Genomic DNA, 224,060 nt, shown 5'->3' with positions numbered 1-224,060 from the left:
CGCAGGACGCCCCCGAGCCGCCTGCGCCAGCGGCGCCTGCCGTCCCCGTGCCTGCGCCTCGTCCAGTCCTTCCTGGGGAGACCGTCCCGGATGCGGACCCGGACCCGGACCCGGGCTCGGACGAGGCGCCGCGCGACGTCCATGCCACCGTCCTCGCGGTGATCAGCGCCCGGACCGGCTACCCCGAACCGATGCTGGAGGCGTCCCTGAACCTGGAGGCCGACCTCTCCATCGACTCCATCAAGCGCACGGTCATCCTCGGCGACCTCGCCGACCGGCTCGGCCTCGCCGCCCCCGAGCGGCTCGCGGACATCGCCACCATCGGCGATCTCGTCGCCTCCGTCCGCGCTCATCTCGCCGGGCCCGCGCCGCAGCCCGTCGTCCCGTCCCAGGCCGGTCCGGCCGAGGAGGCTCCTGTGGCCGTGCCGGTGCAAGACGGGGCGCCGCTCCGCGAGGAAACGGGCGCGTTCGCCACGGGTGCGCTCACTCCGGCGTCCACCGACCGGCAGGTCTGGCCACAGATCGGCGACGGGACGCCGAGCCGGCGCGCCGACGGCACCCCGCCTGGCAGCCGGATAGTGCGGCACGTCCTGCGGGTCGTGGAGCTGGACGCGCTGCCCGTCCCGCCCGAGTCGGGGACGGCGTTCACCGGCCGCCGCTTCCAGATCGTGGACGACGGCTGCGGCATCGCGCTGGAACTCGCCGACCTGCTCGACCGGCAGGGCGCGCAGGTGCGGACCCCGCGCGAGGTCGACGACACCTGCGACGGGCTGATCCATCTGGCGGCGCTGCGGCCGGGCGCGAGGGGCGTGCTGCCCGCGGCGTACGACGGCATCCGGCACGCGCTGGCGGGCGGGCTGCGCTGGCTCGTCCTCGCGGGCGGGGCCGGCGGGACGTTCGGCCGCCGGTTCGACGGCGGCATCGGAGACCCGGCACCGGGCGCGGGGCTGCGCGGCCTGGCCCGGACGGTCGCGGAGGAACACCCCGAGGTCCTCGTCCGCGCGCTCGACGTCGACACCAGGGACACCCCGAGAGCGATAGCGCAGCGCATCCTCGCCGAGCTGCTGAACGCCGATGGGCCGATCGTCGTCGGCCACGAGGGCGGCCTGCGGCGCGGCCTGGCCGTCGTCCCGGCGGAGCTGGACGGCGACCCGAAGCCCCCCGTCGGCCCGGACGGCGTCGTGCTCCTCACCGGCGGCGCGCGGGGGATCACCGCCCGGGTGGCGCTGGAACTGGCCCGGACGAGCGGCTGCCACATCGAGATCATGGGCCGCACGCCCGAGCCGGACGCCGAGCCCGCGTCCCCGGACGGCCCGGACATCCCCGATGAAGCCGGGCTGCGCCGCGCGCTCGTCGCGCGCGGCGGGCTGCGACCGGCGGAGATCGAGGCGGCGATCCGCACGATCCTCGCCGAACGGGAGATCCGCCGGAACCTGGACGCGCTGCGGGAGCACGCGGCGTCCGTCCGCTACCACGCGGGCGACGTGCGCGACCCCGACGCCGTCCAGGACGTGGTCGACAGCGTCTACACGTGGCACGGCCGCCTCGACGGCGTCGTCCACGGTGCCGGGATCATCGAGGACCGCCTAGTCCGCGACAAGACCCCTGAGTCGTTCGCCAGGGTGTACCGGACGAAGGTGGACGGCGCGTCCGCCCTCGTCCAGGCCGTCCAGCCCGACATCGGGTTCTTCGTCGTCTTCGGCAGCATCGCGGGCGTCCACGGCAACCGCGGCCAGGCCGACTACGCCGCCGCGAACGACGCATGCGACACGCTCGCGAACGTCTGGCGGACGCGCCTGCACGGCCGGGTGCTCGTCGCCGACTGGGGCCCGTGGGCGGGCGGCGGCATGGTGTCGCCGGACCTGGCGCGCGAGTACGCGCGGCGCGGCACCGGCCTGATCGAGCCGGACGCGGGCACGGCGGCCCTGCTGCGCGAGATCGCGCACGGCGACGAGACGCAGGTCGTGTTCACCGGGGCCGTCCGGTGAGCCCCGCCCGGGAGCCGATCGCGATCGTCGGCGCCGGGGCCGTGTTCCCTGGCGCGGGATCGGCGGCCGAGCTGTGGCGCAACGTCCTGGCCGGGGTCGACGCGATCACCGACGTGCCGCCCGGACGCTGGGACCCCGCGCTCTACTACGACCCGGGCGCCTACGCCGGCGCACCGGAGAGCGACCGCTTCTACTGCAAGCGGGGCGGCTTCGTCGACGAGCTGGCCACCTTCGACCCGTCCCGGTTCGGGATCCCGGCGGCGGCCGTGCCGGGGATGGAGCCCGACCAGCTGCTCGCGCTGCGCGCGGCGGGCGACGCGATCGAGGACGCGGGCGGCGCCGGCCGGCTCCCCGGCCGGTCGCGGATCGGCGTGGTCATCGGGCGCGGCGGCTACCTCGCGCCGGGCGCCGCGCGTTTGGACCAGCGGGTCCGCACGTCCCATCAGGTCGCCGGGATCCTCGCCGAGCTTGTGCCGGAACTCGGGGAACAGCGGCTGGACGAGATCCGCCGCGCGTTCTGCGAGCGCCTGGGCCCGCCCGCTCCGGACGGCCCCGGCGCCTTCGGGCCGTCCGGGCTCGTGCCGAGCTTCGCCGCGTCCCGCATCGCCGGGCATTTCGACCTGTGCGGCCCGGCCTACACGCTGGACGCGGCGTGCGCGTCCTCGCTGCTGGCGGTCGAGCACGCGGTGCGGGCGCTGCGCGGCGGGCAGGCGGACGCGATGCTCGCCGGGGCCGTGCACCACGCCCACCACGCCACCGTCTGGAGCGTTTTCAACCAGGCGCGGGCGCTGAGCAGGAGCGGGACGATCCGGCCGTTCGACCGCGCCGCCGACGGGCTGCTCCTCGCGGAGGGCACCGGGATCGTCCTGCTCAAGCGGCTGTCGGACGCCGAACGGGACGGCGACCGGATCCACGCGGTCATCCTCGGCGCCGGGTCGTCCAGCGACGGCCGCGCGCCGGACATCATGAGCCCGCTCGCGGACGGCCAGGTCCTCGCGGTCGAGCGCGCCTGGCGGGACGCGGGCCTCGACCCGGCGGAACCCGGCGCGGTCGGGCTGGTCGAGGCGCACGGCACGGCGACCCCGGCGGGCGACGAGGCGGAGCTGGCGACGCTCCGCCGCGTCTTCGGATCCGGCGGCCCGCCGATCGGGCTCGGCACCGTCAAGTCGATGATCGGGCACGCGATGCCCGCCGCCGGGATCGCCGGGCTGATCAAGGCCGCGTGCGCCCTGCGCGACGCCGTCCTGCCGCCGACGCTGCACGTGGACGACCCGCACCCCGCCCTTGAGAACACCAGGCTCCATCTCATCCGGGAGCCCGCCGACTGGGAACGCCACGACGGGCCCCGGCGCGCCGTGGTCAACGCGTTCGGGTTCGGCGGCGCGAACGCGCACGTGATCCTGGAGGAGCCCCCGTCGAGCGCGGTCCGGCGGGCACGGCGGCGCCGGAGGCTCGACACGCCGCAGTCGGACGAACGCGTCCTCAAACTGGCCGCCGGCACACCCGAAGAACTGGCCACCGCTCTGGCCGAGCCCGACGAGAAGCTCTTGGCGCGGGCGCTGGAGGAGGTGGAGACCCCCGACCTTCCGTGCCGCCTCGCAATCGTCGCCCCCACGCCCCGCAGGCTCGACCTGGCGCGGGCGGTCGTCCAGCGCGGGACGCCGTGGCGGGGCCGCAGCGACGTGTGGTTCTCCCCGCGCCCGCTGCTCGCCGAAGGCGGGCGGCTGGCCTTCCTGTTCCCCGGGTTCGAGCCCGCCTTCGAACCCCGCGTCGACGACGTCGCCGACCACTTCGGGCTCCCGAAGCCCGCGCTCACCGGCCGCTCCGACCTGTTCGCCCATGCCGCCGACGTCATGGGCGTGGGCCGGTTGCTGGCCGCCGCGCTCGCCGAACTCGGCATCGAACCGGACGTCACGGCGGGCCACAGCCTCGGCGAGTGGACGGCGATGATCGCCACCGGCCGGTACGACGCCGACGCGGCCGAGGCGTTCCTCCGCACCCTCGACGGCGAGGACCTGGACGTCCCCGACGCCGTGTACGGGGCGCTCGGCTGCGGCGCCGCCCGCGCCCGGGACGCCGCCGCCGGGCACCCGGGTGTTTTCGTCAGCCACGACAACTGCCCGCACCAGTCGGTGATCTGCGGGCCGCCGGGCGCGGTCCGGGAGATCCTAAGGAGGCTGGCGGCCGAAGGGGTCCCCGGGCAGGAACTGCCGTTCCGGTCGGGCTTCCACACGCCGCTGGCCGGCGTGTACGAGGAGCTGATGCAGCGGTCGTTCGAGGCCGTGCGGATACGCGAGTCCAGCGTTCCGCTGTGGTCGGCGACGACGGTCGCGCCGTTCCCCAGGTCGCCCGCCGATGTCCGCGACCTCGTCGTCCGGCACCTGCTCGAACCCGTCAGGTTCGGCGACCTGATCGAGGAACTCCACGCCACGGCCCGCGTGCGGGTGTTCCTCCAGGTCGGGCCGGGGAGCCTCACGGGGTTCGTCGCCGACGCGCTCGGGGACCGCGAGCACCTCGCGATGGCCGTCAACACCCCGAAACGGGACGGCATGGCCCAGCTCCGCCGCGTCGCCGCCGCGCTGTGGGCCGAAGGCTACGGCGCGCCCCCGGCGACGCCCCGGCCCGGCACCGGCATCCAGCTCGACCTCGGCACGCCGCTGATCAGGCTGGACGGCGCCGTCCAGCCCATGCGCCCCGCGTCCGGCGCCACGTCCGAGATGCCGTCGCTTCCGTCCGACGACCCCATCCTCGCCGAGCTGGAGGCGCTGCTCAACGACGCGTCGGCCGGGGCGCGGACCGTCGTCGAGGCCCTCGGCGCCAGACCGGCGCCCGGCCCGCCGATCGAGAACGCACCGCCCCAGGACGAGCTCGCCGTTTCCCGTGTCTTCTCCCTCGGCGCGATGCCGTATCTGAGCGACCACTGCGTGATCCCGCAGCCCCGGGACTGGCCCGACATGTCGGACAGATTTCCGATCGTCCCGCTGGCGACGCTGCTCGAAGTCCTGGCCGACACGGCCCGGGAACTCCTGCCCGGCATGGTGGTCATCGGATTCGAGGACGTCCGCGCCGTCCGCTGGATCGTGGCCGCCCCGCCGACCACCACCGAGATCCGCGCGCACCTCGTCGAAGAGCGCGACCGCCTCCGCAGGGTGAAGGTCGTCGTCGAGAACCACGCACACGGGACGGTCCTGCTAGCCGACCGCTACCCGGCGCCACCCGCGCCGGACACCACACCACTGACCATCGAAGGCCCGCCCATAGTCACCGCGGACCGGCTGTACGAGGAACGCTGGATGTTCCACGGCCCGCTCTTCCGCGGCATCACCGAGATCACGGCCGTCGCGGAGGACGGTGTGCGCGCCGTCCTGACGTCCTTGCCCACGCCGGGCGCGCTTCTGGACAGTGCGGGCCAGCTATGCGGCCACTGGATCCAGGTGTACGGCGACACCAACCAGATGGTGTACCCGATAGGGATCGAGCAGGTCTTCCTGTACGGGCCGCAGCCGCCCGAAGGCGAATACCTGGCGACGACCATCTGGAACCAGTCCCTGACCGACACGACCATGCGCTGCTCGGCCGAACTGGTCCGCGAGGACGGAACGCCATGGGCCCGCATCGGCGGCTGGACGGGCCACCGCTTCTACACCGACGAAGCCATCTGGCGGATGCGGTTCACCGCCGAAGTCTCCGGGACGGGGGAACCGCAACCGAGCGGCTGGTGCCTGGCCCGGAAACGCTGGGACGGGACGGCGTCGCGCGATCTCCTCATGCGCTATTACCTGTGCGCCCCCGAACGCGCCCAGTACGAGGCGCTCCCGCCGTCCATTCAGGGGCCCTGGCTGCTCGGACGCATCGCCGCGAAGGACGCCGTCCGCGACCACCTCTGGCGCAACGGCCACGGCCCCCTCTTCCCCGCGGAACTCACCGTCCACGACGGGCCCACGGTCACGGGACCGTTCGACGAGCCGCTCGCCATCTCCATCGCCACCACCACCGAACTGGGCGTGGCCCTGGTCAGACCGGGCCGGGAACCGACCGGCATCGGCCTCGCCAGGAACGAGAACGACGCACGCGTCCGCGCGGCCAAGGAGGCGGTGCTGCGTTCGATGAACGGCACCGGATCGGACCTGGTCGTGACCGTCGCCGACGCCGAGCGGCTGCTCATCGCCGCGGACGGCACGGTCACGACCGTGGAAACACGCGAAATCGAAGGACACGTCGTGGCCTGGACGGTCGCGGCCGGCGGAGCGGACATGGAGGAGGCCCGCACATGAGCGACGACATCAGGTCAGAGGTCGTCCGGATGCTGATCGACGTGGTGGGGGAGGACTTCCTCCTCGACGTGGAGGTCGGCCCCGAGACCACGTTCGGCGACGACCTCGGCCTGGAGAGCATCGAGTTCGTCGTGCTGGTCGACCGGCTCCGCACGCACTACGGCGACCGCGTCGACTTCCCCGGGTTCATCGCGGGCCTGGACCTCGACCAGCTCATCAACCTGACCATCGGGGACCTCGTGGACCACATCGCCGCCCAGGAGCAGGCGCATGCCTGAGGTGACCGCGCGCGGTCTCCGGTTCCACGTCCAGGAATCCGGGACGGGCCCGCCCGTCGTGGTGTTCGTCCACGGCCTCGCCGTCGACAACCTGTCCACCTTCTACTGCTCGCTGGCGCCACCGGTGGCCGAGGCGGGCGCCCGGTGCGTCCTGTACGACCTGCGCGGCCACGGCCGCACCGAGCGCCCGCCCACCGGCTACGGCGTGGCCGACGCGGTCGCGGACCTCTTCGCCGTCCTCGACGCGCTGGGCCACGATCGCGTCCATCTCGTCGCCAACAGCTTCGGCGGAGTCGTCGCGCTGAACGCCGCCCTCGCGCACCCCGGCCGCGTGGCCGGGCTCGTTCTCATCGACGCGCACGGGCCCGCCGACGGGCCCCACTGGACCCGGAACTTCCACAACTCGCTGGCGAGGTCGGCGCTCCTGTTCGAGTACGAGCGGACCGCCGACCAGCTCGCCTCCGTCGAACGCCGCCTGGCACGGCTGGTGGCGCACGCGGACGCGCTCCTCAACGGCACGACGCTCGTGGACGACCTCGCCGCGCTGGAACCCGTCAGTCCCGCGGCCCTCGCGACCCTGCGCTGCCCCGTCCTGGCGTTCTACGGCCAGCATTCGGACGTGGCCGACGCGGGCCCGCTCCTCGCCCGCCACGTACCCGGCTGCGCGCTGCACACCCTGGACGGTTACGCACACTCCCTGCTCCCAGCCGGAACGTCCGAGATCCTGGAGGTCCTGTTGCCCTGGCTCGCCCACCACGCCGGCACGCGGGCGCCCGCCGCCGGAGCCGTCCGATGAGTGCCCGCCGCCGCACCGTCCCGTCCCTGCTCGACGACCCGGGCATCCGGCGCGCGCGGACATCGCCACGGCGCTTCCTGTTCGCGGTCCCGCCGCTGGCCGGGCACATCAACCCCACCGTCGCGGTCGGGGCCGAGCTGGCCCGCCGCGGCCATCAGGTCGCCTGGACGGGCCACCGCCCGTCCATCGAACCGCTGCTGCGCTCCGGCTCCCGCATCTTCAACGCCACCGAAGGCGACTTCGGGCGCCGCCTGCCCGACATCCGGAACGACTGGTCGGGGCTGCGCGGCCTGGCCGCCCTCCGCTTCCTCTGGGAGGAGTTCACCGTCCCGCTCGGCCATGCCATGATGCCGGGCGTCGAGAAGGCGATCGACCGTTTCCACCCGGACGTCGTGGTCGCTGACCAGCTCGTCCTCGCCGCCCCGGTCGCGGCCCGGCACCGGGAGATCCCCTGGGCGACTTCGGCGACGACGTCCTCCGAGTTCGCCCGCCCGCTCGCCGGCATGCCGAAGGTCGAGCAGTGGATCCGCGACCAGATGGCCGCCTTCCAGCTCGACCACGGCATCGACGACCTGCTGGACCTGCGCTTCTCCGACCACCTGGTCCTGATCTTCTCGACCGGCGCCCTGGTCGGGGACATCTCCTTCTTCCCCGACCGGTTCGCGTTCGTCGGCCCCGCCCTCGGCCGTCCCGCGACCGGCCCCTTCCCCTGGGACTGGCTGGACGGCCGCCCCGCCGCCCTCGTCACCCTCGGCACGCTGGTCGGCTCGTCCGGGCGGCGGTTCCTCGGGGCCGCCGCCGACGCCGTCCGCGAGCTGGACATCCAGGCGATCTTCGTGGCGCCGCCGGAGACCGTCGCCGACCCGCCGCCGAACGTGCTCGTCCGCGCGCACGTCCCGCAGCTCAAGCTGCTCGAACGGGTCTCCGCCGTCGTCTGCCACGGCGGCCACAACACCGTCTCCGAGTCCCTGTCCCAGGGCCTTCCGCTGGTGGTGGCCCCGATCCTGCACGACAACTCGGTCGTCGCCCGCCAGGTGGAGGCCGCCGGCGCGGGCGTCTGCGTCCGGTTCGGCCGCGTCCGCCCGGACGAGCTCCGCACGGCGCTCGCCACCGTCCTCGCGGACGGCCCGCACCGTGCCGCCGCCGAACGCGTCCGGGAGTCCTTCGCCGCGGCGGGCGGCGCCGCCGAGGCCGCCGACCGGCTGGAGAAACTCGCGTGATCGAGGACGAGCTCCGATGGATGGCGCGCCTGTTCGAAGGGGCCTACGGCAAACCACCGGCGACGATCCGCCACGCCTGCGGAGCGCTACCACTCCTGGACGGCTGGGAGGTGCCGCTCCCATGGGGCGCCGCGGTGGCCGCCGGTCACTCCTCCGACGGCACCACGTCCCTTTACTCCATGAACCACTACGCCCAGGGCGTCGTCACGCCGCCCACCGCGAAAGACTGGGCCCGCGACTGCATGACGGCCTTGGACGCGCACGCCTCCCCAGGCACCCACATCCTGGTGAACCGCGAACTGCCCGCGGAAATGGGCCTGCTCACAGGCGCCGAGACCGTCGCCGCCACGACCCTGGCCCTCCAAGACCTCCACGGCCGCGCCGGTGGCCCGGCCCCGGCGCCCGGTCGCGGCCTGGACGGAACGGGCCTGTGCGTCCTGCTGATCGAGATCGGGTCCCGCAGCCGGGCCACCGCCCCCGCGCAACGAGCCGCCGCCCCTCCCGGGACCCGCCCGTCCGACCTCGGCCCGCTCCTCACCGCGGCCCACCGCCCCGGCGACCCGTTCCACGACGTGACCCTGGACGCGGCCCTGGACGCCGGAGCCCTCGGCGGCCGGACGATCGGCACGTGCGTCGCGACCGTCGCCCCCGAGAGCGCCGTCCCCGCCATCCGCAAGCAGGTCACGGCCCGCCTGCAACCCACCCTCCCGCGCCCGCCCCGCTACCTGACCGCACGGTAGGCCGCGGAGGGACGGCCCCCTCCGACCGCCCCTCCGCGTGATCTTCACGAGTCGAGGACGGCGAAGACGACCTTGCCCGCGTCCCCGGCCAGCGGCCGGGCACCCCAGCACCGGGTGTACTGCTCCACGACGAACAGCCCCCGCCCCGACTCGCCGTTCACGTCCGCGCTCACGATGCGCGGCATGACACAGACCGAGTCCTGAACCTCCACCCACACCACGCCCCGGTCGGTGCGCCCGATCCGGAAGATCACCTCGTCGTCGCTCTTGGTCGCGTACCGCAGCGCGTTGGTGACCAGCTCACTGGCGATCAGGCACGGGACGAAGTCGTCCACCTCCCACCCGCCGACCACCAGCCGCACGAACGTCCGCACCTCCGCCACCGCCCGCAGATCCCGCTTGACCACCATCTCGCTCTGCACCGCCTCACCCATGATCACTCCTCACCGTCTGTGGCTTAGAACACACAATGAGCTACTTTCGGTTTACGATGTGCCTACCTCCGTTAGGTGGCAGACAGCGGTAGCCGAGCCCCCCAGCCCGACAGATGCCAGCGAAAGGCAGAGAGCCATGCCCCCGCGACGACAACGTCCCCGTGAGTCGCCCGCCCTCGTCGCGTTCGGACGCCAGATGCGCCGGATGCGTGAGGCCAAGGGAGTCAAGCAAGAGACCATCGCCCACATCACGAAGGTGAGCGGCCCCCAGGTCAGCCGCATCGAGAACGGCAAGAAGCGCGCCACTCGCTCCTTCGTGATCGCAGTGGACGACTACCTGGAGGCGGGCGGCTCCCTCATCAGCTTGTGGGAGGACCTGAACAAGGACGGTCACCCGGTCCCGATCTGGTTCGACTGGCCCCAGATCGAATCGGATGCGGTGATGCTGGTGAGCTGGGAAAACTCGGTAGTCCCCGGGCTAGCCCAAACGCCCGCCTATGCGTTGGCGATGCTGCGCGGCAAGCAGGAAGCCGCCGACGCGCGTATCAGTCGCCAGGCCGTCCTCACGAAGGACGAATCGGCCTCACCGATGGTCCTGTTTGTGCTCGACGAGCATGTGCTCTACAACCTCGTCGGGACGCCAGAGACGATGCGGGAACAACTCGAGCACCTCCTGGAGCTCAGTTTGTTGCCCAACGTCACGGTTCAAGTAGTGTTGTCAAGAGGTGAGCACGAGGGCGTCCTCGGCGCGTTCGTGGTTGCGACGATGGAGGATCGGAGCGAGATCGCGTACATCGAGACAGCAATACGAGGTATCACCACAGACAACCCGACGGATCTGTCCAACCTGGCGAGAACCATGGTCGAGCTCCGTTCTCAGGCGCTCACGCAGGAGATGTCGCGTGAACTGATCCGAAAGGTCATCGAGGAGAGATGGAGCTGACAGACGCCAAGTGGCGCAGGAGCAGCTACAGCGGTCCCAACGGCGGCAATTGCGTCGAAGTGGCGGACGCGGCCGGTGTGGTGGCGGTGCGGGACAGCAAGGACCCGGACGGCCCCGTCCTCCTGCTGACCCGCGCGGCCCTACGGACGGCCGTCCAGTCCGCTGCCGACACGCACTGACCGTCCAGCAACAACCGCCCCGGCGACACCCCATTCGTTAAGTCGCGGCGGTCGTCCTGCCCGGCCCGGCACGGACGACCCCGCCCCACACGGGCCGGACGCCTGCGCCCGTCCACCTACCTCAAGAGCAACCCCCGCCAAGCGCGGGCGCCCAACGACAGCCTCAGCCGCGCGTCCGACACTGGGTTCATGCTTTTTAACAATCTCAAATGGCGCAAGAGCAGCCACAGCGCCTCCAACGGCGGCGACTGCGTCGAGTTGGCCGGGGTGTCCGGTGTGGTGGCGGTGCGGGACAGCAAGGACCCGGACGGCCCCGTCCTCCTGCTGACCCGCGCGGCCCTGCGCACCGCCGTGATATCCGCGGCACTGCTCTCAGCTGCGTAGAAGGGCCAGATCGAAGGCAGCCATCGGCCGTCCCTGCTACGGCAATGCCAGCGGCTGTTCGAGCGCTACGCCTGGCAGACGTAGCCGTGTGTCTCCAGCCCCTCGGAGACGTAGAGTCCTTCGGCGGCGCTGCCCCGCGACGCCTGGAGCACCTTGACCTCGGAGCCACGGGTGCGTCCCCAGGCCATCGAAGCCCGCCAGAGGCTCCGGCCGTGGCCACGGCCCCGGTACGCCGGGTGGACGGCGAAGTAGGCCGGCTGCTGGATCACGTGGCCATCCGGTCCCGCGACGGTCGTGAGCGGGCCGACCGCCCCGATGATCCGATCGTCGGCGACCCTGACGAGGGTGGGTCCGTCCTGGTGCCCGGCCTTCATTCGCTGGTAGAGGAACTGGAATCCTTCCGGCCCGATTTCGTCGGCGAACGCGCCGAAAGTGTCGGCGACCGGGCACTCCGTCAGGGGCTGGACGCTCCGTGCCGGTCGCTCGTCGTCGGGGGAGAAGCGCTTGACCATTACCCTGCCGCGTGCCCCGTCCGGACGGTCGGAGAACCAGATCACCCTGCTGCCGACCCCGGCGCGGTGGGACTTCGCCAACCGCTCGCCCAAGTGCATCAGCGCGGGGAGGTCGGGCTCCGAGGCGCTGTAGTAGTAGACCTTCACCAGGCCGTCGCCGCGCGTGGTCAGCGCGGGGACGATCGTCTCCGCGGCCGTGTGAACGACATCGCTGAGGAGGACCCGTTCGTCCTTCGTGGCCGTCCACCGGCGGTCCTTGTCGAAGGGGAGAAACCGGCCGGTGTGCGCAACATCGAGAACGGCGTCGAAGAGGTCGGCGCCGACGGTCTCAGGGGGCATCGGGCCGAGCGTCGGAACGTACGGGGCGTGTATTGCGGGCTCAAGCCAGTCACGGCGGAATCCCATGTCCCGAAGGTTAGCGAGCGCCCCATATGGCGAGGCCCCGGATCGCCGAAACGGTCCGGGGCCTCTTCAGGGTCGGGCGGGGGCGCTAGAAGGGATTGTCGTCCCCGGCCGCGCAGGAGCACAGGTTGCCCTCCGACAGGTCGTCGACGTTGGCGACCAGGGTGATGCCGGGCGGCTCGACCACGACCGGCACGGCCGGGACGGCGAGAGTCATGGCGGACGGCTCGACCGCCTTGGGGAGGGCCGGGACGGCAAAGGGTGCGGTGGTCATACTGGCTCCTTCTCTCGGTGCTGGCAGTACGTTGCCAAGGGGGCCTTGGCCTTGCGGTAGAGCTGCACGAGCGGCATGCAGGTACCGCAGGTTCCCTGGAGCTGACAGCCGGTGCAGCCGCCCTGCCGCAGCAGCAGGGAATCGGCGATCGCGCCGAGACCGCGCAGTCCCTCGACCCCTTCGGTGATCAGGTCGATGTTCGGGTCGCGCCCGACCTTGCAGATGGACGCCTTGCCGAACGGGTTGACGTGGAAGAACGTGTGCCCGGCGTTGCAGCCGGTGAAGGTCTTCCGCTTCCGCAGGTGGGCGGCGGACTGGGTCGGGAGCGTTTCGTCCCCGCCGTAGATCGTGGGCACCATGTTGGTGTACTCGTCCATTGGTACGCCGATCTGCTCTGCCATCGCGCGCATCAGGTGCGCCTCGCCCGCGTTGTCCTGGGTCACGATCATCGACAGCGAGAGGGGCAGCCCAGCCTCGTGCGCGGCGGTCAGGCCCTTGGAGAAGAGCCGGAACGCGCCTCTGCGGCCGGTCGTCTTGTCGTAGCCCGCTTCGGTCCCGCCGTAGACACTGAGGGTGATCCGGTCGGGCGGGCGGTTCGCCAGCAGATCGAGAATCCCCGGCAGGAACAGCCGCGAGCCATTGGAGAGTAGCGTGATCATCATGCCCAGGTCGTAGGCGGCGGTGTAGGTCTCGGCGAACAGCCGGTCCACCATGGGCTCGCCGCCCGTCATCTGGAGCCAGAGCACCCCGGCGTCTCGCAGAGTGTGGAGGAGCTTGATGCGGTCCGTCCACTCCAGCCCCTCGAACTTCTTGAGGCCGAGGTAGCAGTGAGGGCACTCGTAGTTGCAGCCCAGGTTGAGCTCCCACGATGCCCGCCCATACCCGAGGCCGGGATCGTCGCGCACCAGGACGTGCGGCGAGAGCGGCTTGCCCTCCAACTCGACACCCCACGCCTCCCGCGCAGCGGCGGCCAGCCATTCCGGGGCCGGTGCGTCCGAGGCGGCCTCGGCGAGTTCCCGGTACCGGTAAGCAGGCATGGTGCCGCCTGCCTTACTCCCCGGCTTCACCATGACGTAGCGCCCCATGTAGGGGCTGACGATGACCTCATGCACTGGGCGGGCCTCCGGATCAGGCATCGCGGACGAGTTATGTCACCCGACTCGACCTTGACGCAGGGCAACCCGGACGGACCACCATCGTGCAGAACCTTGCAGCACTTTCTGTTTCACGAGTAGTGCTCGGATGCCGCCTGGATCAGCACGCGCGCTTCACCGCCGTAGACGGCGAGGTCGGCGAGCGTGTTAAAGGCGCTCTCGTAGATCTCGACTTCGGACCGCTGGGTGATGGTCACCTCGGCGGTTAGGAGTTCGGTGATCACTCTCTCGGCGTCGTAGATCCAGAAGGACTTGGGAACCCAGAGACGGCCCGTGCGGTCCGCGGTGAAGGGAATGATGCCCAGCAGAACGTTGGGCCACTCGGTGATGGCGGACAGGTGGGCGAGCTGTTCGCGCATCACGGCGGAGCCTCCGAAGCCGACCCTGAGAGCCGCCTCTTCGAGGAGGACGATGAAGGTCCGAGCGCCTGAGCGCATGATTCGCCGGCGCTTCAGCCGTGCAGCGACGGCTTCGGGGAGATCGTTCCGAAGCTTCTTGAACGCGATGACGGTCCGCAGCATGGCCGTGGCGTAGCCCTCGGTCTGAAGGACTCCAGGAATGACGCCGGTCTCGTAGATCCGGAACCGTTCGGTGCGCTCCCACAGCGGAACATAGGACTCCTGGACGCTGCGCAACCCCGCCCTCTCGCGCCGCCGCCACTCGACGTACGCCGAGGAGACGTTCAGCATCTTCTCGATGAGGTCGTCGGCCCGGTCCGACGCTCCGCAGAAGGCGCACCAGGCGCGGATGTCGTCCACACTCGGCGACGTGACGAGGGTCAGGATCTTCGAGGGCTTGGAGACATCCCACCCGGCGCGGCGCGCCAGCTCGGCCCCGGACGACCCCGACCGCTTGAGAAGCTCACGTAGCTCGTCGGCGAGCGCTTTGCGGGCTTGCTGGACGGGCGAATCTGCCGGCGGCCGTGGCCGGTAAAGGCGACCGGGCTGCTTGGGCGACATGGCGGACGGGGTCAGGCCGGGATCAGATCGCGAATTCCTTGTGCGGTGTGGCCAGCTCCCACAGCGCGTTGAAGGCTCCGCTGGTGGCCTTGGCCAAGTCGATGTCCTCGGTCAAGAACCTGCCGTTCGGGCGTCCGTCGCCGTCGAAGAGGTTGAACATGATCCGCTTGCGGTCGGTCAGCCAGAAGTCGTTCGACGGCACGAGCAGGCCCGCGGCATCCTCCCGCGGCAGCCAGCGCACGTCCTCGCCGGCTTCGACGGTCTGCCAAGTGCCGGCGTGTTCGAACCGGATGTAGTCGGTCGGGGGCAGCGATACGACCCGAAGCCGTCGAACGATCACACCGCGCCCCACGGTATCGGCGACGAGACCCTGCCAGTAGCTCTCGCGAGGAGGGCGCGGCTTGTCCTGGTTCTTGCGCCAGTGCAGATATGCCGGGCTCTCGGTGTCCACGCTATAGACGTCACGAAGTTCGAGGTGGTCGAGGCTTGTGGCGGCCGAGCCGAACAGCTCGGTCCAGCCCTCACGGTCCAGCAGCGGGGGGAGCTTCTCCAACTCCGTCGCCCCCTTCCAATTCGTCCAGCGCCAGCCGGAGCGCGGGGATCATCCGATCCGGCACGCGGATGACCGTCTCATGACCAGGCACCGGCCGGAACAGTTCCTCGACCGCCTTTACGGTTTCGTCGTCGGCGGTCCACGACTGCATCACGATCTCGCACTTGGCGCGGTCGATGAACACGGTCGGCGACTGGCCCTCTTCGCTACCGGGGTCGGTCCCTATGAACTCTAGAGGCATGTCCGTCTCCACATTTCCGCGATGCAGAATCGTGCAGCCCACCCTTTCCGTCGGAGGTCGACCACCCAAACCAGGTTGGCCAGGTGCGGCCAGAATCCCGGCCCCGTTGGCCATCTTGATCAGATCGGTGTGCAGCTCGCGCAGTGCGACTTCGCTGCTGCGCATCAGCTCTTCACGTTGGTTCCGCAGTTCGCGGCCTTGCAGCAGGAGCGCGGCGGTGGTGCCCAGGAACGCGGCACCTGCGAAGAGAATGCCGACCGGGCTGATCGCCTGCCCGATGTCCGATTCGGCTAGTGCACGCAGCGTTTTCGCGTGCCGGATGAGCCAGCCGCCAGTCTGATGGCCGACCGGTCCGGGCCCGTAGTCATGGATGAGAGCGGTATGAGAGTCGAACAGCAGGAAGTCGAAGTACTCCTCCCATCGCCTCCTCCTCCAGGAGGCGGCGGGCCAGCGAGACACCGCGCTGGTACGCCTCCTGTGATCGGACGCCCTCGGCCTCCTGGTACGACTGCCAGCACTCCAGCTTGAGGAAGCGCTGCTCGGTGCGTTCCCAAGACTCGCCGAAGGCTTCGAGGAAGCCCGCCAGGGTGAGCCGCTTGCTGCCGTCCAGAACCCACTCGGGCGGTCGATGCACCATTCGTCCGGGACATCTTTCTTCGCGGCGATGAGAGTGGGACGCACGATTTGAACGATTCGTTCGTTCGGAGCGCACCGGGCATCTCCCAGGGGAGTCTGCCCAAGTTCATCTGTGATGTCGACACCGATGACGGCGAATGTTCCATCACTGATAGTGAGGATATTCGGGAACCGGTCGTCGAGGTCGTGTCGCCACGCTCGGCGGGTACCTTGCCGAGCCGACGATCGCCTTCATAACAGCCTCCCGAGCAGACGTCGCCCATGGCGATACCCCTGCTGGATAGCCGAGAAACGCAGAGAATGTCTGGGACGACTTTGTTAGGGCGGGCGAAGTTCGTGATACAGACATGATCTTTGAATATCGGGTGAACCCGGGGGCTAAAAGTCGCTACCCAAAGTCATGCATTGTTTGTACGCGTGCCCTCCACGCCGCCGTTCAGCCGGCTACGACCACGATCCGTACGAGTTCGGGGCGAACGTCATACCGAGCATGAGCGGGTGAATTCCCCACTCGATGAACGCCGTGAGGGCCAGAGCTCCGCCGAGCCTTATCGCCTCGTAACTCGCCGGTGCCTCAAGCTGCTGATACTCCGCTTCGGGCGCGGCCGGGTGGTCACTCCAGTACTCGGCGCCGATCGGAACGGGGGTCGCGCGCACCGCGGACAGCCATGCGCCGTCGCTGTTCTGCAGCGCCTCGATCCCGACGCTCGGCAGGAAGGGGCCCTGCCAGCCCCCAGGATGAACCGTCAGCGACTCGCCACGGGAGGCGGCGGCGCCGGCCGCATCCCCCAGCCATTCGGCCGCGGTGACTCCGCCGCGCGTGGACTCGGTTCTCGCCTCGTCCATCGTGACCGGTGTGAGCGGCATGAGTTGGACCACGGGCGTGCCCCCGGGACCTGGCTCACGGTCGCGCAGTACCAGCAGATCGGTCTCCCGGTCGAGGAGGCCGAGCTCGCGGTATCTGCCGGCCTCGTCATCCAGCCGGATCATCGCGCCTTCAGCCATCATGCTGGGCGGTGAGCCGGAAAGACGCCAAAACCCGACGTCGTTCTCGTCCCACAGCGCGATGTAGCCACCGACGGGCGGGCTCATGAGAACGCGCTGGAGTCGCGTGCCGGATGCCGGGGAGGTGAATACGTCTTGATCCATTCGCCCGAACCTATCTGAGGAAGGTTCTTGCCGCAGGTGTTCTGTGATCCGGTGCGGGAGGTCTCGGGGCCGCTTAGGGTGCTTTGTCATGGTCGACGACCGTCACGGAAACGCACATGCCAATGAACGCTCCGTCGCGCTCATGCGCGCCTCCCTAGTGGGATTGTCGGTGGGCGACGCATTCGGTGACCAGTTCTTTCTGCACGCCAACCGCCACCTGACCGCCGCCGACGTTCCCGCGCCGCCGTGGGAGTGGAGCGACGACACCGAAATGGCCTGCTCGGTCGTCGACTGCCTGCACCGTTACGGACGCATCGACCAGGACGCGCTCGCCACCTCCTTCGCCACCCGCATGGACATCGGCCGCCGCTACGGTGCCGGAGCGCTGGAGCTTCTCGAACGCGTGCGGGACGGACACCCCTGGCGGATCGCCTCGGCCGAATCCTTCGGCGGGAATGGCTCCTTCGGCAATGGCGCCGCCATGCGCGTCGCACCATTGGGGGCCTACTACTCGGGAGACCCGGCACGTGCCGCGGGCGAGGCCATGCTTCAGGCCGAGATCACCCACAGTCACGCCGAAGGAATCGCGGGCGCGATCGCCGTTGCGGTCGCGGCCTCCATCGGTGACGCCGGAACCATGATCGAGGCAGCGCTTGACCATGTGCCCGGGACCTACGTCCGGCGAGGGCTCGAACGCGCTCGCACCCTGGAGAAGGCGACGCATGAACAGGCGGCGCGGACCCTGGGCAACGGGTCGCGCATCACCGCCCAAGACACCGTGCCGTTCGCGCTCTGGGCGGCCGCACGGTATCTGGACGACTATTCGGCCGGGGTTCGGGCGTGTGTCGCGGTCGGGGGTGACATGGACACCACCGCCGCGATCGTTGGAGGGATCATCGCCGCCCACACCGGGACCGATGGCATCCCGTCGGAATGGCTCGATTTCCGCGAACCGCTTCCCGGGTGGCTGGAGAGTGCCCCGGCTTCTTGAACCCGGGGTCAGGTGGTGCAGTGTTTGTCGGTGTCCTTGCGGACGGTGGCGCCGGTGAATTCTTCGAGGATGGCGATGTTCGCCGGCGAGTAGTTCGACGCGGTGATCTTGTCGGCGTCGGGGCTGCCGAGTTTGCCGGTGAAGGGGGCCGACTTCTCCAGCCAGTACGCCGTGCGCAGGAACTGGGTCAGGACGAGCTCGCGCAGCTTCGGCTCATTCTTGATCTTGGCCCAGTAGTCGGGGTGCTTGTCCTTCGCGACGCGCAGGTAGAGCAGCAGGTAGCGGAGGTTCGTGGCGGCGATGTCGCGGGCGTTGCTGGCGCCGACGCCCTTGATGTACTCCTGCACGACGGTCACGGCGGGTAGGCCGGTCAGCCCTGCGTTCTGCTCTGCCAGCACGCCCTGCAGTTTGTAGGAGCCCTGCTGGGAGTCGCGCAGGTAAATGCCGTCCATGCTGTCGCTGAGCTTGTCGGTGATCAGCGGGAGGATCTCCTTGCGGGGGAAGCCGCCGTGCAGCGGGACGGCGGACGCCTGCTGCGAGGCGTTGATCCAGGCCGCGATGTGCACGTCCCACCGGGTGCGGGACGGGTCGAGGTCCCACATGTGGGTCTCCTCGTGGATCGCCACCATCATCGACTCGGCGAAGCCCTCGAAGCTCCGGGTGTTCACGAACTGCTTCCAGTACTGGTCGTTCGCTTGCGCGATGGCGAGCTTCTCGCCGCTGGGCCAGCGCCGCTTGTACATCTCCTGGAGGGTCGGCATCCAGTTCGACGCGCTGAAGCGTGATTTGAGATCGCTGATATCGGCGGTCGGTGTCGAGGGTTCGCCGTAGCAGAAGGGCGCGGCGGCCGGGACGCTCGGTGCGGGGGAGGCGGCGGCCATGTGGCCGGGCAGCACCGACAGGGCGACCGTGGCGGTCAGCAGGGACAGACGGCGGGAACGTTTCACGGGGGGCCTCGCTTCGGCAGAGCCGTCGGCCGCGTCCTGCTCCGAATCGGGCGCGACCCATGTCTGATTCGGGAGGGTAATTCGTCCCGGCCTTCGCCGCTGCCGGGCGGCCTTGCTGAACGTCGGTCGAATAAGGTCGGAAAGCGCAGCTCAGGCCCTGTGTCCCTAGGGTCGGGAGCGTGGAAAATTCAATGTTGGGAAACGATCGTCTTCGCATGGCCCTGGATCGGGACAGAAAATTCGCGGCTTGGAAAGCGTCCCGTAGAAGCGGGCGTCCTGGCGTGGTGCTGTTCGGCGAGGTGGGAGCGGGATCGGCGTGCATCGGGCATAGGCGCGGCGGGGGCGGCTCCGCCCCCCCCGCGCCCCTTGCTCAGCTCTCTTGGCCGTTGAACAGCTTCTTGCAATCGGCCTCGGTGGTCGCCTTGTAGTCGGCCTCATTGGCCATGGCGTTGAAGTTGCCCACGAACGCCTCATAGGTTCGCGGCTCGTCCATGATCCGGAGGACGTTCTCGTCGTTCTCGCGTATCGACGGGTTGTTGAGGTTGGCGCTGCCCGTGAACACCACCTGGTGCCGCTCGCCGGTGTAGGTGGCGTTGATCAGCATGTTCTTCTGGTGAATGTACGGCTTGCCCTCCCGGAAGCCGTAGAGGGTGACCTTTCCGTCTCCGGGCTTGGTGAGGTTCTCGCACGCCTGGTCGTAGATGTGGTGGGCGACGATCTGGACGCTGCAGCCCTCATCGGCGAGCCTGCGCAATTCCTTGGTGGGGGAACTGCGGCTGATGGACCACATTCCGACATGGATCGTCCCGGGGCAGGCGACCTCCTCCAGGGTGCTGGTGACGGTGTCGCCCTCGGCGCGCGGGTAGAAGTAGCTCTTGGTGTTGCCGGTGATCTCCGGCGGGTGGTTCTCGTAGTACTTCTCGTCCTGGACGGCGAATCCCAGGTCGTTGAAGTAGAAGCCGTACTGGTCGTACAGCGCCTCGTTACCGACGTGGGTGTAGGTGCTGTTGAACAGGTTCCGTCCCGAGCCCTCGTTGAGATTCGCCGACGTGGTCGACACGACCCATTTGCTGCCGCCGGTCTTGGAGAACAGGAAGAACTTGTTGTGCATGGCCCCGGTGCCGATGCAGGCGGTGCCGCTGCCTCGCGCCGGGCAGCGGACCACCCAGGAATCCCCGTCCTGGCTTTCGACCGCGTTCTTGAGCCGCTTGACCTCGGGCTCGTTCTCGTAGGCGTTGTAGTCGGTGATGAGCATGACCTTCACGTCACGCTCTTTGGCGGCCTTGATGAGGGCGTCGGTGACGCGCGGCTCGTCGAAGTGGTAGGCGGTGCCGGCGATCGATTCGCCGTCCGGGGTGCCGTTGATGAGGTCGACGAGATGGTCGACCAGGCTGTCGTCGTCCTGGCCGAGCCGGTTGAAGTACGCCCCGGAGGCCAGGGCGGGCGCGGCCTTCGGTGCCTCCTCTTCGGCCCCGGCGGTGGCCGCGGGCAGCGCCGCGACGGCCAGCGCCGTGAATGCGGCGGCGACGGCGAGAATGGAACGTTTGAAACGGATGGGCGCATGCATGGGCAGGGTCCCCTTCTGCCGATGTGGGAGCGATGCGCGGGGTATTCGATGGACGGTACAACACGTCCCCCGGGCGATGACTGTGCGTGACCGGGTTCGGCCCGGACCGTTGACGGCCGCCGTCAAGGTCAGGTACTCGCGCGAAAGACCTCTAAACCGAACGATATTCGGTATGGTGGCGGAATGGTGGACATATTCGATGATCTCGCCGCTGAGTATCGCCAGTTCGACGCCATGCTGGCGTCGCTTGCCCCGGAGCAGTGGGCGCGGCCGTCCGGTGCCGAGGGCTGGAGTGTCTCCGACGTCGTCCTGCATCTCGCGCAGACCGAGGAGGTGATCGTCGACCCGGCCATCGGGGAGGGGACGGCCTTCCTGGCGGAGGACGGGAACAAGACCGTGGACGGGGTCGTGGGCGACATGGTCGCCGCCGAGCGCGGGGCGCCGCCCGCCGGGCTGCTGGCCCGCTGGCGCAAGGCCGCCCACGCGTCCCCGGAGATCCTGCGCGCCCATCCCGCGGGCACGCGACTGTCATGGGTGCGGACGTCTCTGTCGCCGCGCACGCTGGCGACGACCAGGCTCGCCGAACACTGGGCCCACGCGCAGGACATCGCCGTCCCGCTGGGCATCCCCTACCCCGACACCGACCGGATCCGGCATGTGGCGTGGCTGGCGCACCGGACGCTCCCGTACGCGCTCGCCCTCGACGGGCTCCCGGACGTCCCCGTCTTCTGCGACCTCGCCGCCCCGGACGGGACGCGCTGGACGTTCGGCGACCCGGCCGCGCCCACGAAGATCACCGGTTCGGCTTCGGAATTCTGCCGCGTCGGCGCCCGCCGGCTGGCGCCCGGGGAGACCGCGCTCGCCGCCGAGGGGCCGCATGCCGCCGATGCGCTCCGTGTCGTCCGCAATTACGCGGCCTGACCCACGAAACAGGCGGTTTCTCAGTATTGTGCACGGCATGTCAGGAAAGAAGATCAGCCCTATTTTCGTCCTTTTCTTCGCCGCCGGCCTCCTGATCGTGCTGCTCGCGCTCTTGTTCAGCACGATTGCGGGCGCGCGGGTCGACGAATCCGATGCCGACAAGGGCGAGATCCAGCTGCAGCTGGCGACGATGCTCAACTACACCCTCGCCGGACTGTCGCTGATTCTCGTCGGGCTCGGCTTCCAGCTCGCGGCCGGAGGGAAAACGGCCCCGCCGCAGATTCCGGGGCAGGGCCCGGGGTTCGCTTACGGGCAGCAGGCGCAGCAGTACCCGGCCCCGCCGCAGCAGGCGGCGCCCCAGCCCGGCCAGCAGCAGTGGGGCCAGCAGCAGCCACCCGGCCCGCCGTCCGGACAGTCTTGACCCGCTCCCGCCGCCCCTCACCCCGAGGGGCGGCGATGGTCGTTCAGGAGGTCAGGACGGCAACGTCGCGCGGAGGCGGCGGGCGCCCTTCACGGTGGCGTCGAACGACGCCTCGGCGATGGCCTTGGTCATGAAGTGGCACAGCCAGGTGACCATGAACGTGCCGACGATCAGCACGGGCGCCCAGGCCCAGGTCAGATGGACGAAGACCCGCTCGATCGTGGCGTGCGGGTCGACGACCGGTTCCCAGCTGTTGAGCCGGGCCCAGCGGCCGAGGAAGATGCCGATGGCGCAGACGGCGTGCGCGGCGATCGTGACACGGCCCTGCCAGGCGCCGAGGCCGATGCGCGCGAGGTGCCGGAGCGCGGCGCCGAGGGCCAGGTAGTAGGCCAGGAATCCGGAGCCGATGAGCAGCGCGTAGACGGGAAGGATCACGGTCACGACGGGTCCACCGCGGTCGGCGTGGATGATGTCGCCGCGCAGATGGACCAGATCCGTCACGACATACGGCGCATTCGGCAGGAAAAGGACGAAAAGGATGAGCCCGGCCCACCAGAAGGGTGAGCGGGAGAGCTGCCGGCCGCGGAAGAGCACCCAGGCCAGGCCCACCGGGATCCAGGCCAGGAGGGTGTTCCAGCCCATCCACCAGGCGTCCCGCTGAAGGACCACGACCAGATTCGGTGCCACTTGTTCCAAAACCCCCATGATTTACATCATGCATGAGTTTCGGCCTCGGATGGTGTGCAGAAGTTGTGAAGAAGTCCGTCCACGTTGGCGAGACCGGACGTCGCCTCACGCAGACGCAGGGGCCAGTCACTGTCGGTACGAAGCGCGCCCGCAGCGGTTTCGATCGCCGACGGAGTCCCTCCCCAAAGGGCGGTGTTGCGGGTGGTCAGGTCACGCTGGTCGCGGTCCCACCAGGCCGTGACATGGCCGAGTTGATCAGCGAGAGTGTCACCGGGAATGGTCCTCTTGTAGAAGGACGCCCATTCTTCGCTTTGGGGATGCCTGCCCGCGCCAGGCGTCGCATGGTGCGCTCGCTGCAGTTCCTCTAGGACGAGGCACCACCGATACGGGACGGCGAAGTATTCCGTCTCGCCGTCCGCGCAGTGGCGTCCGTGAAAGACGGCCGTGAGATGGCCGGCGAGCCGCGTCGGGGCGCCACGGGCCGCGACGGCGGCGTCGACCGCGTGCGAGATGGCGCAGTCGCGGAGCCGCGCGGGCAGATCGTCCAGCAGCGGGACGGTCAGGCGCGGCGGGCCCCAGCCGGTCAGATGGGCCGCCGCGGCCAGCTCCGCCCACAGGACGAGCTCGGGACGGTCGTCCACCACGCGCTGGGCCGTCCGCATGTCGCGGAGGGTGCACGGGGTCTCGCGGCAGTCCGTCCCGCAGGTGCTGCTCCGCGGGCTCACAAGCGCGCGCGGGGACGCCACCGGCGCGGCGGCCTTCTCCAGGTGCGAACCGTCCGGCATGCGGATCAGGTGCGGGTAGTCCATGCCGTCGGTGAACACCGCGCCCTCGCCGGGCGTGAGCGTCACCAGGAACTGCGACTGCGCGTCCGTGATGTTCATGGTGGCGCCGACCGCGTCCCGGTCGTCCTTCGCGGGCAGCCGGTGGACGATCTTCACCGCGGTGTTCTTGATCACGTCCGGGACCAGCTTGGACGGGATCTGCTCCGCCACGATCAGCCCCTCCCCGTACGCGCGGATCTCCGCCAGCAGGCTCGCGAACGTCTCGACCGCGTGGGACGCCGGGCCCGCGTGCTCGCTGCGGCACAGCAGCCGGTGCGCCTCCTCGAACACGGTCAGGTGCCGCAGGCCCTGCGTGCCGCCCGCGCGCTGCCGCATCCGCAGATGCTCGACCAGCCTGACCAGCACCGTCCCCATGAGGAACGCCTTGTCGCGGTCGTCCCCGACGTCCTCGATCTCCAGGACGACGTTGCGCGCGAGCAACTCCCCGAAGTCGATCGGATGGCCGCCCTCGAAGAACCGCCCCGTCGTGCCGAGCCGCAGGCTGGACAGCCGCACCCGGATGAACCCGCGCACGTTGTCGGTGATCTCCTGCCCGTAGCCGATCTCGGTGACGACCTGCTCGGCGGCGTCCTGCAGATCGGCGAGCGCCGGATAGCGCGGCGACGCCCCCGGTAAGGACGGCTCGCCGAGCGCCAGATCCCAGCCGAGCCGCTCGTAGCAGCGGGTCAGCGCCGCCGACAGCACCTGCGGGAACGGCTCCTCGGCGTCGAACGCGGCGAGGAACAGCGCCCGGACCAGGTCGGCGTGGGTCTGCAGCGGGAACGGCCGCCCGTCCGGGCCACGCGCCGGTTCGAGCGGGTTGATCCCGGCGGCGATCGCCTCGGTGTCGCCCGGCCGGATCGTGATCACCTCCGCGTCCGGGAGCCGCGCGGCCATCAGCCGGTACTCCGCCTTCGCCGGCTCGACGACCAGCCACGGCAGCCCGGCCCGCGACGCCTCCGCCAGCAGCGACCGGACGGTCTGCGACTTGCCCGCGCCGGTCGCGCCGCACACGAACGTGTGCCGGTTCAGGCTGGACAGCGGCACGGAGAGCGGCCCGACGTCGTGGCGGTTGCGGTCCAGCACCCGCCCGAGGCCCACGCCCGTGGCACCGGCGGCGCCCGGCTCGGGCGTCACGTCGAACTCGGGCCGCATCACGAACCGGACCCCGGCGACCTCCCGGACGGGCGGGCGCGCGACCGCCGCCACCAGCTGCGTGCTCGCCTCGAACGGGCCCGGCGCGCCCGGGACCAGCGCATACGGCAGCCTGCTGAGATCGGCCGACGCGCACACCAGCGCCGCGACGCGGGCGGCGGCCCGCGGCGTCTCCGCCCCCGCCAGCAGATGGACCCGCCACAGCCCGGACGTCGCGGCCTGCCGCAACTCGCGATGCCGCCGCTCCAGCCGGACGGCCGCGACCGACTCCTCCGGCGACAGCTCCGCCATCGACTGGGCGCGCTGCTGCCGGACGGCCAGCTCGTCGGCGAGCCGCTCGGCCTCGGCCAGGGCCACGGGCTCGGCGACCAGCATCCACGCGAACGGCTGCACCCACACGGAGAGGAGACCGTCCTCCAGGGACGGCCTCGCGGGGTCTTCTGGCGTGTCGTCGTCGACGAGCAGGCCGTCCGAGATCGCGCCGATGCTCACCCAGTGGGGCATGGAGTCTTCGGCGATCCCGTCCGAGAGCATCGCGCCGCGCCCGCCCGCCGGGAGGCTGAGCGTCGCGGACCGCCCGTCATGATCGGCGAGCAGGCCGTCGCCGCCGACGAACACCTCCGTCGACCCGAACGGCCGCGCGCGCCGCCAGCCGACCAGCACCGGATCCCGCCCCGCGTGGTAGGCGGACACGAGCGCGGCGAGCCGCTGGTCGCGCCACTCGTCGCGGCCGTCCGCGTCGTCGCCCGGACGGGGGACCTCCAGCAGGCGGCAGACCGGCAGGCCGCGGACGAGGTCCCACATGTCAACCGTCCCAGCGCATCAGGTTCTGGAACAGTTCGGCCTGCTCCATCGCGTCGTCCCGCGCGTTGTGGGTGTGCGGGCGCCGCGACAGCAGCGCGCCGGGCATCTGCCGCTTCGTCGATTCGGCGACCATCGCCCTGGCCTTCGCCGCGTAGAGGGTCTTGATGTCGAGGTGGCGTGAATGGCCGAACGGGGAGCGGGACGTGAACCGCACCCAATACCAGTAGAGCCACATCCAGTCATAGGCCAGCGGATACGCCACCAGAACCGGGAGGGTGCCGCCCGCGACCTTCTTGACCCATGCGGCCGCGTCGCTCATCGCCTGCGCCGGGTCGAGCCCCTCGCGGGCGAGCCGCTCGCGGTCCAGGCCGCTCACCGCCAGCGCCTCCGGGACGAAATCGTCGCTGATCGGCTTCAGCTCGGCGTAGAAAGTGCGTTCGGCGGGGTCGGACGCCGTGAACTCGGTGCCGTCGAACGTCCCGCAGACCACGAGACCGAAACTGAGCATCGAATAGGGGCCGGGGATGGGGCCGTCCGCTTCGACGTCCGCCGAAATATACGTCTCGACGCGTGTCATTTCTCCTCGCGCCCCTCGCGCCCCTCGCGCTCCGGTTCGATCACCATCCAGTCATCTTCGCGCAGGCCCGCGTCCGCGTGGCCGCGATCGGCGATCACCAGCGACACGCCGCGTCCGGTGGCGGCCTCCCAGCGCCGCACCCAGCCGCGCAGCGCCGGGGAGTCCCGCTCCAGGTCACGGCCGCTGTCGACGATCTGGAACTCGTAGCAGTCGGGCTCGCCGGTGGCGTCCAGCTTGTACATGCCGTCGAAGAACGCGGTGATCGGCTTGGGCCGCTCCTGGGAGAACCCGGCCGCCCGATACTTCGCGACGGCGTTGTCCGCCCGCCGCAGGCGTTCGTCGTCCGACGCGCCACGATGACGCTGGATGACCTTGGCCCGCAATTCGCTCTCGTTCTGCGGGAACCATTTCCTGGGGTCCTGCGAGCAGAACCGCGCACCCGGCCCCTGAAGCCGGACCTCGGCATCGCCGAAACCGTCGAACTCCAGCGCGGCACGCAGCTCCACGACGCACTCGTCCCACTGCCCGGGACGCATTCCGAGCGGGGCGCGCTGCGTCCGCATGTCCCATACCTGTTCCGGGGAGACGCCGGAGAACGCGAATTCACGCTCGGAGAAGGCGTAGCCGGAGTGGTCCGTCACCGCCGGGTACAAGGGCCGTTCGACCGCCTCCTCGCGCTGTTCCGCTGGACGCGATGACGCCGTTTCCGAAAACGGTCTGGCGGGCGCGGCCTGCGCAGCCGCCTGAACGGGCCTTTCCGCCGGCGGCGGCCCGTCGTCAGGCGGATCATCCGTTTCCGCGGCTTTCCGCGCCTCGCCGTCCACACCCTGAGGCTCGTCGTCCGGGGCCTCGCGCGGCTCGGGCAGATCCACATCGGCATCGCCGGTCGGCTCGGGTGCGGCGGGACGGTCGGGGGCGCGGGCGGCGGCGCGGCTCGCGGCCCGCGACGCCGTGCCCTCGGCGCCGGGACGGTCGGGCGGCGGCGGGGGAGGGGCCTGGTCGGCCGGTGCGGCCGGACGGTCGATCTCGCCTGCGGTCCCGTCCCGATCCAGGGTCATGGCGAGTCAGGCTATTGAGCAAGAGCGCCGTTGGGAAGGTCGAAACCGGACGGACGGCCTGACAAGTCCCGTGTCAATCTGCTTGGGTGGTTTGCGCATCGCCGCGCATGACCCCGCAGCCGCGTGACGATCGACCCGGCACCCGAGCAGAACGGGAGTTCAGCGTCGTGAGGGGCGAACCCGTCGATCACGGAGGGCTGCGGACGCGCGTCGAGCGACTCTTCAGTCCCGAACCCCGCCTCGGCTGGGTGTTCCGGGACCGCTGGTGGTTCCTGCGGCCGTTCGCCGAGGTCCCGCCGCAGCGGCGGGCGCTGCCGGAGTACCTGGCCCGCCGCGTCGCGGAGACCGAGCGGCTCGCGCGGCGCCACCGGAGCCGGACGCTCCCGATGAGCCTCGGCATCGCCGCGATCCTGGCGTTGTTCGCCGGCTGCGGGGCCGCCGCGACGTCGGTCCCGAACACCGTCCCGCTCGCGATGCTTCTGTTCGCCGCCATGGCCGCGGCGCCGGGCGTGGTCCTGACGGCGTGGGCCGCGCGGCAGCGGCAGGGCGCCCGCGAGGCCCACGAGCTGGCCCAGCGCCAGAACGCGACCGGCTACCACGACCAGGCCCGCCAGTGGCAGGCCCGCAAGCAGGCGCACGAGTCCGCCGAACGCGCGCGGCTGGACGGCCTGCCCGAATGGGGCGCGGCCAGGCGTCCCGCCCACCGGCTCGACGTGTTCGGCGGGACGCTCTGGGCCTGGGAGGCGCTGCTCACCACCTACGGGACGTCCACCCTCGCCGTCCAGCCGCTGCTGGTGCTCGACCTGTCCCGGGAGGTCGTCTGCCGGGAGCTGATCGAGCTGTCGCAGGAGGCCTGGATGGGCGTGGACGCCCAGCAGCTGCCGAGCCGCCAGGCGTCGTCCAGCATCATGACCGACCTGTCGCCGCAGGATCTGGTGGACGCGATCGTTGAGTCCATGCACGGCGGCACGCCCGACGCCGCCCGCGCCGAACGCAGCATGGACGACCGGATCCTGACCAAGGTCTGCGACGCCCTCGGCGACGACGTCACCCTCGCCCGGATCGCCGCCGCGCTCCGCGCGCTGATGGGTGAGCCCGACGACGGGGACGCGCTGACCCGCGACGAACGGCGGCGGATCGCGAGCGAGCTGTTCACCGTGGAGTACCGCCGCCAAGCCCACGCGAACCTGTCGCGGATCGAGTCCTACGTGCACCCGCTGGAAAGCCTCGGCACCCAGCCGGCCAAGACCGGCCCCGGGTACCTGACCTGCATCGCGCTGGACAGCCAGGCCCGCAACGTCCGGTCCGAGCTGCTCACCGACCTGATCGTGCAGTGGGTCACGCACCGCATCACCGCCTCGCGGGACTCGACGCCCGCCCTCGTCGTCGCCGGCGCGGACGAGCTGGCCCGCCGCCACCTGGAACGGCTGTCGGACGCGTGCGAGCGGCGCGGCGTCCCGCTGACCCTGCTGTTCCGGCGGCTGCGCGAGACGTCCGCGGAGATGATCGGCGGCGGCGCCGTCGCGTTCATGCGGCTCGGCAACCACGAGGACGCGACCCGCGCCGCCGACTTCATCGGGCGCGAGCACCGCTTCGTCCTGTCGCAGATCACCAAGAACATCGGCGGGAACGAGTCGCACACATCCACCGGCACCGAGGGCGAGGGCGACTCCGAGACGCTGAGCACCAGCCGCACGACGGGCACGTCCCGCAACTGGGGGACGAGCCGGTCGTCCGGCACCAGCTACTCGGGCGGCGAGATGTTCGGGCTGTTCCCCGACCGCTCGACGTCCCGGCAGCGCGGTAGCAACCGGGGCGGCTCCACCAGCAGCAGTGACACCGAGGGGACCGCCACCTCGACGTCCCGGAACTGGTCCGCCGCCTACGCGTACGCGGCGGGCACCAACTGGAGCGACGCCGACACCACTCAGCGCGTCTACGAGTACGCCGTCGAGCCCGTCACCCTCCAGCACCTTCCGGACCACGCCCTGCTGCTGGTCGAGTCGGCGCCCGGCGGGGGACGCACCCTCACGCCCGTCGAATGCGACCCGTCCATCATCACGCTGGACCGCGTCACCACCGGGCCCCTTCCGGAGCCGCCGCCCGTCCCGCAGCAGCCCGCCATCGCGGCCCCGGCGGCCGATCAGCCCGCGCCGTGGGCCGTCCAGGCGGCGCCGCAGTGGGCCGCCCAGCCCGCGCCACCCCCGCCGCGCGCACCGCTCTCCACCGACCCGGGACCACCGCCCGGCCACCAGACCGGCCCCCGCACTCCGGAGCCCATGCCGCATCGCCCCGGAGACGGCCCGCCGCCCCTCTTCGGCGGCAAGGGCTGACCGCGACCGCTCAGCCGAGCCGCCGCCGCAGCCCCTGCGCCCGCCGGACGAGCGCCAGCGGCATCGTCTCCGCGCCTTCGATCCGATGCTCCACCGCTGCCAGCAGATCGGCGCCCACCCCAAGCCGGACCGCCGCCGCGTCCGCCCGCGCCTCCGACCACCCGGCGAGCAGCCGCCCGGACGACGCCGCCGCATACGCGACCCCGGCGGGCAGCGCCACCACGATCGTGATCACCGTCGCGGCGATGGCCAGGAAGAACGCCAGGAGGAACCCGATCGGACGGTGCCACTCGACCGCCCGTTTCCACATGGAGACGACCATGGACCACGGTGTGCGCAACACCCACGCCAACGCCCGGCTCGGCACCGCCACCTGCGCCCGCACGAACGCCGCCCCGGCCCGCAGGCCGAGCGCATGCCCCAGTTCATGGGCGAGGACGGCCTCCAGCCGGACGGGAGGCAGCGACCGCGCCGCATGGGACGCGACGGCGACCGTCCGCCCGAACGGCGTGCACGCGTTCAACCCGTCCGACTCGATGACGACCAGCCGGTACGCGTCGACCCCCGCGCGCCGCTGGACGTCCCGCCACGGCTGCTCCAGCCGCCCCTGCTCCTCCGCGGCCGGCTCCCGATACCCGTACGCCTTCGGCGCGCCCAGGGCAGCGAGCAACGAAACCGTCCACAAGACAACAGGTACAACCCCACCCCACACCGGCCACACGACATACATCCCAACCGCAACGGCCAATACGACAACGGCCTCCAAGCCCACGACCAGCCCGACCGCGACGCCGACCCCTAGCCGCCCGCGCTTCGGCACGTCCAACACCTGCGCCCGCCCCGGCGGCAGATACCGCGGCCCCTGAGGCACCGCCCCGGGTACGGCCTGATTGACCACCGCCTGCCCCGGCACCGGTTGCAGTGCCGCACTCCCATACGCCCCAACCCCGCTCGCCGCACCATGAGGCGGCGCGAGCTGCGATGACGCGACCTGAGGAGGCGGCCCCTCGGGCTGACGCGGCACGAGCGGAGACGGCGGCGCGGGATGCGCTTCCGCGGCTCGTGGTGGCGGCGCGGCATAAGGCGGCGGCGTGGTCGGGGCCGATGGCGTGGTCTGAGGTGGCGGCGCGGCCTGAGGCGGTGGTGTGGCTTGGGCCGGTGGGGCTTGGGGCGGCGTGAATGGAATTGGCGGTGCTGGCTGAGTGGGCGCGGTGGCTTGGCCAGACGTGGACTCAGGACGCGCGGAGGGCGGGGCGCTCTGGTTCGGCGGGGCGGACGGGCGCGGTACGGACCGAGGTAGGGGAGGCTCGGGCGCGCTCGGGCCGGTCGGGCCGGTCGGGGCGGGGAGCGGCGGAGTGGGGTCGGCGTGGGCGAACGGGCGGTCCGGGGGTGGGGGAGGGGGCGACGTGCTGCGGCGACGGTGGCGGGAGCGGGGCTCGTAGCGGCGGGACTGGTCTGTCCAGGTCTGTCCGTCCCAGTAGCGTTCGCGGCCCATCAGCTCCGGATCTGGGTACCACCCAGGTGATGCGCTCACCGGACCCGCCTCCCGTCAAACGTCGGGGTCAAGGCTTGCGCACGCCGCGACTCAGCGTCAACGGGACGGTCACAGCTTTGGAGTGAAGGGGCGGCGGTGGGCGGGGTCGTCCGGTTCGGCGAGGCCGCGCAGGGCCGTCTCGACGAGCTCGATGCCCTGGAGCAGGGCGACGAGGCGGGCGCCCTCGCGGCGGTAGGTGTCCAGGACGGACTCGATGCCGTGCGGCGGGACGATCTCGCCGAGATCGACCCGGGCGCTGCGGAAGCCCTCCCGGGCCGCCTCGACGGACGCGCCGACGTGGTGACGGGCCATGCGGGCGAGGGCGATGGGGTAGCGGCGAAGGACGCCGTAGCGGCGGTACTCGGGCGGGACGAGCTCGAGCAGCCAGGCCAGCGCGGTGTCCTCGAATCGGTCTGAGCCCGGTGGGTGCACCTGCGAGGGCCAGCCGGGCGGAACGTAGGTGCTCACAACGGCAGGATAACCCGGACTCGAACAAATGTTCGAGACGAGTTTCAGTCGGGCGGCGGGGTGCGGCGGATGCGGATCTTGCCGGTGGCCAGGTCGTCGCGGGAGCTGCCCGACCCCGTCTGCTCGTGGTCGTCCTTGCGGAGCAGCCGCTGCCGCTCCTGCTCCTCGACCTTGATCTTCTTCGAGCCCTCGAACACGGAGGCGAGGTCCTCGAACATGCCGCCGCCGAAGCCCGCGCCGGTCTTGCCGTCACCGCGGATGGCGCCCATCATGGACGACTTGCCGGTGCCGTCCCGGGGCCACTCGACGATCTCCTGCTCGGCCGGCTCGGGGCGGTTGCCCATGGCGCGGCCTTTGACGCGCTTGCGGCGGCGAAAGGGTGGCTTCACACACTCTCCAACGCGGTGAGTCTCCAGAATGATCCCGGCGGACGGTCAGGTCGTGAACGACCACCGGGTGGGAGATCCGGTGAAGTCTCCCTGGCGGAGCCCGAACACCTGCTGTGGCCGCACCGCGACGGTCGCGTTCACCTCTGGGTCCAGGAAGTCCACACGATATCTGGTGGCGTACTTGGAATTGACCAGGTCGATGAAGCGCTGCAGGTCCCTCTTCTCGGTGAGCACCTCCGCGACCCCTTCGATGACGACGGGGTTCTCCGCCTCCTCAGTCGTGACCGTCACCCGTGGGTTCGCGCGCAGATTGATCATCTTGCGGGACGGGACGGCGCTGCTGAACAGCAGCGCCTCACCCGACCAGGCACCCCACACCGGCATGGCGTGCGGGCGCCCGTCCGGACGGACGGTGCACAGCCAGAAGTTGCGCGCGGCCATCAGCCGTTCCACTGCCCAGGACCACGGGAGCAGGCCGCTGCCCTGGTCCGGCCCTTGGATGCCGTAGCCGGGCATGTACGGACGTTCTGCGGTGGGCTCTGCGGGCTCCGGTTCCGCGGCGGCGCCGGACGCCGACATGGCGTGCTCCTCTCTGTCAGGGTGCCCCCGCCCATCGTTTCAGACCCCGGCACCCACGAGTGACGCTCGTTGGCGGGGGCTCGGCGCGGTAGCCTGCGGGACGTGCGCCTTTCCCATGTCATCGCGGTTCTCGAGGATCTGTATCCGCCGGCGTGGGCCGAGCCGTGGGACGCCGTCGGGCTCGTCTGCGGCGATCCCGACCAGGAGGTCGGAAGGGTCCTGTTCGCCGTCGATCCGGTGGCCGCGGTGCTCGACGAGGCGCTCGAATGGAACGCCGATCTGATCGTCACGCACCATCCGCTGCTGCTGCGCGGCGTGCACTCGGTGGCGGCGACCACGCCGAAGGGACGGCTCGTCCACCGGATGATCACGAACGGGGTGGCGCTGCACACCGCGCACACCAACGCCGACCGCGCCGACCCCGGCGTGTCGGACGCGCTGGCGCGGGCGGTCGGCCTCGCCGGAGCGCTGCGTCCGATGGTCCCCGCCACCGACGATCCCGGCCGCGGCCTCGGCCGCATCGGAGACCTGGACGCCCCCGTCACGCTGCGGGAGTTCACCGGACGGGTGGCCGCCGGGCTGCCGTCCACGGCCTGGGGCGTCCGCGCGGCGGGCGACCCGGACCGCCCCGTCCGCACCGTCGCCGTGTGCGGGGGCGCGGGCGACTCGCTGCTCGACACCGCGCGGGCCGCCGGTGTCGACGTCTACCTCACCGCCGACCTGCGCCACCACCCGGCGTCGGAGTTCGCCGAGCACGGCGGACCCGCGCTGGTCGACGCCGCGCACTGGGCGACGGAATGGCCCTGGCTCGCCGACGCCGAACGGCGCCTGACCGCGTCCTCCCCGGAAGCCGGCAAGTTGGAGACCCGGGTGTCCACGCTCGTCACCGACGCGTGGCGCCTCCACGACGAAGGAGCAATGTGAAAGCCGCACCGCAAGCCCAGCTTCGACTGCTCGACCTGCAAGATCTCGACAGCTCGCTGGACCGGCTCGCGCACCGCCGCCGGACGCTGCCCGAGCTGGCGGAGATCGAGCGCCTGGAGAGCAGGCTGACCGAGCTGCGCGACGCGATCGTGACGGCCGAGACGGAGGTCGGCGACCTGGAGCGGGAGCAGAAGAAGGCCGAGCAGGACGTCGACCAGGTCCGCACCCGCGCCGACCGGGACCAGAAGCGCCTCGACTCCGGGCAGGTGTCCTCCGTCAAGGACCTCGGCACCCTGCAGACCGAGATCGAGTCGCTGCAGCGCCGCCAGTCCGACCTGGAGGAGGTCGTGCTGGAGATCATGGAGCGGACGGAGGAGGCGGAGGGGAGGGTCACCGCGCTCCGCGCCGACCAGACCGCCGCGCAGGACGAGCTGTCCGGGCTCACCGAGCGCCGCGACGCGTCCCTGCGGGAGATCGACGAGGAGGCCGGGACGACCAGCGCCGCGCGCACCGCCGTCGCCAAGGACGTCCCGGACGACCTGCTCGCCCTCTACGAGAAGCTGCGCGGCCAGTTCGGCGGCGTCGGCGCGGCGAAGCTGTTCCGGGGCGCCTGCCAGGGCTGCCATCTGGCGCTCAACACCGTCGACCTGAACCGCATCCGGACGTCCGCCGAGGACGAGGTGGTCCGCTGCGAGGAATGCCGCCGCATCCTCATCCGCACTCCGGAATCGGGCCTGTGAACGCGGTTGCCGGGGGGCGTGGGGGGTCGTCCCCCCACAATGACAGGAGCGGGCGCAAACTGGTCGTCGAGGCGGACGGCGGGTCGCGCGGGAACCCCGGCCCGGCCGGATACGGGGCCCTGGTCCGCGACGCGCTCACCGGGGAGGTCCTCGCCGAGGTCGCCGAGTCGATCGGGCACGCCACCAACAACGTCGCCGAGTACCGGGGGCTGATCGCCGGGCTGACGGCCGCCGCGCAGATCGACCCGTCCGCCCGCGTCGAGGTCCGGATGGACTCCAAGCTCGTCGTGGAGCAGATGTCGGGCCGCTGGAAGATCAAGCACCCGGACATGGTGCCGCTCGCGCTCCAGGCGCGGGACGCGGCGTCCGGCCTCGGCTCGGTGTCCTACGGCTGGATCCCGCGCAACCGCAACGCGCACGCCGACCGGCTCGCCAACGAGGCCATGGACGCCGCCGCCCGCGGCGAGCACTGGGTCCGCAAGGTCGAGGAGACGCCGGGGGAGCCGGAGCCGCCGCCGTCCCCCGCGCCCTCGTGGACGCCGCCGTCGGGCACCCCGACGACCACGATCCTGCTCCGGCACGGCGAGACGCCGCTGTCGACGGAGAAACGCTTCGCGGGGACGGGCGACATCCCCCTCACCGCGAACGGCGTCGCCCAGGCCCGCGCCGCCGCCCTCGCGCTCAAGGACCGCGGGCTCGACGCGATCGTCACCTCCCCGCTGTCCCGCTGCCGCGACACCGCCGCCGAGGTCGCCGTCGTCACCGGGCTGGACGTCCGTGTCGAGAACGGCTTCCGCGAGACCGACTTCGGTGAATGGGAGGGCCTCACGTTCGCCGAGGTCGGCAAGGCGTGGCCCGACGAGCTGAAGGCGTGGCTCGCCGACCCGGAGGTCGCGCCGCCGGGCGGGGAGAGCTTCGCGAGCGTGGCCCGCCGCGTCCGGACGGCCCTGGACAAGCTGAAGGTCCGCTACCGCGAGCAGACCGTCCTGGTGGTCTCGCACGTCACGCCCATCAAACTCCTGGTGAAGGACGCCCTGGACGCGCCCATGACGGCTCTGTACCGGATGCACCTGGACGTGTCGGCGCTGTCGTCCATCGACTGGTACGCCGACGGCCCCGCGACGCTCCGCACGTTCAACGACGTCCACCACGTGGAAACCTGACATACGTCCGGAAACCTGACCGGAACGCTCTTCCCCCGTTGATCCTCGGCCGCTTACGCTGCGCGATAAGCACCGTGACCTGGGGAGGAACCGTGACCACGAAGATCCTGCTCGACGAGTCGAGGCTCCCGAGGCGCTGGTACAACGTCGTCCCCGACCTGCCGGCGCCGCCGCCACCGCCCCTCCACCCGGCCACCCGCGAGCCGCTCGGCCCGGCCGACCTCGCCCCCTTGTTCCCCATGGACCTCATCGAGCAGGAGGTCACCACCGAACGGTACGTCGACATCCCCGAGGACGTCCGCGAGGTGTACCGGCTCTGGCGCCCCACGCCGCTCATCCGGGCGCACCGCCTCGAACGCGCCCTCGGCACCCCGGCGCGCATCTACGTCAAGTACGAGGGCGTCTCACCGGTCGGGTCGCACAAGCCGAACACGGCCGTCCCGCAGGCGTACTACAACGCGCGGCAGGGCGTCCGCCGCCTCACCACCGAGACCGGCGCGGGCCAGTGGGGCAGCGCGCTCGCCTTCGCCTGCGCCCAGTTCGCGCTCGACTGCGAGGTCTGGATGGTCCGCGCCTCCTACGACCAGAAGCCGTACCGCCGCTCGATGATGCAGCTGTACGGGGCGAAGGTGCACGCCAGCCCGTCACCGCTCACCGCGTCCGGCGCGAAGATCCTCGCCGACGACCCCGACTCGCCCGGCTCCCTCGGCATCGCGATCAGCGAGGCCGTCGAGTCCGCCGCGCCCGAGGACACCCGGTACGCGCTGGGGAGCGTCCTCAACCACGTCCTGATGCACCAGACGGTGATCGGCGAGGAGGCCCTCGAACAGCTCGCCTCCGTCGGCGACGTCCCCGACCTGATCGTGGGCTGCACGGGCGGCGGCTCCAACTTCGCGGGCCTGTTCTTCCCGTTCCTCCGCGAGAAGCTGGCCGGACGCATGGACCCGGTCGTCCGCGCCGTGGAACCCGAGGCGTGCCCGTCCTTCACCCGCGGCCGCTACGCCTACGACTTCGGCGACACCGCGGGCCTGACCCCGCTGCTCAAGATGCACACGCTCGGGCACGACTTCGTCCCCGACCCCATCCACGCGGGCGGCCTCCGCTACCACGGCATGGCCCCGCTCCTCTCCCACATGTACGAGCTGGGCCTCTTCGAGGCCGAGGCGAAGCCGCAGCGCGAATGCTTCGAGGCGGGCCTGCTGTTCGCCCGCACCGAGGGCATCATCCCGGCCCCCGAACCGACCCACGCGCTCGCCGCCGCCGTCGAGGAGGCCCGCCGCTGCGTCGAGACCGGCGAACCCAAGGTCATCCTCACCGCCCTGTGCGGCCACGGCCACCTGGACATGGCCGCCTACGACCGCTTCCTCTCCGGCGAGATGACGGACCAAGCCCTCCCGCAGTCCCGCCTCGACGAGGCCCTGACGACTCTCCCGTGACGTTGCGGGTGTACGCACCCACTAACCTTGAAGTACGGCGGACGAGCCGGCCGGACGGCCGCGTCGGGGAGCGATCCCCGTCGAGGAAAGTCCGGGCTCCACAGGGCAGGGTGGTCGGTAACGCCGACCCGGGGCGACCCGCGGGACAGTGCCACAGAAAGCAGACCGCCGCCGGTCCGCCGGCGGTAAGGGTGAAACGGTGAGGTAAGAGCTCACCAGCGCCCACGGTGACGTGGGCGGCTCGGTAAACCCCACCCGGAGCAAGGTCAAGAAGGAGCCGCGAGGTTCCGCGCAGGTGCCGGAGGGCTGCCCGCCCGAGCCTGCGGGTAGACCGCTGGAGGCCGCCGGCAACGGCGGCCCGAGATGGATGGCCGTCACCCGCCGCCCCGCAAGGGACGGCAGGCACAGAACCCGGCTTACAGGCCGACTCGTCCGCCCTCTGTTTGTGGCGCAGGGGGCTGGGCTGTGGTCAGCAGGGTGCGGAGGTCGGAGGCGGCCTGCTGGGCGGCCCTTTCCGCTGTTGGTGAGATGCCGCCCAAGCCGAAGTAGCTGTGGTTGAGGGTCGGCCACTCGCGGTGGATCACTTGGACGCCTGCGGCTTGCAGGGCGGCGGCGTAGGCGTTGCCCTCGTCGCGTAGCGGGTCGAAGCCCGCCGTGTGGACGACCGCCGGTGCGACGCCGGTCAGGTCGGGTGCGTGCAGGGGCGACACCTGCCAGTCCTCGCCGTTGCCGGACGGGACGTACTGCTCCGCGAACCAGGCCATGGCCGCGAGGGTGAGGCCGTAGCCGTCCGCCCGGTCCGTGCGGGACGGGTAGCGCGCGTTCACCTCAGGGTCCGCGTAGCCGCCCGCGACGTCGGTGACCGGGGAGAGCAGGAGCTGCGCGGCCAGGGGGACGCCCTGGTCGCGGCAGGCGAGGGCGATGGACGCGGCGAGCTGGCCGCCCGCGCTGTCGCCGGCTACGGCCGTGCGTCCGGGGGTGGCGCCGATCACGTGGAGTGTAGCGGCCAGGCAGTCGTCGTAGGCCGCCGGGAACGGGTGCTCGGGGGCCAGGCGGTAGCCGACGGCGACGACCGTCGAGCCGGTCTCCACGGCGAGCCGCCGCGAGTACTGGATGTGCGTGTGCTCGTCGCCGGCGGCCCATCCGCCGCCGTGGAAGAACATGATCGTGGCGTCGGTGAGCCGGGTCGCGGGCTCGACCACGCGGGCGCGCACGGGGCCGCCTGCGGTCTCCAGGACGACGTCGCGCTCCGCCGCGGGGACCGGTGGGTCGGGGAGGCGGCCGAGCGTCAGCTCGTTGCCCTCACGGAGATGGGTCCGGAAGGCATCGACGGACGTGTCGGCGCCCGCCAGGGCTTGAAGCCGCTGTCTGAGCCAATCGTCGATGTCCGGGTCGAAGACGGGTCCGTCCGCCACGCGCAGCCTCCTTCAACGGTTGTCAGACACCCTATTCGCCCAGCGAGAGCGGGACGTGCAGGCAACTTCGCAGCGGCATACGACCCGACAGATTCGGGTCACACGACACAGAGGAGATGAAACAACGCGCTTACTGTCCAATTAAGAGCTGATCGCCTTGATCGGTGACGACGCGGAGCCGGGTGCTGGGTTCCGTGGAGAGGAGAGCTGATGATCGTCATCGTGTTCGTGGCCCTCGTGCTCGCCGGGGGACTCGCCGGTGTCGTGTACCTGTGGGACTTCTCGCGCGCCAGCCGGCGCGACGCGCTGTTCCTTCCCGCGTCCGACCGCCGCGCGCGGCGGGCGCGCCGGGTGTCGGGAATGTACGTCCGCGACTACACGCGCCACGACAGCGAGCTCCTCAGCCGCTGAGCCGGAAGACTGCGGCCCGGCCGAACGGGGCTCCGGCCGGCGGGGGTGCCGGCCGGTGCGCCGGGCCGCCAGGAGACGCGTGGGCCGTCCTTGCGGGGGGACGGTCCACGCTGCGTTTTCAGGTGATGTCCTGCTTCAGGTGCGGGGGCTTGTCCGGGACGGGGGCGTCCGGGACCGGGGTGAAGGTGCCGGCGGCGCGGTCCAGCATCGCGACCTCGGCGGTCTGCAGGTCCAGGTAGAGGCCCACCAGCTCGATATCGCCGGTCGCGACCCGGTCCCGCAGCCAGGGGTAGGTGAGCAGGTTGTCGAGCTGCTGCATCACGTTGATCTTGCAGAGGCGGGTGAGCGGCGGCTCGTCGGTGCCGGGCGGCTCCTCGGCGAGGAAGCGGGCGAGGCTGTGGTTGCCGTGCTTGAGCCAGCGGGACAGGCCCTCCAGATGGTCGACCTCGGTGCCGCCGGCGAGGAGCGCGGCCATCGCGCCGCAGTTGGAGTGGCCGCAGACGGTGATCGTCCGGATGTCGAGCACGTTGACGGCGTACTCGACGGTCGCGGCGACGGAGTCGTCGGGCGTGCGGGAGCCGTGCCGCGGGACGAGGGCGCCGACGTTGCGGTTGATGAACAGGTCGCCGGGCCCGCTGGCGGTGATGATGTTCGGCACGATGCGTGAGTCGACGCAGGTGATGAACAGGTGCTGGGGTTTCTGCTCCATCGCCAGCTCGGCCATGATCGGCCGGACGAGGCGGGCGGTGCGGCCGTGGTACTCGCGGACGCCGTTCAGCAGCACCGCGGCCGGGGACACCTCGGGCGCGTCCAGCTCGGCCTCGGAGCGCCGCCGCCGGTTCGCCCAGGGAGCCCACCACCGGGCCGGAGGGGGCGTTTTACGCGGCTGAGACATTTCGCCTGTCACAGCTCTTTCATACCAAGCCTCGTGGACTTCATCGATGTCGACCCTGCCGCCTTGGCGTTCGTGCGCCAGCCGCCACTGGTGGATGGCGTCGAACGCGGCATGGTCCATGAAGTCGACGTTGAGGTCCAGGTCGACGTGGGAGCCTGACGGGACGTCCTGCAGGAAGCGCGTCACCTTCGGGACGCCGAGGAACGTCAGCGTCCCCTCGACGACCACGTGGGTGCGGGGCGGCATGGGCCCGTCGTCCGGCGCCGGGACGAGATGCTCCACGCGGACCGACAGCCGGGTCAGCCGCCGCAGCGCCAGCACCGCCGTGATCCCGATGCCGACCAGCACGCCCTCGCCGAGCCCGAGCACGACCACACCGCCGAAGGTGGCGTAGTACGCGGTCACCTCGCGATGGTGACGCAGGTCACGGACGCGGGCGGTGTCCATCAGCTTGACGCCGAGCACGACCAGCAGCGCGGCGAGCGCGGGCAGCGGCACCTGCTCGATGACCGGGCCGCACGACAGCGCCAGCACCAGGACCCACACCCCGTGCAGGACGGCGGACGCGCGGGTGCGGGCACCGGCGTCCACGTTCGCCGTGCTCCGGACGATCACGCCAGCGATCGGCAGCCCGCCGAGGAACCCCGACACGGCGTTGCCCGCGCCCTGCCCGAGCAGGTCCCGGTCGAGGTCGGCGCGCGGGACCCCGGCGGGGCGCCTGCGGTCGACGGCCACGCTGCACAGCAGCGACTCGACGGCCGCGACCAGCCCGACGGACACGACGGCGCCGACGACGGCGGGCAGCGAACCGTCCGGCAGGACGGGGGCCTGCCAGTCGCCGAGGAGCGTCTCCGGCAGCTCCACGCGCTGCGCGTTCCAGCCGAGCGACCACGCGGTGAGGGTGGCGAGCGCGATGGCGGGCAGCGGCCCGGGGACCAGCCGCAGCCATCCGTCGCGCGGCAGCCGCGACCAGACGAGCAGGACGAGCACCGTCAGCGCCCCGAGCAGCGCGGGGTGCGTGCGCGGATCGGCGAGCTGGCCCGGCAGCTCGCGGAGGTTGTCGATCGCCGAATGCTGCGGGCTGCCGCCGAGCACCACGTGCACCTGCGCCAGGACGAGGACGGCGCCGACGCCCGCGAGCATCCCGTGCACGACGGCGGGGGACACCGCGAGCGCGGTGCGCGCGACGCGGCTGGCGCCGAGCGCGAGCTGCAGCAGTCCGCCGAGCAGGGTGATCGTGCAGGTGGCGCGCCAGCCGTAGGTCTGCACGAGCTCGGCGACGATCACGGTCAGCCCGGCGGCGGGACCGCTGACCTGCAGCGGGGATCCGCCGATCAGCCCGGCGACGATCCCGCCGACGACGGCGGCGATCAGCCCGGCGGCGACCGGGGCGCCGGACGCGACCGCGATGCCCAGCGACAGCGGGATCGCGACCAGGAACACGACGAACGACGAGAGGAGATCGTGCCGCAAGAATGAGACACTGAGTGGCTTTGTAGTCACTCTACGTATGTAACCAGTATCGGCGAGGCTTCACCCGGGAACACGACGAGGGCCGCCGGACGGATCCGGCGGCCCTCGTGTGTTTCGTTCGGTGCCCGGGTCAGCGGCGGTAGTTCTCCCAGTCGTCGGCGGGCTGGCGGGTGCCGTAGGTGTCGTTCGGCTGGCCGCCCTGCTGGTAGCCGCCCTGCTGCGAGCCGCCGTAGTAGCCGCCGCCCGGCCCGTAGGCCTGCGTGGCGTTGGGGTCGTAGGCCTGGGTGGCGTTCGGGTCGTGCGGCGAGGGCGAGGAGAGCGGGTCGCCGCCGCCGTTGTAGCTGCTGCCGCTGAAGTCGCCGTAGACGCCGGCGCCGCCGCTCTGGGGCGCGCCGGAACCGCTGTCCGTGCCGCCGAGGGCGCCGTACCCGTCGCGCCCGCCGCCGCTCAGCGGGTCGTCGTAGCGGGAGGAGTCGCCGTAGGCCGGGGCCGTCGGGTAGCCGTCGTTCTGGCCGCCCTGCCCGTAGCCGGACGCGGCGCCGAGGCCCGAGTCGTACCCCGAGGTGGCGCCGGACGGCACGCCCGAGCCGAGCCCGGAGTCGTATCCGCCGCCCTGGCCGCCGGGCTTGGGCCACGGGCCCGTGTTGCCGTTGCCGCCGGACCCTCCGGACCCGCTCGCGCCGAACGAGCCGGTGCTCAGCGGGTCGCCGAGCGGGTCGTTCAGGGAGCCGCCGCCGTAGGAGCCGCCCGCGTCGGACGAGCCTGCGCCGCCCGCCGACCGCTGCCGGTCGTTCTGGATGCGCTGGAGCAGCTCGTCCACGGTCGGGAGCTTGTGGCCGTCGGTGTCGGAGCCGGAGCCCCCGCCGGTGTGCGCCGCGGGCGCGGCCGGGGCCGGGGCCGGGGGAGCGGGCGGGCCGGACGGCTCGTCGGGCCGGCCGAGCGGCAGCCCGAGCGGGTCGGACACCCGCGGGTCGCCGCCGAGCGTCCCGCCGCCGGGCGTGGACGAGCCGAGGCCCATGTCGTAGCCGTTCTCGCGGCCACCGGGCGGCGGGCCCGCGGCCGCGGCGGGGCGGTTGCCCAGCGGGTCGGAGCCGTAGTCGCCGTAGCCCGAGTCGTGGCCGCCGCCGTACTGGTCCTGGCCCTGGCTCTGGCCGCCTCCGCCGTACGGGTCGTGGCTCTGCCCGCCGTAGGACGGCTCGCCCGGACCGTGGTCGGCCGCCCCGTACGCGGGCTGCGGCTCCTGGCCGCCGTAGGGCGGCTGCATGCCGGGACCGCCCGGCATGCCCGGCCCGCCGGAACCGGGACCGGCGAGGCCGCCGGGACCGGGGCCGGGGCCGCCGGAGCCGGGGATGCCAGCGGGGATCGGGTCGAGCGAGGTCGAGCCGGGGTCCTGCCCGGGGAACGGGGAGCCGCCCTGGTATCCGCCGGAACCGGGCATCTGCTGGGGGCCGGTGCCGCCGCCCTGGCCGCCGCCCATCCCGTTGCCGCCCATCCCGTTGCCCATGCCGCCGCCCATGCCGCCGAGCATCGGGCCGTCGGCGCTCATGGAGACGGGCTGGGTCAGGTTCGGCTGGGGCATTCCGGGCTGGTCATAGGACGGCTGCTCCATCGGAGCCTGCTCGGCGGGCCCCTGCGCGTTCAGCGGGTCGGCGGCCGGGTCGACGCCTCCGCGGGCGTCGTCGCTGTCGTGCTGCCAGGGGAACTTGGGCTTGTCGAAGGTGATCGTCGCCCAGTAGTCGTCGTCCTCCATCTCGTCCGACGCCTGGGCGCTCGGAGCGGGCGGAGGCGGGGCCTGGCCGCCGGTGGGCGCGGCGAGCGGCCCGCCGGCGACGCGGCGGTCGATGGCGGGTTCGGGATTGCCCTGACGGTCGTAGCCGTTGTCGTACCCGGCCTCGTAACCGTCGTTGTACCCGTAGCCGTCCGGGGCGCTCATCTCGTCCTGCGGCTGGACTCCACGGCGGCCCCGCGGCTGCTGCGGCTCGTCGTCCATCCAGTCGTCGTCGTCGCGTCCCGCCCTGCTGGCCCGCAGGCCCAGGGCCACGAGGACGACCACCAGGACCACGACCACAATGAGGCCGAAGACCACGATGTAAGAAGTCATGCCACCACCCAATGCCTTGGCCCGGCGAGAGTCCCCGGCGCGGACCTCGGGTCCGCACCGGCCGTCGCCGGTTGCCGGACGTCCTCGAGAGCCCGCCGGCGCGGCTTACTCCGATTCTGTCCGACCGCTATGACCGTTGTCACACCCTTCGCGCACATTTACCCTCACACGGCGCGTGCCGAGCGGCCAGTCCGGCCCCTCGGTACACCCCTGTCGGCTCCAGCCCCCCGGTGGGGTCCGCCCTGACCTCGGTGCCCTCAGGCTCCACGGTCAACGCGCCTGTCAACCGCCGAAGTTCCCGGTGATCCGTCCGCGTCCCACCGTGTGTTCGGCGATGGCGGGCAGTGAGTCCTTCAATGCCGCGCCGTTCTGGAACGGTGCCGGATCGTCGAGCGCGTAGATGGTGAACCGGTACCGATGCCGTTCTCCCTTGGGCGGGCACGGCGGTGCGTAGCCCGCCTTCTTGTCCGTGGTCAACCCTTCGACGGTCTTGTTGAGACTTGCTCCCTCGACGAGTTCGTTCACCGTCCCGTCGATGCCCGCGATCACCCAGTGGACATAGGCGCCGCCGGACGCGTCCGGGTCGTCCATCACGATCGCGTACGACCTGGTCTCGGCCGGAGTGCCCGACCACCGGAGCGGCGGGGTCCTGCCCTGTCCGCCAGGGTACGTCGTGCAGCCGTACCTCGGGGGCAAGTCGCGCCCATCGCGGAAGACGGGGCTGGTCACCGTGAACCATTCCGACAGTTCGGCGCTCTTGTTCTGGGGCTGGCCTATCAGCCCGCAGCCGCCCACGGTCCCGGCGAGGGCGAGCGCGCCCGCCGCGGCCGTGATCGGACGCCGGTCTCTGCTCATCATCGAATCGCTCCCGGGCGAGATCGTACGCCGCGCGCAGCCGGATCGCCGTCATCTCGGCGTCGCTTCCCGGCACCCCGCGTCCCGCCGCCGGCGCCCCCTTCCTCGTCCGCCCCAACGATAAGGCTTCGCGGGGAGTGGAACGCGCCTTTCGTCCCGCCGCGCGACGGCTCTCCGGGAGAGTGGGCTGTGACGTTGGTCATGCGTGGTTTGTCCCTCTCTGTCCGATAAATCGGGAAGGAGTGGCGTGTTTCACAGCGTCACCGGGGACATTCTTTGTCGGAACCGGAAATTTCCCCATTCTTCCCCTGGTTCTCCTTGGTGCCGGGCACGATCATCAGGTAGCTTGTGAATGTCTTCACAAGCCGACCGTGACATTGGAGGCCGCAATGGCCAGGACCGCCGAGGGGACCCCTGGCGCTCCCCACATCCTCATCGTGGGTGGCGGCTATGTGGGCATGTACACCGCCCTGCGCCTGCAGAAGAAGCTGAAGCGCGAGCTCAAGCGGGGCGAGGTCAAGGTCACCGTCGTGGACCCCAACTCGTACATGACGTACCAGCCGTTCCTTCCCGAGGCCGCCGCCGGGAACATCTCGCCGCGGCACGTCGTCGTCCCGCTCCGCCGGGTGCTGCCGAAGTGCACCGTCCGCAAGGCGCGGGTCACCGAGCTGAACCACGACGAGGGCTGGGCGATCGTCCAGCCGCTGGCCGGGCCGCCGGAGCGGATCTCCTACGACTACCTGGTCATGGCCGCGGGCGCGGTGCCGCGGCTGCTGCCGATCCCCGGGCTCGCCGAGAACGGCATCAGCCTGAAGACGGTCGGCGAGGCCATCCACCTGCGCAACCACGTGCTGGAGCAGCTGGAGATCGCCGAGTCGACCGACGACGAGGAGCTGCGCCGCAAGGCGCTGACCTTCGTGTTCGTCGGCGGCGGCTTCGCCGGCGTCGAGGCGGTCGCCGAGCTCGAGGACATGACCCGCGACGCCACCAAGTACATGCGCAAGGTCACCCCGCAGGACCTGCGGTTCATCCTCGTCGAGGCCACCGACCGCATCCTGCCCGAGGTCGGCCCCGACATGGGCCGCTGGACCGCCGAGCAGCTCCGCGGCCGCGGCATCGCCGTGAAGATGAACACCCTCCTGAAGTCGGCCGCCGGCGGGCAGATCGAGCTGTCGGACGGCAGCAGCTTCCCGGCCGGGACGCTGGTGTGGAACGCGGGCGTCAAGGCGTCCCCGGTCGTCCGGCACGGCGACCTGCCCGTGGACGAGAAGGGCCGCGTCAAGGGCACCGAGTACCTGACCATCGAGGGCCTCGTCCGCGCGTTCACCGCGGGCGACAACGCCGCCATCCCGGACCTGACGCAGGACGGCGAGTTCTGCCCGCCGAACGCGCAGCACGCCGTCCGGCAGGCCAAGGTCCTCGGCGACAACATCGTCCGGTCGCTGCGCGGCAAGACCCTCAAGCCGTACGTCCACGGCAACCTCGGCACCGTCGCCGGGCTCGGCCTGCACAAGGGCGTGGCGAACCCGCTCGGCTTCAAGCTGAAGGGCTGGCCCGCGTGGTTCTTCCACCGGACCTACCACGGCGCGATGGTCCCGACGTTCAACCGCAAGATCCGCGTCGTGGCGGACTGGACGCTCGCGCTGTTCCTCAAGCGCGAGACCGTCTCGCTCGCCATCGTCGAGCAGCCCCGCGCCGACTTCGAGCTGGCGGCCCTGGACGACGCCCGCGCCAAGGCCAAGATCGCCGAATCCGCCCACACCGAATCGAAGCCGACCGAGAACGCAGCCTGACGACCGGGCCCAACGAAGACGCCCCGGCAGCCGATCACCGGCCGCCGGGGCGTTTCGCGTCTCGACCGATCCGCCCTTGGATGAGGCTCAGCCGGGGTCACGGGTCGTGCGGCCGTAGGCGCCCAGCGCCGGAGGTCGCACGACCCTGCGCCGTGACGGGGGTTCCAGGGGGTCGACCCCCTGGGAGATCACGCGCGCTGCTTGAAGGCGCGCAGGGAGAGCGGGGCGAAGATCAGGGCGATTCCGGCGCCCCAGGCCAGGGCGATCCACGCGTGCTCGAAGACGGGGCCGCCGACCAGCAGGCCGCGCATCGCCTCCACCAGGTGCGTCACCGGGCTGTTGTCCATCACCCAGGCCACCGGCCCGGGAATGCCCTCGGTCGACTTGATGAACGCGGTGCTCAGGAAGCTCAGCGGGAAGATCACCACGAAGCCGAAGATCTGCACCTTCTCCGGCTCGTTGACCTTCATCGCGATGTAGACCGACGTCCAGGAGAACAGGATCGCGAACGTCAGCAGGAGGACGAACGCGGTCAGCAGCGAGAGGACGTTGGTCTCGATCCGGAAACCGATCGCGAAGCCGACCACGAGCAGGATCATCATCGACCACGCCTGCTTGGCGGTGTCGGCGATGATCCGCCCGGCGAGCGGGGCGCTGCGCGAGATCGGCAGGCTCCGGAACCGGTCGAAGACGCCCTTGGTGATGTCGGTGTTGAGGCCGAAACCGGTGCTCATCCCGGCGAACAGCGCGTTCTGCGCGATGATGCCGGGGATGACGACGGGCAGGTACGCGTCGACGCTGCCCTCCATCGGCGGGCCGAACACGTACGAGAACAGCAGCACGAACATGATGGGCTGGATGGACAGGTCCAGCAGCTCCATCGGGTTGTGCTTGATCTGCACGAGGTTGCGCCAGGCCAGCGTGAGCGTGTTGCGCACGGCGGTGCCGGGGGAGACCCGTCTGGACAGCTCCTGCGGCGCGAACGTCGCGGTGGTCATGCGGACGCCCCTTCCTTGTCGGCGGCCTGAGCGAGCTCGTCGGCCTCGGCGTCGATGTCGTCGGTGTGGTGGCCGGTGAGCGCGAAGAACACCTCGTCCAGGCTGGACTTGCGCAGCGACAGCTCGCCGACGGTGACGCCGGCGTCGTCGAGGCGGCGGACGACCGCGGGCATCAGCTGCGGGTCGGTGATCGGCGTGCTGACCAGGCCGTCGCGGACCTCCGGGACGGACTCGGCCAGCTCGCCGACGATCCGCGCCACCGTGTCCTGGTCGGCGGCGTCGACCGGGCGGACCTCCAGCACCTGGCCGCCGACCTGCGACTTCAGCGTGTCGGACGTGCCGTGCGCGATGATCTGGCCGCGGTCGATGACGACGATGTCGTCGGCCAGCTGGTCGGCCTCCTCCAGGTACTGCGTGGTCAGCAGCACGGTGACGCCGTCGTCGGTCAGGCCGCGGACGATGTCCCACAGGCCGTTGCGGCTGCGCGGGTCGAGGCCGGTGGTCGGCTCGTCGAGGAACAGGATCTGCGGCCGGCCGACCAGGCTCGCGGCGAGGTCGAGGCGGCGGCGCATCCCGCCCGAGTAGGTCTTGGCGGCGCGCTCGGCGGCCTCGGTGAGCTGGAAGCGCTCCAGCAGCTCGGCGGCCCGCGCCTTGGAGTCGCGCCGCGGGATGCCGAGCAGGCGGCCGATCAGCACGAGGTTCTCGGTGCCGGTGAGCATCTCGTCGACCCCGGCGTACTGCCCGGTGAGGCCGATGAGCTGCCGAACCTTGTGCGCGTCCTTGATCACGTCGAACCCGCCGACCTGGGCGTTGCCCCCGGTCGGTTCGATCAGTGTGGCGAGGATCCGCGTCATGGTGGTCTTGCCCGCGCCGTTCGGACCCAGCACGCCGAGCACCGTTCCGGCCTCGGCGGTGAGGGAGACGCCCGCCAGCGCCTGGGTCTCACCGAACCGCTTCTCCAAGCCGTCGGCCTGGATGGCGTACGTCATGTGATCTCCTAGGTTCATCTTCGTTCGCCGGACGTCTCCGCCCTCAGCCGAGCGGCAGTCAAAAATATGTGGTGTCCGGGGTGGTGCGCATCCAGTTTTTCCGCCGCCCCGGCCGGGCCGGGCCAATGACGCGGGACGCGACCACAACATCGCATGGACCACTGACAAAACACTGACGGCCGCGCGATTTGTGCCCGCGATCCGTGAGTTCCCATGCCCGGGACCGGGTTCCCTGCCCCTGGGACCAGGGTGTTCGCGCAGCGAGAAAAGACAGGAGGGCGCCTCCGGCGTTCTAAACTCGCGGTGTGACGTCGGTGCGGCGCAGTCACCAGAAAGACGGCGGGGGGCCGCACCCGCCGCGCTTGCGGCCGCCCGAACACCGGGTGTCGCGCCGCGCGATCGCCCATTGGGCGATCGAATATCTGCTTCTGTGGGGCCTCGCGTTCGGGCTCGCGCTGGGCGTGGCCGCCTGGGCCGGCGACGCCAGATGGGACGGGATGCCCGGCTGGCTGGCGGGACGGATCGGCTGGCTGCCCTACATCGTCGGCGCGGCGGGCCTGCTCATGGTGACGGTCGCGCCCGTCTGGCGCTACCGCGTCCACCGGTGGGAGGTCAGCGCCGACGTCGTCTACACGCGGACGGGCTGGTTCAGCCGCGAATGGATGCTGGTCCCCGTCGGGCGGATCCAGACCGTCGACACCGAGCAGGGCTGGATCGAGCGGCTGCTCGGCCTCGCCACGATCGAGGTGAACACGGCCTCGCACACCGGGTCGTCCGAGGTCGCGGGCCTTCCGGTGGACGTGGCGACCCGGCTGGCCGAAGACCTCGCGCACCGCGCGCACGACCTCCGCGACGACGCCACGTGAACGTCCGCGACGGCGACCAGGCGCCCCAACGCGGCGAGCGCGCCGCGCACGACCGGGCCAACGGCCATCGCGACGGCGGCGCCACGGCCGCCGCGCCCGCGTCGAACGGGACGCGGACGCGGCAGGAGGCGGACGGGCGCGGGCAACGGCTCCATCCGCTCACGGTCGTCGTCGGCGCCGTCCGGGAGCTCATGGCGCTGGTCGCGGCCGGTGCGACGGGGCTCCTCGTCGGCGGGCTGTCCACGGCGTTCTACTTCACCCTCGCCGGGCTGGCGTTCGGGCTGCTGTTCCACATGGCGAGCTGGGCGACGTTCACCTACGTCCTGTTCGGCGACCGCATCGAGCTGCGGCGGGCGCTCATCGGCCGGTCGGTCAAGACCATCCCGCGCGACCGGATCCGGGGCGTGGACATCAGCGCGTCCCTCCCGCACCGGCTGCTCGGCCTGGCGGTCGTCCACATCGACGCGGGCGCGGACGGCGGCGAGGGGTCCCTGAACGCCGTCTCCCGCCTGGAGGCCGAACGGCTCCGCGGCATCCTCCTGGCCAGGGACGCGCCCGCCCCGCCGAGCCGTGTCCTCGCCCGGATGCGGCGCCGCTGGTACGTGTACGCGCCGCTCAGCGGCGCCTACCTGCTCACGCCGTTCGCGCTGGCCGGAAGCCTCCTCGGCACCGTCTACAACCTCGGCGACGACCTGGGCCTCATCACGCGGGAACGGGTGGAGGACTTCGGTCACGACGTGGTGGGCCTGTCCACGGCGCTCGTCGTCGCGCTGGCCATCCTCGTCCTGATCGCGATGCCGGTCATGTCGGTGGTCGTCTTCACGCTGTTCAACTGGGACTTCACCGTCCACGAGCGGGACGGCTCCGTCGTCGTGGAGCGCGGCATCCTCACCCGGCGCAGCGTCTCCCTCGAACGGCGGCGGCTGCGCGGGGTGGAGCTCGCCGACAACCCGTTCGAGCGGACCGCCGGGGTGACCCGGCTCGGCGCGCTCATCACCGGGCTCGGCGACGCCGTCCAGCGCGGCCGGCTCCTGCCCGCCGCGCCGCGCACGGTCGCCGAGTCCCTCGCGGCGCGCGTCGTCGGGAACGTCCCCGGGCCGCTGCTCGCCCACCCGCCGGCGGCGCGGGGCCGCCGCCTGGTCCGCGCGGTGGCGGGGCCGGCCGGCCTCGCGGGCCTCGCCCTGCTCGCCGGGCAGCCCTGGGTGGCCGCCGCGTGCGCGCCGTTCGCCGTCCTCGCGGTCCCGCTCGGCCTGGACCGCTACCGCCAGCTCGGCCACGCCACGGACGGCGAGCGGCTCAGCGTCCGCTCGGGCTCGCTGCGGCGCCGCCAGGTGGTCGTCGAGCACGGCGCCATCATCGGATGGCGCGTCCGCCGGACGCTCTTCCAGCGCAGGCTCGGCCTGGCGACGCTGTTCGCGGCCGTCGGCGCGGGCGAGGGCGGCTACTCCGCCACGGACATGGCGGAGGAGGACGCCGTGGCCCTGGCCGCGGGCATCACGCCCGCCTGGCTGACGCCGTTCCTGGAGCCGCCGCCCGGCGACGCACGCCCCTGACGCCGAACGGGGCGCTATTCGGGACGGCGGGCGCCGAACATGATCTCGTCCCAGGACGGCACGGAGGCGCGCTTGGCCTTGGACTTGCGGCGCCGTGCCGGACGCGGCGCGCCCGCCGGCTCACCGTTCGCGGCCGCCGCGGCGGGCTGCTGCTGCCCGGCCGCGGGCTTGTCCTGCCCGGCCGCCGGCATGGTGGGACGGCTCGCCGGCTTCTTCTTCGCGGGCGGCCGCGCAGGCTGCCGTTGCGCGGGCCGCTGCGCCGCCGCGGGCTTCTTGGCCTGAGCGGGCTTCTCGTCCTCGGCGGTGGCGGCGGGCTCGGGCTGCGCGGGCCGCGCGGGCGGGGTCGTGCGCCGCGGGCTCGCGTCGGCGGCCTCCTCCGCCGGTGCCTCTTCAGGGGTCTCCTGATCGAGGTCGGCTTCGTCGTCCGGCTGGTCGTCGTGCTCGTCCTCGGCCGTCTCCGCCTCGGTGGCGTCGAGGTCGTCGGCCTCTTCGGGGTGGACGGTCTCGCCTGCGGGCGCTGCGTCCTGTTCGGCGAGCGTGTCGTCCTCGTCCTGCTGGGCGTGGGCCTCCTGCGGCTGGACGGGCTCGCGCGGCTCGCTCGGCGAAGCGGCTTCGGGCGCCTGTGCCTCGACCGCCGCCGTCTCATCGGCCTCGTCCGGCTCGGTCACGTCGCCGCGTCCGACGGTCTCCGCGGGCTGGGCGGGGGCGGCCGGGCGGAGCGAGGAGGGCGTGCGGGTGGCGGGTTCGGGGCGGTCGTCCGATTCGCGCTGCTGGACGGCCTCGCGCAGGGCGGCGGCCTCACCCGGCTGCGGGAACCGGGTGCGGGACTCGGCTGCCCTGGGCTCGGCCGCCCTGGGCTCGGCGGCGCGGGGCTCGGCGGCGCGGAGCGGCTCGGGTGCGGCGTGCTGCTCCGGCGCGGCGGGCCGCTCGTACGAGGTGTACCGCTCGTGCGCGAGGGGCTGCTCGGGCTCGGCGGGCAGGCCGCGGAGCGCCGGGTCGCGGTCGCTGGAGACGACCTTCATGGCCGGGCGGCGCGGGACGAGCGGGGTGACGGTGTCGGAGAGCGGCTCGTCGTCCCAGTCGACGGCGGTGAGGCGCGCGGCGATCTCGTCCAGCGGGGAGACGAGCCGGCGGCGCGGGTCGAACGTCCACTCGGCGGCGTGCGGGCGGCCGTTGTCGAAGAAGGAGAGGCGGACGCGCCAGGTGTTGTCCTCGCACTTCCAGGAGTCCCATTCGACCTCTTCGAGGTCGACGCCGCCGCGGCCGAGGCGTTCCTCGACGGTCTCGCCGAGCGGCGGGCCGGGGGACGACTCGCCGGGCCTGCGGACGGCGACGCGTTGCGCCTGCTGGGCCATGTATTCGCGTTCCTGCAGGACCGGGCCCTCGAACCAGCGGATGCGTTCGACCGGGATTCCCGCCGACTCGGCGATCTCCTCCGCGGTCTCGCCGGAGCGGATACGGGCCTGGATCTCCTTGGGGCGCAAGGGACTCTCCACTTCGATCTCGAACTGGCCGAGGCGGGAGAAGTGCCCACGGACCGCGGCGCGGAGCCGGTCGTCGACGGGCAGGGTGAACCGGGTGCCTCGGCCCGCGGTGGCCAGGACGAGGTACGTACCGTCCTCGCTGACCGCGACGAGGCGCAGCTCCTGCATGCGTGTCCTTCCTGCCCTGTCTTGATGGCACGGAGGACCTCGGACCCGGCCTGCCGTGCTCTCACCGGCCGGCCGTCCGATGCCCACCGAGGGCGCATGCGTGCCCTTTCCCCCGGGTCCCGAGTCTCTCTTTCGGACACACCTGCTGCCAGCACCGTACCCGGCATGTCCGAACATCGCCGCTCTCGAAGCCCCCTCCACGAGGTCGAAGAGGGCACCTGACCAAGCTTGCCGGTGACGCGACCGGCGGGGCGCCGCCCCGCCTGATTCTTGTCCATCTTTTTCCTCACTGTGCCTGACGGGTGTGCGCGGCTCCACCGGTTCGGCGTAGTGAGTGTCACGTTCTCGATAGGAACAACCCGGATGTCCCGGTTAGTTCATGTTCCGGGGATTCGACGGCGATGGACGAAGGGGACCAGTGGCAATGCCGCGCAAGCTGCCGGACGTCAGCACGACGCAGCTGATCGCGAGCGCGGCGGCGACGGCGGCCGCCGCCTTGGGTGCGTCCTACCTGGGCGTTTACGGGACGATCATCGGCGCGGCGCTGATGAGCGTGATCTCGACGGCCGGCGCGGCGGTCGGCAAGCACTACCTCGACCAGGGCCGGGGCCGGCTCAAGGAGCTGACGCACCAGCAGACGGCGGCGCGGCGGCGGGACGCGGCGGAGGGCGCGGTGGGCGAGGCGACCAGCGCGGACCCGACCCGCACCATGGTCTGGTCCGGCGACCCGAACGCCACCCGCCGGTTCGGCCCGCCGTCCGGTGGCGATCCGAATGCCACGCGGCTCGACCCCAACGCTCAACTCGACCCGAACGCCACGCGGCTCGACCTTTCACTCGGTGGCGCGGCCGGACGCAACGACCCGAACGCGACGCGCCTGGACCCGGTGGACGCGGTCGCCGCGTCGCTCGCCGGGGCGGCCGGTGAGGACGCGGTGCGCCAGGCAGCCCGGCGGTCGGCCTGGCAGAACACGGTCGAGTGGGCCAAGGCGCGCTGGGCGATGCTCGCGGTGTCGTCGGGCGTGGTGTTCGCCATCGTGATCGCCGGGATCACGATCTACGAGGCGACGACCGGGCAGGCGCTCGGCAAGGGCGGCGGTGGCCTGACCGTCACGCAGGTGCTGGGCGGCGGCGACGGCGGGCCGCAGGACGACGATCCGTCGCCGGGCCCGTCGGTCACCCCGACGGAGCCGGGCGCCACGCCGGGCCAGTCGCCGACCGATGCGCCGACCACGCAGCCCACCACGCCGGACGGCGGGCCGACGACGCAGCCCACCGACCAGCCGACCGGGCAGCCGACGCCGCCCACGTCCTCGGTCCCGACGCCGACTGACACCCCGGCGCCCACGGAGGGCCCGCCGGACGGCGGCGGCCAGGAGCCGGGCGGCGCGGGCCCGCAGGCGCCCGCCGGCTGATCGCCCTGATCAGCGGCGCGCCCTAGTCGCCGAAGACCCGTGCCGTGTAGGGGTTGGCGAAGCGGCGGTCGGGGTCGAGTTCGTCGCGCAGGGCGCGGAAGTCGCCGAACCTCGGATACACCTTCTCCAGGTACGCGGCGTCGCGCGTGTGGAGCTTGCCCCAGTGCGGGCGCCCGTCGAGCGCGGTCATGAGGTCCTCGACGCCGCGGAAGTAGTCCTCGTGCGCGTCGCGGTGGTAGACGTGCACGGCGATGAACGCGCTGTGCCGCCCGTGGGCCATCGACAGCCAGGCGTCCTCGCGGGGGAGCGTCCGGACCTCGATCGGGAAGCTGACGCGCCAGTCCCGCCGCGCGAACAGGGTGCGAAGCTCACGCAGTGCCGGGACGAGTTCCCCGCGCGGGATCGCGTACTCCTGCTCCTTGAAGCGGACGGTCCGCGGGCTGGTGAAGACCTTGTAGGAGGTGTCGCTGTAGGTGCGAGCGCCCAGCGCCTTGGCGGAGATGCCGTTGACGAAGCGCGTCGTGCCGGGGACCCGGTGCGTCAGGCGGTTCACGGCGCCGAAGACCGTGTTGGAGAGGAACTGGTCGTCCAGCCAGTGCTTGACCTTGGACAGCGGCTCCGCGGGGCCCTCGACGCGGTTGTTGCGCTTGGTCAGGCATCCCTCGGTGTGCGGGAACCAGTAGAACTCGAAGTGCTCGTTGGCGGTGTCGAACTCGTCCAGGCGCGCGAGGACCTCGTCCCACCTCATCGGCTCCTCCTGTGCCCGCAGGAGGAAGGACGGAACGGTCCGCCAGGTGATGGCGGTGACGACGCCGAGCGCGCCGACGCCCGCGCACGCCGCGTCGAACAGGTCGGGACGCTCCTTGCGCGAGCAGGTCACGACGGTGCCGTCGGCGAGGACGAGTTCGAGCGCGGCGACCTGGGAGGCCAGCCCGGCGGCGTCGCGTCCGGTGCCGTGCGTGGCGGTCTGCAGGGCGCCGGCGACGGTCTGCTCCTGGATGTCCCCCATGTTGGCCAGCGCGAGACCGTGATCGTCCAGGAGGCGGTTGAACGCGTGCAGCGGGAGCCCCGCCTCGACGGTGACGAGCCCGGACGCGGTGTCCACGGACCGCACGGCCGTCAGTCCCTCAGGCCGCAGCAGGACGCCCTCCGCGACGGCCGCGCCGGTGAAGGAGTGACCCGTGCCCGTCATGCGGACCGTGAGGCCGTCTGCGGCGGCCGACCGGACCGCCGCGGCGACCTCGCCCGCGGTGCGCGGCGTCACGATCCGATGCGGCGTGGCCTGCTGGTTTCCCGCCCAGTTCTGCCACTTTTGGTTAGTCACGGGGGGCATGCGGTGACTCTACTCGGCGGGTGTTCATGAGGAAAGTTCATGTTCTCCGCCGGAAGTGCCCGGGGGAATCCGGCGATACCGTACTATCCGGTCGCATACCGGCTCGCCCATGATCCCGGTACAGGTGGGAAGGAAGGGACAAGGCGGGGGAACCGTCCGAAGCGACAGTCGTTGGGAAATGTTGTGGCTCCTCCTTCAGCATCGCGCACCGGGCCCGGGACGGGCCGCCGCCGCGGAAGGACGCCGCTCGCCATCGCCGCGATCGCGGTCCTCGCCGTCGCGACCGCGTCCGGCGGCGTGATCGCGGCCCTGACGACGGACCGCGCGGAGACCGCCCGCACGTCGCGTCCGCAACGGCCCCCGAACGTGCCGCCCGGCGACCCGGTCAACGTGGCCACCGGCGGCGCGGTCGCGCCGCTGCGGCGCGTGGTCCCGCCGGACGTGCTCGCGGTCGGCCGCGGCTCGATCCCCGCCGCCAAGATCAAGAAGATCGCGTCGCTGGGCCGGGTCAGGGACGTCGTCGCGGTCGCGGGCGGCGCCGTCCAGCTCCAGGGCCGCCAGATCAACACCTTCGCCGTCGACCCGTCCGCGTTCCGCTCGTGGACCCCGCCCGGCACCGCGAAGGACAACACCCTGTGGGAGGCGCTGGCCGCCGACCGGTTCGTGGTGTCCCCGGCCGCCGCCGAGCAGCTCGGGCTCGCGCGGGGCATGCGGTACCCGGTGATCGGGCGGACGATGCCGAACCTCACGATGGGCGGCGCCGGGGCCCTCGGCCTGCCCGGCATCGACATGCTCGTCAGCGGGAACTCCGGGAACCAGATCGGGCTCGTCCCGAACGTGGCGCTCCTGGTCAACGCGCCCGGAGTGAGCCCGGCCAAGGTCGTCCAGGCCGTGACCAAGGTCCTCGGGCCCGGTACGAACGTCGTCAACCTGCACGAGTACCAGACGCCCGGCGACGGCGGCCGCCCGAGCGGCTACCTGGACCTCTACAAGCAGGCGGCCACCACCTGCCGGGGGCTGTCCTGGACGGTCCTCGCCGCGATCGGCCAGGTCGAGAGCGACCACGGCCGCAACGCGGGCCCCTCCAGCGCGGGCGCGCTCGGCCCGATGCAGTTCATGCCCGCGACCTGGAAGGCGTACGGGGTGGACGGCGACCGCGACGGCAGGGCCGACATCATGAACCCCTACGACGCCATCCCCGGAGCCGCGAAATACCTGTGCGCGAACGGTGCGGGCAGAGGCGGAAAGCAGCTTTACAGAGCGGTGTACCAGTACAACCATGCGCACTGGTACGTCCAGAAGGTCCTCAGCTTGGCCCGCGCGTACGCCACGAGGTTCAGCTGATTGGATGGAGGCATGACGTCCTATGACGCGTTGCTTCTGCTGTCCTTCGGGGGGCCGGAGGGGCCCGAGGACGTGATCCCGTTCCTGGAGAACGTGACCCGCGGCCGGAACATCCCCCGGGAGCGCCTGGAAGTGGTGGGGGAGCACTACTTCCGGTTCGGCGGGGTCAGCCCCATCAACCAGCTGTGCCGCGACCTCAAGGCCGCGATCGAGGCCGACCTCGCCGCCCACGGCGTGGATCTGCCCGTCTACTGGGGCAACCGGAACTGGACCCCGTACCTGGCCGACACCGTCCGGCAGATGAAGGCCGACGGTGTGCGCCGGGCGGCCGCGTTCGTCACGTCCGCCTACAGCGGCTACTCCACCAACGACCAGTACCTCAACGACATTGCGCGCGCGCGCGAAGAGGTGCCGGACGCGCCTGAGATCGACAAGCTCCCCGTCTACTGCGACAGGCCAGGCTTCATCGACCCGTTCGTGGACGCCGCGAAGGACGCCATGAGCCGTCTCCCCGAAGACGCACGGCTGGTCTTCACCGCGCACAGCGTCCCGCTGTCCCAGCCCAACAGGGACCTGTACGCCGATGAGCTGGAGACTGCCGCGCGGACCGTCGCGCAGAAGGCGGCCCCTGGCACGCCGTGGGACCTCGTCTACCAGAGCCGCAGCGGCCCCCCGTCCCAGCCATGGCTGGAACCGCAGATCACCGACCATCTGGAGAAGCTGCACGGGGAGGGCGTCCGCGCCGTCGCGGTCGTGCCGATCGGGTTCGTGTCCGACCACATGGAGGTCAAGTTCGACCTCGACGTCGAGGCCGCCGAACGCGCCGCCGGCCTCGGCATCGCGTTCGCGCGCGCCGCCACCCCCGGCACCGACCCGCGCTTCGCCGCCCTGCCCCGCCACCTGCTGGCCGAGGCACCATGAGCCTGCCGGACGAGCTCCTGGAGCTGGCCGTCGCGACCGCGCGGGAGGCCGGGCGGATGCTGGTCGACAAGCGTCCGGTGGACGGCCCGGACGTCGTGCAGACCAAGTCGTCCCCGACCGACGTCGTCACCCAGATGGACCGCGCCGCCGAGCAGCTGATCGTCGAGCGGATCAGGGCGGCGCGGCCGGGCGATGCGTTCCTCGGCGAGGAGGGCGGCGACCAGGCCGGCGCCAGCGGCGTCCGCTGGGTGATCGACCCCATCGACGGGACCGTCAACTACCTCTACGACCTGCCCGACTGGGCGGTCAGCATCGCCGCCGAGGTGGACGGCGTCGCCGTCGCCGGGGTCGTGGAGATCCCGCGCCGGGGCGAGGCGTACACGGCCGTGCGCGGCGCGGGCGCGCTCCAGCACACCGCTTCCGGCACGCGCGAACTCCACGTGAATTCTCGGGTGCCGCTCGACAAGGCGCTGGTGGCAACGGGGTTCGGCTACGCGTCGGGGCGGCGGGCCAGGCAGGCGCGGGTCCTCACGGGCGTGCTGCCGAACGTCCGCGACATCCGGCGCGCCGGGTCCTGCTGCGTCGACCTGTGCTCGCTCGCGGCCGGACGGGTCGACGCCTACTACGAGCGCGGCGTCCAGGCGTGGGACATCGCCGCGGGCGGGCTGATCGTCCGGGAGGCGGGCGGGCGCGTCGAGGGCCTGCACGGCGCCGTGCCCGGCCCCGAACTCGCCATCGCCGCAGGCCCGGGCACGTTCGAGGCCCTGCACGACCTCCTGGCCCCGCTGGACCCGCTCGGCGACTGATCCACGACCGGGAACGGAGAGCCCGGGACCGCGCGGGTCCCGGGCTCAGGTGTCGTTCGAGCGGCTTCAGTCGCAGCGGGGTGGCTCTACACCGATGTCGTTGTTCGCTGCGATCCGGCGCAGGTCGTTGATCTCCTCCTGGCGAATGTCCGCCAGGTAGGTGTCACCCTCTGCATGGGCGCTGCGCAGCGACGCGTACGCGTCATCGAGTCGCTGCTGGATCATGCGTGACAACTCGCCCATAGGCCTCCTCCCGGATCGTGCCCATGTCTACCCAGGCCTAGGCTGAAGGTAAACCTGAACGCCTGTGCAATTTTCGCGGATTCTTGCGCCACTGCCACCACGGTGCGCTCAACGATCATCTGAACAGGTGTTTACGGGCGTCTTACGGTGCCCGTGGCATACCTGGAGGCCGGGGCGGACCGCGTCCCGGCCCATGGAGGGGGACCTCGTGCGTGTTCTAGTCGTCGAGGACGAGCGGGTGCTCGCCGACGCCATCGCCACCGGCCTGCGCAGGGAGACGCTGGCCGTGGACGTGGCCTACGACGGCGCCGGCGCGCTGGAGCGGGCCGGCGTCAACGAGTACGACGTCATCGTCCTGGACCGCGACCTTCCCAAGGTCCACGGCGACGACGTCTGCAAGCACCTCGTCGCGCAGCGCTACCCGGCGCGGATCATCATGCTGACCGCCGCGGGCGAGCTCGGCGACCGGGTCGAGGGCCTGTCCATCGGCGCCGACGACTACCTCGCCAAGCCGTTCGCGTTCGCCGAGCTCATCGCCCGGGTGCGGGCCCTCGGCCGGCGCGCCGCCGCGCCGCTGCCGCCCGTCCTGGAGCGCGCCGGGATCAGCCTCGACCCGGCCCGCCGCGAGGTCGCCCGGGACGGCCGCCCCGTCGAGCTGACCCGGAAGGAGTTCGCCGTCCTGGAGGTCCTGCTCAGCGCGGACGGCGCCGTCGTCAGCTCCGAGCAGCTCCTGGAGAAGGCCTGGGACGAGCACATCGACCCGTTCACCAACGTCGTCCGCGTCACGATGATGACGCTCCGCAAGAAACTCGGCGACCCGCCGGTGATCGAGACCGTGCCCGGCGTGGGGTACCGGCTGTGACCACCGAACCCGCGCCCAAGGGCGGCCCGGACAAGCCCGGCGGCGGCAGTGGCCCGTGGCGGCGGCCCGGCCCGCAGCAGGTCCCGCAGCCCGCCCAGGCGCCCAAGGGCGTGGGATGGCGCGGCGACGGCGGCGGGACGTTCGGCGACATGAAGGCGCTGCCGCGGATGAGCGTACGGCTGCGCCTCACCCTCCTGTACGGGCTGCTGTTCTTCATGGCGGGCGCGCTGCTGCTGTTCGTGATGTCGGTGCTGATGGCCGACATCCTCGGCGGCGTCAAGGTGATCGGCTTCAACATCTCCGACGAGGAGGCCGCCGCGCTGCAGCGCCAGTTCGTCGAGCAGACGATGCGGCAGCTGGTCGGCCGGTCGCTGCTCGCGCTCGGCGGCGTCGGGGTGATCACGCTGGTGCTCGGCTGGTTCGTCGCCGACCGGGCGCTCAGCCCGCTGCAGCGGGTCACCACCACCGCGCGCCGGCTGTCGGAGAGCACGCTGCACGAGCGGATCGCGCTGGAGGGCCCGGACGACGAGATCAAGGAGCTGGCCGACACCTTCGACGCCATGCTCGAACGGCTCGGGATGGCGTTCGACTCGCAGCGCCGGTTCGTCGCGAACGCCTCCCACGAGCTGCGCACCCCCCTCGCGATCAACCGGACGCTGCTGGAGGTCGCGCTCGGCGACCCGGACGTCTCCGACGACCTGCGCGCCGTCGGCCGGACGCTCCTCGCGACCAACGCCCGGCACGAGCGCCTCATCGAGGGCCTGCTGCTGCTCGCCCGCAGCGAGCGGGAGCTCGCCACCCGCACCCCGGTCGACCTGGCCGAGGTGGCCACGACCGTGCTGGAGCACTCGGCGCGCCGCGACCACGACCTCGACGTGGCCGTCCATCCAGAGCTGACGTCGGGGGAGGCGCTCGGCGACCCGGTGCTGCTGGAGCACCTGGTGTCCAACCTCGTCGAGAACGCGATCAAGCACAACGTCGAGGACGGCGGCGAGCTGTGGATCCGCACCGGCATGCTGGAGGGCTACGCCACCATCCAGGTCGAGAACACCGGCCCGGCCGTGCCCGCCTACGAGGTGGAGCGGCTGTTCGAGCCGTTCCGGCGGCTGAACGCCGACCGCGTCGAGTCGGCCAAGGGCGCCGGGCTCGGGCTGTCGATCGTCCGGTCGGTGGTGCTGGCGCACCGGGGCGCCGTGTACGCGGCGCCGCGGCCCGGCGGCGGGCTGATCGTCACGGTCCGGCTCCCGCCCGGCTGATCTCCCGCCCGGCTGATCCCCTGCGCGGCTGATCTCCTACGCCGGCCTACGTGAGCGCGGCCGTCGCCACGGTCGGGTCGCCGTCGTAGTCCATCTCCAGGCCGACGAACTTGCCGCTCCTGCGCACCGCGGCCGCTCCGTTGTTGACCAGGGGGATGAGGGCCATGTCGTCCAGCGCCACCTTCTCGGCCTGCCGGAACAGGTTCGCGCGGGACGCCGCGTCCTGCGTCCGCAGCGCGGTGGAGATCAGGTTGTCGAAGCCGCCGTTCTTCCAGCCGGACAGGTTGTGGTGGCTGTTCGTGCTGGTCGCCACCACCGTGCCGCCGAGGAGCGGCCACAGCATCGAGTAGGCGCCGGGGTAGTCGGGGCCCCACGAGAAGAAGGCCAGGCCGCAGGCGTCGTCCTTGACGAGTTCCTTGCGGAAGCGCTCGTACTCGCTGATCGGGATCGCCCGCGCGTCGATCTTCCAGCCGAGGACCGACTCCAGCGAGTGCCGGACGACCTCGACCAGCTTCTCGTCGGCGGTCGAGCCCCGGTAGTAGAACCGCATCTCCGTCCCTGGCTTGAGGCCCGCCCGCGCCGCGTGCTCCTTGGCCTTCGCCGGGTCCGTCCCGTCGCACGACGGGCAGGCGCCGGGCCCGCCGAAGCCGGGAACCCCCGCCGGGACGATGCCGTGAGCCCGCTTGTAGGAACCTCCGGCCAGCGCGACGAGCTTCTCGCGGTCGATCGCGTAGGACACCGCCAGCCTGGCGTCCCTGGAGTTCATCGGCGGGCGCGCGGTGATCGGGACGAGCATGCGGGTGAACGGCGCGGGCCGTGTGATCAGCTCGTTCTTCGGGGCGGCGCCGACTTGGTCGGTGCCGACGGTGTACCAGTCGACCTCGCCGGCGGCGTAGGCCGCGCGTCCCAGGGCCGGTTCGCCGCTGATGCGGACGTCGACGCCGTCGAGCTTCGTCTTGCCGAACGCCCAGGCGTCGTTGCGCACCAGCGAGACCCGGCTGTTCTTCTGGTACTCCTGCAGCTTGAACGGCCCGTTCCCGACGGGCCTGATGTTGTACGCCTCGTTGTCGGGCCTGCCCGCGTCCTCGGGGACGGGCATGAACGCGGGCTCGGAAAGCCGCGCGGGGAAATCGCAGTTGGGGGACGTGAGCGTGACCTCCAGCATGGTGCTGGTCACCACTCTGACCCCCGACATCGTCTCGGCCTTGCCGCCCGAGAGCTCGGCGAAGCCGGCGATGTCGGTCATCAGGTAGGCGCCACCGCCGGCGTCCGTCGCCGCGCTGCGGTCCCAGCCGCGGACGAACGCCTGCGCGTCGACGGGCCTGCCGTCGCTGAACGTCGTCCCGTCCTTGATCTGGATCTTCCACCGGCGGCAGGACGCGTCCGGGGTGATCTGGGTGGCGAGGCGGTTGCGGGCGGTGCCGTCCGGGGCGAGCTCGGTCAGGCCGGTGAACAGCTGCTTGGTGAGGAACCGCTCGGCTCCGCTGAACGCGTGCGACGGGTCGATCTCGTCGCCGCTGGTGGTGACCCCGCGCGTCGCCATCTGGAAGGTGCCGCCCGTCCGGCCGCCCGCCGACGTCGTGGTCGGGTCGGGGTCGCCGTCGCCCGCGAGCTTGACGGCGATCGCGGTTCCGGCCACGACGAGGGCGACCAGCGCGGCGCCGCCCGCACTCGCCAGCACGCCCACGCCGCGCCGTCTCGGCGGCCGGGGGACGTCGGTGCCCATGTCAGGGGAGGCGGAGGACGGCCAGGTCGCGGCGTATCCCTGCCCGCCGGGCGGCGGAGCCGGAGGCGGCCACGCCCCACCGGGCGGCGCCATCCCGGCCGGCGCCGGGCGGGGCGGCGGCGGCTGCACGGTCCGCAGCCGCGCCGATTCGGTGGCCGCGGTCGCTGCGCCCTGCGTGAGGATCACCGAGTCGTCGCCGGGGGCGTCCGGCCGGGCGCCCTGCCGCGGCCGGCTCCCCGCGAGCTCCAGCAGGTGCGCCAGGACGCGCTGCGACGCGGGCCGCAGCGCCGGGTCCTTGCTCAGGCAGTCCGCCACGATCTGGCGCAGCGGCGCGTGCAGGTCGCCGAGGTCGGGCGGCAGGTTGAGGATGCGGTGCATGACCGCCGGAATCGAGTCGTGCCCGAAAGCGGGACGCGCCGTCGCCGCGTGCACCATCGTGGCGCCCCACGCGAACACGTCCGCCGCCGGCCCGACCCGCGCCCCGGAGATCTGCTCGGGGGCCATGTAGGCGGGCGTGCCGACGGCCGTGCTCGACATCGTGCCCGTCGCGTCCAGCGCCCGCGCGATACCGAAGTCGATCACCCGCGGGCCGTCCGGCGCGAGCAGCACGTTCGCGGGCTTGAAGTCGCGGTGCACGACGCCCGCCTGGTGGATGGCGGCGAGGGCCGTCATCGTCCCGATCGCCAGCCGGTCCAGATCGGTGCCGCGCCGCGGGCCCTGCTCGGACACCACCCGCGACAGCGGCGGGCCGTCGATGTACTCGCTCACGATGTAGGGCCGGTCGCCCTCGACGTCGGAGTCGAGGACGCGCGCCGTGCAGAACGCCGAGACCCGCTTGGCGACCGCGACCTCGGCCGCGAACCGGGCCCTGGCCTTCGGGTCGCCGCTGAACCGCGCGTGCAGCAGCTTCACGGCGACCCGGTGGCCCGGCTCGTCCTCGCCGAGATAGACGGTGCCCTGACCGCCCTCCCCGAGGAGGCCGGTCAGGGTGTACGCGCCGAGCCGGGACGGGTCACCCGCGCGAAGCGGTGTGACCTCGTCCGTCACTTGCTCACGGTCCCGAACGCTTGGGCGGTCGCGGCCGAGCGTGTCTGTCGCCACTCCCACCGCATGGTGGTCCCAGACCCGGACGGGATGAACGTGACGTAGCCGGGCGCGCACTCGTTCCCGCTCATGCCCGCGTACGGGGTCTCCTGGTACTCGATCCGCGAGCTGCCGCTGTCCCCGGACAGGTGCGTGAGCCGGGTCCGGCAGTCGTCCTGGGCGCCGGACGGGTAGGAGTAGGTCGCGATGCCGCTGGAGTACACCAGCGTGAACCGGACGTCGAAGCTCGTGCGTCCCGTCCCGGCGCCCGGCTGGTTGCCGTCACCGGTCCACACGCCGATGAGCCCGCCGCGCGTCGAGGTACCGGTCGGCGTGTCGGTCGACGGCGTGTAGGTGGTCGGCGGCGTGTACGGATCCGGGTCGGGATCGTCGCTGTTGGCGGCGACGACCACGATCGCCACGATCACGATGATGACGATCAGCGCGAGCACGCCGCAGCCGATCGCGATGATCGGCCCGGCGCCGCCGGACTGCTTCGGCCGCCCGTACCCCGGCCCCGGCGGGACCGGCTGCCCCATCGGCATCCGCGGCTGCGTCGGCGGCGGTGGCCCGGGCGGGGTCGGCCCGCCCTGGTACATCGGCATCGGCGGCGGCGTGATCGGCTGGGGCGGCGGCGTGTTCGGCCCCGGCGGCATCCCGGCCTGGTGCATCGGCATCGGCGGCGGGGTGATCTGCTGCCGCGGCGGCTCCGGGCGCGGCGCGGGCGGCACCGGGGGCGGCGGCGCGAGCTGCGAGGCGATCCGGGTGCCCTGGTTGAGCAGGTCGTCAGGACCGCCCGCCTGCGAGCCCGGCGCGACGCCGACATGCCCGAGCAGGTTCAGCAGCAGCTGCGCCGCCGGCGGGCGCAGGCCCGCGTCCTTGGACAGGCAGCGTCCGATCAGGTCGCGCAGCGGCCCGGCGGGCAGCGCGGACAGGTCGGGGTCCTCGTTGAGGATCCGGTTGATGATGACCGGCAGCGTGTCCGCCTCGAACGGCGACTGGCCCGTCGCGGCGAACACCATCGTCGCGGCCCAGGCGAAGATGTCCACGGCCGGGGTGAGCGGCGCGCCGGTCAGCTGCTCGGGGGCGAGGTAGCCGGGGGTGCCGACCACCATGCCGGTGGCGGTCACCGCGCTCTCCTGCGAGTTGACCGTCCGGGCGATGCCGAAGTCGACGACGCGCGGGCCGTCGGAGGCGAGCATGACGTTGTTCGGCTTGAAGTCGCGGTGGACGATCCCGGCCTCGTGGATGGCGGCGAGCGCCGTCACCGTGCCGATCGCGAGGCGCTCCAGCTCCTGGGCGCTCCGCGGTCCGTCGTGCGCGACGACGTCGTGCAGCGACGGCCCGTCGATGAACTCGCTGACGACGTACGGCTGGTCGCCGTGGACGTCGGCCTCCAGCACCCGCGCCGTGCAGAAGGGCTCGACCTTCTGCGCCGCCGCCACCTCACGGGTGAACCGGGCCCGCGCGGCCGGGTCGTTCGCCATCTGCGCGTGCAGCAGCTTGACGGCGACGTACTCGCCTCCCGGCGTCCTGCCCAGGAAGACGGCGCCCTGACCCCCGGCGCCTAGACGTCCGACGACCTCGTACTGTCCGAGTGCCCTAGGATCGCCCGGCTCCAGCGGAGCGGCATCCGGCATCTGACCCTCCAGTGACCCGCAGTGATGTCCCGCGATAGTGTGCGCCGGACCCCGTAGCGAGGGCCTTCCGCCGGCGATCGCCGGGCAGTCCCCCGCAGGGGGTCCGCCCCCAACCTCAAGCGGGCACGATATCGCGTTAGTTCAGACGTTTCACTGCAGAGTCTGGTTCGATGTCCGACCTGCCCGATCGGCCGTCCCGCCGCGCCGGGCAGGTCGGTGCGCACAACGTCCCCCGGACCGATATGATCCCCGACCGCCGCGCGATCCGCGGCGGGGAGCCTCGATTACGCCACCGCACCACGACATCCGACTGATATGTGACAGAAGACACATTTCGGGGACGAGATGCGGGTGACGGGTGTCACTCGTGGGAACGGTCGCGCCTTGTGTGTCGCAGGTCACCAACCGTGACAGAATTTCCCGCCCGGATCGGGCACAAGAACGGTCCCCCGAGCGTTAGTTCCGCGCGACGGGGCGCATAAAGCACTGAGGGGGATGGAGACAGAAGATGGCGACCGACTACGACAGCCCACGCAAGACAGACGACGACCTCAGCGAGGACAGCCTCCAGGAGCTTCAGGCCCGGCGGGCCGACAAGGCCGCCAGCATCATCGACGAAGACCTGGACGCCGGCGAGGTCGCCGAGCTGCCCGGCGCCGACCTGTCGAACGAGGAGCTCACCTTCCGGGTGGTTCCGCGGCAGGCCGACGAGTTCACCTGCACGCGCTGCTTCCTGGTGCACCACCGCAGCCAGCTGGCCACCGAGAAGAACGGCCAGCCGATCTGCCGCGAGTGCGCCGCCTGACCGGGAGTGGCCGCAGGGTGCCGGGAGAGATCGAACGTCAGGAGGACAGGGAGCCGTCCCGCCGGAACGGCTCCGCCGAACTCGGTGAGCTGGTCGGACGGCTCACCGCCGAAGAGAACATGGACCGCGAGACCCGCGGCCGCCTGCTCGGCCGTCTGGCCGCACTGCTCGGCCAGAAGACCCGCAGAGCAGGCGCCGCGGGCGTCGCGCGCGGCCGGTGGCTCGGCGACCTGCTCGTCGAGGCCGCCCCGCACATCCCGATCCGCGACCTCGAGACGCTGCAGGCCCACCATCACGGCCTGATGGGCGAGGAACTCGCCGACAAGATCGTGAAGGTGGCCGGAAACAGCACGACCGCCGTCGGCGCCGCCGGCGGCGCGCTCGCCGCCGTGCAGTTCGCCGCTCCGCCGCTGCTGCTGACCGCCCCCGCTCAGCTGGCGGCCGAGACCCTCGTCGTCGCGGCCATCGAGGTCAAGATGATCGCCGAACTGCACGAGGTGTACGGCATCACCGTCCAGGGCACCGGAACGGCCCGCGGTGCCGCGTTCGTCACGTCCTGGGCCCGGCAGCGCGGCATCAACCCCCTGGAAGCCGGTTCCCTCACCAGCGCCCTGGGCACGGCGGCCAAGTCGGCCCTGCGCAAACGCATGCTGCGCACCTTCGGCCGCAGCCTGGGCACCATGGGCCCGTTCCTGACCGGCGCCGCCGCGGGCGCGGCCCTCAACCGCTCCGCCACCAAGGCCCTGGCCGCCAAGATCCGCCACGACCTGCGCCAGAACCTGGGAACCCCACCCCCGCTCCCAGGCCCGCGTCCGCCGCGCTGAACCCTCCCCCTAGACCTCGGTCTTGAGGTTGGACGGGAGCTCGCCGGTGCCCTTGGCCCACTGCTTCGCGGCGGCGCGGGTCGCGAGCAGGCGGGCGAGCTCCATGCCGACGCCCATGACCACGGCCCAGCCGATCGCCTCGGTCAGCGCGACCTCAGGGGACTCGGGATTGGTCGGCGGCTCCTTCCCGGTGCTCTTCTTCCAGGCCAGCGTGATGACCTTCTTCGCGACGAAGCCGCCCGCGAAGGCCGCGGCGCCGGCCATCACCCGCCAGCCGAGGTCGCCCTTGTCCGCCATGATCGTCCTCCAGTCGTCCCTGTGGTTCCGACGCTACCGGAACCGTCCGCCGGTGATCGTCGCGTTCGGGCCGGTAATCGGGATGCGATGCGGGGCCCGGTCAATACGATTGATCCATGACAGAGCAGCCGCGTACCCCGAGCGTCCCTTCCAAGCCCTCCCTGGACGGCCTGGAGGAGAAGTGGGTACGCGCCTGGGAGGACGGCGGCGTCTACCGCTTCGACCGCACACGACCGCGCGGCGAGGTCTTCTCGATCGACACCCCGCCGCCCACCGTGAGCGGTTCCCTCCACGTCGGCCACGTCTTCTCCTACACCCACACCGACACCGTCGCGCGGTATCACCGCATGCGCGGTCGGGCGGTCTTCTACCCCATGGGCTGGGACGATAACGGCCTGCCCACGGAGCGGCGCGTCCAGAACCACTTCGGAGTGCGGTGCGATCCGTCCCTTCCGTACGATCCGGACTTCGAGCCGCCCGCCAAGCCCGACCCCAAGCGGCAGCTGCCCGTTTCGCGGCGCAACTTCATCGAGCTGTGCGAGCGGCTCACCGCGGTGGACGAGAAGGCGTTCGAGGAGATGTGGCGCCGTGTCGGCCTGTCGGTCGACTGGGGGCACCTGTACACGACGATCGGGGACGTGTCCCGGACGGCGTCCCAGCGGGCCTTCCTGCGGAACCTCGCGCGGGGCGAGGCGTACCTGTCCGAGGCGCCGACGCTGTGGGACGTCACGTTCCGCACGGCCGTCGCGCAGGCCGAGCTGGAAGACCGCGAGCAGGCCGGGGCCTTCTACCGGATCCGGTTCCATGGCGACGAACGGCCCGTCTACATCGAGACGACGCGGCCCGAGCTGCTGCCCGCGTGCGTCGCGCTGGTCGCGCACCCCGACGATGAGCGGTACCGGGAGCTGTTCGGGACGACCGTCCGCACGCCGCTGTTCGGCGTCGAGGTCCCGGTCGTCGCGCACCGGCTGGCCGAGCCCGGCAAGGGGTCCGGCATCGCGATGATCTGCACGTTCGGCGACGTCACCGACGTCACCTGGTGGCGCGAGCTGAACCTGCCCACGCGCGCGATCATCGGCTGGGACGGGCGGCTCGCCGCCGACCCGCCGGAGGGCGTCCCCGCGCACCCGTACGGCGAGCTGACCGGCAAGACCGTCTTCTCCGCCAAGGAACGGGTCGTCGAGCTGCTGCGCGAGTCCGGCGACCTGGACGGCGAGCCCCGCAAGATCACGCGGCCGGTGAAGTTCTACGAGAAGGGCAGCAAGCCGCTGGAGATCGTCACCACGCGGCAGTGGTACATCCGCAACGGCGGTCGCGACGAGGGCGTCCGGGCGGAGCTCCTCGCGCGGGGCCGCGAGCTGGAATGGCACCCCGGCTACATGCGGGCCCGGTATGAGAACTGGGTCGAGGGCCTGAACGGCGACTGGCTGATCTCCCGGCAGCGGTTCTTCGGCGTGCCGATCCCCGTCTGGTATCCGCTGGACGAGGCGGGCGAGCCGCGCTACGACGCGCCGATCGTCCCGGCGGAGGGCGCGCTGCCCGTCGACCCGTCGTCCGATGCCCCGCCCGGGTTCACCGAGGGGCAGCGCGGCGAGCCCGGCGGTTTCATCGGCGATCCCGACGTCATGGACACCTGGGCGACGTCGTCGCTGACCCCGCAGATCGCGGGCGGCTGGGAGCGCGACGCCGAACTGTTCGGCCGCGTCTTCCCCTACGACCTGCGCCCCCAGGCGCACGACATCATCCGGACGTGGCTGTTCTCCACGGTCGTCCGCGCGCATCTGGAGCACGGGTCGCTGCCGTGGAAGGGCACCGCTCTGTCCGGCTGGATCCTCGACCCGGACCGCAAGAAGATGTCGAAGTCGAAGGGGAACGTCGTCACGCCGATCGACCTGCTGCGCGAGTTCGGGTCCGACGCCGTCCGGTACTGGGCGGCGAGCGGGCGTCCGGGCACCGACACGGCGTTCGACACCGGCCAGATCAAGGTCGGGCGCCGTCTCGCCATCAAGATCCTCAACGCCTCGAAGTTCGTGCTGGGGCTGGGGGAGGTGCGCGCGGACGCGGCGGTGACGGAGCCGCTCGACCGGGCGATGCTGGCGACGCTGTCCGGGGTCCTCCAGGACGCGACGGACGCGTTCGAGGGCTACGACTACGCGCGTGCTCTGGAGCGCACCGAGCGGTTCTTCTGGGAGTTCTGCGACGACTACTTGGAACTGGTCAAGGCACGCGCCTACGGCGACGGGCCGGAGGGCCAGTCTGCGCGGGCCGCGCTGCGCACGGCGCTGTCGGTTCTGCTGCGGTTGTTCGCGCCCGTCCTGCCGTTCGTGACCGAGGAGGTCTGGTCGTGGTGGCGGCAGGGGTCGGTGCACGCCGCGTCGTGGCCGGCGGTGGCGGAGCTGCCGCCGGGCGGCGACCCGGGCGTCCTGGCGGCGACGGGGGAGGCGCTCCGGCAGGTCCGCAAGGCGAAGTCGGAGGCGAAGGCGTCGATGCGCGCCGACGTGTCCCGCGCGGTGGTGCGGGGCGCCGAGGTGATGCGCATCGCACGCCCGGACCTGGCCGCCGCCGGACGCATCGCCGACCTGAAACTGGAGGACGCCCCGGCCGACCTGACCGTCGACGTTGTCCTCGCCCCGTCCGGCTAGCTCGTCCTTTCCATCGTTCCTTCGAAGTTGATCATAAGTAAGTGGTCCCATCAGGAATGATGCGCCGGTCGTGACCATTCGCGCAGTCGGCCGAGTGCGGTGAATGTGGGCAATAGGAAAACAGGTCCACTGGGCGCTGCTATGCTGCCGCTGAACTTTTCCGGTGTCGTTACGGCCTGTCGCGTGGCGGGGTCGGTGCGGTCGAGTCGAAAGGACGGCATGGCACCACCAGAAACCCCGGGCAACGGGCCGGGTGCGACCATGCGGCCGGCGCTGCCGATCTCACCGTTCGGGAATGCGCCGGTGACCGCCGCCGGTGGTGGCGTGGAATTCGACCCTCCCGTGATCGAGGCGTTCGGCGGCAAGCTGATCAGAGCGGTGGGCCAGGAGTTGACTGCGGCACGCAAGCACCTCAACGGCGCGCCGCGGGCGGTGGAGGCCACCTCGTTCACCACGTTCTGCATTCCGCTGGCTCACGCCTACACCCAGGCCACCGAGTACGCCGACGTCGACCTCATCACCAAAGAGAAGGTCCTGACGGACTACGACGCCAAGCTCAGGAAGACCGCCGAGATCCTCCGCGAAGCGGACAAGAAGAGCGCACCACAGAGCAAATAGCCCCCTGCCTGGTAGGAGACTGGTGTGGCCGACAACGGCCTGAGCGCCCTCGAGAACGTCGCCAAGGCCGCCTATTGGGAAGCGACCATCGCGGCCTTCTTCATCCCCAACGCCTGGTCCATGGTCGCCATCATCTACCAGGCGCAGTCGAACCCGGGGCAGCTCTGGGACGCCGCCGACGAGTGGTACGAGGTCAAGCAGCGGCTGGTCGCGGCCGACAAGGAGGTCACCGCGCAGCTCAAGTCGCTGAGCGAGCGCGACTGGTCGGGCAAGGACCGCGACGCGTTCGACAAGAAGCTGCACGACTATCAGAACCAGATCCGGCTCTCCTACGCCTTCGCCGTCTCCGTCCACGTCATCCTGAAGATCATGGCCATGCTCATCGCCATGTTCATCATGATGATGTGGGCCTTCGCCACGATCATCTTCATCTACGCGATGATCATTTTGGCGTTGCAGGTCATGGCGCGGCTTCCCGTCGTGAACGTGTGGGCCGGGCCCGCGCTCATCGCCGTACAGACGCAGGCGAAGGTGATCACCGGTCAGCTCTACATGACTCTGAAGTCGGCTGAGAAAGGTTTGGAGACCTTCGGGAAGGGGGCCGCCGCCACGTTGGCAGGGCTGATGGCCATCGATGTGACGGGCCAGATGCTCACGGGGAACACCGCCGCCTACCCTGACTTCGCCCAAGCGGCGGTGAACAGCGCGGACGATGTGGCCAAAGGACACCTCGCCCTCCTGGAGCAGAAACTGACCGCTCAGTTCATGAAGGGGAAGAAGCTGGGCGGCGCCGACCTCGGTGCGATCTACAAGTTCCCGCAGGCGAAGATCCCTAAGAACATGCGGTCCTGGTTCGAGAGGGGCGGTGGCGTGAAGGGCACGGCCGACGTAGGCATCCCCGGTGCCAAGGAGGGCACCATCCCTGCTGGGGGTTCACCGACTGTGACTCGGCCTGTCACCGGGCTAGGGGAGAAGTACGGCGATTCCTTTGTGAAGCGGACCGATGCACTTCCTCCCTCGTAAGAACTGGAGAATACTTTGACGTCGCCGCCGCAGGAAGTGGTGTTCGAGAACACCGCCAAGGGGCTTCCGCTGGTCTTCGGCTCCTTAATCATCATTGCCGGTGGAGCGACCTGGCTGGGATTAAGGCTCGGTGGCTGGGTAGGGATCTGCCTTTTTGTGGTGGCCGGACTTCTGCTGACCCTTATGGTCTACATCACGCAGTCCATGCTCCGTGTGGGGCCGAGTATGTTGCTGCTGACACCTGAGGGGTTGGTCTACAAGGTGGGTGGAAAGCGGGACGTGGTTCCGCCGGAAGCCATTGAGGCGGTCGGCTTGGTGCGCCGCAAGGATGTGGGGGCCAACCTGATCCTCTGGTTCGATGCTTCGCGAATGCCTGAGGTGCCGAAGAACATCCGGCGGCGGGAGAAACCACCCGGTCAGATCGTGCTGACGGTGGTCATGGACGAACGCGACTCCTTCCCGCCCGAGCGGGTCAGAGAGGTGCGGGAACTCGTGCAGGCGCACGGATTGGGGGAATGGCGGAACCGCAGTGCCGCGACGTGACGGGTCAACCCATTCCGGAGAGCTCGCCCTGCATCTCGTCGGCGATGATGACCATGGCCAGCATCACCACGTCCCAGCTGGTGGAAGTGTTCGCCTGTAGGTCAACCGTCCAGGAGTGAGCGCCGCTGAGCCGGACGGTGGCCACCGGCGAGCCGGACGTCTCTTCGGCCTCCACGGGACTCCAGGCCGGATTGGTTTTGATCGTTCCCATGGACGTGCCCGTATCGTCCTGGACGGTGTACTCCAGCTTCAGGGGCAACAGCCTCCTCTTTTTCTTGATCGATGCCGGGAGAATACCGTCGACCGTCTCCACCCGCAGTTCGTCCACACCGCTGGTGTCGACGTTGGGCATCTCGAACAGGAGTGTCTCGTCCGCTCGCACGATCTGGAGATTCCCGCCCGAAGTGAACATCGTGCGCCAGGTCTGGCGCGGGCGCTTCACCCTGGCCAGCACGGTGCCTTCCCAATCAGTGAAGACATCGTCGGAGAACAGCAACTCGCCGGTGCCGAAGAGTGTGCTCATCGTCCGAAGTTCCTCTGCATCTGGTCGAATATCTTGGTCGCGTCCCGCAGGCCGCCGGTGAACAGGTCCTGGATGCCGGCGATCGTCTCCTGGAGTTCCGCAGGGTCGGGCTGGATCTCGTCCGGGTTGCCTCCGGGGCCGAATATCTCGCTGGTGAGGTCGTCCATCTGACGCTGAAGGTCCTGCTTGGCGGCAGCCGCGACCTCGACGATCGTCTCGGCGAGGTTCTCTGACCCTGTGCGTAGCGCGCGGGGATCGATCTGGAGTTTGGCCAGCTCACCGAGAGGGCCCCACTCGATCTTGATCCGGCCATCGTCCGATTCCGCGCGACCCAGCAGTTCGGCCGTCCGCGACTTCATCTCTTCGGCATTGGCCACCTGGCGCTCGGAGGCGCGTAGCAACTTGTCAAGGTCGAACTCATGATCTGTCATGGGAGCCTTTGCCGTCTCGTGCGCCGAAATGCCGCTCCGATATTAACCACCCCGTTGAAGGGCGGACGGGCTATTAAGGCAACTCGTACGGCTTGCGAGGCGGGTGCCTCCGCAGGGCTGCCCGCCCCTTGACGCGGGCCGTCGCCCCGGCCATATTGGATGCTTCGTCCAATTGCGTGGTGGTCATGGCACGGGAGGAAGCGGATGAGCGAGATCGACGAGCGGCACCCCGTCATCGCCCCGCGGCGTGTCAGGTTCGACTGGGCGGACACGCCGCTGCACTGGATCCCGGACGAGCCCGTCGCCACGCATTTCATCAACGTCCTGCACCTGCTCCTGCCCGCCGGTGAGCGATGGTTCGTGCACGTCTACAAGCAGACGCTCCCGCTCGTGGCCGACGACCCGCGCCTTCACAAGGAGGTCAAGGGGTTCATGGGCCAGGAGGCCGTGCACGCCTACTCTCACCAGGGCGTTCTCGACCGGCAGATGCTCGCGCAGGGCCTCGACCCGCGTCCGCTCACCGATCGGATCGAGTGGATGTTCACGCGGCTGCTCGGTGACCGGCGGCCGCTGCCGCTCATGTCCAGGCGGCGGTGGCTGGACGTCCGGATCGGGATCATCGCCGGCATCGAGCACTACACCGCCGCCCTCGGCCAGTGGATCCTCGACGCCCGCGAGCTGGACGACGCCGGCGCCGACCCGACGATGATGGACCTGCTGCGCTGGCACGGCGCCGAGGAGGTCGAGCACCGCTCCGTCGCGTTCGACGTGTACGAGCACGTCGCCGGACGGTACTGGACGCGTTTCTTCGCGTTCTTCCTCGGCGTCCTCGCGCTGCCGCTGATGGTGTACGCGGGCGCCGCGTACCTGTGCCGGGCCGACCCGACGCTGAAGGGCGTCCGCCCCCGGATCCGGGACTACCGGCGGGCCGTGCGGCGCGGGCTGTTCCCCAGCAACCGGTTCATGGTGTCCGCAGCCCGCACGTACCTGCGGCGCGACTACCACCCGTCCCGCGAGTGCTCGACGCAGCGCGCGCTCGACTACCTGGCCGTGTCGCCCGCCGCCCAGGCCGCCGCGTACAAGACCCCCTGACCCGCCGCGCACCGCTCAGAACGTGCAGGGCAGGTGCTTGATGCCGTTGATGAAGTTGGAGTAGAGCATCCGGGGTTCGCCGCTCGCGCGGATGTCCGGCACGCGCGTGAGCAGTTCACGGAACATCACCGTGATCTCCTGCCGGGCGAGGTTGGCGCCCAGGCAGAAGTGCGGGCCGGGGCCGCCGAACCCCAGGTGCGGGTTGGGGGAGCGGGTGATGTCGAAGACGTCGGGGTCGGTGAACACGTCGGCGTCGCGGTTGGCGGAGTTGTAGAAGAGCAGGACCTTGTCGCCGGCCAGGTATCGCTGGCCGTTCATCTCGTGGTCGCGGGTCACGGTCCGGCGGAACTGGATGACGGGCGTCGCCATCCGGACGATCTCCTCCACCGCGCCGGGCGCGTGCGCGTCGAAGTCCTCCATCAGCAGGGCCCGCTGCTCCGGGTTGTCGGTGAGCAGCTTCAGGCCGTGCGACATCGCGTTGCGCGTGGTCTCGTTCCCGGCGACGACGAGCAGGATGAAGAACGACCCGATCTCCTGGTCGGTCAGCGACTCGCCGTCCACGTTGGCGGTCACGAGCCGCGACACCAGGTCGTCGCCGGGGTACCTGCGGCGCCGCCGGGCCAGCTTCATCGCCAGGTGGTTCAGCTCGTACCCGGCCGCCATCGCCTGCAGCAGCCCGTACAGGACGCCGATCCGGGTGATGTCGCCGCGGTAGAGGTCCCTGCCGCCGGTGTACTCGGGGTCGCCGAGGCCCAGGATGATGTTCGTCCGCTGGAACACCATGGGACGCAGCCGCCGGGGGATGCCCATCATGTCGCAGATGACCTCCAGGGGCAGCCGGGCCGCGACGTCGGTGACGAAGTCGGCCGAGCCCTTGCCGCGCAGGTCGTCCACGATCCGCGTCGCCGTCGTTTGGAGGTCGGCGTCCAGCTTCGCGAGGACGCGCGGGGTGAACGCCCGCGACACGATACGCCGGATCTTCGCGTGCCGCGGGTCGTCCATGTTGATCATCGAGCCGAAGTAGCGGGCCATGTAGCGGGGCAGGTCGGCGATGCTGGTGGAGGACGGCTCGCTGCTGAAGACCTCCGGTGTCCGGCTGGCCTCCACCACGTCGGCGTGCCTGGTCAGCGCGTAGTAGCCGCGTCCGGTCCTGATGAACGGCATCTTGAGCTCGCGGAAGAACGCGGGCCGGTCCCGCTCGCGGAGCCGCGCGAACGCGGCCAGCCGCTGGTCCGGGGGCAGGGACCAGAAGTTCAGGTCCGACAGGTCGATCTCGCCGGTGTCTCGCACTGCCGTCACCGCACACCGTCCTCACGGGGCTCCGAACGCCATTCGGTTTCCATGGAACCGAAGCGCGCGGACATCCGTCAAGGGGCGGCCACGACCCATCGCCGGAGCACCGCCCGTTCCACGGCGGTCCACACCCCGGACGTGAGCAGGTAAACCCCCGCCGCCAGCGGCACGAACGCCGCCACGACGATCGTCCCGAACGGCACCAGCCGCGCCGCCGTCCCCATCGGCCCCTCCGCGGTGACCCGCCGGGACGACCACACGGCGACGGCCGCCAGCAGCGCGAACAGCCCCAGGAAGACCAGCGACGGCGGCGAGAACAGCCCGCCGCCGACGACCCCGATCCAGTTCTGCCCCAGCGGCGCCGCGAGCAGCGTGTGCGCGAGCAGCAGATTCTGGTGCCCCGCGATCGTCGCGGAGACGAACAGCCGGTACATGACCATGAAGAACGGGATCTGCGCGAGCATCGGCAGGCATCCCGCGACCGGAGACGCCCCCTCCGCCTCGTACAGCGCGGCCATCTCGCGGCGGAGCCGCTGCGGATCTTTCGCGTGCCTCTTCTGCAGTTTCTGGACCTGGGGCAGCAGCCGTGCCCGCGTCCGCTCGCCCCGCGCCCCCGCGACGGCCAGCGGAACCATCAGCAACCGCACGACGGCGGTGAACACGACGATCGCGAGGGCGGTCGCCAGGCCCCCGGCGACCGGTTGCAGGACGTCCGCCAGCCCGCCGACCAGGTCGGCGGCGATCGAAACAGGAATGTCGAACATGGGAGAACCTTCCGGAGGGGGGGAGAACGACGGCGTCTCGGCCGCGCTCAGGCGGCCGCGCTCTCCGCTCCGGGTGCTCTCGGACGGGGACGTCCCGCCGCGTCCGGATCCCGCTGCGGCAGGAAGGCGGTGCGCAGCGTCCGCTCTCGCAGCGCCGTCCGCACCCGGCCCGCCGCCCGGTGCCCGCGCCGCACGGCGCAGACCCGCACGACCGCCAGCGCCAGCAACCCCGCCACACCCACCGTGGCCAGCGCCAGCAGGCCCGGCTGCGCCGCCCCGTCCCCGGCCCACTCGGCCACGGCGAATCCCCGCAGAACCGCGAAGACCACCAGCGACCAGATCACAGCGAACCTTCCGAGTGGACGGATGAACCTCAGTCTCTCATCCGTCACAGGGCGAGGAAGGCGAGTGCCAGAAGGGTTGTCAGGGCGGTCGTGGTTTTGACGGCGGGCAGGCGCGCGGCGATGAGGGGGGCGCGGTGGTCGTCTCTGGAGAGGTAGGTGAGGGTCGCGCTCAGGGCGCGGCCGGTACCGAAGGCGAAGCCGGTCAGGAGGGTCACCGCCAGGGGCTCGTGGCTGAGGAGGAGGGCCGCGGCCAGGACGTAAGGGGCGGTGGACGAGACGTAGGTCCGGACGCCGGTGCCCAGCTCGAAACCGAATTGCAGCGTGCCCCGGCGCAGATTGGTCTGGAGGACTTCCTGCGGGATCTGGCGGGCGTTCTGCGGGAGGGGCAGGGAGACCAGGCCGAACTCGCGGGCCGTTCCGAGGGCCGCGATGCCCAGGATCACGGCGGTGCGGACGGACGCGGGCAGCGGTGCGGAGAAGCCCGAGAGCAGCCAGATCACCGCTGCGCTCACGGTGCCGCCGAGCAGCAGCCCGGCGGTGAAGACGGCCAGGATCTCGCCCTGCCGTACGGGAGCCCGCCAACCTGGCGAGAACAGCACGGATTCGCTGTTGCGCGTTCAAACGCTCCCGGACAGCGAGAACCCGGCGAGGACCCCGATCGACGCCCAGGACAGAATTGAGGCGTCCAGGGCGGCGGCCGATAGCGCGAGCAGTGCGACGGCGGCGACGGGCAGGAGCGGGTCGGTGAGGCCGCGCCGCAGCCGTCCGGCGGTCAGTTCTTGCACGCCGTTGCTTTACGGCAGATGGTCTTGTACCAGCTTCCCGCGTTCGATTTCTTCCAGCCGTCGTGGCAGCGCCAGGTGATGCCCTTCTTGCAACTCCCGCAAGCCTTGGAGTAGGCCCACAGCCATCCGTCCCAATGGCTGCCGTAGCAGTCGCTGGGACGCAGTTTGTAGCGTCCCGGGTCCGAGACCCCGGATTTGTGGAAGCCCTTGTACTTTCCGCTCGTCCGGCAGCATGAGGCGCACACCAGGCTCGGGCCGCAGCCGGGCGAGCAGTTGTGGCCGGACGCGTACGACGGGCAGCGCGGATAGATGTCGTAGTAGCCGACCAGCTCGAAGCCGGAGGAGAGGGCGTCCCGGGCGGGCGGGAACACGCCGAGCGCCTTGAGCCCGGCGGTCGCGCCCGCGGCGGCGAGGCCCGTGAGGACGCTGCGGCGGACGGGCCGCACCGGGGCCGCCTCCGGCGGGACGCGGCGGCGGGCGCGCCGGGCGCCGGGCGGGCGCGGGCCGCGCAGCGGCGGTACGTCCGCCAAGTCGATCATCGTGCCCTGCTCTTCTGGGGGACGATCCCCAGACCCCAGAGGCGGGCGCCCCGAAGATCCTCGCTTCGCTACGGTCATCGGGCCGCCTCCAAGGTCAGCGCGCGGAGGGCTTCGGGCGAGCCCACGGGTTCGGCGGCGCGCACCCGGCCGTCCGCGCCGACGAGCACGGCGAACGGGGTCGCGGGGACGCGGTAGGCGGCGAACAGGCCCTCCTGCTCGCCGGACAGCACGGTCGCCCCGGAGAGCACGGCCGCGCCGTCCGCGGGCGGGCCCGCGAAGATCGCGTGGAGCGGGCCGGTGCCGTCGGCGGCGGCCAGCACCTCCGTGCAGACGCCGCAGTCGCGGTCAAGGAAGAGCAGCAGGCCCGGACCGAGGCGGTCGAAGGACGGTGCGGGCGTTCCCGGCGCCGGGCCGAGACCGGTCGGCCGGGACGTCCCCTGGCCGAGCGCGTGGACCTGCCGGACGAGACCGGCGACCACCAGGGCGAGCAGCAGGATCGCCACCCACGACAGCAGCAGCGCGCTGCTCTGGAAGCTCATCCGGCCGACCTCCTCTCGATCATGGCGGACGGGAGCGTCCAGAGAAGGACCGCGAACCCCAGCCCCGCCGTGACGACGATGAACGATTCGTACAGGGACGAGCCGCTCGGGAGCCCGTGCAGGGCGCCGATGAGCGCGAGCGCCGACAGGGCCGCCGCCCGGCCCGCGATCCAGCCCGTCATCGGTGTGCCTTCGCCCGCGCAGCCGCAGGGCACGTCGGGCCGCGTGCGCGACACGTACGTCCCGTAGGCGGCGTACAGGGCGAGGAGGGCGGCCGACGCCGCGAAGGCGGTGCGCATCGGCCCGTCCAGGCGCAGGAGCAGCGCCGCCGTGCTGCCGGCGCCGGTCAACGCCTCAGCGGCGAGCACGGCCGCCGTCAGGGGACCCGCGAGCGCGCGCGGGATCGTCCCGTGCGCCCGCAGCGCCGAGGCGAGCATGCCGGGACGCCTCGCGTGCCCGGACAGCGACCCCAGCAGGACGAGCGGCACCGCGACCGCCGCGACGCCCGCCAGCAGCGCGGTCACGGGATCGCCTCGACCGCCAGCCCCGCGAGCCGGCGCGGGACCTCGCGCGCCCGGTCCTCGTCGGGCAGGACGGTCACCAGCAGCGACTTAAGGGCCAGCAGGAAATACAGGCCCTGGCCCTCCACCGAGTCCTGGAACAGCTCGCCGCCCGCGACGGGCGCGCCGCGCCACGACGGGAGCCGCCGCCGCGTCTGCCGGTTCAGCGGCGTGATCTCCAGGAGCCCGAGCTCCGGGACCTCCTTGACCAGTTCGGCGGGCTCGGGGCGGCGGGCCCGGCCGCGCGGGATCGCGATGACCCCGTCGGCGTGCTCGGTGAGCCGCACCGAGTCGAAGAACGCGACGGCGTCCGCCGGGCGCGCGTGGTAGAGGTGGGTGAACACTGCGTGGCGGCGTCCCTCCCACACGGCCGCGAGGACGGTCTCGCGCAGCCCGGTCCCGGAGTCGTGCGCCGCCTCGGCCCGGCCGACCCGCAGCCGCCCGTCCTGGACGCGGAACTCCTCGTCGAACCGCTCGACGCCGATGTCCTCGGCCCAGGCGAGCGCGTCCGCCCGGGTGCCGCTGGAGATCTCGTGCAGCCGCCCGCCGTCGGCGATCCGCGCCACCGACGTGCAGGGACGGCCGAGGTCATGGGGACCCGACAGCCGTACCCTGACGCCGTCCAGCGAGCGGTGGACGATCTCCCGTTCGGATGTGCCCATGACGCCCCCTTTCCTGCGGGACGCAATTCCCGCAGAAGCACCGCGGGTAACAGAGGCGACGCTACGCGTAATTCCACGCTTTGGGGCTGAATCTTCCGGAAGTGGTCACACTCGGGAACGGGTAAGGTCAACTGCCGGACTCGTGCGGCGGCGGCGTTTCAGCACCGGCCCGGCACCGCGCCCTCGGTAGGGTCGTCAGGTTTTCCGGCAGGTGAGCGTGAGGTGAACGCGTGAGCAAGGTCGATGTGCTGATCCGGCGGCTCGATCCCGGGCTGCCCCTGCCGCGGTACGCGCACGCGGGCGACGCGGGCGCCGATCTGGTCACGGCCGTGGACGTGACGCTGCCGCCCGGCGAGCGCGCCGTCGTCCCGACCGGGACGGCGATCGCGCTGCCCGATGGCTACGCGGCTTTCGTTCACCCGAGGTCCGGTTTGGGCGCTAGGTTGGGGGTGACCATAGTCAACGCACCCGGTACGGTCGACGCCGGCTATCGGGGTGAGATCCAGGTGACCCTGCTGAACACCGACCTCCGCGCCACCGTCGAGCTGCGGCGCGGAGACCGCATCGCGCAGCTGGTCGTGCAGCGGGTCGAGCAGGCGGTGTTCCACGAGGTCGCCGAGCTTCCCGGATCGGCGCGCGGAACCGGCGGCTTCGGCTCCACCGGCGGATTCGGCCCCGCGCCCGAAGGGCGGGCCCCCGAGGGGCTGCCCGCGCCCGGTGTGCCAGGGCCCGCGGGCGCGGATAATGCAGGCAATGAGCACAGTCGAGAAGGAGCGTGAGTCGTGGCTTTTGGACGTCGCCGGCAGGCCGAGGAGCCCGAGAAGGGTCCCGAGGTGACCGATGAGCCGGCGGAGGCCGTCGAGGACGCCGCAGAAGACGCCGAAGAGGCCCCCGCCAAGGCGAAGCCGGCCGAGGGCGGCCCGTGGGACTCCGAGGACTCCTTCCCCGAGATGCAGCGGCTCGACTTCGGGTCCATCCAGGTGCCGGTCGCCCAGGGCCTCGGCTTCCAGGTGAACTTCGAGGCCACCCAGGTGGACGAGGAGGGCAACCCGCTCGACGGGCGGCCCGTCGCCGTGCTGGTGCAGTACGAGGAGAGCGCCATGCAGTTGCAGGCGTTCGCGGCTCCGAAGCGCAGCGGCATCTGGGACGACGTGCGCCGCGAGACCGCCAAGGACATCCGCGAGGAGGCGCAGGGCCAGACCCAGGAGGGCGACGGCCCGTTCGGCCCCGAGCTGCTGGCGATGGTCCCCCAGGCGCTGACCGAGGAGGTCCTCGCGGAGATGCCGGAGGAGTTCCGGCAGCAGATCCCGGCCGAGTTCATCGAGCAGGGCTGGGCGCCGCAGATCATCCGCTTCCTCGGCGTGGACGGCCCCCGCTGGTTCCTCCAGGCCGTCGTGCAGGGCGCGGCGATCGAGAACGAGGAGCAGTGGCAGGTCCTGGAGGACGTGCTGCGCGGAGTTGTCGTCGTCCGCGGCGATGCCCCGATGCCCCCGCGCGACCTGCTGGAGCTCCAGATCCCGAAGGAGTTCAGCGAGGGCGCCGAGGAGGAGGACGACGAGGCCGTGGAGACCTTCGACCCCTTCGAGCGCGGCCCCGAGATCACCGAGGTCCGCTGACCCCCGCCCGCCACGGCCCGCCGACGCGGTGGGCCGTCCGCTGCGGGTGGGCCGTCCGCTCCGTGGGCCGTTGCTCCGCCTGATCTTGCCCGCCGTGCCGCGCGCCGTTTTCGGACGTGCGGCCGGCGGGTTTTCGCTGGGCCGCGCGCGGCGGATTCCTTGCGCCGGACGCCGCCCGGGTGGTCAATCGGGGCATGTCGAAGAAGACGCGCAAACGTCGTGCCCGCAAACGCGGCAAGTCCAACAAGGGCAAGCGGCCCAACGCCCGCCGCTAGCCGGGCCGGGTCAGCTCTCGATCATCTCGAACGTCAGCGCGTGCTCGACGCCGACGGCCCGTCCGACCTCCTCGGCGTTGCCGGTGAGGAACGCCGCCGCGTCGAACTCCGCGCCCAGGTTCGAGAAGTACACGTGGTGCGCGAGCAGCGAGTCGATGCCGGCCCGCAGGTGGCCGGTGATGTCCACGTAGTGCGTGTCCTGCGGTGATCCGCCGAACAGCGCGAACCGGACGCCCTGCCACGGGTCGAGGCCGAGGTCGCGGAACACCCACCGGTTGGCCGCGTCCCTGATCGCGTCCGCGACGGCGAGCCCGAGGACGCGGTGGTCGGCCATGTTGAACCCGCCGCCGGGGAAGGACTCCCGGAAGTTCAGCGACAGCACCACCTCGGGCCGGTGCCGCCGGATCGCCGCGGCGAGCGCCCGCCGCAGCGGCAGGCCGTACTCCAGCACGCCGTCCTGGAAGTCGAGGAACTCCACCGTCTCGACGCCGACGATGCGCGCGGCCTCGATCTGCTCCGCGCTGCGGAGCCGGGCGACCTCCGCGGGGTCCATCGAGTCGATCCCGGCCTCGCCGCGGGTCGCGACCACCTCCGTCACCGTCTTGCCCTGGCTCGTCCACTTCGCGACCGCGGCCGACGTCCCGTACTCCAGGTCGTCGGGGTGCGCGACGATCGTCAGCGCCCGGTCCCAGTCCTCAGGTACCTCGTCCATCCCTCCATCCTCGCCCATGGCACCGACAACTACAGGTAGCGGAGCCAGAGGTAGGGGGTGGCCAGCAGGATCGTGACGAAGGTGACGACCAGGCCGTAGCGGGTGAACCGCCAGAAGCTGATCGGCGTGCCGTTGCGGGCGGCGATGCCGAGCACGACGACGTTGGCGCTGGCGCCGATGGCGGTGGCGTTGCCGCCGAGGTCGGCGCCGAGCGCGAGCGCCCACCACAGCACGTCGCCCTCGTCGCCCGGGTGCTGCTGGACGAGGTCGGACACGATCGGGCTCATCGTGGCCACGTACGGGATGTTGTCCACGATCGCCGACAGCGCGGCGGACGCCCACAGCAGCAGCATCGCGGCCGTGCCGAGATCCCCGCCGGTCGCGTCGGCGGCGGCCTCGGAGATGTCGCCGATGACGCCGGTCTCGACGAGCCCGCCGACCATCACGAACAGCCCGGCGAAGAACACCAGCGTCGGCCATTCGACCTCGCTGAGGGCGTCCTCGGTGGTCACCTTCGTCGCGGCGACGAGCAGCCCGGCGCCGAGCAGCGCGACGACCGACGGCTCGTAGTGCAGGACGGGATGCAGCACGAACGCCGCGACGACGATCGCGAGGACGGCGAGCCCCTGCGCGAGGAGCCGCCGGTCGGTGATCGCGTCCCGTTCCTCCAGCTCCATGACCTCGGCCGCGAGGTCCGGGTCGTAGTGGAACGCGTCGCGGAACAGCCAGCGGCACAGCAGGCAGAACACCACGAGCAGGACGACGACCAGCGGCGCGAGGTGCACGAGGAAGTCGTTGAACGACAGGTTCCCGCGGCTCGCGATGATGATGTTCGGCGGGTCGCCGACGAGCGTCGCGGTGCCGCCGATGTTGGACGCCAGGACCTCGGCGATCAGGTACGCCTCGGCCTTCAGCGCGAGCCGCTCGCAGACCAGGAACGTGACGGGCGCGATCAGCAGGACGGTGGTGACGTTGTCCAGCAGCGCGGACGCCCCCGCCGTGAGGACGACCAGCATCACCATCAGCCGGTAGGGACGTCCCCGCGCGCGCTTGGCGGCCCAGATCGCCACGTACTCGAACAAGCCGGTCTGCCGCAGCACCGACACGATGACCATCATCCCGAGCAGCAGGAACACGACGTTCCAGTCGATCCCTGACTCTTCGGAGAAGAACGCGCCTTCGGCGTCGGTGATGTGCAGGAGCAGCATCAGGCCCGCGCCGCCGAGCGCCACCGCCGTCCGGTGCACCTTCTCGGTGGCGATCAGGACATAGGCGCAAACGAAGATCACGATCGCGGCGATGGCCGTCACGGGGCCTCCTGATCGGCATGGGGCTGACGGGACCTGCCGACCAGACTTCCCGGCGCACCGCCAGCGACTGTAACGCGGCGCGCCGCGTCCGGTCGAAGCCGGGCCGCGCGGCCCCGGAAATGGTGGGGTTTTGCCTACCTCGATCGGCGTGCTGGACCCATCCTCGGCGGCCGTCGCCGTCCGTAATTTCGTTCCTGCAGGCGCACCAGGAAGGAGCGCCGGGCTGGAGGGAAGACAATGATCGGACGTCAGGGACCGGGTCCCACGGGCCAGGTGCCGGGTGAGGCGCTTCGCCTTGAGAACGTGCGCAAGGTGTACGGCGCGGAGGGCAACCGGGTGGTCGCGCTGGACGGCGTGTCGCTGTCGCTGCCGTCCGGGTCGTTCACCGCGGTGATGGGCCCGTCCGGGTCGGGCAAGAGCACGCTGCTGCAGTGCGCGGCGGGCCTCGACCGTCCCACCGAGGGGCGCGTGTTCGTGGACGGCGCCGAGCTGTCCGGGGACGGCGAGGCGGCGCTGACGAAGTTCCGCCGGCAGCGGATCGGTTTCGTCTTCCAGCAGTTCAACCTGCTGCCGACGCTGAACGTGATGCAGAACGTGGTGCTGCCGCTGAAGCTGGCCGGACGGAAGGTCGACCGGCAGGGGGCGCGGGCCGTCCTGCAGCGCGTCGGGCTGGGCGAGCGGCTGGACCATCTGCCCTCGGAGCTGTCCGGCGGGCAGCAGCAGCGGGTGGCGATCGCGCGGGCGCTGGTCACCCGGCCGCGGGTGGTGTTCGCGGACGAGCCGACCGGGGCCCTGGACACGCGCAGCGCCCGCGACGTGCTCGGCCTGTTGCAGGAGTCGGTGCACATGTCCGGGCAGACGGTCGTGATGGTGACGCACGACCCGGTCGCCGCGTCCTACGCGAACGCGGTGCTGTACCTGGCGGACGGGCGGATCGTCGGCCACCAGGCCGCGCCGACCGCCGAGGCCGTCGCGGAGCGGATGACGCACCTGGCCGAAGAGGTCGAGCGGCAGCGGACGATGGCGGGGGCGTGACGAGATGTTCCAGTTGGCGATGAGCTCACTGCGCAAGCGGACGGGCGCGTTCGTCGCGAGCTTCCTCGCGATGTTCCTCGGCTCGGCGATCATCATGGCGTTCGCGTCGATGCTGGACACGGCGGAGGCGAGCGGCGCGACCGGGACCGCCCGGGAGACCCTCGTGATCATGGCGAACGTGGTCGGCGGCTGGGGGCTGCTGCTGGTGGTCTTCGCGGTCACCTCGACGCTGACACTGTCGGTCCGGCAGCGGGCCGCGGAGATGGCGCTGCTGAAGAGCGTCGGCGCGACCCCGGCGCAGCTCCGCCGGATGATCGTCGGTGAGGCCGCGGGCCTGGCCGTCGTGGCGGCGCTGCTCGGGATCGTCCCCGGGATGCTGATCGGCCGCGGGCTGCTCGGCATGCTGCACGACACCGACCAGGTCCCGGCGGACGTCGGGTACAGCTTCGGGCCGGTGGCGCTGTCCATGGGCATCGGGATCACGGTCGTCTCGGCGGTCGGCGCCGCGCTGATCACGGCGCGCCGCACGACCCGCGTCCGGGTGACGGAGTCGCTGGCGGACGCCGCCGTCGACACCGGGAAGCTGAGCAAGAAGCGCATCGTGTTCGCGGTGATCTTCCTGCTCATCGCCGTGCAGCAGGCGGTCATCACGATCACCGTGATGGACGGCAAGGGCAGCGACGCGATGGCGACCTCCGGGCAGGCCGACATCTTCGCCGCGATCGGGCTGGCGCTGCTCGCCCCGGCGATCATGCGGTGGGTGACGGCGCTGGTCGCGGGCCCGCTGCGGCTGTTCGGCGGCGCCGCGGGCGGTCTGGCGGCCGACACCATGCGCCGCCGGACCGGCGCGCTGGCCTCCGCGGTCACCCCGGTCATCCTGTTCGTCGCGACGGCGGTCGGGACACTGTTCCTGCAGGCCACCGAGAACGCGGCGATGGACGCCGCCGGACTCGCCAAGGACAACGAGCAGAAGAACATCGAGACGCTCAACTTCGTCGTCATCGGGATGGTGGTGCTGTTCACCGCGATCATGCTGGTGAACACGCTGATCGCGGCGACCGCGCACCGCCGCCGCGAGTTCGGCCAGGCGCGGCTCGCGGGCGCGACGCCCGGCCAGGTGCTCGGCGGCGTGGCGGTCGAGTCGGCGGTGCTGACGGTGACCGGCGTGCTGGTCGGGACGGTCGCGTCGGTCTTCACGATCGTGCCGTTCGGCCTCGCCCGCCGCGACTCGCTCACCCCGGACGGAAGCGTGTGGACCTACCTCGCGGTGGTCGCGCTCGCCGCCGTCCTCACCGGGGTCACGGCCTACGGCGCGACGCGCAGGGCCGTCCGGGTCCCCGCGGTCGAGGCGGCGCTCAACTGACCAGGCGGGACGATCCTCGGGAAGCCGCGTGGGGGTGCTCATCCGTGAAGGGTGGGCGCCCCACGCGGCATACTGGCGCCTCCGGGGGTGATGACCGTGGACGAGCCCGACATAAAGGACCAGCGCGGCCCGTGGCGCGTCCTGATGCCGGCGGTCATCGAGGAGGCCGAGCGCGCGGAGCCGCCCGGCGAGCCGGAGACCGGGCTCGTCCCGCTCCGCGATCCCGGCGACGTCGGCGACCCGGGGACCGCCGACCGGCCCGGCTCCGAGCGCGACGAGATCGGCGGCGCCGCGCAGGCCGCACCGCCGGGTGTCGCGCACTCCAGCGCCGTCATGGCGATCGGGACGGCCTTCTCCCGCGCCACCGGCTTCCTCCGCACGGTCGTGATCGGCGCGGCGCTCGGCACCGCGCTGCTCGGCGACGCCTACCAGGCCGCCGAGATGATCCCCTACACGGTGTACGAGCTGCTGCTCGGCGGGCTGCTCGCGAGCGTGTTCGTCCCGTTCCTGGTGAAGCGGCGGATGCGGGACGACGACGGGGGAGCGGCGACCGAGCGGCGGCTGCTCGGCGTCGTGCTGCTGGCCCTCGCCGTGCTGACCGTCGTCGCCATCCTCGCCGCCGACTGGCTGATCTCCCTGTACGCGAGCGGATTCGACGGGCGGCAGCGCGAGGTGGCCGTGCTGCTCACCCGGCTCCTGCTCGTGCAGATCTTCTTCATCGGCGTCAGCGGGCTGGCGAGCACGCTGCTGAACGTCCGGCGCCGGTTCGGGGCGCCGATGTGGGCGCCGGTCGTCAACAACCTGATCACGATGGCCGCGGGCCTGCTGTTCCTGTGGGTCGCCGGACGCGGCCGCACCACCGAGACCGTGACCGACGGGCAGCTCGCCCTTCTCGGCCTGGGCTCCGCGTTGGGGACGATCGTGCAGAGCGTCGTGCTCGCATGGACGCTGCGGTCCGCCGGGTTCCGCTGGCGGCCGCGCCTCGACCTGCGCGGCTCCGGGCTCGGCGAGGCGGTGCGGGCCGCGTCGTGGATGCTGGTGTACATCGTCGTCGCGCAGGCGGGCGTCCTCGTGACCGCGAACGTCGCGACGCGCGCCGCCGACCGGGCCGCCGAGGCCGCGGGCCGTCCGGTCGCGGGAAGCGGGCTCGCCACCTACAAGTTCGCGCTCGTCGTGTTCCAGCTGCCGTACGCGATCATCGCCGTGTCGGTGATCACGGCGCTGCTGCCGCGGATGAGCGCGCACGTCGCGGCCGGGCGGCGCGACCTCGTCCGGGACGACTTCTCCCGCGGCCTGCGGCTGTCCAGCGCGCTGCTCGTCCCGCTGTGGCTCGGGATGCTGGTGTTCGCGATCCCCGGCTCGGTCACGTTCTTCGCCTACGGCAGCCTCAGCGTGGACGGGGCGCGCCGCATCGGCCTCGTCCTCATGGTCTTCGCCGTGATGGTCCTGCCGTTCACCCTGCACCAGCTGCTGATGCGCGTCTTCTACGCGCTCGGCGACACCCGCACGCCCGGGCTGATCGCCGTCCCGGCCGGGATCGCGCAGGCGGTGACGGCGTTCGTGCTGCTGTGGCTCGTCCCGGCGCGGCAGGTCGTGCTCGGGCTGCCCGTCGCGTACGGGCTGTTCTACCTGGCCGGCGCGGTGGGCGCGACGCTCGTCCTGCGCAGGCGGCTCGGCGGGATGGACGGCCGCCGCATCCTCGTCGCGCTCACCCGCCTGCACCTGGCCGCCCTGCCCGCCCTCGCGTTCGGTGCGGCGGCCGTCTGGGGGTTCGGCCGGCTGCCGGGCGAGCGGCTCCCCGCCCTGCTCACCGTGGTCGTCGGCGGTCTCGGCGGCGGGGCGCTGTACTTCGCGACCGCGCGGCTGATGAAGGTCCCCGAGATCGGCTACTTCACCGCGATGGCCGCCGCGCGCCTCCGCCGCTCCTGACGGCCCGCGAAACGCCGAAAACGCCGTCCGGTGTGGACGGCGAGTCCGGCGGGACGGGCCCGGTCAGTGGGCGCGGGCCCGGCGGGGGAGGAGGAAGGCCACCAGGAACGCGACGGCGGTGAGGGCGAGGGTCAGCTCGGCGACCCGCTTCGCGGCCTCCAGCGCGGCGGACGGGTCGAAGTGCCCGGCCACCGGCGTGCCGATCGCGCCGAAGAACACCGTGCCGAGGATCGCGATGCCGAGCGAGGCGCCGAGCTGCTGGATCGACTCCAGCGCCGCCGACCCGGACCCGACCTCGTGGTCGGCGATGCCCGCGACGATGATGTCGAACAGCGGGACGAAGATCATCCCCATCCCGGCGCCGAAGAGCAGCAGCGGCGCGACCAGATGCCAGCCGCCGAGGCCCGTCCCGGCCGACTCGAACACCGCGTACAGGGCGACCAGCCCGGCGAGCATCATGCCCAGGCCGATGTGCAGGATCTTCCGGCCGAGGCTGTTCATCGTCATGCCGGAGAACGCCGACCCGGCGAACGCGCCGATCGCCCAGGACGACATCGCCAGGCTGGCGGCGAGCGGCGTGTAGCCGAGCCCGAGCTGCAGGAACAGCCCGACGGCCAGCGAGAACCCGGTGATCAGCCCGAAGAAGACGACGACGAACAGGACCCCGGAGCTGTAGGAGCGGCTGGCGAACACGGTCAGCCGGACGAGCGGCGTCCGGCCGCGGCGGGTGCGGCCCAGCTGGTGCAGCGCGAACGCGGCGAGGACGGGCACCGAGCCGGCGAGCATCGCCAGCGACCAGACCGGCCAGCCCAGCTCACGGCCCTGGACGAGCGGGTAGACGAGCATGCTCATGCCGAGCCCGCCGAGCAGCATGCCGGTGACGTCCAGCCCGCCGGAGCGGTCGGCGTGTCCCCGTGACCGGACGGGGGAGGGCAGCACCCGCGCGCCGACGACCAGCGCGTACGCGCCGACCGGGATGTTGATCAGGAAGATCGCGCGCCAGCCGGTGCCGAGCAGGTCGGCGTCCACCAGCAGCCCGGCGACGACCGGGCCGAGGATCGTGGCCAGCCCGATCACCGGGCCGAACAGCGCGAACGCCTTGCCGATGTCCTTGGCGCCGAACAGGTCGCGGATCAGCCCGAAGCCCTGCGGGATCATCACCGCGGCGCACAGCCCCTGCGCGACGCGCGCGGCGATCAGGCTCTCGGGCGACCAGGCGAACGCGCAGGCCACCGAGGTCGCCACGAACCCGGCGGCCCCCACGAGCAGGACGGGCTTGCGGCCGAACATGTCGCCGAGCCGCCCGCCGGTGAGCAGCGCCACGGCGAGGGCGAGGGTGTATCCGGCGGCCATCCACTGGAGCGCGGAGTAGGACCCGCCGAGGTCCGCGCGGATCGCGGGCGCGGCCACGTTCACGACCGTCGAGTCGAGGAGGTTCAGCAGGGTGGCGGCCAGGACCGCGGAGAGGCCGAGCCAGCGGCGCGGACTCGACGCGGTTCCGGGGGGTGTGGGGGGTCGTCCCCCCGCAGGAACAGGGGCGGCGGTCTCCTGAGGGGCGTCGGGGCGGCTCTCAGATGGTGAGACCGGGGTGTCGAGCGTGGCGGTCACGGCTCTTCCTTCCTGTCGGAGCGGAATGCTCTGTTCCGATAGTAGCAGAACGGAATGCTTCATTCCAACTCCTGCCGAGCGCGAACCGATCGAGGGGCGTGGCAAGGGGTCCGATTCGTCCGGGGATGCCATACGCTTCGAGACATGGACGAGGCATCGGCCGAGCGCGGGAAGGGCGGCCTGCGGCGCTTCCTGCGGCGCATGGCCTCGAGCCGGGCCGAGCTCGAGGCCGAAGACCTGCAGAAATCCTCCGGTGTCGAGGGCGCGACCCCGATCACCGAGTGCGCCGAGCGCAAGCGGCACTGCGTCGCGGGTACGCTACGTACGGTGACGCTCCGTCCGCGGGGCGGCGCCCCGGCCCTGGAGGCCGAGCTGTACGACGGCACCGACGTGATCAGCCTGGTCTGGCTCGGCCGCCGCAAGATCGCCGGCATCGACCCGGGGCGCATGCTGCGCGCCGAGGGGCTGGTCAGCACGCAGGACGGGCGCAAGGTCATGTTCAATCCGCGATACGAGCTGCGCGGCGGTTCGTGAGGCCGCGGCGAGCGGCCGGAACCGGGAGTGCGGCGTGAGCGAAGTCGAAGCGAGCCGGGAGGACGGCGTGGACACCGAGACCGGGGGCCCCTCCGCATCCGGCGCGACCGCCGCACCCGGTACGGCGGGGGAGGGCAAGGACCCGCACGACACCGTCGAGGCGGCCGTGCGCGCCCAGCTCACCAAGGCGCTCGGCGGCGTCCGCGGCATGATCGAGGCGGCCGTACCCACCATCGCGTTCACCGGCACCTACGTCGTGCTCGACGAGATCAAGCCCGCCGTCGCCGCCGGGGTCGGCGCGGCCGTGCTGCTGCTCGCCGTCCGGATCGCGCAGCGCTCCAACCCGCAGTTCGTCCTGAACAGCCTGGTCGGCATCGCGGTCGCCGCGTTCTTCGCGCTGCGCTCGGGCAAGGCCGAGGACGCGTTCCTGCCCGGCATCCTGCTCAACGCCGGCTACGCCGCCGCGATGATCTTCTCGATCGTGGTGCGGTGGCCGGTCGTCGGCTTCATCATCGGCACCGTCACCGGCGACCCGACCGCATGGCGCCGCGACCCCGGCATCGTGCGGCTCTGCTCCAGGCTCACCTGGCTGCTGGTGCTGCCGTGCGCGGCGCGCGTCGCCGTCCAGTACCCGATCTACCTCGCCGACGGCGACCAGAGCGGCCTGCTCGGCGCCGCCAAGATCGTGATGGGCTGGCCGCTGCAGGTCGCGGCGCTGGCCGCCATGGTCTGGCTCCTCGCCCGCGGCCGCACCCCCATCGAACGCAAAGAACCCGCCTAACCGGGAAGGCCAGACGGGTTCCGGGCGTGTGCTCAGTGACCGCCCAGGAGCTCGGCGAGCTCGTCCTCCACGTCCTGGCTGGCGACGAACATCAGCTCGTCGCCCGGTTCGAGCGTGTCGTCCGCCGTCGGGACGAGCACCCGGCCCTCGCGCAGGATCGCCACCAGCGCCGTGTCGCGCGGCCAGGCCACCGACCCGACCCGCTCCCCGCCGAGCGGCGCGTCCTCCGGCAGCGTCAGCTCGACCAGGTTCGCCTCGCCCTGCCGGAACGTCATCAGCCGGACGAGGTCGCCGACGCTGACCGCCTCCTCCACCAGCGCGGACAGCAGCCGCGGCGTCGACACCGCCACGTCCACGCCCCACGACTCGTTGAACAGCCACTCGTTGTTCGGGTGGTTGATCCGGGCCACCACGCGCGGCACCCCGTACTCGGTCTTGGCCAGCAGCGACACCACCAGGTTGACCTTGTCGTCGCCGGACGAGGCGACCACGACCTGGCAGCGCTGCAGCGCGGCGTCGTCCAGCGCGGAGATCTCGCACGCGTCGGCCAGCAGCCACTCGGCGCGCGGCACCATCTCCACCTTGATGGCCTTGGGGCTCTTGTCGATCAGGAGGACCTCGTGCCCGTTCTCCAGCAGCTCCTGGGCGATGGACCGGCCCACCGCGCCCGCACCGGCGATCGCCACCCGCATCAGGACTCCTCCCCGTCCCGCGCCGCGAGGGCGAGATTCACGCGCTCGACGTCGTCGGCGCCCGCCATGATGTGCACGATGTCTCCGTCCTGGATCACGGTGTCCCGATCCGGGACGAGGGCCTCGCCCATCCGCGACAGGAACGCCACCCGCGTGCCCGCGTGCTCCTCCAGCGCGCCGACCTTCTCGCCCACCCACAGGTGCCCGGAGTCCAGCTCGGCGAGGACGACCGCGCCGGTCGGGTCGCGCCACAGCGGCTCGGCGCCCTCGGGCAGCAGCCGCCGCAGGATCTGGTCGGCCGTCCACCGGACGGTCGCGACCGTCGGGATGCCGAGGCGCTGGTAGACCTCCGCGCGGCGCGGGTCGTAGATCCGGGCGACGACGTTGTCGACGCCGAACGTCTCCCGCGCCACCCGCGCGGAGATGATGTTGGAGTTGTCGCCGCTGCTGACGGCCACGAACGCGGACGCGCGCTCGATGCCCGCCTCGGCGATCACTTCCCGGTCGAACCCGAACCCGGTGATGCGGCGGCCCCGGAACCCGCTGCGCAGCCGGCGGAACGCCTCCGGGTTCTGGTCGATGATGGCCACCGAGTGACCCTTGTCCTCCAGGATGTGGGCGAGCGTCGAACCGACCCGCCCGCATCCCATGATCACGATATGCACGGCCGTTCCCTCTGTCCGTCCAGGGGGACGCTCCCCCTGTACCCCCCGCGCCGTCCACGGCACTCGTCGCCGACCGCCCATGCCGTGCCGCACCCGAGGAACGTTTCCAGTGAATGATCCCTACCGGGCTGCAAACCTACACATCCGCCCTGACGAGTACTACCCGGCCCGGCGCCCGCGTCCCGGCCGGGGCGGCGACGGCGACGCCGCCGGGGGCGGGAGGGCGACGTCACGCCCAAGGGCTAGAGTCTCCTCTCGTGTCAAAGGCTCCGGACCTTGTGAAGCGCCTGCTGCTGGGAAGGGCGCTCCGCAGCACCCAGTTGCACGAGCAACTGCTCCCCAAGCGCGTCGCTCTGCCGATCTTCGCCAGCGACCCGCTGTCCTCCGTCGCGTACGCGCCGCAGGAACTGCTGATGATGCTCGCCGTGGCGGGGGCGTCCTTCTACGCGTACGGCCCGTGGATCGCGCTGGCCATCGTGCTTCTGATGGCCGTGGTGGTCGCCTCGTACCGGCAGAACGTGCACGCCTATCCCAGCGGGGGCGGCGACTACGAGGTCGCCACCGTGAACCTGGGGCCGAACGCCGGGCTCACCGTGGCCAGCGCCCTCATGGTCGACTACGTGCTCACCGTGGCGGTGTCGGTCTCGTCCGGGGTTGAGAACATCGGCTCCGCCATCCCCTGGATCGGGGAGAACCCGGTCATCGCGGCGATCGCGATCATCGCACTGCTCACGGTGACGAACCTGCGCGGCGTCCGCGAGTCCGGGATGTTCTTCGCGGTCCCCACCTACGCCTTCGTGATCGGCGTCCTGGCGATGGTGGTGTTCGGCGTGTTCCGGATCGGCGTCATGGGCGACGATCTCACCGCGCCCACCGCCGACCTGGAGATCCGGGCCGAGCAGCACGACCTGGCCGGTCTCGCCGTGGTGTTCCTCCTGCTCCGGGCGTTCTCGTCCGGCTGCGCCGCCCTCACCGGCGTGGAGGCGATCAGCAACGGCGTGCCCGCGTTCCGCAGGCCCAAGAGCCGCAACGCCGCCACGACCCTGCTCATGATGGGCCTCATCGCGGTCACCATGTTCTGCGGCGTGATCGCCCTCGCGCTGAGCTCGGACGTCCGGGTCGCCGAGAACCCGGCGGTCGACCTGGTCCGGAATGGCTCGCCGGTGGGCGAGGGCTACGTCCAGGAGCCGATCCTCACCCAGGTCGCGTCCGCGGTGTTCGGGGACGGCTCGATCGCGTTCATCTACATCGCGGCGGTCACGGCCCTCATCCTGTTCCTCGCCGCCAACACCGCCTACAACGGGTTCCCGGTGCTCGGCTCGATCCTCGCCCGCGACGGCTACCTGCCGCGGCAGCTGCACACCCGCGGCGACCGCCTGGCCTACAGCAACGGCATCATCATCCTCGCGACGATGGCCGGCCTGCTCGTGTACGCCTTCCAGGCCGAGGTGACCAAGCTCATCCAGCTCTACATCGTCGGCGTGTTCGTGTCGTTCACCCTCAGCCAGATCGGCATGGTCCGGCACTGGAACCGGCACCTGACCACCGAGACCGACCCGGCCCGGCGCCGGCACATGATGCGGTCGCGGGTGATCAACGCCATCGGCGGCTCCACCACCGGGTTCGTCCTGGTCGTGGTGCTGATCACCAAGTTCACCCACGGCGCGTACATCGTCTGCATCGCGATGCCGCTGATCTTCCTGCTGATGAAGGCCATCCGGCGGCACTACGACCGGATCGCCGAGGAGCTGGTGCCCTCCGGGGAGGACATCGTGCTGCCCGCCCGCAACCACGCCATCGTCCTTGTCTCCAAGATCCACAAGCCGACGCTGCGGGCGCTGGCCTACGCCCGCGCCACCCGGCCGTCGACCCTGGAGGCGGTCACCGTGTCCGTGGACGCCACCGAGTCCGCCCGGCTCCAGCAGGAGTGGGACGCTCTCGACCTGCCCACCCCGCTGAAGATCCTCGACTCGCCCTACCGCGAGATCACCCGTCCGATCCTCGACTACGTGAAGGGCGTCCGCCGCAGGAGCCCGCGCGACGTGGTGACCGTTTTCCTGCCCGAGTACGTGGTCGGCCACTGGTGGGAGCACCTGCTGCACAACCAGAGCGCGCTGCGCCTCAAGGGCCGGCTGCTGTTCCAGCCCGGCGTGATGGTGGTCAGCGTTCCCTGGCAGCTCGCCTCGTCCGACCGGCTCAAGGGACGGGCCGAGCCGCCCGGGCCCGGTGCGTCCCGGCGGCCGCCGCGGACCGGGGGGCGTCCCGGTGCCGGTAATGTTTCGGAACGTGACTGACCTGGAACCCGACGCCCTGCCCGACGTCCTCGAACTGGAGGTCGGCAACGTCGCCAACGGCGGCTTCTGCGTCGCCCGGCATGAGGGGCGCGTGGTGTTCGTGCGGCACGCGCTGCCCGGCGAGCGGGTGCGGGCGCGCGTCACCGAGCGCGCCAAGAACTTCCTCCGGGCCGACGCCGTGGAGATCATCGAGGCGTCCCCGGACCGGGTCGAGGCGCCGTGCCCGTTCGCGGGCCCCGGACGCTGCGGCGGCTGCGACTGGCAGCACGCCTCGCTGCCCGCGCAGCGCGCCCTCAAGGCCGCCGTCGTCGAGGAGCAGCTCAAGCGCCTCGCCGGGATCGACCGGACGGTCACCGTGGAGGAGGTCCCGTATCCGGTCGATTCGGACGTCGTGCCGCCGCCAGGGCTGGGGTGGCGCACGCGCGTGCAGTTCACCGTCTCCGGCGGCGCCGTCGGGCTGCGGCGGCACCGCTCGCACGACATCGAGCCGATCGACGAATGCCTGATCGCCCACCCGGGCGTCGAGCTGATGGGCATCGAGCGCAAGCGCTGGCCCGGCGCGACCGGCGTCGAGGGCATCGTGTCCGCGACCACCGGCGACCGCCTCGTCGTGCTGCGCGGCCGTGACCGCCGCAAGATCAAGGTCCCGCGGCTGGACGTCCCGGTCCGGCTCGTCCGCGGCAAGCCCGAACCCGGTGCATCGCTCCCTTACGTCCGGGAGGAGGTGTCCGGACGCCTCTACCAGGTCAGCGGCAGCGGCTTCTGGCAGGTCCACCCGGGCGCCGCGCAGCTGCTCGCCGACGCGGTCGTCGACGCGCTCGAACCGAAGCCGGGCGACATCGCCCTCGACCTGTACTGCGGCGTGGGGCTGTTCGCGGGCGTCCTCGCCGACCGGATCGGCAGGGACGGCCTCGTCGTCGGCGTCGAGTCCGACGGGCAGGCCGTCCGCGACGCCCGGTTCAACCTGCGCGACCTGCCGAACGTGTCCATCGAGCGCGGCCCGGTCGAGGAGGTCGTCGCCGACCTGGAGTTCGGCCGCGCGTCCGCCGGGGCGAAGACGCAGAACAAGCGCGGCGGCGGGCATCACCGCGGCGAGCGGCTCCGGCGCGCCGACGTCGTCGTCCTCGACCCGCCGCGCACCGGCGCGGGCCGCGACGTCGTCGAGCACATCACCCGCCTCGCCGGTCGCAAGATCGCCTACGTGTCCTGCGACCCCGCGACCCTGGCCCGCGACCTCGCCTACTTCGGCGAGCGCGGCTGGACGCTGGAGACCCTCCGCGCCTTCGACGCGTTTCCGATGACCCAGCATGTGGAGTGCCTCGCCACGCTCGTCCGCGGCTGACCGGCCCACCTGCGAAAACGGGTTGCGCCGCGGATTACCGTGGAGATGTGATCGAAATCAGGGAGATCCCGGAGGGCGACGCCGACCGCATGGTGGACCTCGCCGGCCTGGTGTTCCACCAGCGCTTCGGGGAGGACGACTACGAACGCGAATCGTGGCCGGTGCGACGGGCCGAACGCGTCGGAGCCTATGACGGCGGCGCCCTGATCGGGCAGCTCGCGTCCATCCCGATGCGCCTCGCCGTGCCGGGCGCGCTCCTCGACTGCTCGGCGGTCACGTTCGTCGGGGTGCTGCCCACTCATCGCCGCCGCGGCGTGCTCACGTCCATGATGGACCGGATGCACGAGGACGCGATCGCCGCGGGCCGTCCGCTCGCCGCGCTCTGGGCGTCGCAGGGCATCATCTACGGGCGGTACGGGTTCGGGCTCGCGACCCGCGCGATCTCGATGGACGTCGACACCTCCCGCCCCCTGGAGCTGCGGACCACGCCCGATCCCGCGCCGCTCCGGCTGGTCGACCCCGCGTCCGCCCCGGAGATCCTCGACCCGATCTACATGCGGGCGCTGTCCGCGCGGCCCGGTGGCCTGGTGCGCGACGCCGAATGGTGGTCGCGTTCGGTCTTCGTCGAGGTGGACCGCGAGGCGCCCGGCTACACCGCGCCGCTCGCCGTCGTCCATCCGGCCGGGTACGCCGTCTACCGCACCCACGGCGGCGGGGACCGGACGGTCCGGGTCACCGACCTCGTCGCCGATACGCCGCAGGTCGAGGCGGCGCTCTGGCGGTACCTGGCGTCGATCGACCTCACCTCACGCATCCACGCGCCGGGCCGTCCGGTGGACGACCTGCTCCCGCACATGGCCGCCGACCCCGACCAGGTCGAGATCAAGGGCGACTACGGCGCGCTCTGGCTCCGGCTGATCGACGTCCCCGCGGCGTTGCGGGCACGTTCGTGGGCCGCCGATGACGCGTTCGTCCTGGAGGTCCGCGACGCCCGCATCCCGGCGAACGAGGGACGCTGGCGGCTGAAGACGGGCCCCGCACCGGCCTGCGAACCGACGACCGAGGCCCCCGACCTGACCTTTTCGGCCGCCGACCTGGCCGCCGTCTATCTGGGCGGCAACCGCGTGCGCGCCCTGGTCCGCGCCGGCGTGGTGGACGAGCACACGCCGTCCGCCGCCGCCCGCCTGGACGCGGCGCTCGCCGTCCCCCTGGCGCCGTTCATCGCCGACGACTTCTGACGCGTCCGCCGGGCGGGTGCGGCCGCACGGCGGACGATCTTGCGGTGGCAGGATCGGTGTCGGCGCGTCGACGGCGGAACGGAGCGGCTGTGAGTGATCTGGTGGAGTTCCTGCGGGCCAGGCTCTTCGAGGACGAGGACACCGCGCGATGGGCGGCCGACTACCGGTCCCGTCCGAGCGGCGGCCCGGACCTGTCCGGGGACGAGCGGTGGCAGTGGGTGGAGACGCATTCGGGGGAGCGGCTCCGGCTGGGGCGGCGGCCGATGGACCATCTGCAGAGGCCGGTCTCGCTGCGGAGCGTCAACGAGTACCCGTGGCAGAGCCGTCCGGGCTTCGGGCCGCACCACGTGCTGGACGTCTCGTTCGTCAAGGAAGGCGTCGCGCTGCACATGGCGCGCCATTCGCCGGCGCGGGTCGTGGCGGAGGTGCAGGTGAAGCGGCGCCTGCTCGAACTGCACTCGCGGATGAACGGGACGGGCGTCTGCCAGGCGTGCGGCGAGCACGTCCGCGAGGGCGGCTGCACGACGCTGCGGCTCCTCGCGTCGCCGTACGCCGACCACCCCGCCTACCGGGCGAACTGGCGCGTGTAACGGTGGCCGGGGGACGCGGCGGTGGATGTTTCCTGGTGTTTCCGCCATGCTGGGCGGCATGGCCGGGGACATGGACCGGGAGCGGGTCGCCAAGTACGCGGTGGCCAGGCGCGGGTCGCTCGGGCTGACGCAGGAGCAGCTGGCGGAGCGGGCCGGGGTGACGGTCAAGACGGTCTACAACCTGGAGGCGGGCGAGCGCTGGCCGCAGGCCCGGACCCGCGGCGCCATCGAGGACGCGCTGCGCTGGCGCGCCGGTGACCTCGCCCGCATCGCCGAGGGACGGGAACCGCTCGGCGGCCAGGACCCGGCGGAGGGGGACGAGACGCCGCGCGAGCTCGCGGAGCTCAACGCCTATTTCGCCGACCTGCGCACCGGCCCCGGCGAGAAGCGGCGGGTGGCGCTCGCGTTCTTCCGCGCCCTCTACGGCGAGCCGGAAGGCCGCTGAGTTACCGGGTCTTTCCGGACTCTTGCCCCGCCGCCGTAGAACTTTGGTCACCGTCTGTGATGACACGCCGTCGTGGCGCTAGGCGGCGGGGTCGGCGGTCGCTACAACGGACGTGTCCGTACGTAGAACCGCAGGCCACGGGGGGCTCATTGTGATCCGGACATGGAAGGTGCGCGGTCTCGTCCTGCTGACGGCCGTGCCGCTGCTGGTGGTCGTGCCCGCCGCGGCCGGAGCGGACGCGGGCGGTTCGCCGCGGACCGCGGACCCGATACGGCTGGACGGCCTTCTCAAGCCGCCTCCGAAGCCGAAGACGCACACCAAGGCCAAGGCGAAGGCCAAGGTGGCCGTGGCGCTGCGCACGTCCGGTCCCACGAGGGACGTGATCCCGGGACGCACCTACGAGTGGCGGTGGACGATCCGCGTGGCCGGGAAGCCGCGTCCCAAGCACGTCAAGGCGAAGAAGGGAAAGGCGAAGGCGGGCAAGGGCAAGGCGGGGAAGCTGCAGGCCAGCAGGGCGAGGCCCCGGCAGGCGGTGTTCTGGACGACGCTGCCGAAGTCGCTGGCGTTCGTGTCCGGCGAGCGGCAGTGCGCGTCCAGCGGGTGGAAGGTCGTGTGCCGGATGGGCGCCGTCCGGCGGGGCGGCCGGGTCAGCGGCGTGCTCAGGGCCCGCGTCGTCGAGCGGGCGAAGCCGGGCCGGCGGATCAGCCCGCTCGGTGCGGTGACCTGGGGCGGGACGCGCGTCACCCGGCGGTTCCCGGCCTCGCGCGTCGCCGCCACCGCGGACCTCGCCATCACCAAGGCCGCCCCGGCGAGGGCACGTGCGGGCGCGAAGATCTCCTACCGGGTGACGGTCCGCAACAACGGCCCGGCCACGGCGCAGAACGTGATGCTCCTGTCCGAGGGGCCCGTGAGGCTCGTCGGGCGGAACACGGCGTGCGTGCCCGGCCGCGGCGCCTACCTGTGCTCGGTGGGGCCGCTGCGGGCGGGCGAGTCCAGGACGCTGCGCGTCACGGCGGTGCCGCGCGGGGCCGTCCGCGCGGGCACGGTGCTGAGGACGTCGTGGACGGCGGCGTCCCCGACCCTCGACCTCGACCGGTCCAACAACGGCACGGTCACCCGCACCCGGATCATCCGGCGGCGCTGACCCCGTGTCAGGGACGGGGCCGGTGGGATTGCAGGATGGGACCATGAAATTCCGGATCTTCACCGAGCCCCAGCAAGGGGCGAGCTACGAGACACAGCTGGCCGTCGCGAAGGCGGCGGAAGACCTCCGGTTCGACGCGTTCTTCCGCTCGGACCACTACGTCAAGATGGGGGACGTGACGGGCGAGCCGGGCCCGACCGACTCGTGGATCACGCTGGGCGCGCTGGCCAGGGAGACCAGCCGGATCAGGCTCGGCACGCTGGTGACGGCCGCGACGTTCCGGTATCCCGGCCCGCTGGCGATCTCCGTCGCGCAGGTCGACCAGATGAGCGGCGGACGCGTCGACTTCGGTCTCGGGACGGGCTGGTTCGAGCAGGAGCACGCCGCGTACGGCATCCCGTTCCCGGGCCTGGGGGAGCGGTTCACCCGGCTTGAGGAGCAGCTGGAGATCCTGACCGGGCTCTGGGGGACGCCGTCCGGCGAGACCTACTCCTTCAGCGGCGAGCACTACACGCTGGCGGACTCGCCCGCGCTGCCCAAGCCCGCCCAGCAGGGCGGCCCGCCGGTCATCGTCGGCGGGACCGGGGCGAAGCGGACGCCGCGGCTCGCCGCCCGCTTCGCCGACGAGTACAACGTCCCCTTCACGCAGCCGGAGGGCACGGCCGCCGCGTTCGACCGGGTCCGCGCGGCCTGCGCCGAGGCTGGCCGGACCAAGCCGCTCGTCTACTCGGTGGCGCAGGTCGTCTGCTGCGGCCGGGACGAGGCGGAGGTGCGGCGCCGCGCCGGCGCCATCGGACGCGAGGTGCCGGAGCTGCGGGCCAACGGCCTGACCGGCACGCCGGGCGAGCTCGTCGACAAGCTCGGCCGGTTCGCGGAGCTGGGCGCCGAGCGCGTGTACCTCCAGGTCCTGGACCTGGAGGATCTGGATCACCTGGAGCTGCTGGCCGCGGAGGTCATGCCCAAGCTCTGACCGTCCGGAACGCGGAGGCCCGCGGCGGGATGCGTCCCACCGCGGGCCTTGCGCGTCCCGGCGGCCGCGCCGGTCGCCGCGTGCGGCCGTCGCGTCCGGTCAGGCGTGTTCCGCTTCCGGCCGGGCGTGCTTCGGCAGCAGGAACGTCGCCAGGAAGGTGAGGCCGAGCAGCCCGGCCTCGACCCGCAGCGTGATCTTCATGGCCTCGCTGAAGCCGACCTTGGCGGAGTGCTCGCCCGCGTCCGCGACCGCCTTCTGGACGGCGGGCGCCGACCGCGGCGCGGCGGCGAACGCGGCCCCGACGTCGGCCTGGAGCCGGCGGCAGGAGGCTGGGACGGCGGCTGCGTCCTCGGTGGTGGCGCGGTCGTGGCCGCAGTCGCGCAGTCCGCCGACGATCCGGTCCTGCAGCGCGGCGGGGACGGACGCGGCGGCGAGGTCCTTGCGCAGCCCGGCGGCGCCGCCGTCCGCCGCGGTCGTCACCTGCCCGCCCAGCAGGCCGAAGAAGATCGTCCCGAGGACGGCCGCGCCGAGCGCCGCGCCGAGCTGCTGGACGGCGGTGAGCGTGCCGCCCGCCGAGCCGGTCTCCTCGGGCTCGACGCCCGCGAGGGCGGTGTCGAAGAACGGCCCCATCAGCAGGCCCATGCCGAGCCCGGTCAGGGTCAGCGCGGGGACGAGATGCCACGGCGTGACGTCGATCCCGGCATGCAGCAGCGTCGCGTGGAACCCGGCGATCCCGGCGGCCATGATCAGGGCGCCCGCGTGGATGACCCGGCGCCCGAAGCGCTGCACGGCCTGCACGAGGCCGAACCCGAGGACGGTGCCGACCGACCACGGGATCTGCGAGAGGCCGGCCTTGAGCGGCGAGAAGCCGAGCCCCATCTGGAAGAACAGCGACAGCACCAGGCCGAGGCCCGCTATGGCGGCGAAGAACACGAGGCCGACGATCAGGCCGCCGGTGAAGCCGCGCTTGCGGAACAGGCTCGGGACGATCAGCGGGTCGCCGCCAGAGCGGTGCTTGCGGGCCTCGTACCAGGCGAACACGGCCCAGACGGCGAGCGAGGCGGCCATCATGAGGAACGTCCAGGCCGGCCAGTCGTGCTCGCGGCCCTGGACGAGCGGGTAGATCAGCAGCGCGGCGGCGAGGGAGGCGAGCGCCGCGCCGGGGAGGTCGAGCCGGGTGGCGCGCTCGGAGCGCCCGGAGGGCAGGAACTTCAGCCCGGCGAGGATGGCGGCGGCGCCCAGCGGCAGGTTGATCAGGAAGATCATCCGCCAGCCGGTGCCGAACAGGTCGGCGTCGATCAGCCAGCCGGCCAGCACCGGGCCGCCGACCGACGCCAGCCCCATGACCGGCCCGAACACGCTGAACGCGACGGCCATCTCCTTCGGCGGGAACATCTGCTTGATCAGCCCGATGCCCTGCGGCAGGATCAGCGCGCCGAACAGGCCCTGCGTGACGCGGGCGCCGACGAGCATCCCGGGCGAGACGGCGATGCCGCACAGCAGCGAGGCGGCGGTGAACCCGGCCGCGCCGATCAGGAACATCCGCCTGCGGCCGTACAGGTCGCCGAGGCGCCCGCCGGTGATGAGCCCGATCGCCATGGCGAGGGTGTAGCCGGCGGCGAGCCACTGGACGGTGGCGGCCGAGCCGCCGAGCTCGGCGCGGATCGTGGGGGCCGCGACGTTGGTGATCAGCGCGTCCAGCATGTCCATGATCTCGCCGGCGAGGATCACGAAGAGGGCGGCCCAGCGCCAGCGGTAGGCGGCCTCCGCCGCGTGTTTCGTGGTGGACGTCAACGTGTGGGCCATGACTCACTCCAGACGGGAACAGCGTTCGTAGATAGCGAACACTATTCTAAACGCGAACGGCGTTCGTGTCAAGTACGCTGTTCGTGACGTGGCGATCAGCGCGTCCCGTCGAAGCCAAGATGTAGCTCGAAAGCCGAGGTCTCTCCGTGGCCACCGAACGCTCGGACATGCCGACACCGCCCGGACGCAGGCCCCGCAAGGCCGCCGCCGCCAGGCAGCCGCTCACGCGGGAGCTGATCGTGGACGCCGCGATCCGCGTCCTGGACGCCGAGGGCCTGGAGGCGGCGACGATGCGCCGGGTGGCCCAGGAGCTGGGCACCGGCGCGGCCTCCCTCTACGCCCACGTCTCGGGCCGGGAGGAGCTGCGCGAGCTGATGCTCGACCGCGTCGCCGGCGAGGTGAGGCTGCCCGTGCCCGACCCCGCGCGGTGGCAGGAGCAGCTGAAGGAACTGGCCCTGGAGACCCGCCGCGTGCTGACCTCGCACCGCGACATCGCCCAGGTGTCGATCGGGCTGATCCCCACCGGTCCCAACCTGCTCGCCGTCGCGGAGGCGCAGCTCGCGCTCATGCGGGCGGGCGGCGTGCCCCCGAAGATCGCCGCGCTCGCCGTCGACACCCTCGGCATGTTCGTGGACGCCGACGCCATCGAGGGCACGATCTATTCGGCCAAGCTCAGCGGCGGCGCGGAGGCGATTGAGAAGTTCCACCGCTATCTGGGCGAGATCCGCGACTTCTTCAAGGCGCTGCCCGCCGACCGCTACCCGAACGTCACCGCGATGGCGCAAGAGCTGACCAGCGAGGGCGGCGACGCGCGCTTCGAGTTCGGTCTCGACATCCTGCTCCGGGGCATCGCGTCCTACGTCGACGCACCGGAGACGTCGTGAACTCTGACGGTCTCTAGGCGAAGACGTTCTGGAAGGCGGCGTGCCTGGGGGCGCCCTTGGCGGTGTCCCACACCGCGAAGACGACGTGCTCGAAACGACCGGCGAACTCTTGGCCCGGACGCAGCAGTTCTGCGAACACCTCGGCCACCTCTTGCGGATCGTTGCGGAAGACACCGCAGCCCCAAGCGCCGAGCACCAGCCGCCGGTGCCCGTTGTCCTGGGCCACGGCGAGCAGCTTGCGGGCGCGTAGCCGGAGCACGTCGCGGATCCTGTCCGCCTGGGCGGGGTCTTGGATGGCGCCCCGGTTGGGGGCCGGGGACGTCAGGAACGCGACGTCGTACGGCTCGTCCAGCAGCGTTCCGGCGTCGTCGCGGAACACGGGCACGTCCGGTGAGTAGATCATGTGGTCGCTGTAGAGCAGGTCGCCCTGTGCACGGTGGAAGTCGTAGAACTCTCTGGCCGAACGCAGCGACGCGTACAGGCCGGACGACCGGGCCAGGCCCTCCTCCTGGGCGTGCGCTCCGTTCAGGAACCCTCCGCCTGGGTTCTTGGCAGAGGCGAAGTTCAGCGCGAACGGAACGGTCCCTTGACCGGACAGCCGGAGGGCGGCGGCGAGCGTGGTCTCGTCAGTGACTTCGATGCGCGTCGTGCTGCCGGGGGCGGCGGAGACGGGCGGGAGGCGTTGCAGCAACTCGTCCAGCTCGTCCGGACGGTACAGAACGGTGCCGCGGACGGCGCGGGCCAGGCCGTCGACGATCGAGACCGTACGGCCGGACGGCGCGACGTAGTCGCCGCGGTCGAGGATTCTCACGGTCTCCTGCGCCGTCTCCCGGCGGGGATGTCTGCTCATAACGCTCCGGATTGTGGCGGCAACGCAAACGTGGCCGCAAACCCTTTCTCGGTGTTCGACCGGAGAATGCTGGAAAACGCCGGAAAATGAATGGGGTGCGTTCGCGGTGGTCCGCCAGACTTGTCGGCGTGCTTCTGACGATCACCACCACCCAGAACCAGGCGACCGACCTGGGCTTCCTCCTGCACAAGCACCCCGGGAGGGTGCAGGCGTTCGAGCAGTCCTTCGGCACGGCGCACGTCTTCTACCCCGACGCGGACGAGTCCCATTGCACGGCGGCGCTCCTGCTGGACGTCGACCCGGTCAAGCTCGTCCGCACGCGCGGCAGAGGCACACCGGACTTCTCTCTGGGCCAGTACGTCAACGACCGTCCGTATGCGGCGTCGTCGCTCCTGGCCTCGGCCATGGCGAACGTGTTCCGCACCGCGATGCGGGGACGCTGCGACCAGCGTCCCGAACTGGCGGAGACGCCGATTCCGCTTGAGGTCGTCCTGCCCGCGCTCCCATGCCGTGGCGGTCCCGGGCAGGCGGAACGGTTCTTCGCGCCACTGGGCTGGGACGTGTCGGCCGTGCCGGTCCCGCTCGATCCGGAGTTCGGCGACTGGGGCGACTCCCGGTACGTGACGCTCACGCTGACCGGGACGCTACGGCTCGCCGACGCGCTCAACCAGCTCTACGTGCTGCTGCCCGTCCTCGACGACGCCAAGCACTACTGGATGGCGCCGGACGAGGTCGACAAGCTCATCCGCGCAGGGGAGGGCTGGCTCGCCACGCACCCCGAACGCGGCACCATCACCCGCCGCTATCTGGCCAACCGGCGCGGCCTCGTCCGGACCGCACTGGGCCGCCTCGCCGACGCCGAGGACGCGACCGACGAGGCACTGGACCCGGCGCAAGTGGAGGAGGAGCCGCCCGTCATCGAGGACGGCGAGGACCGGTCGCCGCCGGAGGAGCAGCCCGTATCCCTCGCGGAACACCGTCTCCAGGCGGTCGTGCAAGCGCTGCACGACGAGGACGCCCGACGCGTCATCGACCTTGGCTGCGGCTCCGGGAAACTGCTCTCGCGCCTCGCCAAGGACGACTTCTTCAGCGAGATCTCCGGGACGGACGTGTCGCACCGCGCGCTCAGCCACGCCTGGCGACGGCTCCGCTGGGACCAGCGGCCCCACCACGCGAACGACCGCTCCAACGACCGTGTCAAGGACGTTTTCCAGGGCGCGCTCACCTACGCCGACGAACGGTTCCGCGACTACGAGGCGGCCGTGCTCATGGAGGTCATCGAGCACATCGACCCGCCGCGCCTCAGCGCCGTGGAACGGGTCGTGTTCGCGCATGCCAAGCCGCGCGTCGTGGTGGTCACGACGCCGAACTCCGAGCACAACGTCCGCTACGAGGGCCTGGCGCCGGGTGCGATGCGCCACCCCGACCACCGCTTCGAGTGGACGCGCGCCGAGTTCCGCGCATGGGCCGACCGGGTCGCAGGCGCGCACGGCTACAGCGTCCGGCACGTGCCCGTCGGGGACGACGATCCCGAGGTCGGCGCGCCTACGCAGATGGGGGTTTTCACGCGATGACGGAGATCAGGGTCCCGGAGATGGGCCTCGTCGTCCTGGTGGGCGTGACCGGTTCGGGCAAGTCGTACTTCGCGCGCAAGCATTTCCTGCGGACACAGGTGATCTCGTCCGACGAGTGCCGCGGCGTCGTGTCGGACGACGAGAACGACCAATCCGCGACTGGCGACGCGTTCGACCTGCTGCACTACATCGTCGCCAAGCGGCTGCGGCGCGGCCTGCTGACCGTGGTCGACGCCACCAACGTGCAGAGCGCGGCACGGCAGTCGCTGCTGAAGATCGCCAAGGACCATGACGTGATGTCGGTCGCGATCGTGCTGGACGTCCCTGAGAGCGTCGCTGCCGAGCGGAACGCCGCCCGCCTGGACCGGAACCTGCCTCCGCACGTGATCCCGCGCCAGCGGCGCGAGCTGCGGCGCGGGATGCGGTCGCTGGCGCGCGAGTTCCGCCGCTTCCACGTGCTGACCGGCGTCGCGGAGATCGACGCCGCGACGGTCGTCCACGAGAAGGCGTGGAACGACAGGCGGGAGCTGACCGGGCCGTTCGACATCGTCGGCGACGTGCACGGCTGCCGCGCCGAGCTGGAGGACCTCCTCACCGACCTCGGCTACGAGATCGACCGGGACGCGGAGGGGCTCGCCGCCGGCGCGCACCATCCCGGCGGGCGTATGGCCGTCTTCGTCGGCGACCTCGTCGACCGCGGACCGGATTCGCCGGGCGTGCTGCGGCTGGTGATGGGCATGGTCGGCGACGGCGACGCGCTCTGCGTCTCGGGCAACCACGAGGCGAAACTCGTCCGCGCCCTGCGCGGCCGCAAGGTGCGCATTGGGCACGGCCTGGCAGAGTCCCTGGAGCAGCTCTCCGCCGAACCGGACGATTTCCGCGAGGACGCACTGCGTTTCATGGACGACCTCATCAGCCACTACGTCCTGGACGGCGGCGACCTGGTCGTGGCCCACGCCGGGCTGAAGGAGGAGTACCACGGTCGTTCGTCCGGCCGCGTCCGGTCGTTCGCGCTCTACGGCGACACCACGGGGGAGACCGACGAGTACGGCCTGCCCGTGCGGTACCCGTGGGCGCGCGACTACCGGGGCAAGGCCATGGTCGTGTACGGGCACACACCCGTCCCCGAAGCGGAATGGGTCAACAACACCATCTGCATCGACACCGGCGCGGTGTTCGGCGGGAAGCTGACCGCGCTGCGCTATCCCGAGCGTGAGCTGGTATCCGTCCCGGCCCGCCAGGTCTGGTACGAGCCGAGCCGTCCGCTGGACGCGCCGTCCGGCACCACGGCGGGCGGCCACCGGGAGGACGAGGTCCTGAAGATCGAGGACGTCCTCGGCGCGCAGGGCGTCGAGACCAGCCTGATGGGCCGGGTCTCCGTCCGCGAGGAGAACGCGCTCGCCGCGCTGGAGGTGATGAGCCGGTTCGCGGTGGACCCGCGCTGGCTCGTCTACCTGCCGCCCACCATGGCCCCTGCCGAGACCTCGGCCCTGCCCGGATATCTGGAACATCCCGCGGAAGCCCTCGCCGCCTACCGGGACAAGGGCATCGACCGCGTGGTGTGCGAAGAGAAGCACATGGGCTCGCGAGCCGTTGTCGTCGTCTGCCGCGACGCATCGATCGCCGCAGACCGCTTCGGCGTCCACGACGGGACGACCGGTGCCGTCTACACCCGCACAGGGCGCCCCTTCTTCCGCGACCCGTCGCGCACGACCGAAGTCCTGGACCGGCTCCGTTCCGCCATAGGCGCCGCAGGGCTCTGGGAAGAGCTCGACACCGGATGGCTCGTCATCGACAGCGAACTGCTGCCGTGGTCGGCCAAGGCCATGGACCTCATCCGCACGCAGTACGCCGCCACTGGCGCGGCGGCCCGCGCCGCCCTGCCCATGGCGTCCGACCTGCTCGCGCGCGCGGAAGAACGCGGCCTCGACGTGGGAGGTCTCCGGGAGCACATCGACCGTCGCGCCGCGAACGCGTCCCGCTTCCGCGACGCCTACGCGCGCTACTGCTGGACGGTCGACGGCCTCACCGGCCTGCGGCTCGCGCCGTTCCAGATCCTCGCCGGAGAAGGCCGCTCCTGGGCCGTCGCACGCGACCACGACTGGCACATGACCATGGCCGGGCGGCTTGCGGACAATGACCCGGGCGGCTTCGTCCAGCGGACGGAATCGATGACCGCCGACCTGTACTCCCCGGAATCGGAGGCCGACGTCACCGAATGGTGGGAGAAACTCACCGCCGCGGGCGGCGAGGGCATGGTCGTCAAACCGCTGGGGCCGTTCCCGGACGACAAGCGCGTCCAGCCGGGCGTCAAGTGCCGCGGCCCCGAATATCTGCGCATCATCTACGGCCCGGACTACAGCGAGCCCGAGAACCTCGACCGGCTGCGCGGCAGGTCACTCGGCCGCAAGCGTTCGCTGGCGATGCGGGAGCACGCCCTCGGCGTCGAGGCCCTCGACCGGCTCACCGCCGGCGAACCGCTGTGGCGCGTCCACCAGGCGGTCTTCGCCATCCTGGCGTTGGAGTCCGAACCCGTGGACCCGCGCCTATAGACGCATGGCCCGCCCCCTAGGTGTCCTAGGTGGCGGGCCCAACCGTCGCCGATCGGCTCGCGCCGAGCGGGTCAGGTGCTGAAGAGCATGTGAAACACACTGCCCCCGTGGGGGCGGTGATGGGGCCGACCGTGGTGATGGTGGTGCACCGACGCCGCCGGCGCCGGTGCGGACCATCCCGGGCCCGCGGCGGGCGGCGGCGCCGCCCGGTACTGCGACTCCATCTGGGCCAGGGCCTCGAGTTCGCCGTAGTCGAGGAAGATGCCCCGACAGCTGTCACATTGCTCGATGTGGACTCCGCTGCGGGTGTAGGTCCGCATCACGCCACGACACTTAGGGCAGTGCATCGCCTTCTCTTCCTTCCAGTATGGATCCCCAGGTAGAGGCTAAATGTAGGGCAGGTTTCGCGCCACGTCATGCCGCGTCCCCCGCCGCCGATATTCTTCCGCAGGCGTCGACCATCGCCTGCTCCGGCCCATCGAGGGGCCGGTTCTCCCTTTCCGCCGATATGACGCACGTTGCGGCGATCTGGATCGCAAGACTTCGCGCGGGAATGTCCAGGGCCGTCCAGGGGTCGCCCTCCGCCGGGACGGCCGGGCCGCCCGCCCCCTGGTACGCGCCCAGGAAGCGGCTCCACTCATCGGGGTGCAGAACACCCGCCGAATAGAGCGCGGCCGGGCGCGCGAGGTCCCAGGCGGGGTCGCCCGTACCGAGGTCTTCGATGTCGATGAGCCGCCACCGCCCGTCCTGGGCGCGGACCATCTGCCCGAGGTGCCAGTCACCATGGATGAGGCACTTCCCGGTGTCGGAAGGCACGTCGCCGTCGCCACGTATCCAGGCGGGCAGAGTGGCGAACGCACGCCGCACCACGTCCTCGGCCGGCCCGTGCCCCATTTCCGAGACGCGACGCGCCACCCGCGCAGGCCGCCCCCAAGAAGGCGCATCTGCCGACACCGTCATCGAATGGAGCACCGCCAGAAGCCGCGCCCCCTCCTCCCAGGGCAGATCCCCCTGCGGATCCACTGGCCGGCCGTAGGGATAGACCGTGACCGTCCGCCCGTCAACATCGATCGGCGCGCCAAGGGGAGCGACCAGAACATCGGGAACGGCGCCCGCCAGCCGTATCCGCTCCAGGAACAGGGCCCCGTGTTCACGATCGGCCTGGTGCGCCTTAACCGCCACGTCACCGACACGCACCACCAGCACGCCATGCCGGTCGTACAGCGTCTCCGGCTCCGCCTCGGCCGCCGAGTCACGCCCGACCCCGCGCCCGATCTCAACGAGCCGCGCGAACAAACCTGGCTGGACGGTCTCGCTATGCACCCGACCAGTCAACCACCGGCACGGGCCGGCCACGCCCATGCAGAGAAGGTTCTGCCTATGCGGGCGAGTTGACGATCTCGTCGCGGAGCCGCCGCCGGACGACCTTCCCCAGGACGTTCCGTGGCAGTTCCGTCCGCGGACGGAATTCCGCAGGCACTTTGTAATGCGAAAGGTAGCGCTCGCAGTGCCGTCGCAGTTCGTCCGCCGAGAAAAGGTAGGCGGGGTGCTCCACCACGTGCGCGATGATGCGTTCCCCGCGCCGCGCGTCCGGCACGCCGACCACCGCGCAATCGTGCACGGCCGGGTGGCGGCGCAGAATTCTCTCCACCTCCGTGGGGAAGACGCTGAACCCGCTGACCTTGATCATGTCGCGCTGGCGTTCCAGGATCGTGAAGAAGCCGTCCTCGTCCATGACGGCGATGTCGCCGGTGCGGAGCCATCCCTTCGACAGGGCCTGTGCGGTGGCGAGCGGCGCGTTCCAGTAGCCGGCGAACACCTGCGGCCCGCGGACGACCAGTTCCCCTGGCTCGCCGGGCGGCAGAACCCTCGTCGGCTCGTCCTGGTCGACGATGACGGCATCGGTCAAGGGCAGCGGCAGCCCGACGCTCAGATTCCGTGCCCCGCCCCCCAGCGGATTGGCGCTGACGGCAGGAGACGCCTCCGTAAGCCCATAACAATTGATCAGCCCTTTGGCGCCCACCCGTTCGAGCCGATCGATGGTCGCCTGCCCGAGCCCCATCGCCCCAGAGATGAAGACACGCAGCGAATTCAGATCCGAAGGCAGAAACCGCGGACTGTCCAGCAGCTGCTCATAAAGAGTAGGCACCCCGGGAAAAATAGTGGGACGGTACCTGCGAATAGCCCCGAGCACATGACCGGCATCAAAACGCGGAAGCAGCACAACGGCCCCCGCGGTCATCGTCGGCGCGACAAGGCAGCTCATCAGCCCGAACGAATGGAACAGGGGCAGAACCGCCAGCGTCACGTCCTCACCCGGCCGGCTGTCGCGATCCCACGCGTGCTGCTGGCAGGCGTTCGCGACGAGATTCCGGTGCGTGAGCATCGCGCCCTTGGGGCGCCCTTCCGTCCCGCCCGTGTACTGGATGGCCGCGAGCTGCCGCGACGGCTCGATCTCCAGTTGCCGCACCTGCTCCCGCGGCTTCCGCTGCATCTCACGGAACGGGACGACGCCGGGATCGTCCGGCACGTCCGCGGTGATGTCCGCCCTCCGCCGCCGCGCCCGCGCCAGCGGCATGCGCAGCGCGATCCGCTTGGCCGCCGGCAGATAATCGGCCAGCGACGTCACGACGATGTGCTCGAGCGGGAGTTCGGACCGCACCGCGCGCACCGTCGCGTAGGAACGATCCAGCACGACGGCGGCGCGGGCGCCGGAGTCCGCGAGCTGGTGGAGCATCTCCTCTTCGGTGTACAGCGGGTTGTGCTGCACCGCGATGGCGCCTCGGCGCAGCACCCCGTAGAAGGCGATGACCTGCTGCGGGCAGTTCGGCAGGATCAGCGCGACCCGGTCGCCGGGCTGGACGCCGAGCCGGTGCAGGCCGGCGGCGAACCGGTCCACGGCCGTGCGCAGCTCCCGGTAGGAGATCCGGCGGCCGAAGAAGAGGAGCGCGGGCCGCCGCGGATACCGCTCCGCGGCATCATCCAAAAGCCGCGTAACGGATATGTCGGGAATATCCAATTCACTGGAAATTCCCTGTTGATACCACTGCCGCCACGGGGAGGATCGTTGTGACGAGTGCCACATGGGACGTGATTCAACCATCCCGGAGGCGTCCCCGTCCCCCCGCTTCCCGATCTTCACCCGCACACCACCCGGCGGACGTGTTCGGCCGGCCCGCCCGCGAGCACTGATCGCCAGGCGACGTACGCTGTCAGATTCGTCCCGTACCGCGGCAGACGTTGCACTTCTCACCGCTGGCGGTGCTCGTGCCGGTTCCGTTGCAGCCGGGGCAGGCTCGCGTCGCCGGCTTGTTGTGCTTGCCCACGTCGACCACCCCCGGCTTTCATCTTAGGGGCTGAACCCGCGGCCGGGACGCGTCCACGGGCGAAGGCGGGAGGGCAGGGATGACCGACGCGGCGCACACGGCCGCCACGCGGGTCCGGCGCGTCGCGGACGGCGCCGCGGCACGCTTCAAGCTCGCCGCCGCCTTCTACACCGGCGACCGGATCCGCTACGGCCGCGCGGAACTGAGCTTCCTCCGCTGGGAGATCGCCCGCGGCGTGCTGAACCGGCCCACCGGCGACCCGCCGGGCAGCCCATGGTGGCGCGCCGTCAACGACCGCCTCCTGCGCGACAAGACCGAAGCCCTGCTGCTCGCCGACGGCCACTCCGGCGAGCCGTCCACGCGGAGCGTCCGACTATGGGGCGAGTTCCTCCGCAGGCCGTCACCCGCCGCCTGGTACCGCGCCCACAACGCCAGCATCATCACCGGTTACCTGGAGAACGACACCCTCGCGCGATCGGAACTACCCGCCGAGCGGTTCATGATGAACGTCGCGCTAGTCCGCGTCCTCTACGCGCACACATTGGTCGCCCGCCCCCGCCTCGCCCTAGGCCCCTTCGCGCCACTCGGCCGCCTCCTAGGCGACCCCCGCAGCGGGACGGTCGGCCTCTTCCTCGACCTCCGCCGCGCGTTCCCCGAGCGCTACCCGCTACGCGGCCTGAGCGCCGAGTACCTCATCGCAGCCGAGGGCCCACTGCCGCGCGCCCTCGACTACGGCATCATCGTCCCGCGCCTCGTCCCCCTCTATGAATTCGCGGCCGAGTCGCTGGCCCTGCCCGGCATCGAGGACCTGATCAGCGACGGCACCCCCTGCTACGCCTGGCCACCCCGCCGCTCGCACTGGCACGACGCCACCGCCCTGCACCTCTCATCCCGCCTGACCGCCTACGCCGTAAGACAGCGCGCCTGACCCCCACCCGAATGCCACCCTCAAACCGAAGACTCAACACTTCCTTAACGCGGGCATAAGGAGGGGGCTGGGTGGGGGTGGGGGTGCGAGGTTCGTGGCGTGGCACTGCGAATGGGTAGGAGCACCGGTTCGTTCGTCCCCGGGTCGGTGGGGGAGCGGGCGCGTCCGGCGGTGGTCGCCCGGGCCTTCCAGGCGTTGCCGCCGGCGCATCGTGAGATCTTGGCCGAAACGGTGTTCAGGGACCGTTCGGTCAATGAGGCGGCGGCCTTGCTGGGGGTGCCGGTCGACGTGGTCAAGCTCCGCGTCTACCACGCGCTCCGCGCGCTGAACGCCGCATTGGGCCGATAATGGTTTGCCGGGACGGGAACCGCCCCGGCATGATGGGCGTCGTACGAACACGAGACCGGAAGGGGAGAGACCATGCTTCGACGAATGCATAGCAGTCTTCTCGGTCTCGGGAGCCGTTTCAGGACGTGATACGCGTGTTCTGACGCCGGCCGCCCGTGGATCGCGGGCGGTTTTTTGTTTTTCCCGGAGGGTTGGCCGAGCGGGAAGGCAGCGGTTTGCTACGCCGTCGTCAGGGTCACCCCTGCGCGAGTTCGAATCTCGCACCCTCCGCACCGGGTGGGGACGCTGGTGTGTCCAGCGGTTTCATAAGCCGCGGGAGGCAGGTTCGATTCCTGCACCCGGTACGCGACAATTGAATCATCGAGTCTCCGTGGCGCAGTTGGAGAGCGCGCCGGGTTGCGGACCCGGAGGTCGCAGGTTCGAATCCTGCCGGAGATGCGGCTTCCGTGGTGTAGTGGTCTGCACGCCAGGTTGTGATCCTGGAGGTATCGGTTCGATCCCGTTCGGGGGCCCTGTGGTGATTTGGCGAGGATAAATTGCCGAGGAGCCTGCTCCGGAGCGGATTGCAATGGAGCGATGCTGGAAAAGCTTTCCGCATGTTCAGCTCTTCCGTGAAGGCCCGGCTGCTGGCGTCCGGTGTGCTTGTGCTCGCCGCTTTGGGCGGGCCTGCCTGGGCGGAACCCGCGCCCTATCTCGATCCGCGGCCGTCCGTCGAGGACCGGGTGGACGATCTGCTCGGCCGGATGAGCCTGGACGACAAGCTCGGCCAGATGACGCAGCCCGAACGCAGGTTCGTCACGCCGGAGGAGATCACCCGGTACGGGATCGGGTCGGTGCTGTCGAGCGGCGGGTCGGCGCCCAGCCCGAACCGGGCGGAGAAATGGGCGGACATGTACGACGGGCTGCAGCGTGCCGCGCTCGCCGGGCCGCTGCGCGTCCCGATCATGTACGGGGTGGACGCGGTGCACGGCCACAACACGGTCGTGGGCGCGACGATCTTCCCGCACAACATCGGGCTCGGCGCGTCCCGAGACGCGGATCTGGTCCGCGAGATCGGCGCGGCGACCGCCGAGGAAATGGCCGCGACCGGGGTCGACTGGGATTTCGCGCCCTGTGTTTGTGTCGTGCGGAACGACCGATGGGGGCGGACGTACGAGTCGTTCGGCGAGGTGCCCGCGCTGGCGGCGAGGATGACGACGGCCATTGAGGGGCTCCAGGGCGAGGAGCTGGGCGGGGCCGCGTCCGTGCTGGCCACGGCCAAGCATTTCGTGGGGGACGGCGGCACGGAGGGCGGCCGCGACCGGGGCGACGCCCAGATCTCGGAGAAGGAGCTGCGGGCCGTTCATCTGCCGCCTTTCCGGGCGGCGGTGGCGCGAGGGGTAGGGTCTGTGATGATCTCCTACAGCTCGTGGAACGGGCAGAAAATGCACCGGCATCGATATCTGATTAACGATGTGCTGAAGGGCGAGCTGGGTTTTACCGGGATCGTGGTCTCCGACTACAAGGGAATCGACCGGATCGATGGGCGGCCCGGCTTCACCAGGGACGAGGTCGCATCCGCGATCAACGCCGGGATCGACGTGGCCATGGTGCCGACGGAATGGCGCCGGTTCATCCGGTATCTGCGGGATGAGGTGGTGGGTGGACGCGTGCCCATGTCTCGCATCGATGACGCCAACCGGCGGATCCTCACGAAGAAGTTCGAGCTGGGCCTTTTCGAGCGTCCGTTCGCGGATCGGGCTTACCTGAAGACGGTCGGGGGAGCGGAGCATCGGGAGCTCGCGCGGAGGGCCGTGGCCGAATCGCAGGTGCTGTTGAAGAACGACGCCGACGTGCTTCCGCTCGATGACGAGGACAAGATCTTCGTGGCGGGCCGCAGCGCCGACGACATCGGCATGCAGTCCGGCGGGTGGACGATCACCTGGCAGGGCGAGCCGGGGCCGATCACGCCGGGCACGACGATCCTGGACGGCGTCCGCAAGGCCGCCGACCCGTCCGCCACCGTCGCCTACAGCAGGGACGGCAAGGGTGTTGACGAGTCCTATGACGCCGCGATCGCCGTGGTGGGCGAGAAGCCGTACGCCGAGTACCACGGTGACCGGACGGGCGGTCTCGGCCTCGACGCGGAGGACCTCAAAACCATCGACCGGCTCCGCGGCGCGGGCGTCCCGGTGATCGTGGTGCTGGTGTCGGGGCGCCCGATGGACATCGCCGCGCAGCTCCCCCGCTGGGACGCGCTGGTCGCGGCGTGGCTCCCCGGCACGGAGGGCGCGGGCGTCGCGGACGTCCTGTACGGCGACGCAGATCCCACCGGGCGGCTTCCCGTCACCTGGATGCGCGACGCCGGCCAGCAGCCCATCAACCAGGGCGACGGCAAGAAGCCGCTGTTCCCGTTCGGGTTCGGTCTCACCTACGACGACTGATACGCCGGAGATGCGGCTCTGACCTCGATATTCTTGGATGCGTCCGGATACGGGCGCGCCCATCCGCCCGCAGTGGACGTCGTTCGCCCGCCGTTCGTCCCGCCGATCGCCGCCAAGGGGTACCCCGTGACGCGACCCTCCCTGCATGGGGGCGACCCCTCGGTGCTCCGCCGCCTCAACTCCGCCGCGACCCTGCGGGCGCTGCGGGAGTGCGGCGAGTGCACGCTGACGGAGCTGGCCGGACGGGTCGGGCTGTCCAGGCCCACCACCGAGGGCGTGCTGGCCGGGCTGATCGACCGCGGTCTCGCCGCCGAGAGCGCGCCGCGTCCCGGCGCGGGGCTCGGCCGTCCCGCCCGCCGCTACCGCTTCCGCGCCGACGCCGGGTACGCGCTCGGCATCGACATCGACGCGCACCGGGTGAGCCTCGTCGTCGCCGACCTCACCGGCGACGTCGTCGGCGGCCACCGCGCCGGGCTCGACGTGCAGGGGCCGCCCGGCGAGCGGATCGCGGCGGTCCGCGACGCGGTGACGGCGTGCCTCGCGGCCGTGGCCGTCGACCGTGCGTCGCTGCTGGCCGTGGCCGCCGGGACGCCCGGCGTCGTCGCGCCGGACGGGACCGTCACGTCCTGCGCGGCCGTGCCCGGCTGGGAGGGCGTGCGGCTGGGCCGCGAGCTGGGCCGCTCCTTCTCCTGCCCGGTGCTCGTCGAGAACGACGCCAACCTCGCCGCGGTCGCCGAACGGTGGCGCGGCGCCGCCCGGGACGCCGACGACGTCGTCTGCGTCCACGCGGGCCTGCACACCGGCATGGGCGCGATCATCGGCGGCCGCCTGCACCGCGGACGCTGGGGCGCCGCAGGCGAAGTCGGCATGCTGCCTGAGCTGGGCCTGCGCTACACCACCGCCGCGCTCATCACCGGAACGGACGCGACCCCGGAGGCGGCGGAGGCCGCGCTTGCCGCCTTCGCGTCAGGAGGCGCCGATACGCCGGGCGCCGCACTGCAAGGCGCGGGCGTGGATCACGCCGGACGTGTCCTGGAGGCCGCCGGCTGGGGCGCGGCGGAGGCGCAGGCGGTCGTGGAACAACTCGCGGCCCGGATGGCGCGCGGCGTCGCGGCGATGGCGCTCGCCCTCGACCCCGAGATGATCGTGGTCGGCGGGCCGCTGGTCAGGGCCGGTGACCTGCTGGTCACCGAGCTGCGCCGGCGGATCGCGCCGCTGTGCCTGAGCCCGGTCCGCATCGAGGCGTCCGAACTGGCGGACGAGGCGGTCGGCCTCGGCGCCGTCCGGCTCGCCCTCGACCGGATCGACGAGGACCTCTTCCGCCTCGACCGCCGCCCCGCCGACGCCTGACGGCTGCTGGCTGGCGAACGGCGGATTTATCGGCTTCGGTCAATCTCCGAGCACTAAACACCCTCCTATTTCTACAAAGCGCTTTTGTGTTTCTTAACGCCCAAAAGGGAAATGTATTGTGCTTCTCGAAATGGGCCGCCGTCCTGTCGGTGGGGCGCTGTAGTGTCTCCGTGTACGGGTGAGCGGGGACCGACGAGAGACAAAGGAGTGACATGAGCGCACAGCCGGTGGAGCCCCTCCTCCCGGGGCAGGTCCAGCGGGTCCCGCGGACGATCAAGGGCATCAGTGACTGGCTGACGGAGGAGAAGCGCGCCAGGTTCCTGGAGCAGGTCATGGCCGCCAAGGAGGAGGACGACTACAACCAGGTCATGGACAACTGGTGGGCCGAGGCCCACCTCGACCAGGATCCGTACCGCGAGGAGCGCCGCGCCGAGGCGCTCAAGGAGATGGAAGCCGGCCGCAAGGTCTCGATAGACGAGCTCCGCGCCCGGTGGTTCGGGAGCGACGCCGCCGAGTGACCACTCCCAAGAAGGCCTGGACCGTCTTCTGTTCGGAATCGGTGTGCGAAGTCATGGAGTCGATGCCCACGATGAGGAAATTCTTCGTGGAGTTCTTCTGCGACTTCGCCGTTAAGGCCGGGACCGCGGTCGACCTGGGTCATCCACCGCCCGGAACACGTCAGAGCGGCGCGGGCGCCTACAGCCTCGTCGTCGAGCATTCCGGGATCTTCATCGAGTACGAGGTCAAGACCGACATCAAGGAGTTCTTCATCACCAGGATGCTCTGCCGCTGGTAGCGGACGGCCAAGGGCTAGGGGGTCAGCGGGGTGCTGAACGTCCAGCCCTTGGTCATCAGGTCGTCGGTCGCGGCGACGGCCGCGGCCAAGCGATCCTCGTGCGGGCCCGTCACGGTGATGTGCGGCAGGGCCCGTTCCTCCAGCTCCTCCTCGAAACGTCCCGACATCCACGATCTGATCGCCGCGCCGTCGCGCCAGCCGTCCTGCTCGAACGGGACGCCCTCCGGCGAGGTCAGGATCCACAGCGCGTGCGGGGTGCGCTCGTGAACCGCCTCCACCTCCGGCGACGGCGAGCCCAGATAGCGCTCGTGCCAGATCGCGGTGGCGAACGCGTCGGTGTCGCAGACCAGCAGCGGTGAACCCGACCGGGCGGCGGCGTCCTCCATGGCGGCGTGGTACTCGGCGATCCGGACGAAGTCGGCGGACTCCCACGCCAGGTCGTCCAGCCACAGCGAAGGGTCGCCGGCGGCGCGGCGCGCGGCGGCCAGCTTCTCCTCGGTGAACGTCCGCCCGTACTCCGGGACCCATCGCGTCGCCGCCCACACCCCGCCCCGCTCCGCGTAGTGCGCGGCGAGGGCGCGGGCCAGCGTCGTCGTCCCGGTCGACTCCGCGCCGGCGACCACGACGCGCCGCGCCAGATACCCCCGGACGGCCGGTGCGAGAAACCCCCAGTTCCCCACGGGGTCGTCGCGGACGGCGGTACTGCTCACCGGAAACCGTTCGCGGGGCGGGTCCACCGGCACGTGGACGGCGGAGAAGCGCCTCGCCAGCTCGGGCCCGTAGGCCTCCGAGCTGAACACCGCGTCCACCGGCGGCACGGGCACGCCGAGACCCGAGCGCATCGCCACGCCCGCCCGGAACGCCGCGACGTGCGCCGACCAGATCTCGTCCGACCCGTAGTCGATCTCCTCGTCGTCCACGACCGGGACGATCTCCACGTGCGGCTGCGGGTGCGTCTCGCGCAGCCACGCCGCCCGCAGCGGCAGCGGGATGCTCTCCACGCTGGACGCGGCGACGACCACGCTCAGCCGGTCGCACGCCGCCGCCGCGACGTCGATCAGGTGGTGGTGGCCGGCGTGCGGCGGGTAGAACTTGCCGATCACCAGCCCGTGCGCGTGCCTCACGTCGCCGTCACGCCGCCGCCGGGGCCGGGCCGGCGGCGATGCGGCCGGACCGGAAGTCGCGGTGCCAGGCCAGCAGCCCGAACACGCACAGGGTCAGGAAGATGACGTACAGCGCGCTCGTCAGCTTCAGGTCCTTGTAGAAGTACAGCGGGATGTAGACGAGGTCGGCGGTGATCCACAGCCACCACGACTCCAGCAGCTTCCGCGACTGCCCGTAGATCGCCATGAGGGAGATCGAGGTGGTGAGGGCGTCCCAGAACGGCACGGTCGAGTCCGTCCAGGCGGACAGGGCCCAGGTCAGGAGGGCGGTGCCGGCCGCGCCCGCGGTGATGAGGGCGGCCCACTCGGTTCCCCGGGTGCGCCGGACGGGCAGCCGGTCGCGGCCCTCGCCGCCGTACAGCCACACCCACCACCCGTACGCCTGGAGCGCGATGTAGACGACCTGGAGGCCCGAGTCGGCGTAGAGGCCGCCGTCCAGGAAGACGAGGCCGAGCAGGATCACGTTCGCGATGCCGATCGGCCAGTTCAGGATGTTCTGCCTGACGACGAGCCATACGTTGACCGCGCCGGTCGCGAAGCCGAGCAGCTCCGCCCACGTGGTGGGGACGGAACCGATATGGAAGGCGGGTTCGAGCAGCGGACCCAGCGGGACGTTCACCGACATGCCCGTAATCGTCACATATCGTCAGAGGGACGACAAGGGGCCGGTGTGCACGAGACCGGAACGGGTCAGGTGGTCCCGACCAGGACGAGCGGCTCCGTGGTCGGTTGCGCGGAGCCGCCCGCCGGCTCGACCGTGATGCCCAGCTTGTCCGCCGGACGCCACGTCCCCGCCACGACCGCCTGGGTCCCGCCGGTGGGGAGCAGGCCCGCCGAGCGGGCACCGTTGCCGTCGATCAGCCACAGCTGGTACGCCCGCGCGGACGGCAGCCCAGGCAGCCCCGACGACCCGACGACGACCCGGCCGCGGGAGGCGGACGCGACGATCGTCACCGTCCCGCCGCCCCTGGCGATGCCGGTCGCCGACCGCGCGTCCGGCGCGGACAGCACGGACGCCACGTCGCGGTAGGCGCCCTCGGCCCGCTCCACGCGATGCCGTTCCCGCACCGCCTCGGTGACGGACACGGCCGCCACCAGGCATGCGGCGGCCGCGAGCCCCGCGACGGCGGCGCGCCGCCAGCGGTTCGGCCGGATCGGCTCGACCCGGGCGCGCGCCTCGCTCCGCGTGTCCGGGGGCCGGTTCGGCGCGCCCGGTCCCCGGGGTGTCATGTCCGGCCGCTGGTTCGGCGCGAGCGGCGGCTGGGCCGGGGCGTCCGGCGGGAGGGCCGGGGTGACCGGCGGGAGCTGCCGGACCCGCCGGATGTCGGCCAGCACCTGGCCGCGCAGCCGCGGCGGCGGCGCCTCCGCGACCGCCAGGCCGAGCCGCGTGGCCGTCGCGCGGAACTCGGCGAGCTCGGCCGCGCAGGTCTCGCACCCGGCGAGATGCGACTCGAACAGCCGCCGCTCCTCCGCGTCGTCGATCGCGTCCAGCGCGTACGCGCCGGCGAGGGCGTGCACGTCCTCCCTCATCGGTCCACCCCCAGGCAGTCGCGCAGGCGGATGATGCCGTCGCGCATCCGGGTCCGCACGGTGTTGAGCGGCGCCCCGGTCATCTCGGCGACTTCACGGTACGTGTGCCCGCCGTAATAGGCGAGCGTCACCGACTGGCGCTGCAGCTGCGTCAGCGCGTCCAGGCAGCGGCGCACCCGTTCGTGCTCCAGCCGCGTCTCGACCCGCTCGCCCACCGGATCGTGCGCGGCGCCGGGGCCGTACCGCGCGGCCCGCGCCTCCCGCTCGCCCGCGGACTGCTCGCGCCGCACCCGGTCCACGGCCCGGCGGTGCGCGATCGTCATGATCCAGGCCATGGCGGAGCCGCGGCCGGGGTCGTAGCGGGTCGCCGACCGCCACACCTCGATCATCACCTCCTGCGTCACCTCCTCGGCCATCGCCGGATCCCGGACGATCCGCCGCGCGAGGCCGTGCACCGGTGCCGCCACCACGTCGTAGAGCTGCTCGAACGCGCGCTCGTCGCCGCGCGCCGTCCGGCCGAGGAGCGCGTCGGCGTCATGACCGGGCACGGTGCCGTTCTCCGGCGGTCTCGTCCCTGTCGCCATGCCGCGCTCCTCTCCTAGACCGTCCTCCAGGCCCCACCCGCCGCCATTCGATGGACGGGCTTCGCTCGACGGTCGCCCGTCCGGGGTACTTCGCGTCCGGGGCCGTCCTGGATGATGGGCGTTCACAGAACGAGGCTGCGCAGCGTGAGCCCGACCCCGAGAACGACGACGGTCGCGGACGTCCCGATAGGCATCATTCCGGAGGGAAGCCGCGCGCGCTTGGCCAGAATGCGCCGCCCGGCGAGCCCGGTGAGCATGCGCCGCGCGAGGACGCGTCCGGAACCGGCGACGAGCAGGCCGACCGTCACGAGCGCGGCGGCCAGGCCGAGCCCGTAGGCGAGGACGAGGACGAGCCCGAACCACATCCGCCCGATGGCCGCGCCGCCGACCAGCACCACGACCGCGGACGGGCTCGGGACCATGCCGCCCGCCAGCCCCAGCAGCACCACCCCGCCGCGCCGCGACCCGCGGTGATCATGCCCGTGCTCGTCCGAGTTCCCGTGGCGGGGCCCGTGCTCGTGCCCGTGGCCGTGTCCATGCCCATGTCCGTGGCCGTGCCCGTGGCCGTGCCCATGGCCGTGGCGGTTCTGCAGGGCGCGGCGTAGGAGGAGGGCTCCGGCCGCTGTCACGAGGACGCCGCCGGCCGCGCCGAGCCAGGGGAACAGCGCGTCGGGGGCGAGGAGCGTTCCGGTCGTCACCAGCAGCCCGAGGACGAGGACGCCCGCGGTGTGCGTCGCCGTGACGGTCAGGCCCAGGGTGAGGATGTCCCGGTTCCGGTTCCGGCTCTCGCCGATCGCGTGCGCCGCCATGATCGTCTTGCCGTGCCCGGGGGCGAGCGCGTGCAGCGCGCCGAGCGCCAGCGCGACCAGGAAGGCCAGGAGGGCGAAGCCCGGCGTGAGGTCGTGCCGCGCGACCAGGGACGTGAACCGCTGGGTGAGCCCGTCCGCGCCGCGCGGCAGCAGCCGCTCGGCCCCGCCGCCTGATCCGGACCCCGCCGCGGGCCCGGACGCCGCGAGGGGCGGGCCGCCCGCCCGCGCCGTCAGGGTCGCCGCCCGCTGGTCGAGCGGCGAGGCGAGCATGTCCTCCGGATAGCTGGCGAGCCGCCCGCTGCGGGACGTCTCCGGCACGTCGGACGCGGACAGCGTCATCCGGTCGCCCCGCGCCGTGATCTCCCGCCAGCCGACCCGGCCGTCTCCCGCGCCGCCGTCCCGGAACGAGATCGTGCCGGGGCCGGCGGGCGCGATGATCCGGCATTCGGTCCGTAGCGTCGGCAGGCCCGCCTGCCCCTTCGGTGCCGTGGCGGACGCCGATGCGACGGTCGCGGTCACGGCCCGTCCGTTCACCGTGACGCGGAACGACGTGGCCGCGCGGTCGCAGACGCCGCCCGCCCAGGCGCCGAGCTCGGCGGCGGACGGGCGGCCGTCACCATCGATGTCCACCTGCGGCAGGGCCTGCGCGGCGGGAATCTCCGCGAGGTCCTCGACGTGGTCGATCCGCAGCTCGTGCGGGGCCACGACGAGCCCGTCGTAGTGGTTCACGCTGAAGTTGCCCAGCGGGTGCGCGGCGACCAGCCCGGCCGCGAGCGCGTAGGCGATCATGATGCGTCCTCCAGGTCACGGCCCCCGCCCGGACGCTTGCCGAGCGCCTTCTCGATCGCGCGCAGGTGGGCGCGGAACTGCGGGCGGCGGTATCCCGTCGCGACCGCCTGGCGGGCGTAGGGGAGTGCCTCCTCGTCGCGCCCGTTGACGTGCAGGGCCCAGGCGAGCGCGTCGGCCGCGTGGACGCTGCACTGCCGCATCTTGCCTGAACGCGGGGCCGGGCAGCGCCGGTCGTATTCGGCCCGCGCCGCGCGCAAGGCAACCTTCGGATCGCCGTGGTCGGACTCGAACAGCGCCGTCTCCAGATCCGCGTCGACGCCGTTGGCCTTGGCGATCCTGGCCCACGCCGCCGCGACCGCGTACTGCCGTTTCGCCTCGTCCGGGCGTCCCGCCGACTCCAGCAGCTCCCCGTACCCGGCCAGGTACTCCGGCAGCGGCAGCCGCCGGACGATCTCCGCCCGGTCCGCGAGCGCCCCCTTAACATCGCCCCGCGCCGCACGGACGCGGGCCTGCCCGTCCAGGGCGGGCAGGTGGCCGGGCGACACCCGCAGCGCCTCCGCGTATTCGCGTCCGGCCCGGTCGAGGTCGCCGTCGTTCCAGGCGAGCTCGCCGAGCTGTGTCGCGATGAAGGCGCGGTCGCCCGGCTCGGTGGCGGACGCGAGGGCCAGGTCCAGCACCCGCCGCGCCTCCCGGACCTCTCCGCGCAGCTCCCGCACGTACGCGAGCCGCGTGAAGATCGGGATGCCGGGGCGTTTGAGGTCCGCGTTCTCCGCCGCCTCGAGCGCGTCGTCGTAGCGGCCGAGCTCGACCAGCGCGTCCACCCGGACGGCCGCCGCACGCTCCCCGTACGGGTTCGCTTTCAGCGCGCTATCGGCGTACCGCAGCGCGGCGTGGAAGTCGTGCCGGGCCGCCGCCAGCGCGCCCTGCCCGGCCAGCGCCGTGTCGTTGCCGGGGGACTCCCGCAGCGAGCGCCGCAGGACGCCCTCGGCCTTCGGGTAGTACGTGGTGTCGCCGGTCACCCGGGCCTTCTCCACGTACGCGAACCCGAGCGCCGCCCACCCGGACGCGTCGCGCGGCTGCCGGCGGAGGTGCTTCTGCAGCCCCTCGACGCTCGCAGGCGCGAGCCCCGAGGCCGGGGCCCCGGCCACCGAGGACCCGGTCGTGGCCGACGTGCCGGATGAGCGGACGGGGGCGACCGCTGCTCCGAACGTCAGTACCGCGACCAGGCCGGCGGCCGAGACCCCGGCGATAAGCGGACGGCGCATCAGACCTCGAGCCGTCCGGTGGCGGGGCGCCTGCGCCGCCACCACAGCAGCCCGCCGGCCAGCATGAACGCCGCACCGCCGGCCAGCGCCGCCGCGGGCAGCGCACCGGCCAGTCCGGAACCGCCGTCCTCGTCGGCGATGCCCTCGGAGGCGCCCGCGTTGAGGAAGCTCATCGGCTTTCCGTCCGGGCCCTTGCGGGCCCCGCCGGATGCCTTGGCGGGAGTGCGGCCGCGGGCGTCGGTCCCGGACCTGGGCTGCGCCACGTACGGGAACGCCTTCTCGAACGGGAGGTCGTTGGCGTTGACGGCGTCGCCCAGGTCGTTCTTGCTGCCGAGCAGCTCGCCCTCGGCGACCTGGAGGATGATGTCGGTGACGTCGTCGGTGAGCCGCCGCCCGTTCGGGAAGCCCTGGTTGTCGCCGTTCAGCACGGCGAGCCGGTCCGGCTTCGGAGTCGGCTTGATCGAGGTGTTGAGCCGCAGCAGCTCCGCCGGCCGCACGTTCTTCGGCTGGTTCAGCCCCGGCACGCCGGTCAGGAACGCCTGGACGAGATCCTTGCGCGGCGTCGCAGGCGCCGGGATCTTGTAGAGCTGCTCGATCAGCTTCGGCACCTCAGGTTCGAGGACGAACTGCGCGAACTGCGCGTCCGCCCACGGGTTGGACGCGTTGAACGTGTCCTTCTTCCCGCGCGGGATGACGACCTCGTTCACCAGCGACGCGCCGAGCCGGGAGACCTGCGTGTAGTCGCCCGAGGCGGTCTGCCGCTGCACGGTCGAGTACACGCCGATCACCGGATCCTGGGCCGTGACCAGGTCCTTCGTCGGCACCTGGACGGCCAGGGTGTTCACGTTGTAGCCGCTGACGGTGTCGTCGCCGACCTCCGAGAGGTTCCCCCCGAAAAGCAGGTTGAAGATCTGCAGGTCGATGAAGAAGGAGTCGTCGGCCTGGCCGGCGAACGCGGTGGACCCGTTGCCGAGCTGCTTGACCGCCTGCTGGCGCAGCACCGGGTAGTTCGGCATGGACGCCTTGCCCACGTTCGACGGCGCCACGGGCGCGTTGTCGGCGAGCTTGCTGACGCGGGTCACCTTGCCGTCGGTCTGCTTGATCAGCGTCAGGTCGTAGGTCTGGGTGAAGTTGAGGTCGGGGTCGTCCAGGCTCGTCACCGGCCCGGTGTTGTAGAGGAAGGTGTTCCCGTTCTTCAGGAAGTCGTTGAACTCGAACCGGTAGATCAGGTCCGGCTGCGCGTCGCCGTTGTTGTCGACGTTGAAGTCGTAGCGGGCGTCCCGCGCGAACTTGTAGAAGTTGGGCCCGCCGGCCGGGTCCTCGAAGGGGATGAAGTTGGCGATCAGCGTTGTGGTGTCCGGCTTGTCGGGACTGACGAACGCGTACACGTCGGTGTTGTCGTACTGCGGCTGCCCCGAGATGAGCGGCGCCTCGCGGTGGCTGGACGCCTCGCCCGGCTTCGGCGCCAGCCCGAGGAGCCCGCTGGTGACCAGCAGCCCTCCGGCGGCGACCAGCGCGGCGACGCGCGTCCTGAGCGGATGGATTGTCGGCATTCTGCATTCCCCTACCGGTGTCCGGATGCCGTCGCGGCGGCGCCGTTCCGTGGCGCTGGGCTTGGAATGCCGCGGCGCCGGATCGACCGGTTCCCTCGCCATGCCCGCCACTCATTCGCGGCCGTCCGGGAATCTGATTGCCGCTGTCCGCATACGGCCATCGCCGAACAAATCCGCGAAACGCGGCCTCCGCGGCGTCACCTGGCGCGCGGCTCCATGAGGACGCGGGCGAGGGCCGGGGACCACCGGGATTCGGCCGCCGGACGGTGGGGTTTCAAGTGGGACGGAACCCGGCCAGGCGAAACGACTGTGCCCCGCGATCTCGCGGGGCACAGTGCCGTCACCGGCCTCCGGCCGGTCGGGGCGGCCGGTCGGAAGCCGGTGGCCGGGTCGTGCTCTAGGCGACGATGAGCAGCGGGTTCTGGAGCAGGGTGGCGAGCCGGTCCAGGAACTTGGCGGCCGTCGCGCCGTCGGTGGCGCGGTGGTCGACCGACAGCGTCAGCGCCAGGCGCTTGCCCGGCACGACCTGGCCGTCGCGGACGACCGGCTCGTCCCGGATCCCGCCGACGGCGAGGATCGCCGCCTCCGGCGGGTTGATCACGGCGGCGAACGAGTCGACGCCGAACATGCCGAGGTTGCTGATGCTGAACGTCCCGCCGCTCATCTCCTGCGGCTTCAGCTTCCCGTCGCGGGCCTTGCCGGCCAGCTCGCGGGTCTCCCGGCCGATCTCCGCGACGCCCTTGCGGTCCGTGTCCTTGATCACGGGGACGAGCAGGCCGTCCTCGACCGCCACCGCGATGCCGACGTGGACGCGCTTGTGGAAGAGCAGGTTCTCCTCGGTGTAGGAGACGTTCACGGCCGGATGCTCGCGCAGCGCGGTCGCCGACGCCTTCACGATCAGGTCGTTCACGCTGACCTTGGCCGGGGAGAGCGCCTCGTTCAACCGGGCGCGGAAGGCCAGCAGCGGCTCGGCGTCCACCTCGCGGTTGAGGTAGAAGTGCGGCGCCTCGCGCTTGCTCTCGGTCAGCCGCCGCGCCGCCACCTTGCGGAAGCGGTTCAGCGGGACGGCCTCGACGTCCGGATCCTCGGCTGCCTGCGCCTTGACGGCCGGGGCGGCGGGAGCAGCGGGCGCCGGAGCGGGCGCGGCGGCCGGAGCCGGAGCCGGGGCGCCGGACCGGATCGCGGACTCGATGTCCGCGCGGACGATGCGCCCGCCCGGGCCGGAGCCGTTCAGCGTCGCCAGGTCGATGCCGTGGTCGCGGGCCAGCCGCCGCGCCAGCGGCGACGACGGAGGCCGGGACCCGTTGCCCGAACGCGGCACAGCCGCGACGGGAGCCGGAGCGGACGGCGTCTCCACGACGGGCTCCGGTTCCGGGGCGGACGCCGGTTCCGGAGCGGCGGGGGCGGGCGCGGGCGCGGAGCTCGCGGCGCCGGAGGTGGCGAGCACGGCGATCGGGGCGCCGATCGCGGCGGTCTCGCCCTCGGCGACCAGGATCTTCTCCAGGACGCCCGCCTCGTACGCCTCGTACTCCATGACCGCCTTGTCGGTCTCGATGTCGACGATCACGTCGCCGACCGCGACCTCGTCCCCCGGCTGCTTCTGCCAGGAGCTGATGACGCCCTCCTCCATCGTGTCGGAGAGGCGCGGCATGAGGATGTCGGTCATGAGCTGGGCTCCAGGGAGATGTGCGGGGGTGTGGGGGTCGTCCCCCACGAGATACGGCCGGTCGCGCGGAGCGTGTCGCGGACGGCGGTGAGCAGCGAGTCGGCGGACGGCAGCGCCGCCGTCTCCAGGGACTTGGCGTAGGGGAGGGGCACCTCGGCCATCGCGACGCGCCGGACGGGGGCGTCCAGCCAGTCGAACGCGCCCTCCTGGATCGTCGCGGCGATCTCGGCGCCGATGCCGTAGGTGAGCCAGTCGTCCTCGGCGACCACGGCGCAGCCCGTCCTGCGGACGGACTCCACGATCGTCCGCCGGTCGAGCGGGCGCAGGCTGCGCAGGTCGACGACCTCGGCGGAGATCCCGTCGGCGGCGAGCGTCTCGGCGACCTCGGAGGCGACGCGGGCCATCCGCGAGTAGCCGATGATCGTGATGTCGGTGCCGGGGCGGGTGACCCCGGCGCGGCCGATCTCGGCGGGCTCGATGTCCTCGACGGCGGCGGGCAGTTCGCCCTTGGTGTTGTAGAGCGCGAGGTTCTCCAGGAACAGCACCGGGTCGTCGTCGCGGATCGCGGCCTTCAGCATCGCGGACGCCTCGGCGGGCGTGCTCGGCGCGACGACCTTCAGGCCGGGGATGAACGAGTAGAACAGCTCGACGTTCTGCGAGTGCGTCGCGCCGAGCTGCTGCCCGCCGCCGCCCGGGGTGCGGATCACCATCGGGACGCTGGCCTGCCCGCCGAACATCCCGTAGATCTTCGCGGCGTGGTTGACGATCTGGTCGAGCGCCAGCAGCGAGAAGTTGATCGTCATGATCTCCACGACGGGGCGCAGGCCGAGCATCGCGGCGCCGATGGCGGCGCCGACGAAGCCCTCCTCGGCGATCGGGGTGTCGCGGACGCGGCGCGGCCCGAACTCCTTCAGCAGCCCCTCGGTGATCTTGTAGGAGCCCTCGAAGAGCCCGATCTCCTCGCCCATCAGGAAGACGTTCTCGTCGCGCAGCATCTCGGCGCGGAGCGTGTCCCGGAGGGCCTGGCGGTAGGTCACGGTTGCCATGGGGTGCCTCTCAGGAGCTGAATACCGGGTCGGCGGGCAGGCGGCGCAACTCGCCCGGGACGGGGGTGGCGTAGGTGTAGTCGAAGAGCGTCGACACCTCGGGGGCGGGGCTCTCGTCGGCGAACGCGGCGGCGGCGTCGATCTCGGCCATGACTTCGGCGTCGAGCTTGTCGCGGTCGTCGTGGGAGAGGACCCCGGCCTCCTCCAGCTCCAGTGCCATCCGGGCCAGCGGGTCGGCGGCCTTGAGGTCCTCCTTCTCCTCTTTGGACCGGTACCGGGCCGGGTCGACGACCGAGTGGCCCTTCAGCCGGGGGCTGGTGGTCTCCAGCAGGTACGGCTTGCTCTCCGACCTGGCGCGTTCCACGGCGAGGCGCGCGGCGTCCCGGACGGCGACCACGTCGGTGCCGTCCACCCGGGCGCTCTCCATCCGGTACGCGGCACCGCGCCGGTACAGCTCGGGCTCGGCGGCGGAGTTCTCCACCGTCGTGCCCATCCCGAGCCCGTTGTTGATCACGACGAAGACGACCGGCAAGTCCCAGAGGCCGGCGATGTTCAGCGACTCGTGGAACGCGCCGATCGCGGCCGTCCCGTCGCCCATGTGGCACATCACGACGTCGTCGCCGCCCTTGTAGGACACGGCGAGCGCCGCGCCCGTGGCGAGCGGCACCTGGCCGCCGACGATGCCGTACCCGCCGAGCAGCCGGGCGTCGGCGTCGAACAGGTGCATCGACCCGCCCCAGCCCTTCGACACGCCGGTCGACCGCCCGTACAGCTCGGCCATCACCCGGTCCGCGCTGATGCCTTTGGACAAGGCGTATCCGTGCTCGCGGTAGTTGGTGAACAGGTAGTCGGACGGGCGCAGCGCGGCCATCAGCCCGACGACCGTGGCCTCCTCGCCGAGGTTCAGATGGCAGTAACCGCCGATCTTGGCCTCGGTGTAGGCGCGGGCGGCCCGCTCCTCGAACCGCCTGATCAGCAGCATCTGCCGGTAGTAGCCGACGAGCGTCTCCGCGTCGGGCGGCGGGGTCGGCGGCGCGGCGTTCGCCCGGGGGGTCCTGGTGCCGCGCGTTCTCCGGCTACGGGCCGGAGCGGCCTTCGTTGTCTCAGCCATCGGCGATCTTCCTCTGTCCGGGGTAACGCCGTAGGATCGCCACGACGCTCACCGATCATCATTGATCTATGATCGATCATATTCGGCCCGTCAAGAGTCACTTACCGACGCTCGGTCTAACATGGAACGCTGTGAACGCGCCGATCCCCGCACCGCTGCTCCGCACCGGACTCGCCGACCAGATCCGCGAGTTCATCGTGGACGGCATCAGCTCCGGACGCTGGCAGCCCGGTGAACGCGTCGTCGAGCGCCGCATCGCCGCCGAGCTCGGCGTCAGCCAGGGCCCCGTCCGCGAGGCGCTCCGCCAGCTGGAGGCCGAGCGGCTGATCGAGTCGCTGCCGAACCGCGGCGCCCGCGTCCGCGAGTTCACCGAGCGGGACCTCGCCGAGATCTTCCCCGTCCGCGCCGGCCTGGAGCGGACGGCCGTGGAGCTGGCCCTGCCCGCCCTGTCCGGCTGCCTGGACGCGCTGGAGGAGCACAACCGCCGGCTCGGCGAGGCCGCGCGGAACGGCGACCTGACCGAGCAGATGCGCCTCAGCATCGCCTTCCACCGCGCGATCGTGGAGTCGGCCGGGAACAGGCTGCTGGTGTCGGTCTGGGAGGGCCTCGGCATCGAGCTGTGGACGACGCTGTCGCTCCGCCTGCACCACACGGAGATCTACTCCAAGTCGGCCGAGCACGCGGAGCTGATCGAGGCCTTCCGCCGCCACGACCCGCAGGCCCCGCAACTCCTCCACGACCACGTCATGAACTACGCCCCGTAGCCCGGGGGATCACTCTTTCTCGTGGTACGCCTTCATCAGCTGGGACTCCGCGTCGTCCAGGTAGGCGCGTAGTTCGCCTTCGGCGCGGGCGAAGTCGCCCTCCGCCATCAGGTTGTAGAGGCGGCGGTTGCGGGCCAGGTAGGGCTCGTGGAACTCGCGTGGCGAGCCCATCTCGTGGAAGACGAGGCGCATCTCGACGAGGACGTGGCCGATCATCTCGTCCACCCGGGGGCTGTCCATCAGAGCGGCCAGGGCCTTGTGGAACTTGATGTCGGCGGTTCCGACGTCCGCCCAGTTGCCCAGCGCCGCGGCCTGCTCGCCCTCCCGCACGGCGGCCTCCACCCGGGCGAGCGCGGCCTCGGTGGCGTGACGGCCGTTGCGGACGGCCTCGCACTCCAGGATGCGCCGGACCCGGTAGAGGTCGGCGAGCGCGTCGGCGGGCACCCGGCTCACGAAGATGCCGCGGTTGAACTCGTGCACGAGCAGCCGTTCCTTGACGAGCATCTGGAACGCCTCGCGCATCGTGTTGCGCGACACCCCCATGACGGTGGCGAGCTTGTCGTCGGACAGCCGCGTGCCCGGGACGAGCCGCCCGTCGGCGATCTTCTCGCGGAACACGTCCGCGACCCGGGTCGCGGTGCTCGACCGGTCCATCCCGTGCCGCGCCGCCGCGATCTCGTCGAGCCACGGCTCTCCCACGGTCATCGGCGTCCCTTCTCCCTGGCGGAGCGCCCCGCCGCGATCCTCGTGTGAAACGTCAGCGTATCCCAGCGGGCCCGAAATCTCTCAACAAGGGGATTGCTGAATTGTTGAACAATCTCTACGCTGGCGGAAAGGCGCATCCCTGTAAGGCACATCCCCCTGAAAGGGCCAGCCCCATGACGGATCGGACCCTGGACAAACCCCCGGCACCATCCGCCCCCTCCCGCCGCGGCGCGCTCCTCGGCGCCATGTTCCTGATGGCCACCAGCGCCATCGGCCCCGGCTTCATCACCCAGACCACCGTGTTCACCGCCAAGCTCGGCGCCGCGTTCGCGTTCGCGATCCTCGTGTCCGTGCTGGTCGACATCGCGATCCAGCTGAACGTGTGGCGCATCGTCGGCGTGTCCGGCATGCGCGCGCAGGAGCTCGGCAACCGCGTCCTGCCCGGCGCCGGTTACGGGCTCGCCGCGCTGGACGTCTTCGGCGGCCTCGTCTTCAACATCGGCAACATCGCCGGCACCGCCCTCGGCCTGAACGCGCTGCTCGGCCTGGACGTCAAGATCGGCGGCGGGATCTCCGCGCTGGTCGCCATCGGGATCTTCCTGAGCCACCGCGCCGGCGTCGCCATGGACCGCATCGTCGTTCTTCTCGGTGCGGTGATGATCCTTTTGACGTTGTACGTGGCGTTCGTGTCCGGGCCGCCCCTCGGCGACGCGCTGACGCAGACCGTCGCGCCCGAGACCGTCGACTTCCTCGTCATCACCACCCTCATCGGCGGGACGGTCGGCGGCTACATCACCTACGCGGGCGCGCACCGCATGATCGAGTCCGGGGTGACCGGCCCGGAGCACGTCAAGCAGATCAACCGCAGCGCGGTCACCGGCATCCTCGTCACCGGGCTGATGCGCGTGCTGCTGTTCCTCGCCGTGCTCGGCGTCGTCGCGGGCGGGGTGACGCTGGCCAAGGAGAACCCGCCGTCGTCGGCGTTCGAGCACGCGGCGGGCGAGGCGGGGCTGCGGCTGTTCGGGCTGATCATGTGGTCGGCCGCGATCACCAGCGTGATCGGCGCGTCCTACACCTCGGTGTCGTTCCTGGTCTCGTTCTCGTCCTTCGTCGAGCGGCACCGCAACCGCCTGGTCGTGGCGTTCATCCTCGTGTCCGCGGTGATCTACCTCATCATCGGCACGACGCCGGCCAAGCTGCTCGTCCTCGCTGGGGCGCTGAACGGGATGATCCTGCCGTTCGGGCTCGGCGTGCTGATGTGGGCGGCGGCCCGCCGCCGCGACCTGCTCGGCGGCTACCGGTACCCGGCCTGGCTGCTCGTCCTCGGCGGCGTCGCCTGGGTCATGTCCCTGTATCTGAGCTGGGATCTGCTCACCGAGCTGGACCAACTGTGGAGGTGAGGACGAATTCCCAGATTTCTCCAGAGAGCGGGAACCATGAGACCGGGGCCGCGCGTTCAACCAGACAAGGCCGCTGGCGACAGTCAGGATTGGGGCCGTCCGGGTCATGCGGCGCTTGGCGTGGGGGTGTCGAGCGCCGCAGACCCGGACTCATCTTCCCTTCCCATCGCGCGGCAACCCCTTTTCCGAACTTATGAATCGGTCTCGCCTTTTTCTCGGTTTCCGCTCCGTTTTCGACCGTCCCACGGTTCCCAAGGAGCGAGCATGACCGGACCTCTCGACCCGGGCGCGCTGTCGCCGGAGCAGGCCAGGGCCCTGTTCCGCGCGGGCCTGCGCGTCCCCACCGCGGGCTGGTGCGCCGGCTGGACGCAGGCGAACCTGATCTCCGTCCCGCGCGAGCACGCCTACGACCTGCTGCTGTTCGCGCAGCGCAACCCCAAGCCGTGCCCCGTCCTGGACGTCACCGAACCCGGCGCGACGTCCGCGTCCCTGTTCGCCGGCGACCTGCGCACCGACCTGCCCGGCTACGTCGTCTACGAGCGCGGCGAACCGGTCGCCGAGGTCGCCGACGTGACCGGCTACTGGCGGGACGACCTGGTCTCCTTCCTCATCGGCTGCAGCTTCACCTTCGAGGACGCGCTCCGGGAGGCGGGCGTCCCCGTCCGGCACATCGAGCAGGGCCGGAACGTCCCCATGTACCGGACGAACCGGATGTGCCGCCGCGCCGGAGAGTTCGGCGGCCCGCTCGTCGTGTCCATGCGTCCCGTGCCCGCCGCGCTGGTCGCCGACGCCGTCCGGGTCACCTCCCGGTACCCGTCGGTGCACGGCGCGCCCGTTCACGTCGGCGATCCCGTCGAGCTCGGCATCGACGACCTCGGCCGCCCCGACTTCGGCGATCCCGTCGAGGTCCGGGTGGACGAGCTCCCGGTGTTCTGGGCGTGCGGCGTGACCCCGCAGGCCGCCGTGATGGCGTCCCGGCCGAAGCTCGCCATCGGGCACGCGCCGGGCCACATGGCGATCACCGACGCCCGCGACACCCGGTACCTGGTGCCCTGAGCACGGCATTAGGCTGCCCCCATGCCCGAGATCGTCGCCCCGGGCGACCGCCTCGGGGACCGCTACCGCCTGGACAGGCCCCTCGGCGCCGGCGGGATGGCGACCGTCTGGCGCGCGGTCGACCTCGTCCTCGACCGTCCCGTCGCGGTGAAGGTGCCCAAGGAGGGCTGGCCCGAGGAGTTCACGCGGCGGCTCCGCCAGGAGGCGAAGGCCGCCGCGGGCCTCACCCACCCCAGCATCACCGGCGTCTATGACTATGGCGAGCACAGCCATGTGCCGTATGTCGTCATGGAGTTGCTGGACGGGGAGAGCCTGTCGGCGCGCCTGTCCCGTGGGCCGTTGCCCTGGCAGGAGGCCGCCGCGATCTGCGCGCGCGTCGCGGACGCCTTGGCCGCCGCCCACGCCGCCGGGATCGTCCACCGCGACATCAAGCCGGCGAACATCTTCCTCACGCCGGTCGGCGTGAAGGTCCTGGATTTCGGCATCGCCTTCACCGGGCCGTCCGCGTCCGGCGGCCCCGTGCTCGGCACCCCCGCCTACGTCGCGCCTGAACTGCTGTCGGGTTCGGCGCCCACCCCGGCCGCCGACATCTTCTCGCTCGGTGTCGTCCTGCACGAGTCGGTGACCGGGCTGCCCGTGTCGACCGCGGCGCTCCCGGCGGGCGTTCCGGACGAGGTCGCCGCCCTCTGCCGCCGCTGCCTCGGCGAGGACCCCGGCGCCCGGCCGGCGGCTGCGGAGACGGCCCGCATCCTGGCAAGTGCGGCCGGTGTCCAGCTCGCCCAGTTCTCGCCGCCGCACGTCCCCGCCGACGACGGTCAGCCCGAGCCGCAGGCCGACGCGACCTCGATCCTGGCCGGCCCGGCCCCGCCCGCCGAGCCGAAGCGCGACCCGAACCCGACCCGGGTGCTGCTCGACGAGCCGCCGCCCCTGGATCCGCCGCCACCGCCGCACCCGTCGGCGCGCAAGCCGCTGATCATCGCGGGGGTCGCGGTCGGCGCGATCGCGCTGGTGGCGGTGCTGCTGGCGGTGCTCTCCCCGGACTCCTCCGAGCCGACCGCGGCCCAGCCGCCGACCGCGAGCCCGGCGCGGACCCGGCCGGCCGCCACCTGCTCGGTGTCCTACCGGATCGTCGGGACATGGGAGCAGGGCTTCCAGGCGACGGTGCGGATCACGAACCTCGGCGCCGGCGCCATCGACGGCTGGACGCTCGGCTTCGAGTTCCCGGACGGGCAGGCGATCGTCCAGCTGTGGAACGGCAGCCAGGTGCAGAGCGGCAAGTCCGTCACCGTGACGTCGGCGGACTGGAACAGCGCGATCCCGCCCGCAGGGTCCGCCGAGTTCGGCTTCCTCGGACGCCAGGACGGCGCGAACTCCGCCCCGTCCCACTTCACCCTGAACGGCGCCCGCTGCGGCCCCTGACCCCGGCCGCCGTGATCGCGGTCAGGCCGGGATCATCAGCTCCACGCCGATCAGGGACGCGAGGACGAGGGTGCGCCGCGGCTCCGGGAGCGGGTGGACGAGGCGGACGGTGTGGCTGCGGCGCCGCTCGCCGTACGCGGAGCGGGCCGTCCGGTAGGCGGCGATCTGCGTCCCGCCCGGGTCGGTGATCGTGCCCTCCTCGTGCGGGTTCCGCAGGCCTGGGGTGGTCAGCAGGGCGGTCTGGTTCCCGTGCGCGTCGAGGAGGGCGTACCGGCCGCCCTGCTGCCCGGACATGAGCTTGAAGACGCCCTTGACGCCGCCGGTGGAGACGGCGATGGAGCCGATGCGGCCGCCGTTGGGCGCGACCACGTAGGCCGGTTGCGGGCGCATGGGGTCGTTGGTGCGGTCCACGTAGAAGTAGGGCGTCCGGTCGGGGCCCGCGACGCAGAGGACGACGCGGCTCTCGTCGTACTGGGCGTGCGGGCTGGCGTAGGGCATGGCGGCCTCGTCCGGGCGCCTGATCGGGACGCGGGTGGCGCCCGCGAGCAGCTCGCCGCCGTCGTGGAAGACGTACTCGCGCGGGTGCTGCGGCTCGTCGATCGTCCAGGTGAGGGCGTCGTACAGGGTCGGCACGTCAGCTCCGGGTCAGGTCGAACGCGAGCGGGGAGGCGATGACGAGCGTGCGCAGCGGTTCGGGGAGCTGGTACAGGAGCTGGAGGGCGTACCGGTCCTTGAACGTCGCCTCCTTGACGTCCGCGTGCGCGATGCGCTGCCCGTTCATGTCGGTGTAGTCGCAGGCGACCGGGACCCAGCGGATGTTCTCGCCCGCCCCCGTGCGCCGCAGCTCCCACGCGAGCTCGCACAGGGGACGGTCGGACGCGTCGAGGAGGCGGTGCCGCATCGCCGCCGCCCCGGCGAGGGCGTTGAGCATGCCCCGGCCTGCGCCGCCGCTGGCCATCTGCTGCGCCACGCCCGCCAGGTCGTACTGGAACCGGCCGATGACGGTCCCGTCAGGGGCGACGATCGCGACGGGCGCGCCGTCCTGGTGGTCGACGTAGAAGAGGGGCGCGCCGTCGAGCCCGGTGACCTGGACGACGACCCGCGCGTCCTTCAGGCCAGAGCTGAACATGCCGATGAGCCCCTTGCGCGGTTTCGGGCCCGCGACCTGGGTGGCGTGGCCGAGGGGCCGGTCGTCCCGGCCCTCGATCCGGTACTCCAGTTGTGACGACCGCTGCTCGATCTTGAGGAAGGGCGAATTCAACAAGTCGGTCATGACAGGTCAGCCTAGCGGCGGGATGTCCTGTTTCGTAGGCCCGGCGAAGCGCGATATCGCAGGCGCGCGCGCAATTGGGCCCGCGGTCATTGCGCACAGAGGCAGACTTGGATTAAGAGTGAACGGGGCCTTCGGTGTCCGGCCGGTCGGTGCCGTGGATACCGGTGGGCAATTCTGGGAGGAAATCATGCAAATGCCGCGTGCCCGTTTCCGCTGGGCCGCCGTGCTGGCGGGAATGGCGGTCCTCGCGCCCGCAGCGCCCGTCCGGGCGGCGGAGCCGGTCGGCGCCTACCTGCTGATGGTGACGCCGGAGCACGGCTCCGTCACCGCGGTCAACCTGTGGTGCCGCCCGGACGGCGGGACGCACCACGCCCCGTCCCGGGCCTGCGACCAGCTCGAATCCGTCAATGGCGAAGTGCGGCGTATCGGCGTCCAGCAGGGCGCGTGCACGATGGAGTACTCGCCCGTCCGGGTGAGCGCCGACGGCAGATGGCGCGGCAAGGCGCGCCATTTCGCCGGGACATATCCGAACCGCTGTGCCGCCGTGCGCCAAACGGGCGGAATCCTGTTCCGGTAGGGCCGCGACGGTGCATTGACGGAGGCGTTACGCGATGTTCGCTTTCACCGGGCCGGATGTTCTGGTGACCTACGAGCGATCTGGGGGATTTGCCGGAATTCAGCAGCGGGTGACCGTCGACGTTTCCGGAACGGCCCTCGTCAACGACAAGACGATCATGCTCAAGGACGCGGAGATGCGCGGCCTGCGCGCCGCGCTGAACGGCATCGTCACCACCTGGTCGTCGACGGCGGGCTGCGACGTCGCCGACCACTTCACCTACACGCTCGACTACCGCGGCCACCGGGCGACGCGCTGCTGGCTGCCGTCCGACTGGCGGGCGGCGGTCAAGCGGCTGGAGGCGCTCACCCGCCGTTGACGGCGCGGGTGTGGAGCTCGCGCATCGCCGCTTCCAGGGCCGCGACCGGGCCGTCGACCGGCAGGCCCGGCACGACCTCCTGCACCGGGATCGCCGCCACCGGGCCCGGCTCGACGCCCAGCTCGGCCCGCCACGCGGCGAGCTGCGCCGACGAGTGGACGTAGACGATCCGGCCGAGGCCCACCCACCCGTGCGCGGCCGAGCACATCGGGCAGTGCTCCCCGGACGTGAACACCGTCGCCGCCGCCCGCTCCTCCGGCGTCAGATGGGCGGCCGCCCACCGCGCGGCCTCGAACTCGGGGTGGCGGGTCTGGTCGCCGTCCGCGGTGCGGTTGCGGTCCTCGAACAGGGGCTCGCCGGACTCGGCCACGAGCACCGTCCCGAACGGCTCGTCGCCCGCGTCCAGGGCCTCGGCGGCGAGCGCGACGCAGCGGCTCAGATGGGCGAGTTCGGCGGCGGTCGGTTCGTAGGCCATGTGACGATCATGTCAGGCGGAGTCACGAAGGACCAGGTGGGGGCGCAGGATGACCACCGGATCCGCGACCGTCTCGCCGCGGATCCGGGACACCAGCAGCCGCGCCATCTCCCGGCCCATCTCCTCCGGCGACTGGTGGACGGTCGTCAGCGGCGGGTCGGCCAGCGGCGCGGCGGCCGAGTCGTCGAACCCGATCACGGCGACGTCGCCGGGGACGCTGCGGCCGTGCCGGTGCAGCACGCGCAGCGCGCCGAGCGCCATGGGGTCGTCGGCGGCGAACACCGCGTCCACCGCCGGCTCGGCGGCCAGCAGCCGCTCCGCCGCGGCGATCCCGCTGGCCTCGCCGAAGTCGCCGTACTCGACGAGCTCGGGCAGCCCCGCCGCGGCGAGCGCGTCCCGGTAACCGGCGAGGCGGTCGATGCCGACGCCCATGTCCTGCGGCCCGGCGATGGTCGCGATCCGCCGCCGTCCCGCCGCGACCAGGTGCGTGACGGCCTCCCGGGCGCCGCTGCGGTTGTCGACGTCGACATAGCTGACCGGCGACAGCCCCGGCGGCCGGCCGCCGAGCACGGTCGGGACGCCGTTGGCCTCCAGCTTCGCGGGCAGCGGGTCTTCGGCGTGCAGGGACGTGAGGAGCACGCCGTCCACGTGCTGCGTGGTGAGGTACTCCTCAAGGCGCCCGTACTCGGCGGGGGAGCGGGCGAGGGCGAGCAGGAGCTGCAGCCCGGTGTCGGCGAGGCCGTTGCCGATGCCGCGGATGATCCCGGCGAAGTACGGCTCGTCGAACAGCCGCTGGTCGGACTCGGCGACGACGAGCGCGACGGTGTCGGTGCGTCGGGTGACGAGCGTGCGGGCCGCGCGGTTCGGCACGTACCCGAGCTCGTCGATCGCCTTCAGCACCGCCTCCCGGGCCTGCGGGCTGACCCGCGGCGAGCCGTTGATCACCCGCGACACCGTGCCGCGGCCGACCCCGGCCCGCGTCGCGACCTCCTCCAGGGTCGGGCGCGTGCTCCTGCCCGCCATCTGGCCCCCTTCTCGTCCGTCCGTCCGCCCGTCCCGCCCCGGTCAGTCCCGCCCGGGGAGCCCGCCGCGCTCGATCACCCCGGCGTACCACCGCGCGCTGTCCTTGGGTGTGCGGCGCTGCGTGGCGTAGTCGACGTGGACGAGCCCGAAGCGCTTGGCATAGCCCCAAGCCCACTCGAAATTATCCAGCAGCGACCACGTGAAGTACCCGCGAAGCGGTACACCGTCGGAGATCGCGTCGTGGCACGCCCGGAGGTGCGCGTCGAGGTAGGCGATGCGGTCCGCGTCCCCTATCGCGCCGTTCTCGTCCGGTTCCTCGTCGTAACCTGCGCCGTTCTCCGTGATGTACAGCGGGACGGACGGGTACTCGCGGTGCAGCCGGGTCAGCACCTCGTGCAGGCCGCCCGCGTCGATGTCCCAGCCCATCCCCGTCACGGGCCGCCCGGACGGGACGAACCGGACATGCCCGCTCCCGACCCACGGCGAGTGCGACGAGAACGGCGACGACGCGGTCTGCGCAGCCTCGCCGGGCGTCCCCGCGACGGTGTGCCGCGAGTAGTAGTTGATCCCGAGCTGGTCGAGCGGCTGCCGGATCACCGCCAGGTCCTCGGCGGGCGGCTCGAACCCGTGGCCGGAGGTGTCGGCGAGGACGTCCCACGGGTAGTGGCCGAGCAGCAGCGGGTCGAGGAGCAGCCGGTTCTGGAGCCCGTCGACGCGGCGCGCGGCGTCCATGTCGGCGGGGTCGTCGGTCGCGGGCGTCACCGCGTACAGGTTCACGGCCGCGCCGAACCGGTTGCCGGGGGCGTGCGCCCGCATCGCCTCGACGGCCAGCCCGTGGCCGAGCATCAGATGGTGCGCGGCGTGCAGCGACGCGGCCGCGTCCCGGCGTCCCGGCGCGTGCTCGCCGGACGCGTACCCGAGGAACGCCGCGCACCACGGCTCGTTCACGGTCGTCCAGTGCCGGACGCGGTCGCCCAGCGCGGCGTGCACGTGGGCGGCGTACTCGGCGAACCGGTGCGCGGTGTCCCGCTCGGGCCAGCCGCCCTTGTCCTCCAGCGGCTGCGGGAGGTCCCAGTGGTAGAGGGTCGGCCAGGGCTCGATCCCGGCGTCGAGCAGCGCGTCCACCAGCCGCCCGTAGAAGTCGACGCCCTCCTGGTTGAAGGCGCCGGACCCGGCGGGCTGCACCCGCGGCCAGGAGATCGAGAACCGGTACGAGGTCAGCCCGAGGCCGGCCATCAGCGCCACGTCGTCGCGGAACCGGTGGTAGTGGTCGACGGCGACGTCGCCGGTGTCGCCGCCGAGGACCTTGCCGGGGGTGCGCGCGAAGGTGTCCCAGATGGACGGCCCGCGCCCGCCCTCATCGGCGGCGCCCTCGATCTGATAGGCGGCGGTGGCGGCTCCCCAGCGGAAACCCGTCGGGAACAGCGCGGCGGGCGCCGACCCGGTGTCGTCCTGTGCGTCGTCCTTGAGGGAGGTCACGCCTTCACTGCACCTTCCATGATTCCGCCGATGATCTGGCGGCCGAAAACGATGAACACGACGAGAAGCGGCAGGATCGCCACGCTGGTCCCGGCGAACATGAGCGTGTAGTCCTTGAAGTACGCGTTCGCCAGGTTGTTGATGGACAGCTGCACCGTCGGGTTGTCGGGGCTCAGCACCGCGAGCGGCCACATGAACTCGTTCCAGGTCTGCATGAACGTGAACAGGCCGAGGACGCCCGCGGCGGGACGCAGCGCGGGCAGCACGACGCGCCAGTAGATGCCGAACGTGGTGCACCCGTCGACGCGCGCCGCCTCGATCAGCTCGTCCGGGACGGCCTGCTCGGCGTACTGCCGCATCATGAACACGCCGAACCCGGTGACCAGGAACGGGACGATGACCGCCCGCAGCTGGTTCTGCCACCCCAGCTCCACCATGATCATGTAGAGCGGGATGATGCCCATCTGCACCGGGATCATCATCGTCGCGACGATGACGAGCAGCAGCGCGTTCTTGCCGCGGAAGCGCAGCTTGGCGAACGCGAACCCGGCCAGCGAGGCGAAGAACACCGTCGAGATCGTCACCGCGCCGGACGCGATGGCCGAGTTCAGCAGCCCCTTCGCGAAGTACGCCTCCGGGTTGTCGAACAGCCGGCCGACGTTGTCGGCGCCCTGTCCGCCGGGCAGCAGCGGCGGCGGGACGTCCGCGACCACGCTGTTCGTCCGCGTCGCCACGATGATCATCCAGTAGATCGGGAACACCGACAGCGCCAGCGCCGCGACCAGCGTGAGGTAGGTGAGCGGGCTCGCGTTCCAGAGCCCGCGGAACCGTCCCGGATGCCGGGACTCCGGCCCGCCGGAGCGCCGGGGCCCGGCCAGGAGCGTGGTCATTTCGTGCCTCCCGTCCGGCGGACCGCCAGAAAGTTGATCAGGGAGAACACGATGATCATCACGAACAGCGCCCAGGCGACGGTGGCGCCGTAGCCGTACCGGTCGTGGCCGAAGGCGTTGTCGTACATGTACATCGTGATCGTCTGGAACTGGTGCGCCGGGCCGCCGTCCATCTTGTTGGGCGTCCCGACGCTGAACAGCACGGGCTCGGTGAACAGCTGGAGCCCGCCGATCGTCGAGATGATCACCGTGAAGAGGATCGTGGGCCGCAGCATCGGCACCGTGATCGACCAGAACTGCCGGATCCTGGACGCGCCGTCCATCGCCGCCGCCTCGTACAGGTCCTTCGGGATCGCCTGCATGGAGGCCAGGTAGATCAGCGCGTTGTAGCCCGTCCAGCGCCAGTCGACCATCACCGTGATCGCGAGCCAGGACCAGCCGCGGCTGCTCGCCCAGGCGATCGGGTCGATCCCGGCCAGCCCGAGCGCCCAGTTGATCATGCCCCAGTCCTTGTCGAACATCTGGGTGAACACGATCGCCACGGCGGCGGTCGAGGTGACCAGCGGCGCGACCATCCCGATCCGGAAGAAGGTCGGCATCCGCATCCGCCGGTTCAGCGCGTTGGCGACCAGCAGCGCGATCAGCAGCTGCGGGACGGTCGCCACCACGAAGATCCCGAGGGTGTTGACCGTCGCGTGCCAGAAGTCGGCGTCCGTCAGCAGGTAGTCGTAGTTGTCGAGCCCGATGAACTCGCGCGTCCCCGAGCCCAGCTCCCACTCGTGCAGCGACACCCAGAGCGTGAAGCCGAGCGGGAACGCGCCGAACACCAGGAACACCAGGTAGAACGGCGAGATGAAGGCGTAGGGCGCGCCCTTCAGGTCGAGCCGGGCCACCCGGGACCGCCATGTGCGGCGCGGTCCCGGGCGGTCCTTCGCCGAGGCGGGCGGCGGCCCGTTCCGGCTCTGGCGCAGATCGGTCGTCATCGCTACCTGGCGGCCTTCTCGGCCTCTTCGACGGACTTCGACCAGGCGTCCCCGGGCTTCTGCCCGCCCTGCCCCACGGAGATCAGGACGTTCTCGACCGCGGCCCGCACGTCCTCGTTCTTCGGCCCGAGATGCACCGGCTTCACCGCCGCGACGAGCTGCCCGAAGATCTGCCCGATCGGGGCGTCACCGAAGTAGGCGCTCTTCGTGCCGGAGACCGCCGGGTCCTGCGCGGCCTGCGGCGAGGACGGGAAGACCTTCGCCTCCTTGAACGCCCCGACCTGCCCCTGCGGCGAGGTCAGGAACTTCGCCAGCTCGGCGGCGGCCTTCGCGTGCTTGGTCTGCTTCGGCACGGCCAGCCACGACCCGCCCCAGTAGCCGGAGCCGCCCGGGGTCGTCGCGACGTCCCACTTGCCCTTGCCCGCGGCGCCGGAGAACTCCTCGATGCCCCCGAGCATCCAGGACGGGCACGGCACCGTCGCGAACGTGTCCCGCTTGAGCCCGGTCTGCCACGGCGGCGTGAAGACCGACATGTCGGCGGTGAGCTTGGCCTGCTCGAACTTCAGCGTCGTGTCGAACGCCTGCTTCACGGCCGGGTTGGTGCCGAAGACGAGCTTGTCCTCCTTGTCGAAGAAGCTGTGGCCGGGGCCGCTGCCCGCGTTCTGCAGGACGGTCGCGCGGAACACGGCGGTGGGGCCGTCCAGCCACTTGCTGCCGGGCACGTTCTTCTGGAACTTCTGGCCGGTGGACAGGAACGCGTCCCACGTCGGCCACAGCTTGCCGACCTCGTCGCGCTCGGTCGGCAGGCCCGCCTTCTCGAACAGGTCCTTGCGGTAGCACATGGCGAGCGGGCCGACGTCGGTGCCGAGCCCGACGAGCTGCTTGCCGTCCGGGCTGAGGCCCATCTGCCACTTCCACGGCAGGAAGTTCTGCTCCAGCGTCTTGCCGCCGTGGTCGAAGAGGTTGACGAACTTGGTCCGCTGCTGCATGTAGAGCGGCAGGATGCCCTCCTCCAGCATGACGACGTCCCCGGCGCCGCTGCCGGTGGCCATCCACTGCTGGATGCGGGGCTTGTACTCGTCCAGGCTGGACACCTTGCGTTGCTTGATCGTGACGTTCGGGTGCGACTGCTCGTACTGCTTGTAGAGCGCGTCGTAGCCCGGCTCGCCGAAGACGTCGACGGTGAGCGTGACGGGCCCGCTGTCGGAGCCGCCCCCTCCGTCGTTGTCGTCGCCGCAGGCGACGGCGAGACTTCCGGCCAGCACGGCCGCCATCGCCGTGCCCAGTCCGCGCCGCATGATGGCCCTCATCGCGGACCCCTCTCCAGGTCGTGTACTTCCGGTTTCCGTGTGGGAGCGCTCCCACGAAGGAAAGACCGAACCCGGCTCAGTGTCAATGCGCCGAAACACAACCGTTACAAGTCGACACCCGGCGGCGGGCTGCGCCAGGCTGCGTCCGTGACGACCTCAGACCACCCCGCCGAGGCGCTCGACCTCGTCCGCGACCACACGATCCTGTCGGTCGTGACGGGGTCGCGGGCCTACGGATTGGCGACGGACGCCAGCGACGTCGACCGGCGCGGCGTGTACGCCGCGCCGGCCCCGCTGTTCTGGGGTTTCACCAAACCGCCGACCCATCTGGACGGCCCGCTCCCCGAGCAGTTCTCGTGGGAGCTGGAGCGGTTCTGCGAGCTGGCCCTGGCCGCGAATCCGACCGTCCTGGAATGCCTGTGGTCGCCGCTGGTCGAGAAGATCACACCGGAAGGTGAGGAGTTGCTGGCCGTCCGGCGGGCTTTCCTGTCCCGCGCGGCACATCGCACGTTCCTCCGGTACGCCGAGGCCCAGTTCCGCAAGCTGGAGGGCGACCTGCGCAACGGCGGCTCGCCGCGCTGGAAGCACGTCATGCACATGCTGCGGCTGCTGGCGAGCGGGGCGCATCTCGTCCAGCACGGCGAGCCGCGGGTGGACGTCGGTGACCTGCGCGAACGGCTCCTCGCCGTCCGCCGGGGCGAGGTCGGCTGGGACGAGATCGAGGCCTGGCGCACCGCCCTCACCACCGACCTGGACGGCGCCCTCGACCGCAGCCCGCTGCCCCCCGAACCCGACCGCGCCGCGGTCGAGACCCTGCTGATCTCCATCCGGCGAAGGAGCGTCGACCTGTGACCCTGCACCACCCCGTGGATCTGCCCGCCGGCATGCTCGACCGGCTCGCCGCAGACCACCCGTACCCCCGCGCGTTCGTCACCGTCAGCGGCGCGCACCTGTACGGGTTCCCGTCGCGGGACTCCGACGTCGACCTGCGCGGCGTCCACCTGCTGCCGCTGGAGGAGATCGTCGGCCTGGAGAAGGGGCGGGAGACCGTCACGCTCATGTGGGACCACGCGGGCGTGGAGGCCGACGCCGTCACCCACGACCTCGCCAAGTTCTGCACGCTGCTGCTGCGGCGCAACGGGTACGTCCTGGAGCAGGTCATGTCGCCCCTGGTCGTCGCGACGTCGCCGGTGCACGAGGAGCTGAGGGCGCTCGTCCCGGGGCTGGTCACGTCCCACCACGCGCACCACTACCTCGGCTTCGCGCGGACGCAGTGGAACCTGTTCGAGCGGACGAACGAGCTGAAACCGCTCCTCTACACGTTCCGGGTGCTGCTGACCGGAATCCACCTGATGCGGACCGGCGAGATCGAGGCCGACCTGACCCGCCTCACCGGCGACGGCCCGCCGTACCTGCCCGCCCTGATCGAGGCGAAGCGGGCCGCCGAACACGGCGCGCTACCGGAGGACGCGCCCGCCGTGCCCCGCCTCAGCGACGACGTCGCCGCGCTCACCGCCCGCCTGGAAACCGAGCGCGACCGCAGCGGGCTGCCGGAAGTATCCGCGAACCACCGTGCCGTGCACGACTTGGTGGTCCGGACCCGCATACGCTGAACCCTGAGGTGCCTCCCCTCCGTGCCACGGATCGTACGGACCGATTCACAACGCAACCACCGCGTGCGTCCGCCACGTACCACGGGTGATTGCGGAGCCGAGGAAGGGGAGCGATGCACGACCAGGGCATCGAGCAAGACGACATCGCGGAGGCGGAGCTGCGGACACGGCGGGGCGTGTTCCGCGCCGTCGCGTTCCGGGACCCGGTCGACGGGCACGAGCACATGGCGCTCGTCCGCGGCGACGTCCGGGGCCGGGAGGACGTGCTCGTCCGGACGCATTCGGAGTGCCTGACCGGCGACATCTTCGCCGCCACGCGCTGCGAGTGCGGGGACCAGCTCGGCGCGGCGCTGGACGCGATAGTCCGGGAGGGCGCCGGTGTCCTGGTCTACCTGCGCGGGCACGAGGGACGCGGGATCGGGCTGGTCGCCAAGATCCGGACCTGCATCCTCCAGGACGACCAGGGCCTGGACACCGTCGACTCCGCGACCGCGATCGGCCTGCCGGTCGACGTCCGCGACTACGGCCCGGCGGCCCGCGTCCTGCGGCACCTCGAGGTCCGGTCGGTGCGGCTGATGTCGAACAACCCGGCCAAGGTCGACGCGCTGGAGTCCTACGGCGTCGAGGTCGCGGAGCGGGTGCCGCTGCTCGTCCCGGTCAGCGACGACAACGTCCGGTACCTGACCGCGAAGCGCGACCGCCTCGGCCACGACCTGCCGCAGCTCGACGGCCCCGCTCCGATGCTCGGCGGCACGCCGGTCGGCGAGGCCAGCCGATGACCCGCCCGATGACCGCGCCCCGGCCGGTCGGGGTCGTCTGGCGCGCCGCCGCACCGCCATCGGCGCGGCGGAAGGCCGTGCGGCTGGGCAAGGGCACCGAGCTGGCGGGCGCGGCCGGAGTCCAGGTCGCGCTGGTGGCGGCGCTGCGTCCCGGGATCGCGGGCGTGGCGGTGGGCGTCGTGTACGCGCTGTCCGCCTGGGCGATCCTCACCGCGGCGTTCCGGGGGCGGCGGGCGCTCGGCCCCGCCGATCACGTGACCTTGACGCGAGCTGTCCTCACCGGCGGTGTTTCCGCGCTGGTCACGGGGCATTTCCTCGGTGGCGGGCACGCGTGGACGCTGGTCGCGGTCGCGACGGTGGCGCTCGTCCTGGACGGGGTGGACGGCCAGGTCGCCCGCCGCACCGGGACCGCGTCGCGGCTCGGCGCGCGGTTCGACATGGAGGTCGACGCCTTCCTCGTGCTGGTGCTGAGCGTGCACGTCGCGTGGACCGCCGGGGTGTGGGTGCTGGCGATCGGCGTCATGCGGTACGCGTTCGGCGCGGCGGCCTGGGTGGCGCCGTGGCTGCGCGCCGACCTGCGGCCGAGCATCGCCCGGAAGGCCGTCGCGGTGGTGCAGGGCGTGACGCTGGTCGTGGCGGTGTCGGGCGTCGTCCCGTACGCGGGCGCGCTGGTCGGCGCGGCGCTCGCACTGCTGCTGTGGTCGTTCGGACGCGACGTGGTGTGGCTGTTCACCCGACGTGAGCGGCGGGGAAGCCGGGGGAGCCGGGGGAGGAGCACGGATGGAGCGGGAAGCCCGCGCGTTCTGGATCCGGTCGCCCGGTAACGGGGAGATCCGCGACGAGGTACTGCCGGAGCCGGGGCCGGGCGATGTGGTGGTCCGGACGCTCTTCTCCGGCGTGAGCCGGGGCACGGAGGCGATCGTCTTCCGCGGCGGCGTCCCGCCGAACCAGCACGCGGTCATGCGGGCGCCGTTCCAGGACGGGACGTTCCCCGCCCCCGTCAAGTACGGCTACCTGAACGTCGGCGTGGTCGAGGAGGGCGCGTCCGGCCTGCTCGGCCGCCCGGTGTATTGCCTGTATCCGCACCAGACCCGGTACGTCGTCCCGGCGAGCGCGGTGTGCCCCGTCCCGGACGACGTGCCGCCGGAGCGCGCCGTCCTCGCCGGGACCGTCGAGACCGCCGTGAACGCGCTGTGGGACGCGGCCCCGCTGATCGGCGACCGGATCGCCGTGGTCGGCGCCGGGATGGTGGGCTCCTCGGTCGCCGGGGTCCTCGCCGGGTTCCCGGGGTGCCGCGTCCAGCTCGTGGACACCGACCCGTCCCGCGCGGGCGTCGCGCGGGCGTTCGGCGTCGAGTTCGTCCTGCCCGAGCAGGCGGACGACGGCTGCGACCTGGTGATCCACGCCAGCGCCACCGAGGCGGGCCTGGCGCGGTCGCTGGAGCTGCTCGCACCCGACGGCGAGGTCGTGGAGCTGAGCTGGTACGGGGACCGGCGGGTCGCCGTCCCGCTCGGGGAGTTCTTCCACTCGCGGCGGCTGACCGTCCGGAGCAGCCAGGTCGGCGCGGTGCCGCCCGCCCGCCGGTCGCGCCGCGGCTTCGCCGACCGGCTCGCGCTTGCGCTGCGCCTCCTCGCCGACCCCGCGTTCGACGTGCTCGTCACCGGCGAGAGCCCCTTCGCCGACCTCCCGGCGATCATGCCGCGGCTGGCGGGCGGTGAACTTCCCGCGCTCTGCCACCGAATCATCTACCAGTGAATCCGTTTTCAAGATTCAACCCCGACCGACCAACTGGAGAGCACCCGTGTTCGCGATCACCGTCCGCGACCATGTCATGATCGCGCACAGCTTCCGCGGCGAGGTCTTCGGACCGGCGCAGCGGCTGCACGGCGCCACCTACCTGGTGGACGCGACGTTCCGCCGCCCCGGCCTCGACCCGGACGGCATCGTCGTCGACATCGGTCTCGCCACCCGGGAGCTGGGCGAGGTCCTGGCCGCGCTGAACTACCGCAACCTCGACGACGAGCCCGACTTCGCCGGGATCAACACCTCGACGGAGTTCCTCGCCAAGGTCATCGCCGACCGCCTCGCCGACCGGGTTCACGCGGGCGCGCTCGGCGAGCACGCGAGCGGCCTGGCCGGGATCACGGTGACGCTGCACGAGTCGCATGTCGCCTGGGCGAGTTACGAGCGCGAGCTATGAGCACCGCACACGAGATCTGCTTCGTCGTCCCCGGCGATATCGACGACGCCGGGGTCCCGAGCGGCGGGAACCACTACGACCGGATGCTGTGCGAGGAGCTTGCGGCGTCGGGACGTCCCGTCCGGGAGCTGGCGGTGCCGGGGGCGTGGCCGCGGCCCGACTCCGCCGCCCGCGCCGGTCTCGCCCGCGCGCTCGCCGGGCTGCCCGATGGCGCCGTCGTCCTGCTGGACGGCCTGGTGGCGTGCGGTGTCCCGGAGATCGTCGTCCCGGAGGCGGAGCGGCTGCGGCTCGCCGTCCTCATCCACCTCCCGCTGGCGGACGAACCCGGACAGGCCGACCTGAACGCCGCCGAACGCAGAACGCTGGAAGCGGTCGGCGCCGTCGTGGCGACCAGCCCGTGGGCGCGGGATCACCTCCTCGCCCATCACGGCCTCGAAGCGTCCCGCGTCCACGCCGTCACCCCGGGCACGGAGCCCGCGCCGCTGGCGACCGGCACCGACGGCGCGACCCGCCTGCTGTGCGTCGCGTCCGTGACGCCTCGCAAAGGCCACGACATCCTGGTCGAAGCCCTGGCCACCCTTGCGCACCTGCCGTGGCAGTGCGAATGCGTCGGCCCGCTGCGCCGCGACCCCGAGCACGTGACGCGCCTCCAGCGGCTGATCGCCCAGCACCGCCTGGGCGACCGCGTCCGCCTGGAGGGCCCGCTGACCGGTAAACGCCTCGACGATGCCTACGCGTCCGCCGACCTCCTCGTCCTCGCGTCCCGCGCCGAGACGTACGGGATGGTCGTGACGGAGGCCCTCGCGCGCGGCGTCCCCGTCGTCGCGACCGCGGTCGACGGCGTGCCCGACACCCTCGGCTGGGACCCGTCCGGCGCCGTCCCCGGGCTCCTCGTCCCACCCGACGACCCCACCGCGCTGTCCGCCGCGCTGCGCCGCTGGCTCGTCGAACCCGACCTGCGGACCCGCCTGCGCGCCGCCGCCCGCGAGCGCCGCGACACCCTCCCCGGCTGGGACGACACCGCCCGCCGCATGGCCACCATCCTGTCCCGGCTCCGGAGGGAGAACCGATGAGCTTCGATCCGTCATGGCTGGCGCTCCGCGAGAGCGCCGACGCCGCCGCCCGCGCCTCCGAGCTGCTCGTCCCGCTCCGCGCCGCCCTCCCGCCGGACGGGCCGCTGGTCATCTGGGACCTCGGCTGCGGCACCGGCTCCCTGGGCCGCTGGCTGTCCGGGCGCCTGCGCGGCCCGCAGCACTGGATCCTGTACGACAACGACCCCGAACTGCTCGAACGGGCCGCCGCGAACATCTACACCACCGCCGGCGGGCACCGCGCGACGATCGAGACCCGGAAGGGCGACGTCGCCGCGCTCCAGGCGTCCGACCTGGTCGGTGCGTCGCTGGTCACCGCGTCCGCCCTGCTGGACGTGCTCATCGCCGCCGGCGTCGAGAAGATCGCGGCCGCCGCGGCCTGCCCGGCGCTGCTGACGCTGTCGGTCGTCGGACGCGTCCGGCTGTCCCCGCCCGACCCCCTCGACGCCGACCTCGCCGCCGCCTTCGACGCGCACCAGCGCCGCGACGGCCTCCTCGGCCCGGACGCCGTCACCGCTGCGACCGAGGCGTTCGAACGGCGCGGCGCCACCGTCCAGACCCGGTCGAGCCCGTGGCGGCTCGGCCCCGGCCAGGCGGCGCTGACCTCGGCGTGGCTGCGCGGCTGGGTGGGCGCCGCCACCGAACAACGCCCCGACCTCGCCCCCGCCGCCGAGTCCTACCTGCGCCGTCGCCTGGACGAATGCGCCGTGGGCTCGCTCATCGTCGAGGTCCACCATCTCGACCTGCTCGCCATCCCAGGGAGGACGTCGTGACGAGGCTCTGGCCCTGGCTGCGCCTGCTCATCGGGCTCGGCATCCTCGCCGCGCTTCTCTGGTGGCACAGCACGGACGCGTTGGTGGCCGCGCTCCACGCCATCGACGCCCGCTCCATCGTCCTCGCCCTCGCGGTCGGTCTCCTGACGACCGTCCTGAACGCGGCCCGCTGGCGCCTGGTGGCCCGCCGTCTCGGCCTGGACCTGCCGCTGACCAGCGCGGTCACCGACTACTACAAGGCGCAGTTCCTGAACGCCGTCCTGCCCGCGGGGATTCTCGGGGACGTCCACCGCGCCGTGAGCCACGCCCACCGTTCCGGCGCCGGCGCGCTCCGCGCCGTGTTCCTGGAGCGGGTCATAGGCCAGGCCGTCCCCATCCTCCTCGGGGTGATCGTCCTGTTCACCCAGCCCGCCGTGCTGTCGGCGATGACACCAGCACTGATCACGCTCGCGATCGTCCTGAGCGCCCTGCTCCTCCTGGCCCGCTCACGCCACCGCGCGCTAGCGGCGACATTCGCGGACGCCCGCACCGTCCTGAACGCCTGGCCCGCCATAACGGCACTCTCCGTCACCGCACTGGCCGGGCACCTCGCCCTCTTCGTGATCGCCGCCCGCCTGGCAGGCTCCACGGCCCCCCTCCTGGACCTGCTGCCCCTGCTCCTCCTCGCGCTGCTCGTGATGGTGCTGCCGGTGAACGTCGGCGGCTGGGGCCCGCGCGAGGCCGTCCTCGCCCTCGCGTTCGGCGCGGCCGGGCTCGGCTCAGCGCAGGGGCTGACCGTCTCCGTCGTCTACGGCGTGCTCACCTTCGTCGCGTGCCTGCCCGGCGCCGCGACCCTGCTGCCGAAGCGCCGCCAGCCGGTCCCCGAACGACGCGACGAGGCTCGCCAGCACGTCCCGGCCCTTGCCGGCGCGGGCCAGTGACGGCCGCCCGATGACGCCCGACGCGGTGTAGGCGGCCATCCCCGAGGTCAGCAGATGCCGCCGGTCATCGGCCAGATGATCGGCGGTCTCGTACCCATCCCGCACCAGCTCCGGATGGGCGTGCAGCAGGATCGACGTCTCCAGCTCCCCGGCGTGCATGTCACCGTCCCCGGAGGTCTCGATGCCCGCCGCCCGCCGCGCGTCCTCCCAATCCTCCAGCCCTGGGAAGAGCGCCATGTCCCCGCGCGCCTCCTGGACGACGTTCCCCAGCACGTAGTTGCCCCCATGCCCGTTGACCAGCACGAGCTTCGGCACCCCGGCCCTCGCGAGCGACTCGGCGACGTCCCGCACCACCGCGTGCAGGGTCGCCGCCGAGATGCTCACCGTCCCGGGCCAGGCCGCGTTCTCGTGCTCATGCGAGCACGAGATCGTCACGGGCGGGAGCGTCCGCACCGGATGGGCCTTCGCGATCTCCGCCGCGATCGTGCAGGCGATCACCGTGTCCGTCGCCAGCGGCAGGAACGGGCCGTGCTGCTCGTGGCTCCCGATCGGCAAGACCGCTACGGGGACGTCCGGGACCTCGGAACTCGTGTGCGTCGGCAGCATGCGTCCCACCCTGCCGCACCCGCTCCACCAGCGAAACCAGCGCCATGGCCCCGGCCAGCAGCACGGCGGCGACGATGCCGTCCGTCCAGTAGTGGTTGGCGGTCACCACGACCACGAACACGGTGATAGGCGCATGCATCGCGATGACCCACCGCCACCGGCTCCGCGACACCCGCACCACCGCGACCGCCACGACGAGCGCCCACCCGATGTGCAGCGACGGCATCGCCGCGTACTGGTTGGCGATCCCCTCGGCCGCCCCCGCCGGATACGCCGACGGCCCCACCGTCAGCATCGTGTCCACGGCCCCGATCTGGGCCAGCCGCGGCGGCGCCAGCGGGTACAGCATGTGCACAAGCAGCCCCGCCGCGGTCAGCGCGACCAGCTCGTTCCGCACCCTCCCGTACGACGACCGGTGCCGCACGTAAAGCCAGACCAGCAGGAGCGCCGTCCCCGGAAAGTGCACGCCCACGTAGTACACGTTCGCGAGGAATGCGGTGTGATCCCATCCCAGCGCCCACTGCTGGAAGTCCACCTCGTTGGGCAACCACGACCGCTCGAAGTCCCACAGCCACGCGGCGTTCGCCATCGCCTGGCCGGGCCCGTGCTCGACGAGCGTCCGCCCCCACTTGTAGAAGGCGAACAGCACCAACAGCAGCCCGACCTCGGTGACCAGCGGCCGCACCGCCCCGCGCCGCATCGCCACGCTCGCCATGTGTCCTCCCCGTGCCGGTCGTCGTCGTCCAATGACAACCTTCGCGTCGGACATTCCGGGAAACACTGGCCCCAGCCACCCACCCCGAGAAGGGAAAGCCCCCACCCGAAGGTGGAGCTAACCCCACCCCGGAGGGCTAAGGGAGCAGGAGGGTTTTGGCTACGACGGTCCGTGTTTCGATGGCCGTGTGGGCATCGGCGGCTCGTTCCAGCGGGAATGTCTGGCCGATGACGGGCTTGAATACGCCCTCTGCGGCCTTCTCTAGGGCGCTGCCCAGGAGGCGCATGCGTTCGGGCTTGCTGATCTGTACGTCTTGGATGCCGCGCAAAATGATGCCTTTGCGCTCGGCTTTCTGCGGGTCGACGGCGGTGAAGCCGCCCAAGGTGGAGCCGTGGGCGGAGAATGTGCCGCCGTCTCGCGTGGCGGCGAAGGCGGCGAGGCCGATCTTGTCGCCGACGCCGTCGAAGACCACGTCGACCTTGCCGAGGATCTCGTCCGTCCAGCGGGGCCTTGAGTAGTCGAGGACGACATCGGCGCCCAGCTCGCGGGCCAGCTCCAGCTTGCGGGCGTCGCGCGCCGCCGCGATGACCCGGGCGCCCTGAGCGTGCGCGAGCTGGACGAGAAGGACGCCCATCCCGCCGGTCGCGCCCACCACCAGAACCGTGTCACCGGCCTTGACCTCGGTTCCCTCGAAAATGCGGAGCGCGGTCACGCCGTCGTGCAGGAGCGCCGCGGCGTCCTTGGGACCGAGGCCGTCCGGCAGGGGCAGGACGTTCTCCAGCGGCGCCGCCATCCGTTCGGCGTAGCCGCCGTTCACGACCGACGCGATGACGCGGCGACCGATCCAGGCCGGGTCGACGTCCGGCCCGGCCGCGATCACCACCCCGGCCCCGCCGCCGCCCGGCACGTAGGGCGGTGCCGTGTCGAAGAACGCCCTGGCCATGCCCGAGCGGATTCGGGTCTCCACGAACAGGGTGTCCGCGGCGGCCACCGCGATCACGACCTCCCCGGGGCCGGCCACGGGATCCGGCGCCTCGCGCACCGCTAGTACCTCCGGCCCGCCGAACTCCTTCACTTCGATCACTCGCATGTCCGGTCTCCTTCTAGTCAGGAGGCCAGTCTCAATCCTCATCCATACTTGAGGTCAAGGCGCGCGGTGGCGCGTTCCATGATCACGCATTGGCCTGGTGGACGGTTCAGCAGCCGGGCCGCGGCGAGATAGCGCGTTCCTCGCACATCGCCCTCGGGGACCGTCTCAGCGGTCACGATCGCGTCGAACGCGTCGTCCAGGCGGAGGACGCGGAGCGTCGCGGCGACCTCCCGGGTCGTTGAGCCGGTGACCAGCGCCAGCCGGTGCCGGGACCTGGCGAGCGTCAAGACCAGGTCGATGGCGCCCGGGTAGGGGTTGAGGCCGGTCTCCGCCAGAGCGCAGTAGGCGCGGGTTTTGGCGGCGAGGAGGTCGTCGAGGTCGGGCAACCGTCCGGGTGCGCGCTGGGCCAGGAGTGCGCGGATGCCTTCGCGGGCCGTGCGTCCGGTGAAGAAGGTCCGGTAGTCGTGGGCGGTGACGCGAAGACCGGCGTCCGTGGCGGACTCATAGAACGCGCGTCGGTGCAGGTCCTCGTCGTCCACGAGGACGCCGGTCAGGCCGAGCAGGATCGCCGGGGTCACCGCACGGGGGCGTTGTCGCCGGTGGGCATGAGCGCCCAGACGATCTTTCCGACGCCGTTGGCGGACGGCCGGATGCCGGTGTCCTTGGCGTATGCGGCGATGATCGCGAGGCCGCGCCCGCTCAGCGCGTCCAGGCCGACGGCGGAGGCGCGGGGGAGTTCGGAGGAGGCGTCCCAGCACTCCAGGATCGGGGCGCCCTCGTGGAGGGCGACCCGGATCCTGAGCGTGTGCCCGTGGGCCGCGGCGACCGCATTCGTCACGATTTCGCTCATGACGACCGCCGAGTCATCGATCACGGACCGCTCGAAACCCCAATTGGTGAGCGCGTACCGGACGAGTTCCCGCGCGAGCGAGACCGAAGAGCGCACTCCGAGCAGAGACATCCGTATTTCGTCCGATTTAACCCTTTGCTGCAATGGCACTTGATCGTTCATATCCGCCGTCCCGATTTCTGTGATCTGACACACAGGATCGGCGTCGCCAAGCTAATGTGCACTGTATCGAGAAAAAGCAGATACACGGGAGTGGCGATGAAGGCTCGTGAAATGATCGATCCGAAGTCGTCAATGTGGGCGTGGCTGGCCTTTGACCTGTGGTTTCAGCGCACTCAGAGAGGCCTGTCGCTGGCGCAGATGGGCATGATCGTAAAGGCGACGCGTGGGACGGTATCCAACTGGGAAGCAGGGCGTTTGAGGCCCCAGGATGACCACATGTCGCGCTTGGACGAGGCGTGGAACACGGGCGGCCACTTCGCGCGGCTGCTCTGGTACGCGCAGACCGGACACAATCCCGACTGGTTTAAGCAGTATGTCCAGTACGAAGAGGCTGCCGAGATCATCAAGATCTACAACGGCAAGAATCTTCCGGTTCTCGTCCAGAATGAGGCTTATGCTCAGGCCATCCTTTGGATGGCTGGCCGCACGCGTGAGGTGGAGGCGGAGAGTAAGGCCCGGATGAAGCGGCAGGCCATCCTCGCGCGACCTGAACCGCCGCACGTGTGGATCCTTATCGATCAAGATGTCCTCGAATGCCCGGTGGGCGGCAAGGAGGTCATGCGAAGTCAGATGCGGCGCCTCCTCGACATCGGAGACGACCCGAGGCTGACGGTGCGCGTGGTTCCCAGGTCCGCAGGGCCACATCCCGGTCACGATGGCCCATTCCAGCTGCTGAAGATCAAAAGCCGAGAGGTCGCCTACGCGGGAGCCCAGCTCAGCGGACGCCTGATCGAGGCTGGAGGCGAGACGGCGGCCCTCACGATAAAGTTCGATCAAATCGGGGCGCTTGCCCTATCTCGGGACGCCTCACTGGAACTGATCGAGCGGACTATGAGGACGTACGAATGATCAAGTGGCGGAAGAGTTCCTACACGGGCAGCGGCAACGACGATGTGTGCGTCGAGGTAGCTGACCTGGGCGGACGCATTGGTATCAGGGATTCCAAGGACCCAGGTGGTCCCCGCCTCGGGCTCAGTCAGCGTGACTTCGGCGGGCTGCTGACGCGCATCAGGCGTGGCGAGTTGGACGTTGAACAGCAAGAGTCCTGACGGGTGATCAAGTATTTGGCCAGGAGCGTCCTGTGATCGCTTGGCGTAAGAGCTCGCGCAGCGGTGGCATGAGCGACAACGCTTGTGTGGAGGTCGCTCACCTGGGGTCCAGCATCGGCGTGCGTGACTCGAAGGATCCGGATGGTGAACGTCTGGGGTTCAGCTCTCAGGAGTTTGGTGGGTTGGTGGCGCGCATCAGGCGTGGTGAGTTCGACCGCTGACCCTTTCCGGGCTGGTCGGACGGAGCATCCCGGGCTTGCTTGCTTCGTTCCTGAATCCGAAAGTTCCGTGGCCTTGATCAAAAACGGGGTCGGCGGGGTGGCCGGGTCACTATGGTCTGCGAATTATGTCTCAGTGGAGCAGACGTACGCAGACGGGGTTATGGGTGGCCGCGGTTGCGGTGAGTGCGTTGCCGGATACCGTGGGCTGGGTCGCTTCGCTGTTCGGGTCGGCGTCTGAGAGGCGCTTCCTAGGCGGGTTCTTCGCCGTTCCTCGATGTGATGGCTTTGACCTGTGGGTCGATGTCGCGCTGTCGCCTTGGTATTTGCGGCTGAGCACGATGCCTTACCTGATCGTCGTCCCGGCGTTCCTGGTGTGGCTGGTGGTCAGGCGGCGCGCCGTGGGATGGGTGGCGGCCGGGGTTCTTGGGCCGGTGATGGCCTTCGAGCCCGTGCTGGTGGGCTATGACGCCGCACGGTGGGGTAGCGCCTGCGTCGATATGTGGCTGTTCCCCAGCACTAGATGGCAGGTCACCTCGTGGACGCACGGCCTGGTCCCGGTGGTCTTGATCCTGCTGGCGACCTACCGGCCGGGCTACGGGGCGTTCCGGGTGGTTTCGGGAACGGTGGCCATCGGCCTGGTGCTCAGTGCCGCCAGCGATGCGCCCAGGCCGGTGATCACGAGCGCGGACGACTGCAAGGACGCGAGACGCGTCGATGTGAGCGACCTCGCGACGCTGGCGTCCCGGGTCAACGCCCTTTCGATGCGTGAGCGGCGTCTCGCCTATGTCTGCGCCATTCGTGGCCTTCCCGATCCGAGGATGATCGGGACGGAGCGTCCGACCGAGGACGGTCCGTTGTCCGACGCCGTCCTCCTCAACCAGGGGAGGCTCGCATGCAGCGGAGGCAAGCAGATGTCGATGCGTGTTCTGGTCCGGCACGGGGTGCAGTGGCCGACGCTCGAGCAGATCGCCTATCTCTGCCCAGAAAGAGCGGTTGCGCCTGCGCGAGCGAGAGCGGTTGGTTGCGGTAGAAGCACGGGAGTATGAGCGCCAGCAGGTAAGTATTCGGGCGTATTGCAAGCGGACCGTCCCTGACGGGCCGCGCCCGGTGAGAGAGTTCACAGAGGTCGTTTTTGGTGACGAGATGCGCAGCTATTCCATCGGGTCGGGCGACGGCGACGATTCTTTCGCTAGAGCGACTGACGATGGACTGGTCGCCGCCGTGGACGGTCTGGTCACGGTGCTCACGGGAACGGAGTGGGACCTGTGCCTCACCGTCCGGTCGTACCGGAAGGCTCCGCCGCTGGACCTCAAGCATTGGGACCGGGTCACCGAAGTGGGATTCCACAGCGCGGATGGACAGGCCGGCATCAGCTCGCTCCTGTCCGGGGACGAACCGCCGCCCATGACCGTGGCCGGTGCCGGGTCCTACCGAATTCGCCTGCACGTGCGCGGCCGCAACGCCCCGGAGGCGTTCTGGCCGGACATGCCGGCGGAACATCACCTGCTCGTCGTCTTCCCGGGCAAGTCCAAGAAGCAGAAGCTCCTCAAGAACACCGAGCGCTAATGGTCTCGTCGCGCTCCCAGGACACGTCGTGGAGGGCGAGTAGATCGCGGATCGCCTGGCTCGATCGCTTCTCCATGGGCCATGGGCCGGTGAGGGGCACGCGGCCGCCGTCGGTCGGCTCGTCGGGCTTCAGGTAGACGGCCACGGTGTGAAAGGCTTCGGCTTGGAAGCGGAACTCGACGCCCCCAATACCGGCGATCACGCGCCGTGTCCTGCGTTTGTCGTCCAAAAGGTGGGGGCGTCTCGAACAGATCTCGCACGGAGCGGTATGTCGTATCCGGCGTCAGCGAACCGAATTATCCGTCGGAGACGACCCGTTCCAGCTCGATCACCGACGAGAATATCGTTCCGATGCTGAAACGTTGCCGTGGCCGCGTGACCCACGCCATGACTTTGGCTGAAGTGAGAGTCAGTGGAGTGGTGTCCTGGCTATGGTTTGCGGATCATGACTCAGTGGAGCAGGCGAACGCAAACGGGTTTGTGGATGGCGGCGGTCGCGGTATGTGCGGGTCCCGATACCGTGGGTTGGATAGGCTCGCTGTTCGGGTCGGCGTCCGAGGGGGTCTGGGCGAGCGGAACAATCACCAGTTCCGAATGTGGCGGCTTCTTGCTGTGGGTGGATGCGGCGGGGGAGCCGTGGTATGTCCGGCTGAGGAACATGCCGTATCTGGTCGTCGTCCCAGCGTTTCTGCTGTGGCTGGTGACCAGGCGCCGTGTCGTGGGATGGGTGGCCGCCGGAATCATCGGGCCGATCGTGTCCTTCGAGCTTGTGCTGCTGGGTTATGACGCCGCAAGGTACGGAAGTGAGTGCACCCACTTATGGCTGACCCCTTTCGTTGGTTGGCAGATCGCCTTGTGGACGTCCGGCCTAGGGACCGCGATTCTGATTCTGGCGGCGACCTACCGGCCGGGTCGAGGGGCGATCCGGGTGTTTTCGGCGACCGTGGTCACGGGGCTGGTGCTCGGTGTCGGGGGCGATGTGCGGGCGCCCACGCCGATGGTCGCGAGCGCGGAGGACTGCAACGACATCAGGTATGTCGACCCGCATGCGCCTGAGATTCTGGTGTCCACGGCCATGCAACTCTCAGAGCAACAGCGGAAGCTCGCCTACCTATGCTTGATGCGCGGTTTTCCCGGACGGACGGTTTTGGACGAGGACGATCCGGACGAAAGCTCTCTGCTCGCCCAGGGCCAGCGAGCATGCCGTGGTGACGAGCCGGTACCGCCTCGTAAACCGCGCCGCCAGGGAGTACGGCAGCCGAGCTTCGAGCAATTCGCATACCTGTGCCCGGACAGAGCTGCCGCGCTGCTGAGGGAAATGAGGCCTTTCGCGTTGGAACCCGGATGGGGATATCGGGAGTATCGCATCAAGGCGGCGAGGTATTGCGCGCGGTCCGTCCCGCCTGGGCCGCGCCCGGCCAGGCGGTTCACGGACGTCATTTCCGGCGGCGAGATGCGCGGCTACTCCATCGGGCCTGGAGGCGACGGCGGTGTCACGTTCGACAAGGCGCAGCGCGACGGGCTGGCCGCCGCTGTGGAGGGGCTGGTCACGGTGCTCACGGGAAGGGAAGGGGACGTGTGCCTGACCATCCGGTCGTACAGGAAGGCACCACCGCTTGAGCTGAAGGGCTGGGATCGTGTCGCCGAGGTCGGCTTCGACACCGTGGACGGGAAGCCCGACATCGGTCCGGTCCTGGTGGCGGACGAACCGCCGCCGATCACCGTCGCCGGTCCGGGGGCGTACCGGATGCGCATCCATGTCCGCGGGCGCGACACTCCCGAGGCCTTCGCGCCGGATATGCCGACGGAGCATCATCTCATCGTCGTCTTCCCGGGCGAGTCCAAGAAGCAGAAGACCTTCAAGAACGCCGAGCGCTGATCGTCCTATACTCGGGGAATGGACGGCTATTACGAGCTCGGGTCGCACACGTTTCCGGTGACGACCGTCTCACCGGAGGCGCAGATCTGGTTCGACCGGGGTTTGATCTGGCGCTACGCGTTCAACCATGAAGAGGCCCTTCTGTGTTTTGAGAAGGCTTTGGAGCACGATCCTGGTTGCGCCATGGCGCACTGGGGCATCGCATACGCGTCGGGTCCCTACTACAACAAGCCGTGGGACGATTTCACCCCGGAAGAGGCCGCGGAAAGCCTGACGGACGCGCGCCGGGCGCTCGCGGCGGCGCTCGCGTCGACGGGCTCCGTCACGTCCCTTGAAAACGCCCTGATCGAGGCGCTGCGGAGCCGCTACCCAGAGGCTCGGCTTCCGGTGGCGGACGGCTGGAAGGCGTGGGAGGACGCGTACGCCGCGTCGATGCGAGAGGTCTACGCGCGGTTCCCCGACGACTCCGATGTCGCGGCCCTCTTCGCCGAGGCGATGATGAACCGGACGCCGTGGCAGCTCTGGGATCTGGAGAGCGGCGAGCCCGCCGCAGGTGCCGACACCACCGAGGTGATAGAGGTGCTCGAACGCTCTTCGCGTCGTTCGGAGGAGCGCGGAGAGCAGCCGCATCAGGGCATTCTGCATCTGCACGTCCACGCCCTGGAAATGTCGCCCGACCCCCGACGTGCCCGGACGTCGGCCGACGCCCTGCGCGCTGCCGAGACCGACGCGGGACACTTCCTGCACATGCCCTCGCACATCGACGTCCAGCTCGGCGACTACCAGGCCGCACTGGCCGCCAATGAACGGGCCATCGAAGCCGACCGCAAATACGTGGAGCGGGCAGGGCCGTTCAACTTCTATACCCTTTCACGCTGCCACGATTTCCATTTCAAGATTTATGCGGCGATGTTCCTCGGCCGGTACCGTCCGGCCCTGGAGGCCGCGGACGAGATGGTCGACGCCATTCCCGAACTTCTGCTCCGCGAGGCCGAGCGGCCGATGGCCGACTGGCTGGAGGGGTTCGTCCCCATGAAGGCGCACGTGCTCGTGAGGTTCGGCCGGTGGCAGGAGATCCTCGACGAGCCCCTCCCGGACGACCCCGATCTCTACGCAGTGACGACCGCGACCTTCCACTACGCGAAGGGAGTGGCGCACGCCGTCCTCGGGAACCTGCCCGAGGCCGACACCGAACGCGCCCTGTTCGAGGCGGCGTTCTCGCGGGTCCCCGAGACCCGCCGGTTCTTCAACAACCGGTACGTCGACATCCTCGGCATCGCGGACGAGATGCTGAAGGGCGAGATCGAGTACCGCAGGGGCGAACACGCCAGGGCCTTCGCCCACCTCCGCACGGCGGTCGCCCGCTATGACGGGCTTCCCTACGACGAGCCCTGGGGCTGGATGCAGCCGCCCCGGCACGCCTTGGGCGCGCTTCTACTGGAGCAGGGCCACGTCGAGGAGGCGGCGGAGGTGTACCGCGCCGACCTGGGGCTGGCCGATACGGCGCACCGAGCGGCCCGTCACCCGGACAACATCTGGAGCCTCCACGGTTACGTGGAATGCCTGCACCGGCTGGGCAAGTGCGCGGAGGCCGAGCCGGTCCAGGCCCGCCTGGACGTGGCCGCGTCCCACGCCGACACCGAGATCACCGCCTCGTGCTTCTGCCGTGGCGCCGAATAGCCGGTCGATGATCTGGACGCTCTGACCCAGCCGAAGATAGGGGCCGGGGGATTGCAACAGCGCGGGGCTCCCCGCGTCTCTTGGCGTGACCACGAAACTGGATCTTCTGCCCGCTGAGCGCCCCCTGGCCATCGCCGAGCACCCCGGCCGGAACATCGGAAGCGCAGGTCGGCGGGGGGAGGCCGGGCGAGAGCGGTGGCGGGCCTGGCTCCTTCCCGTGGTGCCCGCCCTGCTGGCGCTGGCGATGGGCATGTGGGGCGCCGGACGGTCATCGCTGTGGCGGGACGAGGCGATCACGTCCGAGATCGCCCGCCGCTCGACCCTCGACATCCTGCGGCACCGAGTTCGGCCTGGCCGAGATCGGCCAGCGGCTGACCGGCGCCGCGACGACGCGGGTCTGGCTGCTGGAGGGGGGCCTGGCGCGTGCCGTCGCCGTTCCTCGTCCCGCAGGACCGCGCGAAGGTCGACGCCTGCCCGACCTGCGCCGCTCGGACCTGGGCCTGATCGCCTGGTGAGCTCCGCATGCTCATCGGCTCCTCCGGTGGTACAGGTCGTCGAGGTGGGCCTGTACCGCGGCGCGCATCCGTTCCGGGGTGGTGGTCCGGGGGTGTAGGGCCGCGTGGACGGCCAGGCCGTCGACCAGGGCGTGGAGGCGGTCGGCTTCCAGTTCCCTGTCCGATTCGGGGGCCAGGGAACCGGCCAGCGCGAGGCAGCCGGAGCGCATGGCGGCGTGTGCCTCCTCGCAGAGGGCGCGAAGCTCGGGGTCGACGAGAGCGCGGGCGGTGAAGGCCAGCCAGACGTGGTTCTCGGCGGCGCGTTCGGCGTCCATGGGAAGGAGCTCGTTCAGGACGCGGGCGGCGCGCTCGCGGGGATCGCCGCCGTCCGTGGCCGGGACGGCGGCGATCCGCCGCTCGATCCGCTCGATGATCGTCCGGAGCGTGAAGGCGAGCAGCTCGGGCTGGGTCGCGAAGTAGTGCCGTAGCGAGCCCGCCGACAGGCCCGCCTCCTTCGCGACGTTGCGGACCGACGCGCGGTCCAGGCCGTCCCGCCGGACCACCCGCCATACCGCCGCGACCACGTCCTGCCGGCGCCTCGCCGGATCCACCACCTTTGGCATACGGACTTTTATAGCACAGCTGTGTTACATTCAGCTTGTTGACACAGTCGTACTAAAAAGGAGCGATCATGGGACGTGCGCTCGCCGTCACCCTCACCGCCGGTCCGCTGCTGCTCACCGGGGGCGGGCTCGCCGCCGGGGCGGCGCTCCAGGCCTCCTCGGGCGGTGCGTTCTCGACACCGGAGCAGCGCTTCGGGACCTCGGCCGTCGCGCTCAAGACCGACGAGATCGAGGTCGGGTCCGAGACGGCGCGGGCCGGGAACCCGATGCCCGACGTGGGGGAACTCGCCGAAGTGAAGATCGTCGTGCGGCCCGGGGACCCCCGCGTCCCGCTGTTCGTGGGGATCGGGCCGAAGGCGGAGGTCGAGAAGTACCTGCGCGGGGTGTCGCGGGACGAGTTCGTGTCGGCCGAGCTCAGCCCGTTCAAGCCGGTGTTCCACCGGCTGCCGGGTGCGGACCGGGCCGTCGCGCCGCCGTCGCAGCAGCGGTTCTGGGTCGCCAGTTCGGCGGGAGCCGGGACGCGCACCGTCACGTGGGACAAGACCGGCGGCGCCTGGTCCGTGGTCGTGATGCGGATGGACGGCCGATCCGGCGTGGACGCGCACGCCTCGATCGGGCTGCGCTTCGGCTTCCTGCTCCCCGGCGCGATCGCCGCGCTGGCCGCCGGGACCGTGCCGATCGGCTGGGCGCTGGTCGCGCGCCGCCGCCATGCCAGCGGACGCCGCGCGACGTCCTGAGCCGGGACTCTGTCCGGATTGCGGTTTCTTGGGGTGTTCTCGTACCCCCTTTTGGGGGTGCGCGTGCGACGCTCGATGGAGATCACGGACGCCTGGAGGGCTGATGAAGGCGCTGCTCAACTCGCTGAACGAGGACGAGAAGGCCCTCGTCCGGGAGACCGGGAGCGGGGAACTCGCCGGCATGGAGGAGGACGGGCTCGTCGATCTGCACACGAGGATCAGGCGCGCCCGCGACAAGTACAGCAAGCTGTACCGGCGTACGGCGAGCGCGCGGGTCGAGAAGTACGGGGGACGGGGGAAGGCGCGTCCGAAGAACGTCCGGAACGCGCAGAAGGCGGAGGTGTTCGAGGACGCGCTCGCCCGCGTGAGCTGGTACCTGGCACGGGCGGCGCGGCGCAGTGCCGCCGCGCTCAAGGCGGAGCGGATCGCGGCGGCACGCCCCGATGCGCCCGCCCCGCCGAGCGCCGGGGCTCCGGAGACCGCGCCGAAGGAGTCCCAGACGACACGCCGCCGCAGGCCGACCAGTGCCGACCCGGCGGTGAACCGGAGGCACGCCGCCACCAGGGCGAAGGGCGCTCGGCGGCAGGCGAGGCGCGACAGCCGCTAGAGCGGCCGGGGCGCGTCGATGACCTCTGGGGCGAGGATGCGGTCCAGGACCATGGCGGCGCAGCCCTTGAGGCCCGCCTGCTCGCCGAGGCGGCTGGGCTCGATGCGGAGGTTGCGGGTGGCGAACGCGGTGGAGCGCTGGTAGACGACCTCGCGCAGGCCCGCGATGAGGGGCGCGTCGGCGCCGGCCAGGTCGCCGCCGAGGACGACGACGGCGGGGTTGAGGAGGTTGACGGCGGTGGCGACGACCTCGCCGATGCGGCGTCCGGCCTCGCGCAGGAGCGCGACGGTGGCCGGGTCGCCGGAGCGGGCGAGGGCCGCGAGGCCGGGAAGGTCGGTGGCGGTGGAGCGGGCCAGGAGCGCGGTGCCGCCCGCGATGGCCTCGACGCAGTTGACGTTGCCGCAGCGGCACGGCGCCTCGGCGGCGGCGGGGACGGGGACGTGCCCGATCTCGCCCGCGGCGCCGAGCGCGCCCCGCTGGATGCGGCCGCCGCTGATCAGTCCCGCGCCGATGCCGGTGGACACCTTCACGAACAGCAGGTCGTCGACGCCGGGGTGGGCCTGGTGCTCGCCGAGCGCGGCGGCGTTGACCTCGTTGTCGAGGTAAGCGGGGACGCCGAAGCGGGCCGTGATCGGCGGGCCGATGTCGACGTCGTCCCAGCGTCCGGCGGCGTGCTCGACCGTGTCGGGGACGCCGAGGCCGACGCCGCGGACGGTGGACGCGTCCAGGCCGGAGGACGCGAGCAGCGACGTCCACGCGTCGAGGAGGCGGGGGAGCGTCTTGCCGGGGGAGACCTCGGCCGGGGGGCCGTCGGCGCGGGCGAGGATCGTGCCCGCGAGGTCGCACACGGCGAGCTGGCCGCGGGACTGGCCGAGGTTCGCGACCAGGACGGTGCCGCCCGCCGCGTTGAACTCCAGCCGGGCGGGCGGGCGCCCGCCCGTGGACGGGCCGTCGGCGCGCTCGACCACGAGCCCGCGGGAGATCAGCGCGGCGACGCGGGCCGCCACGGCGGGCCGGGACAGCCCGGTGACGCGGCCCAGCTCGGCGCGGGTGGCGACGCCGTCCTCCCGGATCAGGCGGAGCACGTCCCCGCTGGTGGACGGGCGGGTCCCGGGGCGCGGCATCGGCATCCGGCCAGTCAAGCACGCGGGGCTTTGGTACGTCCAGCTATTGCAAGTTCGGTCACTTTTGTAAGATCTAGTTCGTAAGTCGGGTTGTGCCGGTTACGTATGTCTCGGTAGCTTGACGACCTGGAGATCCCCCTGGTCCTGGAGCGTCCTATGGCCCTACATCCCGCGCTGGCGGAAGTGACCCGGCGCGTCGTCGAGCGGAGCGCCGGACCGCGCGGCGCCTACCTGAGCCGTATCCGGGACGCCCGGACGGAGGGGCCGGTGCGCGGCGGGATGGGCTGCGCGAACCTCGCCCACGGCTTCGCGGCCTGCGGCGTCCAGGACAAGCTGTGGCTCCGGGGCGACGTCACGCCCAACATCGCGATCGTTTCGGCGTACAACGACATGCTGTCCGCGCACCAGCCGCTGAAGGACTACCCCGACCTGCTCAAGTCCGCGATCCGCGCGGCGGGCGGGACGGCGCAGTTCGCCGGCGGCGTGCCCGCGATGTGCGACGGGATCACGCAGGGCCGCGCCGGGATGGAGCTGTCGCTGTTCAGCCGGGACGTGGTGGCGATGGCCACCGCGGTCGCGCTGTCGCACGACATGTTCGACGGCGCGCTGCTGCTCGGCGTGTGCGACAAGATCGTCCCGGGGCTGGTGATCGGGGCGCTGTCGTTCGGGCACCTGCCGGTGCTCCTGGTGCCCGCCGGGCCGATGGCGTCGGGGCTGCCGAACGGGGAGAAGGCGAAGGTCCGCAAGCGGTTCGAGGCCGGGGAGATCGGGCGCGAGCAGCTCCTCGCCGCCGAGGCCGCGTCTTACCACTCGCCCGGCACCTGCACCTTCTACGGGACGGCCAACTCCAACCAGCTCCTGATGGAGGTCATGGGCCTGCACCTGCCGGGGGCGAGCTTCGTCCCGCCGGGCACGAAGCTGCGCGACGCCCTGACCGAGGCGGCTGGACGGCGCGTCCTGGAGCTGACCGGCCTGACCGGCGGCTACCTCCCGGTCGGCGAACTGCTGGACGAGCGGGCGTTCGTCAACGGGGTCGTCGCGCTGCTGGCCACCGGCGGGTCCACGAACCACACGCTGCACCTGGTCGCGATGGCGGCGGCGGCCGGCATCGAGCTGACCTGGGACGACTTCGACGAGCTGTCCAAGGTCACGCCGCTGCTCACCCGCCTCTACCCGAACGGGAGCGCCGACGTGAACCACTTCCACGCGGCGGGCGGCACCGCGTTCCTCATCGGCGAGCTGATCGACGCCGGGCTCCTCCACGCGGACGCGCGGACGGTCGGCGGCGGCACCCTCGCCGAGTACCGGAAGGTCCCGGAGGCCGAGGGCGGCGGTGTCGAGTGGCGGGACACCGTCTCCGTGTCGGGCGACACCGCCGTGCTGCGTCCCGTCGCCGAGCCGTTCGACGCGCACGGCGGCCTGCACACCGTGCGCGGCAACCTGGGCCGGGCGGTGATCAAGGTGTCGGCGGTGCGTCCCGAGCACCGCACGATCGAGGCCCCGGCCCGCGTGTTCGACTCGCAGCAACGGTTCCAGGACGCGTTCGCCGCCGGGGAGCTCGACCGGGACGTGGTCGTGGTCGTCCGCAACCAGGGGCCGCGCGCCAACGGGATGCCCGAGCTGCACCGGCTGACCCCGCCGCTGTCCGTCCTCCAGGACCGGGGGCACCGCGTGGCGCTCGTCACGGACGGTCGTATGTCGGGCGCCTCGGGGGCGGTGCCCGCCGCGATCCACGTGTCGCCGGAGGCGGCGGCGGGCGGGCCGCTCGCCCGCGTCCGCGACGGTGACGTCGTCCGGCTCGACGCGGACGCCGGGGTGCTGGAGGTCCTCGTCCCCGACGAGGAGTTCCAGGCCCGCGAACCCGCCGCCGGACCGCCCGGCGAGACCTGGGGCACGGGACGCGAGCTGTTCGGGGCGTTCCGCGCCGCCGTCGGCCCGGCCGAGCGCGGCGCGGGAGTCTTCTCATGAGCGCCGGCGCCGGCCCCTGGCTGGTCGGGGACATCGGCGGCACCAACGCCCGGTTCGCGCTGGTGGACGGCCCGGACGGCGCACCGGCCCGCGCTGAGTCCCTTCCCACCCGCGAGCACGCCGGTCTCGCCGAGGCGGCCGCGGCCTACCTCGCCGAGTTCGCGCCGGACGTGCGGCCGTCCGCCGCGTGCCTGGCGGTAGCCGGGCCGGTCGCGGGCGGCACCTACCACCTGACGAACGCGGGCTGGCCGAAGGGCACCCCGGAGGCGGTGCGCGCCCACCTCGGCCTGCCCCACCTGGAGATCATCAACGACTTCGAGGCGCTCGCCCTCGCCCTGCCGCGCCTCGGCGCGGACGACCTCGTCCCCATCGGCGACGTGGCCGCGGCGGAGGACGCGCCGCTCGCCGTGCTCGGGCCGGGCACGGGGCTCGGCGTCGCCGGGCTCGTCCCGACGCCGTCCGGGTGGGTGCCGCTGCCCGGCGAGGGCGGCCAGGTCGACCTCCCGGCCGCGACCGGCCGCGAGCTGGAGGTCGCGCGGCTGCTGCGCGCCGAGCGCGGCGTGGCGAACGCCGAGTACCTGCTGTCCGGCGGCGGCCTGACCCGCATCCACCGGTACCTGGCCGAGATCGACGGCGAGCCCGCCGAGGAGCGCACCGCCGAGGAGATCACCGAGCGCCGCGACGACCCGCGCTGCCACGAGACGCTGCTGATGTTCTGCGCGCTGCTCGGGTCGCTCGCCGGGAACGTCGCGCTGACGCTCGGCGCCCGCGGCGGCGTCTACCTGGGCGGCGGGATCCTGCCGCGCATCGCGGACGTGCTCCGCGACAGCACGTTCCGTGACCGCTTCGAGGGGAAGCCTCCCGTCGAGGACTACCTGCGCGGCATTCCGACCGCGCTGATCGTCCACCCCGGCCCGGCGCTGGCCGGTGCCACGATGCGGCTCGCGCAGAGCCCGCCCACGAGGGAGACCGCATGATCGCCGCCGACCTGTTCGACCTCGCGCCCGTCATCCCGGTCGTGGTGCTGGACGACGCCGGCGCGGCCGTCCCGCTGGCCCGCGCCCTGGTCGACGGCGGGCTCCCGGTGATCGAGGTGACGCTCCGCACGGAGGCGGCGCTCGCGGCGATCACGCGGATCGCGGCGGAGGTCCCGGACGCGGTCGTCGGCGCGGGCACGGTCGTCCGGCCGGAGGACGCCGAGCGGTCCGCCGCGGCCGGGGCCCGGTTCCTGGTCAGCCCCGGCTGCACGCCCCGGCTCCAGGCGGCGATGGCCGCGGCGGGGCTGCCGTTCCTGCCGGGCGTCGCGACGGCGTCCGAGGCGATCGCGCTGCTGGAGGACGGGATCACGGCCATGAAGTTCTTCCCCGCCGAGGCCGCGGGCGGGATCGCGTACCTGAAGTCGCTGTACGGGCCGCTGCCGCAGATCCGGTTCTGCCCGACCGGCGGCGTCGGGCCGGGGAACGCCGCCGGCTATCTCGCGCTGGAGAACGTCGGCTGCGTAGGCGGGTCCTGGCTCACGCCCGCGGACGCCGTCCGCGACGGCGACTGGGACCGCGTCCGCAAGCTCGCCGCCGAGGCCGCGGCGCTCCGCTCCGGCGGCTGATGTCACATCCGGACGCCGCCGTCCCGTCCCCTGGGCATGAACGAGACACCGACTCTTGAGAGCCTGAAGAAGCAGCGGACCGTCCAGCTGACGTCCTACCGCAAGGACGGGACGCCGGTCGGGACGCCGGTCAGCATCGTCGTGCGCGGCGACCACGCCTACTTCCGCACCTACGACAAGGCGTTCAAGGCGAAGCGGCTGGCGCGCAACCCCGAGATCGAGATCGCGCCGAGCACCGCCAAGGGGACGGTCACCGGCCCGGCGGTGCACGGCCGCGCCCGGCTGCTGACGGTGGAGGAAGCGCGGCCGATCCGCAGGCTGCTGGCCCGCAAGTACCCCTTCCTCCAGGGGTTCGCGGTACCGCTGTTCCACAAGATGAAGCGCTACCAGACCCTCCACTACGAGGTCACCCTGGAGAGTCGCTGACGCGTGCGCAGTGCGGGCAGGGACCGGCGACCAGGCCCCGCCCGCCGCCGGTCGGGACGAGGTCCATCCGGAGCCGGCCGCACGCGCAGCGGGTCCAGACGACGACTCCGTCGCTGGTCACATGCCGGGACAGGATGGTGTTCTGCTGTTCCATGCCACCAGTCTGCGACGGCCGAACGTTCTCGTCCATTTCAGATTTCCGCATCGGATCGTGCAAGATGGTTACATGATTGATCTGCGGCGGCTGCACATGCTCCGGCTCGTCCACCAGTTCGGGACGGTCACCTCGGCGGCGGAGGCGATGCACCTCACCCCGTCGGCGGTCTCGCACCACCTGCGCGAGCTGGCGCGGGAGCTGAAGGTGCCGCTGCTGGAGCCGCAGGGCCGCAAGGTGAAGCTGACCCCGGCCGCGCACCTGCTGATCGGGCATGCCGACGGGCTGCTCGCCAAGTGGGAGGAGACGCTCGCCGATCTGGAGTCGCACCGCGCCGGGGTCGCGGGGCCGCTGCGCATGTGCGGGTTCACGACGGCGGTCGGCGGGCTGATCGCCCCCGCCGCGGGCGCGCTGCTGCGCGACGACCCCGGCCTCTCCGTCGAGATCCGCGAGTGCGACACCGACGAGGCGCTGGGCCTGCTCGCGGCCGACGAGACTGACATCGCCGTCATCGAACCCACCCCGGACGCGCCGCCGCCCGGCGACCCGCGCTTCGACCGGGAGCCGCTGCTGGAGGAGGCGCTCGACCTGATCGTCCCCGGCGGGCACCCGCTCGCGCTGCGGCCCGGAGTCTCCCTGGAGGACGCGGCCGGCGAGGCGTGGATCAGCGTCCATCCCGAAGCCTGCGCCCACCACCAGCAGGTCATGGCGTACTGTGCCGCCGCCGGGTTCACGCCCCGCATCTCCCACCACGCCACCACCTGGTCGGTGATCTGGGCGCTGGTCGCCAACGGGCTCGGGGTGTCGCTCGTCCCGCGGCTGGCGGGCGGGCCGTCCGACCAGCCCGTCGTCCGGGTCCCGCTGACCGGTGACGGCGTCCCGAAGCGGCGGGTGCTGACCTGCGTGCGGCGGGGGAGCCGCGAGCATCCGCTGATCGTCCGGGCGCTGGGCGCGCTGCACGACGCCGTCCCCGACCGCTGCACCCGGATGGCCGCCTGAGCCCCTACTCCGTGGCGATCGCCTCCAGGACGTTCATGCGGGCGGCGCGCCGCGCCGGCCACACCGCGGCGACGACGCCGATCACGGCCGCCGCCACGACGCACAGCGCCAGCCGCCCGTACGGGATCGCGAGGACCTCCATGCCGCCGTCCCCGTCCGCCATCACGCGCTGCAGGACGACCCCGAGCACGACGCCCGTCCCGACCCCGGCCGCCGCGCCGAACAGCGACACCACGACCGCCTCGTACCGGATCATCCGGCGGACCTGGCGGCGCTCCATGCCGACCGCGCGGAGCAGGCCGATCTCCCGCGTCCGCTCGGTGACGGCGAGCGCGAGCGTGTTGACGATGCCGAGCGCCGCCACCAGGACCGACAGCACCAGCAGGCCCAGGACGAGGTTCAGGAACAGGCCGATGTCCCCGGCGGCGTCGTCCTTTACCTGGGCGCGGTCCTTGAGCTCCAGGTTGGGCCAGGGGGCGAGCGCCGCCTCCAGCGCGCCCCGGCCCGCGTCCGCGACGTTGACCTCGATGCGGTCGATGGGCGCGTCCGGGTCGCGCTTCCGGTAGCCCGCCCAGTTGATGATCATGGACGGGGCGGCCGGGGTCACCGACGGCCGGTCGGCGTAGATCCCCGCGATGCGGAACGTGCGGCGCGTCCCGTCCTGGTAGCGGCCCTTGATCGTGGTTCCGACCGTCCAGCCCTGCGCGGTCGCGACGCTGCGGCCGACCAGGAGTTCGTCCCCGCCCGTGGACGGCGTCCCCTGCTGGAGCGGCAGGCGGAAATGGCCGAGCAGCTCGCCGGGCGTGCCCGCCGCCGCCGTCCGGACGGAGCCGTCCAGCTCGAACCGCGCCGTCCGGATCGCGATCGCCGACCGGACGCCGTCCACGCCCGCCACCGCGCCCGCGGCCTCCGCTGCCACCGGCGTGATCTGGCTGCGGCCGGTGACCTGGTAGTCGGCGGTGAGGCCCGCGTCGAGCTGCCGGTCCACCGACGACGCCATCGACTGGACGATCACCGATACCGTCGCGATCAGCGCGAGCCCGATCGTCAGCGCGGACGCCGTCGCCGCCGTCTGCCGGGGGTCGCGCAGCGCGTTCCGCCCGCCCATCCGGCCCGCGCTGCCGCCGAACCGGGCGAACGGCCAGGCCAGCACCCGGATCACCGGACGCCCGGCGACGGGCGATATCACGACCACCCCCACGAACAGCGCCATCGCGCCCGTCCCGGCGAGGGTCAGCGCCGTCGACCCGTCCGCCGCCAGACCGGCCGCGATCAGTGCGCCGCCCACCGCGAGCGCTTCGCCGCCGTACACCGCCCGGCCCCGCAGCGGGCGCGCCTTCGCCTTCCCCTCGCGGAGCGCGGCGACGGGCGCGATCCGGGACGCGCGCCGCGCCGGGACGAACGCGGCGGCCAGCGTCACGAGCGTCCCCACCGCGTAGGACGCGATCACCGCCGAGGCCGGGACGGTGAGCGTCCCGAACGGCAGCTCCTCGCCGCCCGTGACGGCCGACATCAGCCGTGCCAGCCCGGCCGCGACGCCCGCGCCCGCCACCAGGCCCAGCGTGGAGCCCGCCAGCCCGACCCCGGCCGCCTCGCCGAGCACCGACCGCGTCACCTGCCCGCGCGACGCGCCGACCGCGCGCAGCAGGGCCAGCTCCCGCACCCGGCCGCTCACCAGCATCGCGAACGTGTTGAAGATGATGAACGAGCCGACGAACACCGCGATCACCGCGAAGACCAGCAGGAACGTCCGCAGGATCTTGAGGACGTCCTTGAAGGAGGCGGCCTGCTCGGCGATGGCCGCCCGCCCGGTGATCGCCTCCACGCCGGGCGGGAGCGCCGCCGCGACCGCGTCCCGGAGCCGTTCCTGCGGGACGCCGTCGTCCCCGTGCACGACGATCCGCGCATAGGTCCCGGGATGGCCGGACAGCAGGCGCTCCGCCGCCCGCGGCGCGAACGCCGTCATCGAGATCTGGTCGCTCAGCGCCGAGTCGCCGACCTCGAACAGGCCGGTCAGCCGGAACGCGCGCGTGCCCGAGGACAGCGCCACCGTGACCCGGTCGCCGACGCGGTATCCGGCGTCGCGGGCGGTCGTGACGTCGACGGCGACCTCGTCCGGCGCGGCGGGCGGTGCCCCGGACGTGAGGCGGGGGAGCGACAGGTCGGGGTCGCCGTCCCAGGCGACGCCCTGCTGCGGCTCCGCCCCGACGATCTTCCCCTGCCGGTCGACGACGGCGGCGAACCCCGTCACGACGCCGTGCGCCTTCTCCACCCCGTCCACGCCCTGGACGGCCGCCAGCAAGGCCGCCGGGACGGGACGCTCCGCCGCCCGCTCGCCGAGGCCCGGCTCGAACGCCCGGTCCGTCCGGACGATGACGTCGGTGCCGCGGCCAAGGTCGTCGAAGGCCCGGTCGAACGAGCGGTCCAGGGTGGCGGAGAAGATCAGCGTGCCGGCGACGAACGCGACCCCGGCCACCACCGCGACCGTCGACAGCAGCAGGCGGGCACGGTGCGCGACGAGGCCGCGGAGGACGAGCTTGGACATCATGCCGCCGATTCCAGCCCGGACGCCCCGCCGCCCGGCAGCGCGATTCGTCGCGTCCTTCCCCTCCGAAGGGTCTCCGGGGCGCGACTTTCGTAGGGGTCGCGGGCCGCTCCGGGTGCGTACCGTGTTCCCTGTGCGCCTGCCTTTCCCGCCGTCCGGACGGTCCCGTGACCTGACCGCCGACGTGCTCGCCGTCACGCTCGGCGTGGCGCTCAGCCTGGGCGGGGACGGAGGCACGATCGTCCGCCCGCACGGCGGCGCCACGGCTGTGCTCTTTCTCATGCCCGCGCTGGCGCTGGCGTTCCGGCGCCGCGCCCCGATGACGGTCGCGTGGATCACCGTCGCGCTCGCCGTCCTGGTGTGGGCCGTCGAGCAGGCCGCGCCCGGGACGCTGCTGCGCGCCGACGCCGACCACGCCCTCCGCCCGCCGGTGTGGTGGACGCCGACCGCGCCGCTTGCCGCCTACGCTGCGATGGCGTTCCCGCGCGACGGCGCCCGCCCCGGCTGGATCCGCGCGCTGCCCGTCGCCGCGCTGCTCGTCCCCATCGGCCTGCTCCGCGACGTCCTGCCCGGCGGGGCCATGCGGCGCTTCTCCGCGCAGGAGACCGACAGCGTCGAGGCGCTGGTGTTCCGCAGCGTGGTCGCCGTCGCGGTCGCGGCGCTGATCGGCATGTACGTGGCCGCCCGCCGCCGTGTCGTCCAGGCGCTCACCGAGCGGGCCGAGCGCGCCGAGCGGGAGCGGCACCTGCTGGCCGAGCGGGCCCGCGCGGAGGAGCGCACCCGGCTCGCCGCCGAGATGCACGACGTCGTCGCGCACCGGGTGACGCTGATGGTGCTGCAGGCGGGGGCGCTGCGCGTCCGGGCGCCGGACGAGCCGACCCGCGACGCCGCCGAGGAGCTGCGCGGCACCGGCTGCCTGGCCCTCGAAGAGCTCCGCGACGTCATCGGCCTGCTGCGCCGCGACCCGTCGGCGGCGCCCCCGGCGGCCGAGTCGGGGCCGCTGCCCGACCTGTCGGTGCTGGTCGCCGAGTCGGCGGCGGTCGGCGTCCCGGTCGAGCTGGCCGAGCACGGCGACCCGCCGGCCGCGTCGCCCGCCGTGGGACGGACCGCGTACCGGGTCGTCCAGGAGGCGCTGACCAACGCGCGCAAGCACGCGCCGGGCGCCGCCGTCCACGTCGACGTCCGCTACCGCACCGACGGGGTGACGCTGACCGTCCGCAACGCGGCCGCGGCGCGCGAGCCGGATATCGAGCTGGCGGCCAGCGGGTCCGGGATGGGGCTCGCCGGGCTGCGCGAACGCGTCGAGCTGATCGGCGGGACGTTCACCGCGGGCCCGCACCTGGACGGCTACCAGGTCGAGGCGTCTTTGCCCGCCTACGTCCCGGTGGCCAAGCCGTGATCACGGTCCTGCTGGTGGACGACGAGCCGATGGTCTGCGCGCACCTGCGCACCATCCTCGGCGCCGCCGACGACGTCGAGGTGGTGGGGGAGGCGCACGACGGGGCCGCCGGGGTGGAGGCCGTCGTCCGGTACCGGCCGCACGTCGTGCTCATGGACCTGCGGATGCCCGGCGTGGACGGCCTCGCCGCCATCGAGCGGATCGCCGCGCTGCGCTCCCCGCCCGCCGTCGTCGCGCTGACGACGTTCGACGCCGACGAGTACGTCATCCGGGCGCTGCGTGCGGGCGCGGCGGGCTTCCTGCTGAAGTCGACGCCGCCGGAGGACCTGGTGAAGCTGGTCCGGGTCGCCGCCGACGGGCACACCGTGATGTCGGCCGCCGCGACCATGCGGCTGCTCGGCACGGCCGATGCCCGCGCGTCCGACCGCGACCGGACCCGGGCCCTGCTCGGCGGCCTCACCGGACGCGAGACGCAGGTGCTGGCCTGCCTGGGCGAGGGCCTGTCCAACGCGCAGATCGCGGGCCGCCTCCATCTCAGCGAGGCCACCGTGAAGGGCCATGTGTCCCGGCTGCTCGACAAGCTCGGCTGCGCCAACCGCACCCAGGCGGGGCTCGTCGCCCGCGACGCGGGCCTCCGCTGAGCCCGGCCCGGTCAGGCGCGGTTGCGGCGCATGCCGACCGCCAGCACGATCGCGCGGATGACCCAGACGGCCAGCGCGATCTGCAGGACGGCGAGGAACCCCGCGCCCGGCCCGACCGTGAACGCCAGTACCAGGAACACCGCGAGCATCACCGGGAACGCCTTGAAGTGCGGCCCGTGATGGTGCTGATGGCGCCGCATGTGGTGGTGCCGGTGGTGCCGCCACGCCGGATGCCCCGGCCCGCCGAACATGACGGCCGCCCCCTGCTGCCAGGGGACGTCGGGCGCCTTGTCCGGCTCGGGCAGCCCGGTCGGCGGTGGCAGGTCGCGGACCAGCCCGCGCAGGTCGCCGCGCGTCTTGGCGGACAGGACCGTGTCGAGACGCTCGTCCAGCTCACCGCGGTCCAGGCGGCCGGCCGCGTAGTGGTCGTGCAGGGCGAGCATCACCGCGTCGCGCTCCGCGTCGCCGATCCGGATCTCATCCTGGCGTGCCATGGTCACTCCTTGCCGCTCGCGGCCGTCGGCCCGGCGTCGTCGCCGTCTTCGTCGGTGTCTTCGGTGTCGATGTCGTCGGCGAGGATGCGGTAGAGGCTGCGCCGCGCGTCCGACAGGACGTCCTTGGCCAGGTCGACCTGCTCCGGCGACCCGGAGTGGACGATCTGCATCACCGCGGCGCCCGTCTGCGCGGCCTGCTTGAACAGCTCCGGGACGCCCTCGCCGTACTCGGGCGTCATCTCGGCCCACGGCTCGGCCAGCCGGTCGGCGTGCTCCTCGACGTAGGCGCGGCCCGCGTCGGTCAGGTGGAACGAGCGCCGCCCGCCGGCCTCCTCGCTCGCGATCAGGCCCTCGTCCGCGAGCTGCTGGAGCGCCGGGTAGACCGCGCCGGGGGACGGCTTCCACGCGCCGCCGCTGCGCTCGTTGATCTCCTGGATGATCTGGTAGCCGTTGCGCGGCTCCTCGGCGAGCAGCACGAGGATCGCCGCGCGGACGTTCCCCTTGCGCGCCTTGGCGCTCCGGCCCCACGGCCCGCCGCGCCCGCGCGCCCAGGGCGGCCGCGGCCCGCCCCACGGACCCGGGAAGGGACCGTGGCCGTGCCCGCCGCCGAACAGGGCACCGAACGGGAAGTCGCCCCAGGGGCCCCGGCCGTGCATGTGACCCATGTTCTCCACCACCTTCTGAGAGATCTCTATGACCCCTCGCGATACGACAACGATATATCGAAGACGTCCGGTCGCGCCAGATCGTTCCCGGAGTCGTCTGATCGTCGGGAAAGGTGGGTAACAGGCGTATGAGGGGGACGATGGGCACACAGGAAGCGGTGACCGCGAGAGACGCGGTGTTCACACCGGACGCGCCGGGCCCCAGCCTGCGCGTCCGCCGAGAGCTGCTGGTCGGGCTACTGCTCTTCGCGCTGTACGCCCTGGTCACCCGGCTCCCCGCCGAGGGCAGGACGGCCACCGCCCGCGCGCACGGCGAGGCCATCTTCAACCTGGAGAAGACCCTGCGCCTCGACGTCGAGCTCGGCCTCAACGGCTGGCTCGCGAACCAGTCCGTGCTGCGGGTGCTGGCCAACTACGAGTACGCGATCACCTACATCGCGAGCGCGCTGGCCCTGCTGATCTGGCTGTTCGTCCGGCATCCCGAGCGGTACCGGACGGCCCGCAACGCCTTCATCCTGCTCAACCTCGGCGGCCTGGCCACGTTCGCGCTGTATCCCGTCATGCCGCCGCGGCTCATGCCCGACCTCGGGTTCATCGACACCGTCATGCAGGGCCGCACCTGGGGGTCGTGGGGGTCGCCGCTGGTCGAGCACGCCGACAAGTTCGCCGCCGTGCCGTCCCTGCACATGGGCTGGACGCTCTGGGTCGGCGTCGAGCTGGCCCGCGTGAACGCCAGACGCTGGGTGCAGGTGGTGAACGCCGTGCACGTCCTCGTCACCCTGTACGTCATCCTGGCCACCGCGAACCACTACATCCTCGACGCGGTCATCGCCGTCCCCTACGTCTTCGGCGCCGTGTTCGTCGCCGAGCGCATCGCCCGCCCGGCGTACGCGCAGGCCCAGGGCCCCGACACGTTCTTCCTCGCGGTGGAGACGCCCGAGGCACCGCAGCACCCCGGCGGCGTGATCATGCTGGACACGTCCCGGAAGGACGTCGGCCGCGACGACCTCATCCGCGTGATCAACGAGCGGCTCGACGGGCTGCCGAGGTTCCGGCAGCGGCTGGTCCGGCGGGGCCGCTGGCGCCGCCCCGTCTGGCGCGACCACCAGCCGGTCGACTGGGAATGGCACGTCACCGAACGGCGCGTCGACGGCATGACCGGCGTGCGCGCCGCCGTCGCCGAACTCCAGTCGCAGGCCCTGCCGCTCGACCGGCCGCCCTGGCGCATGGTCGTGCTGAAGGGCGCCGGACCCGGCCGCACCGTAGTCGTGTTCCTGATGCATCACGTCGTCGCCGACGGCGTCGGCATCGTGGCGCAGGCCGTCCACCTGATGGACCCGCCGCCCGAACCGTTCACCGGCCGGCTCCCGCGCAAGCCGATCCGCAAGGCGCTCGCCACCGTGGTCGGGCTCGCCCAGCTCGCCGTCGACGTCGCGCCTCCCGATCGGCTGCCCGCGAAGGGCACGTCCGAGCGCCGGTTCAGCACCATGCACCTGCCGCTGGCGACCGTCCGGGACGTGGGCCGCAGCCACGGCGCGCGGGTCACCGACGTCGTGCTGTGCGCGGTCGCGGGCGCGCTGAACCGCGTCGTCAGCGAGGAGGACGGCCGTCCCGGCACCTGCCGCGTCGCCGTCCCGCTGATGATGCGGCCGCCGGGCAGCGCGATGGTCGGCAACCACACCAGCGCCGTCATGGTCGACCTGCCGATCGGGAAGATGTCCGAGACCGACCGGCTCGCGCTGATCGCCAAGCGCAGCCGGGTGCTGCGGTCCGGGACGCGGGCGCAGGCCGCGTGGACCGTGATGTGGCAGGCCGGACGGCTCATGCCCGTCCCGCTGCACGCCCGGTTCGCGCGGATCGCCTACAGCGGCCGTTTCCTCCAGGGCACCGTGTCGAGCCTGCCCGGCCCCGACAAGACGCTCCGGCTCGCCGGGGCGCCGCTCACCGCCGTGTACCCGATCGTCCCGATCGCGCCCGGCACGGCGTTCGCGATCGCCGGGCTCGGCGTCGACCGCGAGCTGTGCTTCGGCCTCTCCCTCGACCCCGGCCTCGCGGACGACGCCGACGCGCTGATGGACGCCGTCCGCGACGTCATCGAGGAACTCCGGGGCTGACCGTCCTCCAGCCCCCGCCCACCACCATTCAACGGACGAGCTCCGCTCGACGGGATCAGATGCTGCGGACGGCGCGCAGCGACTCCTTGAGCGAGCCCATCGTCGCGAACACTGCGGTCGGCTCGTAGCCGCAGTGCGCCATGCAGTTCGCGCAGCGCTCGTCGCGCCCGCGCCCGTAGGCGTCCCAGTCGGTCGTGTCGAGAAGCTCCTGGTAGGTGGCGGTGTAGCCGTCGTCCATCAGGTAGCAGGGCCGCTGCCAGCCCTTCAGCGAGTACGACGGGATCGCCCACGCCGTGCACGGGAAGTCGGCCTTCCCTTCGAGGAAGTCGAGGAACAGCGGCGAGTGGTTGAACCGCCAGCGGCGCCGCCGCCCGCCCGCGAACGCCTTGGCGAACAGCTCCCGCGTCTCCCGCACGCCGAGGAAGTGCTCCTGGTCGGGCGCCTTCTCGTAGGCGTACGCGGGCGAGATCATCATCTGGTCGACGCGCAGGTCGTCGTTGAGGTAGTCGAGGACGTCGATCACCGTCTGCGGGGTGTCGGTGTTGAACACGGTCGTGTTCGTCGTCACCCGGAACCCGCGCTCCTGGCACAGCCTGATCGCGTCCACCGCCTGGTCGAACACGCCCTCCTTGCAGACGGACGCGTCGTGCCGCTCCCGCAGCCCGTCGATGTGCACCGCCCACGCGAAGTACCGCGACGGCTCGAACCGGTCGATCTTCTTCGGGATCAGCGCGGCGTTCGTGCACAGGAACACGTACCGCTTCATCTTGATCAGCTCGGCGACCAGCTCCCCGATCTGCGGGTGCATGAGCGGCTCGCCGCCCGCGATCGACACCATCGGCGCACCGCACTCGCGGATCGCCGCGACCGCCTGCTCGACCGGCATCCGCTGCTTCAGCACGTCCGCCGGATGCTGGATCTTCCCGCAGCCCGCGCACGCCAGGTTGCACGCGTACAGCGGCTCCAGCTCGACGATCAGCGGGAACCGGGTGCGGCCGCGGAGCTTGTTGCGCAGGACGTATCCGCCGATGCGCAGGCTCTGGCGCAGTGGCATCGCCATCTGTTCACGAACCCTTCAGGTAGCGGCCCAGCGCGCTGAGGGGGAACACCAGGCGGTACAGGTGGTAGTTGATGTAGAAGTCGCCGGGGAATCCGGTGCCGGTGTAGTGGTCCTCGTCCCAGGTGCCGTCCGGGCGCTGCCGCTCGACGAGCCACCGCACCCCGCGCTCCACGGACTCGCCGCGCTCACCGGCGGCGAGCAGCGCGAGCAGCGCCCACGCCGTCTGGGAGGCGGTGGAGGCGCCGTGCCCGACCCACGACCGGTCGCGGTAGGACCGCAGGTCCTCACCCCAGCCGCCGTCGTCGCGCTGGTGGCGCTGCAGCCAGCCGACCGCGTCGCGGATCACCGGCTTCTCGGGCCGGACGCCCGCCGCGATCAGCGCGGGCACGACGCTGCCCGTCCCGTACACGTGGTTGGCGCCCCAGCGGCCGAACCACGAGCCGTCCGGCTCCTGCGCCTTCAGCAGCCACACGACGGCCTTCTTGACCAGCAGCGAGTCGGCCATGCCGCGGTGCGCCATCGCCTCGACCACGTGCGCGGTGACGTCCGCGGACGGCGGGTCGATCACCTCGCCGAAGTCGCAGAACGGCAGCCTGCGGCACAGCGTGCGGGTGTTGTCGGCGTCGAACGCGCCGAACCCGCCGTCCCTGGACACCATCCCGGCCATCCACCGCACGCCCCGCTCGATCGCGGGCTCGGCCAGCGGATGCTGGACGCGGTTCAGCGCGATGACGACCTCGGCCGTGTCGTCCACGTCCGGATAGCAGTCGTTGTCGAACTCGAACGCCCAGCCTCCCGGGGGCAGTTCGGGGCGCCGCACCGACCAGTCGCCGGGCCCCTTGACCTCCTCGCGGATCACCCAGCCGGCCGCCCGTTCCAGGGCGGGGTGCCCGGTGGGGAGACCGGCGTCGGCGAGCGCGTTCATGGCGAGGACGGTGTCCCAGACGGGCGACTGGCACGCTTCGAGCCGCCGCCCCTTCTCGTCGCGGACCGTGAAGCGTTCGAGCCCGTCCAGCCCGCGCCGGATGACGGGATGGTCGAGGCCGTAGCCGAGAAGGTGCAGCGCGAGCAGCGAATACACCCACGGCGGCTGGATGCCGCCCCACGAGCCGTCCCGCTCCTGCCGCGCGATGATCCAGTCGGCGGCCCTGCGCAGCGCCGCCCTCCGCACGGCCTTCGACGGGCGCCGCTCGTACAGGTGCAGGGCCTTGTCGAGCGCCTGGAACGCCACGTCCCAGCCGGTCGGGGCCTTGCCGGCGGAACGCGGGACGTCGTAGTCCGGATACAGCTCGTCCAGCTCGAAGGGCAGCGGACGGACGGGACGCACCGCCGCCACCACCGTCAGCGGGACGATCGTCTGCCGCGCCCAGCACGCGAAGTCGTAGACGTTCAGCGGGAACCAGCGCGGCAGGAACATCATCTCCGGCGGCACCACCGGCAGCTCGTCCCATGACCACCGGCCGAACATCGCCAGCCAGAAACGCGTGAACACGCGCGTCGCCGGGACGCCGCCCTCGCCGCGGATGTAGGCGGCGGCGCGGGCCATGTGATCGGCGCCGGGCGCGTCCCCGGCGAGCCGCAGCGCGACGTACGCCTCGACCGTCGTGGACAGCTCGGGCGGCCCGTCGTGGAAGTTCGCCCACGTGCCGTCGGCGGCCTGCTGCGACCTGATCCAGCGGGCCGCCTCGCGGGTGTCGTCCTCGTCGCGGATGCCGAGGAACTCGCGGAGGAGCAGGTCTTCCGCGTCCATCGTGACGTTCGTCTGCAGCTCGCCCTTCCACCAGCCCTCCGGCGACTGGAGCAGGAGCAGATGCTCGCGCGCGGCCTCGACCGCGTCGGCCGCCGTCCGCGTTCCGGTCTGTTCCTCCATCGCTGTCATCAGTGGTCCCGGCGGGTGACGAAGTCGGCTACGTGCAGGAACTCGGCGCGGACGGGCTCGGGCAGCCGCGCCGAGACCAGATGCTCGGCGGCGCGCTGGATGCGGCTCTCCGCCTCCATCTCGGCCCAGGCGCGCCCGCCCGCCGCCTCCACCAGCCCGGCGATCTCCGCCAGCTCGTCCTCGGAGAGGTCCGGGCGGGCGTACAGGTCTGCCAGGCGCGCGGCCTCCGGCCTGTCGGCGTTCAGCGCGGCGACGACCGGGAGCGACATCTTGCGGGACCGGACGTCCGACAGCGCGGGCTTCCCGGTCGTCGCCGGGTCGCCCCAGATGCCGAGCAGGTCGTCCACCAGCTGGAACGCGATGCCGAGGTCGGTGCCGAACGCGTCCAGCGCGTCCGACAGCGGCTCCGGCGCCCCGTCCAGGACGGCCCCGATCGCGCACGAGCACGCCAGCAGCGCGGCGGTCTTGTCGGACGCCATCGCCAGGCACTCGTCCACGCCGATCTGCCTGCGCGTCTCGAAGTCCATGTCGAGGGCCTGGCCGGTGATGAGCCGCCGGGTGGTCGCGGTCAGCGCCCGCGCCGCCCGTGCGGAGCCCTGGCCGGGCGCCTCCAGCAGCACCTCGACGGCGAGCGCGAGGAGCGCGTCACCGGCCAGGATCGCGGACGCCTCGCCGAACACCGTCCAGGCGGCCGGGCGGTGCCTGCGGGTCCGGTCGCCGTCCATGATGTCGTCGTGCAGAAGCGAGAACGCGTGGGTCAGTTCGACCGCGACCGCTCCCGGTAGAGCGCTCTCCGGCGGGGCCAAGGCCGCACGCGCGGACAGCAGCGCGAGCGCGGGCCGGAGCGCCTTGCCCGCCGGGTTCTTGCGCGGACGGCCTTCCTCGTCCGTCCAGCCCAGGTGGTAGGCCGCGACACGGTAGGTGCGCGGATCGAGCCGGCCGACCGCGGCGCGCAGCGCCCCGTCGACCAGTTCGCGGACATCGGTCAGGGACACCGGAACGGTCGTCACCGGCCCCTCACCCCCTCCAGGTAGCGGTCTTGGGGGTGTTCCAGGTGGCGGCGGACGAGGCGGGCGGCGGTCAGGCCGCTGCGCACCGCGCCCTCCATCGTGTCGGGCCAGCCGGTGTCGGTCCACGCGCCCGCCAGGAACAGGCCGGGTGCCCGCGTCGCCGCGGCGGGCCGGACGGACGCGCTCCCGGGAGACTGCCGGAACGTCGCCCGCCGCTCCCGCGTCACGAACAGCTCCCGGACGGCGGCGCCCCGCGCGGCGGGCAGCAGCCGCCGCAGCTCCGGGACGAACCGGGCGCGCAGCTCGGCGGTCGGCATGTCGATCCAGCGGTCCGCGGCCGACAGCGAGATCGCCAGGTACTGGCCGCGGCGCAGGCCGCTGACCGCCGTCCGGTCGAACACCCACTGGACGGGCGAGCCGACGGCGGCGGCGAACGGGCCGTCCATCACCTTGCGGTCGTAGACGACGTGGACGTTCACGATCGGGCTCGCGTCCAGCTCGTGCCAGCGCAGCGGGTCCGGCAGCGCCTGCGCGGGCAGCAGCCGCGCCGCCGCCTCGTGCGGCACCGCCATGATCACCGCGTCGGCGGCCATCGGGACGCCGTCCACCACGACCTTCGGGTCCGTGGTGACCGCCTCCACCTTGGCCTTGAGCCGGACCGTCCCGCCCATCTCCGCGATCCGCCGCAGTGCCGGGCCGCCGTGCAGCTCCTCCAGCGGGACGAGCGGCAGCCCGATGTCGGCGGCGTCGGCGCGCCCGAACAGCGCCCTGCGGCACACCGTCGCCGACAGGCCCATGGCGGCGTCGTCGACCTCGGCGTTCAGCGCGGACGTCAGGAACAGGCCCCACAGCGCCTGCCGCGCCCACGGCCGCTGCCCGTGCTCCGCCAGCCACGACCCGGCCGACACGGCGTCCAGCGCCGGGTCGGCCGGGTCGAGCCGCCGGATCCCCGCCGACGCGCGGATCGCGCGGAGCCGGTCCTTGACGGGGAGCGGCGCGTATCCGGCCAGCGCGGGCAGCAGATGCAGGGGGCTCGGCAGGTTCGAGCGCCGCAGCCGGGCCGGGTGCGCGCCTGGCCGCAGGACGGTGACGTCGAAGCGGTCCTGCACTTCCACCAGGTGGTCGGCGCGCAGCCTGCGCAGCAGCCCCTGGTACGCCGAGCAGCACCGGATGAAGACGTGCTGGCCGTTGTCGACGCTCAGCTCGCCGCGCCCGAACGAATGCGTCGCGCCGCCGAGCCACGGCCTGGACTCCACGAGCGTCACCGGGACGCCTGACTCCTGCAGCGCGATCGCGGCGCTGATGCCCGCGAGCCCGCCGCCCACGATCACGACGCTCACCGCTCCACCCCCGAGAGCGCGCGGGCCGCCACGACCGCCTTCTGCCAGGTCGGCAGGGACGCGCGCGTGTTCAGCGCGGCGGCGGGCCGCGCCGCGATGTTCTCCAGCAGCCGCCGGTAGATGCCCGCCATCGCCGCCGTGCACGCGGCGCTGCGGCGGTCAAGCAGCGGCAGCAGCCGCAGGCCCTCGGCGTACCAGGCCCGCGCCCGCTCCGCCTGGAACCCGACCAGCTGGTTCAGCCGCCACGGCGGATCGGCGAACCTGCCGGAGTCGTCCAGGTCGAGGGTGCAGCCGAAGCGCTCCAGATCTTCGGTGGGCAGGTAGATCCGGCCGGCGATCCGGTCCTCGCGCAGGTCGCGCAGGATGTTCGTGAGCTGCAGCGCGACGCCGAGCGAATCCGCGAGGCCCTCGGCGCGCATGCGCCCCTGCCCGCCGAACACCCCGAGCGACAGCCGGCCGACCGTCCCCGCCACCCGCTGGCAGTAGCGCAGCAGGTCGTCGAAGGTCTTGTAGTCGGCGCCGCGGACGTCGTCCTCGCAGCCGTCGATCAGCTCGCCGAACGCGTCCAGCGGGATCGGGTAGCGGGCCGCCGCGTCCGCCAGCGCGGTCAGCACCGGATGGCCGTCCAGCGCCTGGACGTCCGCGTGGCCGCGCAGCACGTCCTGCACCGTCGCCAGCCGCCGCCGCGACCGGTCGAGCTGGTCGAGGCGCACGCACGCCGGGTCGGGGCCGTCGCCGATGTCGTCGATGCCGCGCGCGAACGCGTAGACCGCGCTCATCGCCCGCCGCTTCGGGACCGGCATCAGCCGGATCCCGTAGGAGAAGTTGCGGGCCTCCTCGCGCACCACCCGCTCGCAGTGCCGGTACGCCTCGACGACCTGGCCGGGACGCACCCGCGTCTCCGAAACCGTCATCGCCTCCCCCTTTCCGTTCCGAGGGCTCGCGCCCATCCGGTCAGCAACGTGGGCCGCCGCGGGCGCAGGCGCCGCGCGAGCACGTCGTAGCGGCCGCGCTCCAGCGCGGTGAGCGCGGCACGTCCACCGGCGACGTAGCCCGCGACGGCGACCCGCGCCCAGCCCGTCAACCCCGCCAGCAGCGGCGCGGCGCCGCCGTCCAGCAGGTCGCGGGCGCGGCCGGCCTCCAGCGCCAGGACGCCGCGCAGCCGCGTCGGCGTCATCGGGCGGGCGAGGTCGGCCTCGGCGCAGCCGAACCGGCGCAGGTCCTCGCCGGGCAGGTAGATCCGCCCGGCCCGGTAGTCCTCCCCGGCGTCCTGGCAATGCTCGATGATCTGCAGCGCCGTGCAGACGTCGTCGGACGCCGCCACCAGGCCGGGCCGGTGCACCCGGAACAGCCGCAGGACGATCCGTCCCACCGGCGCGGCCGACAGCGCGCAGTACCCCTTCAGGTCGCCGAACGTCTCGTAGCGGTGGACGGCCTGGTCCTGCCGGTTCGCCCGGACCAGGTCGCGGAACGGCTCCGCCGGCAGCCGGTGCGCGTGCACGACCGGGGCCAGCCGCCGCAGCTGCGGCAGGTTCGGCGTCCGCCCGGCGAACACGTGGTCGAGGTCGTCGTCCACGAGGCCGAGCAGCTTCAGCCGCTGCTCCGGCGGGGCCTCGTCGCCGACGTCGTCGACGAGCCGCGCGAAACCGTAGACGGCGAGCAGCCCGGCGCGGTGCCGGGCGGGCAGCAGCCGCGCCGCGACCGGGAAGTTCTCCCGCGCGGCGAGCCGGGCCAGCGTGCGATCGTGCTCCTCGAAACTCCAGCCCTCGCAGCGCCCGCCGTCGCGGCTCCTGGGCGATTCAATGATCACCTTGATGAGATCGACCGGACCGGCACTAGAGAAACTCTGGCCAAGGTATTGAGTCATTGAAACGTTGCGCGTTCCGCCGCAACCGTTCCGCGGTGAATGCTTTTCATCCTCGGTCGGCCCGCGAGGTCCACGGCGGTGCGGTCGGCCGGATGAAAGGCATTCAGTCACCGGCCCGCTCACGGTTGACCTTCCGCCGGGAGTGTGCGATAACAGTGTTATTGATCAGAAACAACGTTACTGCGAGGGCTTGATGAACGAGGAGACCGACGGTCCCAGCGCGTACGCGCTGGCCCAGCGGCAGGGCGACCAGGCGATCCGGACGACGATCCTCGACGCCGCCAGCCGCCTGCTGGCCGCCGAGGGATCGCAGGCCCTCGCGCTGCGCCGGATCGCCGCCGAGGTCGGCTGCTCGACCACCGTCCTGTACCGGATGTTCGGCGGCAAGGCCGGGCTGACCAAGGCGCTCTTCGTCGAGGGCTTCGAGCGGTTCCGCCAGCGCCTCGCCGCCGTCCCGCACCACCCCGACCCGCGCGACCACGTGCGCGAACTCGGCCGCGCCTACCGGGCCAACGCGCTCGCCGAACGCAACTACTACGGGCTGATGTTCGGCGAGACCGTCCCCGGATTCCAGCCCGGCGAGGAGGCGATGGCCAAGGCGGCCTCCGCCTACGCGGTCCTGGAGGACGCCGTGGCCGCCTGCGCCGCAGCCGGCCTGCTCATCGACGCCGACCCGAGCCATGTGGCGGCGTCGTTCTGGGCCGGAATCCATGGCTTTGTCAGCCTCGAACTCGGCGGCCACCTCGACGACGCCGAAGCCGTACTCGACGCCTTCATGCGCGGCGCGGCCTCCGGCTTCTTCGTCGACGCACCATCACCCGAACTCCCGAAGTGAGGCCATCATGACGAACGTCAAGAATCCCTACCTGCAAGGACTCTTCGCCCCCGTCGCCGAAGAGGTCACCGCCCACGACCTGCCCGTCACCGGACGCATCCCGGCCGGGCTGCGCGGCCGCTACCTGCGCATCGGCCCGAACCCGCTCGGACCGCTCGGGCCGGACGAGGACGCGTCCTACCACCTGTTCACCGGCGCCGGCATGGTCCACGGGATCCGGCTCCGCGACGGTCGCGCCGAGTGGTACCGCAACCGCTGGGTCCGCTCACGGGACGTCGCGGAGCGGCTCGGCGAGCCGTGGGCCGCGGGGCCCGCCGTCGAGGGCTTCGACGTCTCGCCCAACACCCACGTCATCGAACACGCCGGAGAGACCTACGCGCTCATCGAGGCCGGGGCCAGGCCCTACCGGCTCGACCACGAACTCGGCACGCTCGGCCCCTCCGACTTCGGCGGCACCCTCAAGGGCGGCTACCCGGCGCACACCAAGAAGGACCCGGACACCGGAGAACTCCACGCCATCGGCTACTACTTCGGCTGGGAGCATCTGGAATACACCGTCCTGAGCGCGGACGGGCGGATCGTCCGGTCGGTGGAGATCCCGGTCGCGGACTCCCCGATGGTGCACGACCTCGCGCTGACGCAGAAGTACGTCGTCATCTACGACCTGCCCATCACGTTCTCCATGCGATTGGCGGAGGAGGGCAGGTCCCTCCCGTACGAGTGGAACCCCAAGCACCCCGCCCGGGTCGGCATCATGCCGCGCTCCGGCGGCGCCGCCGACGTCCGGTGGATCGACATCCCGCCCTGCTGGGTCTTCCACACGCTCAACGCCTACGACGACGGCGACCGCGTCGTGGTGGACCTCGTCTCCTTCCCCAGCTTCATGAACGGCGGACGGACGGACGGCAACCCGCCGCCCACCCTGGACCGGTGGACGATCGACCCGGCGGCGCTCACCGTCCACCAGGAGACGATCGACGACCGCGCCCAGGAGTTCCCCCGGATGGACGAGCGGCTCGTCACGCGCCCGCACCGGTACGGGTACACGGTGACCGCGGAGGCGATCGTCCAGAACCAGGCCGGTGAGGCGCTGATGAAGCACGACTACGTGAACGGGTCGTCCGAGGCCCGGCTCTTCCCGGCGGGGTCCGGGGTGGGGGAGGCGGCGTTCGTGCCGTCCGGTCCCTCCGCCGCCGAGGACGACGGGTACCTGATGGCCCTGACCTTCGATCCCGAGCGTCAGGCCACCGATCTGGTCATCATCGCCTCGCAGGACTTCACCGGCGAGCCCGTCGCGACCGTCCACCTGCCGGTGCGCGTGCCGCTCGGGTTCCACGGGAGCTGGGCCCCGGACGCCGCTTGATCGGTCAAGTCAGGTGGGGGAGCAGGTGCATGGCCACGTCCAGAGCCCGGGTCGGCTTGGTCGGCTCGAGCGGCGTCCAGGCCTCGGCCGTCCAGACTTCGGAGAGGACGGCCGTCACGAAGCCCCATGCCCGGACGCGTTCGATGGGGAGGGACATGCCGTCCGCGAGCTGTTCGATGCGCGCCGGGACCAGCTTGAGCAGGTCGTCGTCGCGGTCGTCCAGATCGGGGTTGTAGAGCAGCGCTCCCGCCTCGTAGCCGCGGTCGCCGACATAGCCGTGCGGGTCGATCGCCAGCCACGGTTCGCGAGTCGCCCGCAGGACGTTGTCGTGGTGGAGATCGCCATGTAGGACGACCCGGTCGGTGCCGTCCGAGCAGAGTTCGTCGAAGAGGCGTCCTGCGCGCTCCACCAGGTGGCGTGGCAGCGGGTCGTCACCCGGGAAGCGGCGCAGGTGGTCCTTGAACGAGGTGCTCACCGTGGACAGCTCAGGCAGCGGGCAGTCGGGCGGGGGCGGCGTGCGATGCAGCCGCCCCATGACCGCGATCACGGCGGCCGTCGCCTCCTCGTCCGTGGCCGGGACCAGGGAGCGCGCCATGGTTCCGGGCGTGGCGCGTTCCAGCAGGAGCGCGCCGCGCGCCGGGTCGTGAGCCAGCAGGCGGACGGCGCCCCGGCCGTCGTAGAAGCGGAGCGCCGCCGCCTCGATGTCGAGATGGCCGGGCTGCGGTGGTCCGAGTTTGAGCACCGCCGCTGAGCCGTCGTCCTCTCGCGTCGCCTCGGCCACCCAGTGGTAGCTCAGCTCGAACGGTCGTCCTATGCGCAGCCGCCAATCGCGGGCCACGGCGTCGATGATCGCGGGCAGGGTGTCCAGCCATCGCCGACCGTCCGCGCCCCAGACTTCTACGGCATTCCGGGCAAGGGCGGGCGGAGGCACGACGGAGGGCATGCGGCCAATCCTGCCATTCGGTCAGCCAAGGCGTTCGGTCAGGTGAACGGTCACCTCATCGCCGGCGTCCTTGCCCAGCGACTGACGGAGCTCCGCCTTGACCGCCAGCTTGTGATTGCCGTCCCCGAGCGCCATGAACGAGCCTTGGAACGGGTGCCCGTCGATCGTCCCCTTGACCTTGACCAGCCCGCGTGTGCCAAAGAACTCGGCGGATTCGGGCCAGATCACATAGGTCCAGCCACCCTTGGCAGGACTCTTCCGCAGAGCCGCCGTGAACTGCTCGTCGAGCTCGTACTGCTTGCTGTTGACCTTCGTCGCCATGAGTTGGCTCCCTTCTTGTAGTAGGGAGACCGCCCGGAACCACAAAACTCATCGCCCGCCCCGGAACCCCGTGCGGGGAGTGATCTCCAGGTAGGCGGTGTCGGCCGGGCCCACCCCGATCGCCTTGCGGTACAGCCGCCGGAGCGCCCCGAACCGCCCGTCCAGGACCCGTTCGGCGCGCTCCGCCTCGCCGGGCTCCAGGACCCGGGCCGTCGCCTCGGCGTGCGGGCCCAGCGGCCTGCCCCGCACCGTGCACGGCGCCACAAGGACGCGCGGGTTCCGGCGGATGCGCCCGACCTTGCCGGAACCGGGCGCGGTGCTCGCGTAGAGCCGCCCGTCCGCCACCGCGCACGAGAGGGGAGTCGGCACCGGATCGCCGCCGGCCCGGAACGTCACGACCAGGACGGTCCCGTGCCCGCGCAGCCGCCCAAGCCCGCCATCCGCCAGCGTGGTCCGGTACGCGGACGGATGCAGCACCCGTCCGCAGAGCCGGTACACAAGCCCCCACTTCCGAACCATGCCCGCACCCTACGACCCCGCGTCGCGGAACCTCTCGGGCCCCGATTCACCAAGGTGTCGTAGGTGCCGCCCCAGGTGGGGGCCGGGCTCGCCTCGGGGAGGCGGGCGGGTCAGGACGCGGGTGCGCGCATCGACCGGTGCCGGAGGTTCAAGAAGCTTGATGTCGAGATAAGTTGTAGATAGCTTGACGTCAAGAGAAAAGGTGCGGAAGTTAGGCGGCCCTGATTCTTGGTCCACGGCCCGACTAAGGCAGGATCAAGGTAGGCGAGCATCGAACCCGCTGAAGATCGATACATGCCCGCGCGCTCATGTCCCGGACCCGACGCGCGGTGCTGACGGAGGAGGAGTCCGTGTCCGCGAACAGCTTCGGCAGCCTTGACAAGCTGCAGGTGGGCGACAAGTCGTACGACATCTACCGGCTGGACGCCGTCGAGGGCGCGGCTCGTCTCCCGTACAGCCTCAAGGTGCTGCTGGAGAACCTGCTGCGCACCGAGGACGGCGCGAACGTCACGGCCGACCACATCCGCGCGCTCGCGCAGTGGGACGCGCAGGCCCAGCCGAGCAAGGAGATCCAGTTCACCCCGGCCCGGGTGATCATGCAGGACTTCACCGGCGTGCCGTGCGTGGTCGACCTCGCCACGATGCGCGAGGCCGTCCGGGAGCTCGGCGGCGACGCGAGCAAGATCAACCCGCTGGCGCCCGCCGAGATGGTCATCGACCACTCCGTCATCGTCGACTACTTCGGCTCGCCGGACGCGTTCGAGCGCAACGTCCAGCGCGAGTACGAGCGCAACCGCGAGCGGTACCAGTTCCTGCGGTGGGGGCAGACGGCGTTCGACGAGTTCAAGGTCGTCCCGCCCGGCACCGGCATCGTCCACCAGGTGAACATCGAGCACCTCGCCCGCGTGGTGTTCGACCGCGACGGCGTCGCCTACCCCGACACCTGCGTCGGCACCGACTCGCACACCACGATGGAGAACGGCATCGGCGTGCTCGGGTGGGGCGTCGGCGGCATCGAGGCGGAGGCCGCGATGCTCGGGCAGCCGATCTCGATGCTCATCCCGCGCGTGGTCGGCTTCAAGCTGAGCGGCGAGCTGCCCGCCGGGACGACCGCGACCGACCTCGTGCTGACCGTCACCGAGATGCTGCGCGAGCACGGCGTCGTCGGCAAGTTCGTCGAGTTCTACGGCGAGGGCGTGCACGCGCTGCCGCTGGCGAACCGCGCCACGATCGGCAACATGAGCCCCGAGTTCGGGTCCACCTGCGCGATCTTCCCGATCGACGACGAGACGCTCAGCTACCTGCGGCTGACCGGCCGCAGCGAGGAGCAGATCGCGCTCGTCGAGGCGTACGCGAAGGCGCAGGGCATGTGGCTCGACCCGTCGGTCGAGCCCGAGTTCTCCGAGTACATGGAGCTTGACCTCGCGACGGTCGTCCCGTCGCTGGCCGGCCCGAAGCGCCCGCAGGACCGGATCTCCCTGTCGGACGCCAAGCAGACCTGGCGCCGGGACGTGCAGAACTACGTCGCGAGCGTCCAGGGCGCGGCGGACGAGGCGTCCAACGAGTCCTTCCCCGCCTCCGACTCCCCGGCGATCAGCCACGACACCAGCGGCGACAAGCCGCGGCACGTCGACCCCAACGGCTCGTTCCGCCCGCACAACCGGGTGCCCGTCACGCTCGACACCGGCACCACGTTCGAGCTCGACCACGGGCACGTCGCCGTCGCCGCCATCACCTCGTGCACCAACACGTCCAACCCGTACGTGATGATCGGCGCGGCGCTCCTGGCCAAGAACGCGGTCGAGAAGGGCCTGACCCGCAAGCCATGGGTCAAGACCTCGCTCGCGCCCGGGTCGCAGGTCGTCACCGACTACCTGGAGCGCGCGGGCCTCACCCCCTACCTCGACAAGATCGGCTTCAACCTGGTCGGGTACGGCTGCACGACCTGCATCGGCAACACCGGGCCGCTGCAGCCGGAGATCTCCAAGGCCGTCAACGACAACGACCTCGCGGTCACGGCGGTGCTGTCCGGCAACCGCAACTTCGAGGGCCGCATCAGCCCCGACGTGAAGATGAACTACCTCGCGTCGCCGCCGCTGGTCATCGCCTACGCGCTGGCCGGGACGATGGACATCGACATCCTCAACGACCCGATCGCCGAGGGCGCCGACGGGCCCGTCCACCTGCGCGACATCTGGCCCGCGCCGGAGGACGTCGCCGCGATCGTCGAGTCGTCCATCGGGCAGGAGATGTTCACGCAGAGCTACGCCGACGTCTTCAAGGGCGACGAGCGCTGGGCCGCCCTGGACATCCCGTCCGGCGACCTGTTCGAGTGGGACCCGTCGTCCACCTACGTCCGCAAGGCCCCGTACTTCGACGGCATGAACGCCGAGCCGGAGCCCGTCACCGACATCCACGGCGCGCGGGTCCTGGCGAAGCTCGGCGACTCGGTCACCACCGACCACATCTCCCCGGCCGGGTCCATCAAGGCCGGCACGCCCGCCGCGCAGTACCTCCAGGACAACGGCGTCGCCGTCAAGGACTTCAACTCCTACGGCTCGCGCCGCGGCAACCACGAGGTCATGATCCGCGGGACGTTCGCCAACATCCGGCTCCGCAACCAGCTCCTGGACGACGTCGAGGGCGGCTACACCCGCGACTTCACCCAGGACGGCGCGCCCCAGGCGTTCATCTACGACGCCGCGCAGAACTACGCCGCGCAGGGCACCCCGCTGGTCGTCATCGCGGGCAAGGAGTACGGCTCCGGGTCGTCGCGCGACTGGGCCGCGAAGGGCACCGCGCTGCTCGGCGTCCGCGCCGTCATCGCCGAGTCGTACGAGCGGATCCACCGCTCCAACCTCATCGGCCTCGGCGTCCTGCCGCTGCAGTTCAAGGACGGCGACTCCGCCGCGTCGCTGGGCCTCACCGGCACCGAGACGTTCGACATCACCGGCGTCACCGCGCTGAACGAGGGCGGCGTGCCCGACGAGGTCACCGTCAAGGCGGACGGCAAGGAGTTCACCGCGACCGTCCGCATCGACACCCCCGGCGAGGCGGACTACTACCGCAACGGCGGCATCCTGCAGTACGTCCTCCGCAACCTCATCCGCAAGTAGGCCACGAAAGAGGAACGGGCCGCTCCGCGTGGGGCGGCCCGTTTTTCTAACGCTCTACGGCCAGGCGGACCCCGAAGCCGATGAACGCCACGCCCGTCACCTGCTGCAAACGGCGCTTCACCGCCGGACGCGACAGGGCCCGCCGCGCCGCGCTCGCCGCCACGACGACGAGCCCCAGCCACACCAGCACCTCGGCGACGTGGATGACACCGAAGAGCATGCTCGTCCCGAACGTCGGCGCGCCGTGCGGGATGAACTGCGGAAGCATGCTCATGTAGAAGACGCCGACCTTGGGGTTCAGCAGGTTGCTCGTCAGCCCCGTGCGCAGCGCGGTGAGGCCGGAGACGCTCGCGTCCGGCGCCTCCTCCGAATCGCGCGTCTTCCGGCGGGCCTTCCACAGCGCCTGGCCGCCCAGCCACAGCAGGTAGCACGCGCCCGCGACGCGCAGCACGTCGAACGCGATCTGCGATGCGGCCAGCAGCGCGGTCAGCCCGGCGGCGCTCGCCGCCGCCCAGCACAGCAGGCCCGCCGCCACCCCGGCCCCGGCCAGGTAACCCGTTCTCCGCCCGCTGGTCACGGTCGTGCGCAGGACGAGCATCGTGTCCACGCCGGGGGTGATCGTCACGAGGGCGGCCACCGCGGCGAAGGCGAGGCAGGCGGTGAACATACGTTCCATTCTGCCAGGCATCTTCCCGGCCACGGCGGGCATGGGCCGCCGGGAACGTTTGATTGGATCGGACCATGGCTGACACGAAGAAGATCGGGGACCTGGACGTCTTCCCGCTCGCGCTCGGCGGCAACGTCTTCGGCTGGACCGCGGACCGGGACCGCTCGTTCGAGATCCTGGACGCCTACGCCGGGGGCGGCGGCACCTTCGTCGACACCGCCGACCAGTACTCCGCGTGGGTCGAGGGCAACCGCGGCGGCGAGTCCGAGACCATCATCGGCGACTGGACGGCGGCCCGCCGCAACCGCGACGACCTCGTGATCGCGACCAAGGGCGGCCGCCACCCCGACCACCAGGGCCTCGCCGCACCGACGATCAAGGCCGCCGTGGACGACTCGCTCACCCGCCTCCGCACCGACCGCATCGACCTCTACTACACCCACTTCGACGACCCGTCCGTCCCCGTCGAGGAGATCATGACGGCGCTGGACGAGCTCGTCACCGCGGGCAAGATCCGGCAGATCGCGGTGTCCAACATCGAACTCGACCGGCTGGAGGCGTCGCTGGAGTTCAGCGAACGCGAGGGCACCGCCCGCTACGTCGCCATCCAGCCGCACTACAACCTCGTCTCACGCGACACCTACGAGGGCGAGCGCCGCGCCATCGCCGAACGCCACGGGCTGGCGGCCGTCCCGTACTACGGCCTCGCGTCCGGCTTCCTGACCGGCAAGTACCGCCCCGGAACCAACGTCGACAGCGTGCGGGCCGGAGGCGCGTCCAAGCACCTCGGCACCGAACGCGGCCGCAACGTCCTCGCCGCCCTCGACATCGTCGCCGAGGAGCAGGGCAAGGCCGTCGCGACCATCGCGCTCGCCTGGCTCGCCGCGCAGCCGACCGTCGCCGCGCCCATCGCCAGCGCCCGCACCCTCGACCAGCTCCCGCCGCTCATCGACGTGGCCCGCACGACCCTGACAGATGACCAGATCCGGCGCCTCTCAGACGCCTCCGCCTGAAATCTCCGGCATGTACCGTTCTACGGCGTGCCGGACTATGAATTCCTGCTGATCGCCGGGCTCGCCGCAATGGTGGGCGCGATCGTTCAGGGCAGCGTCGGTCTCGGCGTCGGATTGGTCGCGACCCCGATCGTGACGATGCTGTTTCCGTCGCTGATGCCGGGCACGATCCTCGTGCTCTCGGTGTTCCTGCCGCTCGCGACCCTCTCGCGGGAGGTCGACCACGTCGACCTGCGCGGCATCGGCTGGGCGTTCGGCGGCCGCCTCGCCGGGACGCCGCTCGGCGTCGTGCTGGTCGCGGCCGTCCCCACCCGCGCCCTCGGCATCGTGATCGGCCTCTTCGTCCTTGCCGCGCTGGCCGCGACCGGCTGGTCCCGCGAGGTCCCGCGCAACCGCCGGACGCTCACCGTCGCCGGGATCATCTCCGGCACCGCCGGCACCGCCTCCGGCATCGGCGGCCCGCCCGTCGCGCTCCTCTACCAGCGGGAGAGCGGCCCCCGCGTCCGCGCCACCCTCGCCGTGTTCTTCAGCGCCAGCGCGCTGCTCTCGCTCGCCGCCCTCGCACTGGCCGGACGGCTCCCCGCCCGCCAGGTCATCGCCGGCCTGGAACTGCTCCCGTTCATCCTCGCCGGCTACCTCGCCGCCGACCCCCTGCGCCGCTACCTGGACGCCGGCCGCCTCCGCCAGGCCCTGCTCATCGTCGTGGGAACCTCCGCCACGACCCTCATCATCCGCAACCTGACCTAGAACTCGACGAGCTTCCCCGGGTCGAACAAGCCCCTGCTGCCATCGGATGGGCCGAAGCGCTCAGAGATCGGTGAAGCGCTTGGGGCGTTCTGCCAGGATCTTCGGATCGAACCGGACGATGAACGACTTGTCGGCTGATACCTCGACTTCCAGGGTGTCGCCGGCCTTCGCCGTCTGGTCGAGCCGGTAAGCGCCGACCTTCTTGCCCTTGGGACCGGCCTCGTACTCGTCCAAGACGAACACCTGGACGACGGGCTCCGGCGTGTAGTCGACCAGCCAGTACTGGGGGATTCCCATCGCCGCGTATTCCTGGGGCTTGCGGAAACGGTCCCTGCCTTCGCTGCCGCTGCGCGGCGAGACCACCTCGACGACGAGGAGCAGTTCCTGGCCCGGAATGGTGGTCGGGCAGTCGCCGTCGAACCACGAGTCGGCGACGTCCCCGGGGACCACGATCACATCTGGCTTGCGGACACCGGCGGCAGTCTCGATCTCCCAGTCGCCGCCTCTGTCCACGTAGACCGAGGCGCCGTTCTCCCGGGCAGCGGCCTCGATGAGTTCATGCAGCCTTCGATAGGCGTAGTTGTGCAGGGGGTTCGGAGACAGCTTGACCAGCCACCCATCCTCGAGTTCCAGGCCTCGGCCTTCGTCCTCTCGGGCGTGCAGGTCTTCCACCGTGTACGGGCCGCGCCCGCCATGATCGTGTGCGAGGCTCACGTTTTGCTCCAGGTGGTGGCATGACAGATCCATGCAGGGACTAGGTTACCCCGCCCGACGTTCGCGACCCAGCGTAGTGGGAGTCTGACTGTATGGAGTCGAGTTCGGTGGATCTGCGGTGGCGACATCGTGATGGGGCTGGTCGTTCGTAGTCTGAGGGGATGCGTCCTACGAAGGCTGAGCTTGAGGCGGCTCGGGATCGGGTCATTGCGGACGTTCTGCCTGAGGACGGCGGGACGTTGCGGGTGCTTTTCAGTGGCATCAACCCTGGGCTCTACTCCGGGGCCACTGGATTTCACTTCGCGCGTCCTGGGAATCGGTTCTGGCCCGCGCTTTATCGGTCGGGGTTCACCGATCGGCTTCTGGATCCGTCCGAGCAGGGGCTTCTGCCGTCGTATGGGCTCGGAATCACCAATCTGGCGCACCGGACCACTGCTCGCGCTGACGAGTTGACCGACGCCGAGCTTCGGGAGGGTGGACGGCGGCTCGCCGACCTTGTCGAGCGTTGTCGGCCGGCCTACCTTGCCGTCGCCGGGGTCACGGCCTATCGCACTGCTTTCGGGCGGCCGCGGGCCCAGATCGGGCCGCAGGACGACTCGTTCGGAAGCGCGAAGGTGTGGGTCCTGCCCAACCCGAGCGGGTTGAACGCGTCCTGGCCGCTCGACCGGATCGTCGCCGAGTTCGGGCGGCTCCGTGAAGCCGCCGATGCGCTCAGGGCGACGGGTCCAGAGCGGCCGCCGCCGTGAGCATGGTCGTGACCGTCTGGATGAGCGTGGGCTTCGGCTCCCACAGGCCCGGGCGGCCCAGGGCGACGATCGGGCGGGGGAGGGCCCGGACGCCCGCGAGGCGCCAGTGGTAGGTCCCCGGCTCCGACCAGGGGCCGCAGCCGCAGGTGCCGCCCCCGACGGTGGCCGAGCAGACCTCGTCGAGGTCGGCCATCGCGATGACGGCGCCGATGGTGGCGAGGGGGTCGCGGGGGTCCCAGCCGGCGGCCTGGATGAGCGGGGAGTCGCAGGCCTTCAGGTCGACGCGCATGGACGCGTGGATCAGCAGCGGGCCGCGGTAGGCGGTCGGCAGGCCCTGGTTCGAGACGGTCTTGCCGCCGCGTGCGATCGTGAAGGCCCAGGGCTGCTGAACACTGATCGCCTGCACGCGGTCACCTCCAGTGCTCTCCCGTCCTTCACCGCCACGGGATCCCCCGGGCCCCGGCGAGATGCCGGTACGCCGCGCAGTGATGCCCGAGAGGCTAGGCGCATCCCGGCGGAATTGCCAATGGACGAGGCGAGCGGGTCGCTGTCGTGGTATGGGACGGACGGAAAACCGTTCGATTCCCATCCGATTTCCTCTGGTCATCCATGTGACGCTCAAACTTGTCGTCAGGTTGACGGGTAGGAGTGTCTCACCCTTTCAGTGCTCCCGCCATGAGGCCGCGCATGAAGAAACGTCCGAGCAGCAGATAGACGAGGACGGTCGGCAGCGACGCCAGCAGCGCCGACGCCATCTGCTGGTTGTACTGGACGGCCACCGCGCCCGAACCGGCCAGGTTGTTCAGCATCACCGTGACCGGCCAGCTGTCGGGCGTGCCCAGGAAGACGGCGAAGAGGAAGTCGTTCCACATGGACGTGAACTGCCAGATCAGCGTCACGGCGAAGGCCGGTCCTGAGACGGGCAGCATGATCGACCAGTAGGTGCGGAGCATCCCGGCGCCGTCCACGCGGGCCGCCTCGATCAGCTCGCCGGGGACGGTGACGTAGTAGTTCCGGAAGATGAGCGTGCAGATCGGGATGCCGTAGACGACATGGGCCAGGATCAGGCCGCGGATCGTCCCGGAGAGTTCCATGTCGGTCAGCAGCCCGGCCAGCGGGATCATCACCGCCTGGTACGGGATGAACATGCCGAACAGGAACAGCGTGAAGACGACGTCGGAGCCGGGGAAGCGCCATTTCGACAGGACGTAGCCGTTCAGCGAGCCGAGCACGGCGGAGATCACCGAGCCCGAGACGGCGATCTTGACGCTGTTCTCCAGGCCGGGGCGCAGGTCGTGCCAGGCGGCGCTCCAGCCGGAGGTGCTCCAGTTGTCCGGCAGGCTCCACGCGCTGCTCGGGTCCGCCTCGTCCAGCGGCTTGAAGCTCGTCACGACCAGGACGTAGACGGGGATCAGGAACAGCAGGACGAACGCCAGCAGCACGGCCAGCTTCACCGCCTGCATCGGACGGCCCGCGGTGCGCGCCGGGGCCGTCATCGCGGCCGCTCCGCTCGCACCGACCACACCAGGTAGGGGATCACCAGGACGGCGACCGCGACCAGCAGGTACGTGGCGATCGTGGCGCCGTTGGCCGGGTCGTGCCGGTCGAAGATCTCCACGAAGGTGGCGACGGCCGGGACATAGGTGACGATCTGCTTGCCCGCGATCGCCATGATCAGGTCGAACACCTTGAGCGAGATGTGCCCGAGGATGATCAGCGCGGACAGCGTCACCGGGCGGAGCTGCGGGAACACCACGTGGCGATACACCTTCCACTCGGAGGCGCCGTCCACCCGCGCCGCCTCCCGCAGCTCCTCCGGCACGCTCCGGAACCCCGCCAGATACAGAGCCATGACATATCCGGACATCTGCCAGATGGCGGGGAGGGCCATCGCCGCCATGCCCCACGTCGGGTCCTGCCACCAGCTGTTCGCCAGCGCCCCGAGATGGAGCTTGTCGAACAGCTGGTTGAAGCCGACCGCGCGGTCCGGCGGCGCCGGGTTCATCAGCCAGCGCCACACCACGCCGCTGGCGATGAACGACACCGCCATCGGGAACAGGTAGATGACGCGGAACGACGCCTCGCCGCGGATCCCCTTATCCATCAGGAACGCCAGGAACGCGCCGAGCACCAGGGCGCCGACGACGAACACGGCCGTGAACACCAGGGCGTTCTGCACCGCGCCCGGCCAGCTCGGCTGGTCCCACAGGTCGACGAAGTTGCGGCCCTTGTCGAACCCGTACTCGCTGACCTCGTCGTGCTTGCCGCTCAGCGCGACCCGCGTGTTCCAGAAGATGAGCCCGTAGACGAACAGGCCGATCGCGACGATGGACGGCGAGAGCAGCAGCAGACCGGGCAGCCATTTCCCGCTACGGCGGAGCCTCACCGGTTCAGATGCCGCTGTTCTTGGCGGCGCTCACCAGTCCCTGCTGCAGTTTGGCCGCGTCCTTGTTCTGAAGGAACAGGCCCACCGCGGTGTCGATGTCGGCATGCCATTTGTTGTTGGCGTTCACGCCGTGCCAGAACGAGCCCGCCAGCTTGATGTCCGGGCTGTTCCACTGCTCGAACGCGTCCTTCAGGTAGCCCGTGTAGAGGCTCTTGTCGGCGTCCTTTCGGGCGGGGATGGAGCCCTTCTTCGGGTTGAACAGGTCCTGCCCCTCCTTGCTGGACACCTCCTTCAGCCACGCGAGTGCCCCGCCCCGGTGCGGCGCGCCCTTGGGGAGGGTGAAACTGTCCGACAGCCACATGTAGGTGCCCTCGGTGCCCGGCGCCGCCGCGTACTTGAAATCGGTGTCGAGCTTCTTGCCGAGGCCGTTCGGCGCGCTCCCGACGAAGTAGCCGTACGCCCAGTCGCCCATGATGTTGAACGCGGCCTTGCCGTCCACGACGGCCTTCGCGGCGCCCTGCCAGTCCGTGGACGCGGCCTCCAGCGTCGTGTACTTCATGATCTCGGCGAAGTCGTTCAGCGCCCTGGTCACGGCCGGGGTGTTCCAGTCGGCGCCCGGCTTCCACAGCGCGTTGTAGGCGTCGGTGCCGAGATCGCCGAGCAGGACGTTCTCCAGCAGGTGGTCGGCCGTCCACTGCGCGCCGAGCGACAGCGGGACCTTCTTCGTCCTCTCCTTGACGGCCTTCAGCGCGGTGATGAACTCCGCGATCGTCTTCGGCGGCCCGGCGATCCCGGCATCCTGGAGAATGCCCGGGTTGTACCAGAGGACGTTCGAGCGGTGGATGTTCACCGGCACCGAGTAGATCTTGCCCTGGTAGGTGATCTGGTCGATGAGCTGCTGCGGGTACACCGACTTCAGGTTGTTCTGCTGGTAGAAGTCGTCCAGCGGCTCGATCTGCCCGGCCTTGATGTAGTCGAGCAGCTCCGCGCCCGCGTGGCCCTGGAACGAGTCCGGCGGCTTGCGGTTCTGCAGCCGGCTCGCCAGGACGGCCTTCGCCTGCGTGCCCGACCCGCCGGCGATGGCCGCGTTGACGAACTTCGTGCCGGGATTCTTCTTCTCGAAGTCGGCCTGCATGGCCTTCAGCCCGTCGGCCTCGCCCGGACCGGTCCACCAGGAGAAGACCTCGACCTGGGACTTGTCGTTCGAGCCGTCGCCCTCGTTCGCGCCGCAGCCGGTCAGGGCGAGCGCGCCGGTCAGCGCGCCGGCCATCGCCACGGCCGCGAAGACCGTCCTGCGGGTCCTGGGAGCACGTCGTCGCATCGTCCGATTCCTCCGTTCCCCGGAAAAGCAAGCGTCCGTTCGGACGCCCGGGCGGGTCAACACCGGGGACGGAAAAGTGATCTAGCGGTGATGCGAGCGCCACGCTCCGCTACAGAGCGCGACCGATGCGGGAGCCACCGAGCGCCGCGGCGGGAGCCCCGGGCGCCGCGGCGGGAGCCCCGGGCACGGGTGCGGGAGCCGCCAGGTGCGGTGCGGGAGCTACCAGGCGAGGGCGGGCGGCAGGTCGGCGGGGCCCGCGTCCGGCCAGTCCAGCGGCGCGCCGAGGGGCGCGAGCTCGGCCAGCTGGAGGCGGTACCACGGCGACGACTCGGGCCGCCCCGTCAGCTCCAGGCACCGGTCCCACGTCCACCACTCGGCCTGCTCGACCTCGTCGGCGTTCGGCCGGACGCCGGTGCCCGCCGGGACGGTCGCGCGCACGACCGGGCAGCGCTCGTTCTCGACGGTCCCGTCCGCCGCGACGGCCCGGTACTGGAACCGGGGCAGGACCGACATGAGCTCGGCGTCCGGGATGCCCAGCTCGTCGCGGAGCCGCCGCAGGACGGCGTCGCGGAGCTTCTCGCCCGGGCCGGGGTGCCCGCAGCAGCTTCCCGTCCAGACGCCGGGGAACGTCCGCTTGTCCAGGGCGCGCTGAGTGATCAGCACGCGACCCTCCGTGTCCGTGACATAGCAGGAAAAGGCCAGGTGGTACGGCGTGTCCCTATGGTGGCTCGCGCTCTTCGGAGCCGTTCCGACGGCCTCGTCGTCCGCGTTGAGCAGCACAATCTCTTCGACGCCCATGCTCAAGTCCTACCCCATGCGCACCGCCGGGTCAGTCGTTCCCGCCCAGGCGCGCCGCCAGGGTCAGCCGTTTCACACCCCCGGGGCAGTGGCCCTCCGGCGCGTCGCGGGCGAACCGGGATTAAACTCGGAACGGCCCGAGCCAGGGGAGCACGGTCCCCGACGGAGGAGTTGACACGAGTGAGCCTGCTGGAGTCGATCACAGGTCCCGACGACCTCAAACGACTGGACGCCGCTCAACTGACTCGGCTGGCGGAGGAGATCCGCGAGTTCCTCGTCCAGGCGGTCTCCAAGACGGGCGGCCACCTCGGGCCGAACCTCGGCGCGGTCGAGCTGACGATCGCGCTGCACCGGGTCTTCGACTCGCCGCACGACAAGGTCCTGTTCGACACGGGGCACCAGGCCTACGTGCACAAGATGCTGACCGGGCGGCACGACTTCGAGCGGCTGCGCAAGCGCGGCGGGCTGTCGGGGTACCCGAGCCGCGCCGAGTCCGAGCACGACATCATCGAGAACTCGCACGCCTCGCCCGCCCTGTCGTACGCCGACGGGTTCGCCAAGGCGTTCCAGATCCGCGGTGAGACCGACCGCGCCGTGGTCGCGGTCGTCGGCGACGGCGCGCTGACCGGCGGCATGTGCTGGGAGGCGCTCAACAACATCGCGGCCGGGGGCGCCGACCGTCCCGTCATCATCGTCGTCAACGACAACGGCCGCTCGTACTCGCCGACGATCGGCGGCCTCGCCTCGCACCTGGCCCAGCTCCGTGTCACGCAGGGCTACGAGAACGCGCTCGACCTCATCAAGAAGACCGTGCCCCGCGCGCCGGTCGTCGGGAACGTCGCCTACGAGGCGCTGCACGGCATCAAGAAGGGCATCAAGGACGTCCTCCAGCCGCAGGCCATGTTCGAAGACCTCGGCATCAAGTACGTCGGCCCGATCGACGGCCACGACGAGGACGCCGTCGAGCGCGCGCTGCGCCGGGCCCGCGGGTTCGGCCGTCCCGTCATCGTGCACTGCATCACCACCAAGGGACGCGGCTACGCCCCCGCCGAGAACGACGAAGAAGACTGCATGCACGGCGGCGGCGCGTTCGACCCCGCCACCGGGCGGTTCGTCCGCAAGGCGGGCGGCCCCGCCTGGACGAAGATCTTCGGCGAGGAGATGGTCGCGATCGGCCGCGAGCGCCGCGACGTCGTCGGCATCACCGCCGCGATGCTCCACCCGGTCGGGCTCGCGCCGTTCGCCGAGGCGTTCCCCGACCGCATCTTCGACGTCGGCATCGCCGAGCAGCACGCCGTCACCTCCGCCACCGGCCTCGCGATGGGCGGGCTGCACCCGGTCGTGGCCGTGTACGCGACGTTCCTCAACCGCGCGTTCGACCAGGTCCTCATGGACACGGCGCTGCACGGGCAGCCCGTCACGTTCGCGTTGGATCGCTCCGGCGTGACCGGCGACGACGGCCCCAGCCACAACGGCATGTGGGACCTGTCGATCCTGCAGCTCGTCCCCGGCATGCGCATCGCCGTCCCGCGCGACGGCGCCCGGCTGCGCGAGCTGCTGCGCGAATGCGTCGCCGTGTCGGACGGCCCGACCGCGATCCGCTACCCGAAGGGCTCCGCCGCCGCCGACATCGAGGCCGTCGACCAGGTCGGCGGGATGGACGTCCTCGCCCGCCACGACGGCTCCAACGGCACCCGCGTCCTGCTGGTCGCCGCCGGGTCGATGGCGACGCCCGCGGTCGAGGCCGCCGAGCTGATCGCCGCCCAGGGCATCGGCGTCACCGTCGTCGACCCCCGCTGGGTGAAGCCGCTCGACCCGGCGCTCGCTGGCCTGGCCGGGGAGCACACGCTCGTCGCCGTCGCGGAGGACAACGGCCGCACCGGCGCCGTCGGCGACGCCGTCGCGCGGCTGCTGCGCGACGAGGGCGTCGACGCCCCGATCCGCACCTTCGGCATCCCGCAGGAGTTCCTCGACCACGCGTCCCGCGGCGAGATCCTCGCCGACATCGGCCTGACCCCGCAGGCCCTGGCCCGCGACATCACCGAGCACGTCGCCCGGATCACCTCGTCCGACACGCACGCCCCCGCCGAGCGCGACCAGGAGCCCTCCGACCGCGACTAGGCCCCGGGCTCAGACCCCTTCGGCGGACAGCAGCTGCCAGAAGTGGGTGATGGACGCCGCGGACGTGCCCAGCTCGCGGCCCGAGTACGTCCATCTGCCGCGCAGCCGCCACGGGCGCCCGGCGCCGTCGCGGACGAAGACCTGGAGCGGGAAGCTGGCGTCATGGGCGCGGATGACGCCGGACGTGTCGACCGAGGGGTCGAGCCGGGGCTCGCCCTCGCACCGCACGCCCATCACGGACGTGCGCGGATCCTGGCGCAGTAGGCCCTGCGTCAGGTCGTACACGAGTACGGAAACGTAGTCGGGGCCGAGCCACCTGAGGTCGGGCACCGTCTCGGGTGGGGGGAACCCGTACAGTTCTGGACCGCCGGTCACAGGCCGCACCGTAGCGCTAGCGTGACATGTCCGTCACTACCTTCCAGGCGAGATATTACCTGGAGGGTGAATTATTCCCTTGTGCGGCACGCGGACGTCATCGCCTCCCAGCGGGCCAGTTTGACGCGTTCGCCGCGGTCGAGCCTGCGTGCGAGGGCGATCTCGGCGGCGTCGAGGTTGAGCCAGTCGTCGTAGGTGACGACGCGGAGGCCCCGCGACTCCAGCAGCTCCTCGATGGTGAGCTTCGGCGGCGTCCGCGCCCCGGCGCCGTCGCCGACCACGTCCTCCAGGAGGTTGCGGACGGTCTCGGCGGCGTCGGACTTGTTGGTCCCGACGACGCCGGTCGGCCCGCGCTTGATCCAGCCGGCGACGTACTCGCGCGGGATCGGGCTCCCGTCCGGGCCGAGGACGCGGCCGCCGTCGTTGGGGACCGTGGAGGTCCGCTCGTCGAACGGGACGCCGTCCAGCGGGACGCTCTGGTAGCCGACCGACCGCAGCACCATCCCGACGGGCAGCGTCTCGAACTCGCCGGTGCCGGTGACGCGGCCGTTCTCGTCCAGCCGGGTCTTCTCCAGCCGGAGCCCCTCGACGCGGTCGGTGCCGACGATCTCCGCCGGGGCGCGCCAGAACCGCACGTCGATGCGGCGGAGGCGGTCGGCGGGCGGCTCTTCGGTCCAGGTGTTCAGGACCTTGATGTTGCCGCGGACGTGCCGGTCGTTCTCGGCGAGCTCGGCGCTCGCCGGGTCGAGGTCCATGTCCGCGGGGCTGACGTGGATGCCCGCGTTCGGCAGCTCGCCCAGCTCCCGGGCCTCCTTGGTGGTGAACTTCGCCTGCGCCGGGCCGCGCCGCCCGACCATGTGGACGCGCTTGACCCGGCTCCGCGACAGCGCCTCGATGACCTGCTCGGGGACGTCGGTCTCGCGCAGCTCGTCCACGGTCTTGGCGAGGATCCGGACGACGTCGACGGCCACGTTCCCGACGCCGATCACCGCGACCTCCTCGACCGACAGGTCGAACTCGTGGTCGGCGGCGTCGGGATGCCCGCAGTACCAGTTGACGAAGTCGGTCGCGGCGATGCTGCCGGGCAGGTCCTCACCGGGGATGCGCATGTGCCGGTCGACCATCGCGCCGGTCGAGTAGATCACGGCGTCGTAGCAGTCCAGCAGGTCGGCGCGGCTCAGGTCACGGCCCAACTCCACGCAGCCGAAGAACCGGACGCCCGGCGTCTCCAGCACCTTCTGCAGGTACCGGGCAATCGACTTGATCGACTTGTGGTCCGGCGCGACACCGTAGCGGACCAGCCCGTACGGCGATGGCAGCCGGTCGAACACGTCCACCCGGACGTCCCCGCCGGTCTGCTTGACGAGCGCCTCGGCGGCGTAGATCCCCGCCGGGCCCGAACCGATCACCGCGACGCGCACTGGTTGAGCCATGGGCGCCATTGTGCCCATCCGGCACCGAAAACGACACCGTGACCCCGCTCACCGAGCGTGTCAGGATTTGGTGGCGGGCTTGCTGGACCGCTGCACGCGGCTGTTCCGGTAGCCGTACAGGGCGTAGACGACGACGCCGATGGCCAGCCACGCCAGGAACCGCAGCCATGTCTCCACCGGCAGGTTGATCATCACGAACAGGCACGCCAGCACCGACAGGATCGGGATGACCGGAACCCACGGCGTCCGGAACGCGCGCGGCAGGTCCGGGCGGGTGCGGCGCAGGATGACGACCGCGACCGAGACGACCAGGAACGCGAACAGCGTCCCGATGTTGACCAGCTCCGCCAGCTCGGCGAGCGGGATGAACCCGGCGAGCACCGCGGCGATCACGCCCATCAGGACGGTGGACCGGTACGGGGTCCCGAACCGCGGGTGGACGGCCGACAGCCAGGCGGGCAGGAGCTTGTCGCGGCCCATCGCGAACAGGATCCGGCTCATCCCGAGCAGCAGGATCATCACGACGGTGATGAGCCCGGCGACGGCCCCGACGTCGATGATCGTCGCGAACGCGGGATGCCCGTTCGCCTTGAACGCGTCCGCGAGCGGTGCCTCCGTGCTCAGCTCCGAGTAGTGCTGCATGCCCACGACGACGATCGACACGGCCGCGTACAGGACGGCGGTGATGGCGAGCGAGCCGATGAGCCCGATCGGCAGATCCCGCTGCGGCCGCTTCGCCTCCTCCGCGGCGGTGGCGACGATGTCGAACCCGATGTAGGCGAAGAAGACCAGCGCGACGGCGGAGAAGATCCCGAGCCAGCCGTAGGTGGCGGGCGTGGCCCCGAACAGCACCTGCATCAGCGGCGCGTGGAGGCCGCCCGTCTCCTCGGTCGGCTTCGACGGCGGGATGAACGGGTCGTAGTTGGCGCCCTTGATGAAGAACAGCCCGGCGACGATCACCAGCAGCACCACGAACACCTTGATGGCGACGACGACCGCGTTGACCCGCGAGGAGACCTTGATGCCGAGGACGAGCAGCGCCGTGACCGCCAGCACGAGCCCGATCGCGGGGACGTTGACCGTCCCGCCGTCGCCCGGCGGGGCCGCGATGGACTCCGGTATCGTCACGCCGACGTCGTCCAGCAGCGCCGCGAAGTAGCCGGACCAGCCGACCGACACGACCGCCGCGGCCAGCCCCATCTCCAGGATGAGGTCCCAGCCGATGATCCACGCGGGGAACTCGCCGAGCGTGGCGTAGGAGAAGGTGTACGCCGACCCGGCCACCGGGACGGTCGAGGCGAACTCGGCGTAGCACAGCGCCGCGAGCCCGCACACCACGGCGGCGAGGATGAACGAGATCGCGACCGCGGGCCCGGCCTTGTCCCGCGCGACCTGGCCGGTCAGCACGAAGATGCCCGTTCCGATGATCACGCCGACGCCGAAGACGGTGAGGTCGAGCGCCGACAGGGCGCGCCGCAGCCGATGCCCGGGTTCCTCCGTGTCGCGTATCGACTGTTCGACCGACTTCGTGCGCAGCAGAGTCATCCTCCCCGCCCTTTCCCGCCCGGTTGCGTGATCGTTACGGCCGTGTGCCCTATGCCCGTTCGGAGACGGCTTATGTTGCGGTGTATGGGACGTTGCCGGGCGGGCGGGGCTCTCGCGGGCGGCGGGGAACCGCCGCCTGCGCGATTACCGCTCGCCGCTGTCGCGGACCCGAGCGAGAATGTGCAGGGGGGCCGTCCGGCACCGGGCGGAAACCGCATGGGGGGTGACCCGCGTGACCGACCTTCCTTCCCGGCTCCGCCTGATGACCGACACGTCGCCCGCGGCCTGGCTTGAAGCGGAGATGGGCGATTTCGACGCGGACGTCCGAGCCCTGCTGCCGGGCCGGTTCGACGCCTATGCCCGCATCCTGCATCCCGCCGATTCGCCGCAGGGTGAGCCGGTCCCCTGGCGCGAGGTGGCCAGGTGGACGGGGCGCTCGATGCATCCGGGCGTCCAGTTCAAGGCGCTGGCCCGGCCGGCGCGCGGGGCGGGGGACGGCCCGCCGCCGTGGGACGAACCGCCCGAGCGCGGCGAGCTGCCGCAGCCGATGCTGAGCGCGCTGTGCGCCGTCCTCGCCCGCCACACCGGCACCGCGGACCGGTGCCGCTTCTGCCTGTGGGACGGCTGGTCCTGGATCGCCGACGCCGCGTCCTCGATGGTCCTGCTGGAGGCCCTGCCGGACGCGCCGGGGCCGGGCCGGAACGAGGCGGCGGCGATGGTGCCCGCGTTCGACGAGCTGCCGCGGGTCCGGCTGCCCTGGCGCGACTACGTGATGTTCGAGGGCCCGCTCGGCGCCGCCATGGAACTGGGGCAGCGCACGGCGGGGTCCTTCTTCCCGCAGTCGCCCAACCTGTTCTGGCCCGCCGACCGCTCATGGTGCGTCGCGACCGACGTCGACTTCGACTCGACCTACGCCGGCGGCCCGGCCGGGCTGATCGACGACCTGCTCGGCGACCCGGCCCTGGAGGCGGTCGGCGTGAAGCCGACCGACCCCATCGACGAGGACAGCGACCAGATCAACCGGTAGTGACGGAGGCTACCCCCGGCTCCAGGAAACGGCGCCCGGTCGCCTTTTCTGAAATGCCGGACCTGTCGAGGTACGGGGTGATCCCGCCGAGGTGGAACGGCCAGCCCGCGCCGAGGATCATGCAGAGGTCGATGTCCTGCGGGGCCGCGACGACGCCCTCGTCCAGCATGATGCGGATCTCGTCGGCGAGCGCGGCCAGCGCCCGGTCGAGGACCTGCTCCTCGCTGGACGGGCTGTCCCCGCCCCCGAAGATCTCCACGGCCTCCGGGTCGAGGGAGAAGTCGGGCAGGTACACGCCGGGCTTGCCGGCCGCGACCAGCTTCGCCAGGTTGTCCGACAGCGGGAACCGGTCCGGGAAGGCGGCGTGCAGGGTCTCGTTCACGTGCAGCGCGATCGCCGGGCCGACGAGCCCCATCAGCACGAACGGCGGCATCGGCAGGCCCAGCGGCTGCGCGGCCCGTTCGGCGGTCTCGATGGGCGTGCCCTCGTCCACCGCCCGGACGATCTCGGCGAGCAGCCGCAGCAGGACGCGGTTGACGACGAACGCCGGGGCGTCCTTCACCAGCACGCACGACTTCTTGAGCGCCTTCCCGGTCGCGAACGCGGTGGCCAGCGTGGCGTCGTCCGTCGCGGTGCCCCGGACGATCTCCAGCAGCGGCAGCACCGCGACCGGGTTGAAGAAGTGGAACCCGACCACGCGCTCGGGGTGCTTGAGCCCGGACGCCATCTCGCTGACCGACAGCGAGGAGGTGTTGGTCGCGAGGACGCATTCGGCCGAGACGTGCTCCTCGACCTCGGCGAACACCTTCCGCTTGACCGACATCTCCTCGAAGACGGCCTCGATGACGAAGTCGGCGTCGGCGAAGGCGTCCTTGCGGAGCGAGCCGCTGATCAGCGACTTGAGCCGGTTCGCCTTGTCGGGGGAGACGCGGCCCTTGCCGAGCAGCTTGTCGATCTCGCCGTGCGCGTAGCCGACGCCCTTGTCGATCCGCTCCTGGTCGAGGTCGGTCAGCACGACCGGGACCTCCATGCGGCGCGCGAACAGCAGCGCGAGCTGCGACGCCATCAGCCCGGCGCCGACGATCCCGACCTTGGTGACCGAGTAGGCGAGCGACGGGTCGGGCGCCCCGGCCGGCTTCTTCGCGCGCTTCTGGGTGAGGTCGAACGCGTACAGCCCGGCGCGCAGCTCGTCGCTCATGATGAGGTCGGCAAGTGCCTCGTTTTCCGCGGCGAAGCCTTCGTCGCGGGTGCGGTCCTTGGCGGCGGCGACCAGGTCGAGGGCCTTCAGGTAGGACGGGGCCGCGCCGTGGAGCTTGCCGTCGACGTTCCAGCGGGCCATGGCGACGGCGTCGTCCCACGCCTTGCCCGTGTCGACCGCCGCCCGCCGGACGGTGATCTCGCCGTTCAGGACGCGGGCCGTCCAGGAGAGCGACTCCTCCAGGAAGTCGGCCGGCTCGAAGATCGCGTCCGCGATGCCCAGCTCGTAGGCCTGCGGGCCCTTCAGCATCCGGTTCTGCGACATCGGGTTGTCGATGACGACCTTGAGCGCCTTCTCGGCGCCGATGAGGTTCGGGAGCAGGTACGTCCCGCCCCACCCGGGCACCAGGCCGAGGAACGTCTCGGGCAGCGCGAACGCCGGAACGCCGGACGAGATCGTCCGGTAGGTGCAGTGCAGCCCGAGCTCGACGCCGCCGCCCATCGCCGCGCCGTTGTAGTACGCGAACGACGGGACGTCCAGCTCCCCGAGCCGCCGGAACACATCGTGCCCGAGCCCGGCGATGGCCGCCGCGTCCTCCCGCTTCCGGACCAGCGGGACGCCGTTGAGGTCGGCGCCGACGGCGAAGATGAACGGCTTGCCGGTGACGCCGACGGCGGCGATGTCGTCGCGCGCGGCGATCGTGTCGAGGGCGGCGTCCAGCTCGGCGAGCCCGTTCGGGCCGAACGTGCTGGGCTTGGTGTGGTCGTGCCCGTTGTCGAGCGTGATGAGCGCGAGCGTGCCCGCGCCGAGGGGCAGCGTCACGTCCCTGACGTGGGCGTGCGTCACGACCTCGTCAGCGAAGAGTTCTCCGAAGCTGCTCACCGCGAGCCCTCCCAATTGGCGTTCTCCCACAGAACCGTTCCGCCCATGCCCATGCCCACGCACATCGTGGTCAGTCCGAACCGGACGTTTCGGCGCTCCCCAAATAGGCGGGCGAGCTGGTTCATCAGCCGGACGCCGGACGAGGCCAGCGGATGCCCGAGCGCGATCGCGCCGCCCCACGGGTTCACGCGCGCGTCGTCGTCGGCGAGCTTGAAGTGCTCCAGGAACGCCAGCACCTGCACCGCGAACGCCTCGTTGATCTCGATGAGGCCGATGTCGTCCATGGTCAGCGCGTTGCGGGCGAGGAGCTTCTCGGTCGCGGGGACGGGCCCGACGCCCATCACCTCCGGGTCGACGCCCGCGAACGCGAAGTCGACCAGGCGCATCTTCGGGGTGAGGCCGAGCTCGGCGGCGACGTCCTCGGCGGCCAGCAGGCAGGCGGTGGCGCCGTCGTTCAGCCCGGCGGCGTTCCCGGCCGTGACGTTGCCGTGCACCCGGAACGGCGTCTTCAGCTTGGCCAGGTCGTCCAGCGTGGTGCCGGGACGCGGCGGCTCGTCCTCCGTCGCGAGCCCCCAGCCCTTCTCCGCCGACCGGATCGCGGTCGGCACGAGGTCGGGCTGGATCTTCCCGGCGGCGTAGGCGGCGGCGACCTTCTGCTGGCTCCGGACGGCGTAGGCGTCCGCGCGGTCCTTGGTGATCCCGGGGAAGCGGTCGTGCAGGTTCTCCGCCGTCGAGCCCATGACGAGGGCGGACGGGTCGACGAGCTTCTCGGCGAGGAACCGCGGGTTCGGGTCGACGCCCTCGCCCATCGGGTGCCGCCCCATGTGCTCGACGCCGCCCGCGATGGCGACGTCGTACGAGCCGAACGCGATCCCGGCGCCGGTCGTGGTGACGGCCGTCATCGCGCCCGCGCACATCCGGTCGATCGCGAACCCGGGGACGCTCTTCGGCAGCCCGGCCAGCACGGCGGCGGACCGCCCGATGGTGAGGCCCTGGTCGCCGGTCTGGGTGGTGGCGGCGACGGCGACCTCGTCCACCCGCTCGGGCGGCAGGGACGGGTTGCGGCGCAGCAGCTCGCGGATCGCGCGGACGACCATGTCGTCGGCTCGGGTCTGCGCGTACAGGCCCTTGGGGCCCGCCTTGCCGAACGGTGTGCGTACGCCGTCGACGAACACGACGTCGCGTGCGGTGCGAGGCACGGGGTCGTCCTCCCTGCGATGGGTCCGGTGTGCTCCTGACCGCCATGCTACTCGTCAGTAACCACTGACCTTCGGATCGCCGCGCACCTGGCCTTGTCCGGCAGGTGAACCGGTGGATAGCGTGGCGTGAAATCGCCGGAGGAGGCCGCGGTGACGCATGCGAGGCCCGCGTACCGGCCGGGAATGCGCCGGCGGATCGGGCACATCCGCGATCTCGCCGCCCTCCTGCTGAGGACCGGGCTGCTGTTCGCCGGCGGCCCCCGCCGGATCGGCCGGCAGCTGCGCGCCCTCCGGCGCTGGGGCACCACCCTCGCCGGGCTGGTCGCCTCGTCCGCCGCCCGCTCCCCGTCCCGCCTCGCGCTGATCGACGACGACGGCGCCGTCACCTTCGCCGAGCTCGACGAGCGCGCCGCGCGGCTCGCCGCCGGGCTGCCGCTGCCCGGCCCGCGCCCGCGCGTCGGGGTGCTGTGCCGCAACCACCGCGGGATGGTCGAGACGCTCGTCGCGTGCAGCCGGCGCGGCGCCGAGGTCGTCCTGCTCAACACCGGCTTCGGCACCGGCCAGCTCCGCGCCGTGCTCGGCGAGCTGCGGCCCGACCTGATCGTCGCCGACACCGAGTTCGCGCCGCTGCTCGCCGACGTGCCCCTCGCGCTGCGCCGGACGGTCCGGTGGACCGACCGCGACCCCGGCCTGGACGCGATCGTCCGGTCCGTCCCGGCGGACGACGCCGCAGACGCGCCGCGGCGCATCCAGGGCCGCACCATCATGCTCAGCTCCGGGACCACCGGACGGCCGAAGGGCGCCCGCCGCCCGCCCCGCCCCGGGCTCTGGCCGCTCGCCTCGATGACGTCCCGGATCCCGCTGCGCGCCCGCCAGACGATGATCATCGAGGCGCCGCTGTTCCACACCTGGGGGTACGCCGCGCTGCAGATGGCGTGGGCGCTGCGGGCACCGGTCGTCCTGCACCGCCGGTTCGACCCCGAGCGGACGCTGCGGGCGATCGCCTCCCACCGCGAGACGGCCGTGTTCGCCGTCCCGGTGATGCTCCAGCGCATCCTGGACCTCGCGCCCGAGGTCCGCGCGCTCTACGACACGTCCTCGCTGCGGATCCTGGCGCTCAGCGGCGCCGCGCTGCCCGGCGACCTCGCCACCCGGTTCATGGACGAGTTCGGCGACCGGCTCTACAACGTGTACGGCTCGACAGAGGTGTCCTGGGTGTCCATCGCCACCCCGCGCGACCTGCGGCTCGACCCGCGCACCGCCGGGCGGCCGCCCCGCAACACCGCGCTGGAGATCCGCGACGCGCAGGGCGGGCGGCTCGGCCGCGGCGCCATCGGGCAGATCTTCGCCGCGAACGAGCTGCTGTTCGAGGGGTACACGGGCGGCGAGCCGATGCAGGTCCGCGACGGGCTGCTCGCCACCGGCGACCTCGGGCACATCGACGAGCGCGGGCTGCTGTTCGTGGCCGGGCGCGGCGACGGCGTGATCGTGTCGGGCGGCGAGAACGTCGTCCCCCGCGACGTGGAGGACGCGCTGCTGCGGATGCCGGAGATCCACGAGGTCGCCGTGGTCGGCGTGCCCGACGACGCGTGGGGGCAGCGGCTCGCGGCGTACGTCGTCCTGCGGTCCGGGGCGCGGCTGGAGGCGGAGAAGGTCCGCGAGTACGTGCGCGCCCACGTCGCCCGGTACGCGGTGCCGCGCGAGGTGCACTTCATCCCCGAGCTGCCCCGCAACGCGACCGGAAAGGTCGTGCACCGCTGGCTGGCCGCGCGTCCGAGCCGTCCCGCACCGGAGGGCCGCGTCGAATGGCCGCGCCCCGGCCGTCACGCGCAGGCGCAGCAGCCGCCCACCGCCGAGGCGGCGAGCTAGGGCACCCCGGCCAGCGCCGGGACGGGCCGCTCGGACACGGGCAGCCGCACGGTGATCGACAGCCCGCCGCCGTCCCGCGGGACCGTCTCGATCGTGCCGCCGTGCGCCTCGACCACCGCCCGGACGATCGACAGCCCGAGACCCGTGCCGTCCGCCGACCCCGTCCGGTCCCGGTCGGGGCGCAGCCGCCGGAACGGCTCGAAGATCGCCTCCACCTCGTACGACGGGACGGGCCGCCCCGTGTTCACGACCTGCAAGAACGCCGCGCCGTCCCGCACCCCGGTGCGGACCCACACCCGCCCGTCCTTCACGTTGTACTTGAGCGCGTTCTCCAGCAGGTTCACCGCGCAGCGCTCCAGCAGGACGGGATCGCCGGTCACGACCACGGGCGCCAGCCGCGCCTCCACGTCCACGCCCGCCTCCCCGGCCAGGTCGTCGAGATGGCCGAGCGCGCCCTGCACCACGTCCGGCAGCGGCGTCGCGGTCCGGGCGGCCAGGTCCCGCTCGGACCGGGCCAGCGTCAGCAGCCCGTCGATGAGCCGCTCGTGCCGGGCGGTGTTGCCGAGCAGCACGTCCGCGAGCGCCTTCGTCTCCGGCGGGCTCTTCCGGCTCGCGAGCGCGACCTCCAGCACCGTCCGGTTGATGGTCAGCGGCGTGCGCAGCTCGTGCGAGGCGTTCGCGACGAAGCGCCGCTGGACGTCGAACGCTCGGTTCAGCCGGTCCAGCATCCGGTTGAACGTCTCCGCCAGGTCCTTGATCTCGTCCTGCGGGCCGTCCAGCGCGATCCGCTCGTGCAGATTGCTCTCCGACAGCCGCCGCGCCGTCGCCGTCACCGCGTGCAGCGGGCGCAGCATCCGCCCCGCCACCACATACCCGATCGCCACCGCGAGGACCCCGAGCACCAGCATCGTGACCAGCGAGCTCTGCAGCAGCTGCTCCAGCACCTCGCGCTTCTGCTCGGCGACCCGCCGGTTCGCCTCCGCCTTCAGCTCCACCAGCGCGCTCACGTCACCCCGCGACGCCAGGTCCCGCAGCCGCGTGAACGCCGCCGGGTTGACGTCGTCCCCCGCCACCGTGAGGCGCTGGTCCATGGTGTGGACGGTCAGCAGATACGTCACCGCGACCAGAACCGCCGAACTGACGAGATACAGCGACCCGTACACCAACGTAAGCCGCGTCCGCACACTCAGCCGGGGCACCGTCATCGGGCCTCCAACCGGTATCCGGAGCCCGTCACCGTCTCGATCACCGGCGGCGCGCCCAGCTTGCGGCGCAGCGTCGCCATCGTGACCCGGACGATGTTGCTGAACGGGTCGATGTTCTCGTCCCACGCGCGCTCCAGCAGCCGCTCCGCGCTCACGACACCGCCCTCCGCCCGCATCAGCTCCTCCAGCACGGCGAACTCCTTCTTCGTCAGCCGCAGCTCCCGGCCGTCGCGCGCCACCTTCCGCCGGTGCGGATCGAGCCGGATGCCGCGCCGCTCCAGCACCGGCGGCACCGGCGGCCCGGACCTGCGCGCCAGCGCCCGCACCCGCGCCACCAGCTCACCGAACACGAACGGCTTCGGGAGATAGTCGTCGGCGCCGAGGGACAGCCCGTCCACCCGGTCGCCGACGTCGCCGGACGCGGTCAGCATCAGGATCCGGACAGGACTCCGCCGCGCCACCAGGTCGCGGCACACGTCGTCGCCGTGCACGGTCGGCAGGTCGCGGTCGAGGACCACCACGTCGTACTCGTTGTAGGACGCCCGCTCCAACGCGTCGTCGCCGTCGTACACCACGTCGACGGCCATCGCCTCTTCGCGGAGCCCCTCGGCGATCGCGTCCGCGAGCACCCGCTCGTCCTCGACGATCAGAACACGCATGCCGCCGAGCATGACCGGCGGGAGGTTAAACGCCGGTAAGGAAACCCGGCGGCGACACCGGCGGCGGGTTCACCCCGCCGCCGGCACCGCGCCGGGGACGCCGGACAAAGGTCACGATTGGACGGCGATGATGTCGTACGGCGTGTCCGGGGCCGGCGGAGTGCTGAACCGGGCGTTCGGGAGATACAGCGTGTTCCCGGACTTCGCCACGGTCGTGGGAACGTCGAACCGCGGATCGGTCAGCTTCTTGACGACCTTCCCCGCGGTGGCGTCCTCGTTCAGCTCGATGACGGCCACGGTGTTGAGCGCGTTCTGCACGGCGTACAGGGTCTTGCCGTCGAGCAGGATCCCGTCGCCGGCGGTCAGGACCTCGCCGCCCAGGTCGATCGTCTTCGCGACACCGGTCTGCGCGTCGACCTTGAAGATCTTGCCGGTGTTGGACTGGATGACGATCAGCGACTTGCCGTCCGGCAGCGCGGCGATCCCGTTGGCGTTGAACCCCTGCTGGAAGACGAGGTCGCCGCTCAGCGGGATGGTCTTCACGTCCGCGGCGTCGTCCTCGTCGAGCGGGATCCGGTAGAGCTGGGGATTGGTCGAGTCGGTCAGGTACGCGCCGTCCGCGCCGACGGTGACGTCGTTGACGAACGCCGTCTTCGTCGTGAGCTTGAACGACCGCAGGATCGCCCCGGTCCGCGTGTCGACGATGCGCGCGTCACCGCCGCGCCCGCCGGCCACGTACAGCCGGTGCCCCTGCGTCTTCATGCCGAGCGAGGGCGTCCCCGTCGCCGGGGTGATCACCTGCCCCTCGCCGGTGCGCAGATCGGCCCGGTAGATCGCCCCCGTGGCCCGCGAGCCGAGGAACGCCACCTTCCCGGGCCCGGCCGCGATCCCCTCGGGCTGGAACCCCGCCGGCAACGCGATCCGGTCCGGCGGCGCCGCCACGTCCCCGTGCGCGGACGCCCCGAGGGGAACCAGAACCCCGACCATCAGTGCAGTGCTGAGAATTCGAGACCACATGGCATCAACGTCCCGCACGAGCCCTTCGGGAGCCAGACCCATTACCCCGGGCGCACCGCCATACACCCGCTGAACACCTGCTCAGCGCCGCGATGGCACGCATTATCGGCACGCTCAGCCAATGCCACCCCCCTCTGACTTCCCCCACACGGTTAATGCGGGTTTAACGCCTTGGGCGGTGTTCTTGGGCTTCGTCCGGGGTGCGTGGCCTCGGTGGAGAGGGCGTGATGAGGGGTCGGGTGTGGGCCGTGATGATCGCGGTCGTGTTCGTGGTCGCCGGGTGTGGGAGTGATGAAGGGGGTGGAGTGGCGAGTGTCGGTGGGGCGGCGGCGGCCAAGGGGTCGGCGTCGGCGTCGGCCTCGCTTTCGCCGGAGGACGCGCAGCTTAAGTTCGCGCAGTGCATGCGCGAGAACGGGGTGGACGTTCCCGATCCCGGCGGTGACCAGAAGTCGATGCGGCTGGGCAAGGGGAACGACCGGAAGAAGCTTGAGGCGGCGCTGGAGAAATGCAGGTCGTGGCTCAAGGCCGGGGGGAAGATGCCCGATCTCAAGGACCCGAAGACCCGTGACCAGTACGTCAAGTTCGCGCAGTGCATGCGCGAGCACGGGGTGGACGTCCCCGACCCGGGGCCGGACGGGCAGATCAAGATTCCTTCGGGGGCCGTCAGCCCGGAAGCGGTCGAGAAGGCGCGGAAGGCGTGCAGGGGGAGCCTGCCAGGGGCCGCGAAGTGAGGCGCGGGGTCGTGGCGGGCGGTGTGGCCGTCGTGGTGGTGGTCGGCGGGGGAAGCGCGCTGGCCTGGACGGCGGAGGGCGGTGAGGCCCGGGCCGGGAACGCGGCGAAGCTGCGGGCCGTCGCCGTCAGCCGGGGGGATCTTGTCGACACCGAGACGGTCGACGGGAAGCTCACCCATGACGGTGTCCGCGAGGTGTGGGCGGGCGCGTCCGGGGTCGTGACGTGGGCGCCCGGGCAGGGGGCGGTGGTCAAGCGGGGCGGGACGCTGCTGAGAGTCGCGGGGGAGCCCGTCACGCTCATGTACGGCGGCAGTCCCATGTACCGGGTGCTCAAGAACGGTGACTCGGGGAACGATGTTCGGCAGCTAGAGAGGAATCTTCGGGCGCTCGGTTATGGCGGCTTGACCGTGGACGAGGAGTTCACCGCGGCCACTGAGAACGTTGTTAAGGAGTGGCAGGACGATCGCGGGCTTGAGCAGACCGGAATGGTCGATGGTGCGCAGGTCGTCTTCCTGGATGGGGCTGTGCAGATCCGGGAGGTCAAGGCGCCGGAAGGGAAGCAGGCGGTCAAAGGGCAGCCCGTTCTTACCGTGGCCGGGACCCGGCGGGTCGTTCGTGTCGATCTGGACGCCGACAGGCAGGATCTCGCGCGGAAAGGCGCGAAGGTCTCCGTGGAACTGCCGGGCGGGAAGAAGGTCGAAGGGACGATCAGCGATGTCGGCGAGGTCGCGGAGAGCACGGGGGAGGGGCAGGAGAAGAAGACCACGATCGGCGTCGAGATCTCCCTCGGCGGCGCCGGGACAGGGCGGTTCGACGAGGCGCCGGTCAGCGTCGAGCTGGAGAGCGAGCGCCGGGAGGGCGTCCTGTCGGTGCCGGTGGAGGCGCTGCTGGCGCTGCGCGAGGGCGGCTTCGGCGTCGAGGTCATGGACGGCGGGCGGCGGCTCGTCGCCGTGGAGGCCGGGGCGTTCGGCGGCGGGCGGGTCGAGATCGCCGGGGCCGGGATCGCCGAAGGCGTCCGGGTCGGGGTGCCCGCCGAATGAGCATCGTGGAGCTGGCAGGGGTGGCCAAGGAGTACGCGGGCGGCGTCGCGGCGCTGCGCGGCGTGGACCTGGTGATCGAGGCGGGGGAGCTGGCCGCGATCGTCGGGCCCTCGGGATCCGGGAAGTCGACGCTGCTGCACATGATCGGGACGCTGGACCGTCCGACCAGGGGCACCGTGCGGGTCGCCGGGCACGAGGTGGCGAGGCTGAGCGACCGGGCCCTGTCGGCGCTGCGGGCGCGGCATATCGGGTTCGTGTTCCAGCAGTTCCATCTGGCGGCGGGGGTGAGCGCGCTCGACAACGTCGCCGACGGGCTCCTGTACAGCGGGGCCGGGCTGCGGGAGCGCAGGGAGCGGGCCAGGGACGCGCTTGAGCGGGTCGGGCTCGGGCAGCGGGCCGGGCACCGGCCGCACGAGCTGTCGGGCGGCGAGCAGCAGCGGGTCGCGGTGGCGCGGGCCGTCGTGGGCGAGCCGGGCCTGCTGCTGGCCGACGAGCCGACCGGCAACCTCGACTCCGCGGCGGGCGCCGAGGTGCTCGCACTGCTGGACGAGCTGAACCGCGCCGGGACCACCGTCGCGATCATCACGCACGACCTGGACGTGGCGGCCGCGGCGCGGCGCCGGGTCCGGGTCCTGGACGGCCTGATCGTGGCCGACGAGCGGGCGGAGGCCGGCAGCCGATGAAGACGGAGCTGGAGCCTGCGCGGCTCGGGCCGGTGGACGTGCTGCGCGTCGGGCTGGGCGGGCTGCGGGCGCGTCCGGCGCGGGTGGTGCTGTCCGCGCTCGGCATCGCGATCGGGATCGCCACGATGGTCGCGGTGATCGGGATCTCCTCGTCCGGGAAGGAGGATCTGCTGCGGCGGCTCGACCGGCTCGGCACGAACCTGCTGACGGCCAGGCCCGGCGACACGCTGTTCGGTGACAAGGCCGCTTTGCCGCAATCGGCGCCCGAGATGGTGCGGCGGATCGGGCCCGTCACGGCGGTCGGCGCTACGGGAGCGGTATCTGCGAGTGTCCGCCGCACCGACAAGATCCCGGAGGAGGTCACGCACGGCATCTCCGTCCAGGCCGCGACGCCGGACCTGCTCGGCACCCTCGGCGTCCAAACGGCGAGCGGGCGCTGGCTGAATGCCGGTACCGCGCGTTATCCGAGTGTCGTGCTCGGCGCGGAGGCGGCGCGGCGGCTCGGGCTGGACCGGGCGGGCGGGCAGGTGTGGATCGGCGGGCGCTGGTTCGTCGTCCTCGGCGTCCTGCGGCCCGCGGAGCTGGCGCCGGAGATCGACCGCTCCGCGCTCGTCGGCTGGGACGCGGCACGCCGCTACCTGGGCTTCGACGGGCATCCGACGACGATCTACGAGCGGTCGGCCGACGCGTCCGTCAACGAGGTCAGAGACGTTCTGGCCCGGACGGTCAACCCGGAGCACCCCGAGGAGGTCCAGGTCAGCCGGCCCTCGGACGCGCTGGCGGCCAAGGCCGCGGCGACCGGCGCGTTCACCGGGCTGCTCCTCGGGCTCGGCGCGGTCGCGCTGCTCGTCGGCGGTGTCGGCGTCGCGAACACGATGGTGATCTCGGTGCTGGAGCGGCGCCGCGAGATCGGGCTGCGCCGCTCGCTCGGCGCGACGCGCGGGCAGGTCCGGACGCAGTTCCTGGCCGAGTCGCTGCTGCTGTCGGCGCTCGGCGGCGCGGCGGGCGTCCTGCTCGGCGCGGCGGTGACCATCGGATTCGCGCTCTGGAAGGGCTGGCCGCCGGTCGTGCCCGGGTGGGCGCTCGGCGGCGCGCTCGCCGCGACGCTCGCGATCGGGACCGTCGCGGGCCTGTATCCGGCGATGCGCGCGGCGCGGCTGCCCCCGACCGCGGCCCTGGCCACCGCCTGACCCTGGCGACGCGCTTGCCAACCGGTGCATGATTGGGACGCCGATGCCGTCTCGCCTGGGGGGAGGTGACTCCACAGCCATGCCGGTGCCACGTCCGCTCCGCGAACGCTGCCGTGAGTTCCTCGGGATCGAAGAAGAGATCCGCTACATCTTTCCCGCGCAGGCCTACGGCGGGGGAGCCGGTTTCATCTTCGTCATCACCGACGAGCAGATCTCGGTGATCTCCACCGGCGCGATCAGCCGCACCACGCCGAAGAGCGTCTGGGGCGGCTATCCGCGCGGCAGCCGGCTCGGGCCGGTGGAGACCAGCACGACCCCGGCGTTCCATTTCGCGGGCGCGGACTTCGAGATCGACGACGAGTACATCGCGGTCGTCAACGCGGCCGACGCGGAGATCTTCGACCGCGACAGCCTCCCGAAGGACCCGCTCCCCGACCTGTGATCCGGGGTCAGAGGTCGCCCTTGAACTCGAGGCGGTGGAAGGCGCGGGCGAGGGGCTGCGCGGTGAGCTCCACCTGCCAGCGGCGGGCGCCGAGCTCGCGGAGGGTAGCGGCGACCGCCGACGCGGACGCCTCCGGCGGCGGCGTCCAGGCCAGCCGGCGGACGGAGTCGGGCTGGATGAGGTTCTCCGACGGCATGGAGTGCTCGTCGGCGAGCGCGGCGATGACCGCGCGGGCGGCGGTGAGGCGCTTGGCGGCCTCGGGGTCGCGGTCGGCCCAGCGGTGCGCGGGCGGCGGGCCGTCGCCGGGGACGGTCGGCTCGGGCAGCCCGCGGTCGGTGAGGTCGCGGGCGCGGGCGATGGCGCGCAGCCACGCGGACTGGTGCCGGCGGGCGCCGCGGCCCCGCATCGTCGGCAGCGCCTGCAGTTCGGCGGGCGTGCGCGGGGCGCGTTGCGCCAGCTCGATGATCGCGGCGTCCTGCAGCACCCGGCCGGGGGACAGGTCCCGCTCGCGGGCGATCTTGTCGCGGGCCTCCCAGATCTCCCGGACGGTGGCGAGCGCCCGCCGGTTCCGCACCCGGTGGATCCCGGACGTGCGGCGCCACGGGTCGGCCCGCGGCGGCTTCGGCGGCGTCGTCAGGATCGCCGCGAACTCCTCCAGGGCCCACTCCAGCTTGCCCTCGGCCTCCAGCTCGGCCTGCAGCGCGTCGCGCAGCTCGACCAGCAGCTCGACGTCCAGCGCGGCGTAGCGGAGCCAGTCCTCCGGGAGGGGGCGCGTCGACCAGTCGGCGGCCGAATGCCCCTTCTCCAGCAGGAAGCCCAGCACGTTCTCGACCATGGATCCGAGCCCGACGCGCGGATACCCGAGCAGCCGCCCCGCCAGCTCGGTGTCGAACAGCCGCCGCGGGACGAGGCCGACCTCGGCCAGGCAGGGCAGATCCTGGTTGGCGGCGTGCAGGACGAGCTCGGCGTCGGCGATCGCGGCGTCCAGGCCGGACAGGTCGGGCAGCGCGATCGGGTCGATCAGCGCCGTGCCCGCGCCCGCGCGGCGCAGCTGGATCAGGTAGGCGCGCTGCCCGTAGCGGTAGCCGGACGCCCGCTCGGCGTCGACGGCGACCGGTCCGGCGCCCGCGGCGAACGCGGCGATGACACGTTCCAGTTCGGCGTCGTCGGTGATGACGGGCGGGACGCCCTCGCGCGGTTCCAGCAGCGGGACGGGCGGCGGGCCGCCGCCGGTGTCCTCGGCCGGCTCCCGCACGGCCTGCTCTGGAACGGTCCCGGACCGCGTCGCGGCCGTGGTATCAGCACCGGTGTCCCGTTCGGGGCCGGTGGCGCGCGTTTCGGACACTCCCACAGAACCTTTTTCATCCTCGGGTCGACGAGCCGTGCGCGGCTTCCGGGACACCGGCGGACGAGAAGGGCTGCCAGCCTCCGTGTGCACTTCCGCCGCCTCGGTCTCGGACGCTGTGCTCACGCCCCCTACCGTACGTCGCTCAGCCGCCTGCCCCGCCAGGGCGGTCCGGCAGCGCGGCGACGCCGGACGGCGGCAGGCCCGCCGTCGTGCACATCACCTCGCACCAGGCCCGCACATGCGGGGCGAGATCATCGCCCGTCGGGGACCACGACGCGCGCAGCTCCAGCTCGGTCGTGGACGGCTCGCCGCGCTTGTCGCCGAAGCTCTCCGACACCGCCCGGGTGATCGTCCCGGACTCGCCCGCGTACCCGGCCGGTTCCAGCGCCTCGAGCAGCCAGTCCCACGCGACGGAGCCGATCAGCTCGTCGGCGGCGATCTCGGGCTCCAGGTCGGCGCGGATGTAGGCCACGATGCGGAACCCGTTCGTCCAGCCGCTCTCGCCGTCCGGGTCGTACAGGACGATGAGGCGCCCCATGGCGATCTCGGTGTCGTCGTCGCGGTAGACGCTGCCGGACAGCGCGGCGGCGTAGGGCGCCAGGCTCTGCGGGGCGGGCATGTCCTCCAGGTCGAGTTCTGGACGGACGCCGGGCCCGTCGAGGATTTCCTGGAGCGTGCCGAGGGCCCGCTCGAAGGCAGGTGGGTTCATGGATGGACCGGCCTGATCGCGGGGGTGTGGTCGGATGCGGGGGAGTGGTTCGGGACGGTGCTGCTCTGGCCGGCGATGCCGGAACGGAGCGGCGGCGGCAGAACGCGGAGGGGAAGCGGGCACGGCACAGGTGGTTTCGTCTCGGGGGCCGGGCCGCTCAGGCGACGGCCCGCACGGTGGCGGCGCGGCCGGTGGGCGCGCCGGACGCCAGGGCTGCCAGGGCGGGCGCGGCGGGGACCCCGATGGCGCCGGGCGCGGTCAGCGGCGAGCCGACCATGACGGCCGTGCCGCACTCCACGCAGGCCCGCTCGGGGCACTCCTCACCATGACCGTCCGGACACGGCGGCTGCTCGAACATACGTTCATCACCGCAGGTGGAGCAGTACAAGGGGGACCTCCCTCGGCTATGACACGCATCACGTTCGCACGCGCGGGTGACAGAATGCGGGACTTCGCTCGGCGTGTCCGGAAGTTCGTGCCGGTCCGGGGCCCGTTCCCGTGCTTTCTCACCGTTTTTTCGTGGGACGATCGCGTGGTGACCGACAGCACCGCGACCGACAGCCCCTTCCTGCTGGCATGCCGCCGGCGTCCGGTGCCGCACACGCCCGTGTGGTTCATGCGGCAGGCCGGCCGTTCGCTGCCCGAGTACCTGCGCGTCCGCGACGGCGTGCCGATGCTGGAGTCCTGCGCCCGCCCCGACATGATCGTCGAGATCACGCTGCAGCCGGTGCGCCGCTACGCGGTGGACGCGGCGATCTTCTTCAGCGACATCATGGTGCCGCTCAAGGCCATCGGCGTGGACCTCGACATCAAGCCGGGCGTGGGCCCCGTCATCGCCGACCCGATCCGCGACGCGTCCGGTGTGGCGGCGCTGCGGCCGCTCGTGCCGGACGACGTCCCGTACGTGACCGAGGCCGTCCAGGGCCTGGTCGGGGAGCTCGGCGCCACCCCGCTGATCGGCTTCGCCGGGGGCCCGTTCACGCTCGCCTCGTACCTGATCGAGGGCGGGCCGTCCAAGAGCCACGAGCGCACCAAGGCCCTGATGTACGGCGAGCCCGAGCTGTGGGCCGACCTCATGGCCCGGCTCGCCGACCTCACGATCGCGTTCCTGAAGGTGCAGGTCGCGGCGGGGGCGAGCGCCGTGCAGCTGTTCGACTCGTGGGTCGGCGCGGTCGCCGCGCAGGACTACCGCGAGTCCGTGCTGCCGCACACCCAGCGGATCTTCGCCGAGATCGAGCCGCTCGGCGTCCCGCGCATCCACTTCGGCGTCGGGACGGGCGAGCTGCTCGGCCCGATGGGCGAGGCCGGGGCGGACGTCGTCGGCGTCGACTGGCGGGTCCCGCTCGACGAGGCCGTCAGCCGCGTCCCGCACGGCAAGGCACTGCAGGGCAACCTCGACCCGGCGATCCTGTTCGCCCCGTGGGAGACCATCGAGAGCCGGGCCCGGGACGTGCTCGCCCGCGGCCGCACCGCCGAGGGCCACATCTTCAACCTGGGGCACGGCGTGTCGCCGGCCACCGACCCGGACGTGCTGGCCCGCCTCGCGGACCTCGTCCACGAGGCGAGCACCCTTTAGCACGCACAGGGACACGCTCTAAGCGGGCGGCGGAGGCCCCTTCGGGGCTTTCGGGCCCGACGGACCGGAGCCGGCGGTGGCGTTCCCCGGCGCCGGGGCCGGCTGCTGGGTGCCCGGCCCGCCGCCGGGCGCGGGCGGGCGGGAGCCGATCCCGAACCGTGCGCGCAGCCGGTGCCGGAACATCACCAGCGGCGTGGCGATCACCGCGGCCAGGACGAGGAACGGCAGCAGCCAGGCCAGCAGGATGGCGATGCCGCCGAGGAACGTGGCGAAGGCGTTCCAGCCGTCGCCGAGCGCGTCCACGAAGCCGCCCTCGTCGTCCTTCTCCTTGGGCGGCTCGGGCTTGGTCACCAGCGTGACGGTCACCGTCGCGTACTGGGTGCTGCTCCTGAGCGCCTTCTCGCGCGCCTGCAGCGCCTCCAGGTCCGACTCCCGCTCCGCGATCTCCTGCTCGACGTTGATGATCTCGCTGACGGAGTTCGCCCGCTCCAGCAGCTTGCGGAACGAGACGAGCGTCGCCTCGGCGGAGCGGACGCGGGCCTGCACGTCCGCGACCTCGCCCGTGACGTCCTCGGCCTCCTGGGTCAGCGACAGCTTGCTGCCGAGCTGCGTGCTGAGCTGGTTCAGCAGTTCCGTGTACCGGGGGGTGGGGATCTTCAGCGCGATCTCGGAGCGGGCCGGGTCGGTCGAGCTCGACTCCCGCTCGATGTAGCCGCCGGCCGCCGTCACCAGCTGCTTGGCCTTGGTGGCGGAGGCGTCCACGTCATCGGCCCTGACCCGGAGCCGCGCCGTGTGGACGACCTCGCGCGCGGCGGCGAGGGGCGCCCGCGTCGTCGTCCCGGCGCCGGGCGCCTCGTTCCTGCCCGCCCCCGGCTGGGCCTCCGGCGCGGCAGGGCCGCCTTTGTCCACGGCCCGTGACTCGCTGCCGCCGCTGTCGCTGCCGCCGCTGCTGCAGGCGGCCAGCGTCCCGGCGAGCAGGAGCACGACCATCACGTACGCGACCTGCCTGACATTCCTGACGATCCGCATGCGGCTTGGACGGAGATGACACAGGTCACAGTTCCGGCGGACGCGTCGCGATCAGGGCACGAACCGGGCACACGGACATCACGGCCGCCTCCCGCCCGCACCGGACCCGGTGCGCGATGCCGCGCGGCGTCTGGGAGGCTTGGAACATGTCCACGTCCCACGCCGTCGTCGTCGGGGGCGGCATCGCGGGGCTCACCGCCGCGCGCCTGCTCGCCCGCGAGGGCGTGCGCGTGACCGTGCTGGAGGGCTCCCCGCGCATCGGCGGCAAGCTGCACGTGAGCGAGATCGCCGGGATCCCGGTGGACGAGGGCGCGGAGGCGATGCTCGCCCGCCGCCCGGAAGGCCTCGACCTGGTCGAGGAGCTCGGGCGTGGCGACGATCTCGTGAACCCCGGCACCACCTCCTCGGCGATCTTCAGCCGGGGCGCGCTGCGGACGATCCCGTCCGGGCAGGTGATGGGCGTGCCGTCCGACCTGCGGGCGCTGGCCGCCTCCCAGGTGCTGTCCCCGGCGGGGCTGGCGCGCGTCCCGCTGGACCTCGTCCTGCCGGAGACGCGGCGCGGCGCCGACGTATCCGTCGCCGCGTTCATCGGCGCCCGCGTCGGCCGCGAGGTCGTCGACCGGCTCGTCGAGCCGCTGCTCGGCGGCGTGTACGCGGGACGCGCCGACCTGCTGTCGTTCGACTCGACGCTGCCCGCCGTCGCCGCCGCCGCGCGCACCCACCGCTCGCTGATCGGCGCCGTCCAGGGCGTCCGGGACGCCGCGCCCAAGAACCCCGGCCCGGTGTTCGCCACCCTCCCGGACGGGCTCGGCACCCTCCCGCACCTGGTCGCCGACGACATCGCCGCCGCCGGAGGCACGGTCAGGACGGGCGCGACCGTCCGCGAGCTGCGCCGCCGCGACGGCGGCTGGCGGCTCACCATCGGCCCCACCCGCGACCCCGAGTACCTGGACGCCGACGCCGTCGTGATCGCCGTCCCGGCCGCGCCCGCGTCCCGGCTCCTCAAGCCGGACGTCCCCGCCGCCGCCCGCGAGCTCGCCGATATCGAGTACGCCAGCATGGCGATCGTCACGCTCGCCTACCGGACCACCGCGTTCCCGCGCCTCCCCAAGGGCAGCGGCTACCTCGTCCCCGCCGTGGAGAGCGATCCCGAGCGCGGCGGACGCGGCGTCAAGGCCGTCACGTTCAGCTCGATAAAATGGCCTCACCTGCGCGAACACGGCTCCGGCATGATCGCGGTCCGCTGCTCCATCGGGCGGTTCGGCGAGGAGCGCACGCTCCAGCGGCCCGACGACGAGCTGACCGCCACCGCGATGGCCGAGCTGGCCGCGACCTGCGGCGTCACCGAGCTGCCCGAGGACAGCCGGGTGACCCGCTGGGGCGGCGGACTCCCGCAGTACAACGTGGGCCACGCCGACCGCGTGGCCAGGATCCGGGCCGCGGTCGCCGGGCAGCCGGGCCTCGCCGTCGCGGGCGCCGCCTACGACGGCCTGGGCATCCCCGCGTGCATCGCCTCCGCGCGCGCGGCCGCCACCCGGATCCTGGACGACCTGCGGAGCCGAGACCCGCGCGGCGGAGACCCGCGCAGCCGAGAAGGAGCAGATCATGACGCAGCCGGCGGGCAAGCCGAAGGCACGCGAACTCAATGACGTCATCCGCTACACGATGTGGTCGGTGTTCCGGCTCGCGAACCCCGGCTCGGTCGGCGAGCGCGACGCCGCCGAGGTCCAGGACCTCCTCGACCAGGCCGCCCAGAAGGACGTGACCACCCGCGGCGCCTACGACGTCGCCGGGCTGCGCGCCGACGCCGACTACATGTTCTGGTGGCACGCGCCGACCTCCGACGACCTCCAGGAGACCTACACCCGGTTCCGCCGGACGTTCCTGGGCCGCAACAGCGAACCGGTGTGGTCGCAGATGGCGCTGCACCGCCCGGCCGAGTTCAACAAGAGCCACATTCCCGCGTTCCTCGCCGACGAGGAGCCGCGCGCGTACGTGTGCGTGTACCCGTTCGTCCGGTCCTACGAGTGGTACCTGCTGCCGGACGAGGAGCGCCGCGCGATGCTCGCCGAGCACGGCAAGATGGCGCGCGAGTACCCCGACGTCCGGGCCAACACGGTGGCGTCGTTCGCGCTCGGCGACTACGAGTGGATGCTGGCGTTCGAGGCCGACGAGCTGCACCGCATCGTCGACCTGATGCGCCACCTGCGCGGCGCGCGGGCCCGGATCCACACCCGCGAGGAGATCCCGTTCTACACGGGCCGCCGCAAGCCGGTCGCCGAACTCGTCGCCGGCCTCGCCTGACCGTCCCGTGATCGCGGAGGCCCGCTAGTCGCCGCCCCCCGAGCCGCCTCCGTAATCGCCTGCGTCGAAGCCGGGGTCGGACCGGTTGCCGGCTCCCAGGTTCCGGTGCCCACGGTGCCGGTCGCGGGGCAGCGCGATCGGTTTCGGGTCCTTTGCCTGGAGGATCGCGCGGAGCCTGGCGTCCTCGACGCCGTCCGGCCCGAGCACGGCGAGCCGTCCGGCCTGGGACGCGCCCGGCTCCCCGATGAGGCTCCGGCGCAGCGCCCGGCCCCGCCGGGTGGGGCGCCTGCCGCGCATCAGCCCGGCCTCGCGCAGCGCGTCCGCGACGGCGAGCGCCGCCGCCGACTCCGCGGCCTCCGCGATCACCTGGCCGAGCGGCCGCCCGGCGTTGGGGATCGCGGTGAGCACCGCCTCCTCCACCGGATCGCCGGGCTCGCGCACCACGGCGCCGGCCCGGCGCGTGGCCCTGGAGATCCGGATGGCGCGCCGCTCGTACAGGGCGAGCACCGCGACCAGGACGACCCTGGACGGCCCGCCGCACAGATACGCGGTCGTGTAACGGTCGAGCTCGTCCAATGTGCCCCCTCGCGACGCGCCGTCGTCCAAGAGGACGTTCCGGCAACCGTGGCGGTTGCCTGCCCGGCCCCTATTCCGCGGGTTCGAGGGTGAGGGAGATCGAGTTGATGCAGTAGCGGTCGTCGGTGGGCGTGTCGTAGCCCTCGCCGTGGAAGACGTGCCCAAGATGCGAGTCGCACACCGCACAGCGCACCTCCGTGCGGACCATGCCGAGCGTGCGGTCCTCGATCAGGGTGACCTTGTCGGAGTCGGACG

At 71.7% G+C, this 224,060-nt stretch carries 216 protein-coding genes, 4 tRNA genes, 1 other RNA gene and 4 pseudogenes (2 of these 225 only partly in view); 111 read left to right on the top strand and 114 right to left on the bottom strand.

Annotation, left to right across the window (positions count from 1 at the left end; all coding sequences use genetic code 11):
* The 6 genes in view from ACH34S_RS18115 to ACH34S_RS18090 are tightly spaced (each overlapping or abutting the next) and all read left to right on the top strand, a layout consistent with a single transcriptional unit that may run on beyond the window.
* A protein-coding gene (locus tag ACH34S_RS18115) for an SDR family NAD(P)-dependent oxidoreductase (RefSeq protein ID WP_395953820.1) crosses the window boundary here: on the top strand, positions 1–1,988 show its 3' portion. Its footprint begins 4,828 nt before the window's first position; 1,988 of the gene's 6,816 nt are visible here — the last part of the coding sequence; its start codon lies off the left edge, out of view; its stop codon occupies positions 1,986–1,988.
* On the top strand, positions 1,985–6,262 hold the full coding sequence (locus ACH34S_RS18110; protein WP_395953819.1) for a beta-ketoacyl synthase N-terminal-like domain-containing protein: 4,278 nt from the start codon (positions 1,985–1,987) through the stop codon (positions 6,260–6,262). Before ACH34S_RS18115 ends, ACH34S_RS18110 begins: the two co-directional genes overlap by 4 nt.
* Positions 6,259–6,540 carry an acyl carrier protein gene (locus ACH34S_RS18105; protein WP_395953818.1) on the top strand — a complete coding sequence of 94 codons (282 nt, stop codon included), beginning with the start codon at positions 6,259–6,261 and terminating at the stop codon, positions 6,538–6,540. The genes ACH34S_RS18110 and ACH34S_RS18105 overlap by 4 nt, the downstream gene beginning before the upstream one ends.
* Positions 6,533–7,336 (top strand): alpha/beta fold hydrolase, encoded by an 804-nt coding sequence (locus tag ACH34S_RS18100; RefSeq protein ID WP_395953817.1) that lies wholly within the window; start codon positions 6,533–6,535, stop codon positions 7,334–7,336. Before ACH34S_RS18105 ends, ACH34S_RS18100 begins: the two co-directional genes overlap by 8 nt.
* On the top strand, positions 7,333–8,556 hold the full coding sequence (locus tag ACH34S_RS18095) for a glycosyltransferase (protein WP_395953816.1): 1,224 nt from the start codon (positions 7,333–7,335) through the stop codon (positions 8,554–8,556). The genes ACH34S_RS18100 and ACH34S_RS18095 overlap by 4 nt, the downstream gene beginning before the upstream one ends.
* Positions 8,553–9,296 (top strand): hypothetical protein, encoded by a 744-nt coding sequence (locus ACH34S_RS18090; RefSeq protein ID WP_395953815.1) that lies wholly within the window; start codon positions 8,553–8,555, stop codon positions 9,294–9,296. The genes ACH34S_RS18095 and ACH34S_RS18090 overlap by 4 nt, the downstream gene beginning before the upstream one ends.
* Before the next feature lie 44 nt (positions 9,297–9,340).
* Here ACH34S_RS18090 and ACH34S_RS18085 read toward each other — a convergent pair whose 3' ends face one another.
* Positions 9,341–9,730, bottom strand: coding sequence for an ATP-binding protein (locus tag ACH34S_RS18085; protein WP_395953814.1), 390 nt, complete (start codon positions 9,728–9,730; stop codon positions 9,341–9,343).
* Here ACH34S_RS18085 and ACH34S_RS18080 point away from each other — a divergent pair.
* From ACH34S_RS18080 to ACH34S_RS18070, 3 genes are all read left to right on the top strand, one after another.
* Entirely contained in the window at positions 9,729–10,673 is a 945-nt protein-coding gene (locus ACH34S_RS18080; RefSeq protein WP_395953813.1) for a helix-turn-helix domain-containing protein, read from the top strand. The two genes, ACH34S_RS18085 and ACH34S_RS18080, sit on opposite strands and share 2 nt — an antisense overlap.
* Positions 10,664–10,852: a DUF397 domain-containing protein gene (locus tag ACH34S_RS18075; RefSeq protein WP_395953812.1), complete on the top strand. Its 189-nt coding sequence runs from the start codon at positions 10,664–10,666 to the stop codon at positions 10,850–10,852. The genes ACH34S_RS18080 and ACH34S_RS18075 overlap by 10 nt, the downstream gene beginning before the upstream one ends.
* A gap of 189 nt (positions 10,853–11,041) precedes the next feature.
* Complete coding sequence (locus ACH34S_RS18070) at positions 11,042–11,236, top strand: DUF397 domain-containing protein (protein ID WP_395953811.1); 195 nt, start codon at positions 11,042–11,044, stop codon at positions 11,234–11,236.
* A 65-nt stretch (positions 11,237–11,301) separates the two neighbouring features.
* On the opposite strand, the gene ACH34S_RS18065 is transcribed toward ACH34S_RS18070, so the two are convergent.
* The 8 genes from ACH34S_RS18065 to ACH34S_RS18030 form a co-directional block, all read right to left on the bottom strand.
* Complete coding sequence (locus ACH34S_RS18065) at positions 11,302–12,087, bottom strand: GNAT family N-acetyltransferase (RefSeq protein WP_395953810.1); 786 nt, start codon at positions 12,085–12,087, stop codon at positions 11,302–11,304.
* 151 nt (positions 12,088–12,238) lie between these two features.
* Entirely contained in the window at positions 12,239–12,424 is a 186-nt protein-coding gene (locus tag ACH34S_RS18060; protein ID WP_395953809.1) for a hypothetical protein, read from the bottom strand.
* Complete coding sequence (locus tag ACH34S_RS18055; RefSeq protein WP_395953808.1) at positions 12,421–13,560, bottom strand: radical SAM protein; 1,140 nt, start codon at positions 13,558–13,560, stop codon at positions 12,421–12,423. Before ACH34S_RS18055 ends, ACH34S_RS18060 begins: the two co-directional genes overlap by 4 nt.
* Before the next feature lie 89 nt (positions 13,561–13,649).
* Complete coding sequence (locus tag ACH34S_RS18050; RefSeq protein WP_395953807.1) at positions 13,650–14,537, bottom strand: helix-turn-helix domain-containing protein; 888 nt, start codon at positions 14,535–14,537, stop codon at positions 13,650–13,652.
* Between the two features lie 22 nt (positions 14,538–14,559).
* Entirely contained in the window at positions 14,560–15,090 is a 531-nt protein-coding gene (locus ACH34S_RS18045; RefSeq protein WP_395953806.1) for a DUF6879 family protein, read from the bottom strand.
* Complete coding sequence (locus ACH34S_RS18040; protein ID WP_395953805.1) at positions 15,059–15,790, bottom strand: hypothetical protein; 732 nt, start codon at positions 15,788–15,790, stop codon at positions 15,059–15,061. The genes ACH34S_RS18045 and ACH34S_RS18040 overlap by 32 nt, the downstream gene beginning before the upstream one ends.
* Complete coding sequence (locus ACH34S_RS18035; RefSeq protein ID WP_395953804.1) at positions 15,696–15,968, bottom strand: hypothetical protein; 273 nt, start codon at positions 15,966–15,968, stop codon at positions 15,696–15,698. Before ACH34S_RS18035 ends, ACH34S_RS18040 begins: the two co-directional genes overlap by 95 nt.
* 443 nt (positions 15,969–16,411) lie before the next feature.
* Complete coding sequence (locus ACH34S_RS18030) at positions 16,412–17,059, bottom strand: hypothetical protein (protein ID WP_395953803.1); 648 nt, start codon at positions 17,057–17,059, stop codon at positions 16,412–16,414.
* Positions 17,060–17,204: 145 nt separating this feature from the next.
* Between ACH34S_RS18030 and ACH34S_RS18025 the strand changes: the two genes are divergently transcribed.
* Positions 17,205–18,107 (top strand): ADP-ribosylglycohydrolase family protein, encoded by a 903-nt coding sequence (locus ACH34S_RS18025; protein WP_395953802.1) that lies wholly within the window; start codon positions 17,205–17,207, stop codon positions 18,105–18,107.
* An 8-nt stretch (positions 18,108–18,115) separates the two neighbouring features.
* Here ACH34S_RS18025 and ACH34S_RS18020 read toward each other — a convergent pair whose 3' ends face one another.
* Both ACH34S_RS18020 and ACH34S_RS18015 read right to left on the bottom strand, forming a co-directional pair.
* A complete protein-coding gene (locus tag ACH34S_RS18020) occupies positions 18,116–19,054 on the bottom strand; it encodes a hypothetical protein (RefSeq protein WP_395953801.1) in 939 nt (312 codons plus the stop codon).
* A gap of 370 nt (positions 19,055–19,424) precedes the next feature.
* On the bottom strand, positions 19,425–20,621 hold the full coding sequence (locus ACH34S_RS18015) for a phosphatidylserine/phosphatidylglycerophosphate/cardiolipin synthase family protein (RefSeq protein WP_395953800.1): 1,197 nt from the start codon (positions 20,619–20,621) through the stop codon (positions 19,425–19,427).
* Between the two features lie 183 nt (positions 20,622–20,804).
* Between ACH34S_RS18015 and ACH34S_RS18010 the strand changes: the two genes are divergently transcribed.
* Together ACH34S_RS18010 and ACH34S_RS18005 are read left to right on the top strand one after the other, a co-directional pair.
* Complete coding sequence (locus ACH34S_RS18010; RefSeq protein WP_395953799.1) at positions 20,805–21,542, top strand: maleylpyruvate isomerase family mycothiol-dependent enzyme; 738 nt, start codon at positions 20,805–20,807, stop codon at positions 21,540–21,542.
* A 37-nt stretch (positions 21,543–21,579) separates the two neighbouring features.
* The gene (locus ACH34S_RS18005; RefSeq protein ID WP_395953798.1) at positions 21,580–21,963 is read left to right on the top strand and encodes a hypothetical protein; all 384 of its coding nucleotides are present in this window, start codon (positions 21,580–21,582) and stop codon (positions 21,961–21,963) included.
* Positions 21,964–22,014: 51 nt separating this feature from the next.
* On the opposite strand, the gene ACH34S_RS18000 is transcribed toward ACH34S_RS18005, so the two are convergent.
* From ACH34S_RS18000 to ACH34S_RS17985, 4 genes are read right to left on the bottom strand one after another with little or no spacing between them, the layout of a single operon-like run.
* On the bottom strand, positions 22,015–22,668 hold the full coding sequence (locus ACH34S_RS18000; protein ID WP_395953797.1) for a DUF1361 domain-containing protein: 654 nt from the start codon (positions 22,666–22,668) through the stop codon (positions 22,015–22,017).
* 8 nt (positions 22,669–22,676) lie between these two features.
* Complete coding sequence (locus ACH34S_RS17995) at positions 22,677–25,433, bottom strand: ATP-binding protein (RefSeq protein ID WP_395953796.1); 2,757 nt, start codon at positions 25,431–25,433, stop codon at positions 22,677–22,679.
* A 1-nt stretch (position 25,434) separates the two neighbouring features.
* On the bottom strand, positions 25,435–26,010 hold the full coding sequence (locus ACH34S_RS17990) for an exonuclease (protein ID WP_395953795.1): 576 nt from the start codon (positions 26,008–26,010) through the stop codon (positions 25,435–25,437).
* Positions 26,007–27,068, bottom strand: a complete 1,062-nt coding sequence (locus tag ACH34S_RS17985; protein ID WP_395953794.1) for a hypothetical protein — start codon at positions 27,066–27,068, stop codon at positions 26,007–26,009. Before ACH34S_RS17985 ends, ACH34S_RS17990 begins: the two co-directional genes overlap by 4 nt.
* A 167-nt stretch (positions 27,069–27,235) precedes the next feature.
* Here ACH34S_RS17985 and ACH34S_RS17980 point away from each other — a divergent pair, with 167 nt between their 5' ends.
* The gene (locus tag ACH34S_RS17980; RefSeq protein ID WP_395953793.1) at positions 27,236–29,401 is read left to right on the top strand and encodes a hypothetical protein; all 2,166 of its coding nucleotides are present in this window, start codon (positions 27,236–27,238) and stop codon (positions 29,399–29,401) included.
* Between the two features lie 10 nt (positions 29,402–29,411).
* Here ACH34S_RS17980 and ACH34S_RS17975 read toward each other — a convergent pair whose 3' ends face one another.
* From ACH34S_RS17975 to ACH34S_RS17955, 5 genes and pseudogenes are all read right to left on the bottom strand, one after another.
* Positions 29,412–30,071: a M48 family metalloprotease gene (locus tag ACH34S_RS17975; RefSeq protein WP_395953978.1), complete on the bottom strand. Its 660-nt coding sequence runs from the start codon at positions 30,069–30,071 to the stop codon at positions 29,412–29,414.
* 771 nt (positions 30,072–30,842) lie between these two features.
* Positions 30,843–30,935: pseudogene (locus ACH34S_RS17970) on the bottom strand (DUF2510 domain-containing protein); the annotation flags it as partial.
* Between the two features lie 69 nt (positions 30,936–31,004).
* Positions 31,005–31,403: a hypothetical protein gene (locus tag ACH34S_RS17965; protein WP_395953792.1), complete on the bottom strand. Its 399-nt coding sequence runs from the start codon at positions 31,401–31,403 to the stop codon at positions 31,005–31,007.
* A 44-nt stretch (positions 31,404–31,447) separates the two neighbouring features.
* Positions 31,448–31,792, bottom strand: a complete 345-nt coding sequence (locus ACH34S_RS17960) for a DUF6191 domain-containing protein (RefSeq protein ID WP_395953791.1) — start codon at positions 31,790–31,792, stop codon at positions 31,448–31,450.
* 45 nt (positions 31,793–31,837) lie between these two features.
* Complete coding sequence (locus tag ACH34S_RS17955) at positions 31,838–32,371, bottom strand: pyridoxamine 5'-phosphate oxidase family protein (RefSeq protein ID WP_395953790.1); 534 nt, start codon at positions 32,369–32,371, stop codon at positions 31,838–31,840.
* A 102-nt stretch (positions 32,372–32,473) separates the two neighbouring features.
* Here ACH34S_RS17955 and ACH34S_RS17950 point away from each other — a divergent pair, with 102 nt between their 5' ends.
* From ACH34S_RS17950 to rnpB, 5 genes are all read left to right on the top strand, one after another.
* Complete coding sequence (locus ACH34S_RS17950; RefSeq protein ID WP_395953789.1) at positions 32,474–33,295, top strand: Nif3-like dinuclear metal center hexameric protein; 822 nt, start codon at positions 32,474–32,476, stop codon at positions 33,293–33,295.
* Entirely contained in the window at positions 33,292–34,035 is a 744-nt protein-coding gene (locus tag ACH34S_RS17945) for a zinc ribbon domain-containing protein (protein ID WP_395953788.1), read from the top strand. Before ACH34S_RS17950 ends, ACH34S_RS17945 begins: the two co-directional genes overlap by 4 nt.
* On the top strand, positions 34,032–35,198 hold the full coding sequence (locus tag ACH34S_RS17940; protein ID WP_395953787.1) for a bifunctional RNase H/acid phosphatase: 1,167 nt from the start codon (positions 34,032–34,034) through the stop codon (positions 35,196–35,198). Before ACH34S_RS17945 ends, ACH34S_RS17940 begins: the two co-directional genes overlap by 4 nt.
* Positions 35,199–35,290: 92 nt before the next feature.
* Positions 35,291–36,634 carry a TrpB-like pyridoxal phosphate-dependent enzyme gene (locus ACH34S_RS17935; protein ID WP_395953786.1) on the top strand — a complete coding sequence of 448 codons (1,344 nt, stop codon included), beginning with the start codon at positions 35,291–35,293 and terminating at the stop codon, positions 36,632–36,634.
* A 42-nt stretch (positions 36,635–36,676) separates the two neighbouring features.
* Positions 36,677–37,069, top strand: an RNA gene (gene rnpB, locus ACH34S_RS17930) — RNase P RNA component class A.
* Between the two features lie 119 nt (positions 37,070–37,188).
* On the opposite strand, the pseudogene ACH34S_RS17925 reads toward rnpB, so the two are convergent.
* Positions 37,189–37,797: pseudogene (locus ACH34S_RS17925) on the bottom strand (alpha/beta hydrolase); the annotation flags it as partial.
* 462 nt (positions 37,798–38,259) lie between these two features.
* Between ACH34S_RS17925 and ACH34S_RS17920 the strand changes: the two are divergent.
* A complete protein-coding gene (locus ACH34S_RS17920) occupies positions 38,260–38,460 on the top strand; it encodes a hypothetical protein (RefSeq protein ID WP_395953785.1) in 201 nt (66 codons plus the stop codon).
* Between the two features lie 118 nt (positions 38,461–38,578).
* On the opposite strand, the gene ACH34S_RS17915 is transcribed toward ACH34S_RS17920, so the two are convergent.
* The 3 genes from ACH34S_RS17915 to ACH34S_RS17905 form a co-directional block, all read right to left on the bottom strand.
* Positions 38,579–40,828, bottom strand: a complete 2,250-nt coding sequence (locus tag ACH34S_RS17915; RefSeq protein ID WP_395953784.1) for a SulP family inorganic anion transporter — start codon at positions 40,826–40,828, stop codon at positions 38,579–38,581.
* Positions 40,829–40,958: 130 nt separating this feature from the next.
* Positions 40,959–42,929 (bottom strand): hypothetical protein, encoded by a 1,971-nt coding sequence (locus tag ACH34S_RS17910; RefSeq protein WP_395953783.1) that lies wholly within the window; start codon positions 42,927–42,929, stop codon positions 40,959–40,961.
* Between the two features lie 282 nt (positions 42,930–43,211).
* Positions 43,212–43,787 carry a YbhB/YbcL family Raf kinase inhibitor-like protein gene (locus tag ACH34S_RS17905; protein WP_395953782.1) on the bottom strand — a complete coding sequence of 192 codons (576 nt, stop codon included), beginning with the start codon at positions 43,785–43,787 and terminating at the stop codon, positions 43,212–43,214.
* A 455-nt stretch (positions 43,788–44,242) separates the two neighbouring features.
* Between ACH34S_RS17905 and ACH34S_RS17900 the strand changes: the two genes are divergently transcribed.
* The gene (locus ACH34S_RS17900; protein ID WP_395953977.1) at positions 44,243–45,577 is read left to right on the top strand and encodes an NAD(P)/FAD-dependent oxidoreductase; all 1,335 of its coding nucleotides are present in this window, start codon (positions 44,243–44,245) and stop codon (positions 45,575–45,577) included.
* Positions 45,578–45,765: 188 nt separating this feature from the next.
* Here the strand turns inward: ACH34S_RS17900 and ACH34S_RS17895 are convergent, their stop codons facing one another.
* Together ACH34S_RS17895 and ACH34S_RS17890 are read right to left on the bottom strand one after the other, a co-directional pair.
* Positions 45,766–46,575, bottom strand: a complete 810-nt coding sequence (locus ACH34S_RS17895; RefSeq protein ID WP_395953781.1) for an ABC transporter permease — start codon at positions 46,573–46,575, stop codon at positions 45,766–45,768.
* Positions 46,572–47,564: an ATP-binding cassette domain-containing protein gene (locus tag ACH34S_RS17890; RefSeq protein WP_395953780.1), complete on the bottom strand. Its 993-nt coding sequence runs from the start codon at positions 47,562–47,564 to the stop codon at positions 46,572–46,574. The genes ACH34S_RS17895 and ACH34S_RS17890 overlap by 4 nt, the downstream gene beginning before the upstream one ends.
* A 305-nt stretch (positions 47,565–47,869) precedes the next feature.
* Here ACH34S_RS17890 and ACH34S_RS17885 point away from each other — a divergent pair, with 305 nt between their 5' ends.
* Positions 47,870–48,430, top strand: a complete 561-nt coding sequence (locus ACH34S_RS17885) for a PH domain-containing protein (protein ID WP_395953779.1) — start codon at positions 47,870–47,872, stop codon at positions 48,428–48,430.
* Positions 48,427–49,983, top strand: coding sequence for a PH domain-containing protein (locus tag ACH34S_RS17880; protein WP_395953778.1), 1,557 nt, complete (start codon positions 48,427–48,429; stop codon positions 49,981–49,983). Before ACH34S_RS17885 ends, ACH34S_RS17880 begins: the two co-directional genes overlap by 4 nt.
* Before the next feature lie 14 nt (positions 49,984–49,997).
* On the opposite strand, the gene sepH is transcribed toward ACH34S_RS17880, so the two are convergent.
* Complete coding sequence (sepH, locus tag ACH34S_RS17875; RefSeq protein ID WP_395953777.1) at positions 49,998–51,635, bottom strand: septation protein SepH; 1,638 nt, start codon at positions 51,633–51,635, stop codon at positions 49,998–50,000.
* A gap of 424 nt (positions 51,636–52,059) precedes the next feature.
* Here sepH and ACH34S_RS17870 point away from each other — a divergent pair, with 424 nt between their 5' ends.
* Positions 52,060–53,049, top strand: a complete 990-nt coding sequence (locus ACH34S_RS17870) for a hypothetical protein (protein WP_395953776.1) — start codon at positions 52,060–52,062, stop codon at positions 53,047–53,049.
* Positions 53,050–53,071: 22 nt separating this feature from the next.
* Here the strand turns inward: ACH34S_RS17870 and ACH34S_RS17865 are convergent, their stop codons facing one another.
* Positions 53,072–54,382 carry a D-arabinono-1,4-lactone oxidase gene (locus tag ACH34S_RS17865; RefSeq protein WP_395953775.1) on the bottom strand — a complete coding sequence of 437 codons (1,311 nt, stop codon included), beginning with the start codon at positions 54,380–54,382 and terminating at the stop codon, positions 53,072–53,074.
* 183 nt (positions 54,383–54,565) lie between these two features.
* Here ACH34S_RS17865 and ACH34S_RS17860 point away from each other — a divergent pair, with 183 nt between their 5' ends.
* From ACH34S_RS17860 to ACH34S_RS17850, 3 genes are read left to right on the top strand one after another with little or no spacing between them, the layout of a single operon-like run.
* Positions 54,566–55,726: a lytic transglycosylase domain-containing protein gene (locus ACH34S_RS17860; RefSeq protein ID WP_395953774.1), complete on the top strand. Its 1,161-nt coding sequence runs from the start codon at positions 54,566–54,568 to the stop codon at positions 55,724–55,726.
* A 12-nt stretch (positions 55,727–55,738) separates the two neighbouring features.
* Entirely contained in the window at positions 55,739–56,647 is a 909-nt protein-coding gene (locus ACH34S_RS17855) for a ferrochelatase (RefSeq protein WP_395953773.1), read from the top strand.
* A complete protein-coding gene (locus tag ACH34S_RS17850; RefSeq protein WP_395953772.1) occupies positions 56,644–57,453 on the top strand; it encodes an inositol monophosphatase family protein in 810 nt (269 codons plus the stop codon). Before ACH34S_RS17855 ends, ACH34S_RS17850 begins: the two co-directional genes overlap by 4 nt.
* 66 nt (positions 57,454–57,519) lie before the next feature.
* On the opposite strand, the gene ACH34S_RS17845 is transcribed toward ACH34S_RS17850, so the two are convergent.
* Entirely contained in the window at positions 57,520–57,696 is a 177-nt protein-coding gene (locus ACH34S_RS17845) for a hypothetical protein (RefSeq protein WP_165964506.1), read from the bottom strand.
* Between the two features lie 208 nt (positions 57,697–57,904).
* Between ACH34S_RS17845 and ACH34S_RS17840 the strand changes: the two genes are divergently transcribed.
* Both ACH34S_RS17840 and ACH34S_RS17835 read left to right on the top strand, forming a co-directional pair.
* Entirely contained in the window at positions 57,905–58,558 is a 654-nt protein-coding gene (locus tag ACH34S_RS17840) for a response regulator transcription factor (RefSeq protein WP_395953771.1), read from the top strand.
* Positions 58,555–59,814, top strand: a complete 1,260-nt coding sequence (locus ACH34S_RS17835) for a sensor histidine kinase (protein WP_395953770.1) — start codon at positions 58,555–58,557, stop codon at positions 59,812–59,814. The genes ACH34S_RS17840 and ACH34S_RS17835 overlap by 4 nt, the downstream gene beginning before the upstream one ends.
* 46 nt (positions 59,815–59,860) lie before the next feature.
* Here the strand turns inward: ACH34S_RS17835 and ACH34S_RS17830 are convergent, their stop codons facing one another.
* Positions 59,861–62,587, bottom strand: coding sequence for an ABC transporter substrate-binding protein (locus ACH34S_RS17830; protein ID WP_395953769.1), 2,727 nt, complete (start codon positions 62,585–62,587; stop codon positions 59,861–59,863).
* On the bottom strand, positions 62,584–64,263 hold the full coding sequence (locus ACH34S_RS17825; protein WP_395953768.1) for a serine/threonine-protein kinase: 1,680 nt from the start codon (positions 64,261–64,263) through the stop codon (positions 62,584–62,586). Before ACH34S_RS17825 ends, ACH34S_RS17830 begins: the two co-directional genes overlap by 4 nt.
* A 508-nt stretch (positions 64,264–64,771) precedes the next feature.
* Between ACH34S_RS17825 and ACH34S_RS17820 the strand changes: the two genes are divergently transcribed.
* Together ACH34S_RS17820 and ACH34S_RS17815 are read left to right on the top strand one after the other, a co-directional pair.
* Complete coding sequence (locus ACH34S_RS17820; RefSeq protein ID WP_067893074.1) at positions 64,772–65,068, top strand: DUF4193 domain-containing protein; 297 nt, start codon at positions 64,772–64,774, stop codon at positions 65,066–65,068.
* A 17-nt stretch (positions 65,069–65,085) separates the two neighbouring features.
* Positions 65,086–65,892: a hypothetical protein gene (locus tag ACH34S_RS17815; RefSeq protein WP_395953767.1), complete on the top strand. Its 807-nt coding sequence runs from the start codon at positions 65,086–65,088 to the stop codon at positions 65,890–65,892.
* A 9-nt stretch (positions 65,893–65,901) separates the two neighbouring features.
* On the opposite strand, the gene ACH34S_RS17810 is transcribed toward ACH34S_RS17815, so the two are convergent.
* On the bottom strand, positions 65,902–66,189 hold the full coding sequence (locus ACH34S_RS17810; RefSeq protein ID WP_395953766.1) for a DUF4235 domain-containing protein: 288 nt from the start codon (positions 66,187–66,189) through the stop codon (positions 65,902–65,904).
* Between the two features lie 116 nt (positions 66,190–66,305).
* On the opposite strand from ACH34S_RS17810, the gene valS reads away from it, so the two are divergent.
* From valS to ACH34S_RS17790, 4 genes are all read left to right on the top strand, one after another.
* Entirely contained in the window at positions 66,306–68,831 is a 2,526-nt protein-coding gene (gene valS / locus ACH34S_RS17805; protein WP_395953765.1) for a valine--tRNA ligase, read from the top strand.
* Between the two features lie 141 nt (positions 68,832–68,972).
* Positions 68,973–69,449, top strand: a complete 477-nt coding sequence (locus ACH34S_RS17800) for a hypothetical protein (protein ID WP_395953764.1) — start codon at positions 68,973–68,975, stop codon at positions 69,447–69,449.
* A gap of 24 nt (positions 69,450–69,473) precedes the next feature.
* Positions 69,474–70,472, top strand: a complete 999-nt coding sequence (locus tag ACH34S_RS17795) for a hypothetical protein (RefSeq protein WP_395953763.1) — start codon at positions 69,474–69,476, stop codon at positions 70,470–70,472.
* 15 nt (positions 70,473–70,487) lie between these two features.
* Entirely contained in the window at positions 70,488–71,015 is a 528-nt protein-coding gene (locus ACH34S_RS17790) for a hypothetical protein (protein ID WP_395953762.1), read from the top strand.
* A gap of 4 nt (positions 71,016–71,019) precedes the next feature.
* On the opposite strand, the gene ACH34S_RS17785 is transcribed toward ACH34S_RS17790, so the two are convergent.
* A complete protein-coding gene (locus ACH34S_RS17785) occupies positions 71,020–71,538 on the bottom strand; it encodes a hypothetical protein (protein ID WP_395953761.1) in 519 nt (172 codons plus the stop codon).
* Positions 71,535–71,969, bottom strand: coding sequence for a YbaB/EbfC family nucleoid-associated protein (locus ACH34S_RS17780; protein ID WP_395953760.1), 435 nt, complete (start codon positions 71,967–71,969; stop codon positions 71,535–71,537). The genes ACH34S_RS17785 and ACH34S_RS17780 overlap by 4 nt, the downstream gene beginning before the upstream one ends.
* Positions 71,970–72,173: 204 nt before the next feature.
* Between ACH34S_RS17780 and ACH34S_RS17775 the strand changes: the two genes are divergently transcribed.
* On the top strand, positions 72,174–73,061 hold the full coding sequence (locus ACH34S_RS17775; RefSeq protein WP_395953759.1) for a metal-dependent hydrolase: 888 nt from the start codon (positions 72,174–72,176) through the stop codon (positions 73,059–73,061).
* A 15-nt stretch (positions 73,062–73,076) separates the two neighbouring features.
* Here ACH34S_RS17775 and ACH34S_RS17770 read toward each other — a convergent pair whose 3' ends face one another.
* The 9 genes from ACH34S_RS17770 to ACH34S_RS17730 form a co-directional block, all read right to left on the bottom strand.
* On the bottom strand, positions 73,077–74,360 hold the full coding sequence (locus ACH34S_RS17770; RefSeq protein WP_395953758.1) for a cytochrome P450: 1,284 nt from the start codon (positions 74,358–74,360) through the stop codon (positions 73,077–73,079).
* A gap of 68 nt (positions 74,361–74,428) precedes the next feature.
* A complete protein-coding gene (locus tag ACH34S_RS17765; protein WP_395953757.1) occupies positions 74,429–75,118 on the bottom strand; it encodes a YidC/Oxa1 family membrane protein insertase in 690 nt (229 codons plus the stop codon).
* 47 nt (positions 75,119–75,165) lie between these two features.
* Positions 75,166–75,462, bottom strand: a complete 297-nt coding sequence (locus ACH34S_RS17760) for a DUF6412 domain-containing protein (protein ID WP_395953756.1) — start codon at positions 75,460–75,462, stop codon at positions 75,166–75,168.
* 44 nt (positions 75,463–75,506) lie between these two features.
* The gene (locus ACH34S_RS17755) at positions 75,507–76,061 is read right to left on the bottom strand and encodes a hypothetical protein (RefSeq protein WP_395953755.1); all 555 of its coding nucleotides are present in this window, start codon (positions 76,059–76,061) and stop codon (positions 75,507–75,509) included.
* An 18-nt stretch (positions 76,062–76,079) separates the two neighbouring features.
* Positions 76,080–76,247 (bottom strand): hypothetical protein, encoded by a 168-nt coding sequence (locus ACH34S_RS17750; RefSeq protein ID WP_395953754.1) that lies wholly within the window; start codon positions 76,245–76,247, stop codon positions 76,080–76,082.
* Positions 76,235–76,786 (bottom strand): hypothetical protein, encoded by a 552-nt coding sequence (locus ACH34S_RS17745; protein WP_395953753.1) that lies wholly within the window; start codon positions 76,784–76,786, stop codon positions 76,235–76,237. Before ACH34S_RS17745 ends, ACH34S_RS17750 begins: the two co-directional genes overlap by 13 nt.
* 74 nt (positions 76,787–76,860) lie before the next feature.
* Positions 76,861–77,325 carry a hypothetical protein gene (locus ACH34S_RS17740; protein WP_395953752.1) on the bottom strand — a complete coding sequence of 155 codons (465 nt, stop codon included), beginning with the start codon at positions 77,323–77,325 and terminating at the stop codon, positions 76,861–76,863.
* On the bottom strand, positions 77,322–77,849 hold the full coding sequence (locus ACH34S_RS17735; RefSeq protein WP_395953751.1) for a MauE/DoxX family redox-associated membrane protein: 528 nt from the start codon (positions 77,847–77,849) through the stop codon (positions 77,322–77,324). The genes ACH34S_RS17740 and ACH34S_RS17735 overlap by 4 nt, the downstream gene beginning before the upstream one ends.
* Positions 77,846–78,547 (bottom strand): hypothetical protein, encoded by a 702-nt coding sequence (locus tag ACH34S_RS17730; RefSeq protein ID WP_395953750.1) that lies wholly within the window; start codon positions 78,545–78,547, stop codon positions 77,846–77,848. Before ACH34S_RS17730 ends, ACH34S_RS17735 begins: the two co-directional genes overlap by 4 nt.
* 230 nt (positions 78,548–78,777) lie before the next feature.
* On the opposite strand from ACH34S_RS17730, the pseudogene dut reads away from it, so the two are divergent.
* A pseudogene (gene dut / locus ACH34S_RS17725) lies at positions 78,778–79,215 on the top strand (dUTP diphosphatase); the annotation flags it as partial.
* A gap of 114 nt (positions 79,216–79,329) precedes the next feature.
* A complete protein-coding gene (locus tag ACH34S_RS17720) occupies positions 79,330–80,163 on the top strand; it encodes a DUF3710 domain-containing protein (RefSeq protein WP_395953749.1) in 834 nt (277 codons plus the stop codon).
* A gap of 285 nt (positions 80,164–80,448) precedes the next feature.
* On the opposite strand, the gene ACH34S_RS17715 is transcribed toward ACH34S_RS17720, so the two are convergent.
* Both ACH34S_RS17715 and ACH34S_RS17710 read right to left on the bottom strand, forming a co-directional pair.
* Positions 80,449–81,150 (bottom strand): PIG-L deacetylase family protein, encoded by a 702-nt coding sequence (locus ACH34S_RS17715; protein WP_395953748.1) that lies wholly within the window; start codon positions 81,148–81,150, stop codon positions 80,449–80,451.
* 29 nt (positions 81,151–81,179) lie between these two features.
* On the bottom strand, positions 81,180–82,460 hold the full coding sequence (locus ACH34S_RS17710; RefSeq protein ID WP_395953747.1) for a sodium:proton antiporter: 1,281 nt from the start codon (positions 82,458–82,460) through the stop codon (positions 81,180–81,182).
* 237 nt (positions 82,461–82,697) lie between these two features.
* On the opposite strand from ACH34S_RS17710, the gene ACH34S_RS17705 reads away from it, so the two are divergent.
* The 3 genes from ACH34S_RS17705 to murJ all read left to right on the top strand — a co-directional run bounded on the left by ACH34S_RS17705 (position 82,698) and on the right by murJ (position 86,787).
* The gene (locus ACH34S_RS17705) at positions 82,698–83,495 is read left to right on the top strand and encodes an ABC transporter ATP-binding protein (protein WP_395953746.1); all 798 of its coding nucleotides are present in this window, start codon (positions 82,698–82,700) and stop codon (positions 83,493–83,495) included.
* Positions 83,496–83,514: 19 nt separating this feature from the next.
* Complete coding sequence (locus ACH34S_RS17700) at positions 83,515–84,858, top strand: FtsX-like permease family protein (RefSeq protein ID WP_395953745.1); 1,344 nt, start codon at positions 83,515–83,517, stop codon at positions 84,856–84,858.
* Positions 84,859–84,948: 90 nt separating this feature from the next.
* Positions 84,949–86,787 carry a murein biosynthesis integral membrane protein MurJ gene (murJ, locus tag ACH34S_RS17695; protein ID WP_395953744.1) on the top strand — a complete coding sequence of 613 codons (1,839 nt, stop codon included), beginning with the start codon at positions 84,949–84,951 and terminating at the stop codon, positions 86,785–86,787.
* A 63-nt stretch (positions 86,788–86,850) separates the two neighbouring features.
* Here murJ and ACH34S_RS17690 read toward each other — a convergent pair whose 3' ends face one another.
* Positions 86,851–88,395, bottom strand: coding sequence for an MFS transporter (locus ACH34S_RS17690; RefSeq protein WP_395953743.1), 1,545 nt, complete (start codon positions 88,393–88,395; stop codon positions 86,851–86,853).
* 144 nt (positions 88,396–88,539) lie between these two features.
* On the opposite strand from ACH34S_RS17690, the gene ACH34S_RS17685 reads away from it, so the two are divergent.
* Both ACH34S_RS17685 and ACH34S_RS17680 read left to right on the top strand, forming a co-directional pair.
* The gene (locus ACH34S_RS17685; protein WP_395953742.1) at positions 88,540–88,929 is read left to right on the top strand and encodes an OB-fold nucleic acid binding domain-containing protein; all 390 of its coding nucleotides are present in this window, start codon (positions 88,540–88,542) and stop codon (positions 88,927–88,929) included.
* A gap of 34 nt (positions 88,930–88,963) precedes the next feature.
* Positions 88,964–89,710, top strand: a complete 747-nt coding sequence (locus ACH34S_RS17680; RefSeq protein WP_395953741.1) for a DUF3159 domain-containing protein — start codon at positions 88,964–88,966, stop codon at positions 89,708–89,710.
* 32 nt (positions 89,711–89,742) lie between these two features.
* Here ACH34S_RS17680 and ACH34S_RS17675 read toward each other — a convergent pair whose 3' ends face one another.
* Positions 89,743–90,402: a TrkA family potassium uptake protein gene (locus ACH34S_RS17675; protein ID WP_138643749.1), complete on the bottom strand. Its 660-nt coding sequence runs from the start codon at positions 90,400–90,402 to the stop codon at positions 89,743–89,745.
* Positions 90,402–91,067 (bottom strand): potassium channel family protein, encoded by a 666-nt coding sequence (locus ACH34S_RS17670; RefSeq protein WP_395953740.1) that lies wholly within the window; start codon positions 91,065–91,067, stop codon positions 90,402–90,404. Before ACH34S_RS17670 ends, ACH34S_RS17675 begins: the two co-directional genes overlap by 1 nt.
* 257 nt (positions 91,068–91,324) lie before the next feature.
* Here ACH34S_RS17670 and ACH34S_RS17665 point away from each other — a divergent pair, with 257 nt between their 5' ends.
* From ACH34S_RS17665 to ACH34S_RS17635, 7 genes are all read left to right on the top strand, one after another.
* Positions 91,325–93,361 carry an APC family permease gene (locus ACH34S_RS17665; protein WP_395953739.1) on the top strand — a complete coding sequence of 679 codons (2,037 nt, stop codon included), beginning with the start codon at positions 91,325–91,327 and terminating at the stop codon, positions 93,359–93,361.
* The gene (locus tag ACH34S_RS17660) at positions 93,354–94,703 is read left to right on the top strand and encodes a class I SAM-dependent RNA methyltransferase (protein ID WP_395953738.1); all 1,350 of its coding nucleotides are present in this window, start codon (positions 93,354–93,356) and stop codon (positions 94,701–94,703) included. The genes ACH34S_RS17665 and ACH34S_RS17660 overlap by 8 nt, the downstream gene beginning before the upstream one ends.
* A 47-nt stretch (positions 94,704–94,750) precedes the next feature.
* Positions 94,751–95,941 (top strand): GNAT family N-acetyltransferase, encoded by a 1,191-nt coding sequence (locus ACH34S_RS17655; RefSeq protein ID WP_395953737.1) that lies wholly within the window; start codon positions 94,751–94,753, stop codon positions 95,939–95,941.
* Positions 95,942–96,030: 89 nt separating this feature from the next.
* Complete coding sequence (locus ACH34S_RS17650; RefSeq protein ID WP_395953736.1) at positions 96,031–96,531, top strand: DUF6221 family protein; 501 nt, start codon at positions 96,031–96,033, stop codon at positions 96,529–96,531.
* A gap of 58 nt (positions 96,532–96,589) precedes the next feature.
* The gene (locus tag ACH34S_RS17645; protein ID WP_395953735.1) at positions 96,590–96,976 is read left to right on the top strand and encodes a helix-turn-helix domain-containing protein; all 387 of its coding nucleotides are present in this window, start codon (positions 96,590–96,592) and stop codon (positions 96,974–96,976) included.
* Between the two features lie 151 nt (positions 96,977–97,127).
* Positions 97,128–98,120, top strand: coding sequence for a hypothetical protein (locus ACH34S_RS17640; RefSeq protein WP_395953734.1), 993 nt, complete (start codon positions 97,128–97,130; stop codon positions 98,118–98,120).
* Positions 98,121–98,163: 43 nt separating this feature from the next.
* Positions 98,164–99,090, top strand: a complete 927-nt coding sequence (locus tag ACH34S_RS17635) for an LLM class F420-dependent oxidoreductase (protein WP_395953733.1) — start codon at positions 98,164–98,166, stop codon at positions 99,088–99,090.
* Between the two features lie 99 nt (positions 99,091–99,189).
* Here the strand turns inward: ACH34S_RS17635 and ACH34S_RS17630 are convergent, their stop codons facing one another.
* A complete protein-coding gene (locus ACH34S_RS17630; RefSeq protein ID WP_395953732.1) occupies positions 99,190–100,896 on the bottom strand; it encodes an MFS transporter in 1,707 nt (568 codons plus the stop codon).
* A gap of 146 nt (positions 100,897–101,042) precedes the next feature.
* On the opposite strand from ACH34S_RS17630, the gene ACH34S_RS17625 reads away from it, so the two are divergent.
* Positions 101,043–101,780, top strand: coding sequence for a TetR/AcrR family transcriptional regulator (locus ACH34S_RS17625; RefSeq protein WP_395953731.1), 738 nt, complete (start codon positions 101,043–101,045; stop codon positions 101,778–101,780).
* A gap of 13 nt (positions 101,781–101,793) precedes the next feature.
* On the opposite strand, the gene ACH34S_RS17620 is transcribed toward ACH34S_RS17625, so the two are convergent.
* Positions 101,794–102,630, bottom strand: a complete 837-nt coding sequence (locus ACH34S_RS17620; protein ID WP_395953730.1) for a TIGR02452 family protein — start codon at positions 102,628–102,630, stop codon at positions 101,794–101,796.
* Between the two features lie 128 nt (positions 102,631–102,758).
* On the opposite strand from ACH34S_RS17620, the gene ACH34S_RS17615 reads away from it, so the two are divergent.
* Both ACH34S_RS17615 and ACH34S_RS17610 read left to right on the top strand, forming a co-directional pair.
* Positions 102,759–104,204, top strand: a complete 1,446-nt coding sequence (locus ACH34S_RS17615; protein ID WP_395953729.1) for a 3' terminal RNA ribose 2'-O-methyltransferase Hen1 — start codon at positions 102,759–102,761, stop codon at positions 104,202–104,204.
* The gene (locus ACH34S_RS17610) at positions 104,201–106,756 is read left to right on the top strand and encodes a polynucleotide kinase-phosphatase (RefSeq protein WP_395953728.1); all 2,556 of its coding nucleotides are present in this window, start codon (positions 104,201–104,203) and stop codon (positions 106,754–106,756) included. The genes ACH34S_RS17615 and ACH34S_RS17610 overlap by 4 nt, the downstream gene beginning before the upstream one ends.
* Positions 106,757–106,827: 71 nt before the next feature.
* On the opposite strand, the gene ACH34S_RS17605 is transcribed toward ACH34S_RS17610, so the two are convergent.
* From ACH34S_RS17605 to ACH34S_RS17595, 3 genes are all read right to left on the bottom strand, one after another.
* Entirely contained in the window at positions 106,828–107,103 is a 276-nt protein-coding gene (locus tag ACH34S_RS17605) for a zf-TFIIB domain-containing protein (RefSeq protein WP_395953727.1), read from the bottom strand.
* Between the two features lie 67 nt (positions 107,104–107,170).
* On the bottom strand, positions 107,171–108,079 hold the full coding sequence (locus ACH34S_RS17600) for a phosphotransferase family protein (RefSeq protein WP_395953726.1): 909 nt from the start codon (positions 108,077–108,079) through the stop codon (positions 107,171–107,173).
* 55 nt (positions 108,080–108,134) lie between these two features.
* Positions 108,135–109,742 carry an AMP-binding protein gene (locus ACH34S_RS17595; protein ID WP_395953725.1) on the bottom strand — a complete coding sequence of 536 codons (1,608 nt, stop codon included), beginning with the start codon at positions 109,740–109,742 and terminating at the stop codon, positions 108,135–108,137.
* A 419-nt stretch (positions 109,743–110,161) separates the two neighbouring features.
* On the opposite strand from ACH34S_RS17595, the gene ACH34S_RS17590 reads away from it, so the two are divergent.
* The 10 genes from ACH34S_RS17590 to ACH34S_RS17545 all read left to right on the top strand — a co-directional run bounded on the left by ACH34S_RS17590 (position 110,162) and on the right by ACH34S_RS17545 (position 115,927).
* Complete coding sequence (locus tag ACH34S_RS17590) at positions 110,162–111,010, top strand: hypothetical protein (RefSeq protein ID WP_395953724.1); 849 nt, start codon at positions 110,162–110,164, stop codon at positions 111,008–111,010.
* Between the two features lie 99 nt (positions 111,011–111,109).
* Entirely contained in the window at positions 111,110–111,358 is a 249-nt protein-coding gene (locus ACH34S_RS17585; protein ID WP_395953723.1) for a sigma factor-like helix-turn-helix DNA-binding protein, read from the top strand.
* A gap of 185 nt (positions 111,359–111,543) precedes the next feature.
* A tRNA-Ser gene (locus tag ACH34S_RS17580) sits at positions 111,544–111,628 on the top strand.
* A gap of 1 nt (position 111,629) precedes the next feature.
* A tRNA-Met gene (locus ACH34S_RS17575) sits at positions 111,630–111,702 on the top strand.
* A gap of 20 nt (positions 111,703–111,722) precedes the next feature.
* A tRNA-Arg gene (locus tag ACH34S_RS17570) sits at positions 111,723–111,796 on the top strand.
* A gap of 2 nt (positions 111,797–111,798) precedes the next feature.
* Positions 111,799–111,870, top strand: a tRNA-His gene (locus ACH34S_RS17565).
* 84 nt (positions 111,871–111,954) lie between these two features.
* Positions 111,955–113,781, top strand: coding sequence for a glycoside hydrolase family 3 protein (locus ACH34S_RS17560; protein ID WP_395953722.1), 1,827 nt, complete (start codon positions 111,955–111,957; stop codon positions 113,779–113,781).
* Positions 113,782–113,907: 126 nt separating this feature from the next.
* Positions 113,908–115,131, top strand: coding sequence for an ROK family protein (locus ACH34S_RS17555; protein ID WP_395953721.1), 1,224 nt, complete (start codon positions 113,908–113,910; stop codon positions 115,129–115,131).
* A gap of 212 nt (positions 115,132–115,343) precedes the next feature.
* Positions 115,344–115,649, top strand: coding sequence for a hypothetical protein (locus ACH34S_RS17550; RefSeq protein WP_395953720.1), 306 nt, complete (start codon positions 115,344–115,346; stop codon positions 115,647–115,649).
* A gap of 71 nt (positions 115,650–115,720) precedes the next feature.
* The gene (locus ACH34S_RS17545) at positions 115,721–115,927 is read left to right on the top strand and encodes a hypothetical protein (RefSeq protein WP_395953719.1); all 207 of its coding nucleotides are present in this window, start codon (positions 115,721–115,723) and stop codon (positions 115,925–115,927) included.
* Between the two features lie 14 nt (positions 115,928–115,941).
* Here ACH34S_RS17545 and ACH34S_RS17540 read toward each other — a convergent pair whose 3' ends face one another.
* The 10 genes from ACH34S_RS17540 to pdhA all read right to left on the bottom strand — a co-directional run bounded on the left by ACH34S_RS17540 (position 115,942) and on the right by pdhA (position 127,443).
* Positions 115,942–117,051 carry an AAA family ATPase gene (locus ACH34S_RS17540; RefSeq protein ID WP_395953718.1) on the bottom strand — a complete coding sequence of 370 codons (1,110 nt, stop codon included), beginning with the start codon at positions 117,049–117,051 and terminating at the stop codon, positions 115,942–115,944.
* A gap of 7 nt (positions 117,052–117,058) precedes the next feature.
* On the bottom strand, positions 117,059–117,715 hold the full coding sequence (gene pnuC / locus ACH34S_RS17535; RefSeq protein WP_395953717.1) for a nicotinamide riboside transporter PnuC: 657 nt from the start codon (positions 117,713–117,715) through the stop codon (positions 117,059–117,061).
* Positions 117,716–117,780: 65 nt separating this feature from the next.
* Positions 117,781–118,620: an anti-sigma factor domain-containing protein gene (locus ACH34S_RS17530; RefSeq protein WP_395953716.1), complete on the bottom strand. Its 840-nt coding sequence runs from the start codon at positions 118,618–118,620 to the stop codon at positions 117,781–117,783.
* Positions 118,617–119,204 (bottom strand): ECF RNA polymerase sigma factor SigK, encoded by a 588-nt coding sequence (gene sigK / locus ACH34S_RS17525; protein ID WP_395953715.1) that lies wholly within the window; start codon positions 119,202–119,204, stop codon positions 118,617–118,619. Before sigK ends, ACH34S_RS17530 begins: the two co-directional genes overlap by 4 nt.
* Positions 119,205–119,326: 122 nt before the next feature.
* The gene (locus ACH34S_RS17520) at positions 119,327–120,802 is read right to left on the bottom strand and encodes a High-affinity nickel-transporter (RefSeq protein WP_395953714.1); all 1,476 of its coding nucleotides are present in this window, start codon (positions 120,800–120,802) and stop codon (positions 119,327–119,329) included.
* Complete coding sequence (locus tag ACH34S_RS17515; protein ID WP_395953713.1) at positions 120,799–122,067, bottom strand: tetratricopeptide repeat protein; 1,269 nt, start codon at positions 122,065–122,067, stop codon at positions 120,799–120,801. The genes ACH34S_RS17520 and ACH34S_RS17515 overlap by 4 nt, the downstream gene beginning before the upstream one ends.
* Complete coding sequence (locus ACH34S_RS17510) at positions 122,067–123,620, bottom strand: DUF4331 domain-containing protein (RefSeq protein WP_395953712.1); 1,554 nt, start codon at positions 123,618–123,620, stop codon at positions 122,067–122,069. The genes ACH34S_RS17515 and ACH34S_RS17510 overlap by 1 nt, the downstream gene beginning before the upstream one ends.
* A 397-nt stretch (positions 123,621–124,017) precedes the next feature.
* A complete protein-coding gene (locus ACH34S_RS17505; protein WP_395953711.1) occupies positions 124,018–125,286 on the bottom strand; it encodes a dihydrolipoamide acetyltransferase family protein in 1,269 nt (422 codons plus the stop codon).
* On the bottom strand, positions 125,283–126,332 hold the full coding sequence (locus ACH34S_RS17500; RefSeq protein ID WP_395953710.1) for an alpha-ketoacid dehydrogenase subunit beta: 1,050 nt from the start codon (positions 126,330–126,332) through the stop codon (positions 125,283–125,285). Before ACH34S_RS17500 ends, ACH34S_RS17505 begins: the two co-directional genes overlap by 4 nt.
* Positions 126,333–126,342: 10 nt before the next feature.
* Positions 126,343–127,443 (bottom strand): pyruvate dehydrogenase (acetyl-transferring) E1 component subunit alpha, encoded by a 1,101-nt coding sequence (gene pdhA, locus ACH34S_RS17495; RefSeq protein WP_395953709.1) that lies wholly within the window; start codon positions 127,441–127,443, stop codon positions 126,343–126,345.
* 131 nt (positions 127,444–127,574) lie between these two features.
* On the opposite strand from pdhA, the gene ACH34S_RS17490 reads away from it, so the two are divergent.
* Positions 127,575–128,207, top strand: a complete 633-nt coding sequence (locus tag ACH34S_RS17490; RefSeq protein ID WP_395953708.1) for a GntR family transcriptional regulator — start codon at positions 127,575–127,577, stop codon at positions 128,205–128,207.
* Between the two features lie 9 nt (positions 128,208–128,216).
* Here the strand turns inward: ACH34S_RS17490 and ACH34S_RS17485 are convergent, their stop codons facing one another.
* A complete protein-coding gene (locus ACH34S_RS17485; RefSeq protein WP_395953707.1) occupies positions 128,217–128,912 on the bottom strand; it encodes a GntR family transcriptional regulator in 696 nt (231 codons plus the stop codon).
* Positions 128,913–129,085: 173 nt separating this feature from the next.
* Between ACH34S_RS17485 and ACH34S_RS17480 the strand changes: the two genes are divergently transcribed.
* The 3 genes from ACH34S_RS17480 (at position 129,086) to ACH34S_RS17470 (ending at position 132,787) form a co-directional block, all read left to right on the top strand.
* Entirely contained in the window at positions 129,086–130,312 is a 1,227-nt protein-coding gene (locus tag ACH34S_RS17480; protein WP_395953706.1) for an NRAMP family divalent metal transporter, read from the top strand.
* 264 nt (positions 130,313–130,576) lie between these two features.
* On the top strand, positions 130,577–131,368 hold the full coding sequence (locus ACH34S_RS17475; RefSeq protein WP_395953705.1) for a putative hydro-lyase: 792 nt from the start codon (positions 130,577–130,579) through the stop codon (positions 131,366–131,368).
* Between the two features lie 21 nt (positions 131,369–131,389).
* A complete protein-coding gene (locus ACH34S_RS17470) occupies positions 131,390–132,787 on the top strand; it encodes a cellulose binding domain-containing protein (protein WP_395953704.1) in 1,398 nt (465 codons plus the stop codon).
* Between the two features lie 21 nt (positions 132,788–132,808).
* Here the strand turns inward: ACH34S_RS17470 and ACH34S_RS17465 are convergent, their stop codons facing one another.
* Entirely contained in the window at positions 132,809–133,420 is a 612-nt protein-coding gene (locus ACH34S_RS17465; RefSeq protein ID WP_395953703.1) for a hypothetical protein, read from the bottom strand.
* A 1-nt stretch (position 133,421) separates the two neighbouring features.
* Entirely contained in the window at positions 133,422–134,060 is a 639-nt protein-coding gene (locus ACH34S_RS17460; RefSeq protein WP_395953702.1) for a hypothetical protein, read from the bottom strand.
* Positions 134,061–134,247: 187 nt separating this feature from the next.
* Here ACH34S_RS17460 and ACH34S_RS17455 point away from each other — a divergent pair, with 187 nt between their 5' ends.
* Together ACH34S_RS17455 and ACH34S_RS17450 are read left to right on the top strand one after the other, a co-directional pair.
* Positions 134,248–134,637, top strand: coding sequence for an SSI family serine proteinase inhibitor (locus ACH34S_RS17455; protein WP_395953701.1), 390 nt, complete (start codon positions 134,248–134,250; stop codon positions 134,635–134,637).
* A gap of 34 nt (positions 134,638–134,671) precedes the next feature.
* Positions 134,672–134,995 (top strand): hypothetical protein, encoded by a 324-nt coding sequence (locus tag ACH34S_RS17450; protein WP_395953700.1) that lies wholly within the window; start codon positions 134,672–134,674, stop codon positions 134,993–134,995.
* Here the strand turns inward: ACH34S_RS17450 and ACH34S_RS17445 are convergent.
* From ACH34S_RS17445 to ACH34S_RS17420, 6 genes are read right to left on the bottom strand one after another with little or no spacing between them, the layout of a single operon-like run.
* Positions 134,982–135,470 (bottom strand): nucleoside deaminase, encoded by a 489-nt coding sequence (locus ACH34S_RS17445; RefSeq protein ID WP_395953699.1) that lies wholly within the window; start codon positions 135,468–135,470, stop codon positions 134,982–134,984. The genes ACH34S_RS17450 and ACH34S_RS17445 overlap by 14 nt on opposite strands.
* Positions 135,471–135,482: 12 nt before the next feature.
* Entirely contained in the window at positions 135,483–136,493 is a 1,011-nt protein-coding gene (locus tag ACH34S_RS17440; protein ID WP_395953698.1) for a LacI family DNA-binding transcriptional regulator, read from the bottom strand.
* Positions 136,494–136,535: 42 nt separating this feature from the next.
* Complete coding sequence (locus ACH34S_RS17435) at positions 136,536–137,972, bottom strand: GH1 family beta-glucosidase (RefSeq protein WP_395953697.1); 1,437 nt, start codon at positions 137,970–137,972, stop codon at positions 136,536–136,538.
* Positions 137,969–138,862 carry a carbohydrate ABC transporter permease gene (locus ACH34S_RS17430; protein ID WP_395953696.1) on the bottom strand — a complete coding sequence of 298 codons (894 nt, stop codon included), beginning with the start codon at positions 138,860–138,862 and terminating at the stop codon, positions 137,969–137,971. Before ACH34S_RS17430 ends, ACH34S_RS17435 begins: the two co-directional genes overlap by 4 nt.
* Positions 138,859–139,845 carry a carbohydrate ABC transporter permease gene (locus ACH34S_RS17425; protein WP_395953695.1) on the bottom strand — a complete coding sequence of 329 codons (987 nt, stop codon included), beginning with the start codon at positions 139,843–139,845 and terminating at the stop codon, positions 138,859–138,861. The genes ACH34S_RS17430 and ACH34S_RS17425 overlap by 4 nt, the downstream gene beginning before the upstream one ends.
* Positions 139,846–139,847: 2 nt before the next feature.
* Positions 139,848–141,143 (bottom strand): ABC transporter substrate-binding protein, encoded by a 1,296-nt coding sequence (locus tag ACH34S_RS17420; RefSeq protein WP_395953694.1) that lies wholly within the window; start codon positions 141,141–141,143, stop codon positions 139,848–139,850.
* A gap of 159 nt (positions 141,144–141,302) precedes the next feature.
* On the opposite strand from ACH34S_RS17420, the gene ACH34S_RS17415 reads away from it, so the two are divergent.
* From ACH34S_RS17415 to ACH34S_RS17375, 9 genes are all read left to right on the top strand, one after another.
* Positions 141,303–142,007 carry a DNA polymerase beta superfamily protein gene (locus ACH34S_RS17415; protein WP_395953693.1) on the top strand — a complete coding sequence of 235 codons (705 nt, stop codon included), beginning with the start codon at positions 141,303–141,305 and terminating at the stop codon, positions 142,005–142,007.
* Complete coding sequence (locus ACH34S_RS17410; protein ID WP_395953692.1) at positions 142,004–142,768, top strand: DNA polymerase beta superfamily protein; 765 nt, start codon at positions 142,004–142,006, stop codon at positions 142,766–142,768. The genes ACH34S_RS17415 and ACH34S_RS17410 overlap by 4 nt, the downstream gene beginning before the upstream one ends.
* A 113-nt stretch (positions 142,769–142,881) precedes the next feature.
* Positions 142,882–143,547, top strand: a complete 666-nt coding sequence (gene ribA, locus ACH34S_RS17405; RefSeq protein ID WP_395953691.1) for a GTP cyclohydrolase II — start codon at positions 142,882–142,884, stop codon at positions 143,545–143,547.
* 8 nt (positions 143,548–143,555) lie between these two features.
* On the top strand, positions 143,556–144,371 hold the full coding sequence (locus ACH34S_RS17400) for a CDP-alcohol phosphatidyltransferase family protein (protein ID WP_395953690.1): 816 nt from the start codon (positions 143,556–143,558) through the stop codon (positions 144,369–144,371).
* A complete protein-coding gene (locus tag ACH34S_RS17395) occupies positions 144,328–145,302 on the top strand; it encodes a zinc-binding alcohol dehydrogenase (protein WP_395953689.1) in 975 nt (324 codons plus the stop codon). The genes ACH34S_RS17400 and ACH34S_RS17395 overlap by 44 nt, the downstream gene beginning before the upstream one ends.
* 46 nt (positions 145,303–145,348) lie before the next feature.
* Complete coding sequence (locus ACH34S_RS17390; protein WP_395953688.1) at positions 145,349–145,747, top strand: 6-pyruvoyl trahydropterin synthase family protein; 399 nt, start codon at positions 145,349–145,351, stop codon at positions 145,745–145,747.
* On the top strand, positions 145,744–146,820 hold the full coding sequence (locus ACH34S_RS17385; protein ID WP_395953687.1) for a glycosyltransferase family 4 protein: 1,077 nt from the start codon (positions 145,744–145,746) through the stop codon (positions 146,818–146,820). Before ACH34S_RS17390 ends, ACH34S_RS17385 begins: the two co-directional genes overlap by 4 nt.
* Positions 146,817–147,611 carry a methyltransferase domain-containing protein gene (locus ACH34S_RS17380; RefSeq protein ID WP_395953686.1) on the top strand — a complete coding sequence of 265 codons (795 nt, stop codon included), beginning with the start codon at positions 146,817–146,819 and terminating at the stop codon, positions 147,609–147,611. Before ACH34S_RS17385 ends, ACH34S_RS17380 begins: the two co-directional genes overlap by 4 nt.
* Positions 147,608–148,531 (top strand): lysylphosphatidylglycerol synthase transmembrane domain-containing protein, encoded by a 924-nt coding sequence (locus ACH34S_RS17375; protein ID WP_395953685.1) that lies wholly within the window; start codon positions 147,608–147,610, stop codon positions 148,529–148,531. The genes ACH34S_RS17380 and ACH34S_RS17375 overlap by 4 nt, the downstream gene beginning before the upstream one ends.
* 3 nt (positions 148,532–148,534) lie before the next feature.
* On the opposite strand, the pseudogene ACH34S_RS17370 reads toward ACH34S_RS17375, so the two are convergent.
* From ACH34S_RS17370 to ACH34S_RS17350, 5 genes and pseudogenes are all read right to left on the bottom strand, one after another.
* Positions 148,535–149,044: pseudogene (locus ACH34S_RS17370) on the bottom strand (creatininase family protein); the annotation flags it as partial.
* Positions 148,944–149,852: a phosphatase PAP2 family protein gene (locus ACH34S_RS17365; protein ID WP_395953684.1), complete on the bottom strand. Its 909-nt coding sequence runs from the start codon at positions 149,850–149,852 to the stop codon at positions 148,944–148,946. The pseudogene ACH34S_RS17370 and the gene ACH34S_RS17365, both read right to left, overlap by 101 nt.
* A gap of 136 nt (positions 149,853–149,988) precedes the next feature.
* Complete coding sequence (locus ACH34S_RS17360; RefSeq protein WP_395953683.1) at positions 149,989–150,942, bottom strand: zinc-binding dehydrogenase; 954 nt, start codon at positions 150,940–150,942, stop codon at positions 149,989–149,991.
* Positions 150,943–150,980: 38 nt separating this feature from the next.
* Positions 150,981–151,520 (bottom strand): HAD family hydrolase, encoded by a 540-nt coding sequence (locus tag ACH34S_RS17355; RefSeq protein ID WP_395953682.1) that lies wholly within the window; start codon positions 151,518–151,520, stop codon positions 150,981–150,983.
* The gene (locus tag ACH34S_RS17350; protein ID WP_395953681.1) at positions 151,517–151,903 is read right to left on the bottom strand and encodes an ATP-binding protein; all 387 of its coding nucleotides are present in this window, start codon (positions 151,901–151,903) and stop codon (positions 151,517–151,519) included. The genes ACH34S_RS17355 and ACH34S_RS17350 overlap by 4 nt, the downstream gene beginning before the upstream one ends.
* A 147-nt stretch (positions 151,904–152,050) precedes the next feature.
* Between ACH34S_RS17350 and ACH34S_RS17345 the strand changes: the two genes are divergently transcribed.
* From ACH34S_RS17345 to ACH34S_RS17325, 5 genes are all read left to right on the top strand, one after another.
* Positions 152,051–152,863: a Scr1 family TA system antitoxin-like transcriptional regulator gene (locus ACH34S_RS17345; RefSeq protein ID WP_395953680.1), complete on the top strand. Its 813-nt coding sequence runs from the start codon at positions 152,051–152,053 to the stop codon at positions 152,861–152,863.
* Entirely contained in the window at positions 152,860–153,063 is a 204-nt protein-coding gene (locus ACH34S_RS17340) for a DUF397 domain-containing protein (RefSeq protein WP_395953679.1), read from the top strand. Before ACH34S_RS17345 ends, ACH34S_RS17340 begins: the two co-directional genes overlap by 4 nt.
* 32 nt (positions 153,064–153,095) lie before the next feature.
* Positions 153,096–153,284, top strand: a complete 189-nt coding sequence (locus tag ACH34S_RS17335; protein WP_395953678.1) for a DUF397 domain-containing protein — start codon at positions 153,096–153,098, stop codon at positions 153,282–153,284.
* 164 nt (positions 153,285–153,448) lie between these two features.
* On the top strand, positions 153,449–154,330 hold the full coding sequence (locus tag ACH34S_RS17330; RefSeq protein ID WP_395953677.1) for a hypothetical protein: 882 nt from the start codon (positions 153,449–153,451) through the stop codon (positions 154,328–154,330).
* Positions 154,331–154,427: 97 nt separating this feature from the next.
* Positions 154,428–154,850: a hypothetical protein gene (locus ACH34S_RS17325; RefSeq protein ID WP_395953676.1), complete on the top strand. Its 423-nt coding sequence runs from the start codon at positions 154,428–154,430 to the stop codon at positions 154,848–154,850.
* Here ACH34S_RS17325 and ACH34S_RS17320 read toward each other — a convergent pair.
* Positions 154,831–155,052 (bottom strand): hypothetical protein, encoded by a 222-nt coding sequence (locus tag ACH34S_RS17320; protein ID WP_395953675.1) that lies wholly within the window; start codon positions 155,050–155,052, stop codon positions 154,831–154,833. The genes ACH34S_RS17325 and ACH34S_RS17320 overlap by 20 nt on opposite strands.
* 282 nt (positions 155,053–155,334) lie before the next feature.
* Here ACH34S_RS17320 and ACH34S_RS17315 point away from each other — a divergent pair, with 282 nt between their 5' ends.
* On the top strand, positions 155,335–156,729 hold the full coding sequence (locus tag ACH34S_RS17315; RefSeq protein WP_395953674.1) for a hypothetical protein: 1,395 nt from the start codon (positions 155,335–155,337) through the stop codon (positions 156,727–156,729).
* A gap of 18 nt (positions 156,730–156,747) precedes the next feature.
* Entirely contained in the window at positions 156,748–158,409 is a 1,662-nt protein-coding gene (locus ACH34S_RS17310; protein WP_395953673.1) for a tetratricopeptide repeat protein, read from the top strand.
* 526 nt (positions 158,410–158,935) lie between these two features.
* Here ACH34S_RS17310 and ACH34S_RS17305 read toward each other — a convergent pair.
* Positions 158,936–159,526: a TetR/AcrR family transcriptional regulator gene (locus ACH34S_RS17305; RefSeq protein WP_395953672.1), complete on the bottom strand. Its 591-nt coding sequence runs from the start codon at positions 159,524–159,526 to the stop codon at positions 158,936–158,938.
* Between the two features lie 68 nt (positions 159,527–159,594).
* On the opposite strand from ACH34S_RS17305, the gene ACH34S_RS17300 reads away from it, so the two are divergent.
* Together ACH34S_RS17300 and ACH34S_RS17295 are read left to right on the top strand one after the other, a co-directional pair.
* Positions 159,595–160,263 (top strand): hypothetical protein, encoded by a 669-nt coding sequence (locus ACH34S_RS17300; RefSeq protein WP_395953671.1) that lies wholly within the window; start codon positions 159,595–159,597, stop codon positions 160,261–160,263.
* Between the two features lie 103 nt (positions 160,264–160,366).
* Entirely contained in the window at positions 160,367–160,870 is a 504-nt protein-coding gene (locus ACH34S_RS17295; RefSeq protein ID WP_395953670.1) for a hypothetical protein, read from the top strand.
* Here ACH34S_RS17295 and ACH34S_RS17290 read toward each other — a convergent pair.
* The gene (locus ACH34S_RS17290) at positions 160,867–161,994 is read right to left on the bottom strand and encodes an ROK family protein (protein ID WP_395953976.1); all 1,128 of its coding nucleotides are present in this window, start codon (positions 161,992–161,994) and stop codon (positions 160,867–160,869) included. The two genes, ACH34S_RS17295 and ACH34S_RS17290, sit on opposite strands and share 4 nt — an antisense overlap.
* A gap of 156 nt (positions 161,995–162,150) precedes the next feature.
* On the opposite strand from ACH34S_RS17290, the gene edd reads away from it, so the two are divergent.
* The 4 genes from edd to ACH34S_RS17270 are packed head-to-tail and all read left to right on the top strand — an operon-like array spanning position 162,151 to position 165,991.
* On the top strand, positions 162,151–163,962 hold the full coding sequence (gene edd / locus ACH34S_RS17285; RefSeq protein WP_395953669.1) for a phosphogluconate dehydratase: 1,812 nt from the start codon (positions 162,151–162,153) through the stop codon (positions 163,960–163,962).
* Positions 163,959–164,939, top strand: a complete 981-nt coding sequence (gene glk / locus ACH34S_RS17280; protein WP_395953668.1) for a glucokinase — start codon at positions 163,959–163,961, stop codon at positions 164,937–164,939. The genes edd and glk overlap by 4 nt, the downstream gene beginning before the upstream one ends.
* A complete protein-coding gene (eda, locus tag ACH34S_RS17275) occupies positions 164,936–165,565 on the top strand; it encodes a bifunctional 4-hydroxy-2-oxoglutarate aldolase/2-dehydro-3-deoxy-phosphogluconate aldolase (RefSeq protein WP_395953667.1) in 630 nt (209 codons plus the stop codon). The genes glk and eda overlap by 4 nt, the downstream gene beginning before the upstream one ends.
* Positions 165,566–165,601: 36 nt before the next feature.
* Positions 165,602–165,991, top strand: a complete 390-nt coding sequence (locus tag ACH34S_RS17270) for a PPOX class F420-dependent oxidoreductase (protein WP_395953666.1) — start codon at positions 165,602–165,604, stop codon at positions 165,989–165,991.
* Here ACH34S_RS17270 and ACH34S_RS17265 read toward each other — a convergent pair.
* Positions 165,972–166,145, bottom strand: coding sequence for a hypothetical protein (locus ACH34S_RS17265; protein WP_395953665.1), 174 nt, complete (start codon positions 166,143–166,145; stop codon positions 165,972–165,974). The two genes, ACH34S_RS17270 and ACH34S_RS17265, sit on opposite strands and share 20 nt — an antisense overlap.
* Before the next feature lie 72 nt (positions 166,146–166,217).
* Here ACH34S_RS17265 and ACH34S_RS17260 point away from each other — a divergent pair, with 72 nt between their 5' ends.
* On the top strand, positions 166,218–167,144 hold the full coding sequence (locus ACH34S_RS17260) for a LysR family transcriptional regulator (protein ID WP_395953664.1): 927 nt from the start codon (positions 166,218–166,220) through the stop codon (positions 167,142–167,144).
* Positions 167,145–167,148: 4 nt separating this feature from the next.
* Here ACH34S_RS17260 and ACH34S_RS17255 read toward each other — a convergent pair whose 3' ends face one another.
* Complete coding sequence (locus ACH34S_RS17255) at positions 167,149–169,692, bottom strand: ABC transporter permease (RefSeq protein WP_395953663.1); 2,544 nt, start codon at positions 169,690–169,692, stop codon at positions 167,149–167,151.
* 130 nt (positions 169,693–169,822) lie between these two features.
* On the opposite strand from ACH34S_RS17255, the gene ACH34S_RS17250 reads away from it, so the two are divergent.
* Both ACH34S_RS17250 and ACH34S_RS17245 read left to right on the top strand, forming a co-directional pair.
* The gene (locus tag ACH34S_RS17250) at positions 169,823–171,088 is read left to right on the top strand and encodes a sensor histidine kinase (RefSeq protein ID WP_395953662.1); all 1,266 of its coding nucleotides are present in this window, start codon (positions 169,823–169,825) and stop codon (positions 171,086–171,088) included.
* A complete protein-coding gene (locus tag ACH34S_RS17245) occupies positions 171,085–171,729 on the top strand; it encodes a response regulator (protein ID WP_395953661.1) in 645 nt (214 codons plus the stop codon). The genes ACH34S_RS17250 and ACH34S_RS17245 overlap by 4 nt, the downstream gene beginning before the upstream one ends.
* 11 nt (positions 171,730–171,740) lie before the next feature.
* Here ACH34S_RS17245 and ACH34S_RS17240 read toward each other — a convergent pair whose 3' ends face one another.
* Together ACH34S_RS17240 and ACH34S_RS17235 are read right to left on the bottom strand one after the other, a co-directional pair.
* Entirely contained in the window at positions 171,741–172,223 is a 483-nt protein-coding gene (locus ACH34S_RS17240) for a DUF1707 domain-containing protein (RefSeq protein WP_395953660.1), read from the bottom strand.
* 2 nt (positions 172,224–172,225) lie between these two features.
* Positions 172,226–172,888: a PadR family transcriptional regulator gene (locus ACH34S_RS17235; protein WP_395953659.1), complete on the bottom strand. Its 663-nt coding sequence runs from the start codon at positions 172,886–172,888 to the stop codon at positions 172,226–172,228.
* A gap of 140 nt (positions 172,889–173,028) precedes the next feature.
* On the opposite strand from ACH34S_RS17235, the gene ACH34S_RS17230 reads away from it, so the two are divergent.
* Positions 173,029–175,002 carry a phosphatase PAP2 family protein gene (locus ACH34S_RS17230; RefSeq protein ID WP_395953658.1) on the top strand — a complete coding sequence of 658 codons (1,974 nt, stop codon included), beginning with the start codon at positions 173,029–173,031 and terminating at the stop codon, positions 175,000–175,002.
* A gap of 55 nt (positions 175,003–175,057) precedes the next feature.
* Here the strand turns inward: ACH34S_RS17230 and hpnH are convergent, their stop codons facing one another.
* Genes hpnH through hpnC form a run of 6 tightly spaced genes read right to left on the bottom strand, consistent with a single transcriptional unit; the run spans position 175,058 to position 182,101 of the window.
* Positions 175,058–176,062 (bottom strand): adenosyl-hopene transferase HpnH, encoded by a 1,005-nt coding sequence (gene hpnH, locus ACH34S_RS17225; protein ID WP_395953657.1) that lies wholly within the window; start codon positions 176,060–176,062, stop codon positions 175,058–175,060.
* A gap of 4 nt (positions 176,063–176,066) precedes the next feature.
* Positions 176,067–177,941 carry a squalene--hopene cyclase gene (gene shc / locus ACH34S_RS17220; protein ID WP_395953656.1) on the bottom strand — a complete coding sequence of 625 codons (1,875 nt, stop codon included), beginning with the start codon at positions 177,939–177,941 and terminating at the stop codon, positions 176,067–176,069.
* Positions 177,941–178,951, bottom strand: a complete 1,011-nt coding sequence (locus ACH34S_RS17215) for a polyprenyl synthetase family protein (protein WP_395953655.1) — start codon at positions 178,949–178,951, stop codon at positions 177,941–177,943. Before ACH34S_RS17215 ends, shc begins: the two co-directional genes overlap by 1 nt.
* Positions 178,948–180,291 carry a hydroxysqualene dehydroxylase HpnE gene (gene hpnE / locus ACH34S_RS17210; protein ID WP_395953654.1) on the bottom strand — a complete coding sequence of 448 codons (1,344 nt, stop codon included), beginning with the start codon at positions 180,289–180,291 and terminating at the stop codon, positions 178,948–178,950. Before hpnE ends, ACH34S_RS17215 begins: the two co-directional genes overlap by 4 nt.
* Positions 180,288–181,205 carry a presqualene diphosphate synthase HpnD gene (hpnD, locus tag ACH34S_RS17205; protein WP_395953653.1) on the bottom strand — a complete coding sequence of 306 codons (918 nt, stop codon included), beginning with the start codon at positions 181,203–181,205 and terminating at the stop codon, positions 180,288–180,290. Before hpnD ends, hpnE begins: the two co-directional genes overlap by 4 nt.
* Complete coding sequence (hpnC, locus tag ACH34S_RS17200; protein WP_395953652.1) at positions 181,202–182,101, bottom strand: squalene synthase HpnC; 900 nt, start codon at positions 182,099–182,101, stop codon at positions 181,202–181,204. The genes hpnD and hpnC overlap by 4 nt, the downstream gene beginning before the upstream one ends.
* Before the next feature lie 250 nt (positions 182,102–182,351).
* On the opposite strand from hpnC, the gene ACH34S_RS17195 reads away from it, so the two are divergent.
* Both ACH34S_RS17195 and ACH34S_RS17190 read left to right on the top strand, forming a co-directional pair.
* Positions 182,352–182,993, top strand: a complete 642-nt coding sequence (locus ACH34S_RS17195; RefSeq protein ID WP_395953651.1) for a TetR/AcrR family transcriptional regulator — start codon at positions 182,352–182,354, stop codon at positions 182,991–182,993.
* A 7-nt stretch (positions 182,994–183,000) separates the two neighbouring features.
* Positions 183,001–184,356: a carotenoid oxygenase family protein gene (locus ACH34S_RS17190; RefSeq protein ID WP_395953650.1), complete on the top strand. Its 1,356-nt coding sequence runs from the start codon at positions 183,001–183,003 to the stop codon at positions 184,354–184,356.
* 4 nt (positions 184,357–184,360) lie between these two features.
* On the opposite strand, the gene ACH34S_RS17185 is transcribed toward ACH34S_RS17190, so the two are convergent.
* Genes ACH34S_RS17185 through ACH34S_RS17175 form a run of 3 tightly spaced genes read right to left on the bottom strand, consistent with a single transcriptional unit; the run spans position 184,361 to position 186,139 of the window.
* Positions 184,361–185,299, bottom strand: coding sequence for an aminoglycoside phosphotransferase family protein (locus tag ACH34S_RS17185; RefSeq protein ID WP_395953649.1), 939 nt, complete (start codon positions 185,297–185,299; stop codon positions 184,361–184,363).
* 21 nt (positions 185,300–185,320) lie between these two features.
* The gene (locus tag ACH34S_RS17180; protein ID WP_395953648.1) at positions 185,321–185,620 is read right to left on the bottom strand and encodes a DUF1905 domain-containing protein; all 300 of its coding nucleotides are present in this window, start codon (positions 185,618–185,620) and stop codon (positions 185,321–185,323) included.
* A gap of 48 nt (positions 185,621–185,668) precedes the next feature.
* Positions 185,669–186,139 carry a PPOX class F420-dependent oxidoreductase gene (locus ACH34S_RS17175; RefSeq protein ID WP_395953647.1) on the bottom strand — a complete coding sequence of 157 codons (471 nt, stop codon included), beginning with the start codon at positions 186,137–186,139 and terminating at the stop codon, positions 185,669–185,671.
* 350 nt (positions 186,140–186,489) lie between these two features.
* On the opposite strand from ACH34S_RS17175, the gene acnA reads away from it, so the two are divergent.
* A complete protein-coding gene (acnA, locus tag ACH34S_RS17170; protein WP_395953646.1) occupies positions 186,490–189,255 on the top strand; it encodes an aconitate hydratase AcnA in 2,766 nt (921 codons plus the stop codon).
* Between the two features lie 46 nt (positions 189,256–189,301).
* Here the strand turns inward: acnA and ACH34S_RS17165 are convergent, their stop codons facing one another.
* Positions 189,302–189,922 carry a LysE family translocator gene (locus ACH34S_RS17165; RefSeq protein WP_395953645.1) on the bottom strand — a complete coding sequence of 207 codons (621 nt, stop codon included), beginning with the start codon at positions 189,920–189,922 and terminating at the stop codon, positions 189,302–189,304.
* Positions 189,923–189,996: 74 nt separating this feature from the next.
* On the opposite strand from ACH34S_RS17165, the gene ACH34S_RS17160 reads away from it, so the two are divergent.
* Entirely contained in the window at positions 189,997–190,935 is a 939-nt protein-coding gene (locus ACH34S_RS17160) for an aldo/keto reductase (RefSeq protein ID WP_395953644.1), read from the top strand.
* Positions 190,936–190,962: 27 nt separating this feature from the next.
* Entirely contained in the window at positions 190,963–191,682 is a 720-nt protein-coding gene (locus ACH34S_RS17155; RefSeq protein WP_395953643.1) for a sulfite exporter TauE/SafE family protein, read from the top strand.
* Positions 191,683–191,742: 60 nt separating this feature from the next.
* Here the strand turns inward: ACH34S_RS17155 and ACH34S_RS17150 are convergent, their stop codons facing one another.
* Positions 191,743–192,396 (bottom strand): Uma2 family endonuclease, encoded by a 654-nt coding sequence (locus tag ACH34S_RS17150; protein WP_395953642.1) that lies wholly within the window; start codon positions 192,394–192,396, stop codon positions 191,743–191,745.
* Between the two features lie 161 nt (positions 192,397–192,557).
* Between ACH34S_RS17150 and mug the strand changes: the two genes are divergently transcribed.
* A complete protein-coding gene (mug, locus tag ACH34S_RS17145) occupies positions 192,558–193,142 on the top strand; it encodes a G/U mismatch-specific DNA glycosylase (RefSeq protein WP_395953641.1) in 585 nt (194 codons plus the stop codon).
* On the opposite strand, the gene ACH34S_RS17140 is transcribed toward mug, so the two are convergent.
* The 5 genes from ACH34S_RS17140 to idi form a co-directional block, all read right to left on the bottom strand.
* Entirely contained in the window at positions 193,108–193,548 is a 441-nt protein-coding gene (locus tag ACH34S_RS17140) for a hypothetical protein (protein WP_395953640.1), read from the bottom strand. The genes mug and ACH34S_RS17140 overlap by 35 nt on opposite strands.
* 247 nt (positions 193,549–193,795) lie before the next feature.
* Positions 193,796–194,638: a carbohydrate ABC transporter permease gene (locus tag ACH34S_RS17135; protein ID WP_395953639.1), complete on the bottom strand. Its 843-nt coding sequence runs from the start codon at positions 194,636–194,638 to the stop codon at positions 193,796–193,798.
* A complete protein-coding gene (locus ACH34S_RS17130; protein ID WP_395953638.1) occupies positions 194,635–195,528 on the bottom strand; it encodes a carbohydrate ABC transporter permease in 894 nt (297 codons plus the stop codon). Before ACH34S_RS17130 ends, ACH34S_RS17135 begins: the two co-directional genes overlap by 4 nt.
* A 4-nt stretch (positions 195,529–195,532) precedes the next feature.
* Positions 195,533–196,849, bottom strand: a complete 1,317-nt coding sequence (locus ACH34S_RS17125) for an ABC transporter substrate-binding protein (protein ID WP_395953637.1) — start codon at positions 196,847–196,849, stop codon at positions 195,533–195,535.
* Between the two features lie 219 nt (positions 196,850–197,068).
* Complete coding sequence (idi, locus tag ACH34S_RS17120) at positions 197,069–197,647, bottom strand: isopentenyl-diphosphate Delta-isomerase (protein ID WP_395953636.1); 579 nt, start codon at positions 197,645–197,647, stop codon at positions 197,069–197,071.
* Positions 197,648–197,827: 180 nt separating this feature from the next.
* Here idi and dxs point away from each other — a divergent pair, with 180 nt between their 5' ends.
* A complete protein-coding gene (gene dxs / locus ACH34S_RS17115; RefSeq protein ID WP_395953635.1) occupies positions 197,828–199,768 on the top strand; it encodes a 1-deoxy-D-xylulose-5-phosphate synthase in 1,941 nt (646 codons plus the stop codon).
* Between the two features lie 9 nt (positions 199,769–199,777).
* Here dxs and ACH34S_RS17110 read toward each other — a convergent pair whose 3' ends face one another.
* The 3 genes from ACH34S_RS17110 to ACH34S_RS17100 form a co-directional block, all read right to left on the bottom strand.
* The gene (locus tag ACH34S_RS17110) at positions 199,778–200,143 is read right to left on the bottom strand and encodes a hypothetical protein (RefSeq protein ID WP_395953634.1); all 366 of its coding nucleotides are present in this window, start codon (positions 200,141–200,143) and stop codon (positions 199,778–199,780) included.
* A 71-nt stretch (positions 200,144–200,214) separates the two neighbouring features.
* A complete protein-coding gene (locus tag ACH34S_RS17105; protein WP_395953633.1) occupies positions 200,215–201,585 on the bottom strand; it encodes an FAD-dependent oxidoreductase in 1,371 nt (456 codons plus the stop codon).
* Positions 201,586–201,636: 51 nt separating this feature from the next.
* A complete protein-coding gene (locus tag ACH34S_RS17100) occupies positions 201,637–203,121 on the bottom strand; it encodes an amino acid permease (RefSeq protein WP_395953632.1) in 1,485 nt (494 codons plus the stop codon).
* A gap of 232 nt (positions 203,122–203,353) precedes the next feature.
* On the opposite strand from ACH34S_RS17100, the gene ACH34S_RS17095 reads away from it, so the two are divergent.
* Positions 203,354–204,148, top strand: coding sequence for a hypothetical protein (locus ACH34S_RS17095; RefSeq protein WP_395953631.1), 795 nt, complete (start codon positions 203,354–203,356; stop codon positions 204,146–204,148).
* Here the strand turns inward: ACH34S_RS17095 and ACH34S_RS17090 are convergent.
* Positions 204,138–206,228 carry a 3-hydroxyacyl-CoA dehydrogenase NAD-binding domain-containing protein gene (locus ACH34S_RS17090; protein WP_395953630.1) on the bottom strand — a complete coding sequence of 697 codons (2,091 nt, stop codon included), beginning with the start codon at positions 206,226–206,228 and terminating at the stop codon, positions 204,138–204,140. The genes ACH34S_RS17095 and ACH34S_RS17090 overlap by 11 nt on opposite strands.
* A complete protein-coding gene (locus ACH34S_RS17085; RefSeq protein ID WP_395953629.1) occupies positions 206,225–207,427 on the bottom strand; it encodes a thiolase family protein in 1,203 nt (400 codons plus the stop codon). Before ACH34S_RS17085 ends, ACH34S_RS17090 begins: the two co-directional genes overlap by 4 nt.
* A 150-nt stretch (positions 207,428–207,577) precedes the next feature.
* Between ACH34S_RS17085 and ACH34S_RS17080 the strand changes: the two genes are divergently transcribed.
* Entirely contained in the window at positions 207,578–209,296 is a 1,719-nt protein-coding gene (locus ACH34S_RS17080; RefSeq protein ID WP_395953628.1) for an AMP-binding protein, read from the top strand.
* Here ACH34S_RS17080 and ACH34S_RS17075 read toward each other — a convergent pair.
* The 3 genes from ACH34S_RS17075 to ACH34S_RS17065 form a co-directional block, all read right to left on the bottom strand.
* A complete protein-coding gene (locus ACH34S_RS17075) occupies positions 209,293–210,501 on the bottom strand; it encodes a sensor histidine kinase (protein ID WP_395953627.1) in 1,209 nt (402 codons plus the stop codon). The genes ACH34S_RS17080 and ACH34S_RS17075 overlap by 4 nt on opposite strands.
* Complete coding sequence (locus tag ACH34S_RS17070; RefSeq protein WP_395953626.1) at positions 210,498–211,160, bottom strand: response regulator transcription factor; 663 nt, start codon at positions 211,158–211,160, stop codon at positions 210,498–210,500. Before ACH34S_RS17070 ends, ACH34S_RS17075 begins: the two co-directional genes overlap by 4 nt.
* 111 nt (positions 211,161–211,271) lie before the next feature.
* Positions 211,272–212,147, bottom strand: coding sequence for an SMP-30/gluconolactonase/LRE family protein (locus ACH34S_RS17065; protein ID WP_395953625.1), 876 nt, complete (start codon positions 212,145–212,147; stop codon positions 211,272–211,274).
* A gap of 335 nt (positions 212,148–212,482) precedes the next feature.
* On the opposite strand from ACH34S_RS17065, the gene ACH34S_RS17060 reads away from it, so the two are divergent.
* The 5 genes from ACH34S_RS17060 (at position 212,483) to ACH34S_RS17040 (ending at position 216,263) form a co-directional block, all read left to right on the top strand.
* Positions 212,483–212,908 carry a hypothetical protein gene (locus ACH34S_RS17060; RefSeq protein WP_395953624.1) on the top strand — a complete coding sequence of 142 codons (426 nt, stop codon included), beginning with the start codon at positions 212,483–212,485 and terminating at the stop codon, positions 212,906–212,908.
* Positions 212,905–213,948 carry a peptidoglycan-binding protein gene (locus tag ACH34S_RS17055; RefSeq protein ID WP_395953623.1) on the top strand — a complete coding sequence of 348 codons (1,044 nt, stop codon included), beginning with the start codon at positions 212,905–212,907 and terminating at the stop codon, positions 213,946–213,948. The genes ACH34S_RS17060 and ACH34S_RS17055 overlap by 4 nt, the downstream gene beginning before the upstream one ends.
* The gene (locus tag ACH34S_RS17050) at positions 213,945–214,631 is read left to right on the top strand and encodes an ABC transporter ATP-binding protein (protein ID WP_395953622.1); all 687 of its coding nucleotides are present in this window, start codon (positions 213,945–213,947) and stop codon (positions 214,629–214,631) included. Before ACH34S_RS17055 ends, ACH34S_RS17050 begins: the two co-directional genes overlap by 4 nt.
* The gene (locus ACH34S_RS17045; protein ID WP_395953621.1) at positions 214,628–215,821 is read left to right on the top strand and encodes an ABC transporter permease; all 1,194 of its coding nucleotides are present in this window, start codon (positions 214,628–214,630) and stop codon (positions 215,819–215,821) included. The genes ACH34S_RS17050 and ACH34S_RS17045 overlap by 4 nt, the downstream gene beginning before the upstream one ends.
* A 79-nt stretch (positions 215,822–215,900) precedes the next feature.
* Positions 215,901–216,263, top strand: a complete 363-nt coding sequence (locus ACH34S_RS17040) for a hypothetical protein (RefSeq protein WP_395953620.1) — start codon at positions 215,901–215,903, stop codon at positions 216,261–216,263.
* Between the two features lie 7 nt (positions 216,264–216,270).
* Here the strand turns inward: ACH34S_RS17040 and ACH34S_RS17035 are convergent, their stop codons facing one another.
* From ACH34S_RS17035 to ACH34S_RS17025, 3 genes are all read right to left on the bottom strand, one after another.
* The gene (locus tag ACH34S_RS17035) at positions 216,271–217,518 is read right to left on the bottom strand and encodes an HRDC domain-containing protein (RefSeq protein ID WP_395953975.1); all 1,248 of its coding nucleotides are present in this window, start codon (positions 217,516–217,518) and stop codon (positions 216,271–216,273) included.
* A gap of 235 nt (positions 217,519–217,753) precedes the next feature.
* On the bottom strand, positions 217,754–218,320 hold the full coding sequence (locus ACH34S_RS17030; RefSeq protein ID WP_395953619.1) for a DUF3000 domain-containing protein: 567 nt from the start codon (positions 218,318–218,320) through the stop codon (positions 217,754–217,756).
* Between the two features lie 157 nt (positions 218,321–218,477).
* The gene (locus tag ACH34S_RS17025) at positions 218,478–218,678 is read right to left on the bottom strand and encodes a hypothetical protein (protein ID WP_395953618.1); all 201 of its coding nucleotides are present in this window, start codon (positions 218,676–218,678) and stop codon (positions 218,478–218,480) included.
* Between the two features lie 210 nt (positions 218,679–218,888).
* Here ACH34S_RS17025 and hemE point away from each other — a divergent pair, with 210 nt between their 5' ends.
* Positions 218,889–219,896, top strand: coding sequence for a uroporphyrinogen decarboxylase (gene hemE, locus ACH34S_RS17020; RefSeq protein WP_395953974.1), 1,008 nt, complete (start codon positions 218,889–218,891; stop codon positions 219,894–219,896).
* An 18-nt stretch (positions 219,897–219,914) separates the two neighbouring features.
* On the opposite strand, the gene ACH34S_RS17015 is transcribed toward hemE, so the two are convergent.
* Positions 219,915–220,925 (bottom strand): DUF4349 domain-containing protein, encoded by a 1,011-nt coding sequence (locus ACH34S_RS17015; protein ID WP_395953617.1) that lies wholly within the window; start codon positions 220,923–220,925, stop codon positions 219,915–219,917.
* 146 nt (positions 220,926–221,071) lie between these two features.
* Here ACH34S_RS17015 and hemG point away from each other — a divergent pair, with 146 nt between their 5' ends.
* The gene (gene hemG / locus ACH34S_RS17010; RefSeq protein WP_395953616.1) at positions 221,072–222,574 is read left to right on the top strand and encodes a protoporphyrinogen oxidase; all 1,503 of its coding nucleotides are present in this window, start codon (positions 221,072–221,074) and stop codon (positions 222,572–222,574) included.
* Positions 222,531–223,229: a hydrogen peroxide-dependent heme synthase gene (hemQ, locus tag ACH34S_RS17005; protein WP_395953615.1), complete on the top strand. Its 699-nt coding sequence runs from the start codon at positions 222,531–222,533 to the stop codon at positions 223,227–223,229. The genes hemG and hemQ overlap by 44 nt, the downstream gene beginning before the upstream one ends.
* Positions 223,230–223,253: 24 nt before the next feature.
* On the opposite strand, the gene ACH34S_RS17000 is transcribed toward hemQ, so the two are convergent.
* Positions 223,254–223,991, bottom strand: coding sequence for a TIGR04222 domain-containing membrane protein (locus ACH34S_RS17000; protein WP_395953614.1), 738 nt, complete (start codon positions 223,989–223,991; stop codon positions 223,254–223,256).
* Positions 223,876–224,060 carry the 3' portion of a peptide-methionine (R)-S-oxide reductase MsrB gene (gene msrB, locus ACH34S_RS16995; RefSeq protein ID WP_395953613.1) on the bottom strand. Its footprint extends 217 nt past the window's final position, so 185 of the gene's 402 nt are visible here — the last part of the coding sequence; the start codon falls outside the window, past its right edge; its stop codon occupies positions 223,876–223,878. The genes ACH34S_RS17000 and msrB overlap by 116 nt, the downstream gene beginning before the upstream one ends.

This window comes from Actinomadura sp. 3N508 (assembly GCF_044326375.1).
In the GTDB taxonomy this organism is placed as follows: domain Bacteria; phylum Actinomycetota; class Actinomycetes; order Streptosporangiales; family Streptosporangiaceae; genus Spirillospora.
This window is presented reverse-complemented; position numbering and strand designations above follow the sequence as displayed.

Bases quoted from the DNA above. Each gene is read 5' to 3' on its own strand.
- ACH34S_RS17015 (WP_395953617.1), bottom strand. From the start codon at position 220,925: ATGCGGATCGTCAGGAATGTCAGGCAGGTCGCGTACGTGATGGTCGTG.
- ACH34S_RS17325 (WP_395953676.1), top strand. From the start codon at position 154,428: ATGCGCAGCTATTCCATCGGGTCGGGCGACGGCGACGATTCTTTCGCT.
- ACH34S_RS17440 (WP_395953698.1), bottom strand. From the start codon at position 136,493: ATGGCGGGCAGGAGCACGCGCCCGACCCTGGAGGAGGTCGCGACGCGG.
- ACH34S_RS17740 (WP_395953752.1), bottom strand. From the start codon at position 77,325: ATGAGCTTCCAGAGCAGCGCGCTGCTGCTGTCGTGGGTGGCGATCCTG.
- ACH34S_RS17505 (WP_395953711.1), bottom strand. From the start codon at position 125,286: ATGACCGACATCCTCATGCCGCGCCTCTCCGACACGATGGAGGAGGGC.
- ACH34S_RS17100 (WP_395953632.1), bottom strand. From the start codon at position 203,121: ATGACTCTGCTGCGCACGAAGTCGGTCGAACAGTCGATACGCGACACG.
- ACH34S_RS18070 (WP_395953811.1), top strand. From the start codon at position 11,042: ATGCTTTTTAACAATCTCAAATGGCGCAAGAGCAGCCACAGCGCCTCC.
- ACH34S_RS17260 (WP_395953664.1), top strand. From the start codon at position 166,218: ATGATTGATCTGCGGCGGCTGCACATGCTCCGGCTCGTCCACCAGTTC.
- ACH34S_RS17510 (WP_395953712.1), bottom strand. From the start codon at position 123,620: ATGCCGACAATCCATCCGCTCAGGACGCGCGTCGCCGCGCTGGTCGCC.
- ACH34S_RS17870 (WP_395953776.1), top strand. From the start codon at position 52,060: ATGCCGCGCAAGCTGCCGGACGTCAGCACGACGCAGCTGATCGCGAGC.
- ACH34S_RS17920 (WP_395953785.1), top strand. From the start codon at position 38,260: ATGATCGTCATCGTGTTCGTGGCCCTCGTGCTCGCCGGGGGACTCGCC.
- ACH34S_RS17175 (WP_395953647.1), bottom strand. From the start codon at position 186,139: ATGGTTCGGAAGTGGGGGCTTGTGTACCGGCTCTGCGGACGGGTGCTG.
- ACH34S_RS17065 (WP_395953625.1), bottom strand. From the start codon at position 212,147: ATGGTCGGGGTTCTGGTTCCCCTCGGGGCGTCCGCGCACGGGGACGTG.
- ribA (WP_395953691.1), top strand. From the start codon at position 142,882: ATGCACGACCAGGGCATCGAGCAAGACGACATCGCGGAGGCGGAGCTG.
- ACH34S_RS17075 (WP_395953627.1), bottom strand. From the start codon at position 210,501: ATGACGGTGCCCCGGCTGAGTGTGCGGACGCGGCTTACGTTGGTGTAC.
- ACH34S_RS17070 (WP_395953626.1), bottom strand. From the start codon at position 211,160: ATGCGTGTTCTGATCGTCGAGGACGAGCGGGTGCTCGCGGACGCGATC.
- shc (WP_395953656.1), bottom strand. From the start codon at position 177,941: ATGACAGCGATGGAGGAACAGACCGGAACGCGGACGGCGGCCGACGCG.
- ACH34S_RS17715 (WP_395953748.1), bottom strand. From the start codon at position 81,150: ATGGACGAGGTACCTGAGGACTGGGACCGGGCGCTGACGATCGTCGCG.
- ACH34S_RS17485 (WP_395953707.1), bottom strand. From the start codon at position 128,912: ATGACCGTGGGAGAGCCGTGGCTCGACGAGATCGCGGCGGCGCGGCAC.
- ACH34S_RS17705 (WP_395953746.1), top strand. From the start codon at position 82,698: ATGATCGGACGTCAGGGACCGGGTCCCACGGGCCAGGTGCCGGGTGAG.
- hpnH (WP_395953657.1), bottom strand. From the start codon at position 176,062: ATGGCGATGCCACTGCGCCAGAGCCTGCGCATCGGCGGATACGTCCTG.
- ACH34S_RS17645 (WP_395953735.1), top strand. From the start codon at position 96,590: ATGGCCGGGGACATGGACCGGGAGCGGGTCGCCAAGTACGCGGTGGCC.
- ACH34S_RS17475 (WP_395953705.1), top strand. From the start codon at position 130,577: ATGACCGGACCTCTCGACCCGGGCGCGCTGTCGCCGGAGCAGGCCAGG.
- ACH34S_RS17380 (WP_395953686.1), top strand. From the start codon at position 146,817: ATGAGCTTCGATCCGTCATGGCTGGCGCTCCGCGAGAGCGCCGACGCC.
- ACH34S_RS18010 (WP_395953799.1), top strand. From the start codon at position 20,805: ATGGTGGACATATTCGATGATCTCGCCGCTGAGTATCGCCAGTTCGAC.
- ACH34S_RS17590 (WP_395953724.1), top strand. From the start codon at position 110,162: ATGACCGACGCGGCGCACACGGCCGCCACGCGGGTCCGGCGCGTCGCG.
- ACH34S_RS18100 (WP_395953817.1), top strand. From the start codon at position 6,533: ATGCCTGAGGTGACCGCGCGCGGTCTCCGGTTCCACGTCCAGGAATCC.
- ACH34S_RS17165 (WP_395953645.1), bottom strand. From the start codon at position 189,922: ATGTTCACCGCCTGCCTCGCCTTCGCCGCGGTGGCCGCCCTCGTGACG.
- sigK (WP_395953715.1), bottom strand. From the start codon at position 119,204: ATGGCGACAGGGACGAGACCGCCGGAGAACGGCACCGTGCCCGGTCAT.
- ACH34S_RS17445 (WP_395953699.1), bottom strand. From the start codon at position 135,470: ATGGCCTACGAACCGACCGCCGCCGAACTCGCCCATCTGAGCCGCTGC.
- ACH34S_RS17900 (WP_395953977.1), top strand. From the start codon at position 44,243: ATGTACACCGCCCTGCGCCTGCAGAAGAAGCTGAAGCGCGAGCTCAAG.
- edd (WP_395953669.1), top strand. From the start codon at position 162,151: ATGGCCCTACATCCCGCGCTGGCGGAAGTGACCCGGCGCGTCGTCGAG.
- ACH34S_RS17610 (WP_395953728.1), top strand. From the start codon at position 104,201: ATGACGGAGATCAGGGTCCCGGAGATGGGCCTCGTCGTCCTGGTGGGC.
- mug (WP_395953641.1), top strand. From the start codon at position 192,558: ATGCGTCCTACGAAGGCTGAGCTTGAGGCGGCTCGGGATCGGGTCATT.
- ACH34S_RS17185 (WP_395953649.1), bottom strand. From the start codon at position 185,299: ATGCCCTCCGTCGTGCCTCCGCCCGCCCTTGCCCGGAATGCCGTAGAA.
- ACH34S_RS17360 (WP_395953683.1), bottom strand. From the start codon at position 150,942: ATGCGAGTGATCGAAGTGAAGGAGTTCGGCGGGCCGGAGGTACTAGCG.
- ACH34S_RS17310 (WP_395953673.1), top strand. From the start codon at position 156,748: ATGGACGGCTATTACGAGCTCGGGTCGCACACGTTTCCGGTGACGACC.
- ACH34S_RS17470 (WP_395953704.1), top strand. From the start codon at position 131,390: ATGCCCGAGATCGTCGCCCCGGGCGACCGCCTCGGGGACCGCTACCGC.
- ACH34S_RS17780 (WP_395953760.1), bottom strand. From the start codon at position 71,969: ATGACAGATCATGAGTTCGACCTTGACAAGTTGCTACGCGCCTCCGAG.
- ACH34S_RS17820 (WP_067893074.1), top strand. From the start codon at position 64,772: ATGGCGACCGACTACGACAGCCCACGCAAGACAGACGACGACCTCAGC.
- ACH34S_RS18030 (WP_395953803.1), bottom strand. From the start codon at position 17,059: ATGAGCCCGCCCGTCGGTGGCTACATCGCGCTGTGGGACGAGAACGAC.
- ACH34S_RS18015 (WP_395953800.1), bottom strand. From the start codon at position 20,621: ATGCATGCGCCCATCCGTTTCAAACGTTCCATTCTCGCCGTCGCCGCC.
- ACH34S_RS17480 (WP_395953706.1), top strand. From the start codon at position 129,086: ATGACGGATCGGACCCTGGACAAACCCCCGGCACCATCCGCCCCCTCC.
- ACH34S_RS17135 (WP_395953639.1), bottom strand. From the start codon at position 194,638: ATGACGGCCCCGGCGCGCACCGCGGGCCGTCCGATGCAGGCGGTGAAG.
- ACH34S_RS17985 (WP_395953794.1), bottom strand. From the start codon at position 27,068: ATGACCCTGGATCGGGACGGGACCGCAGGCGAGATCGACCGTCCGGCC.
- ACH34S_RS17195 (WP_395953651.1), top strand. From the start codon at position 182,352: ATGAACGAGGAGACCGACGGTCCCAGCGCGTACGCGCTGGCCCAGCGG.
- ACH34S_RS18055 (WP_395953808.1), bottom strand. From the start codon at position 13,560: ATGCCTGATCCGGAGGCCCGCCCAGTGCATGAGGTCATCGTCAGCCCC.
- ACH34S_RS17700 (WP_395953745.1), top strand. From the start codon at position 83,515: ATGAGCTCACTGCGCAAGCGGACGGGCGCGTTCGTCGCGAGCTTCCTC.
- ACH34S_RS17520 (WP_395953714.1), bottom strand. From the start codon at position 120,802: ATGATCGCCTACGCGCTCGCGGCCGGGCTGGTCGCCGCGCACCCGCTG.
- ACH34S_RS18000 (WP_395953797.1), bottom strand. From the start codon at position 22,668: ATGGGGGTTTTGGAACAAGTGGCACCGAATCTGGTCGTGGTCCTTCAG.
- ACH34S_RS17635 (WP_395953733.1), top strand. From the start codon at position 98,164: ATGAAATTCCGGATCTTCACCGAGCCCCAGCAAGGGGCGAGCTACGAG.
- ACH34S_RS17240 (WP_395953660.1), bottom strand. From the start codon at position 172,223: ATGGCACGCCAGGATGAGATCCGGATCGGCGACGCGGAGCGCGACGCG.
- ACH34S_RS17430 (WP_395953696.1), bottom strand. From the start codon at position 138,862: ATGACCACGCTCCTGGCCGGGCCCCGGCGCTCCGGCGGGCCGGAGTCC.
- ACH34S_RS17775 (WP_395953759.1), top strand. From the start codon at position 72,174: ATGAGCGAGATCGACGAGCGGCACCCCGTCATCGCCCCGCGGCGTGTC.
- ACH34S_RS17785 (WP_395953761.1), bottom strand. From the start codon at position 71,538: ATGAGCACACTCTTCGGCACCGGCGAGTTGCTGTTCTCCGACGATGTC.
- murJ (WP_395953744.1), top strand. From the start codon at position 84,949: ATGACCGTGGACGAGCCCGACATAAAGGACCAGCGCGGCCCGTGGCGC.
- ACH34S_RS17050 (WP_395953622.1), top strand. From the start codon at position 213,945: ATGAGCATCGTGGAGCTGGCAGGGGTGGCCAAGGAGTACGCGGGCGGC.
- ACH34S_RS17500 (WP_395953710.1), bottom strand. From the start codon at position 126,332: ATGGCAACCGTGACCTACCGCCAGGCCCTCCGGGACACGCTCCGCGCC.
- ACH34S_RS17765 (WP_395953757.1), bottom strand. From the start codon at position 75,118: ATGTTCGACATTCCTGTTTCGATCGCCGCCGACCTGGTCGGCGGGCTG.
- ACH34S_RS18085 (WP_395953814.1), bottom strand. From the start codon at position 9,730: ATGGGTGAGGCGGTGCAGAGCGAGATGGTGGTCAAGCGGGATCTGCGG.
- ACH34S_RS17105 (WP_395953633.1), bottom strand. From the start codon at position 201,585: ATGGCGCCCATGGCTCAACCAGTGCGCGTCGCGGTGATCGGTTCGGGC.
- ACH34S_RS17190 (WP_395953650.1), top strand. From the start codon at position 183,001: ATGACGAACGTCAAGAATCCCTACCTGCAAGGACTCTTCGCCCCCGTC.
- glk (WP_395953668.1), top strand. From the start codon at position 163,959: ATGAGCGCCGGCGCCGGCCCCTGGCTGGTCGGGGACATCGGCGGCACC.
- ACH34S_RS17290 (WP_395953976.1), bottom strand. From the start codon at position 161,994: ATGCCGCGCCCCGGGACCCGCCCGTCCACCAGCGGGGACGTGCTCCGC.
- ACH34S_RS17995 (WP_395953796.1), bottom strand. From the start codon at position 25,433: ATGTGGGACCTCGTCCGCGGCCTGCCGGTCTGCCGCCTGCTGGAGGTC.
- ACH34S_RS17455 (WP_395953701.1), top strand. From the start codon at position 134,248: ATGCAAATGCCGCGTGCCCGTTTCCGCTGGGCCGCCGTGCTGGCGGGA.
- ACH34S_RS17560 (WP_395953722.1), top strand. From the start codon at position 111,955: ATGTTCAGCTCTTCCGTGAAGGCCCGGCTGCTGGCGTCCGGTGTGCTT.
- ACH34S_RS17365 (WP_395953684.1), bottom strand. From the start codon at position 149,852: ATGGCGAGCGTGGCGATGCGGCGCGGGGCGGTGCGGCCGCTGGTCACC.
- ACH34S_RS17255 (WP_395953663.1), bottom strand. From the start codon at position 169,692: ATGATGTCCAAGCTCGTCCTCCGCGGCCTCGTCGCGCACCGTGCCCGC.
- ACH34S_RS17265 (WP_395953665.1), bottom strand. From the start codon at position 166,145: ATGGAACAGCAGAACACCATCCTGTCCCGGCATGTGACCAGCGACGGA.
- ACH34S_RS17685 (WP_395953742.1), top strand. From the start codon at position 88,540: ATGGACGAGGCATCGGCCGAGCGCGGGAAGGGCGGCCTGCGGCGCTTC.
- ACH34S_RS17895 (WP_395953781.1), bottom strand. From the start codon at position 46,575: ATGACCACCGCGACGTTCGCGCCGCAGGAGCTGTCCAGACGGGTCTCC.
- ACH34S_RS17850 (WP_395953772.1), top strand. From the start codon at position 56,644: ATGAGCCTGCCGGACGAGCTCCTGGAGCTGGCCGTCGCGACCGCGCGG.
- ACH34S_RS17990 (WP_395953795.1), bottom strand. From the start codon at position 26,010: ATGACACGCGTCGAGACGTATATTTCGGCGGACGTCGAAGCGGACGGC.
- ACH34S_RS18065 (WP_395953810.1), bottom strand. From the start codon at position 12,087: ATGCCCCCTGAGACCGTCGGCGCCGACCTCTTCGACGCCGTTCTCGAT.
- ACH34S_RS17620 (WP_395953730.1), bottom strand. From the start codon at position 102,630: ATGAGCAGACATCCCCGCCGGGAGACGGCGCAGGAGACCGTGAGAATC.
- pdhA (WP_395953709.1), bottom strand. From the start codon at position 127,443: ATGGCTGAGACAACGAAGGCCGCTCCGGCCCGTAGCCGGAGAACGCGC.
- ACH34S_RS17125 (WP_395953637.1), bottom strand. From the start codon at position 196,849: ATGCGACGACGTGCTCCCAGGACCCGCAGGACGGTCTTCGCGGCCGTG.
- ACH34S_RS17825 (WP_395953768.1), bottom strand. From the start codon at position 64,263: ATGCCGGATGCCGCTCCGCTGGAGCCGGGCGATCCTAGGGCACTCGGA.
- pnuC (WP_395953717.1), bottom strand. From the start codon at position 117,715: ATGTCGGTGAACGTCCCGCTGGGTCCGCTGCTCGAACCCGCCTTCCAT.
- ACH34S_RS18075 (WP_395953812.1), top strand. From the start codon at position 10,664: ATGGAGCTGACAGACGCCAAGTGGCGCAGGAGCAGCTACAGCGGTCCC.
- ACH34S_RS18105 (WP_395953818.1), top strand. From the start codon at position 6,259: ATGAGCGACGACATCAGGTCAGAGGTCGTCCGGATGCTGATCGACGTG.
- ACH34S_RS17955 (WP_395953790.1), bottom strand. From the start codon at position 32,371: ATGTCGGCGTCCGGCGCCGCCGCGGAACCGGAGCCCGCAGAGCCCACC.
- ACH34S_RS17400 (WP_395953690.1), top strand. From the start codon at position 143,556: ATGACCGCGCCCCGGCCGGTCGGGGTCGTCTGGCGCGCCGCCGCACCG.
- ACH34S_RS17730 (WP_395953750.1), bottom strand. From the start codon at position 78,547: ATGGGCACATCCGAACGGGAGATCGTCCACCGCTCGCTGGACGGCGTC.
- ACH34S_RS17385 (WP_395953687.1), top strand. From the start codon at position 145,744: ATGAGCACCGCACACGAGATCTGCTTCGTCGTCCCCGGCGATATCGAC.
- ACH34S_RS17025 (WP_395953618.1), bottom strand. From the start codon at position 218,678: ATGTTCGAGCAGCCGCCGTGTCCGGACGGTCATGGTGAGGAGTGCCCC.
- ACH34S_RS18025 (WP_395953802.1), top strand. From the start codon at position 17,205: ATGGTCGACGACCGTCACGGAAACGCACATGCCAATGAACGCTCCGTC.
- ACH34S_RS17890 (WP_395953780.1), bottom strand. From the start codon at position 47,564: ATGACGTACGCCATCCAGGCCGACGGCTTGGAGAAGCGGTTCGGTGAG.
- sepH (WP_395953777.1), bottom strand. From the start codon at position 51,635: ATGCAGGAGCTGCGCCTCGTCGCGGTCAGCGAGGACGGTACGTACCTC.
- ACH34S_RS17420 (WP_395953694.1), bottom strand. From the start codon at position 141,143: ATGCGGCGCGGACTGGGCACGGCGATGGCGGCCGTGCTGGCCGGAAGT.
- ACH34S_RS17910 (WP_395953783.1), bottom strand. From the start codon at position 42,929: ATGACTTCTTACATCGTGGTCTTCGGCCTCATTGTGGTCGTGGTCCTG.
- ACH34S_RS17855 (WP_395953773.1), top strand. From the start codon at position 55,739: ATGACGTCCTATGACGCGTTGCTTCTGCTGTCCTTCGGGGGGCCGGAG.
- hemG (WP_395953616.1), top strand. From the start codon at position 221,072: ATGTCCACGTCCCACGCCGTCGTCGTCGGGGGCGGCATCGCGGGGCTC.
- ACH34S_RS17305 (WP_395953672.1), bottom strand. From the start codon at position 159,526: ATGCCAAAGGTGGTGGATCCGGCGAGGCGCCGGCAGGACGTGGTCGCG.
- ACH34S_RS17345 (WP_395953680.1), top strand. From the start codon at position 152,051: ATGAAGGCTCGTGAAATGATCGATCCGAAGTCGTCAATGTGGGCGTGG.
- ACH34S_RS17350 (WP_395953681.1), bottom strand. From the start codon at position 151,903: ATGTCTCTGCTCGGAGTGCGCTCTTCGGTCTCGCTCGCGCGGGAACTC.
- ACH34S_RS18080 (WP_395953813.1), top strand. From the start codon at position 9,729: ATGATCACTCCTCACCGTCTGTGGCTTAGAACACACAATGAGCTACTT.
- hpnD (WP_395953653.1), bottom strand. From the start codon at position 181,205: ATGACGGTTTCGGAGACGCGGGTGCGTCCCGGCCAGGTCGTCGAGGCG.
- idi (WP_395953636.1), bottom strand. From the start codon at position 197,647: ATGGGCGTCGAAGAGATTGTGCTGCTCAACGCGGACGACGAGGCCGTC.
- ACH34S_RS17040 (WP_395953620.1), top strand. From the start codon at position 215,901: ATGCCGGTGCCACGTCCGCTCCGCGAACGCTGCCGTGAGTTCCTCGGG.
- ACH34S_RS17675 (WP_138643749.1), bottom strand. From the start codon at position 90,402: ATGCGGGTGGCGATCGCCGGTGCGGGCGCGGTGGGCCGGTCCATCGCC.
- ACH34S_RS17395 (WP_395953689.1), top strand. From the start codon at position 144,328: ATGGAGCGGGAAGCCCGCGCGTTCTGGATCCGGTCGCCCGGTAACGGG.
- ACH34S_RS17800 (WP_395953764.1), top strand. From the start codon at position 68,973: ATGCTGCCGCTGAACTTTTCCGGTGTCGTTACGGCCTGTCGCGTGGCG.
- valS (WP_395953765.1), top strand. From the start codon at position 66,306: ATGACAGAGCAGCCGCGTACCCCGAGCGTCCCTTCCAAGCCCTCCCTG.
- ACH34S_RS18035 (WP_395953804.1), bottom strand. From the start codon at position 15,968: ATGGTGCATCGACCGCCCGAGTGGGTTCTGGACGGCAGCAAGCGGCTC.
- eda (WP_395953667.1), top strand. From the start codon at position 164,936: ATGATCGCCGCCGACCTGTTCGACCTCGCGCCCGTCATCCCGGTCGTG.
- ACH34S_RS17845 (WP_165964506.1), bottom strand. From the start codon at position 57,696: ATGGGCGAGTTGTCACGCATGATCCAGCAGCGACTCGATGACGCGTAC.
- ACH34S_RS17425 (WP_395953695.1), bottom strand. From the start codon at position 139,845: ATGACGACCGATCTGCGCCAGAGCCGGAACGGGCCGCCGCCCGCCTCG.
- ACH34S_RS18060 (WP_395953809.1), bottom strand. From the start codon at position 12,424: ATGACCACCGCACCCTTTGCCGTCCCGGCCCTCCCCAAGGCGGTCGAG.
- ACH34S_RS17295 (WP_395953670.1), top strand. From the start codon at position 160,367: ATGAAGGCGCTGCTCAACTCGCTGAACGAGGACGAGAAGGCCCTCGTC.
- ACH34S_RS18005 (WP_395953798.1), top strand. From the start codon at position 21,580: ATGTCAGGAAAGAAGATCAGCCCTATTTTCGTCCTTTTCTTCGCCGCC.
- ACH34S_RS17340 (WP_395953679.1), top strand. From the start codon at position 152,860: ATGATCAAGTGGCGGAAGAGTTCCTACACGGGCAGCGGCAACGACGAT.
- ACH34S_RS17605 (WP_395953727.1), bottom strand. From the start codon at position 107,103: ATGCACTGCCCTAAGTGTCGTGGCGTGATGCGGACCTACACCCGCAGC.
- ACH34S_RS17230 (WP_395953658.1), top strand. From the start codon at position 173,029: ATGGGCACACAGGAAGCGGTGACCGCGAGAGACGCGGTGTTCACACCG.
- hemQ (WP_395953615.1), top strand. From the start codon at position 222,531: ATGACGCAGCCGGCGGGCAAGCCGAAGGCACGCGAACTCAATGACGTC.
- ACH34S_RS17045 (WP_395953621.1), top strand. From the start codon at position 214,628: ATGAAGACGGAGCTGGAGCCTGCGCGGCTCGGGCCGGTGGACGTGCTG.
- ACH34S_RS17905 (WP_395953782.1), bottom strand. From the start codon at position 43,787: ATGATGAGCAGAGACCGGCGTCCGATCACGGCCGCGGCGGGCGCGCTC.
- ACH34S_RS17810 (WP_395953766.1), bottom strand. From the start codon at position 66,189: ATGGCGGACAAGGGCGACCTCGGCTGGCGGGTGATGGCCGGCGCCGCG.
- ACH34S_RS17315 (WP_395953674.1), top strand. From the start codon at position 155,335: ATGGCGGCGGTCGCGGTATGTGCGGGTCCCGATACCGTGGGTTGGATA.
- ACH34S_RS17300 (WP_395953671.1), top strand. From the start codon at position 159,595: ATGGGACGTGCGCTCGCCGTCACCCTCACCGCCGGTCCGCTGCTGCTC.
- ACH34S_RS17515 (WP_395953713.1), bottom strand. From the start codon at position 122,067: ATGCGCCGTCCGCTTATCGCCGGGGTCTCGGCCGCCGGCCTGGTCGCG.
- ACH34S_RS18050 (WP_395953807.1), bottom strand. From the start codon at position 14,537: ATGTCGCCCAAGCAGCCCGGTCGCCTTTACCGGCCACGGCCGCCGGCA.
- ACH34S_RS17460 (WP_395953702.1), bottom strand. From the start codon at position 134,060: ATGACCGACTTGTTGAATTCGCCCTTCCTCAAGATCGAGCAGCGGTCG.
- ACH34S_RS17160 (WP_395953644.1), top strand. From the start codon at position 189,997: ATGGCTGACACGAAGAAGATCGGGGACCTGGACGTCTTCCCGCTCGCG.
- ACH34S_RS17235 (WP_395953659.1), bottom strand. From the start codon at position 172,888: ATGGGTCACATGCACGGCCGGGGCCCCTGGGGCGACTTCCCGTTCGGT.
- ACH34S_RS17180 (WP_395953648.1), bottom strand. From the start codon at position 185,620: ATGGCGACGAAGGTCAACAGCAAGCAGTACGAGCTCGACGAGCAGTTC.
- ACH34S_RS17450 (WP_395953700.1), top strand. From the start codon at position 134,672: ATGTTCGCTTTCACCGGGCCGGATGTTCTGGTGACCTACGAGCGATCT.
- ACH34S_RS17630 (WP_395953732.1), bottom strand. From the start codon at position 100,896: ATGGCCCACACGTTGACGTCCACCACGAAACACGCGGCGGAGGCCGCC.
- ACH34S_RS17530 (WP_395953716.1), bottom strand. From the start codon at position 118,620: ATGAGGGAGGACGTGCACGCCCTCGCCGGCGCGTACGCGCTGGACGCG.
- ACH34S_RS17030 (WP_395953619.1), bottom strand. From the start codon at position 218,320: ATGAACCCACCTGCCTTCGAGCGGGCCCTCGGCACGCTCCAGGAAATC.
- ACH34S_RS17550 (WP_395953720.1), top strand. From the start codon at position 115,344: ATGAGCGCACAGCCGGTGGAGCCCCTCCTCCCGGGGCAGGTCCAGCGG.
- ACH34S_RS17270 (WP_395953666.1), top strand. From the start codon at position 165,602: ATGAACGAGACACCGACTCTTGAGAGCCTGAAGAAGCAGCGGACCGTC.
- ACH34S_RS18095 (WP_395953816.1), top strand. From the start codon at position 7,333: ATGAGTGCCCGCCGCCGCACCGTCCCGTCCCTGCTCGACGACCCGGGC.
- ACH34S_RS17865 (WP_395953775.1), bottom strand. From the start codon at position 54,382: ATGCCCCCCGTGACTAACCAAAAGTGGCAGAACTGGGCGGGAAACCAG.
- ACH34S_RS17745 (WP_395953753.1), bottom strand. From the start codon at position 76,786: ATGATCGACTTGGCGGACGTACCGCCGCTGCGCGGCCCGCGCCCGCCC.
- ACH34S_RS17545 (WP_395953719.1), top strand. From the start codon at position 115,721: ATGAGGAAATTCTTCGTGGAGTTCTTCTGCGACTTCGCCGTTAAGGCC.